The sequence below is a fragment of the Sphingomonas sp. IBVSS2 genome, from assembly GCF_002127225.1.
Classification (GTDB): domain Bacteria; phylum Pseudomonadota; class Alphaproteobacteria; order Sphingomonadales; family Sphingomonadaceae; genus Sphingomonas.
In genome coordinates this window covers 391,844-616,406 of the sequence record NZ_NFUR01000003.1, presented here as the reverse complement: position 1 = coordinate 616,406, position 224,563 = coordinate 391,844, and the positions used below count along the sequence as shown (strand labels likewise).

General features: G+C 67.1%; 213 protein-coding genes, 2 tRNA genes and 1 pseudogene (2 of these 216 cut by a window edge). 105 read left to right on the top strand and 111 right to left on the bottom strand.

Annotated features, from left to right (window positions below; genetic code table 11):
• The 4 genes from CAP40_RS13135 to CAP40_RS13120 form a co-directional block, all read left to right on the top strand.
• On the top strand, window positions 1–1,915 hold the 3' portion of the coding sequence (locus tag CAP40_RS13135) for a malate synthase G (protein WP_086129941.1). 119 nt of this gene lie to the left of the window's left edge; the window shows 1,915 of its 2,034 coding nt (coding positions 120–2,034); the start codon falls outside the window, past its left edge; the stop codon is at window positions 1,913–1,915.
• Between the two features lie 110 nt (window positions 1,916–2,025).
• On the top strand, window positions 2,026–4,299 hold the full coding sequence (locus CAP40_RS13130) for an autotransporter assembly complex family protein (protein ID WP_256924179.1): 2,274 nt from the start codon (window positions 2,026–2,028) through the stop codon (window positions 4,297–4,299).
• Entirely contained in the window at window positions 4,299–8,525 is a 4,227-nt protein-coding gene (locus CAP40_RS13125) for a translocation/assembly module TamB domain-containing protein (RefSeq protein ID WP_256924178.1), read from the top strand. The genes CAP40_RS13130 and CAP40_RS13125 overlap by 1 nt, the downstream gene beginning before the upstream one ends.
• Before the next feature lie 53 nt (window positions 8,526–8,578).
• Window positions 8,579–10,045 carry an NAD(P)/FAD-dependent oxidoreductase gene (locus tag CAP40_RS13120; protein ID WP_086129940.1) on the top strand — a complete coding sequence of 489 codons (1,467 nt, stop codon included), beginning with the start codon at window positions 8,579–8,581 and terminating at the stop codon, window positions 10,043–10,045.
• Here the strand turns inward: CAP40_RS13120 and CAP40_RS13115 are convergent.
• The 5 genes from CAP40_RS13115 to CAP40_RS13095 form a co-directional block, all read right to left on the bottom strand.
• Entirely contained in the window at window positions 10,042–11,295 is a 1,254-nt protein-coding gene (locus tag CAP40_RS13115; protein ID WP_256924177.1) for an NAD(P)/FAD-dependent oxidoreductase, read from the bottom strand. The two genes, CAP40_RS13120 and CAP40_RS13115, sit on opposite strands and share 4 nt — an antisense overlap.
• Complete coding sequence (locus CAP40_RS13110) at window positions 11,253–11,708, bottom strand: MaoC family dehydratase (RefSeq protein ID WP_086129938.1); 456 nt, start codon at window positions 11,706–11,708, stop codon at window positions 11,253–11,255. The genes CAP40_RS13115 and CAP40_RS13110 overlap by 43 nt, the downstream gene beginning before the upstream one ends.
• A gap of 55 nt (window positions 11,709–11,763) precedes the next feature.
• Window positions 11,764–13,635 (bottom strand): acetyl/propionyl/methylcrotonyl-CoA carboxylase subunit alpha, encoded by a 1,872-nt coding sequence (locus CAP40_RS13105; RefSeq protein ID WP_086129937.1) that lies wholly within the window; start codon window positions 13,633–13,635, stop codon window positions 11,764–11,766.
• Between the two features lie 82 nt (window positions 13,636–13,717).
• Window positions 13,718–14,026 carry a DUF3088 family protein gene (locus CAP40_RS13100; protein ID WP_086129936.1) on the bottom strand — a complete coding sequence of 103 codons (309 nt, stop codon included), beginning with the start codon at window positions 14,024–14,026 and terminating at the stop codon, window positions 13,718–13,720.
• The gene (locus CAP40_RS13095) at window positions 14,023–14,529 is read right to left on the bottom strand and encodes a nuclear transport factor 2 family protein (protein WP_086129935.1); all 507 of its coding nucleotides are present in this window, start codon (window positions 14,527–14,529) and stop codon (window positions 14,023–14,025) included. Before CAP40_RS13095 ends, CAP40_RS13100 begins: the two co-directional genes overlap by 4 nt.
• 76 nt (window positions 14,530–14,605) lie before the next feature.
• Between CAP40_RS13095 and CAP40_RS13090 the strand changes: the two genes are divergently transcribed.
• Entirely contained in the window at window positions 14,606–15,037 is a 432-nt protein-coding gene (locus CAP40_RS13090) for an endonuclease domain-containing protein (protein ID WP_086129934.1), read from the top strand.
• A gap of 17 nt (window positions 15,038–15,054) precedes the next feature.
• Here the strand turns inward: CAP40_RS13090 and CAP40_RS13085 are convergent, their stop codons facing one another.
• Window positions 15,055–16,656: a carboxyl transferase domain-containing protein gene (locus CAP40_RS13085; RefSeq protein ID WP_086129933.1), complete on the bottom strand. Its 1,602-nt coding sequence runs from the start codon at window positions 16,654–16,656 to the stop codon at window positions 15,055–15,057.
• Window positions 16,657–16,783: 127 nt separating this feature from the next.
• On the opposite strand from CAP40_RS13085, the gene CAP40_RS13080 reads away from it, so the two are divergent.
• Window positions 16,784–18,853, top strand: a complete 2,070-nt coding sequence (locus tag CAP40_RS13080) for a M13 family metallopeptidase (RefSeq protein ID WP_086129932.1) — start codon at window positions 16,784–16,786, stop codon at window positions 18,851–18,853.
• Window positions 18,854–18,903: 50 nt separating this feature from the next.
• The gene (locus CAP40_RS13075; protein ID WP_086129931.1) at window positions 18,904–20,094 is read left to right on the top strand and encodes an SGNH/GDSL hydrolase family protein; all 1,191 of its coding nucleotides are present in this window, start codon (window positions 18,904–18,906) and stop codon (window positions 20,092–20,094) included.
• A gap of 38 nt (window positions 20,095–20,132) precedes the next feature.
• On the opposite strand, the gene CAP40_RS13070 is transcribed toward CAP40_RS13075, so the two are convergent.
• The 4 genes from CAP40_RS13070 to hmgA all read right to left on the bottom strand — a co-directional run bounded on the left by CAP40_RS13070 (window position 20,133) and on the right by hmgA (window position 23,644).
• On the bottom strand, window positions 20,133–21,284 hold the full coding sequence (locus CAP40_RS13070) for an isovaleryl-CoA dehydrogenase (protein ID WP_086129930.1): 1,152 nt from the start codon (window positions 21,282–21,284) through the stop codon (window positions 20,133–20,135).
• Window positions 21,285–21,419: 135 nt separating this feature from the next.
• Complete coding sequence (locus CAP40_RS13065; protein WP_086129929.1) at window positions 21,420–21,860, bottom strand: hypothetical protein; 441 nt, start codon at window positions 21,858–21,860, stop codon at window positions 21,420–21,422.
• 150 nt (window positions 21,861–22,010) lie between these two features.
• The gene (locus tag CAP40_RS13060; RefSeq protein WP_256924176.1) at window positions 22,011–22,367 is read right to left on the bottom strand and encodes a Rieske (2Fe-2S) protein; all 357 of its coding nucleotides are present in this window, start codon (window positions 22,365–22,367) and stop codon (window positions 22,011–22,013) included.
• A complete protein-coding gene (hmgA, locus tag CAP40_RS13055) occupies window positions 22,364–23,644 on the bottom strand; it encodes a homogentisate 1,2-dioxygenase (RefSeq protein ID WP_086129928.1) in 1,281 nt (426 codons plus the stop codon). The genes CAP40_RS13060 and hmgA overlap by 4 nt, the downstream gene beginning before the upstream one ends.
• Before the next feature lie 162 nt (window positions 23,645–23,806).
• On the opposite strand from hmgA, the gene CAP40_RS13050 reads away from it, so the two are divergent.
• Window positions 23,807–25,150: a dicarboxylate/amino acid:cation symporter gene (locus tag CAP40_RS13050; RefSeq protein WP_086129927.1), complete on the top strand. Its 1,344-nt coding sequence runs from the start codon at window positions 23,807–23,809 to the stop codon at window positions 25,148–25,150.
• A 187-nt stretch (window positions 25,151–25,337) separates the two neighbouring features.
• On the opposite strand, the gene hppD is transcribed toward CAP40_RS13050, so the two are convergent.
• From hppD to CAP40_RS13035, 3 genes are all read right to left on the bottom strand, one after another.
• Window positions 25,338–26,375: a 4-hydroxyphenylpyruvate dioxygenase gene (gene hppD, locus CAP40_RS13045; RefSeq protein WP_086129926.1), complete on the bottom strand. Its 1,038-nt coding sequence runs from the start codon at window positions 26,373–26,375 to the stop codon at window positions 25,338–25,340.
• A 73-nt stretch (window positions 26,376–26,448) separates the two neighbouring features.
• The gene (locus CAP40_RS13040; RefSeq protein ID WP_086129925.1) at window positions 26,449–27,795 is read right to left on the bottom strand and encodes an FAD/NAD(P)-binding protein; all 1,347 of its coding nucleotides are present in this window, start codon (window positions 27,793–27,795) and stop codon (window positions 26,449–26,451) included.
• Between the two features lies 1 nt (window position 27,796).
• Window positions 27,797–28,063, bottom strand: a complete 267-nt coding sequence (locus CAP40_RS13035) for a DUF6356 family protein (RefSeq protein ID WP_086129924.1) — start codon at window positions 28,061–28,063, stop codon at window positions 27,797–27,799.
• A 269-nt stretch (window positions 28,064–28,332) separates the two neighbouring features.
• On the opposite strand from CAP40_RS13035, the gene CAP40_RS13030 reads away from it, so the two are divergent.
• The 4 genes from CAP40_RS13030 to CAP40_RS13015 all read left to right on the top strand — a co-directional run bounded on the left by CAP40_RS13030 (window position 28,333) and on the right by CAP40_RS13015 (window position 31,954).
• Window positions 28,333–29,961 (top strand): MFS transporter, encoded by a 1,629-nt coding sequence (locus CAP40_RS13030; RefSeq protein WP_086130101.1) that lies wholly within the window; start codon window positions 28,333–28,335, stop codon window positions 29,959–29,961.
• Window positions 29,958–30,422 (top strand): YbaK/EbsC family protein, encoded by a 465-nt coding sequence (locus CAP40_RS13025; protein ID WP_086129923.1) that lies wholly within the window; start codon window positions 29,958–29,960, stop codon window positions 30,420–30,422. The genes CAP40_RS13030 and CAP40_RS13025 overlap by 4 nt, the downstream gene beginning before the upstream one ends.
• A gap of 60 nt (window positions 30,423–30,482) precedes the next feature.
• Window positions 30,483–30,557, top strand: a tRNA-Glu gene (locus tag CAP40_RS13020).
• Window positions 30,558–30,721: 164 nt separating this feature from the next.
• Entirely contained in the window at window positions 30,722–31,954 is a 1,233-nt protein-coding gene (locus tag CAP40_RS13015; protein ID WP_086129922.1) for an integrase arm-type DNA-binding domain-containing protein, read from the top strand.
• 12 nt (window positions 31,955–31,966) lie between these two features.
• Here CAP40_RS13015 and CAP40_RS13010 read toward each other — a convergent pair whose 3' ends face one another.
• Window positions 31,967–32,170: an AlpA family transcriptional regulator gene (locus CAP40_RS13010; RefSeq protein WP_066697294.1), complete on the bottom strand. Its 204-nt coding sequence runs from the start codon at window positions 32,168–32,170 to the stop codon at window positions 31,967–31,969.
• 531 nt (window positions 32,171–32,701) lie between these two features.
• Here CAP40_RS13010 and CAP40_RS13005 point away from each other — a divergent pair.
• The gene (locus CAP40_RS13005) at window positions 32,702–33,199 is read left to right on the top strand and encodes an ECF-type sigma factor (protein WP_066697297.1); all 498 of its coding nucleotides are present in this window, start codon (window positions 32,702–32,704) and stop codon (window positions 33,197–33,199) included.
• On the opposite strand, the gene CAP40_RS13000 is transcribed toward CAP40_RS13005, so the two are convergent.
• From CAP40_RS13000 to CAP40_RS12980, 6 genes are all read right to left on the bottom strand, one after another.
• Window positions 33,196–35,619 (bottom strand): serine/threonine-protein kinase, encoded by a 2,424-nt coding sequence (locus CAP40_RS13000; RefSeq protein ID WP_179188151.1) that lies wholly within the window; start codon window positions 35,617–35,619, stop codon window positions 33,196–33,198. The genes CAP40_RS13005 and CAP40_RS13000 overlap by 4 nt on opposite strands.
• 51 nt (window positions 35,620–35,670) lie before the next feature.
• Window positions 35,671–36,396, bottom strand: coding sequence for a hypothetical protein (locus tag CAP40_RS12995; protein ID WP_126516771.1), 726 nt, complete (start codon window positions 36,394–36,396; stop codon window positions 35,671–35,673).
• Between the two features lie 645 nt (window positions 36,397–37,041).
• Window positions 37,042–37,734 carry a hypothetical protein gene (locus CAP40_RS20195; protein ID WP_066697301.1) on the bottom strand — a complete coding sequence of 231 codons (693 nt, stop codon included), beginning with the start codon at window positions 37,732–37,734 and terminating at the stop codon, window positions 37,042–37,044.
• An 18-nt stretch (window positions 37,735–37,752) separates the two neighbouring features.
• A complete protein-coding gene (locus CAP40_RS12990) occupies window positions 37,753–41,058 on the bottom strand; it encodes an S-layer family protein (RefSeq protein WP_086129920.1) in 3,306 nt (1,101 codons plus the stop codon).
• Window positions 41,059–41,176: 118 nt separating this feature from the next.
• Window positions 41,177–41,398: a conjugal transfer protein TraD gene (locus CAP40_RS12985; RefSeq protein ID WP_066697685.1), complete on the bottom strand. Its 222-nt coding sequence runs from the start codon at window positions 41,396–41,398 to the stop codon at window positions 41,177–41,179.
• A gap of 22 nt (window positions 41,399–41,420) precedes the next feature.
• Complete coding sequence (locus CAP40_RS12980; RefSeq protein WP_066697306.1) at window positions 41,421–41,726, bottom strand: conjugal transfer protein TraD; 306 nt, start codon at window positions 41,724–41,726, stop codon at window positions 41,421–41,423.
• Window positions 41,727–41,898: 172 nt separating this feature from the next.
• On the opposite strand from CAP40_RS12980, the gene traA reads away from it, so the two are divergent.
• On the top strand, window positions 41,899–44,784 hold the full coding sequence (gene traA / locus CAP40_RS12975) for a Ti-type conjugative transfer relaxase TraA (RefSeq protein ID WP_086129919.1): 2,886 nt from the start codon (window positions 41,899–41,901) through the stop codon (window positions 44,782–44,784).
• Between the two features lie 10 nt (window positions 44,785–44,794).
• On the top strand, window positions 44,795–45,559 hold the full coding sequence (locus CAP40_RS12970; protein ID WP_086129918.1) for a DUF6118 family protein: 765 nt from the start codon (window positions 44,795–44,797) through the stop codon (window positions 45,557–45,559).
• Window positions 45,560–45,753: 194 nt separating this feature from the next.
• Here the strand turns inward: CAP40_RS12970 and recJ are convergent, their stop codons facing one another.
• Window positions 45,754–47,517 carry a single-stranded-DNA-specific exonuclease RecJ gene (recJ, locus tag CAP40_RS12965; protein WP_086129917.1) on the bottom strand — a complete coding sequence of 588 codons (1,764 nt, stop codon included), beginning with the start codon at window positions 47,515–47,517 and terminating at the stop codon, window positions 45,754–45,756.
• A 50-nt stretch (window positions 47,518–47,567) separates the two neighbouring features.
• The gene (locus tag CAP40_RS20480; RefSeq protein ID WP_179188149.1) at window positions 47,568–47,732 is read right to left on the bottom strand and encodes a hypothetical protein; all 165 of its coding nucleotides are present in this window, start codon (window positions 47,730–47,732) and stop codon (window positions 47,568–47,570) included.
• Between the two features lie 225 nt (window positions 47,733–47,957).
• On the opposite strand from CAP40_RS20480, the gene smpB reads away from it, so the two are divergent.
• The 5 genes from smpB to CAP40_RS12940 all read left to right on the top strand — a co-directional run bounded on the left by smpB (window position 47,958) and on the right by CAP40_RS12940 (window position 54,126).
• Window positions 47,958–48,437: an SsrA-binding protein SmpB gene (gene smpB, locus CAP40_RS12960; RefSeq protein WP_086129916.1), complete on the top strand. Its 480-nt coding sequence runs from the start codon at window positions 47,958–47,960 to the stop codon at window positions 48,435–48,437.
• Entirely contained in the window at window positions 48,430–48,990 is a 561-nt protein-coding gene (locus tag CAP40_RS12955) for a DUF2062 domain-containing protein (RefSeq protein ID WP_256924173.1), read from the top strand. The genes smpB and CAP40_RS12955 overlap by 8 nt, the downstream gene beginning before the upstream one ends.
• Before the next feature lie 104 nt (window positions 48,991–49,094).
• Window positions 49,095–51,176 carry a M13 family metallopeptidase gene (locus CAP40_RS12950; RefSeq protein ID WP_086129914.1) on the top strand — a complete coding sequence of 694 codons (2,082 nt, stop codon included), beginning with the start codon at window positions 49,095–49,097 and terminating at the stop codon, window positions 51,174–51,176.
• Window positions 51,177–51,326: 150 nt separating this feature from the next.
• Entirely contained in the window at window positions 51,327–53,723 is a 2,397-nt protein-coding gene (locus CAP40_RS12945) for a response regulator (RefSeq protein WP_086129913.1), read from the top strand.
• 40 nt (window positions 53,724–53,763) lie between these two features.
• Window positions 53,764–54,126 (top strand): response regulator, encoded by a 363-nt coding sequence (locus CAP40_RS12940; protein ID WP_086129912.1) that lies wholly within the window; start codon window positions 53,764–53,766, stop codon window positions 54,124–54,126.
• Between the two features lie 329 nt (window positions 54,127–54,455).
• On the opposite strand, the gene CAP40_RS12935 is transcribed toward CAP40_RS12940, so the two are convergent.
• Complete coding sequence (locus CAP40_RS12935; RefSeq protein ID WP_086129911.1) at window positions 54,456–55,172, bottom strand: MOSC domain-containing protein; 717 nt, start codon at window positions 55,170–55,172, stop codon at window positions 54,456–54,458.
• Between the two features lie 174 nt (window positions 55,173–55,346).
• Here CAP40_RS12935 and recA point away from each other — a divergent pair, with 174 nt between their 5' ends.
• From recA to CAP40_RS12915, 4 genes are all read left to right on the top strand, one after another.
• On the top strand, window positions 55,347–56,426 hold the full coding sequence (gene recA, locus CAP40_RS12930) for a recombinase RecA (protein WP_086129910.1): 1,080 nt from the start codon (window positions 55,347–55,349) through the stop codon (window positions 56,424–56,426).
• Between the two features lie 223 nt (window positions 56,427–56,649).
• Window positions 56,650–58,044: an RNB domain-containing ribonuclease gene (locus tag CAP40_RS12925; protein ID WP_086129909.1), complete on the top strand. Its 1,395-nt coding sequence runs from the start codon at window positions 56,650–56,652 to the stop codon at window positions 58,042–58,044.
• On the top strand, window positions 58,041–58,532 hold the full coding sequence (locus tag CAP40_RS12920) for a hypothetical protein (RefSeq protein WP_086129908.1): 492 nt from the start codon (window positions 58,041–58,043) through the stop codon (window positions 58,530–58,532). The genes CAP40_RS12925 and CAP40_RS12920 overlap by 4 nt, the downstream gene beginning before the upstream one ends.
• Complete coding sequence (locus CAP40_RS12915; RefSeq protein ID WP_086129907.1) at window positions 58,529–59,155, top strand: glutathione S-transferase family protein; 627 nt, start codon at window positions 58,529–58,531, stop codon at window positions 59,153–59,155. The genes CAP40_RS12920 and CAP40_RS12915 overlap by 4 nt, the downstream gene beginning before the upstream one ends.
• Window positions 59,156–59,199: 44 nt before the next feature.
• Here CAP40_RS12915 and CAP40_RS12910 read toward each other — a convergent pair whose 3' ends face one another.
• The 3 genes from CAP40_RS12910 to CAP40_RS12900 form a co-directional block, all read right to left on the bottom strand.
• A complete protein-coding gene (locus CAP40_RS12910) occupies window positions 59,200–59,523 on the bottom strand; it encodes a hypothetical protein (RefSeq protein WP_086129906.1) in 324 nt (107 codons plus the stop codon).
• Between the two features lie 9 nt (window positions 59,524–59,532).
• The gene (locus tag CAP40_RS12905; RefSeq protein WP_144034348.1) at window positions 59,533–60,099 is read right to left on the bottom strand and encodes a hypothetical protein; all 567 of its coding nucleotides are present in this window, start codon (window positions 60,097–60,099) and stop codon (window positions 59,533–59,535) included.
• Between the two features lie 80 nt (window positions 60,100–60,179).
• On the bottom strand, window positions 60,180–61,499 hold the full coding sequence (locus CAP40_RS12900; protein ID WP_086129904.1) for a dicarboxylate/amino acid:cation symporter: 1,320 nt from the start codon (window positions 61,497–61,499) through the stop codon (window positions 60,180–60,182).
• Window positions 61,500–61,662: 163 nt separating this feature from the next.
• On the opposite strand from CAP40_RS12900, the gene CAP40_RS12895 reads away from it, so the two are divergent.
• On the top strand, window positions 61,663–62,922 hold the full coding sequence (locus CAP40_RS12895) for a Xaa-Pro peptidase family protein (RefSeq protein ID WP_086130100.1): 1,260 nt from the start codon (window positions 61,663–61,665) through the stop codon (window positions 62,920–62,922).
• Window positions 62,923–63,114: 192 nt separating this feature from the next.
• Here CAP40_RS12895 and map read toward each other — a convergent pair whose 3' ends face one another.
• Window positions 63,115–63,873: a type I methionyl aminopeptidase gene (gene map, locus CAP40_RS12890; protein WP_086129903.1), complete on the bottom strand. Its 759-nt coding sequence runs from the start codon at window positions 63,871–63,873 to the stop codon at window positions 63,115–63,117.
• 1 nt (window position 63,874) lies between these two features.
• Entirely contained in the window at window positions 63,875–64,081 is a 207-nt protein-coding gene (locus CAP40_RS12885; RefSeq protein ID WP_086129902.1) for a ParD-like family protein, read from the bottom strand.
• 169 nt (window positions 64,082–64,250) lie between these two features.
• On the opposite strand from CAP40_RS12885, the gene alaS reads away from it, so the two are divergent.
• Window positions 64,251–66,902, top strand: coding sequence for an alanine--tRNA ligase (gene alaS / locus CAP40_RS12880; protein ID WP_086129901.1), 2,652 nt, complete (start codon window positions 64,251–64,253; stop codon window positions 66,900–66,902).
• Between the two features lie 18 nt (window positions 66,903–66,920).
• On the opposite strand, the gene CAP40_RS12875 is transcribed toward alaS, so the two are convergent.
• From CAP40_RS12875 to CAP40_RS12865, 3 genes are all read right to left on the bottom strand, one after another.
• Complete coding sequence (locus tag CAP40_RS12875) at window positions 66,921–67,433, bottom strand: hypothetical protein (protein WP_086129900.1); 513 nt, start codon at window positions 67,431–67,433, stop codon at window positions 66,921–66,923.
• 2 nt (window positions 67,434–67,435) lie between these two features.
• Window positions 67,436–67,948, bottom strand: coding sequence for a hypothetical protein (locus CAP40_RS12870; protein ID WP_086129899.1), 513 nt, complete (start codon window positions 67,946–67,948; stop codon window positions 67,436–67,438).
• A 74-nt stretch (window positions 67,949–68,022) separates the two neighbouring features.
• Window positions 68,023–69,822 (bottom strand): cation:proton antiporter, encoded by a 1,800-nt coding sequence (locus CAP40_RS12865; RefSeq protein ID WP_086129898.1) that lies wholly within the window; start codon window positions 69,820–69,822, stop codon window positions 68,023–68,025.
• A gap of 551 nt (window positions 69,823–70,373) precedes the next feature.
• Here CAP40_RS12865 and CAP40_RS12860 point away from each other — a divergent pair.
• Entirely contained in the window at window positions 70,374–71,960 is a 1,587-nt protein-coding gene (locus tag CAP40_RS12860; RefSeq protein ID WP_144034347.1) for a hypothetical protein, read from the top strand.
• A gap of 73 nt (window positions 71,961–72,033) precedes the next feature.
• Here CAP40_RS12860 and CAP40_RS12855 read toward each other — a convergent pair whose 3' ends face one another.
• From CAP40_RS12855 to CAP40_RS12845, 3 genes are all read right to left on the bottom strand, one after another.
• Window positions 72,034–73,254, bottom strand: a complete 1,221-nt coding sequence (locus CAP40_RS12855; protein WP_086129896.1) for an NADP-dependent isocitrate dehydrogenase — start codon at window positions 73,252–73,254, stop codon at window positions 72,034–72,036.
• A gap of 80 nt (window positions 73,255–73,334) precedes the next feature.
• On the bottom strand, window positions 73,335–73,952 hold the full coding sequence (locus tag CAP40_RS12850) for a class I SAM-dependent methyltransferase (protein ID WP_086129895.1): 618 nt from the start codon (window positions 73,950–73,952) through the stop codon (window positions 73,335–73,337).
• Between the two features lie 122 nt (window positions 73,953–74,074).
• Window positions 74,075–75,457 (bottom strand): cytochrome P450, encoded by a 1,383-nt coding sequence (locus CAP40_RS12845; RefSeq protein ID WP_086129894.1) that lies wholly within the window; start codon window positions 75,455–75,457, stop codon window positions 74,075–74,077.
• Between the two features lie 107 nt (window positions 75,458–75,564).
• Between CAP40_RS12845 and CAP40_RS12840 the strand changes: the two genes are divergently transcribed.
• Window positions 75,565–76,293, top strand: a complete 729-nt coding sequence (locus CAP40_RS12840) for a phosphatidylserine decarboxylase (protein ID WP_086129893.1) — start codon at window positions 75,565–75,567, stop codon at window positions 76,291–76,293.
• Between the two features lie 47 nt (window positions 76,294–76,340).
• On the top strand, window positions 76,341–77,132 hold the full coding sequence (locus tag CAP40_RS12835) for a phosphatidylcholine/phosphatidylserine synthase (RefSeq protein WP_086129892.1): 792 nt from the start codon (window positions 76,341–76,343) through the stop codon (window positions 77,130–77,132).
• On the opposite strand, the gene CAP40_RS12830 is transcribed toward CAP40_RS12835, so the two are convergent.
• The gene (locus tag CAP40_RS12830; RefSeq protein WP_086129891.1) at window positions 77,068–77,286 is read right to left on the bottom strand and encodes a hypothetical protein; all 219 of its coding nucleotides are present in this window, start codon (window positions 77,284–77,286) and stop codon (window positions 77,068–77,070) included. The genes CAP40_RS12835 and CAP40_RS12830 overlap by 65 nt on opposite strands.
• Window positions 77,287–77,600: 314 nt before the next feature.
• Between CAP40_RS12830 and rpsB the strand changes: the two genes are divergently transcribed.
• From rpsB to CAP40_RS12755, 15 genes are all read left to right on the top strand, one after another.
• Window positions 77,601–78,398: a 30S ribosomal protein S2 gene (rpsB, locus tag CAP40_RS12825; RefSeq protein ID WP_086129890.1), complete on the top strand. Its 798-nt coding sequence runs from the start codon at window positions 77,601–77,603 to the stop codon at window positions 78,396–78,398.
• A gap of 225 nt (window positions 78,399–78,623) precedes the next feature.
• Window positions 78,624–79,550: a translation elongation factor Ts gene (tsf, locus tag CAP40_RS12820; protein WP_086129889.1), complete on the top strand. Its 927-nt coding sequence runs from the start codon at window positions 78,624–78,626 to the stop codon at window positions 79,548–79,550.
• A 90-nt stretch (window positions 79,551–79,640) separates the two neighbouring features.
• Window positions 79,641–80,141 (top strand): hypothetical protein, encoded by a 501-nt coding sequence (locus CAP40_RS12815; protein ID WP_086129888.1) that lies wholly within the window; start codon window positions 79,641–79,643, stop codon window positions 80,139–80,141.
• 151 nt (window positions 80,142–80,292) lie between these two features.
• A complete protein-coding gene (gene pyrH, locus CAP40_RS12810) occupies window positions 80,293–81,024 on the top strand; it encodes a UMP kinase (protein WP_086129887.1) in 732 nt (243 codons plus the stop codon).
• Window positions 81,025–81,040: 16 nt separating this feature from the next.
• Entirely contained in the window at window positions 81,041–81,598 is a 558-nt protein-coding gene (gene frr / locus CAP40_RS12805; RefSeq protein ID WP_086129886.1) for a ribosome recycling factor, read from the top strand.
• 157 nt (window positions 81,599–81,755) lie between these two features.
• The gene (locus tag CAP40_RS12800; protein WP_086129885.1) at window positions 81,756–82,487 is read left to right on the top strand and encodes an isoprenyl transferase; all 732 of its coding nucleotides are present in this window, start codon (window positions 81,756–81,758) and stop codon (window positions 82,485–82,487) included.
• On the top strand, window positions 82,484–83,263 hold the full coding sequence (locus CAP40_RS12795; protein WP_086129884.1) for a phosphatidate cytidylyltransferase: 780 nt from the start codon (window positions 82,484–82,486) through the stop codon (window positions 83,261–83,263). The genes CAP40_RS12800 and CAP40_RS12795 overlap by 4 nt, the downstream gene beginning before the upstream one ends.
• Window positions 83,260–84,420: a 1-deoxy-D-xylulose-5-phosphate reductoisomerase gene (gene dxr, locus CAP40_RS12790; protein ID WP_086129883.1), complete on the top strand. Its 1,161-nt coding sequence runs from the start codon at window positions 83,260–83,262 to the stop codon at window positions 84,418–84,420. The genes CAP40_RS12795 and dxr overlap by 4 nt, the downstream gene beginning before the upstream one ends.
• Entirely contained in the window at window positions 84,417–85,550 is a 1,134-nt protein-coding gene (rseP, locus tag CAP40_RS12785; protein WP_086129882.1) for an RIP metalloprotease RseP, read from the top strand. The genes dxr and rseP overlap by 4 nt, the downstream gene beginning before the upstream one ends.
• A gap of 69 nt (window positions 85,551–85,619) precedes the next feature.
• A complete protein-coding gene (gene bamA, locus CAP40_RS12780) occupies window positions 85,620–88,388 on the top strand; it encodes an outer membrane protein assembly factor BamA (RefSeq protein ID WP_179188147.1) in 2,769 nt (922 codons plus the stop codon).
• Window positions 88,388–89,146 (top strand): OmpH family outer membrane protein, encoded by a 759-nt coding sequence (locus CAP40_RS12775; RefSeq protein ID WP_256924171.1) that lies wholly within the window; start codon window positions 88,388–88,390, stop codon window positions 89,144–89,146. The genes bamA and CAP40_RS12775 overlap by 1 nt, the downstream gene beginning before the upstream one ends.
• On the top strand, window positions 89,143–89,637 hold the full coding sequence (fabZ, locus tag CAP40_RS12770) for a 3-hydroxyacyl-ACP dehydratase FabZ (protein WP_256924170.1): 495 nt from the start codon (window positions 89,143–89,145) through the stop codon (window positions 89,635–89,637). The genes CAP40_RS12775 and fabZ overlap by 4 nt, the downstream gene beginning before the upstream one ends.
• A 352-nt stretch (window positions 89,638–89,989) precedes the next feature.
• Window positions 89,990–90,220 carry a 50S ribosomal protein L31 gene (rpmE, locus tag CAP40_RS12765; RefSeq protein ID WP_086130097.1) on the top strand — a complete coding sequence of 77 codons (231 nt, stop codon included), beginning with the start codon at window positions 89,990–89,992 and terminating at the stop codon, window positions 90,218–90,220.
• Window positions 90,221–90,287: 67 nt separating this feature from the next.
• Window positions 90,288–90,614 (top strand): PilZ domain-containing protein, encoded by a 327-nt coding sequence (locus CAP40_RS12760; protein ID WP_086129880.1) that lies wholly within the window; start codon window positions 90,288–90,290, stop codon window positions 90,612–90,614.
• A gap of 141 nt (window positions 90,615–90,755) precedes the next feature.
• Window positions 90,756–91,232 carry a hypothetical protein gene (locus CAP40_RS12755; protein ID WP_179188145.1) on the top strand — a complete coding sequence of 159 codons (477 nt, stop codon included), beginning with the start codon at window positions 90,756–90,758 and terminating at the stop codon, window positions 91,230–91,232.
• 33 nt (window positions 91,233–91,265) lie between these two features.
• Here the strand turns inward: CAP40_RS12755 and CAP40_RS12750 are convergent, their stop codons facing one another.
• Window positions 91,266–91,997 carry a hypothetical protein gene (locus CAP40_RS12750; protein ID WP_144034344.1) on the bottom strand — a complete coding sequence of 244 codons (732 nt, stop codon included), beginning with the start codon at window positions 91,995–91,997 and terminating at the stop codon, window positions 91,266–91,268.
• A 102-nt stretch (window positions 91,998–92,099) separates the two neighbouring features.
• Window positions 92,100–92,537 carry an SRPBCC family protein gene (locus CAP40_RS12745; protein ID WP_179188143.1) on the bottom strand — a complete coding sequence of 146 codons (438 nt, stop codon included), beginning with the start codon at window positions 92,535–92,537 and terminating at the stop codon, window positions 92,100–92,102.
• A gap of 146 nt (window positions 92,538–92,683) precedes the next feature.
• Here CAP40_RS12745 and CAP40_RS12740 point away from each other — a divergent pair, with 146 nt between their 5' ends.
• Complete coding sequence (locus CAP40_RS12740; protein ID WP_086129877.1) at window positions 92,684–93,412, top strand: AraC family transcriptional regulator; 729 nt, start codon at window positions 92,684–92,686, stop codon at window positions 93,410–93,412.
• A gap of 121 nt (window positions 93,413–93,533) precedes the next feature.
• Here CAP40_RS12740 and CAP40_RS12735 read toward each other — a convergent pair.
• Window positions 93,534–93,623 (bottom strand) — tRNA-Ser (locus CAP40_RS12735).
• Between the two features lie 128 nt (window positions 93,624–93,751).
• Here CAP40_RS12735 and CAP40_RS12730 point away from each other — a divergent pair.
• The 5 genes from CAP40_RS12730 to CAP40_RS12710 all read left to right on the top strand — a co-directional run bounded on the left by CAP40_RS12730 (window position 93,752) and on the right by CAP40_RS12710 (window position 98,578).
• Window positions 93,752–94,777, top strand: a complete 1,026-nt coding sequence (locus CAP40_RS12730; RefSeq protein ID WP_086129876.1) for a lytic transglycosylase domain-containing protein — start codon at window positions 93,752–93,754, stop codon at window positions 94,775–94,777.
• A 58-nt stretch (window positions 94,778–94,835) separates the two neighbouring features.
• Window positions 94,836–95,966, top strand: coding sequence for an SPOR domain-containing protein (locus CAP40_RS12725; protein WP_179188141.1), 1,131 nt, complete (start codon window positions 94,836–94,838; stop codon window positions 95,964–95,966).
• A gap of 17 nt (window positions 95,967–95,983) precedes the next feature.
• Entirely contained in the window at window positions 95,984–97,150 is a 1,167-nt protein-coding gene (locus CAP40_RS12720) for a D-alanyl-D-alanine carboxypeptidase family protein (RefSeq protein WP_086129874.1), read from the top strand.
• Between the two features lie 76 nt (window positions 97,151–97,226).
• A complete protein-coding gene (locus CAP40_RS12715) occupies window positions 97,227–98,204 on the top strand; it encodes an AAA family ATPase (protein ID WP_086129873.1) in 978 nt (325 codons plus the stop codon).
• 53 nt (window positions 98,205–98,257) lie between these two features.
• Window positions 98,258–98,578 (top strand): hypothetical protein, encoded by a 321-nt coding sequence (locus CAP40_RS12710; protein ID WP_086129872.1) that lies wholly within the window; start codon window positions 98,258–98,260, stop codon window positions 98,576–98,578.
• A gap of 3 nt (window positions 98,579–98,581) precedes the next feature.
• Here the strand turns inward: CAP40_RS12710 and CAP40_RS12705 are convergent, their stop codons facing one another.
• Window positions 98,582–99,193: a hypothetical protein gene (locus CAP40_RS12705; RefSeq protein WP_086129871.1), complete on the bottom strand. Its 612-nt coding sequence runs from the start codon at window positions 99,191–99,193 to the stop codon at window positions 98,582–98,584.
• A 67-nt stretch (window positions 99,194–99,260) separates the two neighbouring features.
• Here CAP40_RS12705 and metG point away from each other — a divergent pair, with 67 nt between their 5' ends.
• The 4 genes from metG to CAP40_RS12685 are packed head-to-tail and all read left to right on the top strand — an operon-like array spanning window position 99,261 to window position 102,941.
• Window positions 99,261–100,760, top strand: a complete 1,500-nt coding sequence (gene metG, locus CAP40_RS12700; RefSeq protein ID WP_086130095.1) for a methionine--tRNA ligase — start codon at window positions 99,261–99,263, stop codon at window positions 100,758–100,760.
• Window positions 100,757–101,536, top strand: coding sequence for a TatD family hydrolase (locus CAP40_RS12695; protein ID WP_086129870.1), 780 nt, complete (start codon window positions 100,757–100,759; stop codon window positions 101,534–101,536). The genes metG and CAP40_RS12695 overlap by 4 nt, the downstream gene beginning before the upstream one ends.
• The gene (locus CAP40_RS12690) at window positions 101,533–102,300 is read left to right on the top strand and encodes an MBL fold metallo-hydrolase (RefSeq protein WP_086129869.1); all 768 of its coding nucleotides are present in this window, start codon (window positions 101,533–101,535) and stop codon (window positions 102,298–102,300) included. The genes CAP40_RS12695 and CAP40_RS12690 overlap by 4 nt, the downstream gene beginning before the upstream one ends.
• Window positions 102,297–102,941, top strand: coding sequence for a TIGR02281 family clan AA aspartic protease (locus tag CAP40_RS12685; protein ID WP_086129868.1), 645 nt, complete (start codon window positions 102,297–102,299; stop codon window positions 102,939–102,941). Before CAP40_RS12690 ends, CAP40_RS12685 begins: the two co-directional genes overlap by 4 nt.
• Before the next feature lie 18 nt (window positions 102,942–102,959).
• On the opposite strand, the gene CAP40_RS12680 is transcribed toward CAP40_RS12685, so the two are convergent.
• Window positions 102,960–104,264: an MBL fold metallo-hydrolase gene (locus CAP40_RS12680; protein WP_086129867.1), complete on the bottom strand. Its 1,305-nt coding sequence runs from the start codon at window positions 104,262–104,264 to the stop codon at window positions 102,960–102,962.
• 2 nt (window positions 104,265–104,266) lie between these two features.
• The gene (locus CAP40_RS12675) at window positions 104,267–106,000 is read right to left on the bottom strand and encodes a hypothetical protein (protein WP_218822145.1); all 1,734 of its coding nucleotides are present in this window, start codon (window positions 105,998–106,000) and stop codon (window positions 104,267–104,269) included.
• Between the two features lie 417 nt (window positions 106,001–106,417).
• On the opposite strand from CAP40_RS12675, the gene CAP40_RS12670 reads away from it, so the two are divergent.
• Window positions 106,418–106,897, top strand: coding sequence for a PH domain-containing protein (locus CAP40_RS12670; RefSeq protein WP_086129865.1), 480 nt, complete (start codon window positions 106,418–106,420; stop codon window positions 106,895–106,897).
• Complete coding sequence (locus CAP40_RS12665) at window positions 106,890–108,341, top strand: PH domain-containing protein (RefSeq protein WP_179188139.1); 1,452 nt, start codon at window positions 106,890–106,892, stop codon at window positions 108,339–108,341. The genes CAP40_RS12670 and CAP40_RS12665 overlap by 8 nt, the downstream gene beginning before the upstream one ends.
• On the opposite strand, the gene CAP40_RS12660 is transcribed toward CAP40_RS12665, so the two are convergent.
• From CAP40_RS12660 to CAP40_RS12630, 7 genes are all read right to left on the bottom strand, one after another.
• Entirely contained in the window at window positions 108,338–109,696 is a 1,359-nt protein-coding gene (locus CAP40_RS12660; RefSeq protein WP_256924169.1) for a cell wall hydrolase, read from the bottom strand. The two genes, CAP40_RS12665 and CAP40_RS12660, sit on opposite strands and share 4 nt — an antisense overlap.
• Before the next feature lie 155 nt (window positions 109,697–109,851).
• Window positions 109,852–110,169, bottom strand: a complete 318-nt coding sequence (locus CAP40_RS12655) for a hypothetical protein (RefSeq protein WP_144034343.1) — start codon at window positions 110,167–110,169, stop codon at window positions 109,852–109,854.
• Window positions 110,170–110,242: 73 nt separating this feature from the next.
• Window positions 110,243–111,163 carry a cysteine synthase A gene (cysK, locus tag CAP40_RS12650; RefSeq protein WP_086129862.1) on the bottom strand — a complete coding sequence of 307 codons (921 nt, stop codon included), beginning with the start codon at window positions 111,161–111,163 and terminating at the stop codon, window positions 110,243–110,245.
• Complete coding sequence (locus tag CAP40_RS12645) at window positions 111,160–112,491, bottom strand: MFS transporter (RefSeq protein ID WP_086129861.1); 1,332 nt, start codon at window positions 112,489–112,491, stop codon at window positions 111,160–111,162. Before CAP40_RS12645 ends, cysK begins: the two co-directional genes overlap by 4 nt.
• 73 nt (window positions 112,492–112,564) lie before the next feature.
• The gene (locus tag CAP40_RS12640) at window positions 112,565–113,956 is read right to left on the bottom strand and encodes an MFS transporter (protein ID WP_086129860.1); all 1,392 of its coding nucleotides are present in this window, start codon (window positions 113,954–113,956) and stop codon (window positions 112,565–112,567) included.
• A gap of 63 nt (window positions 113,957–114,019) precedes the next feature.
• Window positions 114,020–114,658: a hemerythrin domain-containing protein gene (locus tag CAP40_RS12635; protein ID WP_144034342.1), complete on the bottom strand. Its 639-nt coding sequence runs from the start codon at window positions 114,656–114,658 to the stop codon at window positions 114,020–114,022.
• Between the two features lie 136 nt (window positions 114,659–114,794).
• Window positions 114,795–115,334, bottom strand: coding sequence for a glycine zipper 2TM domain-containing protein (locus CAP40_RS12630; protein ID WP_086129858.1), 540 nt, complete (start codon window positions 115,332–115,334; stop codon window positions 114,795–114,797).
• Between the two features lie 316 nt (window positions 115,335–115,650).
• Here CAP40_RS12630 and CAP40_RS12625 point away from each other — a divergent pair, with 316 nt between their 5' ends.
• Complete coding sequence (locus tag CAP40_RS12625) at window positions 115,651–115,989, top strand: WYL domain-containing protein (protein ID WP_256924168.1); 339 nt, start codon at window positions 115,651–115,653, stop codon at window positions 115,987–115,989.
• Window positions 115,990–116,020: 31 nt separating this feature from the next.
• On the opposite strand, the gene CAP40_RS12620 is transcribed toward CAP40_RS12625, so the two are convergent.
• Window positions 116,021–117,502, bottom strand: a complete 1,482-nt coding sequence (locus CAP40_RS12620; protein WP_086129857.1) for a serine hydrolase domain-containing protein — start codon at window positions 117,500–117,502, stop codon at window positions 116,021–116,023.
• A 314-nt stretch (window positions 117,503–117,816) separates the two neighbouring features.
• On the opposite strand from CAP40_RS12620, the gene CAP40_RS20190 reads away from it, so the two are divergent.
• On the top strand, window positions 117,817–118,755 hold the full coding sequence (locus tag CAP40_RS20190) for a hypothetical protein (RefSeq protein WP_144034341.1): 939 nt from the start codon (window positions 117,817–117,819) through the stop codon (window positions 118,753–118,755).
• An 11-nt stretch (window positions 118,756–118,766) separates the two neighbouring features.
• Here CAP40_RS20190 and CAP40_RS12615 read toward each other — a convergent pair whose 3' ends face one another.
• Window positions 118,767–121,076, bottom strand: a complete 2,310-nt coding sequence (locus CAP40_RS12615; RefSeq protein ID WP_086129856.1) for an ATP-dependent helicase — start codon at window positions 121,074–121,076, stop codon at window positions 118,767–118,769.
• A 328-nt stretch (window positions 121,077–121,404) separates the two neighbouring features.
• Here CAP40_RS12615 and CAP40_RS12610 point away from each other — a divergent pair, with 328 nt between their 5' ends.
• Together CAP40_RS12610 and CAP40_RS12605 are read left to right on the top strand one after the other, a co-directional pair.
• Complete coding sequence (locus CAP40_RS12610; protein WP_086129855.1) at window positions 121,405–121,902, top strand: hypothetical protein; 498 nt, start codon at window positions 121,405–121,407, stop codon at window positions 121,900–121,902.
• Window positions 121,903–121,986: 84 nt separating this feature from the next.
• Window positions 121,987–123,630: an inorganic phosphate transporter gene (locus tag CAP40_RS12605; RefSeq protein WP_086129854.1), complete on the top strand. Its 1,644-nt coding sequence runs from the start codon at window positions 121,987–121,989 to the stop codon at window positions 123,628–123,630.
• A gap of 34 nt (window positions 123,631–123,664) precedes the next feature.
• On the opposite strand, the gene CAP40_RS12600 is transcribed toward CAP40_RS12605, so the two are convergent.
• The 3 genes from CAP40_RS12600 to CAP40_RS12590 all read right to left on the bottom strand — a co-directional run bounded on the left by CAP40_RS12600 (window position 123,665) and on the right by CAP40_RS12590 (window position 126,735).
• Entirely contained in the window at window positions 123,665–125,284 is a 1,620-nt protein-coding gene (locus CAP40_RS12600; RefSeq protein ID WP_256924167.1) for a serine hydrolase, read from the bottom strand.
• Between the two features lie 235 nt (window positions 125,285–125,519).
• The gene (locus tag CAP40_RS12595; RefSeq protein ID WP_086129852.1) at window positions 125,520–126,479 is read right to left on the bottom strand and encodes a peptidyl-alpha-hydroxyglycine alpha-amidating lyase family protein; all 960 of its coding nucleotides are present in this window, start codon (window positions 126,477–126,479) and stop codon (window positions 125,520–125,522) included.
• A 70-nt stretch (window positions 126,480–126,549) separates the two neighbouring features.
• Window positions 126,550–126,735, bottom strand: coding sequence for a hypothetical protein (locus CAP40_RS12590; RefSeq protein WP_086129851.1), 186 nt, complete (start codon window positions 126,733–126,735; stop codon window positions 126,550–126,552).
• A gap of 124 nt (window positions 126,736–126,859) precedes the next feature.
• On the opposite strand from CAP40_RS12590, the gene CAP40_RS12585 reads away from it, so the two are divergent.
• Window positions 126,860–128,116, top strand: a complete 1,257-nt coding sequence (locus CAP40_RS12585) for an MFS transporter (RefSeq protein WP_086129850.1) — start codon at window positions 126,860–126,862, stop codon at window positions 128,114–128,116.
• A 60-nt stretch (window positions 128,117–128,176) separates the two neighbouring features.
• Entirely contained in the window at window positions 128,177–129,319 is a 1,143-nt protein-coding gene (locus CAP40_RS12580) for an aspartyl protease family protein (RefSeq protein WP_086129849.1), read from the top strand.
• Here CAP40_RS12580 and rsmD read toward each other — a convergent pair.
• Entirely contained in the window at window positions 129,316–129,858 is a 543-nt protein-coding gene (rsmD, locus tag CAP40_RS12575) for a 16S rRNA (guanine(966)-N(2))-methyltransferase RsmD (RefSeq protein WP_086129848.1), read from the bottom strand. The genes CAP40_RS12580 and rsmD overlap by 4 nt on opposite strands.
• Window positions 129,855–131,036 (bottom strand): pseudouridine synthase, encoded by a 1,182-nt coding sequence (locus tag CAP40_RS12570; RefSeq protein ID WP_256924165.1) that lies wholly within the window; start codon window positions 131,034–131,036, stop codon window positions 129,855–129,857. Before CAP40_RS12570 ends, rsmD begins: the two co-directional genes overlap by 4 nt.
• Before the next feature lie 108 nt (window positions 131,037–131,144).
• On the opposite strand from CAP40_RS12570, the gene CAP40_RS12565 reads away from it, so the two are divergent.
• Window positions 131,145–131,579, top strand: coding sequence for a response regulator (locus CAP40_RS12565; protein ID WP_086129847.1), 435 nt, complete (start codon window positions 131,145–131,147; stop codon window positions 131,577–131,579).
• Here CAP40_RS12565 and CAP40_RS20475 read toward each other — a convergent pair.
• Together CAP40_RS20475 and CAP40_RS12560 are read right to left on the bottom strand one after the other, a co-directional pair.
• Entirely contained in the window at window positions 131,576–131,725 is a 150-nt protein-coding gene (locus tag CAP40_RS20475) for a hypothetical protein (RefSeq protein WP_179188130.1), read from the bottom strand. The genes CAP40_RS12565 and CAP40_RS20475 overlap by 4 nt on opposite strands.
• A gap of 78 nt (window positions 131,726–131,803) precedes the next feature.
• Complete coding sequence (locus CAP40_RS12560; RefSeq protein WP_086129846.1) at window positions 131,804–132,928, bottom strand: aromatic ring-hydroxylating dioxygenase subunit alpha; 1,125 nt, start codon at window positions 132,926–132,928, stop codon at window positions 131,804–131,806.
• Between the two features lie 67 nt (window positions 132,929–132,995).
• Here CAP40_RS12560 and CAP40_RS12555 point away from each other — a divergent pair, with 67 nt between their 5' ends.
• From CAP40_RS12555 to CAP40_RS12545, 3 genes are read left to right on the top strand one after another with little or no spacing between them, the layout of a single operon-like run.
• Entirely contained in the window at window positions 132,996–134,657 is a 1,662-nt protein-coding gene (locus CAP40_RS12555) for an MFS transporter (RefSeq protein WP_086129845.1), read from the top strand.
• A complete protein-coding gene (locus CAP40_RS12550; protein ID WP_144034340.1) occupies window positions 134,657–135,418 on the top strand; it encodes a tetratricopeptide repeat protein in 762 nt (253 codons plus the stop codon). Before CAP40_RS12555 ends, CAP40_RS12550 begins: the two co-directional genes overlap by 1 nt.
• A complete protein-coding gene (locus CAP40_RS12545; protein WP_086129843.1) occupies window positions 135,415–135,903 on the top strand; it encodes a DUF2939 domain-containing protein in 489 nt (162 codons plus the stop codon). The genes CAP40_RS12550 and CAP40_RS12545 overlap by 4 nt, the downstream gene beginning before the upstream one ends.
• Here the strand turns inward: CAP40_RS12545 and CAP40_RS12540 are convergent.
• The 7 genes from CAP40_RS12540 to CAP40_RS12510 form a co-directional block, all read right to left on the bottom strand.
• Window positions 135,897–136,322: a DUF6628 family protein gene (locus CAP40_RS12540; protein ID WP_086129842.1), complete on the bottom strand. Its 426-nt coding sequence runs from the start codon at window positions 136,320–136,322 to the stop codon at window positions 135,897–135,899. The two genes, CAP40_RS12545 and CAP40_RS12540, sit on opposite strands and share 7 nt — an antisense overlap.
• A gap of 227 nt (window positions 136,323–136,549) precedes the next feature.
• Window positions 136,550–137,857, bottom strand: a complete 1,308-nt coding sequence (locus tag CAP40_RS12535) for a folylpolyglutamate synthase/dihydrofolate synthase family protein (RefSeq protein ID WP_086129841.1) — start codon at window positions 137,855–137,857, stop codon at window positions 136,550–136,552.
• A 113-nt stretch (window positions 137,858–137,970) separates the two neighbouring features.
• The gene (gene accD, locus CAP40_RS12530; protein ID WP_086129840.1) at window positions 137,971–138,825 is read right to left on the bottom strand and encodes an acetyl-CoA carboxylase, carboxyltransferase subunit beta; all 855 of its coding nucleotides are present in this window, start codon (window positions 138,823–138,825) and stop codon (window positions 137,971–137,973) included.
• Window positions 138,822–139,613 carry a tryptophan synthase subunit alpha gene (gene trpA, locus CAP40_RS12525; protein ID WP_086129839.1) on the bottom strand — a complete coding sequence of 264 codons (792 nt, stop codon included), beginning with the start codon at window positions 139,611–139,613 and terminating at the stop codon, window positions 138,822–138,824. The genes accD and trpA overlap by 4 nt, the downstream gene beginning before the upstream one ends.
• Window positions 139,606–139,884, bottom strand: a complete 279-nt coding sequence (locus CAP40_RS12520) for a hypothetical protein (RefSeq protein WP_144034339.1) — start codon at window positions 139,882–139,884, stop codon at window positions 139,606–139,608. Before CAP40_RS12520 ends, trpA begins: the two co-directional genes overlap by 8 nt.
• An 8-nt stretch (window positions 139,885–139,892) precedes the next feature.
• Window positions 139,893–141,137 carry a tryptophan synthase subunit beta gene (gene trpB / locus CAP40_RS12515; RefSeq protein ID WP_086129837.1) on the bottom strand — a complete coding sequence of 415 codons (1,245 nt, stop codon included), beginning with the start codon at window positions 141,135–141,137 and terminating at the stop codon, window positions 139,893–139,895.
• 90 nt (window positions 141,138–141,227) lie between these two features.
• The gene (locus CAP40_RS12510) at window positions 141,228–141,857 is read right to left on the bottom strand and encodes a phosphoribosylanthranilate isomerase (protein ID WP_086129836.1); all 630 of its coding nucleotides are present in this window, start codon (window positions 141,855–141,857) and stop codon (window positions 141,228–141,230) included.
• 59 nt (window positions 141,858–141,916) lie between these two features.
• Here CAP40_RS12510 and CAP40_RS12505 point away from each other — a divergent pair, with 59 nt between their 5' ends.
• Complete coding sequence (locus CAP40_RS12505) at window positions 141,917–142,426, top strand: adenylate kinase (RefSeq protein WP_086129835.1); 510 nt, start codon at window positions 141,917–141,919, stop codon at window positions 142,424–142,426.
• On the opposite strand, the gene CAP40_RS12500 is transcribed toward CAP40_RS12505, so the two are convergent.
• Window positions 142,413–142,925, bottom strand: coding sequence for a GNAT family N-acetyltransferase (locus CAP40_RS12500; RefSeq protein WP_086129834.1), 513 nt, complete (start codon window positions 142,923–142,925; stop codon window positions 142,413–142,415). The genes CAP40_RS12505 and CAP40_RS12500 overlap by 14 nt on opposite strands.
• Before the next feature lie 40 nt (window positions 142,926–142,965).
• Window positions 142,966–143,355 carry a helix-turn-helix domain-containing protein gene (locus tag CAP40_RS12495; RefSeq protein WP_086129833.1) on the bottom strand — a complete coding sequence of 130 codons (390 nt, stop codon included), beginning with the start codon at window positions 143,353–143,355 and terminating at the stop codon, window positions 142,966–142,968.
• A 100-nt stretch (window positions 143,356–143,455) separates the two neighbouring features.
• Between CAP40_RS12495 and CAP40_RS12490 the strand changes: the two genes are divergently transcribed.
• Entirely contained in the window at window positions 143,456–144,205 is a 750-nt protein-coding gene (locus tag CAP40_RS12490; RefSeq protein ID WP_086129832.1) for an SDR family oxidoreductase, read from the top strand.
• On the opposite strand, the gene CAP40_RS12485 is transcribed toward CAP40_RS12490, so the two are convergent.
• The 9 genes from CAP40_RS12485 to purM all read right to left on the bottom strand — a co-directional run bounded on the left by CAP40_RS12485 (window position 144,199) and on the right by purM (window position 151,471).
• Window positions 144,199–144,891 (bottom strand): lysozyme inhibitor LprI family protein, encoded by a 693-nt coding sequence (locus tag CAP40_RS12485; protein WP_086129831.1) that lies wholly within the window; start codon window positions 144,889–144,891, stop codon window positions 144,199–144,201. The genes CAP40_RS12490 and CAP40_RS12485 overlap by 7 nt on opposite strands.
• A gap of 12 nt (window positions 144,892–144,903) precedes the next feature.
• Window positions 144,904–145,575 (bottom strand): orotidine-5'-phosphate decarboxylase, encoded by a 672-nt coding sequence (gene pyrF / locus CAP40_RS12480; protein ID WP_086129830.1) that lies wholly within the window; start codon window positions 145,573–145,575, stop codon window positions 144,904–144,906.
• Window positions 145,572–145,910, bottom strand: coding sequence for a lipopolysaccharide assembly protein LapA domain-containing protein (locus CAP40_RS12475; RefSeq protein ID WP_086129829.1), 339 nt, complete (start codon window positions 145,908–145,910; stop codon window positions 145,572–145,574). The genes pyrF and CAP40_RS12475 overlap by 4 nt, the downstream gene beginning before the upstream one ends.
• 94 nt (window positions 145,911–146,004) lie before the next feature.
• Entirely contained in the window at window positions 146,005–148,299 is a 2,295-nt protein-coding gene (locus tag CAP40_RS12470; RefSeq protein ID WP_086129828.1) for a patatin-like protein, read from the bottom strand.
• Window positions 148,299–148,997, bottom strand: a complete 699-nt coding sequence (locus CAP40_RS12465; RefSeq protein WP_086129827.1) for an endonuclease/exonuclease/phosphatase family protein — start codon at window positions 148,995–148,997, stop codon at window positions 148,299–148,301. The genes CAP40_RS12470 and CAP40_RS12465 overlap by 1 nt, the downstream gene beginning before the upstream one ends.
• Before the next feature lie 42 nt (window positions 148,998–149,039).
• Window positions 149,040–149,240, bottom strand: coding sequence for a hypothetical protein (locus tag CAP40_RS12460; RefSeq protein ID WP_086130091.1), 201 nt, complete (start codon window positions 149,238–149,240; stop codon window positions 149,040–149,042).
• 102 nt (window positions 149,241–149,342) lie between these two features.
• Complete coding sequence (locus tag CAP40_RS12455) at window positions 149,343–149,720, bottom strand: MmcQ/YjbR family DNA-binding protein (RefSeq protein WP_256924163.1); 378 nt, start codon at window positions 149,718–149,720, stop codon at window positions 149,343–149,345.
• Window positions 149,711–150,232: a phosphoribosylglycinamide formyltransferase gene (purN, locus tag CAP40_RS12450; protein ID WP_086130089.1), complete on the bottom strand. Its 522-nt coding sequence runs from the start codon at window positions 150,230–150,232 to the stop codon at window positions 149,711–149,713. Before purN ends, CAP40_RS12455 begins: the two co-directional genes overlap by 10 nt.
• 144 nt (window positions 150,233–150,376) lie before the next feature.
• Complete coding sequence (purM, locus tag CAP40_RS12445; RefSeq protein WP_086129826.1) at window positions 150,377–151,471, bottom strand: phosphoribosylformylglycinamidine cyclo-ligase; 1,095 nt, start codon at window positions 151,469–151,471, stop codon at window positions 150,377–150,379.
• 98 nt (window positions 151,472–151,569) lie between these two features.
• Here purM and CAP40_RS12440 point away from each other — a divergent pair, with 98 nt between their 5' ends.
• From CAP40_RS12440 to CAP40_RS12425, 4 genes are read left to right on the top strand one after another with little or no spacing between them, the layout of a single operon-like run.
• Entirely contained in the window at window positions 151,570–152,841 is a 1,272-nt protein-coding gene (locus tag CAP40_RS12440; protein WP_086129825.1) for a hypothetical protein, read from the top strand.
• Complete coding sequence (locus tag CAP40_RS12435) at window positions 152,838–153,443, top strand: DnaA/Hda family protein (protein ID WP_086129824.1); 606 nt, start codon at window positions 152,838–152,840, stop codon at window positions 153,441–153,443. Before CAP40_RS12440 ends, CAP40_RS12435 begins: the two co-directional genes overlap by 4 nt.
• 5 nt (window positions 153,444–153,448) lie before the next feature.
• A complete protein-coding gene (locus CAP40_RS12430; RefSeq protein WP_086129823.1) occupies window positions 153,449–155,641 on the top strand; it encodes an RNA degradosome polyphosphate kinase in 2,193 nt (730 codons plus the stop codon).
• Window positions 155,638–157,137 carry a Ppx/GppA family phosphatase gene (locus CAP40_RS12425; RefSeq protein WP_086129822.1) on the top strand — a complete coding sequence of 500 codons (1,500 nt, stop codon included), beginning with the start codon at window positions 155,638–155,640 and terminating at the stop codon, window positions 157,135–157,137. The genes CAP40_RS12430 and CAP40_RS12425 overlap by 4 nt, the downstream gene beginning before the upstream one ends.
• Window positions 157,138–157,207: 70 nt before the next feature.
• On the opposite strand, the gene CAP40_RS12420 is transcribed toward CAP40_RS12425, so the two are convergent.
• From CAP40_RS12420 to CAP40_RS20185, 5 genes are all read right to left on the bottom strand, one after another.
• Window positions 157,208–157,492: an I78 family peptidase inhibitor gene (locus CAP40_RS12420; RefSeq protein ID WP_086129821.1), complete on the bottom strand. Its 285-nt coding sequence runs from the start codon at window positions 157,490–157,492 to the stop codon at window positions 157,208–157,210.
• 71 nt (window positions 157,493–157,563) lie between these two features.
• A complete protein-coding gene (locus CAP40_RS12415; protein WP_086129820.1) occupies window positions 157,564–157,854 on the bottom strand; it encodes an I78 family peptidase inhibitor in 291 nt (96 codons plus the stop codon).
• A complete protein-coding gene (gene rnd, locus CAP40_RS12410) occupies window positions 157,851–159,029 on the bottom strand; it encodes a ribonuclease D (protein WP_086130088.1) in 1,179 nt (392 codons plus the stop codon). Before rnd ends, CAP40_RS12415 begins: the two co-directional genes overlap by 4 nt.
• 53 nt (window positions 159,030–159,082) lie before the next feature.
• Window positions 159,083–159,817 carry a hypothetical protein gene (locus CAP40_RS12405; protein ID WP_086129819.1) on the bottom strand — a complete coding sequence of 245 codons (735 nt, stop codon included), beginning with the start codon at window positions 159,815–159,817 and terminating at the stop codon, window positions 159,083–159,085.
• 3 nt (window positions 159,818–159,820) lie between these two features.
• Window positions 159,821–160,000 carry a hypothetical protein gene (locus tag CAP40_RS20185; RefSeq protein WP_144034338.1) on the bottom strand — a complete coding sequence of 60 codons (180 nt, stop codon included), beginning with the start codon at window positions 159,998–160,000 and terminating at the stop codon, window positions 159,821–159,823.
• Window positions 160,001–160,112: 112 nt separating this feature from the next.
• On the opposite strand from CAP40_RS20185, the gene aspS reads away from it, so the two are divergent.
• From aspS to CAP40_RS12380, 5 genes are all read left to right on the top strand, one after another.
• Window positions 160,113–161,951 (top strand): aspartate--tRNA ligase, encoded by a 1,839-nt coding sequence (aspS, locus tag CAP40_RS12400; protein ID WP_256924160.1) that lies wholly within the window; start codon window positions 160,113–160,115, stop codon window positions 161,949–161,951.
• A 132-nt stretch (window positions 161,952–162,083) separates the two neighbouring features.
• Entirely contained in the window at window positions 162,084–163,475 is a 1,392-nt protein-coding gene (locus CAP40_RS12395) for an L-serine ammonia-lyase (protein ID WP_086130087.1), read from the top strand.
• Window positions 163,476–163,566: 91 nt separating this feature from the next.
• Window positions 163,567–164,583: a 2-hydroxyacid dehydrogenase gene (locus CAP40_RS12390; RefSeq protein ID WP_086129818.1), complete on the top strand. Its 1,017-nt coding sequence runs from the start codon at window positions 163,567–163,569 to the stop codon at window positions 164,581–164,583.
• Between the two features lie 83 nt (window positions 164,584–164,666).
• Window positions 164,667–166,040, top strand: coding sequence for a serine hydrolase (locus tag CAP40_RS12385; protein ID WP_086129817.1), 1,374 nt, complete (start codon window positions 164,667–164,669; stop codon window positions 166,038–166,040).
• A 20-nt stretch (window positions 166,041–166,060) separates the two neighbouring features.
• The gene (locus CAP40_RS12380; protein ID WP_086129816.1) at window positions 166,061–166,564 is read left to right on the top strand and encodes a hypothetical protein; all 504 of its coding nucleotides are present in this window, start codon (window positions 166,061–166,063) and stop codon (window positions 166,562–166,564) included.
• Window positions 166,565–166,577: 13 nt separating this feature from the next.
• Here CAP40_RS12380 and CAP40_RS12375 read toward each other — a convergent pair whose 3' ends face one another.
• Complete coding sequence (locus tag CAP40_RS12375) at window positions 166,578–167,204, bottom strand: DUF805 domain-containing protein (protein WP_086129815.1); 627 nt, start codon at window positions 167,202–167,204, stop codon at window positions 166,578–166,580.
• A 102-nt stretch (window positions 167,205–167,306) separates the two neighbouring features.
• On the opposite strand from CAP40_RS12375, the gene CAP40_RS12370 reads away from it, so the two are divergent.
• The gene (locus CAP40_RS12370; RefSeq protein ID WP_086129814.1) at window positions 167,307–168,080 is read left to right on the top strand and encodes a polyphosphate kinase 2 family protein; all 774 of its coding nucleotides are present in this window, start codon (window positions 167,307–167,309) and stop codon (window positions 168,078–168,080) included.
• A gap of 54 nt (window positions 168,081–168,134) precedes the next feature.
• The gene (locus CAP40_RS12365; protein WP_086129813.1) at window positions 168,135–168,809 is read left to right on the top strand and encodes an ankyrin repeat domain-containing protein; all 675 of its coding nucleotides are present in this window, start codon (window positions 168,135–168,137) and stop codon (window positions 168,807–168,809) included.
• Between the two features lie 9 nt (window positions 168,810–168,818).
• Here the strand turns inward: CAP40_RS12365 and CAP40_RS12360 are convergent, their stop codons facing one another.
• Window positions 168,819–169,448, bottom strand: a complete 630-nt coding sequence (locus CAP40_RS12360; protein WP_086129812.1) for a carbonic anhydrase — start codon at window positions 169,446–169,448, stop codon at window positions 168,819–168,821.
• Between the two features lie 125 nt (window positions 169,449–169,573).
• Between CAP40_RS12360 and lipA the strand changes: the two genes are divergently transcribed.
• Window positions 169,574–170,500, top strand: a complete 927-nt coding sequence (gene lipA / locus CAP40_RS12355; RefSeq protein WP_086130086.1) for a lipoyl synthase — start codon at window positions 169,574–169,576, stop codon at window positions 170,498–170,500.
• Window positions 170,501–170,540: 40 nt separating this feature from the next.
• Window positions 170,541–171,038, top strand: coding sequence for a type II toxin-antitoxin system RatA family toxin (locus CAP40_RS12350; protein WP_086129811.1), 498 nt, complete (start codon window positions 170,541–170,543; stop codon window positions 171,036–171,038).
• Here the strand turns inward: CAP40_RS12350 and CAP40_RS12345 are convergent.
• The gene (locus CAP40_RS12345; RefSeq protein ID WP_086129810.1) at window positions 170,963–171,499 is read right to left on the bottom strand and encodes a CinA family protein; all 537 of its coding nucleotides are present in this window, start codon (window positions 171,497–171,499) and stop codon (window positions 170,963–170,965) included. The genes CAP40_RS12350 and CAP40_RS12345 overlap by 76 nt on opposite strands.
• 433 nt (window positions 171,500–171,932) lie before the next feature.
• On the bottom strand, window positions 171,933–173,060 hold the full coding sequence (locus CAP40_RS12340; RefSeq protein ID WP_086129809.1) for a bifunctional 2-C-methyl-D-erythritol 4-phosphate cytidylyltransferase/2-C-methyl-D-erythritol 2,4-cyclodiphosphate synthase: 1,128 nt from the start codon (window positions 173,058–173,060) through the stop codon (window positions 171,933–171,935).
• Window positions 173,061–173,149: 89 nt separating this feature from the next.
• Here CAP40_RS12340 and CAP40_RS12335 point away from each other — a divergent pair, with 89 nt between their 5' ends.
• From CAP40_RS12335 to CAP40_RS12310, 6 genes are all read left to right on the top strand, one after another.
• The gene (locus CAP40_RS12335) at window positions 173,150–173,500 is read left to right on the top strand and encodes an energy transducer TonB (protein ID WP_086129808.1); all 351 of its coding nucleotides are present in this window, start codon (window positions 173,150–173,152) and stop codon (window positions 173,498–173,500) included.
• Window positions 173,501–173,796: 296 nt separating this feature from the next.
• A complete protein-coding gene (dusB, locus tag CAP40_RS12330; protein ID WP_086129807.1) occupies window positions 173,797–174,795 on the top strand; it encodes a tRNA dihydrouridine synthase DusB in 999 nt (332 codons plus the stop codon).
• Window positions 174,771–175,868: a nitrogen regulation protein NR(II) gene (locus CAP40_RS12325; protein WP_086129806.1), complete on the top strand. Its 1,098-nt coding sequence runs from the start codon at window positions 174,771–174,773 to the stop codon at window positions 175,866–175,868. The genes dusB and CAP40_RS12325 overlap by 25 nt, the downstream gene beginning before the upstream one ends.
• Window positions 175,865–177,310: a nitrogen regulation protein NR(I) gene (ntrC, locus tag CAP40_RS12320; protein ID WP_086129805.1), complete on the top strand. Its 1,446-nt coding sequence runs from the start codon at window positions 175,865–175,867 to the stop codon at window positions 177,308–177,310. Before CAP40_RS12325 ends, ntrC begins: the two co-directional genes overlap by 4 nt.
• 60 nt (window positions 177,311–177,370) lie before the next feature.
• Window positions 177,371–179,626 carry an ATP-binding protein gene (locus CAP40_RS12315; RefSeq protein WP_086129804.1) on the top strand — a complete coding sequence of 752 codons (2,256 nt, stop codon included), beginning with the start codon at window positions 177,371–177,373 and terminating at the stop codon, window positions 179,624–179,626.
• On the top strand, window positions 179,623–181,002 hold the full coding sequence (locus tag CAP40_RS12310) for a sigma-54 dependent transcriptional regulator (protein ID WP_086129803.1): 1,380 nt from the start codon (window positions 179,623–179,625) through the stop codon (window positions 181,000–181,002). Before CAP40_RS12315 ends, CAP40_RS12310 begins: the two co-directional genes overlap by 4 nt.
• A gap of 4 nt (window positions 181,003–181,006) precedes the next feature.
• Here the strand turns inward: CAP40_RS12310 and CAP40_RS12305 are convergent, their stop codons facing one another.
• Window positions 181,007–181,324, bottom strand: a complete 318-nt coding sequence (locus CAP40_RS12305; protein WP_086129802.1) for a multidrug efflux SMR transporter — start codon at window positions 181,322–181,324, stop codon at window positions 181,007–181,009.
• A gap of 302 nt (window positions 181,325–181,626) precedes the next feature.
• On the opposite strand from CAP40_RS12305, the gene hfq reads away from it, so the two are divergent.
• Complete coding sequence (hfq, locus tag CAP40_RS12300) at window positions 181,627–182,112, top strand: RNA chaperone Hfq (protein WP_086129801.1); 486 nt, start codon at window positions 181,627–181,629, stop codon at window positions 182,110–182,112.
• 12 nt (window positions 182,113–182,124) lie between these two features.
• The gene (gene hflX, locus CAP40_RS12295; protein WP_086129800.1) at window positions 182,125–183,414 is read left to right on the top strand and encodes a GTPase HflX; all 1,290 of its coding nucleotides are present in this window, start codon (window positions 182,125–182,127) and stop codon (window positions 183,412–183,414) included.
• Between the two features lie 4 nt (window positions 183,415–183,418).
• Here hflX and CAP40_RS12290 read toward each other — a convergent pair whose 3' ends face one another.
• From CAP40_RS12290 to CAP40_RS12280, 3 genes are all read right to left on the bottom strand, one after another.
• Window positions 183,419–183,715, bottom strand: a complete 297-nt coding sequence (locus tag CAP40_RS12290) for a YciI family protein (RefSeq protein WP_086129799.1) — start codon at window positions 183,713–183,715, stop codon at window positions 183,419–183,421.
• Window positions 183,715–184,476, bottom strand: coding sequence for a nucleoside triphosphate pyrophosphohydrolase (gene mazG / locus CAP40_RS12285; protein WP_086129798.1), 762 nt, complete (start codon window positions 184,474–184,476; stop codon window positions 183,715–183,717). Before mazG ends, CAP40_RS12290 begins: the two co-directional genes overlap by 1 nt.
• 96 nt (window positions 184,477–184,572) lie before the next feature.
• On the bottom strand, window positions 184,573–185,454 hold the full coding sequence (locus CAP40_RS12280) for a metallophosphoesterase (RefSeq protein ID WP_086129797.1): 882 nt from the start codon (window positions 185,452–185,454) through the stop codon (window positions 184,573–184,575).
• Between the two features lie 187 nt (window positions 185,455–185,641).
• On the opposite strand from CAP40_RS12280, the gene CAP40_RS12275 reads away from it, so the two are divergent.
• The 3 genes from CAP40_RS12275 to CAP40_RS12265 all read left to right on the top strand — a co-directional run bounded on the left by CAP40_RS12275 (window position 185,642) and on the right by CAP40_RS12265 (window position 190,209).
• Entirely contained in the window at window positions 185,642–186,178 is a 537-nt protein-coding gene (locus tag CAP40_RS12275) for an RNA polymerase sigma factor (protein ID WP_086129796.1), read from the top strand.
• On the top strand, window positions 186,175–187,122 hold the full coding sequence (locus tag CAP40_RS12270) for a FecR family protein (RefSeq protein WP_086129795.1): 948 nt from the start codon (window positions 186,175–186,177) through the stop codon (window positions 187,120–187,122). Before CAP40_RS12275 ends, CAP40_RS12270 begins: the two co-directional genes overlap by 4 nt.
• A 120-nt stretch (window positions 187,123–187,242) precedes the next feature.
• Complete coding sequence (locus CAP40_RS12265) at window positions 187,243–190,209, top strand: TonB-dependent receptor (RefSeq protein WP_256924159.1); 2,967 nt, start codon at window positions 187,243–187,245, stop codon at window positions 190,207–190,209.
• Window positions 190,210–190,357: 148 nt separating this feature from the next.
• On the opposite strand, the gene CAP40_RS20470 is transcribed toward CAP40_RS12265, so the two are convergent.
• Window positions 190,358–190,525, bottom strand: a complete 168-nt coding sequence (locus tag CAP40_RS20470; protein ID WP_167298981.1) for a hypothetical protein — start codon at window positions 190,523–190,525, stop codon at window positions 190,358–190,360.
• A 220-nt stretch (window positions 190,526–190,745) separates the two neighbouring features.
• On the opposite strand from CAP40_RS20470, the gene CAP40_RS12260 reads away from it, so the two are divergent.
• Window positions 190,746–191,870: a zinc-binding dehydrogenase gene (locus CAP40_RS12260; protein WP_086129793.1), complete on the top strand. Its 1,125-nt coding sequence runs from the start codon at window positions 190,746–190,748 to the stop codon at window positions 191,868–191,870.
• Window positions 191,871–191,928: 58 nt separating this feature from the next.
• On the opposite strand, the gene CAP40_RS20650 is transcribed toward CAP40_RS12260, so the two are convergent.
• The 8 genes from CAP40_RS20650 to CAP40_RS12220 all read right to left on the bottom strand — a co-directional run bounded on the left by CAP40_RS20650 (window position 191,929) and on the right by CAP40_RS12220 (window position 199,699).
• A complete protein-coding gene (locus CAP40_RS20650; RefSeq protein ID WP_086129792.1) occupies window positions 191,929–192,531 on the bottom strand; it encodes a tetratricopeptide repeat protein in 603 nt (200 codons plus the stop codon).
• Window positions 192,532–193,249: 718 nt separating this feature from the next.
• Window positions 193,250–194,983 carry a VWA domain-containing protein gene (locus CAP40_RS12250; RefSeq protein WP_086129791.1) on the bottom strand — a complete coding sequence of 578 codons (1,734 nt, stop codon included), beginning with the start codon at window positions 194,981–194,983 and terminating at the stop codon, window positions 193,250–193,252.
• A 105-nt stretch (window positions 194,984–195,088) separates the two neighbouring features.
• Window positions 195,089–195,634 carry an RNA polymerase sigma factor gene (locus CAP40_RS12245; protein WP_256924157.1) on the bottom strand — a complete coding sequence of 182 codons (546 nt, stop codon included), beginning with the start codon at window positions 195,632–195,634 and terminating at the stop codon, window positions 195,089–195,091.
• 304 nt (window positions 195,635–195,938) lie between these two features.
• The gene (locus tag CAP40_RS12240; protein WP_086129789.1) at window positions 195,939–197,741 is read right to left on the bottom strand and encodes an acyl-CoA dehydrogenase C-terminal domain-containing protein; all 1,803 of its coding nucleotides are present in this window, start codon (window positions 197,739–197,741) and stop codon (window positions 195,939–195,941) included.
• 16 nt (window positions 197,742–197,757) lie between these two features.
• Complete coding sequence (locus CAP40_RS12235; protein ID WP_086129788.1) at window positions 197,758–198,177, bottom strand: MerR family DNA-binding transcriptional regulator; 420 nt, start codon at window positions 198,175–198,177, stop codon at window positions 197,758–197,760.
• A gap of 245 nt (window positions 198,178–198,422) precedes the next feature.
• Window positions 198,423–198,929, bottom strand: coding sequence for a hypothetical protein (locus tag CAP40_RS12230; protein WP_086129787.1), 507 nt, complete (start codon window positions 198,927–198,929; stop codon window positions 198,423–198,425).
• On the bottom strand, window positions 198,926–199,282 hold the full coding sequence (gene hisI / locus CAP40_RS12225) for a phosphoribosyl-AMP cyclohydrolase (RefSeq protein ID WP_086129786.1): 357 nt from the start codon (window positions 199,280–199,282) through the stop codon (window positions 198,926–198,928). The genes CAP40_RS12230 and hisI overlap by 4 nt, the downstream gene beginning before the upstream one ends.
• Window positions 199,283–199,447: 165 nt before the next feature.
• Window positions 199,448–199,699 (bottom strand): Rho termination factor, encoded by a 252-nt coding sequence (locus CAP40_RS12220; protein WP_086129785.1) that lies wholly within the window; start codon window positions 199,697–199,699, stop codon window positions 199,448–199,450.
• A gap of 131 nt (window positions 199,700–199,830) precedes the next feature.
• Between CAP40_RS12220 and purF the strand changes: the two genes are divergently transcribed.
• Window positions 199,831–201,291: an amidophosphoribosyltransferase gene (purF, locus tag CAP40_RS12215; RefSeq protein ID WP_086129784.1), complete on the top strand. Its 1,461-nt coding sequence runs from the start codon at window positions 199,831–199,833 to the stop codon at window positions 201,289–201,291.
• A 7-nt stretch (window positions 201,292–201,298) separates the two neighbouring features.
• Window positions 201,299–202,012: an SDR family NAD(P)-dependent oxidoreductase gene (locus CAP40_RS12210; RefSeq protein ID WP_086129783.1), complete on the top strand. Its 714-nt coding sequence runs from the start codon at window positions 201,299–201,301 to the stop codon at window positions 202,010–202,012.
• On the opposite strand, the gene CAP40_RS12205 is transcribed toward CAP40_RS12210, so the two are convergent.
• The 9 genes from CAP40_RS12205 to CAP40_RS12165 all read right to left on the bottom strand — a co-directional run bounded on the left by CAP40_RS12205 (window position 202,009) and on the right by CAP40_RS12165 (window position 210,961).
• The gene (locus tag CAP40_RS12205) at window positions 202,009–202,347 is read right to left on the bottom strand and encodes a type II toxin-antitoxin system RelE/ParE family toxin (protein ID WP_086129782.1); all 339 of its coding nucleotides are present in this window, start codon (window positions 202,345–202,347) and stop codon (window positions 202,009–202,011) included. The genes CAP40_RS12210 and CAP40_RS12205 overlap by 4 nt on opposite strands.
• Complete coding sequence (locus CAP40_RS12200) at window positions 202,344–202,616, bottom strand: type II toxin-antitoxin system Phd/YefM family antitoxin (protein ID WP_086129781.1); 273 nt, start codon at window positions 202,614–202,616, stop codon at window positions 202,344–202,346. The genes CAP40_RS12205 and CAP40_RS12200 overlap by 4 nt, the downstream gene beginning before the upstream one ends.
• 59 nt (window positions 202,617–202,675) lie before the next feature.
• Window positions 202,676–203,857, bottom strand: coding sequence for a serine hydrolase (locus tag CAP40_RS12195; protein WP_086129780.1), 1,182 nt, complete (start codon window positions 203,855–203,857; stop codon window positions 202,676–202,678).
• A complete protein-coding gene (locus CAP40_RS12190) occupies window positions 203,854–205,095 on the bottom strand; it encodes a cyclopropane-fatty-acyl-phospholipid synthase family protein (RefSeq protein ID WP_086129779.1) in 1,242 nt (413 codons plus the stop codon). Before CAP40_RS12190 ends, CAP40_RS12195 begins: the two co-directional genes overlap by 4 nt.
• A 52-nt stretch (window positions 205,096–205,147) precedes the next feature.
• Window positions 205,148–206,308, bottom strand: coding sequence for an acyltransferase family protein (locus CAP40_RS12185; RefSeq protein ID WP_086129778.1), 1,161 nt, complete (start codon window positions 206,306–206,308; stop codon window positions 205,148–205,150).
• A 138-nt stretch (window positions 206,309–206,446) separates the two neighbouring features.
• Entirely contained in the window at window positions 206,447–207,481 is a 1,035-nt protein-coding gene (locus tag CAP40_RS12180) for a 2-oxoacid:ferredoxin oxidoreductase subunit beta (RefSeq protein WP_086129777.1), read from the bottom strand.
• 10 nt (window positions 207,482–207,491) lie between these two features.
• Window positions 207,492–208,034, bottom strand: coding sequence for a hypothetical protein (locus CAP40_RS12175; protein WP_144034336.1), 543 nt, complete (start codon window positions 208,032–208,034; stop codon window positions 207,492–207,494).
• Window positions 208,031–209,974, bottom strand: a complete 1,944-nt coding sequence (locus tag CAP40_RS12170) for a 2-oxoacid:acceptor oxidoreductase subunit alpha (RefSeq protein WP_086129775.1) — start codon at window positions 209,972–209,974, stop codon at window positions 208,031–208,033. Before CAP40_RS12170 ends, CAP40_RS12175 begins: the two co-directional genes overlap by 4 nt.
• A 78-nt stretch (window positions 209,975–210,052) precedes the next feature.
• Window positions 210,053–210,961 carry a histone deacetylase gene (locus CAP40_RS12165; RefSeq protein WP_086130085.1) on the bottom strand — a complete coding sequence of 303 codons (909 nt, stop codon included), beginning with the start codon at window positions 210,959–210,961 and terminating at the stop codon, window positions 210,053–210,055.
• Window positions 210,962–211,112: 151 nt separating this feature from the next.
• Here CAP40_RS12165 and CAP40_RS12160 point away from each other — a divergent pair, with 151 nt between their 5' ends.
• From CAP40_RS12160 to CAP40_RS12130, 7 genes are all read left to right on the top strand, one after another.
• Entirely contained in the window at window positions 211,113–211,592 is a 480-nt protein-coding gene (locus CAP40_RS12160; RefSeq protein ID WP_086129774.1) for an RNA pyrophosphohydrolase, read from the top strand.
• Between the two features lie 44 nt (window positions 211,593–211,636).
• Window positions 211,637–212,551 (top strand): YdiY family protein, encoded by a 915-nt coding sequence (locus CAP40_RS12155; protein WP_086129773.1) that lies wholly within the window; start codon window positions 211,637–211,639, stop codon window positions 212,549–212,551.
• 120 nt (window positions 212,552–212,671) lie between these two features.
• The gene (locus tag CAP40_RS12150; RefSeq protein WP_086129772.1) at window positions 212,672–213,880 is read left to right on the top strand and encodes a hydrolase; all 1,209 of its coding nucleotides are present in this window, start codon (window positions 212,672–212,674) and stop codon (window positions 213,878–213,880) included.
• Window positions 213,877–214,887 carry an arginine N-succinyltransferase gene (locus CAP40_RS12145; RefSeq protein WP_086129771.1) on the top strand — a complete coding sequence of 337 codons (1,011 nt, stop codon included), beginning with the start codon at window positions 213,877–213,879 and terminating at the stop codon, window positions 214,885–214,887. Before CAP40_RS12150 ends, CAP40_RS12145 begins: the two co-directional genes overlap by 4 nt.
• A complete protein-coding gene (locus tag CAP40_RS12140; protein ID WP_179188126.1) occupies window positions 214,887–216,128 on the top strand; it encodes an N-succinylarginine dihydrolase in 1,242 nt (413 codons plus the stop codon). Before CAP40_RS12145 ends, CAP40_RS12140 begins: the two co-directional genes overlap by 1 nt.
• Before the next feature lie 104 nt (window positions 216,129–216,232).
• Window positions 216,233–216,445: a hypothetical protein gene (locus CAP40_RS12135; RefSeq protein WP_086129769.1), complete on the top strand. Its 213-nt coding sequence runs from the start codon at window positions 216,233–216,235 to the stop codon at window positions 216,443–216,445.
• A 100-nt stretch (window positions 216,446–216,545) separates the two neighbouring features.
• A complete protein-coding gene (locus CAP40_RS12130) occupies window positions 216,546–217,817 on the top strand; it encodes a sensor histidine kinase KdpD (protein ID WP_086129768.1) in 1,272 nt (423 codons plus the stop codon).
• A 5-nt stretch (window positions 217,818–217,822) separates the two neighbouring features.
• Here CAP40_RS12130 and CAP40_RS12125 read toward each other — a convergent pair whose 3' ends face one another.
• The 5 genes and pseudogenes from CAP40_RS12125 to CAP40_RS12105 all read right to left on the bottom strand — a co-directional run bounded on the left by CAP40_RS12125 (window position 217,823) and on the right by CAP40_RS12105 (window position 220,308).
• A complete protein-coding gene (locus CAP40_RS12125) occupies window positions 217,823–218,110 on the bottom strand; it encodes a barstar family protein (protein WP_086129767.1) in 288 nt (95 codons plus the stop codon).
• A 158-nt stretch (window positions 218,111–218,268) separates the two neighbouring features.
• The gene (locus CAP40_RS12120) at window positions 218,269–219,159 is read right to left on the bottom strand and encodes an alpha/beta hydrolase (protein ID WP_206431121.1); all 891 of its coding nucleotides are present in this window, start codon (window positions 219,157–219,159) and stop codon (window positions 218,269–218,271) included.
• The gene (locus tag CAP40_RS12115) at window positions 219,156–219,572 is read right to left on the bottom strand and encodes a DUF6691 family protein (RefSeq protein ID WP_241213353.1); all 417 of its coding nucleotides are present in this window, start codon (window positions 219,570–219,572) and stop codon (window positions 219,156–219,158) included. Before CAP40_RS12115 ends, CAP40_RS12120 begins: the two co-directional genes overlap by 4 nt.
• Window positions 219,569–219,883 (bottom strand): annotated as a pseudogene (locus CAP40_RS12110) (YeeE/YedE family protein); the annotation flags it as partial. The gene CAP40_RS12115 and the pseudogene CAP40_RS12110, both read right to left, overlap by 4 nt.
• On the bottom strand, window positions 219,865–220,308 hold the full coding sequence (locus CAP40_RS12105) for a hypothetical protein (protein ID WP_086129764.1): 444 nt from the start codon (window positions 220,306–220,308) through the stop codon (window positions 219,865–219,867). The gene CAP40_RS12105 and the pseudogene CAP40_RS12110, both read right to left, overlap by 19 nt.
• Before the next feature lie 425 nt (window positions 220,309–220,733).
• Between CAP40_RS12105 and katG the strand changes: the two genes are divergently transcribed.
• From katG to CAP40_RS12090, 3 genes are all read left to right on the top strand, one after another.
• The gene (gene katG, locus CAP40_RS12100; RefSeq protein ID WP_241213352.1) at window positions 220,734–222,896 is read left to right on the top strand and encodes a catalase/peroxidase HPI; all 2,163 of its coding nucleotides are present in this window, start codon (window positions 220,734–220,736) and stop codon (window positions 222,894–222,896) included.
• Window positions 222,897–223,075: 179 nt separating this feature from the next.
• Window positions 223,076–224,311: a DUF4010 domain-containing protein gene (locus CAP40_RS12095; protein ID WP_086129762.1), complete on the top strand. Its 1,236-nt coding sequence runs from the start codon at window positions 223,076–223,078 to the stop codon at window positions 224,309–224,311.
• A gap of 198 nt (window positions 224,312–224,509) precedes the next feature.
• Window positions 224,510–224,563 carry the beginning of a VIT family protein gene (locus CAP40_RS12090; RefSeq protein ID WP_086130084.1) on the top strand. Its footprint extends 648 nt past the window's final position, so 54 of the gene's 702 nt are visible here — the first part of the coding sequence; the start codon lies at window positions 224,510–224,512; the stop codon falls past the right edge of the window.

Genomic DNA, 224,563 nt, shown 5'->3' with positions numbered 1-224,563 from the left:
CTTCGCGCGGTTCGCGCCCGAGAATCGCGCGCTGCTGGCGAAGCGGGACGCGCTGCAGGCGGCGATCGACGCGGCGCCGGCGCGCGCGGGGGACGCGGCGTTCCTGCGCGAGATCGGCTATCTGGTCGACCCGCCCGCGCCGTTCGAGATCGGCACGCGCAACGTCGACGCCGAGATCGCTCATATGGCCGGGCCGCAGCTGGTGGTGCCCGCGCTCAACGCGCGTTTCGTGCTCAACGCCGCCAATGCGCGCTGGGGCAGCCTGTACGACGCGCTCTACGGCACCGATGCGCTGCCGGGAGCGGCCAGGCCGGGCGGCTATGATCCGGAACGCGGGGCGCAGGTGATCGCCCGTGCCAAGGCGTTCCTCGATGCGGCGGTGCCGCTGGCGAGCGGGAGCTGGGCCACGCTGGCGGAGGCGCCGGTGCTCGCCGATCCGGCACAACAGGTCGGGCCCTGGCTGTTCCGGCACCACGGGCTGCACATCGAAGTGATCGTGGATCACGCGCATCCGATCGGGCGCGACGATCCGGCGGGGATCGCCGACGTGCTGCTCGAGGCGGCGCTGACCACCATCGTCGACCTGGAGGATTCGATCGCGGCGGTCGATGCCGAGGACAAGGTGGCAGCCTATGCCAATTGGCTGGGGCTGATGCGCGGCGACCTGGAGGAGCGTTTCGACAAGGGGGGGCAGGCGCTTACCCGGCGGCTCGCCCCGGATCGCGGCGCGCTGCCGGGCCGCGCGCTGCTGTTCGTCCGCAATGTCGGGCATCTGATGACCACGCCGGCGGTGCGCCTGCCGGACGGCGGCGAGGCGCCCGAAGGCGTGCTCGATGCGATCCTGACCAGCACCATCGCGCTCTACGACCTGCGTGGCCTCGGCCAGTATCGCAACAGCCGGACCGGCTCGATCTACATCGTGAAGCCCAAGATGCACGGGCCCGAGGAATGCGGCTTCACCGACCGGCTGTTCGACGCGGTCGAGGATTTGCTCGTGCTGCCCCGCCACACGATCAAGGTGGGCGTGATGGACGAGGAGCGGCGGACCTCGGCCAATCTCGCCGCCTGCATCCATGCCGTGCGCGACCGGATCGTGTTCATCAACACCGGCTTTCTCGATCGCACCGGCGACGAGATCCATACCGGCATGCGTGCCGGGCCGATGGTGCCCAAGGGCGAGATGAAGAGCGCCGAATGGATCAGGGCCTATGAGGACCGCAACGTCCGCATCGGCCTGGCCTGCGGTCTTTCGGGCAAGGCGCAGATCGGCAAGGGCATGTGGGCAGCGCCCGACCGGATGGCGGATATGCTCGCGCAGAAGATCGCGCATCCGATGAGCGGCGCGAACACCGCCTGGGTGCCGAGCCCGACCGCCGCGACGCTGCACGCGCTCCACTATCACCAGGTCGACGTGTTCGCCCGCCAGCGCGAGATCGTCGGCGAGGCGATCCCCGGCCTGGCGCCGCTGCTAACGGTGCCGCTGGCACCGGGGCGCAACTGGTCGAGCGAGGAAGTCGCGCGCGAGCTCGACAACAATGCCCAGGGCATCCTCGGCTATGTCGTGCGCTGGATCGACCAGGGCGTCGGCTGCTCCAAGGTGCCGGACATTCATGACATCGGCCTGATGGAGGATCGCGCCACCTTGCGCATCTCCTCGCAGCACATGGCCAACTGGCTGCTCCACGGCGTGGCGCGCGCCGACGACATCGACGCGGCGCTCCGGCGGATGGCGGCGAAGGTCGATGCGCAGAATGCCGGCGACCCGCTTTACCGGCCGATGGCGGGCAACGAAGCGACGAGCCTTGCCTTCCAGGCGGCGCGGGCGCTGATCTTCGAGGGGCTGGCGCAGCCAAATGGCTATACCGAACCACTTCTCCACAGGTTTCGTGCCGAAGCGAAGACGATAGCGCGCTGAAATCCCTGGGCTTTCGTAAAAGTGCGGACCCAAAGCGCATTTGGGTCGTTACGCTGGCGAGAGGGCCGGTCTAGGAATGCGGCTCGAAAGGGAGCCAGTTGCGTAGAGGGGTGAAGCGGATTTGGCTGGCGGCGCTCGCCGGCACGGCATGCGTGCCGGGGTTGGCGCATGCGCAGATCTCGGACCCCAAGCCGGGGCAGGGTGCACCGCCCTCCGGTCCCGCGCCTGCGCCCTCCGCGGCGCCGGCGCCTGTGTCTGCACAGGACGGTACGGTGCACGTGGCGCCGGTCGACGAGAGCCCGATCGTTCCCGATGCCCAGTTCGAAGCGGCGATGCCGAAGATCGAGGGCGACATCAACGCCCCGCTGGAGGCGATGCCGTCGCCCACCGGCTCGCCCACGCCCAGGCCGGCCCCGGCCACCCAGGGACAGGCCGCGCAGCAGGTGCGGGAACAGGCCGAGGAGAGTTTCGCGGCGGCGCCCGCGGAGGATCCCGAATTCGCCCGCCCGCTGCCGCCGCTTTCCGAGTTCAGGGTCGAGCCGCCGGTGGAGGACAAGGTCGCCGACAAGAAGTCGGTGACGATCCGCTACACCACGCATGAGGAAGGGCTTTCCGCCGTTGGCCTCGCGGGGCTGTTCGAGGATCTCTCCGCATTGAAGAATGGCGGCGGGCGCGCGGCGAACACCGCGATGGTCGCGGCCCGCGCGCGGGAAGACGAGCGCCTCGCGGTCCGCCTGCTGCAGTCGCGCGGCTATTACGATGCCACCGCGGTCTCGACCGTCGACCAGAACCCCCAGACTCCGGGCACGGTACGCGCGACGATCAGTGCGACGGCCGGGCCGCTCTATCGCCTGGGCGACGTGAAGGTGGCGAGCGATCCCACCGTGCCGCCGGGGCTGCTGCTCGACGAACTCAATCTCAATCCCGGCGATCCGATCGAAGCCGAGCGCGTCCAGGGCGCCGAAGCGAATGTGGCGCTGCGGCTGCCGCAACAGGGCTATCCCTTCGTCAAGGTCGGGCAGCGCGACATCCTGCTCGATGCGGAAACCCATGTCGGCGACTATACGCTGCCGATCGAGCTGGGGCCGCGCGCGGTGTTCGGCGATATCCGTACCGAGGTCGGGGGCGATTCCGGCGCGCGACGGGGCGAGCGCGCGAGCCGCAGCGAGCGACGGCAGGAGCGCCGGCGCCGCGTGCGCCAGCCGGCGTTCGATGCGGATCACATCCGGGTGCTGCGCCGCTACAAGCCGGGCGCGCTCTACGACATCCGCGCCGTCGACGATCTGCGCGAGGCGATGATCGCGACCAGCCTGTTCTCCACCGTATCGGTCGAGCCCGTGCGCACGGGCCAGGCGGGGCCGGACGACACCGAGGTCGTCGACCTGCTCGTCCGCCAGAATCCCGGCCGCCCGCGCACGCTGGCGGCGGAGCTGGGCTATTCCACCGGCCAGGGCATCCGGCTCACCGGCAGCTGGACGCACCGGAACCTGTTCCCGCCCGAAGGCGCGCTGATCGTCGCGGGCGTGCTCGGCACGCAGGAACAGGGGCTTAGCACGACGTTCCGCCGCTCGAACGCCGGGCAGCGCGACAAGACCTTCCAGATCGCCGCCGCGCTCAACCACCAGGACTATGACGCGTACGAGAGCTATACCGGCACGCTCTCGTTCCGCTTCTCGCGCGATTCGACGCCGATCTGGCAGAAGCGCTGGACCTATTTCTATGGTGCCGAACTGGTCGGCGCGAACGAGGATCGCTGGAACTACAACAGCAACCGGCGCGATCGCGGCACCTGGCTGATCGCGGCGGCGCCGCTGTTCCTGGGCTATGACAGCTCGGACAATCTGCTGAACCCGACGCGCGGCTTCCGGATCAAGGCCAATGCCAGCCCGGAGACCTCGGTGCGCGGCGCGGCGCGGCCCTATGCGCGCTTCATGCTCGAGGGCACCTATTATCAGCCGGTATCGAGCAGCATCGTGATCGCGGGGCGCGCGCGCATCGGGTCGATCATGGGTATCGCGCGCGACGACCTGCCGCCGTCGCGGCGCTATTATTCGGGCGGCGGCGGATCGGTGCGCGGCTTCGGCTATCAGGAGCTTGGCCCCCGTTCCCCCGACGGCAAGCCGGTGGGCGGGCGCAGCTTCAACGAATTCGCGATCGAGGCCCGCTATCGCTTCGGCAATTACGGCATCGTGCCCTTCATCGATGCCGGCCAAGTCTATGAGGGCATCTATCCCACGGGCAAGAACATCCGCTTCGGCGCGGGCATCGGCGGCCGGCTCTACACCAATTTTGGCCCGATCCGCGTCGACGTGGCGACGCCGATCAACCGCAAGCCGGGCGAATCCAAGGTCTCGCTCTACATCTCGATCGGGCAGGCGTTCTGATGGCGGAAGATATGTCCGCGCCCGAGCCTGTTGGCGAGACCGAGGCCGCGGCCGTCCGCCGGCCCTTGTGGCAGGGCGTGGCGAAATGGACGGGGATCGCGCTGGCCGGCCTGGTGCTGGCGATCGCCGCGCTGGTGCTGGGGCTCAACACCCAGCCGGGCCGCCGCTTCGTCGCTGACCAGATCGCCGCGATCACGCTGGATTCGGGCCTCAATTTCCGCATCGGCCGCATCGACGGTTCGCTCTACGGCGCGATGATCCTGCGCAACGTGCAGGTGCGCGACGCCAAGGGCGTATTCGCCTCCTCGCGGGAGATCCGGATGGACTGGCGGCCTCTCGCCTATCTGGGCAACCGGGTGGACGTGCGCAGCCTGGCCAGCCCCGAAGTGAAGCTGCTGCGCCTGCCGGCGCTCGAGCCCTCGGGCGATCCCAATGCGCCGCTGCTGCCCGATCTCAACATCGATGTGGGCAGGCTCGACATCGCCCGGATCGACATCGCCAGGGAAGTCGACGGCCGCGCCCGGTATCTCGGCCGGCTGGCAGGCAACGCCCATCTCGCGGACGGACGCGTGCAGATCCTGCTCGACGGCGGCACGATCGCCGCGCAGGGCCTGCCGGGGGGCGACCGGCTGGCCCTCAGGCTCGATGCGACGCCCGCGAGGAACCGGCTGGACATCGACGTGAGGCTCGACGCGCCGGCCAAGGGGCTGGTCGCCGGACTGGCCGGGCTGGAGGCGCCGCTCGGCTTCACGGTGGCGGGCAGGGGGGATTGGGCCCGCTGGCAGGGCAAGGCCCGGGGAACGCTGGGCGGTGCCGCGCTCGCCGATCTCGACCTGATCGCGACCAATGGCCGCTTCCAGCTGCGCGGGCCGCTGCACCCGGGGCTGTGGATGAAGGGGCCGGTGGAGCGGTTGGCCGCGCCGCGGCTCGATCTCGACCTCGACGCGAAATGGGCGGACCGTGCCGCGGACGGCGTGGTCAAGCTGCGCTCCGCCGCGCTGTCGGTGGAGGCGGCGGGCAAGGTCGATCTCGGCCATAATCGGTTCCACGGCCTGAAGGTCGATGCGATCCTGCTCAAGGCCGGGGCGGTCGCACCCAATCTGGTCGGCCGCTCGGTGCGCGCCTCGCTGGCGCTGGACGGGGCGTTCGATCGGCCGGTGGTGGATTACAAGCTCTCCGCGGCCGCGCTCGGCTTCGGCGAGACGGTTGCCGAGAAGCTCTATGCCGAGGGCCGGGCACGGGTGGATGCGAAGCGCATCCTGGTGCCGGTCAGGGCCCGGGCGGCACGCGTTTCCGGTCTCAACGCCGCGGCCGGGGGGCTGGTCACCAACCTTGTCGTCGACGGCGACCTGGCGATCTCGGGCCAGCAGCTGCTCTCCGACAATCTCCGCATCCGTTCGGACAAGATCGACGCAACGGCGATCGTCGCCGCCGATATCGGCCGCGGACGCTATACCGGTGCGCTCAAGGGCCGGGTGAACGACTATCGGATCGACGGCGTGGGCGTCGTCGACCTCAAGACCGATGCCGAGCTGTACGCCGCCCCCGGCGGCGGCTGGGGCATTCGCGGGCATATCGCCGGCCAGTCGCGGAAGATCTTCAGCGACGGTGCGCGCGAGTTCCTGGGGGGCAATGCCGTCGCCTCGGCGCGCCTGGTGCTCGATCCCAAGGGGGTGGTCAGCATCAGCGACGTGAAGATGAAGGCGCCGCAATTCCGCGTCCTGCGCGGATCGGGGCGCTATGATCCGGCCGGGCCGATCGTGATCGACGCCGATGCGGTTTCCGACCAATATGGCCCGCTCACCGCGCGGGTGACGGGCACGCTGAACGCGCCGATCGTGCTGCTCAAGGCGCCAAGGCCCGGATTGGGTATCGGACTGGTGGATCTCGAGGCGCGCATCCGCGGGCGCGGCGATGCCTGGGCGGTGGTGGCGAACGGCAATACCGATTACGGGCCGTTCGACGCCGATGTCCTGGTGCGGACCGGCAACCGCCTCGCGATCGACGTCAATTCGGGCCGTTTCGCCGGCATGGACGTTACCGGCAAGGTCGAGCAGACCGCCGATGGACCGTTCGCCGGCGCACTGGCGTTCAACGGCTCCGGCGTGACGGGGCGGGCGACGCTCTCGGCCCAGGGCAAGCTGCAGCGGGCCGATGTGAAGGCGACCGCCGCCAATGCGAAGATACCGGGGGCCGCGGGGCTCACCATCGGCCGCGCGTTGATCGACGGCAGCATCGTGCTTGCCGACACGCCCGAGATCCATGGCGACGTGCAGGTCGCGAACCTGCGCCAGGGCAGTTTCGTGCTCAAGACCGCCCGAGCCAGGATCGCCTATGCCGGCGGCAACGGCACGGCGCAGGTCTTCGCCAATGGTTCCACCGGCGTGCCCTTCCAGGTCGCCGCCAATGCCCGGCTCGCGCCCGACGCGTGGCTGGTGGCGGTGCAGGGGCAGGGCAGCGGCGTGCAGTTCCGCACCGCGCAGCCGGCGCATGTCGCGATCCGCGAGGGCGTGTACCACCTGCTGCCGACCAAGGTCGATTTCGACAAGGGCAGCGCGCGAGTGGCGGGCAGCTATGGCAAGGGCATGGTGCTGCAGGCGCGGCTGGACAGCCTCGACCTGGCGGTGATCAACGCCTTCGTGCCCGATCTCGGCATCGGCGGCACCGCGACGGGCAGCCTCGATTTCGCCCAGACTTCGTTCGAGGCCTTTCCCAGTGCCGATGCGCGGCTCGAGATCGCCGATTTCACGCGCGCCGGCCTGGCCAGCGTCTCGACGCCGGTGCGCGTGAGCTTCGTCGGCAAGCTGCTGCCCGATGGCGGCGATGCGCGTGCGCTGATCCGCCGCGGCAACGCCACGATCGGCCGCGTGGTGGCGACGCTGAGCCCGCTCGGCCCGGAAGCGGGGCCCTGGACCGAGCGCATGCTCGCCGCGCCGCTCTCGGGCGGCATCCGCTACAATGGGCCGGCGGCGGTGCCCTTCTCGCTGGCGGGGCTCTCCGGCCAGCAGCTCGACGGGCCGATCGGCATCGCGGCGGACTTCTCCGGCAAGGTCGAGGAGCCGAGGCTGACGGGCGTGGTTCGTGCGACCAACCTCCACTACGAGAACGAGAATTTCGGTACCCGGCTCACCGCGGTGCAAGTGGACGGCACCTTCTCGAACGACGAATTCATCCTCAATTCGCTCACCGCCAAGGCGGGGGACGGCACGGTGTCGGCGCAGGGCAGGGTCAGCCTTTCCTCGGCGAACGGCTATCCGATCGCGATCACCGCGGACCTCAACAATGCCCGCCTGGCGCGCAGCGATGCGCTGGGCGCGACCGCGACCGGCAAGATCAGCATCACCAAGAACCCGGAAGTCTCCCGGATCGAGGGACGGCTGACGATTCCGGAGGCGCATTACCAGATCATCCGCCAGGGCGCCGCCGAAGTGCCCGAACTCACCGGCGTGCGCCGCAAGAGCGCGACCGGCGAGGATCAGGGGCCGGCGCCCGTGATCCGCCGCTCGTTCGGCGATTTCGACCTCAACCTGCGCATCGATGCCGACAACCGGCTGTTCGTCACCGGCATGGGCCTGGAATCGGAATGGCGCACCCAGGTGACGGTGCGCGGCACCACGCTGGCGCCGGACATCCGCGGCACGATGGAGATCGTGCGCGGCACCTACAGCTTCGCCAGCCGCCGCTTCGACATCTCGCGCGGCACGATCCGCTTCCAGGGCTCGGCGCTCACCAACCCTTCGGTGGACATCCAGGCGAACACCAGCGCGGAGGGAATCACCGCGATCCTCACCGTCTCGGGCACCGCGCAGCAGCCGCAGATCGCGTTCAGCTCGACGCCGGCGCTGCCGCAGGAGGAAGTGCTCTCCCGCCTGTTCTTCGGCACCAACGTGACCAACCTCTCCGCCACCGAGGCGATCCAGCTTGCCGCCGCGCTCCAGTCGCTGAGCGGCACCGGCGGCGGGCTCAATCCGCTCGGCCAGCTCAAATCGGCCACGGGCATCGACCGGCTGCGCATCCTGGGCGCCGACGATGCGACCGGTCGCGGCACGGCGCTGGCGGCGGGCAAATATCTGACCAACGACATCTATGTGGAGATCATCACCGATGCGCGGGGCTTCACCGCGACCCAGCTCGAAATATCGCTCAGCCGCACGCTGAGCCTGCTTTCCCAGGCGGGCTCCTTCGGCGGCTCGAGCGTCAGCCTGAAATATTCCCGGGATTATTGAGCCTGTCGATTTCCCTGCTTACAGTGGTGTAAACAGATCGGCGGGAGAGGCGCGTGGCCGAGCATTTCGACGTGGTGATCGTGGGAGCCGGCATCTCCGGCGTGGGCGCGGCATATCATCTCCAGGCGAACAGCCCGGACCGCAGCTATGTGGTGCTCGAAGGCCGCGAGCGGCTGGGCGGCACCTGGGACCTGTTCCGCTATCCGGGCATCCGTTCCGACTCGGACATGTTCACGCTCGGCTTCTCCTTCCGTCCCTGGACCGCGAGCAAGGCGATCGCCGACGGCCCGTCGATCCTCAATTATCTGGAGGAAGCGGCGCGGGATTACGGGATCGACGAGCATATCCGCTATTCGACGCGGGTGACCGGCGCGAGCTGGTCGACGGAGGAAGCGCTGTGGACCGTCACGGCCGAGCGGGGCGGGGAGGTGGTGACCTTCACCTGCGCATTCCTGTTCCTGTGCACCGGCTATTATAACTACGCGCGCGGCCATACCCCCGACTTCGCCGGGACGGCCGATTTCAAGGGCCGGATCGTCCACCCGCAATTCTGGACCGACGATATCGACTACAAGGACAAGCGGGTCGTGGTGATCGGCAGCGGCGCGACGGCGGTGACGCTGGTGCCGGAGCTGGCCAAACAGGCGGCGCACGTCACCATGCTCCAGCGCTCGCCCACCTATATCGTCTCGCGACCCTCCCAGGACAAGCTCGCCAACTGGATGCGCGGCTGGATGCCGTCGATGACCGCCTATGGCCTCACGCGCTGGAAGAATGTGCTGCTCCAGCAATTCTTCTTCCGCCTCGCCCGTAAGAACCCGGAAAAGACCCGCGAGCGGATCGTCCAGATGGCCCGCGAGGAGCTGGGACCGGACTATGACGTCGCCACCCATTTCACTCCCCGCTACAATCCCTGGGACCAGCGCGTCTGCCTGGTGCCCGATGCCGACCTGTTCGCGGCGCTGCGCGAGGGCAAGGCCGAAGTGGTGACCGACACGATCGAGCGGTTCACCGAGACCGGGCTGGCGCTTGGTTCGGGGAAGGCGCTGGAGGCGGATCTGGTCGTCACTGCGACCGGCCTCGAGATCCAGCTGTTCAGCGGCATGCCGATCAGCGTGGACGGCAAGGCGTTCGAGCCCGCCAAGGCGATGACCTACAAGGGCATGATGTTCTCCGACGTGCCCAATTTCGCGATCTCCTTCGGCTATACCAATGCCAGCTGGACACTGAAGAGCGACCTTACCGCCAATTATGTCACGCGCCTGCTCAACGCGATGCGCAAGCGCCGCGTGCGGCAAGTGACGCCCCGCCTGGCCGCGCCGGTCGAGGAAGTGCCGTTCCTCGACTTCACCTCCGGCTATGTCCAGCGCGCGGCGGACAAGCTGCCGCGCCAGGGCACGCGCAAGCCGTGGCGGCTCAACCAGAATTACGCCCGCGACGTGATGGCCCTCAAATTCGGCGGGATCGACCAGGAGATGGAATTCTCCAACCCCGAGCCCGCGGGCAGGGCCGCCGCCTAGGACAACAACGCCCGCGCCGCTGCGACGCCGCTGTTATAGGCGCCGTGGACGGTGGAGAATTCGCCGTCGGAACATGCCTCGCCGGCGAAGCGGATGCGCGGGTCCACCGGGGTTCGCAGCACCGCGCGGGCGCTGTGCTCGCCGGGGAGCGCGTGGCTGTAGCTGCCGAGGACGTGCGTCTCGCGGCCCCAGGCCGAACCGGCGACGAAGCGCAGCTTCCTGCGCCAGTCGCTGCCGAGCAGATGGCACAGCTCGCCGATCGCGAATTCCGCGGCGCCGTTCAGCCCTTCCTTCTCCATTGCACGCGCACCCTCGCCGCCGAGCATGCACTCGACGATCGGGCGGCCAAAGGGCCGAAGCGTGTAGCTGCCGGTGCACGCGCTGCGGGGATTGCCGACCAGATGGGCATTGTCCTCGATCTCCTCGCCGCCCTCCAGCGCGAAGAACAGCTTGTCGGCAAGGCCGAGCGGCAGCTGGGAGGCGGCGTGGAAGATCGCGTCATGGCCCGGCACGCGCAGCGCGCCGCTGGCGAGGACATTGGTGGAGACAGTGACGATCGCGGCGTCGGCGGCGATCGTGCCCCGGGGCGTGGCGATGCGGAGGCGCTTGCCCGATCTGTCGATCCCGCGCGCCGGCGTCGCCAGCGCCACCGGCAACCCTGCGGCATGCGCGGCGACCAGCGCGCCATAGCCTTGCTCGATGCGCCAGTCCGTGTCGATCGAGGCTTCGTCATAGGCATGCCAGTCGATGACCGACATCTCGCGCATCGGCGCGCCGTTGATGAAGCCCGAGAGCGCATCGAGCGCCGGGTTCCACGCGCCGTCCGGCGGCAACAGGTCCGAGGCGCGATCGCTCGCCGGGGGCGTGCGCATCGCCGCCATGCATGCGTCGAACACTTCCCACAGTTCGGCCTGCTCGGCCCGGGAGAGGCCGAGCTCGCGCCATTGCTCGTCCCAGAGCGGCGGCGCTCGATAGACCGCGAAGCCGCTTGCCTCAGCGATCGTCACCCACGGGTTCTTCGGCGCCGAATGGAGCCAGCCCGCGCCCAGGTCGATCGGCAACCCGGCGACGTGCACCGTATGGGCGCGGCCGCCGAGCCGGTCCTGCGCCTCGAGCAGCAGCGCATCCTTGCCGGCATCGACGAGCGTGCGAAGTGCGCCGATGCCCGCCGCACCGCCGCCGATCACGACGATGTCGGCATGATCCTTCACGTCGCCGGCCGGCTCTTGAGCAAGGCGGAGCGCAGGCACTCGCAGACGATCTCGTCGCGCTGGTTGCGCATGCGATGCTGCCAGGTGACGATGCCCTGGCCGGGGCGCGACTTGCTGGGGCGGACTTCGGTGACTTCGCTTTCCGCCCGCAACGTGTCGCCGATGAAGACGGGCTTCGGCATGCGCAGCGCGTCATAGCCGAGGTTCGCGACCAGCGTGCCCGCAGTGGTGTCGCCCACGGTGATCCCCACCATCAGGCTGAAGGTGAAGGTGCCGTTGACGAGGATCTGGCCGAACTCGCTCGCCCGCGCCGCCTCGGCATCGAGGTGCAGCGGCTGGGTGTTGTGCGTCATCGTGGAGAAGAGGAGGTTGTCCGTCTCGGTCACCGTCCGGCGGAGTTCGTGGACGACGACGTCGCCGACCTGCCATTCGTCGAAATATCTGCCCGCCATTCGTTCCGCCTCTTTCTTGGTCATGCTGAAACAAGTTCAGGGTGACCGCTGGGGGTTATTCGGCCCGTTCCACCTTCACCAGCAGCGTGCCTTCGCTCACCTGGCTGCCCAGCGTCACGTTCAATTCGCCGACAACGCCGTCGAACGGCGCGGTGAGGCCATGCTCCATCTTCATCGCCTCGAGCGTGACGAGCCGCTGGCCCTTGGTAACCGTGTCGCCCGCCGCTACCTCCACGGCGGTCACCCGGCCCGGCATGGGGGCGAGGATCGTACCGTCGCCGGCGATGCCGGTCGTACCGCCCTGGTGGCGCGCGAGCGCGATGCCGAAGGTCAGTCCGTTCTCGGTGACCAGCGCGACGCCCGGGGCTGCCGTGGACGTATAGACGTCGCCGTCGAAATCAGCCGGTGCCGCCACGGCATAGGCCTGGCCGGCAGCGGTCATCCGCACGGTCATGTTCGGCGCGGCGTTGAGGCGGAAGCCGTTCAGCCCCTCCCGTTGGCGATCCTCGAACTGGTGGACCAGCTGGACCGCGGCTTGGCGCAGCATCTCGCGGCTCGGCTCGGCGGGCGGGGCGAGGTCCTCGGCATGGTCGGCGAGGAACGCCGTCGTCACGTCGCCGTCCCGGAAGACGGGGTGCGTCGCCGCGCGGTGGAGGAAGGCGGCGTTCGACTTGACCGGCCAGACCGCGACGCCCTCGAGCTTCTGAGCCAACAGGGCGAGCGCGTGCTCGCGCGTATCGCCATTGGTGATGATCTTGGCGATCATCGGGTCGTAAAAGGGCGAGATGACCGAGCCCTGCTCGAACCCGGTCTCGACGCGCACATAATCCTCGGGGAAATGGCAGCGTTCGAGCGTGCCGGTCGAGGGAAGGAAGGTGACGGGGTCTTCGGCATAGAGCCGGGCTTCGAAGGCCCAGCCGCCGATCGCCAGCTCGTCCTGCCGGAGCGGCAGCTCCTCGCCCGAGGCCACGCGCAGCTGCCACTCGACCAGGTCCTGGCCGGTGATTTCCTCGGTCACCGGATGCTCGACCTGGAGACGGGTGTTCATCTCCATGAACCAGATGCGGTCGGCGCGCAGGCCCTCCGAGGCGTCGGCGATGAACTCGATCGTGCCGGCACCGACATAGTCGACCGCCTTGGCCGCGCGGACGGCGGCGGCGCAGATCGCCTCGCGCGCCTCCGCGTCCATGCCCGGCGCGGGCGCTTCCTCGATCACCTTCTGGTGGCGGCGCTGGAGCGAGCAGTCGCGTTCGAACAGGTGGACGACATTGCCGTGCGTGTCGCCGAACACCTGCACTTCGATGTGGCGGGGCGAGAGTATGTACTTCTCGAGCAGCACCCGGTCGTCGCCGAAAGAGGAGGCCGCCTCGCGCTGGCAGGAGGCGAGGGCGTCGGCGAAGTCCCCGGCGGCATCGACGCGGCGCATGCCCTTGCCGCCGCCGCCGGCCACGGCCTTGATCAGCACGGGATAGCCGATCTCGTCCGCCTCGGCCTGGAGATGCGCGGAGTCCTGGTTTTCGCCGAGATAGCCCGGGGTGACGGGCACGCCGGCCGCGATCATCCGTGCCTTGGCGGCATCCTTCAGGCCCATGGCGCGAATGCTGTCCGGCCGGGGGCCGACCCAGATCAGGCCGGCGGCGATCACCGCCTCGGCGAAATCGGCATTTTCCGAGAGAAAGCCATAGCCGGGATGGATCGCCTCGGCGCCGGTCTGCTTCGCGGCGGCGATGATCTTCTCGCCGACCAGATAGCTTTCGCGGGCCGGAGAGGGGCCGATATGCACCGCCTCGTCGGCCTGGCGGACGTGCAGTGCCTTGGCGTCGGCGTCCGAATAGACCGCGACGGTGCGGATGCCCATGGCGCGGGCGGTGCGCATGATGCGGCAGGCGATCTCGCCACGATTGGCGATGAGCAGGGACTGGATCATCGGGCGGCGGCCTCGCGGAAGTTTACGAAGTTCGGGCGACAGGCCTCGGCGGAAATGCGAGATCCTGTATTGGAGGCGGAAATCACGGATGCCGCTCCGGGAAGCCGTGCCGTTCGGCCAGGGCGGCGAGCAGCGCCTCGATCTCGTTGGCGAAGCCGCCTTCCCACACCAGGGCCGGCAGGTTCTGGTTCTCCTCCCCGATCGCCTCCACCACCGCGGCACGTGGCCGCGGCCAGGGGACGCGGACCACGTCGATATTGGCGGCGCGCGCGGGGAAGGTGGCGAGCAGCCCTTCGACGATCATGCAGTCCCGGCAATAGAAGACGCGCTTGCCGCCAAGGGCGGGATCGGCGAATTCATGCTCGAGCAGGAAGAGCGTGTCGCGGCTCATTGCGCGGTGCAGCCGGTGGTGCGCTGCGACCAGGTGACGTTGAGCACTTTCCACGACCCGTTCTCGCGGACCAGGTCGAAATGGTTGATCCCGCAATGGTGCGCCTTGCCGTCGATCAGGAAGACATAGGGCGCCCAGACCATGGCGATGTCGCCATCGACTTCGATCGCCGGCATCGACATGCGCTCCTCGAGCTTCTCCGGGCCCGGCTTGATGCCGGCGGCGAATTCGGCCCAGCTCAGATGGCGGATCGCGCGGTTGCCGTCGGGCTTCTCGATCGCGACGGTGGCGCCGCCCTCGGGTCGCGTCTGGGCGAGGATCGCGGTGCCGTCATGCGCGGCGAGGCCGGCGAACATCGCATTGATCGGCGACATCACGGCCGCGGCCTCCGCATCCTCATAGGGCAGCGGATTGGCCGGGGGCAGCTTGGGCGCGGGCGTGGTCTGGGCCAGCGCCGGGAGCGGGGCGAGGAGCGTGAGGGCGGCTGCGACAACAAGCTTCATAGCGGACCTTTCAATTCCTCCCCGAGCTAGTCTCGGGGAGGGGGACCATGCGAAGCATGGTGGAGGGGCGGGCGCGATGTTCAAGGATCATTCGCCGAAAGGAAGCAAACGGGCTGTGCGGCAGGCGCGAGCGCGACGGCGCGAGATGAGCCTGCCCGAAGGTCTCCTCTGGCGAGAGCTTCGCAAGCGGCCTGCAGGACTCAAATTTCGGCATGAACATGCCACCGGCGAATTCAGTCTTGATTTCTACTGTAGCGATGCTCGGCTCGCGATCGAAGTGGATGGCGAGGTGCACGGGTTTGGCGATGGGCCGGAGCGAGACGCTCGACGGGATGCCTGGCTCGCGGCGAGCGGCATCAGGACTATGCGCGTTCCGGCTATCGAAATTCTTCGCGATGCCGATGCAGTTCTCCGCGGGATCATTGCCGAGGCGCGTTCGCGATTGCCCCTCCACCACCCGGCTGCGCCGGGCGGTCCCCCTCCCCGAGACGAGCTCGGGGAGGAATGAAGAGTCATTCCGCATGGTCACATCCGGAACACGCCGAACGCCGGGCGCTCGGGGATCGGCGCGTTCAGCGTCGCGGCGAGCGCGATGCCCAGCACGTCGCGCGTCTGCGCCGGATCGATGATGCCGTCGTCCCACAGGCGCGCGGTGGCGTGCCACGGATTGCCCTCGTCCTCGTAACGCTGGCGGATCGGCGCTTTGAACCCCTCGGTCTCCTCCGGCGTCCATTTCTCGGCGTCGCGATGGACGGTGGCAAGCACCGAGGCGGCCTGCTCGCCGCCCATCACCGAGATGCGGCTGTTGGGCCAGGTGAACAGGAAGCGGGGCGAATAGGCCCTGCCGCACATGCCGTAATTGCCGGCGCCGAAGCTGCCGCCGATCAGCACCGTGATCTTGGGTACGGTGGCGGTGGCGACGGCAGTGACCAGCTTTGCACCATGTTTCGCAATGCCTTCCGCCTCATATTTCCCACCGACCATGAAGCCGGAGATGTTCTGGAGGAAGAGCAGCGGGATGCGGCGCTGACAGGCCAGCTCGATGAAATGCGCGCCCTTCTGCGCGCTTTCCGAGAACAGCACGCCGTTATTGGCGATGATGCCCACCGGCATGCCCCAGATATGCGCGAAGCCGCAGACCAGCGAGGTGCCGTAGAGCGGCTTGAACTCGTGGAACGCGCTGCCGTCGGTGATGCGGGCGATCACCTCATGCACGTCATAGGGCGCGCGGACGTCCTCGGGGACGATGCCGTACAGTTCCTCCGCGTCATATTTCGGCGCGCGGGGATCGAGCAGGGCGATGTCGGGCGTGTGATCGGCGGGCAGGTGGCTGACGATGTCGCGGACGATGGTCAGCGCGTGCTCGTCATTCTCGGCGAGGTGATCGACCACGCCCGACTTGCGCGCATGGAGATCGCCGCCACCCAGATCCTCGGCCGAAATGACTTCGCCCGTGGCGGCCTTCACCAGCGGCGGGCCGGCGAGGAAGATCGTGCCCTGCGCGCGGACGATCACCGTCTCGTCGCTCATCGCGGGGACATAGGCGCCGCCGGCGGTGCAGCTGCCCATCACGCAGGCGATCTGCGGGATGCCCTTGGCCGACATGTTGGCCTGGTTGAAGAAGATGCGGCCGAAATGGTCGCGATCGGGGAAGACCTCGGCCTGGTGGGGCAGGTTGGCGCCGCCCGAATCGACGAGGTAGATGCAGGGCAGGCGGTTCTGCTCGGCGATCTCCTGGGCGCGGAGATGCTTCTTCACCGTCATCGGATAATAGGTGCCGCCCTTCACCGTCGCATCGTTGCAGACGATCATCACGGTGCGCCCGGAGACTCGGCCGATGCCCGCGATCATCCCGGCGCCGGGCACCTCGCCCTCGTACATGTCGCAGGCGGCGAGCTGGCCGATCTCGAGAAAGGGGGAGCCGGGATCGAGCAGCTGCTCGACGCGCGCGCGGGGGAGCAGCTTGCCGCGGCCGGCATGGCGTTCGCGAGCGGCTTCGCTGCCGCCCAGTGCCGCCCGGGCGACATCGGCGCGAAGCCGCTCCGCCAGAGCGCGGTTGTGCGCGGCGCGGGCGCGGAAATCCGCGCTATCCGCCGCAACCCTCGAATCGAGCACCGGGGCGCTCATAGATAGGGCATCCTTCCTGTCCTAGTTTTCCCTTCCCTACACTGGCCGGACGGGCATGGGAAGGTGCTGGCGCAAAGCGGCGAGCAGGAGTAGCACCCCAGCCATACAGTAATACAGGAGAGTCGGCTTGAAGACTTACACGCTCCTCGTCGCGGCCTTGCTCGCGACCACCGCCTGCACCCCCTCGGGCACCGGCGCGGGGACCACTGCCGCGGCCGGCACCGGCGTCGGCGTCGATCTGGTCGGGCTCGACAAGCAGGTGAAGCCGGGCGACGACTTCGAGGAATATGCCAATGGCGGCTGGCGCGCGAAGACCGAAATTCCGGCCGATCGCGTCATCACCGGCATGTTCCTCGACGTGTTCAACAAGGCCGAGGCGAACAACAAGGCGATCATCGACGCGGCACTGAAGGCCGATGCCGCCACCGGCACCGACCAGCGCCGAATCGCCGACTGGTACAAGGCCTATACCGACACTGCCGGGATCGAGGCGCGCGGGCTGACGCCGCTCAAGCCGGTGCTGGACGCGATCGCCGCGCTCAAGGACAAGCATGCGCTCTCCGCGATGCTGGGCGGCAATGTCCGCGCCGATGTCGATCCGCTCAATGCGACCAATTTCCATACCGAGAATCTGTTCGGCCTGTGGGTGAGCCAGGCGCTCGACAAGCCGGACCAGACCGTGCCCTATGTGCTGCAGGGCGGCCTGGGAATGGAGGACCGCGACTATTATCTCTCGAAGACCGAGGCGATGGCCAAGGCGCGCGAGGGCTACAAGGCGTATCTGCTCAAGATCTTCACCCTGGCCGGCATGAGCGATCCGGCGGCGCGCGCCGCGCGGGTCTTCGACCTCGAGACCAAGATCGCGACCGCGCATACCGATCTCGTCGCCAGCCAGGACGTGCAGAAGGCCGATAACTGGTGGAAGAAGGCCGATTTCGCGGCGAAGGCGCCGGGGATCGACTGGGACGGCTTCTGGAACGCCGCCGGGCTGGGCGGGCAGCAGGAATTCATCGTCTGGCATCCGGCCACCACGGTGAAGCTCGCCAAGCTGGTCGAGAGCGAGCCGATCGAGGCATGGCAGGACTGGCTGGCCTTCCATCAGATCAACCAGGTGACCGCGGCGCTGCCGGCGAAGTTCGACCAGGCGAGCTTCGATTTCTTCTCGAAGCAGTTGCGCGGCCAGCAGGCGATGCGCCCGCGCGAGAAGCGCGCCATCGCCAGCGTCAACAACAATCTGGGCGACGCCGTCGGCCAGCTCTATGTGAAGGACTATTTCCCGGCTTCGTCCAAGGCCGACATCCAGAACATGGTGGCGAACATCAAGGCGGCGTTCGACAAGCGCGTCGCCGGCCTCAGCTGGATGGACGAGGCGACCAAGGCCGAGGCGCGCAAGAAGATCGAGACGATGCGCGTGGGCGTCGGCTATCCGGAGACCTGGCGCGACTATGCATCGCTCGAAGTGAAGGCGGACGATCCGGTCGGCAATCTGCAGCGCTCCGACAAGGCCGAGACCCGGCACCAGCTCGCCAAGATCGGTAAGCCGGCCGACAAGGGCGAATGGTGGATGACGCCGCAGACGGTGAACGCCGTGAACCTGCCGCTGCAGAACGCGCTCAACTTCCCGGCCGCGATCCTGCAGGCACCCTTCTACGATCCGAAATCGGACGCGGCGGCCAATTACGGTTCGATCGGCGCGACGATCGGCCATGAGATCAGCCACAGCTTCGACAATACCGGCTCGAGCTTCGACAGCGCCGGCAAGCTGCGCAACTGGTGGACGCCCGAGGACCTGAAGCACTTCCAGGAAGCGAGCGCGGCGCTGGCGGCGCAGTACAGCGCCTATGAAGTGCTTCCCGGCCTGTTCCTGAACGGCAAGCAGGTGCTGGCCGAGAACATCGCCGACGTCGCGGGCCTGACCGCCGCCTATGAAGCCTATCACGCCTCGCTCAAGGGCAAGGAGGCGCCGGTGATCAACGGGCTGACCGGCGACCAGCGCTTCTTCCTCGCTTATGCCCAGAGCTGGCGCGAGAAGCAGCGCCAGGAAGCGTTGCGCGCCGAGGTGGCGACCGACGGGCATGCGCCGGGCCGCTGGCGCGCGTTCACCGTGCGCAACCTCGACGCATGGTATCCCGCGTTCAACGTGCAGCCGGGCGAAAAGCTGTACCTGGCGCCCGAGAAGCGCGTGAAGATATGGTGATATCGGGCTGATCGGATAGGCTGGCGGCAAATAGCCGAACGGGAGATGCCATGCGCTGGATGCCCCTGGGAGCGGTGATCGCGCCGCTGCTGCTTGCCGCCCTGTCCGCCGATGCCCGGCCGGTCCAGGACGGCTGGACGCCCGCCTGGACCGCCAGCATGTGGCAGGCGGCGGATCCCGACGATCGCGTGGCGGTGGAGAATGCGACGCTGCGCATGAACGTGCGCGTCGGCGCGGGCGGGAGCAAGGTCCGCATCCGGCTGGCGAACGACTATGGCCAGGCGATGCGGATCGGCGCGGCAACGGTGCGCGTCGCCGGGGGGAAGCCGGTGCGCGTGACGTTCGACGGGCGCGGGGACGCCAGGCTGCCCGCCGGCGCGCCGCTGCTGAGCGACGCGATCGCGATGCCGGTCAGGGCGTTCGAACAGGTCGAGGTCTCGCTCTACCTGCCGGACAAGGTCGAGATCGAGACGGTCCATATGGCGCGCGGCGTGCCGACCGACATATCGCCGCCGGGCGACCATAGCGGCGAAGCATTCGCGGCAGTCCGGCAGTCGGACGCGCGGCCGCTGCTTGCCGAGGTCGATGTGTTCGGTGCGAAGCGGCGCCCGGTGATCGTCGCCTATGGCGATTCGATCACCGACAATGTCGGCTGCGCGAACGATGCGGTGCCGGCGTGCCGCTGGGGCGATGTGCTCGGGCGGCGTATCGCCGCAGCGGGAAAGCCGCACGTGGTGGTGACCCAGGCGATCGGCGGCAATCGCATCCTGCAGGGCGGGCTGGGCCCGACCGCGCTCGCCCGGTTCGATCGCGATGTGCTCGCATTGCCCGGCGTTTCCCATGTCGTGCTGCTCGAGGGAGTGAACGACATCGGCAATTCGGGCAAGAATCGCGGCGGCGTGCAAAATCCGGTGGTGTCGCCGGAAGACCTGAAGGCGGCCTATCGCCAGCTCGTCATGCGTGCGCATGCGCATGGGATCAAGGTGATCGCGGCGACGATCCTGCCCTATGAAGGCGCCAGCTATCACACGCCCGACGGCGAGGCGCTGCGCGTGGCGATCAACGACTGGATGCGTGGCTCGGGCATTTTCGACGGTGTCGTCGACATGGAGAAGGCAGTCGCCGATCCCGCCAATCCGAAGCGCCTGGCGCCGGCGCTGCAGGGCGGGGACAATCTCCATCCCAATGGCGCGGGCGAAACCCGGATGGGCGAGGCGATCCCGCTGTCGTTGTTCGAGTGAGCCGAATTCCCCTCCCGCTCGCGGGAGGGGAGCGGGGATCAGGCGCCGATCAGTTCGCGCCCGATCAGCATCCGGCGGATCTCGTTCGTCCCCGCGCCGATGTCGAGCAGCTTGGCGTCGCGGGCGAAGCGCTCGACCGGCCAGTCCTTGGTATAGCCGGCGCCGCCGAGCGCCTGGATCGCCTCGAGCGATACCTTCACGGCGTTTTCGGAGGCGAGCAGGATCGCGCCGGCCGCGTCGAAGCGCGTGGTCTTGCCGGCGTCGCAGCTCTTCGCCACGGCATAGACATAGGCACGGGCGCTGTTCAGCGCGACATACATGTCCGCCACCTTGGCCTGCATCAGCTGGAAATGGCCGATCGGCTGGCCGAACTGCTTGCGCTCGCGGATATAGGGCAGCACCACGTCCAGGCAGGCCTGCATGATGCCGAGCTGGATGCCCGCAAGCACGGTGCGTTCATAGTCGAGGCCCGACATCAGCACGCCGACGCCGCCGTTGAGCGGGCCCATGACATTCTCTTCCGGAACCTCGCAATCGCTGAACACCAGTTCGGCGGTCGGCGAGCCGCGCATGCCCATCTTGTCGATCTTCTGGCCGATCGAGAAGCCGGGCATGTCCTTCTCGATCAGGAAGGTGGTGATGCCGCGCGAGCCTTCGCCCGTCTTGGCATAGACGACCAGCGTATCCGCATAGGCGGCGTTGGTGATCCAGAACTTGGTGCCGTTGAGGATATAGCCGCGATCGGTCCTGTCGGCGCGCAGCTTCATCGAGACGACATCCGAGCCGGCCCCGGCCTCCGACATGGCGAGCGACCCGACATGCTCGCCCGAGATCAGCTTGGGGAGGTACTTGGCCTTCTGCTCGGGATTGGCCCAACGGCGGATCTGGTTGACGCACAGGTTCGAGTGCGCGCCGTAGCTGAGGCCGATCGAGGCCGATGCGCGCGCGACTTCCTCCTGCGCGACGACATGCTCGAGATAGCCCAGGCCCAGGCCGCCCCATTCCTCCTCGACGGTGATGCCGTGCAGGCCGAGCTCGCCCATCGCCGGCCAGAGCTCGGCCTTGGGAAACCAGTCCTCGGCGTCGATCTTCGCGGCGAGCGGCTCGATGCGCTCCTTCGCGAAGCGCTGCGTCGTCTCGCGGATCATGTCGGCGGTCTCGCCAAGGCTGAAATCGAGCGTGGGATCCATGGGCCTCTCTCCGGGATATGCGCGTCAGCAGTGCTGACCTTTTTCTGCGCGCTTTTCCCCGATTTCGCGCGAGGCGGCAAGGGGAGAGAGGGGGGATCCCCCGGGGGCGCCCCTGGGGCCCCGGGGGAAGAGCGTTCAGCCCGCGCCTTCGGTGATTTCCGCGGGTTCGGCAGGTTCGTCGAGGCCGCGGATGCGGTCGGGCCAGATCCCCACGGTCGGCCGGCCGGTAACGTTGACGAACGTATAGGCCCGGTCGCCGATATGGATCAGGATTTCCGTCTTGTCCTTCCGCGTGATCTTCAGCTTGTTGTCCGGCGTCGTGACATAGGGACAATCCTCGAGCTTGTTGTTCAGCGTCATCTTGCAGACGCCTGACGGGCTCGTGTCCGGCATGACGATGTCGATATCTATCTTGGAGAAGAATATCTCTCCGCTGAGCTTGGCACGAAGTTGCTCGATCTCATGGGTGTTTCCACTCCCGAGGCGAGCTCCCGAGACGAACAGTCCGATCTTTTCATTGGGGCGCAGCGCCGGATTGATGAATTTGCGTAAATCAGCCATTGTGAAATCCTCCATTGTCTATCAACGCATTTCGACTCGATATGAAAATATCGAGGATATTATTGCATGATTTAATGGAGGTATTCCTGGGTAATTTGCCGATATAAGTACTATCGCAACTAAGTGCAGGAAAATTAGCGGTTAGTATCTTCCATCTGGTTCGGATCAGGCGGTGACGATCATCCCGTCCCGCACTATCACCGGCCAGCGGCGCAGCTTCGCCCCGACACAGGGTCCGCCGACACAGGCGCCATCCTCGATCCGGTAGAGCGCGCCGTGCCAGCTGCACTGGATATGGCTGCCATCGGGCGTGAGGTAGTCGTCGAGCCTGTTGCTGAGCGGCAGCGCCATGTGTGCGCACAGGTCGAGATACCCATGGACCGCCTCGCCCCGGCGCACGACGAAGCCGTGGAAGCGGCCGGCGCGCATCTCGAGCACGAAATTGCGCGCCTTGCCGTCGGGGATGAGGTCGAGCGGGCCGAGAGTTACGTCGGGAGGCGTTTCGGTGAGGCGTTCGCTCACTTCGGCAGCTGCGCCTTCGGGAAACCTGCCCAGGCCGCGTCGTAATCGGGCTGGGCGCGGTCCAGGGCATATTGCGTGGGGCGATAGGGCCAGCAGGTCTCGACCATGAAGGCCATGGTCCCGTCGATCTTGCGCGGCTTCAGGTCTGCATTGCTCGCGCCCTGCCAGCTGGCCACGTCGGGGCCGTGCCCGGCCATGAGATTGTGGAGCGACAGGCCGCCGGGGGCGAAGCCCTCCGCCTTGGCGTCATAGGCGCCGGTGATCAGGCCCATCGCCTCGCTCATCACGTTGCGGTGGAACCAGGGCGGGCGGAACGTGTCCTCGGCGACCATCCAGCGCGGCGGGAAGATCACGAAATCGGCATTGGCGCGGCCCGGCACGTCGCTGGGCGAGGTGAGCACGGTGAAGATCGACGGATCGGGATGATCGAAGCTCACCGTGTTCATCGTGTTGAACCGGCTAAGGTCGTAGCGCCAGGGCGCGAGATTGCCGTGCCAGGCAACCACGTCGAGCGGGCTGTGGGGAAGAATGGTGGTCCACAGCGTGCCGAGATGCTTCTGGACGATCTCGAAATCCTCGTCGCGATCCTCGAACCAGGCGGCGGGCGTCTCGAAGTCGCGTGCATTGGCCAGGCCGTTGGCGCCGATCGGACCGAGATCGGGCAGGCGGAACAGCGCGCCGTGATTCTCGGCGACATAGCCGCGTGCCTCGCCGTCCGGGAGCAGCGCGCGGAAGCGCACGCCGCGCGGCACGAGCGCGACCTGGCCGGGCGCGATGTCGATGCGGCCCAGTTCGGTGAGCAGGGTGAGGCGGCCGGCCTGAGGAATGAAGAGCAGTTCGCCGTCCGCGTCGAAGAAGACGCGGGTCTCCATGTCCTTGTTGGCGGCATAGACGTGCACCGCCACGCCCTCCAGGTCCGCGGGATCGCGATTGGCGAGCATGGTGATCATGCCGTCGACCAGATCGGTGCCGGGAGGCGGCGCCTCGACCGGGTTCCAGCGCAGGCGATTGGGGGGCAGGGGATCGCCGGCCGTGCCGGGCGCGAAGTGCCTCGCCCCCCGATAACGAGTGAAGGGCGGATGCTCCGCCGTGGGGCGCAGGCGATAGAGCCAGGAGCGGCGGTTCTCGTGCCGGGGCGCGGTGAAAGCCGTGCCGGAGAGCTGCTCGGCATAAAGCCCGAAGGCGGGCCGTTGCGGGCTGTTGCGCCCCACCGGCAGCGCGCCGGGCACCGCTTCGGTGGAGACATGGTTGCCGAAGCCGGGGAAATAGTCGGTCATCGCATCCTCTCTATGCTCGCCTCCCTGTAGCGCTGCCCATAATAGTGTCAAATGATACTATCTGGTACGGGATTGGCTATCAGGGCGCGAACCTAAACTTTGTTGGGCGGTGGCGGACTAATTCCTACTTCTTTAGTGGGTTTAATTCCGGAGTCGTAACCAATGGCCATTACCAGCGCAGCCGCACCTCGGCGGTTCCAGCTGCCTAGCTTCGGCGTGCAGGTCGCCATCGGCATGGCGGCGGGGCTGGCGCTGGGGCTGGCCGCGCGGGCGATCGGCAGCGACGGCGAAACCGCCAACGGCCTCGCCCAGGCGTTGCAGACGATCGGGCAGATCTTCGTGCAGCTGCTCAAGGTGCTGGTGCCGCCGCTGGTGTTCACGGCGATCGTCGCCTCGATCGCGGCGCTGCGGGGCCTGAACAATGCCGCGCGATTGGTGGTACGGACGCTGCTCTGGTTCGCGATCACCGCCGCCATCGCGGTGGCGATCGGCATCACGCTCGGCCTCATGCTCCAGCCGGGGCACCACAGCGCCGTGGCCGCCACGGCGGCGGCGGCGCCTTCGAGCACCGGGAGCTGGCTCGATTTCCTGAAGGGGCTGGTGCCGGCGAATTTCCTGGGCCTGGCGGCGTCGACCCGGCTGGCCGATGGCGGCGCCACGACCGGGCTCTCGTTCAACGTGCTCCAGATCATCGTGCTCGCGGTCGCGATCGGTGCGGCGGCGGTGCGGGCGGGGGAGGCGGGGCACCGCTTCCTCGATTTCAACGCTTCGGCGCTTGCCGTCTTCCGGCTGCTGCTGCGTTGGGTGATCCGCCTGACCCCGATCGGCACCGCGGCGCTGATCGGCGACGCGGTGGTGCGCTATGGCTGGGAGTCGCTGGCGGCGCTCGGCACCTATGCCGGTGCGGTCTATCTCGGGCTCGGCCTGGTGCTGCTCGTCGTCTATCCGCTGCTGCTCGCGGCGCATGGCCTCAGCCCCTTGCGCTTCTTCGCCTCGGCCTGGCCGGCGATCCAGCTCGGCTTCGTCTCGCGTTCCTCGGTCGGCACGCTGCCGGTGACCGAGGACGTGACCGAGCGCGCGCTCGGCGTCCCGCGCGCCTATGCCGCCTTCGCCGTGCCGCTGGGCGCCACGACCAAGATGGACGGTTGCGCGGCGATCTATCCGGCGATCTCGGCGATCTTCGTCGCGCAATTCTACGGCATCCCGCTGGGGATCGAGCATTATGCGCTGATCGCCTTCGTCTCGGTGCTCGGATCGGCCGCCACCGCCGGGCTGACCGGCGCGACGGTGATGCTCACGCTTACGCTTTCCACGCTGGGGCTGCCGTTGGACGGGGTGGGGCTGCTGCTCGCCATCGACCCGATCCTGGACATGGGCCGGACCGCGACCAATGTGGCGGGGCAGATGCTAGTGCCGGTGATCGTGGCGAAGCGGGAAGGGCTGCTCGACGAGGCGCGGTTCCGCGAAGGCGCGAGCGAGGTTCGGGGCGAGCCGGCATTCGCCTGAGGTTTCGGCCGGGGTGAGCTTCGCGCTACGCGACTGGCGTCGCTCCCCCGGCTCCTCTCCAAGCCTCATGACCCGCGAGCCCGTCGGTCCCGGCAAAGCCGGGCCCTGTGGGCCCGCTTGCCGTGCCGTCCGGTCGACGGCGGCGCATTCGCGCCGCATCGCGGATCGAGCACGGCTCGATCCTTGATCAGGCGTCGACCTTGATCACGCCGCGGCGGATCTGGTCCAGCTCGATGCTCTCGAACAGCGCCTGGAAATTGCCGTTGCCAAAGCCTTCATTGCCCTTGCGCTGGATGATCTCGAAGAAGATCGGGCCGAACATGTTCTCGGTGAAGATCTGGAGCAGGATGCCCTCGTCGCCGATATTGCCGTCGATCAGGATGCGGTTCTTGCGCAGGCGCTCCAGATCCTCGCCATGCCCGGGCACGCGCTTGTCGACCAGCTCGTAATAGGTCTCGATCGTGTCCTGCAGCTTGACGCCGCGGGCGCGCAGGCGCTCGACCGTGTCGAAGATGTCCGGCGTGGTCAGCGCGAGGTGCTGGATGCCCTCGCCCTTATATTCGCGGATGAACTCCTCGATCTGGCTCTTGTCGTCCTGGCTCTCGTTCAGGGGGATGCGGATCGCCTTGTCGGGCGCGATCATCGCCTGGCTGAACAGGCCGGTCGCCTGGCCCTTGATGTCGAAATACTTCTGCTCCTCGAAGCCGAAGAGCGTGCGGTAGAACTCGCTCCACACCCGCATCTGGCCGCGGCGGACATTGTGGGTGAGGTGGTCGAGCAGGTCGAGCCCGACATTGTTCTTCGCCTCGGCCTCGCGCCAGCCGGGGAATTCGGCCCAGTTCTCGTAGAGGTCGAGGCCGTCCTGGATGAAATAGAGATAGGAGCCGCCGATGCCGAGGATGACGGTGTCGTCCTCGTCGGTGCGCTTGGCGCCGTGCTCGAGCGCCCAGGCCATCGCCTTGGCCGGATCGGCGACGCGGAAGGCCATGGCGCTGGCCGAGGGGCCATGCTCGCCGCGGAAGGCCGCCACGCGGCCGGCCTCGTCGCGGTTGAGCATCAGGTTGATGCGGCCCTGCTTGTAGCGCGTGACGTTCTTGGTCGGGTGCCGGTGCGTCGGCACGAAGCCGAGCATTTCGAACTGCTTCCCCATCGCCTCGGGATCGGGCGAGGTGAATTCGACGAATTCGAAGCCGTTGAGGCCGAGCGGATTGGCAGGATCGGTCATGGGTGCACGCTCCAAGAAGGTAACGCGCGGGCTAGTCCGAAGTGCAGTTAGTGTCAATTGATACTAGTTGCGGTCATAGCCCTTCGCCCCCCACCCAGTGCGCGTTGGAGAGGCGCCGGGCGACGCTCCAGGTCTGGGTGCGGATGTCCGGGACCGCGACGATCTCCCAGAAGGCGCCACGGGTCATCGGGCCCAGCGCGTAGAGATTGGCGTTGGGCCGGCCGCCGGCGTTGATCGTCTGGCCCTGATTGTCGACATCGATGCCCAGATGCGCCGCGTCGGGGCGGATCATGCCGCGTGCGGCGAGCTTCTGGAGCAGGGGCTCCTCGGTGCGGTTGAGGTCGCCCAGCGGGCCGGTGCAGTTGACGATGCGCTGCACCGTCATCGTCTCGGCCATATCGGCGCCACGACGGCGCAGCGTCACTTCGATACCCTCGGGCTTCTCCTCGAAGCCGAGCGTCTTGCCCGCGATCACCTCGAGCTGGCCGCGATCGACAACGGCCATCAGCCGGGCATGGACCTCCGGGGCGAGGCGGTGGCGATGCACGTCCCACCAGGGGCGGAGATGGCGCAGGAATCGGCCACGCTCGGCTTCGCTGGCATTGCCCCACATCGCCTGGGTGAAGGGGCGGAGTTCGTCGACCGCGTTGCGCCAGCCGATTTCCGCGCCGCGCGCCCGCACGGCGTGCAGCAGCCCGGAGGCGGTGGTGGCGGGGCGCTCGGCCAGCTTCTGCCAGTCACTGCCCGGCGCATGGGCGCGCGGCAGCAGCCCGCGGCGGGAAAGCGCAACGATCCTGCCCTTGAACCCGCGCGCGTCGAGCAGCAGCACCACGTCGATCATCGTCAGGCCGGTGCCGATCACCAGCACGGTATCGTCGGGGCCGAGCCCTTCGGGCACGCTGGCGTCCCAGGGGTCGCCCTTGTAACGTTCGGCGGAGAGCTTCTCGGGATCGAGGCCGGGCGGATCGTGCGGAGGCAGGTTGCCGACCGCGAGCACGGCGGCATCGGCCTCGATCGTGCCGGTCTTCAGCCGTACCCTCACGCCCTCGCCGAATTCCAGGTCCTCGACTTCGTCGCGGACCAGCTTCAGCCGGTCGGGATGGTCGAGCAGCGCGGCATCGAGCAGCTGGCGCAGATATTCGCCATAGGTGACGCGGGGGATGAAGGCGCTCGGCGCATCCGCCACGCCGCGCGCCTGGAGCCAGCGGACGAAGTGCGAGGGATCGTCGGGGAAGGCGCTCATGTTCGCGGCGCGCACATTGAGCACATGGCTGGGATGCGCGGCGCCATAGGCCAGGCCCAGGCCCGCCACCGGCGCGCGCTCGATCAGCGTGGCGCGGGGCCCCTCGTGGCGAAGCAGGTTGATCGCCTGCAAGGTGCCGGAGAAACCGGCACCGATGATTGCGACATGCTCGATCACGTCAGATTTCGTATTCGATCTGCCACTCGGGCTGTTCATAGGCCGGCTTGCGGGCGGCCATGCCGGGCTGGCGGGCGAGCATCTGCCCGTAGAGCCGCTTCACCGCATCGCTGGCGGTGCGGGCGAACAGCGCCGGGACGACGGCATGGACCACGCAGGCGGCCCCCCCGACGATCATGGTGAAGCCGAATCGCCCGGCGGTGGCGGCATGCTCGCCATAGCTTTCGCCGACGGCGCGCGGATGGGACAGGAAGATGCGCTCGAACATGGGCGCGGTGTACGCGCCTCGGGCCGCACTGTGAAGTACAGCTTTTGCGATCCCAAGCCTGGCTTTGTTTGCAATGCGGCGGCGCATGGCCGAACCTGTGCAAGAGGCGGGCCGGAGAGCACGCGTGGCGACGGGGGTTCCAACCGCGGCGGGACTGTGGTTGGTTAGCGCTAACAATATGAGGGGAAGACAGCTTGAGCGAGGATGCACGGTCCGACACCCCGTCGGCGCCCTTGGGCGAACATCATACGGCCACCCGCAACGAGAAGATGGTGATCGCGGCATCGTCGCTGGGCACCGTGTTCGAATGGTATGATTTCTATCTCTACGGCCTGCTCGCCACGACGATCTCGGCGCAGTTCTTCGCCGGGGTGAACGACACCACCGCATTCATCTTCGCGCTCGCGGCCTTTGCGGCGGGGTTCGCGGTGCGCCCGTTCGGCGCGCTCGTCTTCGGGCGGATCGGCGACCTGGTGGGGCGCAAGAACACCTTCCTGGTGACGATGGGCATCATGGGCGGATCGACCTTCGCGGTGGGGCTGCTCCCCAATTTCGCCACTGCGGGTGTCGTCGCGCCGATCCTGCTGGTGACGCTCCGGGTGCTGCAGGGGCTGGCGCTGGGCGGCCAATATGGCGGCGCCGCCACCTATGTCGCCGAGCATGCGCCCAACCACAAGCGTGGCCTCTACACCAGCTGGATCCAGACCACCGCGACGCTCGGCCTGTTCGTCTCGCTGCTCGTCGTGATCGGCACGCGGTCGTGGCTGGGCGAGGCGGCGTTCGCGAACTGGGGCTGGCGCGTGCCGTTCCTCGCCTCGATCCTGCTGCTCGGCGTGTCGCTCTGGGTGCGGCTCCAGCTCAACGAGAGCCCCGTCTATGCCCGGATGAAGGCGAGCGGCAACACCTCTAAGGCACCGCTCACCGAGGCGTTCCTGCGCTGGGGCAATCTGCGCATCGTCCTCGTCGCGCTGTTCGGCGCGGTCGTGGGGCAGGCGGTAGTGTGGTACACGGGGCAGTTCTATGCGCTGTTCTTCCTCGAGAAGACGCTGAAGGTCGACGGGATGACCGCGAACGTCCTGATCGCCATCGCGCTGGCGCTGGGCACGCCGTTCTTCGTGTTCTTCGGCTGGCTTTCGGACAGGATCGGCCGCAAGCCGATCATCCTGGCCGGATGCCTGCTCGCCTCGATCAGCTATTTCCCGCTGTTCCACGCGCTGACCCAGGCCGCCAACCCGGCGCTGGCGGAGGCGCAGGCAAGGATGCCGGTCAGCGTGTTGCTGGTGGACTCCTCGATGCCCTGCTCCTTTCAGTTCGATCCGGTCGGGAAGAACAAGTTCGACAGCGTCTCGTGCGATGTGGCGAAGAGCTATCTGGCGAAGGCGGGCATCCCTTATGTGGAGAAGTCCGTCGGCGACCCGGTGCACACGAATGAAGTGGCCATCCAGATTGGCGACAGACTCGTTGGCGCTCCTTCCACCATGGATCTGGCCGATACCGGGAGGCGCAAGGGCCTGATCGCTGCCTTCCAGAAGGACCTCCAGGCCGAACTCGCCGCCGCCGGCTATCCCGCCAAGGCCGAGGACGCCCGGATCAACAAGCCGCTGGTGGTGGCGATCCTGTTCGCGCTCGTGCTGCTGGTGACCATGGTCTACGGCCCGATCGCGGGCATGCTGGTCGAACTCTTCCCCAGCCGCATCCGCTATACGTCGATGAGCCTGCCCTATCATCTGGGCAATGGCTGGTTCGGCGGCTTCCTGCCGGCCACTGCCTTCGCGATGGTGGCGGCGACGGGGGACATATATTACGGCCTCTGGTATCCGGTGGTGGCCGCGGCCGCGACGCTCGTCATCGGCTTGTTGCTGCTCCCCGAAACCTTCCGGCGGAAGATCGAGGAATGACCGTCGAGAGCGTGCGCGCCTGGCTTGCCGAACATGCACCGGATCTCGTCCTGATCGAGCAGGCGGCAAGCACCGCCACGGTGGCGGAGGCGGCGGCGACGCTCGGTGTCGAGCCCGGTCGCATCGCCAAGACGCTGGCGCTGCGGGTGGGCGATGGCGTCGTGCTCGTCGTCGCGCGCGGCGATGCGCGGCTCGACAATCCCAAGATCAAGGCCGAGTTCGCCGGCCGCGCCTCGATGCTCGGCGCCGAGGAGGCGGAGGCGCTGACCGGGCATCCGGTGGGCGGGGTCTGCCCCTTCGGGCTCGCGACCCCGCTGCGGGTCTATTGCGATGTCTCGATTCGCGGTTTCGCGACGGTGTTTCCCGCGGCGGGCTCGCGCACCGCATCGGTGGAAATCGCCCCCGAACGCCTGGCGGCGCTGGTTTCGCGGCGCTGGGTGGACGTATGCAAGCCGGGGTGAGCAAATGCGCTTGACCCGCCGCGCAACCTTCCCTAACGGACCGCCTCCACGCTTCGGCATGGCCCCTTCGTCTAGCGGTTAGGACGCGGCCCTTTCACGGCTGAAACACGGGTTCGATTCCCGTAGGGGTCACCAAAATCCTCTCCCAGAGGGTTCCAGATGATGCCATAACTGGCTGATTTCTGCGGTTTTCTTGTGGTATAGGTATCCCATGCGGAGCGGCTTCGTGCCACCGGATACCACCATCCTGATGGTATATCTGATGGTAGCGCGGTCCTCCCCTTGCCGGAGATACCATCATGGCGCTTACCGCTGTCGCGATCAAAAATGCCAAGGGCCGCGAAAAGCCCTACAAACTCACCGATAGTGACGGGCTGTTCCTCTATGTCACCCCCAATGGCGGTCGCTACTGGCGGATGAACTATCGCTACCTTGGCAAGCAGAAGACGCTGGCGTTCGGGGTCTATCCCGACACCGGCCTTGCCGAAGCCCGCGAGCAGCGCGACGCGGCCCGCAAGGTTCTGGCGCGCGGCGATGATCCCGCCGAACAGATCAAGCTGGAAAAGGTTGCGGCGGCTGTCGCGGCGTCCAACAGCTTCAAGGCGGTAGCCGACGAATGGCTTGTGAAGGTCGAGCGTGAGGGTCGCTCCGGCGTCACCATGAAGAAGCTCCGCTGGCTGCTGGACTTCATCAACGAATCCATCGGCAAGCGCCCCGTCGCCTCCATCTCCGCGCAGGAACTGTTGGTGATGCTCCGCAAGATGGAGGGTAAGGGCCGCTACGAGACGGCCAAGCGCCTACGCAGCACATGCAGCCAGATATTCCGCTACGCCATCGCCACGGCTCGGGCCGAGCGCGATGTCGCCGCCGATCTTTGCGGCGCGCTCATCGCGCCCCAGCCCGTCCATCGCGCCGCGATCACGAACGCTAACGAGGCGGGCGGCCTACTGCGCGCCATCGAGGCGTTCGAGGGTTTTGCCAACACCAAAGCAGCGTTGCGCTTGCTCCCGCATGTGTTCGTGCGTCCGGGCGAACTGCGCTATGCTGAATGGGCCGACTTCGATTTCGACGAGGCGCTTTGGACCATCCCGAAGCACAAGACTAAGATGCGCCGCGCCCACAGTATCCCACTGTCCGCCCAGGCGCTCGCCATCCTCAAGACCATCGAGCATGACGCGGGCTACAGCTCCTATCTGTTTCCGTCGTTACGTTCTGTGGATCGGCCCATGTCGGAGAACACCATCAACGCGGCGCTGCGGCGCATGGGCTTCGCCCAGGACGAGATGACCGGCCACGGCTTCCGGGCGATGGCGGCGACGCTCCTGAACGAAATGGGCCTATGGCATCCTGACGCGATCGAACGGCAACTTGCCCATTGCGACAACAACGCCGTGCGCCGTGCCTACACGCGGGGCGAATATTGGGACGAGCGCGTGCGGATGATGCAGCACTGGTCCGACCATCTCGACTTCCTGCGTGATGGCGCGAAAGTCATAAAGGGCGATTTCAAGAAGGCAAAAGCCGGGGAGTAACCCGGCTTTCCCTCATTCGGCGCGATCTTCGCGGTAACGCAGGGGATCGGCTATCCAGCGATTGACGGCGGATTCGTACCAGCCGGTTCCGTGCGTGCTGATCGGCACCCGCCGGGGGAACGTGCCCTCTTTGATCTTGCGATACATGGTGGAGCGGGACAAGCCGGTGCGGGCGAGAACAGTTTTCAGGCGGATGATACGATCAGGGCAGTTCATGGGGACTTTCTTCCATTCCTTGGCTATCAATGGCTCCCCCTGAGCCGAGTTTTGGTGATTACAATTTTCCGCTCAAGTGCCTTTGCGAGGACATCCGGTGCCAATCGCAGCCACGGCAGTAAATACAGGCGGACGGCGGCAGACGGCTGTAAACGGATGCGGCTGGCGGTGCACGGCGACGCCGGGTAGCGCTTGGCGGAGCGCAATTTCACATTTCCGTCGCAACTGTGACGCGCACGTCACGTTGTTCGACACTATCGACGCAAAGTTGCGCTGCTGCTGATCAGATTGCGCGCCCGACTCGCGCACCATTGCAGACCTACCTTCCGATGGTCTGCCCGCTGAATGTCAGTTTGCCCCGCGCCATGCCAAAGGCGCAAGCCGCAGGCCATGTCAGTGCCGGTTTCGGTATATTACTGGCAGTTGCAGACTTTATTGCCCCTTGACATCCGCATCCCGCAAACCTTTTGAGAGGCGAAAATCCTGCTTCCGGCTCGCCCCTTCTTTGCTATTGGGCAAATGGGGGTGCCGATGCTGGCCGAACGCGATCAATTGCTCAGCGAAGTGTATGATGAACTGCGCGCGGCGGCCTCACGTATGCTGCACCGTGACGCACCCATGCTTACCTTGCAACCCACTGAACTGGTGAACGAAGCTGCACTGCGGATCATCAGGCTTGAGCAGATGAGTTGGAACGACCGCCAGCATTTCTTCGCCACCGGCGCACGGATCATGCGGCAAGCCATGATGGATGCAATCAAAAGCCGCAAGCGAGCCAAACGCCAGGCACCGAGTATCTTTTTTGAAGACGACCCCGGGAATAGCGGGGTCGATGTCGAGATGCTGGACGCGGCACTCTCAAAGCTGGAAACGATCTCACCCGAACTTGCAAGAATCGTTGAGATGCGGTTTTTCGTTGGTCTTAAACCTGACGAAATCGCTGTTGTGCTGGAAAGTTCAGAATCGACAATCAAACGGCGCTGGCAGACGGCGCGGCTATGGTTGGCCGACGAATTGGCTGATAATTAACCGCAGAGCCGGGTCGCTACTTTCGCAGCTTCGGGAACGTCCTTGGCGGCATCGCGCGCGCCGAGGTTTCCAGCGGCCCGGATCGCAGTCCATTGCCGAACAGCCTCCTGGGCCGCATTGCACGCTGCACGATGGCTTCCTGCACGGGCTAGCACTTCGGCATGGTTAGGCAGTGCGACTGCGAGGTCGCGATTTCGTTGCGGATCGTGGGGTACGCGCGCTAGTCGTTCGCGTCGCAGCGCGATACTGGCGTTGGAGGCTGCGACCGCTTCGGCCATGCGCCCCATATCCGAAAGCACGTTTGCTTCTTGACCGTAGAGGATCAGCAAGCGCTTTTCGATGTTAGCATCTGGGCCGAATGCCAGCACGCGTTGAAGGGCCACAATCCCTTCGCGTGCTTCACGCAGGGCGGCTTCATTCTGCCCGTTAATATCGCCAAGCGTCCCGCTGATGTTGAATTTGGCTTCGCCGAACTTGTCGGTCCATACCAGCGATGTTCCCTTGGCAAGCTCGGCGCGGATGATGGCCTCCGCCTCGCGATAGGGAACAAGTGATCCAGGCTTGTCGCCTGCGTAGTAGATAGCATCGCCGAGACGACCCAGCAGGTTCACTTCTAGCAGGCGGGCATCGCGCCGGTTTACACGCTCAAACCTAACGGCCCGCAGTCGGGAAAGCGCAGAGAACAGCACGGGGACTGCGGCGGCCGGGCGATTTTCGCTCCAGATCATATCATAGGCGCGGCTCTTTTCAGTGACCAGAAAGCCGATCAGCGCGCTCTGTCTGGCCGGGTCGATGGCAAGGGCTTGCCGGAAATAGCCAGCCGCACGGTTATTCAGTTGACGCGATTTGCCGTTGTCAGCCGCCATCGCCCATCGACCGGCAGTGACCCACCCTAGTTCCTCAAGCACTTCTGGATTGCCCGGCTGCTCCCTTGCCAGAACCGCTAGCAAAGCTTCAGCTTGATCGAGTGATTTCGCGGCCTGATCGGGATGGCCGAGGTTCGATGTGCCAGACAATCCTTGCAAACTGGCCAGTCGCCGATAGCCCTGCGCGGTATCGAGCCGAAGGTCGGCTGGCGCATCCCTAACGCTGCCCAGCCGTTCGAGATACTGCCCCGAAACCTCCGCAAGCCGCGCACGGGCGACAACCGTTCCCGGTGCATCGCTCAGATCATCACTGAGCTCGGTGAGCATGAATTTGGCAAGGTGGCGTACCTCGACAAACCTTGCGTCCGCTTCGGCGCGGGCACGTTCGGCCCGGACATACTGGACCGTGCTGATTGCTGTCGCCGCAACCAGCGCAAGTGCGGCCAGCCCGGTCAGCGTCAGACCCTTCCGGTGCCGCTGGATGAAACGGCCCACGACATAACGCCATCCCGCATCGTGTCGCGCCGCCAGCGGCACAAAGGCGCGCATACGACGGATGTCAGAGAGCAAAGCGGCAACGTCGGGGTAACGATCCTCGGGCTTTTCAGCCAGTGTGCGGGCGGCAATCGCGCCCAGATCGCCGTCAAGCTGCCCTACCGGCAGGCGTGTGCCGGGAATGAAATCACCGTCCTCTCCCGGCACCTTGCAACCGAGCATCCCCAGCAGCAACACGCCCAAGCTAAACACGTCACTGGTAATCGTCGGTGCCACACCCACCGCGCGTTCCGGTGCGGCATAGCCCTTGGTCAGCGGATAGGGATCGCCTGTCTCGTCGGTGTCAATCACCGAAATCAAACGGGCGATACCGAAATCAAGCAGATGCACCGCGCCGTCCGCGCTCATCAGCACGTTCGATGGTTTGATGTCGGCATGGATCACCAGACTGCGATGGGCAAAGGCCACCGCCTCACACACCGCCTCGAACGCATCGAGCCGTGCGGTCCGGTCCACCCCGGCCTTGCACAGCGCTTCGGTGATTGGGAGGCCATCGACATAGTCCATCGCCAGCCACGGACGGCCGTCGGCATCGCCGCCATCGAGGATACGCACGATGCCCGGATGACGCAGCCTGGCGAGAATCCGGCGCTCCTCGGCAAATCGGGCTTTGGCGCGGTCACTTGCCAGATCGCCCCGGATCAGCTTGATCGCCACCTGCTGCTGGAACACACCGTCATCACGCTCGGCCTTGACCACCGCCCCCATCCCGCCGCGCGCGATCTCGGCGGTGATTTTGTATGGCCCGATCCGTTTGGGAATCGCCTCAATCACGCCCAACGGCTTGATGAGGCTTTCGGTGGGAAGCAGTCGGAAATTTGTATGCTCATGTGCAAGCAGTTCTTCGACGCGCGCGCGTAAGCCTGCATCCTTGCCACAACGACCTATTACAAATGCGCGCCTTGCCTCGGCGTTATCAATGCCCAGTGCGGCTTCAACAACCTTGAGTGCTAATGAATCGACTGACACACAGGCATCCTGAATTGATTTTTCTACCAAATACCACGAATGACATCGAAAGCCGATTGCGTCGGCGTCATTGCTCCCGGACTATCCATTCCCGGGATCAACCTCTGAATTCGTCAGAGGGCGATAGGTGCGAACGTTGATCTTGTCCTTGAGTTCGTAAAGCTGTTCGGCGATGGAGCGATATTGGCTAGACAGGTTCTCGGCAAAGCCCTGCAAAACTGCCGTCATTTGATGCCGCAGGCTGATCAGGACCTGCGCTTCATCGGCGGTCAACGCGATAACGGTGTCCTTCTGACCACTGGCCTCGAACAGCCGCAAACGATTGAGATAGGGCAGCATTTGTTCCTGAGTTTCGAGCAGATCGTGCATTGTCGTTTCGAGAAGCGGATAATATAGCGCTCTTATCGTAGCGATGGTTTTGAGCAGTTCGATTTCGAGGTTGGGATCGCACAGGAAGATCGACGCCTTGACTGCGGCAAGCCGCACATTGCCGAACAGTTTGAGATCGGATTTGTGAAAATCGGCTGGCTCGAAGTCCTTCGATTCGGCCTGCATCGTCAGATCGCCGATGCCGCTTTGCAGGAAATATTCCCACTTCTCGACCGCGATGCGAAACGCGACCAGTTCGTTCTGTTCATGCGAGCGCAGTCCCGCCCTGATGGCGAGCGAGGCAGCGATGCGTTGCTCGGCAACAGCGAACCGGCTTTTCAGCATGCTTTCAAACCAATTCCGGCCAACATAGGCGAGCACGGCCAGAGCCAAGATCCACATCGGTGTCGATGACAAGGTGGTGACGAGTTCCGTCACCGACCTATAGGGCCTTGGAAGTCAAAGAACGGCGGGAAGGTTGCTACTTCGGCCATCGACTGATCCCGCGACGATAGCATGGGTCAGCTGTAATGCTGGCCAAAGGAGTGGCCACATCGACAATCGCCAGTACCGTCGTTGAAGAAGCTTCCGCACCCGCAACATGTACAGGCTCCATATCCTGCGGTTTCCGGGATCTGATTTTTTCTCGCCTCAGCGAACCTGTAGCTGTTCGGGGCAATCATCTGACTGTCCTCGAACTTTTCATGCATAGCTTTCCACATTGCTTTCCCTTTCGAGATTCCTCGCTGCGAACGATGGCGGCAGAGACACCAAATTGGTAAATGCGTTCACGCCGCCACGGCTCGACCGACCCGTTTAACCGAGATCGCAGTTGATCCGATCGGGCGAGGCATAACCACCTGACACCGAAACTTGATTTGAGCTTTCAATGCTTCCGCACCATGGTCGCACGGGATAGGTTCCGTCGGCATCGGGCAGAGTGACGGTATAGTATGAGTTACTGTTGAAAGGCCCAACAGTCTCGGAAGCAACATCGATATAGACCGATCCGTCAATTCCGCCAGTCCATGAAACATATACGCTTGCCATCTGATTATCTCCTTTTTCTTGGTTAATCGTGCGCTACGCATTATCTGTTTGCCTCGCGTTGCTTGAATGCCTCGGTTCTCTATCGCCCCCAAAGGGCGGGCTTGGGAGGAACGGCAGCCCACCAGAAGGCGGCATCGTCGTCGATTGTGATGCTAGGCCGGGCCAACCCGTCATAGGACCGGGCGTACCCACGTCTCCGCCCTGCTGGGGAAGGTCAGGGATTACAGGCAGGCCCGCGTTCAAGGCGGCGAAGAATGCTTCCGGTTCCAAGCCTGGCCCCGGCATACCGGCGGCGACGGTGTTCTTGATTGCCGCTTGCGCCTGTACCGCGTCGTCCGCGAAGCGTTTGAGATAAGCCTGAAAGCCTGGTAAACCGAGCTTTGCCAGAACGTCAGCATCGGCTTGGTAGGCTTGGCAGAGCGTAACCAGATGGCCAATCATGTAACCTTGCGCTTGAAAAAGTCTGAGTGGCAGCATCTGACCCAGCGTGCGGCAGGATTGCGCCTGCGCGAACAAGCCCCCCATTTGCGCAGCGCAGGGCAAATAGTCCGCGTCAAATTTTGCCGCAATTTCGGACTGAACCACTTTCAGCTCCGCTTCACGGCCCGTCTTAGCTGCATCGGTGGCATCGAGCGGGAGTGGGGCTAAAGTCTTGGTGGAGTGATCAAAACTCCCTCGGGAAACCCGTGCATCGACCGTTCCGGCCATGAAATCTTCAAAAGACATGGGTTGGTTCCCTTGAGACTAGAATTGGACCCGCACACCGCCCGAAATGGCGTGCCCGCGCACGCTATTCCCCCGGTCAAGCCGCCCTTCAATAAAGCCCGAAAGATGGCCACGCTCATCGCGCAAGCTCAGCCCCGCGACATATTGGCCAGTTGAACGGTAGCCGGTGGCATTGAGGTTGTAGCCGATGACGGTGCCCGCCGCGTCCGCTGAGAGGATCGTAGCAGTCTCGCTGTTCGACATATTCTTTACCCAATATGCCCCGGCATAGGGTTCGGCGAACAGTCCTGAGCCGACCTTGCCCGCCCATGACAATCGCGCGCCGAGCCGGGCGACGCTATTATTGTCGCTACCGGGAGCCAGCCGTGTGAAATTATCGATGGCAAAGGTATCGATGCGGCTGTTGCTCCAGCTCAACGCCGCACGCGGGGTAAGTGCAAAGCCGTGTCCAAGCGGCAGGCGGTATGACGCCGCTACCGCGCCCGCCCATGCACGACCTTTGGTTCTGGTCGCTGCGGCAGTGCCAAACAGCACAGCATTGGTCACATCGAACCGCCGCCATTCGCGCCGCACATTGGCTTCGATGGTCAGCCTGTCGCCTGTCAACGCAGCATAGGCTCCCAGAAACGGCACATTCACCTTGATCCGTGTCGCGGGCTGGGTGGCGTCGGCACTATAGGTGCCACCCATGATGCCCAGATGCACGGACCAGCCCCTACCGCCAAGATCGCTCCAACCGAGATCGGCTCCACCCTGGATCGAACGATGATCGAGTTCGAGCCGGTTGGTCGCGCTGGCAAGCTGCGTCGTGCTGTCGGAGATGACGGTCGCCAGCGTCTGGCCGAGACTACCCGAGGTGCCGCGTATCCATAGACCGAGGTGCGGCTTGCCTGAAGCAGCACCCTCGCGGCCAGTGACATAGGGTAGCACGGAGTCATCAAGTGCCGCCGCCGCTGTTGCCGCCGTTACATGTAGTCCGCCCAGCCCGGTGAGCAGCGGATTGAACGCCTGCAAAATACCGAACTGGTTAGCGTTGGTCTTGCTCACCCCGAAGCTCTCACGGAACACGCCCGCGTCGGCAAAGGAAGTGGAGGTGAACGCCCCCGCCGCCGCACCGCCGGTGACAGTAATCAGCGGCAGGAATCCGCCCGCGATCCGCCCCTGCGCCAGCCGGTTGACGGTGACGGCGGTGGTGCCGGTCGCCGTGCCCGTGATGGTCAGCGTATCGGCACGGGCGGTTGCTGTGCTGGCATCAAGGAATATCTGCCCGCCGCCGGTGTAGTTTCCGGTGATTGTGATGGAATTGTTCCCGGCGACCCCGTCCGCCGCGTTGATGATGCCGGTGTTGGCCAATGCGCCCGAAAACGACGAGTTTCCACTGCCTACATTCCAACGGCCTGAGTTGGTGAACAGCGAGGCGCTGACCGACGATCCGGTGACGTTGATCCCGCCGGTCATCGTGCCGGTTGCGCCATTGGTGATGCGGAATGCAGTGCCTGCGGTCGATCCGGCGACGGCGTTGGTGCCGCCAGTGAGGGTGCCGGTGTTGGTGACGACGGCAGTTCCCGTTCCACCCGCGATCAGCCTTATTCCGGTCGTGGTGCCCGAAACCGTGCCCGCATTGTTCGCCGTCAATACACCGGCCAGTTGCAGGCCCGCCACAGTTGGGGTGATATTGAGCTGGACAATCGCGCCGGTGCTGAAGTCGGAATTGGGATCGGAATAGTCTGCGGCGGTGGTGAGATCGATTCCGGTGGCACCAGCAATGCTGCCGGTGGTCGCAACGGTGACCGTGAAATCGTTGCGCGTGCCGCGTCCCCACACTCCGGCGTTACCCGCGCTGATCGTGCCATTAATGTCTGCGGTCGCCGCGCCGGTCGAATAGCCGCTGAACAGCCGGATACCGGTGCCCTGAGCCGCACTGACTGTTTTGCCTGCCCCGACTGTTACCGCAAGGGTGGCGGTGTTGTTGTCAAGCCGGGTTGCCTGCTCCGCAGCAGACAGGGGGACAAACGACCCTACTGCGGTGGAAATGCCCACGCCACTGTTGATGAGCAGATCGATGGCGTTGCCATTGGCGACGGTGATGTTGCCGCCGCCCGATGTCCGGTTGACCGAGACCGCGCCGCTTCCGCTGGTAGCAGCGTCAATCGATGCTGTCCCCAATGTTGCAGTATTATAGTTCCTCAGATCAACTCCGATGGTCTGGGTGAGATCGATCGTGACGTTGCCTGGTCCTTTCTTGAGCGTGTTCGCAGCAATGACGGTTGCCGCAGTAAGGTTCGGACCGAACGAATTGTCGGAGATCAAGCCGGTCCCGGTGCCGATGATCGATACGTTCCCGCGCGTGTCTCCTGTAGCAATCAGTCCACCGAAGATGCTGGCGCTGTTCAGGCCGATCCGGATATCGCCGGTGTTGGTTCCTCCCGAAACCTGAACTATCGCGGCGATGCGTGGCCGACTTGCGGCACTCCCAATATTGCCATTGACCGTTATCGTGGTCGCCGCGTTACGAGTGACGCCTGTCGGGGTGTAGACATTCGCGTTGATACCGAAGCTGGTCGTCAGGATGCTGCCGTTGTTGACCACGCTGACATCGCCGGTGCCGCGCTGCGTGATGGCGATGCCGCCCAGTCCGTTGGAAAGGTCGAGGATCGATCCGTTGTTGGTGATCTGAAACGCGGAAGCTCCCGCACTGGTATCGTCGATGGTATTAGGATTGCCGCTGGATGCGTTGATACCGCCAACCAATGTCCCGTTGGTTGTTATCCGCGTGTCTGCACCACCGATGGCTTGGGTGCGGATTGCGTTAAAGCCGTAATTCAATCCGCCCAGTGAGTAGGAAGTACCCCGGATCGTCGAGGTCGCGCCTTGTGCGACATCAATCAGCCCGGTCGATGTCGTAGTGGATGCGTCGAGTCCGTAAGAACTGGCCGAGATCAGGTCGCCGTTGATCCGCGCAGTGGCTCCGTTACCGCCGCCACGCAAGGTCAGCGCGGTATAGGCAATCAGCGCCTGGCCCGGCCCCAGCGACGCCGCTTGGCTGGCGTTGATCGACGATCCCGCATCAATCGTCACGTTCGCGCCGTTGGTGGCATCACCGTTGACAGTCAGCCCGGTAGTGGCTGCCTGCGTCTCGCTATTTTGGAACCGCACAGAGCGCTTGCCGGTAATCGTCGCGGTCGTATTCGCCCCTGTCGCGCCGTCGCAGATTACGTCGGGCTGTGTCAGATCGCAATTCGCCCATGCCGTTCCCGGCACCATCAACGCTATCACAGCCGCACTCAGCCGTAGCTTTGAATGAATTGTCATGCCGGTCTCCATGCACAGGAACGCGAAGCAAATTTCGGTCTTTGTTATGCTAAGGCGACATCGGCGCGAATTTCGGTTCACCGATTTGAAAATATTTTTTGAGATGGCAGGAAATGCGAGAGGATTTTCGTTATCTCTCGCTCTCGAATGCCCGTTTCCCTTTCCGTTTCCACAACACGAGCGCCTGTTCACGGTCCTCACTGCGCAGCTTGGCCGCAACGGTGAGGAACGCGCCGTAGAGCGCGGCGCGATCGTCATCGGTGAGATCGACCAGTCCGGCTTTCACGACGAGGCCGCCCAGTTCGATCAGTTGACGCGTGCGTTCGCGGCGTTGCACGGCCCATTCGCGCATGTCGGTTCGCGCCTTCTGTGCTTCAAGCCGATACCGCGCCGCTGTCATTCGGCGTAGTGCTGCCTTTGTCGCGATCAGTTCCCGCAGTTCGACCACGCGCGTTGCCTTGAAAGAAGGTAGCCCCGCGCTTGCGCCAGCTCTCCTTTCGTGCGGCATCGTCGGTTTCGGCAATGACCAGCAACGCACCCGCCAGTGTTTCCGCGTCAGTGGCATCGGCTCGGCAAGCAATCACCAGTTCGCCGAGTTGCTGGACGCGGCGTTCTTTGAGTTGACGTGCCTTGTCGGCCAGCGCCTTCAGTTCCGAATCGAAGTCCCTGGGTTTACGCATCGCAAGTCTCCGTTGAGAGTTGATGCGCCCATGATAATAGTGTGCCGCGCGTAATGCTGTAGAGTCGTCGGGACGTTCTGGAACCAGATAGTCCCGAGCAGGATTTTATCATGGGAGGGCGCGCTTATACGTCGTGCCGACGTGGCTTTGATGGCGTAGATGGATTGCCGTCATGGCGATCTTCCACCTTTCCGTTAAAGTCATCAGCCGGTCGAGCGGGCGCAGCGCCGTGGCCGCAGCAGCTTATCGCGGAGCCGAGCGTTTGCACGACGAACGGCTCGACCGCGACCATGACTTCACCAACAAGGACGGCGTCGTCCATTCCGAAGTGCTGCTGCCGGAAGGCGCGCCGGAGGAATTCGCCGACCGCGAAAAGCTCTGGAACGCGGTCGAGGCCGCCGAGAAACGTAAAGACGCGCAGCTTGCCCGCGAGGTCGAGTTCGCCATTCCGCGCGAGCTGACCAAGGAACAGGGCATCGAACTGGCGCGTGAATTCGCCGAGGCCGAGTTCGTCGAAAAGGGCATGATCGCCGACCTCAATGTCCATTGGGATATTGGCGCGGACGGCCAGCCCAAGCCCCACGCCCATGTCATGCTCACCATGCGCGAAGTCGGCAAAGACGGGTTTGGCCCGAAGGTACGCGACTGGAACAAGGCTGAGCTGGTGGAGCAGTGGCGCGAGCGCTGGGCCGATCATGTCAACCAGCGCCTTGCCGAACTCGATATCGATGCGCGGATCGATCACCGATCCTTGCAGGCGCAAGGCATTGCGCTGGAGCCGCAGGACAAGATCGGCCCCGCCGCATCGCGCATGGGCGTGCGCGGCCTTGAGGCCGAACGGATCGAGGAACACCGTGCTGTCGCGCAGCGCAATGGCGAGCGGATCATCGCCAACCCCGCCGTCGCGCTCGATGCGATCACGCACAGCCAGGCCACCTTTACGAACCGCGACCTTGCCATGTTCGTGCATCGGCACAGCGACGGGAAGGAGCAGTTCGATGAGGCACTAAGCGCTGTGCGCGGATCGCCAGACTTCATCGCACTCGGAAAGGACGGTCGCGGCAACGACCGGTTCACATCGCGCCAGATGATCGAAACCGAACAGCGGTTGCAGCACGCGTCGGAGTTGATGGCGGAGTGTGAACGGCACCGTGTTGGCGAGAACAAGCAAGCGAGCGCTTCGGCGCGCGCCGAAGAACGCGGCTTGGTGCTCTCGGGCGAGCAGCGCGCCGCGTTCGAGCATGTGACCGATAGTCGCGGCCTCAGCATTGTCGTCGGCAATGCTGGGACCGGCAAAAGCGCGATGCTTGGCGTCGCGCGTGAGGCATGGGAAGGTGCGGGTTACACCGTTCGCGGTGCGGCACTGTCCGGCATCGCTGCCGAGGGACTGGAGCAGGGTTCGGGCATTGCCTCGCGCACCATTGCCAGCCTTGAACATCAATGGGGGCAGGGGCGCGAGCAGCTAACTTCGCGCGATGTGCTGGTGATCGACGAAGCTGGCATGGTCGGCACGCGCCAGATGGAGCGCGTGCTGTCCCATGCCGCCGATGCAGGCGCGAAAGTTGTCCTGGTTGGCGACCCGCAGCAGCTCCAGGCCATCGAAGCCGGGGCTGCGTTCCGGTCGATCCACGAACGACACGGCGGCGTAGAAATCAGCGAAGTGCGTCGCCAGCATGAAGGCTGGCAGCAGGATGCCACCCGGCATCTTGCCACCGGGCGCACCGGACTTGCCATTCAGGCCTATGACGAGCGCGACATGGTGCATGCCGTCGAGACGCGAGAAGCGGCACGCGGCGAGTTGATCGAGCGTTGGGACCGCGACCGGCAGGCAAGCCCCGACGATACGCGCATCATACTCACCCACACCAATGACGAGGTGCGCGAACTCAATGACGTCGCGCGCGAAAAGCTGCGCGCCAGTGGCGATCTGGGCATCGATGTGACCATCCGAGCCGAGCGCGGCGAGCGGCAGTTCGCCAGCGGCGACCGTATCATGTTCCTGCGCAATGAGCGGGGCCTGGGCGTCAAAAACGGCACACTCGGCACCGTGGAGCAGGTGACGCCGCAGCGCATGGCCGTGCGCACCGACGATGACCGCAACGTCGCTTTCGACACCAAGGATTATGCGCACATCGATCATGGCTATGCCGCCACGATCCACAAGGCGCAGGGCATGACTGTGGACCGCACCCATGTGCTGGCGACGCCGGGCATGGACAGCCACGGTGCCTATGTCGCGATGTCCCGCCACCGTGATGGCGTGGCTCTGCACTATGGGCGCGACGACTTCGCCGATCAGTCGAAACTTGTCCGCACTCTGAGCCGCGAGCGCGGCAAGGATATGGCGAGCGACTACAAACCCGAACAGCAGTTCGCCGAGCGGCGCGGCATTACCTTCCGCGAACGTATCGTGGAAATGGCCCGTCAGTTGCCGGAGCGCGCTAAGTCGATCTTCGCCGGTTTCCGCCCGCAGGCCAATCGGCTCGAAGTGCTGCCGACCGATCAGGCTGGCCTTTCCGATCAGCGCCGGGCGGTCGAACGCTACGCTCGCGCCGCCGCTGACATCGGGCAGATGCGCGAACAGGGATTGCCGGTCCTGCCCCACCAGCGCGACGCGCTGGAGAAGGCCGGAAAGGCGCTCGACGCGATCCGGCCTCATGGCGCAACCGACCTCGCCAGCGCCTTGCAGCGCCAGCCCTCGATCGCCCGTGAGGCCGCCGATGGTCGCAGTCAGGGTGCAATCCGCGCCATGCAGCTTGAAGCCGAAATCCGCGTCGATCCCGCGCAGCGTGCAGACCGCTTTGTCAGCGACTGGCAACGGCTTGGCCAGGCGCGCCAGGCCATGCAGCGCGAAGGCGATAGCAACGGTGCGCAGCGGCTCACCAACCGCATGACGGACATGGCGAAGGGGCTTGAGCGCGACGCGCAGGTTGAATCACTTTTGCGCGGTCGCACCCGCGAGCTGGGCATCAACGCAGAACTCGGTCGCGATCTGGCCCGCGACCTTGCCGCCTCCATCACGATGGAGCGGAGCCGGTCAATCGGCATGGGCCTGTAGGAGAAACACAATGGATACTGATAATGATGACGTGGAACTCACCCTGGACCTTGAGCCGGAACCCGACCCTGACCCTGACCCGCCCACCCCGGATGCCGTGGGTGATCCCGCCGCCGAGGCTTTCGCCCGCCTGGAAGGCGAACTGGCCTTGATGCGCCGTGCGGTTCAGCACCTTGCCGCCGAGCGCGCCGACATTGTCATTCCCGACTATGGCCCGACGCTGATCGACATAGCCAAGCGGATGGGCGCGATTAGCGAGAGCATGAAGGGCATGGCTGGCCATCCGGCGATGCAGATGACCCCTGACAGCATTGGCAATCGGATTGCCGCCGCAGCAGAAGCCGCGCGGCGCAGCGATCAGGACAGGATCAGCCAGGCCCGGAACGACTTGAATCACGCCGCCCAGGAAATGCGCAGCGTCACGGCCCATGCGCGCAATGCCGCCGAGCAGCGCCAGCAGCTCTACCAGGCGGTAGGCGGCGCTTTGCTGGCTGGCATCCTGTTATGGTCCATTCTTCCCGGCACCATTGCCCGCACGATGCCCGAAAGCTGGCACTGGCCCGAGCGCATGGCCGCGCGGATGGCGGGCGCATCTTCTCGGTGGGACGCTGGCGCACGGCTGATGCAAAGCGACAGCCCTGAGGCATGGAATGCACTGGTGCAGGCCGCTGACATCCAGCGCGACAATCGCGATACCATTGACGCTTGCCGCAAATCTGCCCAAACCACGCGGCAAGCAGTGCGATGCACGGTCAAGATCAGAAGTCCGCGCTGAAATCGCATAGGATGCCAAAACGGCCCACCTAATCCCTATCGACAGATGGCATTTCTGATGGTATCTCCACGTCGTCAAACGCAAGTTTGGCAAACATAACAGTACCTTGCCACGGTTACCGGGTGCCCGTAGGGGTCACCATCCGCGGCGTGGTTTCCGACATCGATGGATTTTTCCGCCCAGGGCAGCCGGCGCTAGTCCGCCCAGGCCGCGTCCTCGACGTGCAGTTCGGCGGCGGGGCGGGAGCCCCAGTCGTCGATCCTGGCGCGGCCGGCGAGCCAGAGCTTGCGGTGGCGCGGGGCGGAGAGCAGGGCCTGGCCCAGTTCGGTATCGGCCTGTCGGAAGGCGACCGCCTTGATGCTGCGCCCGTCCGGCCCCGCCACGATCAGCCGCACATGGCCGCCCGTGCCGACCACATCGGCCTTGATCACCGTCACCGGCCCCGCCGCCACGCGCGGTGCCGGCCAGCCCATGCCATAGGGGCCGCCGGCCTCCATCGCGTTGACGAGATCGGGGCAGACGCCACCTGGGGCCACCACGGCGTCGAGCAGCAACGCCCGCTCGCCCATCGCCTGGGTGACGCGTTCGGAAAGCCGCTCCTCGAGGAACTCGGCAAAGGCATCGAGCCGGTCGGCATCGATCGTCACGCCGCAGGCCATGGCATGGCCGCCACCCGCCCGGAGCAGTCCCGCATCCTTGGCGGCGAGCACCGCGGCGCCGAGATCGACGCCCGGGATCGAGCGGCCCGAACCCTTGCCGATACCGTCCTCGTCGAGCGCGATCACGATCGCCGGCCGGCCGAGCTTCTCCTTCAGCCGCCCCGCGACGATGCCGATCACGCCGGCATGCCAGCCCCTGCTCGCGATCACCGCGACCGCGTGGTTCGCCTTGTACAGGCTGAGTTCCTCCGCTTCGGCCTGCACGCCGGCCTCGATCGCGCGGCGCTCCTCGTTGAGCTGGTTCAGCTCCTCGGCGATCGTCCGTGCCTCTTCGGGATCGCGGGTGGTGAGCAGGCGCACGCCCAGGTCCGAGCGGCCGACGCGCCCGCCGGCGTTGATCCGGGGGCCGAGCGCGAAGCCGAGATCGGTGGCGGTGGGCGCCCGGGTGAGGCGCGAGGCCTCGATCAGCGCGTTCAGCCCGATGTTGCGCCGCTGCGCCATCACCTTGAGGCCCTGGGCGACAAAGGCGCGGTTGAGGCCCTTGAGCGCAGCCACGTCGGCGACGGTGCCGAGCGCGACGATGTCGAGCAGGTCGAGCAATTTGGGTTCGGCCCGGCGCGCGAAATAGCCGCGTCCGCGCAGCGTGCGGATCAGCGCCGCGCCGAGCAGCCAGGCGACGCCGACCGCCGCCAGGTGGCCGTGCGCCGCGCCCTCGGTCTCGTCGAGCCGGTTGGGGTTCACCAGCGCGAGCGCCTGCGGAAGCTCGGTGGTGCATTTATGGTGGTCGACGACGATCACTTCGGCGCCGGCGGCCTTCGCCATCTCCAGCGCCTCAAAGGCCTGGGCGCCGCAGTCGACGGTGACGATCAGGCCGGCGCCTTCCTGCTTGAGCCGTACCAGCGCCTCGCCCGATGGGCCATAGCCCTCCATCAGCCGGTCGGGGATATAGGGGCGCGCCTCCAGCCCCATGTCCCTCAGAAGCAATATCAGCAGTGCCGCGGAAGTGGCTCCATCTACGTCGTAATCCCCGAAGATTGCGACCTGCTCGCGCTGCTCCACCGCATCGGCGAGCCGCGCGGCCGCCTTGTCCATGTCGCGGAAGATCGAGGGGTCGGGCATGAAGGCGCGGATGCTCGGCGCCCGGTGCATGTCGAGCTCCTCGCGCGCCACGCCGCGGGCGATCAGCAATTGCGTCACCAGATCGTCGGGCACCAGCCCGCCACGCGAATCGCTGGCTAGGCCGCGCCAATGCCAGGGCTGGCCGGTGATCGAGCGCTGGATGTTGAGCACGGCGGACATAGGGACGGCTATGGAACAGCGGGCAGGGGGCTGTCCATTCCCGGTCCGCCCTATTCGGCCTGGGGCAGCGCCTGTTGCAGTTCGAGGCGCCGGGCATAGGCCGCGGCGAATTCGCCATGGATGCGGGCAATGCCGGGGTCGGTGGCGGTGCGTGCCTTTTCCGCGCTCAGGCGCTGGCGTCGCTCGAGATACTCGCGATCATTCTGCTGGGACATGGAAAGGCTCCGGCTTCAAGCGGCAGCTTTCCCGTTGCTGTCAGTTCGCGCCATGCTCGGGGTTCCGGGCGCCAATATATTGTAGGTACAAGATTTTTTCGAACAAGGCGAGCGAATACGGCGCCGGCCGCTCGGCTCGTCGCATTTCCCGCACGCCGCCATGCCCGGCCCTTGCAAGGGCCGGGCTGGCGCTTCCGGCAAACCGCGCCTACATCGCATCGCCTTATGGCCCGTCCGCGTCCCGCCCAAGAGAAAGTGAAGACCGTCGCCGAGAACCGGCGCGCCCGGTTCGATTATTTCATCGAGCAGACCTATGAGGCCGGCATCGCGCTCACCGGCACCGAGGTGAAGTCGCTGCGCTTCGGCGAGGGCTCGATCGCCGAGGCCTATGCCGAAGTGAACGACGGCGGCGTCTGGCTGGTCAATTCGAACATCCCCGAGTTCAGCCATGGCAACCGGTTCAACCACGAGCCGAAGCGCCCCCGTAAATTGCTCCTTCATGAGCGGGAGATAAACAAGCTCCATGGCGCGGTGGCGCGCGAAGGGATGACCCTGGTGCCGCTGTCCATCTATTTCAACGGGCGAGGCCGCGCGAAGGTCGAGCTGGCGCTGGCGAAGGGCAAGAAGACGCATGACAAGCGCGACTCGATCAAGGAGCGGGACTGGAAGCGGGAGCAGGGGCGACTGCTCCGCGACCGTGGGTGATCCCGCGCCCGCTTCGGGCAAGTCGCGTTTCCGCCGCTGGCTCGACAAGGCGACGCCCAGCCGCGAATCGGTCGAGAGCAATCGCTGGCTCCGCCCGGTGGCGAGCCGGGTGATGCACAGCTCGCTTTGGCGCTTCACGCGGCGTTCGGTGCCGCGCGGCGTGGCGCTGGGCGTGGTGACGGGCGTGCTGGTGCCGATGGGGCAGATCCCCGCCTCGGCCGTGCTCGCGCTCCCGCTGCGCGCCAATATCCCGGCAGCCGCCGCGACCACCTTCATCACCAATCCCTTCACCACGCCGCCGCTCTGGGTGGCGGCCTATTGGCTGGGCAGCTGGATGCTCGGCCCCGGCGCGATGATCGAGAAGGCGCAGGTGATCGAGCGGAGCTGGAGCGACTGGCTGGTCCACCAGGCCGGCCCGGCGACGCTGACCGGCCTGATCACCATCACCGGCGCGCTTGCCCTGATCGGCTATTTCGGCACCGCGCTGGCGTGGCGGCTGTGGATCGCCCGCAAATGGAAGCGGCGCGCCGACGCGCGGGCCGCGCGCGGCTGAACGCGGCGGGAACGTCGTCATCGTGGTGTAATAATGTTACGCCCAGCCGATTGACGGAGCCCATCGACGGTCTAAGACAGCCCGATCAACCATCGGGGATTCCCATGCGCCTGTCGCTCCTCACCACCAGTTTCCTCGCCGCGCCCGTGCTGCTCGCCGGCTGCGCGCACAACGCCTCGCTGCCGGCCGCGCCGGTCGAGGCCGCGCCGGTCACCGAGCCCGATCCGGCGCCGCAGCCCGAAAAGCCCAAGCCGGTCTATGGCAGCTATGGCTTCGACACCGCCGGCATGGATCCCGCGATCAAGCCGGGCGACGATTTCTACAATTATGCCAATGGCGCCTGGGCGAAGAACACGCCGATCCCGGCCGACAAGTCGAACTATGGCTCGTTCAACATCCTGGACGACAACGCCAAGAAGCAGACGCACGCGATCCTCGATGCGGCGAAGGGCGATCCGAACTCGAAGATCGGCACCGCCTATGCCACCTATCTCGATACCGCGGCGATCGACGGCAAGGGCCTGGCGCCGGCCAAGCCGTGGCTCGACCAGATCAAGGCGCTGACCGCCAAGGCCGGCTATCCCGCGCTTGCCGCCGCCGCGCGCCGCAACGGCGTGGGCGTGCCCTTCGCCACTTATGTCGGCCAGGACGACAAGGAACCGGAAGTCTATGCGCTGAGCCTCTACCAGGCCGGGCTGGGCATGCCCGACCGCGACTATTACCTCTCGAAGGACGCCAAGTTCGTCGAGACCAAGACGGCCTATCTCAAGCACCTCACCAACGTGCTGACGCTCGCCGGCGAGCCCAATGCCACGGCACGCGCCCAGGCGATCGTCGATTTCGAGACGAAGATCGCCGGAGTGCAGTGGACTCGCGTCGAAAGCCGCGATGCGACCAAGACCTATAACAAGATGACCGTCGCCCAGCTGCAGAAGTCGGCGCCGGGCTTCGACTTCAAGGCCTTTTTCGCGGCCGGCAAGACGCCGGTGGAGAATGTGATCGTCGGCCAGCCCAGTGCGGTTGCGGGCATCGCCCGGCTGATCCAGCAGGCGCCGCTGGCGGTGCTGAAGGACCAGCTGCTGGTCCGCACGCTCGACAATTTCGCCGATGTGCTGCCGAGCGCCTTCGACAAGGAGCAGTTCGCCTTCTACGGCACCACCCTGTCGGGCACGCCGGAGCAGGAGGTGCGCTGGAAGCGCGCAGTGGACTTCACCACCGGCGCGCTCGCCGACGACGTCAGCCAAGTCTATGTCGCCAAATATTTCCCGCCCGAGACCAAGGCGGCGGCCGACCAGCTGGTGAAGAACGTGATCGCGGCGATGGACCGCCGGATCGACAAGCTCGAATGGATGGCGCCCGAGACCAAGGTGAAGGCGCATGAGAAGCTGGCCGCCTTCAAGCCGAAGATCGGCTATCCCGACCATTGGCAGGACTATGCGGCGCTGACGATCACGCCCGGCGACGCATTCGGCAACAATGTGCGCGCCAACAACTGGCAATATGACGACAATGTCTCCAAGCTCGGCCAGCCGATCCGCCGCTGGGAATGGGGCATGACTCCGATGACGATCAACGCCTATGCCAATTTCGGCATGGTCGAGATCGTCTTCCCGGCCGCGATCCTGCAGCCGCCCTTCTTCGATCCGAACGCCGATCCGGCGGTGAACTATGGCGGCATCGGCGCGGTGATCGGCCATGAGCTGAGCCACCATTTCGACGACCAGGGCGCCAAGTACGACAAGGAAGGCCGCCTGACCGACTGGTGGACCCCGGCGGACGTCAAGGCATTCAAGGCGCGCACCGACGCGCTGGTCGCCCAGTACGACCAGTATGAGCCGCTGCCGGGCATGCATGTGAAGGGCGCGCTGACGCTCGGCGAGAATGTGGCCGACCTGGCCGGCCTCACCGTCGCCCATGACGCGTACAAGGCCTCGCTGAACGGCCAGGCGTCGCCGGTGCTCGACGGCACCACGGGCGACCAGCGCTTCTACCAGGGCTGGGCCCAGGTATGGCGCCGCAACTATCGCGAGGCGAATCTGCGCCAGCGCCTGCTCACCGATCCGCACTCGCCGTCGCAGCAGCGCGCCTGGGTCGTGCGCAACCTCGATCCCTGGTACGGGGCCTATAACCCCGATCCGGCAACCAAGCTGTTCCTGACGCCCGACAAGCGCGTCCGGATCTGGTGACCTGAAGTTCCCCTCCCGTTTGCGGGAGGGGTTAGGGGAGGGGAGCGCCGCGAGCCTCGCATGTAGAGATCAGGCCCTCCCCCGACCCCTCCCGCAAGCGGGAGGGGAGATTTGCTTGACCCGCGTCGCTTGACCGAACATCGGTGGCGCATGGCCACGTTGCCCGCCCATAGCCCTATTTCGACGTCCCGCCGCTGGCTGCCCTTCGCGGCGGCGATCCTGGCCGGGTTCCTTGCGGGCGCGGTGATCCTGCTCACGCTGAACGACCGCGCGGTCGCGGTCGGCTTCGTCGCGGCGGGGCTGCTCGCCGCGGGCGGGCTCTGGGGTGCGCGCAGGCTCTTCCATGCGGATATCGCCGGCGAGGCCCCGGTCGACTGGTCGGTCGCCCAGGCGCTCGCGGCGGCCAGCGACGATGCGCTGGCGGTCACCGACCGTGCCGGACGCCTGGTCTGCGCCAACAGCCGTTTCGAGGCATTGTTCGCCGGCTGGCCGACGCCGCCCAATCTCCCGATCAGCGACGCCGCCGTCGCCGCGCTCGGCACCGCGGCGCGAACCGCCTGGCGCGACGGCGAGGCGCGCGAGGACGGTATTCAGGTGTTCAGCGCTCCCGTATCCGCCCGTGTCCAGCGCGTGGGCGAGGAATCGCTCGTCTGGCGCTTCATCGGCGTGCAGGCGCTCGACCTCGCCAGCCAGGTCCAGGCGCTGATCGACGGCCATACCGGCGACCGGCTGGGCTCGGCCGGCATCATGGCCGCGATGGTGTCGCCCGAGGGCCGGGTGCGCAGCGCCAACCGCGTGTTCCGCCTGCGCGCCATGGGCAGCCCGGAAGCCGCCGCCGAAGGGCGCGACTTCGCCCGCTTCCTGATCACCGATTCCATGGGGCTGGTCCGCTTCGAGCGCGAGGGGCTGGAGGGCAATCCGCTCCGTGTGCTGCAGATCCCCTTCCTCGACGGCGAGGAGGCGCCGCTGCTCGTGGCGCTGCTCGACGAGGAGCAGGGCAATGTGCCCACGCCGGCGATCGGCGCCAGTGCCGGTGCGCATGTCCGCTCGCTGATCGCGCTGCTGCCGCTCGGACTTGCCCTGGTCGATCGGGACGGGCGCTTCGCCAGCATGAACGATGCGTTCGTGCGGGCCACCCGCGTCAATGCCGCGGCGCCGCCGCTCTATCCGGGCGACCTGGTGGTGCGCGAGGACAAGGCCGCGCTCGCCGACGCCGTCCGCCGGTTTGCCGGCGGGGCGCCGCAATCGGCCGAGATGACCGTGCGCATGGCCGATGCGCCCGAGGAGCCGGTCTCGATCGGCATTGCCGGCGCGCGCGGGCTGGGCGAAGCCGCCGTCCTCATCAGCCTCAAGGATTCGGGCGAGGAATCGAAGCTCAAGCGCCAGGTCGCACAGGCTACCAAGATGCAGGCGGTCGGACAGCTCGCGGGCGGCGTCGCGCATGATTTCAACAACATCCTGACCGCGATCATCGGACATTGCGACTTGATGCTGATGCGCCATTCGCCCGGCGACAGCGATTATGACGACATCCAGCAGATCCGCGCCAATTCGAACCGTGCCGCCTCGCTGACCCGCCAGCTGCTCGCATTTTCGCGCCAGCAGACGCTGCGCCCGCAATTGCTCCAGCTGCCCGACGTCATCTCCGAAGTCTCCAACCTGCTGAAGCGCCTGCTCGGCGAGACCGTCCGGCTCGAAGTCAAGCATGGCCGCAACCTGGGCCCGGTACGCGCCGACCCGGGCCAGCTCGAGCAGGTGGTGGTCAATCTCGCCGTCAATGCGCGCGACGCGATGCTGTCGCAAAATCCCAATGGCGGCGGCATGCTCACCATCGAGACGATGGCGGTGCCGGCCGCCGATGTCCGCCGGATGGACGACGACGTGCTGCCGGTCGGCGACTATACCGCGCTGCGCATCGCCGATACCGGCACCGGCATCCCGCCCGAGATCCTCGCCAAGATCTGGGAGCCGTTCTTCACTACCAAGGAAGTGGGCAAGGGCACCGGCCTGGGCCTTTCCACCGTCTATGGCATCATCAAGCAATCGGGCGGATTCATCTTTGCGGAGAACGTGCCCGGCGGCGGGGCGGAGTTCACCATCTACCTGCCGGTCCATGCCGCGACCGAGGCACCGGTCGTCGCCAAGCTGCCCGGGCCGAAGGAGAAGCCCGCCGATACTTGGGGCACCGGCACGATCCTGGTGGTCGAGGACGAGGACATGGTCCGCGCCATCGCCGAGCGCGCGCTCGCCCGCCAGGGCTACACCGTGGTCACCGCGGACAATGGCGAGGCGGCGCTCGAGCTGATCGAGACGATCGACCGGCCCGACCTGCTCATCTCCGACGTGGTCATGCCGGTGATGGACGGCCCGACGATGGCGCGCCGGATCCGTGCCAAATATCCCGATCTGCCGATCCTGTTCATGTCGGGCTATGCCGAAGAACAGCTGCGCAAGTCGATTGATCTGGAGCAAGTCGCCTTCCTGCCGAAGCCCTTTTCGGTACAGCAACTTGCCGAAGCCGCGCGCGACGTGCTTTCGCCCAAATAAATACTTGGCGTGTCGTGATTTTCCTGCGATGGGAGCGGCCATGCCGGGGTCCCAGAAAATCCTGATCGTCGAAGACGAGCCGCTCATCGCGATGATGCTCGAGGACTTTCTCGATGCGCTCGATCGCCTCGTCGCCGGCACGGCGGACAGCGTCGCCTCGGCCCTCGAGCTGGTCGAGGCCGGCGGTATCGACGCGGCCATCATGGACGTGAACCTGCGCGGCGGCGAAACCAGCTGGCCGATCGCCGATGCGCTGGCGGCACGGGGCATCCCCTTCGTGCTCGCGACCGGCGGGGCGGGGGACATGATCGCGGAAGCCTATCGGGATCGTCCCGTGCTTTCCAAGCCGTTCACGATGGACAGCGTCGAGAAGGTGCTCGACAGCCTCGTCGCGGCGGACTGAGCGCCGGCGTTCCCCTTTCCCCATTCCATGGCCGTCCTCCCGGCGAACGCCGGGATCTCAGGCGAGGGTGCGATACGGGCATGCGTGGCAGAAATTGTTTCGCGCGACGACGCGATGAAGAAGAATCAGAGAGGTTCACGCGGAGACGCGGAGACGCGAGGAGGGCTAGCGCCGCTCCAGCGGCGCCCTCCACGACAAGGCTCCCATTTTCCGGCCGCTGACGCGGCGCATGCCCCAACCGCGTGCGCAACATCTTCATCTTCGCGCCTCCCGTCTCCGCGCGAGCAATATCTTCTTCGTCGCGGCGTAGCGTCGTCGCGCGAACCAACCTAATCCAGCAGCCGCACCGCGTCGCCCAGCCGTATCAGTCCCGGCCGGGCCGGACCCGCATAGATCCCATAGGCATTGCCGAACTCCCGCGCGACGGTGCGCAGCACGCGCGGCTCCTTCGCGCCGGTCTCCGGATCGATCGTCACGATCACGCAGCGGGCGATCGGATCGGCGCATTGCACCACCGCACCCTCCTCTGCTTCGCCGAACGCCAGCCGCTTGCCCCGCCATTCGCTGGCGGGCACGTCGCTCTCCACGATCACGTTGATCCGGAACCGATCGATCGCCAGCGGGGCGCCGTGCGCGGCCTCCAGCGCGGCATGGCCGGCGCTGGTCTGGATCGAGACCGGCATCGAATCATAGATTCCGCGGGCCACCTGGATCAGCGCGGCAGGTTCGCCCGCGGCGGCCTCCAGCTGCGCCTTGAGCTGCGGATCGCGGAGCGGGATCGCCGCACCGTCAGGCGTCTCGACCGTCACCGCGCTGGTCTTGGGCCGCGCCGGGTCGTCGAAGCGCGCCCGGTGGAGGACCATTGCCGGCACCTCGCGCGCAGTGAGCCAGGGAAAGCGCGTGCCGTTGGCTGCGCGGACGAACGCATATTGCCGGTCGCCCTCGATTCCCTGCCAGTCGAGCTCCGCCATGTCGAGCCGTTCGCCGGCCATCGACTTGACCGGAAAGCGGTTGAGCGCACGGACATGGCCGACGATGCGGGTCATATCGCCCGGCTAGCGAGTGCGAGCGGGAAGGGCAATCACGGCCTTGCGGAGAGGTGGAACGATTATGGAACAAAAAATTCCGTTCCGCTCTTGTTCTTGTGGAACAAACGCGATACACGGCCTCCAACACAGGTTGAAGGCGCAAGCCAAACCTTCTAGCGACGGGGACTTCCAATGGCAGCTTCGCTCAAGGTGATTGACGGCAACATGGCGATTTCTTCGGACAAGCAGAAGGCGCTCGACGCCGCCCTCGCACAGATCGACCGCGCATTCGGCAAGGGGTCGGCGATGAAGCTCGGCTCCAAGGAGGCGATGCAGGTCGAGGCGATCTCGACCGGGTCGCTCGGGCTCGACATCGCGCTCGGCGTGGGCGGGCTGCCCCGTGGCCGCGTGATCGAAGTCTATGGGCCGGAAAGTTCGGGCAAGACCACGCTGGCACTGCACGTCATCGCCGAAGCGCAGCGCAGCGGCGGCGTCGCTGCGTTCGTCGATGCGGAGCATGCGCTGGATCCGGTCTATGCCAAGAAGCTGGGCGTCAATATCGACGAGTTGATCGTCTCGCAGCCCGATACCGGCGAGCAGGCGCTCGAGATCACCGATACGCTGGTCCGCTCGAACGCGATCGACGTGCTGGTGGTCGATTCGGTTGCCGCGCTGGTGCCGCGCGCCGAGATCGAGGGCGAGATGGGCGACAGCCATGTCGGGCTTCAGGCCCGGCTGATGTCGCAGTCGCTGCGCAAGCTCACCGGCTCGATCAGCCGCTCTCGCTGCATGGTGATCTTCATCAACCAGCTGCGCATGAAGATCGGCGTGATGTACGGCAATCCGGAGACCACGACCGGCGGCAACGCGCTGAAATTCTATGCCTCGGTCCGCCTCGACATCCGCCGCACCGGCCAGATCAAGGACCGCGAGGACATCATCGGCAACACCACGCGTGTGAAGGTGGTGAAGAACAAGGTGGCGCCGCCGTTCAAGCAGGTCGAGTTCGACATCATGTACGGCGAGGGCATCTCCAAGATCGGCGAGATCCTCGACCTCGGCGTCAAGGCGGGGCTGGTCGAGAAGTCGGGCGCCTGGTTCTCGTACGACAGCGTTCGGATCGGCCAGGGCCGCGAGAACGCCAAGAATTTCCTCAAGGAGAATGGCGAATTGCGCGAGCGCCTCGAGGCCGCGATCCGGGCGCGCACCGAGAAGGTTGCCGAAGGCCTGATGACCGGGCCCGACGCCGATGACGGCGACGACGATCTTTGATCCATTACAGGCCGCGCCCGCGCGTGATGCGTGCGGCGGCGGTCACGGGCTGAGACCCATGGGAAGACCCGGCGCGTTGCCCCGCGCCGGGTCTTTCGCGTTCGGGCGGAGCCGCGCGTTCCCTTGCGTGCGCGACCTTCGTCATTTTCCCGGACCCCTGGATAGGCGCGGGCTCCCGCGATCCCGGTTTCCCGATCCGTTGCGGGCGCTATAGTCGCCGGCGATGAAGGCGGTATTCGATCCCGATCGCGTGCTGGCTGGCGGCCTTGCCGCCATCCGCGGCCAGTTCCACGTTCCCCAGGCCTTTCCTCCGGACGTGATCGCCGCCGCCGAGACCGCGGCGCGCCGGGTGCCGACGGAACATGTCGATCGGACCGGGCTTCCGCTGGTCACGCTCGATCCGGCAAGCTCGACCGACCTCGACCAGGCCTTTGCGATCGAGGCCAGCGGCGGCGACCTGCTGCTGCGCTACGCGATCGCCGATGTCGCCTGGTTCGTCGAGGACGACGACCCCGTCGACCGCGAGGCGTGGCGACGCGGTGCGACGCTGTATCTGCCGGACGGAAAGGCCGGGCTCTATCCGCCGGTGCTGAGCGAAGGAGCGGCCAGCCTGTTGCCCGACGGCCCGCGCCCGGCGGTGCTCTTCACCGTGCGGGTGGCGCCCGATGGCGAGGCCCGGCTGGAAGCGGCGGAGCGCGCGCTGGTCAGGAGCCGTGCCAAGCTCGCCTATGAGAGCGCGGACGATACGGATTTGCCCCCGCAATTCGCCGAACTCGCCCGCCGCATCGCCCTTGCCGAAGCACGCCGCGGCGCCGCCAGGGTCGATCCGCCCGAGCAGGAAGTCGCGCGCCGCGCCGATGGCGGCTATGCACTAGCCTTTCGCGCGCGCCATGCGTCGGAGGCCCGCAACGCGGCCCTGTCGCTCGCGACCAATCTCGCCATCGCCGAGGTGTTGCAGGCGCATCATACCGGCCTGTTCCGGGTGATGGCCGAGCCCGATGCGGCGGCCGTATCGCGCCTGCGGAACACGGCGCGCGCGCTCGGCATCGCCTGGCCCCAGGCACAATCGCTCGTCGCGTTCCGTACCGGCCTGGATCCGGCCGATCCGCACCAGGCGGCGCTGATGCTCGCGATCCGCCGGGCGGGGCAGGGCGCCAGCTATGCCCCATGGCGCGCGGGGGCGGCGCCCTGGCACGCCGCCGTCGCGGCACCCTATGTCCATGCCACCGCGCCGCTCCGGCGGCTGGCCGATCGCTATGTCATCCGCGCGACGCTGGCGATCATGGCGGGTCAGCCGGTTCCGGCGGTGGTCGGCCAGGCCTTTGAGCGGCTCCCCAAGGTGATGGGACGCGCCGACGCCGTGAGCGGGCAGATCGATCGCGCGGTCGTCGACCTGGCCGAAGCGGTGATGCTCGCCGGGCGCGAGGGCGAGGAATTCGCGGCGGTCGTCACCGACGTGGATGTTCGCGGCGCGCGGATGCAACTCGCCGACCTGCCGGTCGTCACGCGCATCGACGCACCCGGCGCCGCACCGGGGACGCCGCTGCGGGTGCGGCTGGTCGATGCCGATCCGGCGGATCGCGCCGTCCGTTTCGAAGCGATCGGAGCGGTATCGTGACGACCATGCCCGCCGACCCCGGCGATGGGACGGCGACCGAAGCGCAGCTCGAAGGCTTCATCGCCCGCTTCACTCCCGAGATCGCGGACCGTGTTCGCGCGGCGCGGGCGGTGTTGCGCGCGCGGCTGCCGGGCGCGACCGAGCTGGTCTACGACAATTACAACGCGCTGGCGATCGGCTATGGTCCCGGCGAGAAGACGTCGGAGGCGGTGTTCAGCCTTGCGGTCTATCCGCGCAACCTGTTGCTCTATTTCCTTCCCGGCGTCGGGTTGCCCGATCCCGAAGGGCTCCTCCAGGGCGAGGGGCGGCTGGGGCGCTATGTCTGCCTGAAGGACGTGGCGCTGCTCGACGCGCCGGCGGTGATCGCACTGATCGCGGCCGCGCTCGACCGGGCAAGGCGCCCCTTGCCTCCGGAGGGCGGGCGGACCATCGTCAAGTCGATATCGGCCCGGCAACGCCCGCGCCGTCCAGCCGGAGACGCCGCATGACGATCATCGTCCATCATCTCGAGAATTCCCGCTCGCAGCGCGTGCTCTGGCTGCTCGAGGAGCTGGGACTGCCCTATGAGGTCCGCCGCTATCGGCGCGACAAGGCGACGATGCTGGCCCCGCCCGAGCTTCGCCGCGTCCATCCGCTCGGCAAGTCGCCGGTGATCGAGCATGCGGGCAATATCGTCGCCGAGACGGGGGCGATCGTGGAGTATCTGGTCGAGCTGGCCGATGGGCGGCTCGGCATGCCGGGGCATCGCGAGGACGCGCTGCGCTATCGCCATTTCCTGCATTATGCCGAGGGGTCGCTGATGCCGCCGCTCTTCACCAAGCTGGTGCTCAGCCGGGTGCCGCTGTTCGGCAAGGTGGCGCAGAAGAAGTTCCAGCCGATGATCGACGTCCATCTCGACTATGTCGAGGGCGAGCTGGCGGCACGGCCCTGGTTCGCCGGCCCCGAATTCACCGCCGCCGACGTGATGATGAGCTTCCCGCTCGAAGCTGCCGTCAGCCGGGCCAATGCGACCCAGGGGCGCCCGCACATCGCGGCATGGATCGAGAAGGTCCATGCCCGCCCGGCCTATAAGGCGGCGCTGGCGGCCGGCGGCCCCTATGCCTATGCCTGAACCTCTCCGCGCGGCCTGGTTCCGCAGCGTCCGGCAAGGGGCGATCAGACCAGGGCGAAGCCGGTTGCGGCGTTGATGAAGTCCTTCACTGCGTCGACGATCGCGTTGATCGCATTCTGCACCAGCACCAGCGTCATGCTGGTCATCGCGACGATCACCGAGACGGCGGCGCTGATCTGCATGTCGAACAGGATCTCGGCGCCCCGCAGCGTGTATTGCGCATGGTTCTCGGCGATCGCCTCGACCTGGATCGCGATCTTCTTGAGCTCGGGGACCGCATAGCTCTCCATCTCCGCCCAGATGCCGCCCGCCAGCCCGCGCCCCGCGGCGGTCATCCGGTCGACCAGCCCGTTCACGTCCACCTGCATCGGCTTCTCCTATCGGCTCAGTTGCTTGGCGCGCTGCACGGCCATCGCCGCGCGCAGAGTGGCGCCGAGCCCGCCGTCGAGCAGCGGGCCGACGGCGGCGGCGGGAATGCCCAGGGCGCCCTCCGCCTGATGGAAGGCGCGCAGATCGTGGAACTGCTGCTGGAGCAGCTGCATCAGCACGACGTCGCAATCGCCCTGGGGCGGGGTGCCGATCTTCCGGCCGAGCGCGGGCGGCAGGTCCGCCGCCCCCAGCACCCTGGCCATCGCCTGGGTGGAGGGGCAATTGTCCAGCACCCGGTTCGCTTGCGCCCGGGCAACGAGCAGCGCCACTCGGCCTTCCATATTATCGTAGAAATCGGTGTTCCGGGCATAGGCGCCGGCAGGCTGGCCGGCGTTGGTCACCATCTTCGCGACGAAGCTGGTCGTGTCCTGCAGCACCGATCCGAGTTCGGCATCGGTCGCGGCGTCATAGGGAGCGGCGAGCTGGACATGCGTGCAGCCGGCCAGCGCGACCGCGAGCATCAGCAGCGCGGCAAGTCGCCGCAAATCCCGTCCGAACCCCGTCAAGGCGCGCATGAAAGTCTCCCCCGGGGAGGAGACTTTCATCTTCGCGCGGGAAAGTCCAACGGCGATAGTGCCGCCGCGGACCGGCGCGCTCAGTGGCGGCCATAATCCTGGAAGCTGTCCGCCTCGGTCGCCGGCCCTTGCATGGGCGGGACGATCGGCTCGATCGGCTGGGGCGCGTCGAGCTTGCCTTCCCAGCGCGCCACCACCACGCTGGCTACGGCATTGCCGATCACATTGGTCGCGGTGCGGCCCATGTCGAGGAAATGGTCGACCGCGAGGATCAGCAGCACGCCGGCCTCGGGGATGTTGAAATGGCTGAGCGTGCCGGTGATCACGACCAGGCTGGCGCGCGGCACGCCGGCAATGCCCTTGCTGGTGACCATCAGGATCAGCAGCATCTGGATCATCGTCATCCAGTCGAGATGGATGCCATAGGCCTGGGCGATGAAGATGGACGCGAACGTCATGTACATCATCGAGCCGTCGAGATTGAACGAATAGCCGAGCGGCAGCACGAAGCTGGCGATGCGCGGGGGCACGCCGAACCGGTCGAGCGCGTCGAGCGTGCGCGGATAGGCGGCCTCGGACGAGGCGGTCGAGAAGCCGAGCAGGATCGGATCGCGCAGATAGCGCAGCAGCGTGCGCGTGCGGGGGCCGACGATCAGGAAGCAGGCGCCGAGCAGCGTCGCCCAGAGCGCGAACAGGCCCAGATAGAAGCTGCCCATGAAGAAGGCGAGGTCGCCGACCACGCCGATGCCCTTGGTCGCCAGCGCCTTGGCCACCGCGCAGAACACCGCGACCGGGGCGAAGAGCATCACATAGCCGGTGACGGTGAGCATCACCTGCACCAGTGCCTCGAGCCCGCGGACGAGCGGCGCGCCCTTCTCGCCGATGGCGGCGAGGCCGACGCCGAAGAAGAGCGAGAAGATGACGAGCTGGAGGATGTCGTTGCTCGCCATCGCATCGATGCCGCTGGTCGGCACGATGTGGATGAAGAATTTGGCGAGGTCGAAGCTCGAGCGATCGACGCCGCTCGATGCTGTGGCGGCGGGAATCGTCAGGTTGAGGCCGACACCGGGCTGGAGCAGGTTGACGAAGATCAGGCCGAGGGTGAGCGAGACCAGGCTCGCGCAGACGAACCAGAAGAACGCCTTGAGGCCCACGCGCCCGATCGCGCCGCCGCCGCCCATATGGGCGATGCCCACCACCAGCGTGGAGACCACCAGCGGCGCGATGATCATCTTGATCAAATGGAGGAACATCTGGGTCGGGATGTCGAGGCCATAGGCCCAGTTCTCGATCGTCTTCGCCCCTTCGGGCGTGCCCGACAGCGAGACGTTGAGCGCATAGCCCAGCAGGCCGCCGAGCAGCAGCGCCGCCAAAATGAACCAGGTAAGTCGCTTGCCCAAAATAGGCCCCCCTAAAAATCCTTTGGCCGCAGGCAAAGGGGATTGCGGGCTCCGGGTCAAGCCCCGCGCGGCCAGCCGATGCGCGCTGCCCTATGCACAGCGGGTATTGCGGCGGCGCGCGAAGGGGCCCTATCGCATGCATCGCCCTTTCCGGAGAATGACGATGCGCCTTCACCGCCGTGCCCTTGTCAGCGCTGCCGTCCGCGCAGCCGCCGCCGCGCCGCTGCTCGCCCTTCCGGGCGTGCTCCGCGCCGCCGAGCCGGACCTTTCGGCGCTGCGGGACATCACCGGGGGCGCGGTGCCGATCGACAATGCCGAGCGCGCCGCGCGGCTCGCCCGCGCGCAGCAGCTGATGCAGGCGAACCGCATCGGCGCGGTGCTGATCGAGGGCGGATCGTCGCTGGTCTATTTCACGGGCCTGCGCTGGGGGCGCAGCGAGCGGCTGACCGCCATGGTGCTGCCCGCGGAGGGCGCGCCCTGCATCGTGACGCCCTTCTTCGAAGAGGCGCGCACCCGCGAAGGCCTGGCGATCCCGGCCGAGATCCGCGTGTGGAACGAGGACGAGGACCCGCTCAAGACCGTCGCCGGCTTCCTCAAGGACCGCAAGCTCGCGCACCTGCCGGTCGGCATCGAGGAGACGGTGCGCTATTTCGCGGTCGACGGTCTGCAAAAGGCGGGGCTCGCGGTGGTCTCGGCCAATCCGGTGGTGCGCGGCTGCCGGATGATCAAGACGCCGGCCGAGATCGCGCTGATGCAGCTCGCCACCGATGTGACGATCGCCGCCTATCGCTGGGTCCATCCGCGGGTCGAGAAGGGAATGCGCCAGCGCGACGTTTCCGCATTGATGGACGCGGCGACGCGCAAGCTGGGCGGCAGCCCCGAGTTCAGCATGGTGCTGGTGGGCGAGGGCGCCGCCTATCCGCACGGCACCAAGGTGCCTTCGCCGGTGGCCGAGGGGCGGATCGTGCTGATGGACTGCGGCTGCACCGTGCAGGGCTATCAGTCCGACGTGTCGCGCACCTGGGTGCACGGCACCGCCACGGCCGAGCAGCGCAAGGTATGGGACCAGGTGGCGCAGGGCCAGCAGACGGCCTTCGCCGCGGCGAAGCTGGGCGCGGCCGCGGGCAGCGTCGACGATGCGGTGCGCCGCTACTACGCCTCGCTGGGCTGGGGCCCGGACTACAGGCTCCCCGGCCTTTCGCACCGCACCGGGCACGGCATCGGGCTCGACGGGCACGAGCCGGTCAACCTGGTGCGCGGCGAGCGGACGAAGCTGGCGCCGGGCATGTGCTTCTCCAACGAGCCGGGCATCTACATTCCCGGCAGCTTCGGCGTGCGGCTGGAGGATTGCTTCCACATGACCGATGCCGGGCCGAAATGGTTCAGCGCGCCGCCCCGGTCGCTCGACGCGCCGATGGGGTGAGGCGCGGGGCATATCGGGGGCTTCGGAAGTCTACGAAGCATAGGGTACGCCGCCCCGGTTCCCGCACCCCGAAATTCGAACCCGGCCCACGAAAGCGGGCGTGGACGGGTGGGACAGGGCGCGCTGCGGCTGCATCGATCAGCGTAGATCCGACGAAATCCTAGATTGCGACCGGCCCGTGCCGGTGCGGGCTCAGGTGCCGTCGGCGCGCAGGGTGAGCACCTCGACGCCGGTAGCGGTGACCGCGACGGTGTGCTCGAACTGCGCCGAGAGCTTGCCGTCGCGGGTGACCACGGTCCAGCCATCGTCCTCGGTCTCGACCATGCGGCTGCCCTGGTTGACCATCGGCTCGATCGTGAAGGTCATGCCTTCGCGCAACTTCATGCCGGTGCCGGGCCTGCCGAAATTGAGCACCGAGGGCTCCTCGTGCATCTCGCGGCCGATGCCGTGTCCGCAATATTCGCGCACCACGGTGTAGCCATGCTTCTTGGCATGGCGCTCGATCGCGAAGCCGATATCGCCGAGATGCGCGCCGGGGCGGACCTGGCGGATGCCCTGCCACATCGCCTCCTGCGCCACCTTTGCCAGGCGCCGCGCCGCGGGGGGCACGTTGCCGACCAGATAGGTCTTGCTCGAATCGGCGATGAAGCCGTTCTTCTCCAGCGTGATGTCGAGATTGATGATGTCGCCGTCGCGGATGATCGTTTGCGCGTCGGGCACGCCATGGCACACCACCTGGTTGATCGAGCAGTTCAGGACATATTCGAACCCGTATTGCCCCTTGCTCGCCGGGCGGGCAGCGAGGTCCACGGTGATGAACCGCTCCACGAGGTCGTTGACCTGCATGGTCGACATGCCGGCAAGGTCCTGGCCGTCCAGCATCTCGAAGACCGATGCCAGCAGCTTGCCGGAGATCCGCATCAGCTCGAGTTCGTCGGGTGTCTTGACCATGTCAGGCGGCTGCGGCTTCCGGCAGCGGAGCTTGGACGCGCTCGAGCTGCATCCGGACGATATCGGTGAAGGAAAGCGCCGGATTCGCCTCTGCAAGCATGCCGATCTTCATCCAGAACTCGGCCTGGGCATTGATCGAGCGGCACATCACCGTGCTGGCACGGCGAATCTCCTCGTGCAGTTCGTCGTCAATCTTCACAATGCCCATGGGTTCCTCGAGGAATATACGAATCGTATATGATTCATATATTCCTTTTGTTCGGGATCGCAAATGGCTGATGGCCGGCGCCTCCATTAAACCGGTGATACAGGGGAGCTTTCACGCTGATCGAAGTGTTTCGCTTGAGGAAACATCGCGTCGCAACTAAGTCGCGCGTATGACGTCCACCAACGATATCCGCCGTTCCTTCCTCGACTATTTCGAGGGCCAGGGTCATGCCCGCGTTCCCAGCGCTCCGCTGGTGCCGCACAATGATCCGACCCTGATGTTCGTGAACGCGGGCATGGTGCCGTTCAAGAACGTGTTCACGGGGCTGGAGAGCCGCCCCTATTCGACCGCGACCAGCGCGCAGAAATGCGTCCGCGCGGGCGGCAAGCACAACGACCTGGACAATGTCGGCTATACCGCGCGCCACCATACCTTCTTCGAAATGCTGGGGAATTTCTCCTTTGGCGATTATTTCAAGGAGCAGGCGATCACCCATGCCTGGACCCTGCTCACCAAGGTGTGGGGCATTTCGCCGGCCAGGCTGACCGCGACCGTCTATCATACCGACGACCAGGCCTTCGAGCTGTGGAAGAAGATCGCCGGCCTGCCCGAGGAGCGGATCATCCGCATCCCGACCAAGGACAATTTCTGGGCGATGGGTTCGGACGGTCCGTGCGGGCCCTGCTCGGAGATCTTCTACGACCATGGCGACCATATCTGGGGCGGCCCGCCGGGATCGCCCGAGGAAGATGGCGACCGTTTCGTCGAGATCTGGAACCTCGTCTTCATGCAGTTCGTGCAGGAGAATGACGAGATCATCGGCGACCTGCCGCGCCCGAGCATCGACACCGGCATGGGGCTGGAGCGCGTCGCCGCCGTCCTCCAGGGCGTGCACGACAATTACGATACCGACACGTTCAAGGCGCTGATCGCCGAATCGGGCGCGCTGACCGGCGCTTCGACCGCCGGCGAGAACCAGGCGAGCCACCGCGTGATCGCCGATCACCTGCGCTCCTCGGGCTTCCTGGTGGCGGACGGCGTGCTGCCGGCCAATGAGGGGCGCGGCTATGTGCTGCGCCGGATCATGCGCCGCGCCATGCGCCACGCCCATCTGCTCGGCGCCAAGAATCCGCTGATGCACCGCATGGTGCCGGCGCTGGTCGCCGAGATGGGCGCCGCCTATCCCGAGCTGGTCCGCGCGCAGCCGCTGATCGAGGCGACGCTGCTCCAGGAGGAGACGCGCTTCCGGCAGACGCTGGCGAACGGCCTGCGCCTGCTCGACGAGGCGACGCAGGGCATGGCCGAAGGCGATACGCTGCCGGGCGAGACTGCGTTCAAGCTCTACGACACATATGGCTTCCCCTATGACCTGACCGAGGATGCGCTGCGCGCCAACGCGATCGGCGTGGACCGCGCGGGCTTCGACGCGGCGATGAAGCGCCAGAAGGAAGCCGCGCGCGCCGCCTGGAAGGGCTCGGGCGAAAAGGCTTCGGAAGAGCTGTGGTACGATCTGGCCGACGAACTGGGCGGCACCGAGTTCACCGGCTATGCCGGCACCCAGGGCGAGGGCCAGGTGGTCGCGATCGTCAAGGACGGCGCCAGGGTCGATCGGGCCGGCGCCGGCGACAACGTGACGATCCTGACCAACCAGACGCCGTTCTACGCCGAGAGCGGCGGCCAGATGGGCGATGCCGGGGTGATCTGGAACGACAAGGCGAGCGCCGCCGTGGCCGACACGTCCAAGCCGCTCGGCCGCCTGCATGCGCACCATGCCAAGATCGAGAAGGGCGAGATCGCGGTGGGCGATGCCGTCCATCTCACCGTCGATGCCGATCGCCGCGACCGGGTACGGGCCAACCATTCGGCAACGCACCTGCTGCACGCGGCGCTGCGCAAGCGGCTTGGCGGGCATGTTACCCAGAAGGGCAGCCTGGTGGCGCCGGATCGGCTGCGCTTCGATTTCTCGCACCCGTCGGCGCTCACGCCCGGGGAGATCGCCGACATCGAGGCCGATGTGAACGCGCAGATCCGCCACAATGGCGCGGTCGAGACGCGGCTCATGACGCCCGACGACGCGATCGCCGCGGGCGCGATGGCGCTGTTCGGCGAGAAATATGGCGACGAAGTGCGCGTGCTCTCGATGGGGCTGGGCGAGGATGCGTCCTATTCGGTCGAGCTGTGCGGCGGCACGCACGTCAATGCGACCGGCGACATCGCGATCTTCAAGATCGTTTCGGAGAGCGCGATCCAGTCGGGCGTGCGGCGCATCGAGGCGCTGACCGGCGAAGGCGCGCGGCTGTGGCTGAACGCGCGCGACGAGCGGCTGCGCGAGGCCGCCGCGACGCTCAAGGCCAGCCCGGAGGAAGTGCCGGCGCGGGTGGCGGCGCTGGTCGAGGAGCGGCGCAAGCTCGAGCGCGAGCTGGCCGATGCGAAAAAGGCGCTGGCGCTGGGCGGCGGCGGGTCTGCCCAGGCGGCGGGCCCGGAGCAGGTCGCGGGAATCAGCTTTATCGGCCAAGTGATCGACGGGCTGGAGCCCAAGGAACTGCGCGGCGCGGTCGACGAGGCCAAGCAGCGCGTCGGCAGCGGCGTGGTCGCGCTGGTCGCGGTCAACGAGGGACGGGCTTCGGTCGCGGTCGGCGTGACGGAGGGCGTGCCGGCCAATGCCGTGGACCTGGTCAAGGTCGCGGTGGCGGTGCTGGGCGGGCAGGGCGGCGGTGGCCGGCCCGACATGGCCCAGGGCGGCGGCCCGGACGGCGACAAGGGCGCTGCGGCGCTCGACGCAGTCAAGGCCGCGCTGGCCGAGACGACCGCGGCGGCCTGAACCGCCGCGGGGTGCCGGTCACATGCCCGGCGCCCAGCCGTCCTCGGGCGAGACCCACAGGACACGCTGGTTCATGTCGGCGCGGACAAGCCCGTCGATCACGATGTCGGACACGATTCCGTCACCATCGACCTTGTCGCGATAGCAGCGCTTCCTGCCGGCAAGGGGCTGGAGCGCGAGCATCAGCCGTTCGCGGATCGAGGTCTCCACCGCCGGCGCGAGCGGGGCGCCGTCCTTGCTGAGCTTGCCGGACTTGAAGTCGACCGGGCGGACGGTGGAGCAGACCGCGCCGTCCTCGATCCGGCCCGACGTCTGATACTCGATCAGGATCATCGGCTCGGTGGAGACGACGCCGGTGACCACCGCTTCGAAGCGATCGTCCTCGTGCACCGTGTAGCGGACCATGGTGGCGCAGGTGCGTGCCCGCGTGTCCGGGCCGATGCAGCGGATCTTTCCGGCGCGGGCCGGGTCGAGCGCGTCGGCGCCGGGCATGGGCGCAGCGGCGGCGAGCAGGAAGATTGTCGCGATCATCGTTACATTCCCAAGCCGTAGCCGTCCTTCTCGCTCACCCAGACGAACTTCTGGCTGAGATCGGCGCGGACGGCGCCATCGACGCTGAGCTCGTTGAGCAGCAGGCCATCCTCGGCGGGCTTGATCGCGGAGCAGGTGGTCTTGCCGTCGAGCGCGGCGACGACGGCGGTGAGCTGGCTCTTTACCGCGGTCGTAGTCGCGGCGTCGGCCGGCGTGCCGTTCACCAGCACCGTGCCCGCCTGGAAATCGGCGAGTTTCACCGTCTCGCAGAACTTGCCGTCCGTCACCGTGCCGCGGGTGTGCAGCTCCATCGTGATCAGCGGCGTGGGGGCAAGGAACAGGCGGGTGGTCGCTTCATAGCTGCTGCCGGCGATCTTGTAGCTGGTGGTGCCGAGGCAGGTCTTCTTCTCCCGGTTGGGCAGCACGCACTGATATTGGCCGGCGCGCGCGGGCGCGGCGGGATCGGCGGTCTGGCCGGCAGCGGCATGGGCGAGAAGCAGCAGGCTGAGCAACATCGTCGAGACTCTCCGAGCAGGAACAGGCGCCTGAAATGCGCTGCGCCGGCGCGGGCGGCAAGCGCAATTCGGCGTCAGGCCGGCGCGTCCGCCTCCTCGCCGCCGCCCTTGTCGACGCGCACCCGGCGGAAGCGCGGCTCGCGATCCATGCCGGCGACTTCCTTGATCTTCTTGCGCATCTCGTCCCGCTTCTCGTGGATCGAGGCGATTACCGGCCCCACGGCGAGGCCGAGATCGACCAGCACCACTTCGGAAAGCTGGAGCGAGCTCTCCAGCGCCTCGGGCACCGCTTCGCTGGCGCCGGCGCGATAGAGCTCGGCGGCGTGGCCGGAATCGCGGGCGCGGGCGATGATCGGCAGGTTGGGCACCCAGCCGCGCACCCGCTTGGCGAGGCGCACGGTGAGCACCGGATCGTCCATGGTGAGCACCAGCGCCTTGGCATGGCCGAGATTGAGCTTGTCGACCAGTTCGGAGCGGGTGACGTCGCCGAACAGCACATTATAGCCGCCGCGCCGGGCCGCGTTGACGTTGTCGATATCGGCATCGACGCCGATATAGGGCAGATTGTGGCGGCGCAGCATGTCCGCCACCGTCCGGCCGACCCGGCCGAAGCCGATGATGACGGTGCCGTTCTGCACTTCCTCGAGCGCGGGATCGGGGGCCTCCTCCATCTTCGAGCGCTCGATCAGCTGCGCGACGGCGCTGCCCGCCTTGGCGAGCAGCGGCGTGGCGGTGAGGCCGATCGCGGTGACCGTGGTCCAGAAGGCCGCGGTGCTCGGGCTGATCAGCCCGGCCGCGCCGGCCACGCCGAGCACGATCAGCGTGGTCTCGGAAGGGCTGGCCATCAGCACGCCGGCCTCCGCCGCGGTGCCGGCGCGCGCGCCCGAGAGGCGAAGCAGGCCGGTCGTCACCGCCGCCTTGACCAGCATCACCAGCAGCGACGCGCCGAGCAGCGGCGCCCAGTTGTGGACGATGAAGTCGAGATCGAGCCGCATGCCCACGGTGATCAGGAACACGCCGAGCGCCAGGCCCTTGAACGGCGCGGTGATCGCTTCGACTTCGCCATGATATTCGGTCTCGGCGATCAGCAGGCCGGCGATCAGCGCACCGACGATCGGCGAGAGGCCGGCCGCGCTGGTGGCGAGGCTGGCGACGATCACCACGAGCAGGCTGGCGGCAAGGAACAGTTCGGGGCTCTTGGTGCGCGCCGCCTGGGCGAACATGCGCGGCAGCAGCATGCGCCCGCCGACGAACAGGACCGCGACCGTGGCCAGGCCGAAGCCGAGCGTCACGGCGAGCTTGATCCAGCCGGCCTCACCGCCCGCGGCGGGGGCGAGCGCGCCCAGCAGGAAGATGATCGGGACGAGCGCGAGATCCTCGAACAGCAGCATCGCAAAGGCGGAGCGGCCGACCGCGCTGGTGGTGCCGGCGATGGGCAGCACGATCGCGGTGGAGGACAGCGCCAGCGCCAGGCCGAGCCCGATCGCGCCGCCGGTGCTGAGCCCGGTGAGATAGAGGACGGCGGCGAGGATCAGCCCGGCGCCGAGCAGCTCGGTGGCGCCGACGCCGAAGACGAGCGTGCGCATAGACCATAGCCGCTTGAACGACAGCTCGAGGCCGATCGAGAACAGCAGCAGGATGATCCCGAACTCGGCGAACGGCTCGATCGCATGCGCGTCGGAAATGGTGATGTGGTAGAGCCAGGGATTGGTCGGCACCAGGCTGCCCAGGCCGAACGGGCCGACCAGCGCGCCGACCAGGATGAACCCGATCACGGGGCTGATCCTGAAGCGCGCAAAGGCCGGGATCACCAGTCCGGCGGCGCCGAGGATCACCAGCGTATCGCTGAGGCCGCTGTTGCCGAGGTTCAGCATAGGGCGGGCGCTCCCCCTGACTTCACGAAGTTCGCGTTCGGAAGGTCGGATGAGGCGGGAGGGCAGGGTTCCGATTTCGAGAGCGTGCAGGGATTCTGGGGGATTCTGGCCATGCGGATAAGGGCAGCATGGGAAGTCGCGCATTGCAAGGGTGGTGAAAAAATAACCGGCCCGGAAACGGCGACGCGAGATGCGGCATGCGAAGATGGGGGCTGATCTTACTGGCGTTGCAGTAAATATTATTCGGGGAAATCATAAATTAAATATCGAATGAACTGTATCCGGATTGGAACTTTGTCCAGTTGTTGAGGTGTATAGTGCAAGGTATATCCGATTCACTATTTTCTGCGTGGTAAATAGAACTGCACAGGCAGTCGATGGGTCGTTTTCTTGCTGTCTTACGGACGAGGAGAAACGACATGAATATAGAATCCATTCTCGCGCATAGGGCGGATCTACGAAGCCTCAATCGCTTGCGGTTCGATGCCATCGATCGCGGTGATCTGGTCATATCGCCCTTCCTGGCGCCTTGCCGGATAAAGATATTGATGGTGGCCGACGGAACGAATGGCGGGTTCGTCAACGTTACCTATGGCAGGCTTTATTTCAGCCTTTCCGCGCTGTGCGACCTGCTGGAACACAGCCCGGACTGGTGGGTGCGCTACGACCTGACCAAGATGCACCGCCAGACAGATCCGCTGGGCGCAGCAGACAGGAATAATTTCCGTTTCACCGACGCCGATTTCAACATCGATGATTATGACCAGATCTGGTTCTTCGGCGCGCGGCAGAATGTGAACGACAGCCAGCGACTGAGCGATGCGGAACTGGCGATCGTCGCGCGGTGGATGGATGAGAAGCGGGGCGGCGTGTTCGCGGTGGGCGACCATGCCGATCTGGGCGCTTCCTTGTGTGGCCGTATCCCGCGTGTCTCGACGATGCGCAAATGGTCACCCGCGCAAAGCCCGCCGAACGCCACCGGTCCCAACCGGCATGACACGCTGATCAAGGGGCACGACAATTTCTACAATTTCAACGACGAATCGGACGATATTCCGATGAAGGTGCGGGTGCGCCGCTATCCGCTTTGGCCGACTTCGGCCTTCCAGCGCCGCTGGGCGCCGCATCCGGTCCTGTGCGGGAAGAAGGGCGTGATCGACGTGCTGCCCGACCATCCGCACGAAGGCGAAGTGATCGAGCCAACCAACGCCACCGCAACTTTCGGCTTCGGCAGCTACGTCAACAAGCCCGAATATCCCGAGGTGAACGGGCATCGTGAAATGCCCCAGATCATCGCCTGGGCGCGGGTGCAGGGCGATCACACCAACGGGCTGGGTGGCCAGCCGGGCACCGACCGCAACAAGGGGGCGGCCAACGCCAAGGAGTTCGGCGCGGTGGGCGCCTATGACGGGCATGAGGCGAATGTCGGCCGCGTCGTGGTTGATTCGACCTGGCATCATTGGATGGACGTCAACCTGATCGGCCGGCCGCGCACCGGCGATCCGATCGATCCGGTGCCCGATGACGACCCCAAGGCGTTCGGCTTCGAATATACCCCGCAGGGGCGTGAGGCCTATGGGCGTATCAAGGAGTATTTCCTCAACGTCGCCAAGTGGCTGGCCGCGCCGGCGAAGCAGAACTGCATGTTCAAGCGCGCGACCTGGGGCATCGTCATCCGCTATCCGCTCGCCGAGCAATTGAACCCCAAGCTGCCGCTATGGGAACTGGGCAGCTATGCCCGGGATGCCATCGGGCGGCGCGCGTCGCTCTGCACGCTCTATTCCTGGATCCTGCCGCACTTCCCGGAATGGCGGCAGGTATTGCCGAAGGACGTCAGGCTTGTTCCCGATCCCACGCAGGAGCTGGTGACACCGAGTTGGGAGGCGTTCGAAGCCTATGTGCTGGGCGGCGCGACCCGCAAGATGCTCGAATTCGCCTATACGCTGGGCGAAAAGGGCGGCGAGGCCGATGAGCGCCAGGTGGCCGATGCGATGGCCGAGGGGATGAAGCTGGGTGCGGAAAGCTTCAGCAAGGACCTGCAGAAATCACAGGAAGCCAGCCGCCAGTATTTCGATATCGCCGCGCGGGGCGCCGGCGTGAGAGTGACCGCGGCGACCTTCCTCGACGAGCATCGCTGAGCGCCGGAAACCAGAAGGCACCCCGGCAAGGGGCCGGGGTGCCTTTCCGTTCAGTCCAGAAGGGCGCCGGGTCTCAGGCCCAGGCGGCCATCTTGGCTTCGAGGTTTTCGCGGATCGCCTCGAAGAACTGCTCGGTGGTCATCCAGGGCTGGTCCGGGCCGATCAGGATGGCGAGGTCCTTGGTCATCTTGCCGCTCTCCACGGTCTCGATGCAGACCTGCTCGAGCGTCTCGGCGAACTTGGTGACGTCCGGCGTGTTGTCGAACTTGCCGCGGAACGACAGGCCCTGGGTCCAGGCGAAGATCGACGCGATCGGGTTGGTCGAGGTCGCCTTGCCCTGCTGGTGCATGCGATAGTGGCGCGTGACGGTGCCGTGCGCCGCTTCCGCCTCGATCGTCTTGCCGTCCGGCGACATCAGCACCGAGGTCATCAGGCCGAGCGAGCCGAAGCCCTGGGCCACCGTGTCCGACTGGACGTCGCCGTCATAATTCTTGCAGGCCCAGACGAACTTGCCCGACCATTTCAGCGCCGAGGCGACCATGTCGTCGATCAGGCGGTGCTCGTAGACGATGCCGGCATCCTTGAACTTCTGTGCGAACTCGGCGTCGAACGTTTCCTGGAACAGGTCCTTGAAGCGGCCGTCATAGGCCTTGAGGATCGTGTTCTTGGTCGAGAGGTACAGCGGCCAGCCGCGATCGAGCGCATAGTTCATGCTCGCCTTGGCGAAGTCGCGGATCGACTCGTCGAGATTATACATGCCCATGGCGACGCCGGCGGCGGGGAAGTCGAACACTTCATATTCGAGCTCGTCGCCATTGGTGCCGACCCACTTCATCGTGAGCTTGCCGGCGCCGGGCACGCGGAAATCGGTTGCGCGATACTGGTCGCCGAAAGCGTGGCGGCCGACGACGATCGGGTCGGTCCAGCCCGGGACGAGCCTGGGGACGTTCCTGATCACGATCGGCTCGCGGAACACGACGCCGCCCAGGATGTTGCGGATCGTGCCGTTCGGCGACTTCCACATCTTCTTGAGGCTGAACTCCTCGACGCGGGCCTCGTCCGGCGTGATCGTGGCGCACTTCACGCCGACGCCGTACTGCTGGATCGCCTTGGCCGAATCGATGGTGACCTGGTCGTCGGTCGCGTCGCGATTCTCGATCGAGAGGTCGTAGTACTTCAGCTCGACGTCGAGATAGGGGAGGATCAGGCGCTCGCGGATCCACTGCCAGATGATCCGCGTCATTTCGTCGCCGTCGATCTCCACGACGGGCGTTGCAACCTTGATCTTCGCCATTGCTCGCTTGTCCTTTTAAGGGGGTTTGGCGAGCGTCTAGGAGCATGGAGCGGGGGGATCAAGCGCCCCCGCTCCCGGTGTCAGTCGTTCCAGGCCCACCAGAGCTGCGCGGGCGGGATGTTGATCCACTCCATCGCGTGATCGATGTGCGACCAGTGCGGGGTGAGGAAGTTCTTCACGCGCGGGTTGTACTGATAGACCAGGAAGGCGCCGCCCTTGCGGATCACTTCGCGGGTGGCCCTGGCGATCGCGTCGCCCACGCCCGGCGGCAGGGTGGAGAAGGGCAGGCCCGAGGCGATATAGTCGGCATGCTCGAAGCCGTGGTCGCCGATGATCTGCTTCACGTCCGCGGCCGAGCCCAGCACCGCGATCAGGCGCGGATCCGTGATGCTCTGCTTCAGGTAGCGGATGAAATCCGGGTTGGTGTCGATCACGATCAGCTTCGCATCCGGCGCGAGCCGCTCGAGGATCGGCCGGGTGAAGGTGCCGACGCCGGGGCCGTACTCGACGAACAGCTTCGTGTTCTCCCAGTCGACGGGCGCGAGCATCTTGTTGATCGTGAAGCGCGACGAGGGCGCGACGGCGCCGACCATCACCGGGCGCTTCAGGAAAGCGCGGAAGAACATGCCCCAGGGCGACGGCGTGCCGGGCGCGCGGCGGCTACGGGTACGGGCCTTGGCAGCGGTGGAAGCGGGCATGAGCGACCTTATTACAATTCGGGGACAGTCGCGGCATTTGGGCAATTCGAACGAACATGCAAGCGGCACGGTTGCATTTCGCCGCATCCGGGCAGTTGCGCTGTGGGTAAATCCCGCGGCGCTCAGGCGAATTCTACGTGCATCGGCAGTCCGCCGCCCGGCCGGATGCTGGCGCCGGCGATCGGGAAGGGCGCCGACAAGGGCGTGAAACGCGCGGCACGGACGAGCGTGGCGAGCGTGACCACCAGCTCGGTCATCGCAAAGGCAGCGCCCAGGCAGACGCGCGGGCCGGCGCCGAAGGGCATGTAGAGATGCCGGTCGGGCACGGGCATGCCGGGGCCGAAGCGATCGGGGTCGAAGGCGTCGGGGTCGCGCCAATGGCGGCGGTGGCGGTGGAGCGCATAGACGGCGATCAGGATGCGCGTTCCGGCGCGGATCCGGCGGCCGTCGATCTCGGTATCGCGCGCGCAGACGCGGGTGAGCTGATAGCCGGGAGGATAGAGGCGCAGGGTTTCCTGGATCACCTGGCGCGTGAAGGCCAGGCCTTCCAGATGGCGGGGTTCGACCGGGGCGCCGCCGGTGACCGTCTCGACCTCGGCGCGCAGGCGCTCGGCCGTGGGCGCGTGTGCGGCGGCGAGCCAGAGCGCCCAGCCCAGTGTGACGGCGCTGGTCTCGTGGCCGGCGAGGATGAAGCCGAGCAGGTTGTCGCGCAGCAGCCCGTCGTCCATCGGGCGGCCGGTCTCCGGATCGGTCGCATCGAGCAGCAGGTCGACCAGGTCGCCGCGCGGCCGGGCGGCTCGGCGGCGGGCGATCATCCGATCGACATCGGCGCGGAGCAGCGTGGCTTCGGGCGCGGGCTTGTTCAACTTGCCGCGATGGGCGCGGTCCGGGAGGAAGAGATAGCTGAGCCGCCGATATTCGAGCTGGTCGAGAAAGGCGCCGACGCGCGCTTCCGTCTCGGTCCGCTCGAAATCCTCGCCGCCCGAAAGGACGGTGTCGAGGATCACGTCGAAGGCGATCCGGCCGGTTTCGGCGGCGATGTCGAGCGGCTGGGCGGCGGCGCGCCAGCGTGCGAGGGCGGCCTCGGCGGCGGCGCGCATGCGCGGGGCGAGCGCGGCCATCTGCGCGGCGCGGAACGCGGGTGCCGCGGCGCGGCGCTGCCAGCGCCACTCGGCGCCTTCGACGGCGACCAGCCCCTCGCCCCAGGCCGGGTGCATCACTCGGCGCCACAGATCGCCATGGCGGAAATCCTCGGCATGCTCGACCATCGCGGCGCGAACCGCCGCGGGATCGGTGAGGAACACGGGCGCGCCGGGGAAGGGCGGGCGCCAGCTCGTTCCCTCGAACAAGGCGCGCGGCCAGGCGGCGATCGGATTGCGCATGGCGGCGGGCAGGATCCGCCAGGGCAGGATGCTCGCGAACGGCTCGGGACGGGGCGGATGGAGCAAGGCGGCACCGCCGCCCCCGGTTTCGGCAAGGTCCCGAATCGCGCCGTCCGCCAGCATCGCAGTCCCCCGATGACGATGCGGCGTTCCCTACGCCCCAAAAACCTGGCCGGAAAGAGGCGCTCGCCCGCGTTGTGTTGGCCGCGACACGGGGCTAGAGGCTTCCAATGGCATCTATGGACAAGCCCCCGCTGGGGACCTCGACGGTGAAGTGGCGTTTCCCGGACATCCACCCCGAGGGGCGCAAATATGTGGCCATCGCCGCCGCGATCGCCCTGGCGAGCCTGTTCATCTTCGATTTCATCACCTGGCCGCTGGTGTTCCTCGCCTTCGGCGTCGCGGCGTTCTTCCGCGATCCGATCCGTGTGACGCCGCAGGGAGAGGGGATGCTGGTGGCGCCCGCCGATGGACTGGTGACGATGATCCAGCCGGTGGAGCTGCCCCCCGAACTGCGCGGTCCCCAGGCGCTGGGCGACGCACCGATGGTGCGCGTCTCGATCTTCATGAGCGTGTTCGACGTCCATGTGAACCGTACGCCGATCACCGGCACGATCCGGCACGTGATCTATATCTCGGGCCGCTTCCTCAACGCCGATCTCGACAAGGCGAGCGAGGAGAATGAGCGCCAGCACTTCATCGTCGAGGACAAGCACGGCCTGCGCATCGGCTTCACCCAGATCGCCGGCCTGGTCGCACGGCGGATCGTGAGCTTCACCAAGCCGGGTGACATGGTCGTCGCCGGCCAGCGCGTCGGCCTGATCCGCTTCGGCAGCCGTGTCGACGTGTTCCTGCCCGCGGACTATGTCGCGCAGGTCACGCTCGGCCAGCGGACGATCGCGGGCGAGACGATCATCGCCAGGAAGGGAGCCGCCGCCGTCAGCGGCATCTCGCAGTGAGCGACCGGCGCGAGGAGCGCGTGTTGCGTCCGCGCCGAATGCGACGCATGCGGCGGATGCGCCCGGTGCGCGGGATACCGCTGCGTGCCATCGCGCCCAACGCCATCACCGCGCTCGCACTGTGCTCGGGCCTGACCGCGATACGGTTCGCGATCGACGGGAAATGGGAATTGGCGGTCCTGATGGTGCTCATCGCCGGGCTGCTCGACGGCGTGGACGGCAAGATCGCCCGGATGGTGCGCGGCGAGAGCCGGTTCGGCGCCGAGCTGGACAGCCTGTCGGACGCGATCTCGTTCGGCGTGGCGCCGGCGCTGATCCTGTACCTGTGGTCGTTGCAGGCGCTCGGCCGGTTCGGCTGGATGATCGCACTCGTCCATGCGCTGTTCTGTGCGCTGCGCCTCGCCCGGTTCAACGCCCAGATCGATGCCGAGGAGCAGCCGCACAAGTCCGCCGGCTTCCTCACCGGCGTACCCGCGCCCGCGGCCGCCGTGCTCGCGCTGCTGCCGCTCTATCTGTGGCTGTTCACCGACGAGCCGCACCTGCGCTCGCCGATCGTGGTCGCGCCGTGGAGCGCGTTCGTCGCGGTGCTGATGATCTCCAGCGTCGCCACCTTCGCGCCGCACGTCCGGCTGAAGCAGCGCATCCGCTTCGAGGCGATCGCCGTGCTGGTGGTGCTGGTCGCGGCACTGGTGGCCACGCCCTGGCCGACGCTTGCGGCGATCGCGATCCTGTACCTCGTGTCGATCCCGCTCAGCGTGCGCAGCTATCGCCGGATCAGGCAGCTGCGCGCAGCGGGAACGCCGCGGGGCGGCGCGCCGGAGCCGGATAGCGAACGGTAACGCGGGCCTGTGCCGGTTCGGGCAGCGGCGCCGCGAGAGTGCGGCCGGTCAGTTCCCGCATGCGGGGAAGGGCGGCCGCGATCGACGAGAAGATCGTCCAGCCGGCGACGGCGAAGGCAGCGGCGAACAGCAGAACGGCAAGCAGTGCAGTCATCACTTGGCTCCCAAAACGCGCCCTACCTGGCAAGAATCCTGCGATTCCAATCCCTTGGCGCCCGCTGACGTTCCCTGTCTGCGTTGTGAACCCTTTATGTTCCGCTAACGTTCCGTTGTCAAGCGGTTGTTCCCCGCATGTTCCGGCTCGCCGGAGCGGAGCCCCGCCAGGCAATCCGCCCATCTCGATACTTGCGCCGCCGCTCGCTTTCGAGTAAGCGCGCCGCTCTCAACCCGCATGGGAAGCATCATAAGCCGGTGTCGCGCTTCGCGATCACTCGCTTCCCAGAGGCACAACCGGAAGGAGTTATCCCTATGGCGGCACCCGTCGTCACCCTGCAGCAGCTGCTCGAGTCGGGCGCGCACTTCGGTCACCAGACCCACCGCTGGAACCCGAAGATGAAGCCCTACATCTTCGGCGAGCGCAACGGCGTCCACATCATCGACCTCTCGCAGACCGTGCCGCTCTTCGCGCGCGCGCTCGAGTTCGTGAACTCCACCGTCGCCGCCGGCGGCAAGGTCCTCTTCGTCGGCACCAAGCGCCAGGCGCAGGAGCCGATCGCCGAGGCCGCGCGCCGCGCGAACCAGCACTTCGTCAACCATCGCTGGCTGGGCGGCATGCTCACCAACTGGAAGACCATCTCGCAGTCGATCAAGCGCCTCAAGACGCTCGAGGAGCAGCTTTCCGGCGACACGCACGGCCTGACCAAGAAGGAAGTGCTGCAGCTCACCCGCGAGCGCGACAAGCTCGAGCTCTCGCTCGGCGGCATCCGCGACATGGGCGGCCTGCCCGACGTGATGTTCGTGATCGACGCGAACAAGGAAGAGCTGGCGATCAAGGAAGCCAACACGCTCGGCATCCCGGTCGTGGCGATCCTCGATTCGAACGTCTCGCCCGACGGCATCGCGTTCCCGGTTCCGGCGAACGACGACGCCTCGCGCGCCATCCGCCTGTACTGCGAGGCGATCGCCATCGCGGCGACCCGCGGCAACCAGGACCGCCAGGCGAGCTTCGGCGTCGACCTGGGCGCCCAGGAAGAGGCGCCGGTCGAGCCGGCCCTGACCGAGGCTTCGGAGCAGGCCGTCGAAGGCGAGCGCCAGATCGACGCCTGACTTGCAAGTGATTGTCTCCGAACTGACATAGGCGCGCACTAGGCGCCCGGTCAGTTCGGAACGACGCCTTATCCCCCGTTCGCCTCCGGATCAGGTCCGGGGTTGTCGAAGCCCCGCCCTTCTTTCCGGAGCGGCAAGCGAGACGGCCCTTCGACACGCTCGGGACGAACGGGGTTTTGACATACCGGCGGGGCAAGCGCCCGCCGCAACCAAGAGGAAAGAGACATGGCCGAGATCACTGCTGCTGCCGTGAAGGAGCTCCGCGAGAAGAGCGGCGCCGGCATGATGGACTGCAAGAAGGCGCTGACCGAGACCAATGGCGACCTCGAGGCCGCCAGCGACTGGCTGCGCTCCAAGGGCCTGGCCGCCGCCGCCAAGAAGTCGAGCCGCACTGCGGCCGAGGGTCTGGTCGGCGTTGCGGTCGCCGGCACCAAGGGCGTGGCCGTCGAAGTCAATTCGCAGACCGATTTCGTCGCCAAGAACGAGATCTTCCAGACCTTCGTGCGCGACGTGACGTCGGTCGCGCTCGAGCTGGGCGACGATATCGAGGTGATCAAGGCGGCGCCGCTGCCGGCCGGCACCGTCGAGGAAGTGCTGACCAACAACATCTCGACGATCGGCGAGAACCAGGTCCTGCGCCGCGCCAAGCTGGTGCAGGTGTCGCAGGGCGCGGTGATTCCGTACGTCCACAACGCCGCGGCCCCGGGCCTGGGCAAGATCGGCGTGCTCGTCGCGCTCGAGAGCGATGCCGGCGTCGACGTGCTCGAGCCGCTGGGCAAGCAGGTCGCGATGCACATCGCGGCGGCCTTCCCGCTGGCGCTCGACGAGAGCGGCCTGGACCAGGAGACGCTGGAGCGCGAGCGCGCGATCGCCAAGGAGAAGGCGGCCGAGAGCGGCAAGCCGGCCGACATCATCGACAAGATGGTCGAAGGCGCGGTGAAGAAGTTCGCCAAGGAGAACGCGCTGCTCAGCCAGCTGTTCGTCATGGACGGCAAGACCCCGATCGCGGACGTGATCGCCAAGGCCGGCAAGGACGCGGGTTCGTCGATCGTGCTCAAGGACTATGTCCGCTTCCAGCTCGGCGAGGGCATCGAGAAGGAAGAGAGCGACTTCGCCGCCGAAGTGGCCGCGACGGCGGGCCTCACCAAGTAAGGTCTTCCCGGACCTGAATGCGCGGGCGCGGCATCCCCGGGGTGCCGCGCCCGTTTGCGTTCGGGGCCCGCATCGTGCAGCTTCGCCGGGATGCGGGGGTTCGGAACCAGGACGCGGATCGTGCTGATCGGAGGGATCGCGCTGATCCTGTGCGGCTATGGCTGGTGGTTCCTGGCGCCGCGCGGGGCGGAGGTTCCCGATGCCGAGATCGAGATCACCAACGCCTCGGCCCGTCCGGCCTCGTCGGACGAGCCGGAGGCATTCGCGAAGTTGCCGTTGTTCGATGCGGCGACCGGCAAATGGATCGCCGACGGCAAGGTCCATGCTTCCGCCATCGGGCTGGTGCGGCCGCACCTGAGCCCCTGGGGCCCGGACGATGTCGGCCTGTATCTGCCGGTGCGTCTGGCGGAAGGGGCGGGCAAGCGCGAGATGCAGGTGGCGATGCGCGCGCTGGCACGCGAGGGGATATGCCTGGTGGTCTTTCTCGCCCCGGGCATGGATGGTGGGCCGCTCGTCCGGATCCGGCGCGTGGCGGACGGGCGCGGCGGCATGATCACCTGCCGGGACCGGTTGAATCCGTCGAGGCCATAGGATCGATCGACCAGCAGGCACCTCGGCCTCGCATGGCCGTCACCCCGGCCCGGTTCTGCACGCTAAATCCACGCAACTCCGGCTTGGCATATAGGGGGCGCTCCTCTAGGGTCCGCGCCGCTCCCAGTATCCGTCGTAACCAAAGGCTCCGATGACCGCTCCCCGATTCAAACGCATCCTCCTCAAACTCTCGGGCGAGGTCCTGATGGGGCAGGGACAGTTCGGCATCGATCCGGACACCTGCGAGCGCGTGGCGCTCGAAGTGAAGGATGCCAAGGAGAGTGGCCTCGAGATCTGCATGGTCGTCGGCGGCGGCAACATCTTTCGCGGGCTCGCCGGCGCGGCCCAGGGCTTCGACCGCGCTTCCGCCGATTACATGGGCATGCTCGCCACGGTGATGAATGCGCTGGCGATGCAGAACGCGCTCGAGAAGATCGGCGTGGATACCCGCGTCCAGTCGGCCATCCCGATGGCTTCGGTCTGCGAGCCCTATATCCGCCGCCGTGCCGAGCGGCACATGGAGAAGGGCCGCGTGGTCCTGTTCGCCGCGGGCACCGGACTGCCCTTCTTCACCACCGATACCACCGCGGCGCTGCGCGCGGCCGAGATGCAGTGCGACGCGCTGTTCAAGGGCACTTCGGTGGACGGCGTCTATGACGCGGACCCCAAGAAGGTGAAGACGGCAAAGCGTTACGATACGCTGAGCTACGACCGGGTCCTCGCAGACAATCTGAAGGTGATGGACGCCTCCGCGGTCGCGCTGTGCCGCGACAACGACATTCCGATCGTCGTGTTCAACATTCGCGATGCCGGCAACCTCACCCGCGTGCTGCGCGGTGAAGGCACGTCGACGATCGTTCAGAACGAACCCCAATTCGCATAGATAAGAGGAGCCGATAATGGCCGCATACGACAAGGCCGACCTCGAGCGCCGCATGCACGGCGCGGTGGAGTCGCTGAAGCATGACCTGGCGGGCCTGCGCACCGGCCGCGCGAGCGCGACGCTGCTCGATCCGGTGACGGTCGAGGTCTATGGCGCACACATGCCGATCAACCAGGTGGCCACTGTCTCGGCGCCCGAGCCGCGCCTGCTCTCGGTGCAGGTATGGGACAAGACCAATGTCGGCCCGGTGGACAAGGCGATCCGCTCGGCGGGCCTCGGCCTCAACCCGATCGTCGACGGCCAGACGCTGCGCCTGCCGATCCCGGATCTGACCGAGGAGCGGCGCAAGGAACTCGCCAAGCTCGCCAGCCAATATGCCGAAAAGGCCCGCATCGCGGTGCGCAACGTGCGCCGCGATGGCAATGACAGCCTGAAGGCCGACGAGAAGAAGGGGCTGTTCGGCGAGGATGACCGCAAGCGCCACGAGACCGAGGTGCAGAAGCTGACCGACAGCACCATCGCCGACATCGACGCGGCGGCGAGCGCCAAGGAAAAGGAAATCCTGGGCAAGTGAGCCTGGATTCCGCCTCTTCCCCGTCTTTTCCCGTCACTCTCGCGAAAGCGGGGACCCATCTCCTGTCGGCGCCGCGTCGCACAACAGCCGTTGTGTGACAGGCCCGCCGGAGAGATGGCCCGCCGCTTTCGCGGGGGTGACGGTGGTGGTTCGCACGATGGCCGCCAAGCCGGTTCCCGCGTCGGAAGGCACCGCGCCGCCGCGCCATGTCGCCATCATCATGGACGGCAACGGGCGCTGGGCGAAGAAGCGCCTGCTGCCGCGCATCGCCGGGCACAAACAGGGTGTCGAGGCCGTGCGGCGCATCAGCCGCGCCGCGCGCAAGCTCGGCATCGAGGTGCTGACGCTCTACGCCTTCTCCTCGGAGAATTGGCGGCGGCCGGAAGAGGAGGTCCGTGACCTGATGGGCCTGCTTCGCCACTTCCTGGCGAGCGAGCTGGACGAGTTGGTCTCCGAGGGCGTGAAACTCCGCGTGATCGGCGCGTGGCGAAAGCTGTCGCCCGATCTGGTCGCGATGATCGACGGGGCGATCGCGCGCACCGCTGGCAATCCGGGGCCGACGCTGGTGATCGCGCTCAACTATGGCGCCCAGGCCGAGCTGGCCGAAGCGGCGCGGACGCTTGCCGAGAAGGCGAAGGCAGGCGAGATCGATCCCGCGGACATCGACGAGAAGGCGTTCGAAGCGGCGCTCGATACCGGCGACCTGCCGCCGCTCGACCTGCTGATCCGCACCTCCGGCGAGCAGCGCCTGTCGAACTTCCTGCTCTGGCAGGCGGCCTATGCCGAGTTCCTGTTCGTCGACACGCTCTGGCCGGATTTCGACGAGGACGCACTGGCCGGGGCGCTCGCGCAATATGGCCGGCGCCAGCGGCGTTTCGGGGGCTTGTGAGCAGGACCGGTTCCGAGCTCGCCACCCGGCTGGGCGTCGCCTTCGTGCTGATCGGCCTGGCCTTCGCCGCGCTCTATGCGGGCGGGCTGGGCTTCTGGCTGGTGGTCAGCGTCGCCGGCGTGTTGATGATGGGCGAATGGGCGCTGCTCGCGGGCGCGAACTTTCGGGGCAAGCGGCTCGCCCAATATGCGGTGTCGGTGCCGCTCGCCGCGATGGCGCCGGACCTGGCGGCCGGGCCGGGTTTCCTGGCGCTGGGGCTGATCATCGGCGCTTTCTTCTTCCTCATGATCGTCACGAAGCGCGCGCAACTGGCATTCGGCGCCTTCTATGTCGGTCTGCCGATCCTCGCATTGGTGCTTCTCCGCGAGCAGCCCGGGCATGGCCTGCTGCTGACCTTCTGGGCGATGGCGCTGGTCTGGGCGTGCGACAGCGCCGCCTATTTCGCCGGCCGCGCCATCGGCGGGCCCAGGCTCGCCCCGGCGATCAGCCCGAACAAGACCTGGGCCGGGTTCCTGGGCGGGATCGCGGGCGCGACGCTTTTCGCCTTCGTGCTGGTCTGGCTGTGCGACTTGCCGGCCGCGCTCGCCTGGGCGACGCCGTTGCTCGCGGTGCTCGCGCAGCTCGGCGACTTGTTCGAGAGCCATTTGAAGCGCGTGGCAGGCGTGAAGGATTCGGGCAATCTGCTGCCCGGCCATGGCGGCATGCTCGATCGGCTGGACGGGCTGGTCGCGACTGCGCCGGTGGCGGCCTTGCTGGTGCTCTGGCTGGTCCGATGAGGCGCAGCGTCACGATCCTGGGCGCCACCGGATCGGTGGGCGGCTCGACGCTCGACCTGATCGAGCGCGAACCCGAGCGATTCGAAGTGGTTGCGCTCACCGCCAATTGCGATGTCGAAAAGCTTGCCGCCGCCGCGATCCGCACCGGCGCGCGCCATGCGGTGGTTGCCGACGAAAGCTGCCTGCCGGCGCTCCGCGCTCGGCTGGCAGGGACGGGGATCGCCGCCGCGGGTGGCCCGCGGGCGGTCTGCGAGGCGGCCCGGATGGGCGCCGACTGGACGATGGCGGCGATCGTCGGGCTCGCGGGCCTGGGGTCCGCGATGGCGGCGATCGAGGGCGGCGGCACGGTGGTGCTCGCCAACAAGGAGCCCCTGGTCTCGGCCGGCGACCTGGTGACCGCGGCGGCACGGCGCCACGGCGCCACGATCCTGCCCGCCGATTCGGAGCATAATGCCATCTACCAATGCTTCGATTTCGCCCGGCCGGAGCGGGTCAGGCGGATCATCCTGACCGCGAGCGGCGGCCCGTTCCGCGATTGGGACGTCGCGGCGATGCGCGGCGTGACACCGGCCCAGGCCTGCGCGCATCCCAACTGGTCGATGGGCGCCAAGATCTCGGTCGATTCGGCGACGATGATGAACAAGGGGCTCGAGCTGATCGAGGCGGCGCGGCTCTTTCCCGTGGCGAACGAGGCGCTGGAGATTCTCGTGCATCGCCAGTCGGTTATCCACTCGATGGTGGAATATGTCGATGGTTCGGTGCTCGCGCAGATGGGTCCGTCGGACATGCGCGTGCCGATCGCGCACACGCTCGCCTGGCCCGACCGGATGGCAACGCCGATGCCGCCGCTCGACTTTGTGGCAATGGCAAGGCTGGACTTCGCGGCGCCCGATCCGGTGCGCTTCCCGGCATTGCGGCTGGCGCGCGAGGCGCTGGAGGCGGGGGGCGCCCGCCCGGCGATCCTGAATGCCGCCAATGAAGTGGCGGTTGCGGCCTTCCTTGCGGGCCGTCTCAACTTTCTTGAAATTGCCGCAATCTCTGCCGATACGCTTGATCGCTATGACCCGGTCGCTCCGGAAAGCCTCGAAGCCGTTTGGGCAATCGACGCCGAGGCTAGGCGGATCGCGGGCGAGCGTGTGAAGGACGGCGTCGCTTGATTCAAAATCCCGGCATCCTGGTCACCATATTCGCATTCATGCTGGTGCTGGGGCCGCTCGTGTTCCTGCACGAGCTGGGCCATTACCTTGCCGGCCGCTGGTTCGGCGTGAAGGCCGAGGAGTTCTCGATCGGCTTCGGCCGCGAGGTGGCGGGCTTCACCGACCGGCGCGGAACCCGGTGGAAGTTCGGCTGGCTGCCCCTGGGCGGCTATGTTCGCTTCGCGGGCGACATGAACCCGGCCAGCCAGCCTTCGCCCGAATGGCTTTCGCTGCCGGCGCAGCAGCGCGCGCAGACCTTCCAGGCCAAGCCGCTTTGGCAACGCGCGATCATCGTCGCCGCCGGGCCCATCATGAACTTCCTCGTCGCGATCGCGATTCTGGGCGCCTTCGCGGTCGCGTTCGGACAGAATGTCACGCCGCCCGTGGTCGGCCAGGTCGATCCGGCCGGGGCCGCGGCGCATGCGGGGCTGCAGGCGGGCGACCGGATCACCACGCTCGACGGGCGGCGGATCGACGATTTCCGTGATCTCCAGCTCTTCACCGCGCTGCGTGCCGGCGAGACCGTGACGATCGCCTTCGAGCGGGGCGGGCAGGAGCGCAGCGTCGCCGCCACGATCGGCACGCTCAAGGAAAAGGATCGCTTCGGCAACATCTCCACGCGCGGCGTGCTCGGCTTCTACGGCGTCAGGCCGGTGATGCAGCCGGTGGCGCTCTGGGAAGCGCCGGTGGTGGGACTGACGCAGACCATCGACATCGTGCGCACCACGGTGGAAGGGCTGAAGCGCATCATTCTCGGCCGCATTCCCGTGAGCGAACTGGGCGGGCCGCTGAAGATCGCCCAGGTTTCGGGCCAGAGTCTCGCGATGGGACCGCTCGAACTGGTGTATCTGATCGCGCTGATTTCGATTAATCTGGGATTCATCAACCTGTTGCCAGTCCCGGTGCTGGATGGCGGCCATCTTCTGTTCTACGCAGTGGAAGCCGTTCGCCGCCGCCCGGTGGAGCCGCAGGTGATGGAATGGGCCTATCGTGGCGGTTTGGTCGCAATTCTCGCGCTCATGCTGTTCGTTACGTTCAACGATCTCGGCGCGTTCGGCGTGTGGAGAAGTCTGGCCGGGTTGATCGGCTGATGTGGTTCGTGCAGGGCGGTGCAAGCCGCGTGGCTGACGGCCGGGTATTTTGATTCCGACTGGGGTGGGATGGTGACTGCGATCAAGGCAACGAAAATCGGCGCGCGCGCCACGGCGACCCTCCTCGCGGGCACGATGCTCTCGGGCATGGCGGCCGCACAGACTGCGCCCCAGACGGCTCCGGCCGCCACGCCCCCGGCAGCGCAGGCCGCTCCGGCTCCCGCTGTTCCCGCCCCGGTGACGCGCACGATCAAGTCGATCCGCGTCCAGGGCTCGCAGCGCATCGAGTCCGAGACGGTGATGAGCTACACCCGCCTGCGCGTGGGCGACGCCTATACCAACGAGACGATCGACCAGGCGATCAAGGACCTGCTCGCGTCCGAGCTGCTCGCCGATGTGACGATCGAAGGCGTCGAGACCGGCGACCTGGTGATCCGCATCCGGGAGAACCCGGTGATCAACCGCGTGATCTACGAGGGCAACAAGCGGCTCAAGGAAGACAAGATCAAGAAGGAAGTGAAGCTGGCGCCGCGCCAGATCTTCACCCGCACGGCCGTGCGCGCCGACGTGGCGCGCATCATCGAGCTCTATCGCCGCCAGGGCCGGTTCGCCGCCGTGGTCGAGCCGAAGATGGTCAGCCTCGACCAGAATCGCGTCGACGTGATCTTCGAAGTCCATGAAGGGCCCAAGTCCAAGGTCCGCCAGATCAACATCATCGGCAATACCGTGTTCTCCGACGGCAAGCTGCGCGGCGAGATGGCGACCAAGGTGGCGAGCCTCACGCACCTGATGAGCTCGAACACGAGCTACGACCAGGATCGCCTGGCCTATGACCAGCAGAAGCTCCGCCAATTCTACCTGACCAACGGCTATGCCGATTTCCGCGTGATCTCGGCCGTGGCCGAGCTGACGCCGGACAAGAAGGACTTCATCATCACTTACGTGGTGGAGGAAGGCCCGCGCTACAAGTTCGGCCCGGTGAGCGTCGACAGCGCGATCCGCGACTTCGACGACAAGAAGCTCGCCGCCGCGCTGAGCATCAAGGAAGGCGACTGGTACAACGCCAAGGCCGTGGAAGACACGGTTGAGCAGCTGAGCGAGACCGCCGGCATTGCGGGCTATGCCTTTGCCGATGTGCGCCCCGAGTTCCAGCGTGACAAGGACACGCTGACCATGGCGATGAACTTCCACATCGCGGAAGCCAATCGCACCTATATCGAGCGCATCGACATCACCGGCAACCGCCAGACCCAGGACAAGGTGATCCGCCGCGAATTCCGCGTGGCCGAGGGCGACGCCTTCAATACCTTCCTGGTCAAGCGCTCGCAGGACCGCATCAACTCGCTCGGCTATTTCCAGGACAAGTTCGAGATCGAGCGTGTCGAGGGCTCGGCGCCGGATCGCATCGTGCTCAAGGCCAATGTGGAAGAGCGTGCCAATGGCGAGCTGACGCTGTCGGCCGGCTTCTCGAGCCTCGAGCAGTTCATCCTCCAGGCCTCGATCCGCCAGCGCAACTTCCGCGGCATGGGCCAGACGGTGTCCGCCTCGGTCGACTATTCGACTTATTCCAAGTCGGTGGAACTGGGGTTCACCGAGCCCTATCTGTTCGACAAGAACATCGCGCTGGGCGGCACGATCTTCCGCCGCGACTATAACGCGTTCAACTATATCGGTTCGGACCGCTCGACGACCTACAGCCAGGTCTCGACCGGCTTCCAGATCGTGGCCGGCGTACCGCTGACCGAATATTGGACGCTGTCGGGCCGCTATTATCTGGCCCAGGACAATGTGACGCTCGACAAGGCGAGCTTCTACACCAACGGTGTCTGCGATCCGCTCAAGGCCGGCCGCTATTATTGCGAGGCGGTGGGCAACCGCATCACGTCGCTGGTCGGCCTGACGCTGACCTATGACAGCCTGAACAGCCGCATCCGCCCGTCGCGCGGCCAGCGCCTGTCGCTCAGCGGCGACTTCGCCGGCCTGGCCGGCGACGTGCGCTATCTGCGCGCGCGCCTGGATGCCGACAAATATTGGAATGTCGGCAGTGGCTTCATCGCCTCGGTTTCGGTCGAGGGCGGCCTGATCCACAGCCTGGAGAAGGCGAGCGGCCCGGGCATCGATCCGGTGCGCATCACCGACCGGTTCTATCTGGGCGAGCCGCAGTTCCGCGGCTTCGACATCCGCGGCGTCGGCCCGCGCGTCCAGCGCATCAACTATACCGGCGACCCGACCATGGGGACCCAGCTGCTGGTGACCGACCGCGACCAGATCGTCGACGACGCGATCGGCGGCAAGGCCTATTACCTCACCAAGGCCGAGCTGGAGATCCCGCTGGGCGCCGGCGCGGCCGAGATGGGCCTGCGCCCGTCGATCTTCATCATGGCGGGCAGCCTGTTCAACATCACCCGCCCGGGCAAGACGATCGAGTTCGCCCAGGCGAAGGACACCAACGGCAACCTGCTGTACAACAAGGACGGTTCGCCAACGCTGCTGCCCAAGGATAATTTCATCAAGGATTCGGCGGGCAACCAGCTCTACATCGTGAGTGCGTCCGACCCGACCAATTCGGGCTTCTATACCACCTGCAAGGTCGGTTATTCGGCGAGCGCGACCGCGCCGTGCGTCGGTACCTCGATCAACGCCATCGCCAACCAGCCGATCGCGCCCTTCTTCGAGCGCTATGTCGGCGACACCGCTTCGCCGCGCCTGTCGATCGGCTTCGGCGTGAACTGGAATTCGCCCTTCGGCCCGCTGCGTATCGATGTGGCCAAGACGTTGCTCCACGCCAAGGGCGACGACACCAAGCTTGTAACCTTCAACGTAGGGACTCAATTCTGATGATTACCAAGAAGCGCATTCTCGCCGCGCTGCTCGCGGCGCCCGCCGCGCTTGTCGTCGCGGCTCCCGCGCACGCACAGGTCAACGGCATCGCCACCGCCAGCCCGGTTCGCGTCATCGACGCCAGCAAGGCGTTCACCGCCGCCCAGCAGCAGATCCAGACGACCTACAAGGCGGCGTTCGACCAGATCAATGCCCGTCGTCAGGCCGCGCAGAAGGAAGCCGAGCCGCTTCTCGCGCAGCTCGACACCAACAAGGACAAGAAGGTCGACGACGCCGAGCTCAAGGCTGCCCAGGCCGCCAAGAATCCGGTGCTCGACAAGATCGCGGCGATCCAGAACGCGGCGAACACCGACGTCCAGAAGCTGAGCAACCCGGCCGCCCGCGCCGAGCTGTTCGCGATCGAATCGATCCTGCGCCAGTATGAGCCCGCCCAGCTGCGCGTCGTCACCGCGCGCAAGATCAGCGTCGTGCTCTCGCCGGAAGTCTTCATGTACGCCCCCGATTCGGCCGATATCAGCGACGCGATCACCGCCGAGCTCGACAAGTCGGTGCCGACGGTGAGCATCCAGGCGCCGGCCGATTGGCAGCCGGCGCGCGAGACGCTGGCGATGCAGCAGCAGCTGGCCCAGATCGAGCAGATCCGCGCCTACCAGGCAGCGGCGCAGCAGCAGCAGCGCGGTGCGGGTGCCGCGCCGGCGCCGGCCGCGCCCGCAGGTGCCAAGCCGGCCGGCAACAAGCCCGCCGAGCCGCGGTGAGCGAGGACGTTTCGGCAGCCGCCGCCGCTCCGGAGAAGTCCGGGGGCCCGCTGAACATTCAGCGGGTGATGGCGGCGCTGCCGCATCGCTACCCGATGCTGCTCGTCGATCGCGTCGAGGAGCTGGTCCCCGACCAGCGAATCGTCGCGATCAAGGCGGTCAGCATGAACGAGGAATTCTTCCAGGGGCATTTCCCGGGAAGGCCGATCATGCCCGGCGTCCTCCAGGTGGAGGCGCTGGCGCAGGCGGCGGGCGTGCTGGCGGTGGAGAGCCTCGGCCTCGCCGGTTCGGGCAAGCTCGTCTATTTCATGTCGATCGACGGGGTGAAGTTCCGCAAGCCGGTCGAGCCCGGCTGCCTGCTTCGCCTCGAAGTCGAGTTCGTCCAGAAGCGTTCGCGGGTCTGCAAGTTCGCCGGCCGCGCGCTGCTCGACGGCGAAGTCGCCACCGAATGCGAGTTCACCGCGATGATCGCGGATCCGCCCGCGGCGTGAGCCATGGGCGCGCCTGTTGATTTTCACGCGAAGGCGCAAAGGCACGAAGATTCCGTTCGCGCAGAGGCGCAGAGAGCACGGAGAAGTCGATTTCGCGTGTGCCGCGATAGCGGCCTTCCTCAATCGCCGGAGAATGAGGGTGATCGCGCATCGCGCGCGAAACCCCTTGGCGCTCTCTGCGCCTCTGCGCGAACCTAAAACCTTCTTCTTCGTGCCTTTGCGCCTTCGCGTGAAAATCGAATTTGCGCGGAAGCGGCCGCAATTCGGCACCAAGTTGCATCCCGCGCTGCTCTCTGCTAGGCGCGCGCCTCCGCTGCCGGTCGGAAACCGGCGGCTTTCCAAGGAATTCGACGTGAAGAAAGACACTCACCCCGACTATCACATGATCAAGGTGCAGATGACCGACGGCACCGTGTACGAGACCCGCTCCACCTGGGGCAAGGAAGGCGACACGATGACCCTCGACATCGATCCGCTGGCGCATCCGGCCTGGACCGGTGGTTCGCAGCGTCTTCTCGATCAGGGTGGTCAGGTCGCGCGCTTCAACAAGCGCTTTGGCGGCCTCAACCTCGGCAAGAAGTAATTCCCTGGGCTTTCGGCGCGTTACGACGTTAACGCGCCGTTAGCCAGCCAGGGCTAGCTTGCCTGTCATGGCAAGCGCAGCACGAGCATTCGCAGCGGAATTCGAACCGGCCGAGGAGCTTGGCCGGCGGCGTTCGATGCGCGCGCCCGTGTCGCTCGACGCGAAGATCGGCCGGGGCGGCCTCGATCGCGCGCTGTGCAAGGTGGTCGACGTGTCGCTGCACGGCGCCCGCATCCAGACCTATTCGCTGATCAAGGCCAGTTCGATGATCTGGCTGGCGCTGCCGGGGATCGGGCACGTCGCGGCACGCGTCGTCTGGTCCAATGATTTCGAGGCCGGCCTCGAATTTCAGACCGCGCTGACTCCCGAAGCTTTCGAGACACTTACGACGTAGCGACGGCATCGTGCGCCGAAAGGCGGCGCGGTGCGATTGCGTTCGACCGCAAGATAGGACATCCTCGCCCGAATTCACCTGCTGGGGAAACTGGTGATGATAAAGGGTCTGCTGCTTTGCGCGGCGGCGTGTGCCGCGCCCATGACGGCTATGGCGGGCGAGAAGGACCTGCCGATCGTCCCCAATCTCAGGGCTTTGCTCGCTGCCGATGGCGTCGCGCGCACGGTCCCCGGCCGGAAGCTGGTCCGCCCGCGGCCCACGACCTTCATGCCGATCGCCTATCGCGGACTGGAGGGTGGCGAGATTCGCACGCTGCCTATCACGTCTCTGCCGCAGGAGCCGATCCGGCTCACCACCGATTTCTCGATCGCCGAATTGCGCGCCCGGCCGCTTCGGCATCTCGCGGCATTGGATACCGGTGCAGATGCGACCAGCGCGCGGGGCGGCAGCTGGGCGGTGTACGACATACTTTCCGACTACAGGAAACCGCGCTTCCGCCGCTCCGCGTTCAGCACGATGCTGGTGTTGCGCATCGATGGCGAGGAAGGCAGCGCGCCGCTCAGCGTGGGCGGCGGCGGGGTTGCCTCCGCCATATGGCAGGTGATGCCGGGGAACTGACGCCCGGCGCGCCTCGGCCCAGCGGCCGGGCGCTCAGTTGGCCTTCTGCTTCTGCGCGACGAGATTGAGCACCAGGCCGGCATATTCGTTGTTCGGATCGAGCGCCTTGGCCTGGTTCGCGGCATTGGCGGCGCTCGGCATGTCGCCCAGCGCGATGAAGCCGATGCCCTTCGCCGCGATCAGATTGGCGCGGCCCGGGCCGTCCATGTCGCGGTCGCCGGCAAGGAATTTGTCGATGAACGGCGCCATCTCGCCATAGGCGGAGAGGCTGAGCAGCGTCGCGACATATTCCTTGGCCAGGTCGTGCTGGTTCGGCGCGATCGCCAGCCCCTTGGCGTAGCTGGCCTTGGCGGCGGCATAATCCTCCATCTCGTACTGGATCCAGCCGACGGCATAGGCGAGCTCGGCATAATGGAGGTTGGTCAGCACGAAATTGGAACCGGCCGGGAAGCCGTCGATCGCGCGGCCGGCTTTGGCGGCGTCGGCATAGGCGAGATACTGGTGCTCGTCATAGACGCGCACTTCATCGCCGCAGCGCTCGGGCGCTGGCATGGCTGCGGGGAGGGGCGCATAGCGCTTCTGCAGGGTCGGGAGCAGGGCCGCGAAGCCGGGCTTGTCCTGCGCCTTCATCAGCGCGAAGGCCTTCTCGATCTCGGGCTGGGCCGCGGCGGCCCAGGCGGCCTTGTCCTCGCAGGGGCCGGCAAGGGCGGCGCCCGGCGCGAGCAGGGCGATGGCGGCGATCGTTGCGAGCCAGCGTGTGTACATGCTCATATCCCCCTGGCCCATGTCCCCTGGCCCGTGCCCGGCGATGATGGGCACTATATCGACGTTAGAGGCCGCTGATTCACGCCACAACCCTCCGGCTCGCTATTCGGGCGTAGATGTCAGGAAACGCTCGAGCTGCCCCAGGACGATATCCCAGTTCTGCTTCGATCTGTCGGCCAGTTCCTGGTTCGGATTGTTGCCTTGCCGAACGAGAACACGGCATCCGTCGGGTGTGGGCCGAACTTCGAATGCGAGCGTGTTGCGGCCGCCCGGCACGGGTTCCCCGGAGTCGCTCTCCCGCGCCACGGTCATGGCGAGCATGCGGGGCGGATCCAATGTGGTGATCGTCCCGCGATCGAAGAACACTTTGCCTTCCCATTCGTAGCGATAGGAAATGGGGCCGCCGACGACGCCCGAGCTTTCTACCTGCGCTCCGAACATGTATTGCCGAATCTGTTCGGGGTCGACGAGCGCGCGCCAGGCCGCTTCCGGCGACACGGGAATGGACCGCGACGTTTCAATCTCGAAAACCGATTGCATCAGCTGCTTCTCCTGATCGGGCTGCCCATTCGCCGTTAAGCCGAACACCGGGGTGCGTATTGAAGATTTCCGCAGATCGAACCGAGCCGCTGTTCCCGACGGATGAGGGGATATTGCAGCCAGCCTCCGGGCCGCGATCGTTGCGGATGGAACGCTTTTCACCGCCATTGTCGTTGCGGCCCTATCTGGATCATCTCTGGATCGTCGAATGGAACGTCCCGCCGGAAACCTCGCTGCCGCTGGACATTGTCGCCATGCCTTGCGTCAACTTGGTGCTGACGGGCGAAGGCGCCTTCGTGGCGGGGGTGAAAACGGCGCGCCAACGCCATGTGCTGGCCGGCTCGGGCCGTATTGCGGGGCTCCGCTTCAAGCCGGGCGGATTTCACCCCTTTTCCCTGCATCCGGTCGCCAGGATAAGGAATTTGGAGATGCCGGCGGATTCCGTGCACCTGTCGCTGGATCCTGCATGGGCGCGATCATGCATGTCGGGGAGCGATTTCGGCATCGTCGCGACAAAGTTGTTCGAAGCGATCGCGAAGCTGCCGACTCATCGCGCGCCGAGGACTGATTTGGTGGAGCGGATCCTCGAGACGTGCTGGGGGCAGCCGGAACTCCCGATTTCCGCCATCGCCAGCGCATGTGGGCTGAACGTTCGCACGTTGGAGGCATTGTTCCATGACTCGGTGGGCGTCAGCCTGGTCTGGATCAGGCGGCAGATACGTGCCCTGTCCGCGATGCGCATGGGGAAGGATGAAGGTGGATGGGCCGAGATCGCCCAGCAGCTCGGCTATAGCGACCAGGCGCATATGACGAACCAGTTCAAGCAGGCCGTTGGCCTTCCACCCGACAGGTTCCTCAAGAAGACGGGACGCTAAACCTGTCCTCCACCGCATGGCGGCGGCAAGTGGCGGAGCGAAGCGGAGACGGTTCGAACCCGTCCGGGCTTGCAAGGCCGAACGGCCGCCCCAAGCCAGTGCGGGGCCCTGAAGCAAAAACTGGCGGAGAGGGTGGGATTCGAACCCACGGTACGCTTCCGCGCACGGCGGTTTTCAAGACCGCTGCCTTAAACCACTCGGCCACCTCTCCGCGTCGATGCCTGCGCTAATGCGATCCGCGACGATCCGCTACAATTTGTTGACGAAAGCGGATGGCGGGGGGTTCTGCATCTGGCTGCCCTGTGGCACAAAAAGCGCATGCGGGGATCGAGTGGCGTAATGCGTAGCCTGTTGGCGCTTGGCGTGGCCGTGATCGCGGCGGCGCCGGTGGGTGCTCCCGCGATCGCGCAGGACGAGAGCGGATTCCAAACCTATCTGGGCGAGCTTTCGCGCCAGGCGGCGGCCGAAGGGGTCAGCCGGCGGACGATCGATTCGGTGATCCCGACGCTCACCTATAATGCGCGCGTGGTGCAGCTGGACCGGCAGCAGCCGGAGACCGCGCCCAACGCGCCCATCTCCAATTTCGAACCCTATCGCCGGGCGCATGTCGATGCCGCGCGGATCAGCCAGGGGCGCGCCGCCTATCAGCGCCAGCGCCCGCGGTTGCGGCGGATCGAGGCCGAGACCGGCGTGCCCGAATCGATCATGGTCGCGATCTGGGGGCACGAGACCAATTACGGCCGGGTGATGGGCAATTTCGACCTGCCCCGCGCGCTCGCCAGCCTTGCCTATGAGGGGCGCCGCCGCGAGCTGTTCGCCGGCGAGTTCATCGCCACGCTCAAGATGATCGATCGCGGCGTGCCGCGCGAGAAGCTGGTCGGCAGCTGGGCGGGGGCGTTCGGCGGGCCGCAGTTCCTGCCTTCGGTCTATCTCCGCCTCGCCAGGGACGGCGACGGCGACGGCATGGCCGATATCTGGACGAGCGAGCCCGACACGCTGGCCTCGATCGCCAATTATTTCGTCAACGCCGGCTGGCGCAAGGGCCAGCCCTGGGGCTTCGCGGTGAGCGTGCCCGCCAATCTGAACCGTGTCGCGCTGGCCAGCAAGACCAGGTCGCCGCGCTGCCCGCGCGTGTTCGAGCGGCACAGCCGCTGGAAGACGATGGCGGAGTGGCGGGCGCTCGGCCTGGTGCCGCAGACCCGCGCCTGGCCGGGCGACAATGTCCAGGCGACGCTGCTCGAGCCCGACGGGCCCGGCAAGACCGGCTATCTGCTCACCGGCAATTATCGCGTGATCCTCGACTATAATTGCTCGAATTTTTACGCTTTGTCGGTAGGCCTGCTCGCCGATGAGGTCGAACGCTAGCATCTTCGCGCTCTCGCTCCTGGCCCTTTGCGGGGGAGCCCCGAGCCATGCCCAACCCTTGCAGCGGCAGGGCTCCGTCGGGGCGCAGGCCTATGGCGGGCCGCAGTCCCAGCCGGACGACGCGTCCGCCGAGACGTGGCGGGCTGCCGACGGCACGATCCGGACGCGCCCGGCGCGCGTGCAGCCGCAATATCCGCCGGCGCCCGAGCCGGTGGCGACGCCACCCGAGCCCGAGCCCCGGCCGCAATGGGCAGATCCCGCGCCTGTAGCGGCACAGTCGGCCGCGCCCGGCGCTTCCTATGCCGTTCCCGGCAGCACGCCGACCCGCAAGGCGCAGGCCACTCCCGCGCCGCGGCAGGAGCAGCCCCGGCCCCGCCAGGCACCCCCGCAGGTCGCGACGGTGATGCCCGACGGCTTCACCGACCCCGCCGCCGGCGCGGCGGGCCCCAGCGGATCGTCCCAGCCGGCTCCCGGCGAGACGCCGCGCTACGACGAGATCGGCTATGCCGGCGTCCGCCCGGTGAGCGGCGGCGGCGCGATGGACCAGTCCGTGGTGGCGGTGCATCGCTCGCTGCCGGCCAATTCCTATGTCGAAGTCACTTCGCTCGACACCGGAAGGACGATCCTGGTGCTGGTCACCGGCACCGACCCCGGCACCGAGCACCCCATCGATCTGTCGGCGGGCGCCGCGCGGCTGCTCGGCGCGAACGGCGACTCGATCGGTGTGCGGGTCCGCATGGTGAACCCGCCGGCGATGGACAAGGCCGCGCTCCAGGCCGGCCGGCCGGCCGCCGACCGTGCCGACGCGCCTCCGGTGTTGCTCACCGCGCTGCGCAAGCGGCTTCCTGGTGCCTCCGGCTTTGCCGGTGCGGTTCCGCGCGTTCCGAGTGCCGCCGCACCGGCCTATAGCCCGCCGCGCGCCACCGTTGCGCCGCGGCCGGCGTCCGTACGCGCGGCTCCGCCCGCCACGCGCCTTGCCGCCGCCGGCAAATATATCGTGCAGGTCGCCGCACTTTCTAACGCCAGTCGTGCACAGGCGCTTGCCCAAAGCCTAGGAGGCTTCGTAAAGCCGGGTGGCGGGCTCCATCGCGTCCAGCTCGGTCCCTTCGCCACGGCGGGTGAGGCCGAAGCGGCACGGCGGCGCGCCGCGGGCGCGGGCTATGGAGATGCGCGCGTCCAAGCCAACTGAAAGGCCGGACGAATCACATGAAGAAGTTGCTTGCCGCATCGTTCCTGGCGCTTGCCGCCGCCCAGTCCACGAATGCAGCAGGCCCGCCGCCGTTCGATACGCCGGCGCCGATCGCGTACATGGAGGACATGTCCTCCGGCGCGGTACTCTATGCCAAGGATGCGGACCGGCGGATCCCGCCGGCCTCGATGGCGAAGATGATGACCGTCTATGTCGCCTTCGACCTGATCAAGAAGGGCGAACTGAAGCTCGACAAGCAGATCGAAGTGACGCCCGAGACCTGGAAGAAATGGCATAGCCAGGGCTCGACCATGTTCCTGAGCGTCGGCCAGAAGCCGACCGTCTCCGACCTGCTGAAGGGCATCGTCACCCTGTCGGGCAACGATGCCTGTGTCGTGCTCGCGGAAGGCATTTCCGGAACCGAGGAAGCCTTTGTCCAGCGGATGAACGAGGCGGGCAAGCGCCTGGGCCTCACCAACAGCCATTTCGGCACGTCGAACGGCTGGCCCGACAATGGCGTGACCTATGTCACCGCGCGCGACCTGGCGCATCTCGCCAAGGCGACGATCCAGGATCACCCGGATCTCTACAAGCAGTTCTATTCGCTCACGAGCTTCACCTGGGGCAAGACTCTGGGCGCCGGCGCCGACATCACCCAGGCGAACCGCGATCCGCTGCTCGGCAAGGTGCAGGGCGCCGATGGCCTCAAGACCGGCCATACCGACGAGGCCGGTTACGGCTTCACCGGCTCGGCCGAGCAGAATGGCCGCCGCCTGGTGATGGTGGTGGCCGGGCTCACCACCTATAACGGCCGGGCCGACGAATCGGTGAAGTTCATGAACTGGGGCTTCCGCGCCTGGCAGGCCCGCCCGCTGGTCAAGAAGGGCCGCAAGGTGGGCGAGGTGCAGGTGCAGGGCGGCACTTCGGGCAGCGTCGGCGTGGTCGCCCCGCGTGACCTGACCGCCACGGTGCCCGCCGGCACCGCGCCCGAGATGCAGGCGCGCATCGTCTATAACGGCCCGGTCCAGGCCGGCTTCAAGGCGGGCGATCACATCGCCGACCTGGTGGTCGATTCGCCCGGCCTGCCGTCGCAGACCGTGCCGCTGGTGGCGGAGAAGGATGTGGGCGAGGCGGGCTTCTTCGGCCGCGCCTGGCGCGGGTTCTGGTCGCTGTTCGGGATGTGATCGCGGCAGCGGGTCCGGCCTCCCTTTCCGTCGTCCCTCCGGCGGACGGGGCGACGATAAGGTCTGAATGGTTCTGATGCCCCTGATCGGCAACGAATCCGCCCATGAGGCGCTGGCCGCCGCGATGCGGAACGGCAACCTTCATCATGCCTGGCTGATCGCCGGGCCGGAGGGGGTGGGGAAGGGCATGTTCGCACGGGCGGCGGCGCTGCGCATGCTCGCGGAGGCTGCGGGGCGCGACCAGCTCGCCCCCGGCTGGGCGGTGCCGCCCGAGAGCCAGGCCGCCCACCTGATCGCGGCGGGCGCGCACCCGGACTATCGCGAGCTCGTCCGCCTGCCCAAGGATCCGGACAAGCCCGACGAAGCGCTGGCCCGCTCGATCACGATCGCGCAGGTCCGCTCGCTCCAGGCGCTGTTCGCGACCAAGCCCAGCTTCTCGCCGCGCCGGGTGATCGTGATCGACGCGATCGACGATCTCGAGCGCGGCGGCGCCAATGCGCTGCTCAAGAACCTGGAGGAGCCGCCGGCGGGAACGATCTTCCTGCTGGTGAGCCATGCGCCGGGCCGGCTGCTGCCGACGATCCGCTCGCGTTGCCGGCTGTTGCGCTTCGAGGCGCTGAGCGACGGGGACGTGGCGGCGATCCTGCGCGACCAGTTGCCCGATGCCACGACCGGCGAGATCGCGGCGCTGGTCAAGGCAGGGGAAGGCTCGCCGGGCAGGGCGCTGGGCTTTGCCGGGCTCGACATCGCATCGATCGAGAGCGAGATGGCGGCGCTCGCCGATACCGGGGATCCATCCAATCTCATCCGCGCGCGACTCGCCAAGCTGCTCGGCGCCAAGGCCGCGCAGGCGCGGTACGAAGCGTTTCTCGAACGCGCGCCGAGCTTCATTGCCGAGCGGGCGAAATCCCTTTCCGGGGATGCCCTGCGCACGGCGCTCGATGCCTATGCCGCCGCGCGCGAACTGAGCGGTGCCGCGGCCGGCCTCTCGCTCGATGCGTCTGCCACCGTGTTCGAGATGGGCGGCATCCTTGCGCGGCTGGGGCGTATTTAACGCTGCCTTAGGCAAGGCGGGCTATCTCGCCCCTTGAGCAGAAGGGGACTTCCATGAGCGCGATCACCGGCATTTCGGGCATCGGCGGCACCACGGCCGCGGCGGCGGCCACCACCAACGGATCGAGCAGCACCAGTTTCGACGCGATCCTGGAAGCATTCAAGAAGGCCGCGAGCGAGACGCCCGAGCAGCGCGCCCGCGACGCCGTGCTGAAGAAGCACGACCTTTCCGAAGAGGATTACAAGAAGCTGCCGGCCCGACAGAAGGAGGCGATCGACAAGGAGATCGCCGAGGCCGTGCGCAAGGTGCACGAACGCAAGACCGGCGTCGCGATCGGCGACTCGCCTGTGCCGACGGAAAAGCTGTTCGGCTGAGCCCTAGCCGCCGCCCCAGCCCAGCAGTTCATTGGGGTCGGGCGTGTCTTCCATGTAGAGCGGCTTGCTCGGCTTCTTGCCCTTCTTCTCGAGGATCGGGTCGTAGGCGGCATCGCCGCCCTTCTTGCTGAGCTTCATGTCGCGGGTGACGGTGTCGCCGGTGAGCAGGTTCCAGCTGATCTCATGGCCGTCATGCGCATAGGTACGGCTGTAGAGCGTGGCATCCAGGCCGATCAGCCGCATGCGGGGGCGCGGGCCCGGCGCCAGCCGATAGCGATAGACGGTGTTCACCGCGGTGGTGCCGCCGACCAGGTCGGTGATCTTGAGCACGCCCTTGGCGATGCTCACATCGGCGGCGCCGAGCGGATAGGCATCGAGCTTGAGCGTTCCGACCGTGACGAGCCTGCCGCCGGTGCGCAGCATCGCCTTCGCCGTCCGCGTTTCCTCGCCGCGGCCGATCAGGACCGTGTCGGGCTCGCCGTCGCCGTTCAGGTCGCCTTGGGTGACGCTCTCGACTTCTTCGCCCTTTGCGAGCTGGGCGCCGATCTCCGGTGAGGCCTGTTGCGCCATTGCCGGCGTGGCGATCAGCAGTGCCGCGAGTGCCGGGATCCGCATCGGTTTCCTCCGCCGCATGGTGCAACCGAGACTAGCATGTGCCGCGCCCAGCCTCTAGATGCGCCGGATGGCCGAGCCTTTCTACATCACCACCGCGATCCACTATCCCAATGGCCGTCCGCATATCGGGCATGCCTATGAGATGATCGCCGCCGACGCGATCGCCCGGTTCCAGCGCGCGCATGGCCGCGACGTCTTCTTCCAGACCGGCACCGACGAGCATGGCCTCAAGATGGTGAAGACGGCGCGCGAACGCGACATGACCGCGCGCGATCTTGCAGACGAGATGTCCAGCTATTTCAGTGAAATGGCGGAGAAACTTGATATCTCGTGCGACCGTTTCATCCGCACTTCGGAGGCCGATCACTACAAGGCCAGCCAGGCGATCTGGCAGGCGATGGCCGATGCCGGCGACCTGTATCTCGATCGCTACGAGGGCTGGTATTCGGTGCGCGACGAGGCGTTCTACGAGGAGAAGGAACTGGTCGAGGGGGAAGGCGGCGTGAAGCTCTCCCCCCAGGGCACGCCGGTGGAGTGGACGGCGGAGGAGACCTGGTTCTTCCGCCTGTCCAGATACCAGCAGCCGCTGCTCGATCTCTATGCCGCCAACCCGGACTTCATCCGCCCGGAATCGCGCCGCAACGAGATCCTGCGCTTCGTCGAGGGCGGGCTGGCGGACCTGTCGGTCTCGCGCACCAGCTTCGACTGGGGCGTGCCGGTGCCGGGTTCGCCTGGGCATGTCATGTATGTCTGGGTGGATGCGCTGACCAACTATCTCACTGGCGCAGGCTATCCCGACGACGCGGAGCGGCTGGCGCGCTACTGGCCGGCGGACATCCACCTGATCGGCAAGGACATCGTCCGCTTCCACACCGTCTATTGGCCGGCTTTCCTGATGTCGGCGAAGATCGCGCTCCCGAAGCAGGTGTTCGGGCATGGCTTCCTGCTCAATCGCGGGGAAAAGATGTCCAAGTCGGTCGGCAATGTCGTCGATCCGATGGCGCTGGCCGAATATTACGGCGTCGACGCGCTGCGCTATTTCCTGCTGCGCGACGTGAGCTTCGGCAATGACGGCACGTTCAGCGACGAGGCGATCGTCACCCGCGCCAATGCCGATCTGTCGAACAGCTTCGGCAACCTCGCCCAGCGGACGCTCGCCTTCATCGCCAAGAATTGCGAGGGGCACGTCGAGGCCGGGCGGGCCGAGGAAGCCGATGCGGTGCTGCTCGCCGAGGTCGATACCGCCTGTGCCGGCTTCACCCGTGCCTTCGAGGATCTCGCGCTCAGCCAGGGCGTCGAACTGTGGATGGCCGGCGTGTTCGCCTGCAACCAGTATATCGACGCACAGGCGCCCTGGGGGCTGCGCAAGACCGATCCCGAGCGGATGCACGCCGTGCTCGGCACGCTGCTGCGCGCGATCCGGCGTCTTGCCGTCACGATTGCGCCGGTGGTGCCGGGCTCTGCGGCGAAACTGCTCGCGCAGCTGGGTCCGGAGGGCGATCGGGACTTCCGCATCGCGCCGCCGACCCCCATCTTCCCGCGGCTGGAGCTGAAGGAAGACGCGTGAACCTCGCCGACAGCCATTGCCACCTGATCTACAAGGGCCTGGGCGAGCAGCAGCCCGAAGTGCTGGCGCGTGCCCGGGCGGCGGGCGTGGTCGCGATGCTCAACATCTCGACCCGCGAGCGCGAATGGGACGAAGTGATCGGCGTCGCCGAGCGCGAGCCTGACGTCTGGGCCTCGGTCGGCATCCATCCGCACGAGGCGGACGAGCATCCGGACATCGATGCCGCCCGGCTGGTCGACAAGGCGCGTCACCCGCGCGTCGTCGGCATCGGCGAGACTGGGCTCGACTATTATTACGACCATAGCGACCGTGATCGCCAGAGGGCGAGCTTCCGTGCGCACATCGCCGCATGCCGCGAGACCCAGCTGCCGCTGATCGTCCATACGCGCGACGCCGAGGCGGACACCGCCGAGATCCTCCGCGACGAGATGGCGAAGGGGGCATTCCCCGGCGTGATCCACTGCTTCACCGCGAGCGGGGCATTCGCCGAGATCGCGCTCGAGCTCGGCTTCTACATCTCGATCTCCGGCATCGTAACGTTCAAGAACGCGCACGATCTGCAGGCGACTGCGGCACGGCTGCCGCTCGACCGCGTGCTGATCGAGACCGATGCGCCCTTCCTCGCCCCGGTGCCGCACCGGGGGAAGACGGGGGAGCCGGCCTTCGTCGCCGACACCTGCCGCTTCCTCGCCAATCTGCGCGGCGAGGATCCTGATGCGCTGGCCGAGGCGACCCGCGCGAACTTCCACAAGCTGTTCGCCAAGACGCTGGCATGAAGCTGCGCATCCTCGGCTCGGGCACTTCGTCCGGCGTGCCGCGGATCGGGAACGACTGGGGAGCCTGTGACCCCGCCGAACCGCGGAACCGGCGCACTCGCGCCTCGGCGCTGGTGTGGACCGAGACGACGCGGGTGCTGATCGACACCAGCCCGGACTTTCGCGAACAGGCGCTGGCGGCGGGAATCGCCGATCTCGATGCGGTGATCTGGACGCACGATCATGCCGACCATTGCCACGGCATCGACGACCTCCGCCAGATCATGCACGCGCGGCACGGGGAGCCCGTGCGCGGCCTTGCCCGGCCCTTCACGCTGGAGCAGCTGGAGAAGCGCTTCGCCTATGCCTTTAGAGGCAGCAAGCTCTACCGGCCGACCGTGGCGATCGCGCCGCTGCCCGATGCAATCATGATCGGCGATATCCATATCCGCGTCGTGGATCAGCCGCACGGAGGGATAAGCTCCGCGGGGCTGCGCTTCGAGAGTGAGGGTAAGTCTCTGGCATATGCCATAGATTTCAATGAGATGACGCAAGATATGCGTAACTTGTATCAGGATCTGGATCTCTGGGTGGTCGATTGCCTCCGCCGGGCGCCGCACCCGACGCACGCGCATCTGGATGCCGTGCTGGGCTGGGTGCGGGAACTGGCGCCGCGGCGCGCCCTGCTCGCGCATATGGACAATTCGATGGACTATGCGACGCTCGCGGCAACGCTGCCCGCCGGAGTCGAGCCAGGCTTTGACGGCATGGAGGTTGCGATATGAGTGACGACCGCATCATCCAGCTGCTGCTGTTGCTCGGCGCGCTGATGCTGGCGCTGAAGGCCTTGTCGTCCCACCGCGTCACCTTGCGCGGCCTCCTGCAGACCCTCGTGCTCTGGGCGATCATCGGCGTGACCGCGGTGATCGTGATGTATCATCGCCAGGAACTGGGCGGGCTGCTGGCGCGCGCCTCGGAGAAGCTCGGCTATGAGCAGCAGGTGGTTCAGGGCGAGACGGTACGGATCAAGATGAGCCCGGACGGGCATTTCTGGGCACGCGTCCAGATCAATGGCGTCGAGCGGCGCATGCTGGTCGACAGCGGCGCGACGATCACCGCCATTTCGCGCGACACCGCCGAGGCGGCCGAGGTGAAGCCCGCGCTGGCGCCGCCGATGCTGATCGAAACCGCCAATGGCACGGTCCAGGCGCAGCCGGCGCGGGCCGACAATGTCGCGATCGGGCCGCTATCGACGCGCGACTTGCCCCTGGTCGTGGGCGACAGCTTCGGCGATCTCGACGTGCTGGGCATGAACTTTCTGTCGCGCCTCAAGTCCTGGCGCGTCGAGGATCGCACCCTGATCCTCGAGCCCCGCAAAAGCACTGGAGGGGAGGAGCCTGCGCGGCGATCGCAGGCGCGCGAATAGGCGGCGTTGCCGAGCCGGTCAGCGCAGGTCCAGCACGACTTCCTGATAGAGCGCCTCGGGCTCGAGCGCTTCGGTCGAGTAGAGATTCGACTGCGCATCGAGCTCGGTAACCAGCGTCCGGCGCGGCACTTCGGTCTTGCGGTCCTCGCTGCCATGCTTGCCGTGCTTGGTCGACAGCACCGAGGTCAGGCGGCCAGGCCCGCTCCGGTCCGATTTTTTGGTGAAGCGCCGCCACATGCTGCGTGGCGTCGCGTTGCGGCTGCCGTGATGGCCGACCTTGTAGAGATCGACGTCGTCGAGCAGCGATGCCATGTCCGATTGCAGCGCATAGGCCCAGTTCTCGATCTGCGCATCGCCGGGGAACAACAGGGTCTTCGAGCCCGCCTTGAGCAGCAGGATGACGCTGGTGTTGTTCATCTGCGCATCGAGCGCGCGCACCAGCCCGACCAGCATCTCCGTATTGGCGGCGTCGATCCGATCCTGGAGCCAGCGATGCTCGAGCAGGGGTTTCGAGCGCAGCCGATGCCGGGCGTTCGGGAAGAGGAGGTTGCCCTCTTCGCCGATCGCCAGCGCGTCGTCGAGGCGCTTCGGGGCGAGTTGCCAGAACTCGTCGGGATCGCTCGAACGTTGCTTACGGATCGTGTCGGTCTGCCGTAGCGTGGGTGGGCCGAGGACATGCACGTCCATGCCCGGAAGCACTGCGGCGAGCCCCAGGTCGCAGCCATGATAGGCATAGCGCTTCTCGCCGGGCATCGTCCGCAGATTGTCGATCGCCGATCGGTTCGAGAGATTGTCCTGCCCGATGAAGCGGAGCTGCTCGGCCAGCGCCTTGGGAAGCTGCCCGGCCTGGGCGTCGGCAAAGGCCACCAGCGCGCCGGCGGCATCCTCCATCGCCTGGAGCGACGCACGGCGCTGCCGCAATGCCTGTCCGGTGACGCTGGCGTCGGGCCCTTCCCAATCGACGGGCGCTTCGGGGGCCTCGGTCCAGGGCTGCACGATGAAGCGCGGATCGAGCGCGCGGATCACGTCGCCCGATCCCGCGCCGTCCCTGGTCGCGAAACCGCTGATATGGTCGGCATGGCGATGCGTGGCGACGAGCACGTCGAGGCGCCGTTCGGGATCGCCCTCGCGCACCTTCGCCTGGATGTCCTGGGCGACCTGGAGCATCTGCGTCTTCTCGGCATGCTCGGGCAAGCCGGTCGTGCCGAAGTCGATCAGCATGTGGCGCAGCGCGCCGCCGGGATAGGTGAAGCGCACCAGGATGCAGTCGCCAAAGCCGACCTGATAGGCATAGATCGTCGCGGTTTCCGGAGCGGCTGGCATGTTCAGGCCCCCATGCGTTGCTGGTGAAGGGCCGCGAAGCGGAGCCGGTCGGGCGCTGCCGGCGCGCCGATCTGCCCGGTATCGACCATATATTGCGCGCGTGCCAGCTGGCGTTCGGCGTCTTCCAGCCGATTGGCGATATGATATTTCACTCGGCCATATTGATCGAGGATCACCACGCCGCCGCCATAGGCGGTGTAGCGGTCGCTGCTCCGCATGCCCTCCGGGCGCTCGGTGCCGAGCACGGCCTTGAATTCGGCGCCGAACAGATCGGCGCGCTGCACATATTGGCAGACCGTTTCGTGCAGGGCGATGCCGTCGGGGCCGATCCGGCTTGCCGGGTCGATCGAAATCACTTCGGAATAGGCGCGCGGACTGAGGCCGAGCGTATCGCGATTCTCCCAGAGGAAGCGGAACAGCTCGTCGCGGCTTCGCGTCATCGCCTGATAGTTCGATCGGGCATAGGTCAGCGTGCCGTCGGCGGGATAGCGCTGCCAGCATCCCTCGGCATCGCAGGCGGCGCCTTGCGGGCGGATGCCATATCGCTCGAACATGGTGCGGATCACCGCGCGATATCCCCATTCGTCCTCGGGGACGAGCTCGCGGTCGGCGGTGAGCAGCGCGCTGAGATACTGGCCGAAATCGAGATCGGTCGGCGGGCAATAGTCGAGCGCGCGGATCGCCATGTTGAGCAGGTGCCCGGCGAGCTTCGCCCCTTCTTCCACGACCGCGTCCAGATTGTAGCTGTCGCCCCCGAAGCGCCCGAGCTCCGCGATCCGCTCGCTCCAAAGCTCGACAAAGGCGTTCATCATCGCCGCGACGAGGATCTCGCCGCGCGCATGTTCCTCCGCTTCGCCGTGGAGCAGATGGGCCGCTTCGGGCGTGAGCTCGACCGAGCGGCGAAGCGCGCCGCGCTGGTCCGTTTCCAGCGCCTCGCCGACCTCGCGGGCCACGCCGAGCAGGATCGACTTGCGGATCGCGTCGGCGGTGAGCTTGCTGACCGCGACGAGCCGGATGGTGCGATCCGCGTCGACGAAACGGCTGTCTTCCCCGATCGCAGCGGCGACGACCGGCTTGAGGGAGAAGATCGACAGCAGGGCGACGATATCGGCAAAGCCCTCGTGGAATGCCGCCTGGTCGGGGCCGGAAGGCTCGCTGAAGCGGGACCGCAGGCCGTCCAGCAGCGCGTGCGCCGTCTCGTGCGCGACGATGTCGTGGCTCAGGCAGGTGAAGACCGGCCGGCCGTCCTGCCGGAAGAAATAGCCGAACATCAGTGCCCGGTCGGGCTCGGAATAAAAGGCGTTGGCCTGTGCGAAGGCGTGCGGCGCGATGTGCAACTGGTGGCCGCCGGAACTCCAGCTCACCCGCCGCCCCAAAGCGCGCTCGAAGGCGCCCAGCGTGCGCATCGCGATCGCATAGGCGTTCTGCGCGTGGAAATTCGGGTCTGCGAGCAGCCGATCCTGATACGCCGGATCCTCTCGCGTCTCGCCGGGGAGAGGCGCGAACGGATCGACCAACATCCCGTCGCCAGCCTGATATTCCTGCTGGTCCAGATAGGTGCGCCGCTCTGTCGCGTTATAGTCGACGACCTTGATCCGATAGCCGGTCGGCCCCTTGGCCAGGATTTCCGCGGGCACGCTGACTTCCACGAACGCCATCGGGCCCCCTGGCCCGAGGCGCAGCCCCGGATCCTTGGCGATGATCGTGAGCTTGCGTGTTGGTGGCGGCTCGGACACGCGACTACTCCCCCTCGGCATCCCGATGATGCAAGATAATCGCTTCGGCCGTGAAAGCCAAGCGAGGTATCCGAGCGATCAGTCGATCGGATGGAGAGCATATCCGTTTCGGTTTTTTCCATTGTGCGGAAATTATTCCGGAATTTTCTGTGATGGCCGTTGTAAAACCATGGAAGGCATCGCAAATTGCTGCGCATATGAGTGAAGATTCGTCGATCTATACTTTGATTTCATCCAATTATGCGTTGGGTGCGCGCGGAATTCGACTCCGGAACGACGGCATGCCTCCGCGGTGGGGCGCAATCGGCGTGTCGCGGGGAAGGGGCGTCCGGCCCCTTGTGCGAATCATGGAAACTTCGCCCCGCTCCGGCACAGCTAGTGCTTGAGTGAAGTAAGACACTCGGTGATACTCTTTTCATGACCCTGGCCATCGTTCCGCTCACGCCGCTCGAGCGCGGGCAGCTTCACGTGATTCGCCTGCGCGCCGTCCGCACTGCGCTCATCCTGCTCGCGGCGGCGGTCGCGGGGGAGTTCTTTGTGCCGGAGCTGCCGATGCCCGGAGCGATCCTCGCGCCCGTGCTGCTGGTTGCCCTGTGGATCGCCGGGTTCGCGCCGGGGCGGCGCTGGCGACGCTGGGGCTACGCCTTCACCGGCGGCGAGCTCCATGTCGAGCATGGCTTGTGGACGCGGGTGCACACGATCGTCCCGACGCTGCGCGTCCAGCATATCGACGTGGCGCAGGACGTGCTGGAGCGGCTGTTCGGGGTCGCCACGCTCGTCCTCCATACGGCGGGCACCGATGCCAATGTCGTTATCCTGCCCGGCATCGCCCGCGCCACCGCGGAGGAAATTCGCGACGCGATCCGCGAGCGCATCGGCGGCGCGCAGCATGACTGACCCCGGCGCCGCGCCCCGGCGGCTCCACATCCTCACCGTGATCATGCGCTTCGTGAAGCGTGCGCCGTCCACGGTCATCATCCCGCCGCTGATCCTCGGCTTTGCGGGGCGCGAGTTCCATCCGGCGCTGGCACTGGGTGCCTTCGCGGCCATTGCCGCGGCGGTGATCCTTTCCACCTGGCTGGGCTGGTGGAGCTTCACCTACCGGATCGGCGCGGAGGAAGTGCTGATCCAGCACGGCATCCTCCAGCGCCGCCGCCGGTCGATACCGCGCGGCCGGATCCAGGACGTGTCGATCGAGCGCAGCCCTTTTGCCCGCATCTTCGGGCTGGCGGTGGTCAAGCTCGAGACGGGCGGCGGGGAAGCCGAGGAAGCCAGGCTCGACAGCGTCTCCATGGCCGAGGCGGAGCGCCTGCGCGCCCTGTTGCGCGGCCAACGGCCGATCGCCGAAATACGGGCGGATGCCGACGCACCTGCGCAGCAGCGCCCGGCCGAGCGCCGCATCGTCTTCGCCATGTCGCTCGGCCGGGTGCTGCTGTGCGGCGTGTTCGGCTTCTCGATGATCTGGATCGCGGCGATCTTTGGCGCGATCCATTCGCTGGACCGGGTGTTGAAGCTCGACTGGGAAAAGCTGTTCGGCGAGGCCGAGCGCTTCGCCTTCGCCCGATTCAGCATCCTCGCGCTGTTCCTGGTGCTGGCAATGGCCCTGTTGCTGTGCGTGATCGCCGGCGTCGTGCGCACGCTGCTGAAGGACTATGGCTTCACGCTCACCCATGAACCGGGCCGTTTCCGCCGCATCCGCGGGCTGCTCACGCGCTCCGAAGTGGTCGTCGCCGATCGCCGCATCCAGCTGGGCCTGATCCGCCGCGGGGCGATCAGCGGCCGGCTGGGCTGGAACAGCGTCGAGGTGCAGACGCTCGGCGGCAGCGCCGATCGGGCGGGCCGCCAGGAAATGGCGCCCTTCGCCACGGTGGAGGAGGCCGCTGGGGTGATCGCCGCCACGCCGCTTCCGCCTTTCCAGCGTCCGGGGCTGCGCCCGGTGGCGGCGGCCCATATCCTGCGCTTCGCGATCCACCACGGCGTGCCGATCCTGCTGGTTCCGGGCGTTGCCGGCTTCTTCCTGTCGCCGCTATGGTGGGGGCTGGTGCTGGCGCCCGCGCCGGTGATCCTGGCGATCTTCCAGCGGGCCGGGCATCGCTATGCGCTGCGCGAGACCAGCCTGCAGGTGACGCGCGGCGTACTCTCGCAGCGCGACTGGATCGTGCCCATCGAGTCGATCCAGACGCTCACCGTGCGCCGCAGCTGGCTGCAACGCCGGCTGGGCGTGGCGACGGTGACGGTGGATACGGCGGGTGCGAGCGGTTGGCACCGCCCCGATGTGAGCGATGTTCCTCTCGATTCCGCTCTCGCGCTGGCCCGGGCGCTCGCGGCCCGAGTCGATTAGCGCGGTTCGGGCGTCGGCCGCGGCGTCGGCGAGGGCTTGGGGGCGGGCAGGGTGAGGTTCACCATGCCCTTGTCCGATGCTGCGGGCATGCTGGCGGACGGTGCTGCCACCTCGGTCTTGCGACGGACGCCGGCGAGCGGGGCGGGCGCGGCAAGGGGCGCGGCTCCGGGGACCGGCGGCACGACGGCGACGGGCGCCGCTTCGGCCGGGATCTGCGCGCGCATGCACTGGACCGGGCTCGGGCGGCGGAACTGGCCGCAATTCCACAATGCCTTGGCAAAGCCTTGCGTCTCGTCGCGCAGATAGCTGAACGACATGGTAGAGACCTGGGCGCTGGAGAGCGGCAACTTGGCCGGAGTCTGCTTCGCATCCGCCCAGGCCATGAACTTGCAATAGGGCCGCTCGCCGCACGTACGGATGGCCAGCGCCGCGAACGCGTCCGGGTTGATCCCCTTGGGCAAGGTGAGCATGAAGTTGTTCGAGTCGCCGCCCTCGGCCGCCATCGGAGCGGGAACCGCGCTCTGGGGGATCGATGCGGGGTCGACAAAGGCGCCCTCGGTCCCGACCGCGCCGGGCAGCAGCGCTTCGAGCGAGGGGTCGCTCTGGAAGGCGCCGGGCGACAGCCGGGCCATCAGCGCGATATTGGGCTCGATACCCGCATAGGTGCGGTTGAACGCCGGCGGCGTGCCCCACCAGCCGGTCCAGCGGAAGAAGAGGTGCGTGTTCACCTCGGTGATCTTCTCGAGGCTGGCGCTCCAATAGGGGACGACCCAGTCGGTGTGATAGTGCGTCGCATGGCCCACCGGCTTGTAGACCGCGCCGGTCAATGCGGTGCGGGCGATGTAGCGCGCGCGCTCCCAGGCGGTGGCGGTGGGCGTATAACGCAGCATCGCGCCATCGCAGGTGAAGGTGAACTGGCAGCCGGTCGAGCGCTCCGACCCCTGGAACACGACGCCGCAGATCGTCTTGGGGAAGGCCGGGTGGCGTGCGCGGTTGATGATCACCTGCGCGACCGCCCGCTCGCCCACCGCATCGTCGCCGGCTTCGTAATAGACTGCCGCTGCGAGGCAATCGACGGCGCGGGCCCGGCTATCCTCGGCACCGTAGATGTTGAACGGCCGGGCCGCCGGATTGGGCAGGGTCGAGAAGGGAATGGATGCATTCCAGGCGCGCGCGTCGTCCGGTGTCACGACCTGGAGCTCGACCGGCTCCACTTCCGGCAGCTCGGTCTTCGGCACCACCCGGTGCGATATCTTCACCGGCGCGGGCTTGTGCACCACCGCGCGCGGGGTATGCGTGACCAGCCACAAGGGCAGCGCGATCGCCGCAAGCGTGACGAGGCCGAGCAATGCCACCAATAGGGGCGGCACGCGGACGGAGAATGCTCCGGCGGTGGGAAAGGAAGGGACGGTCGCCATGGGGTCGCCGCCCATAACGCAGAAGTCGCGAAGTTGGAACCATTGCGACGCCGGAACGCCGCAATGCCCGGATCAGTGCGTTTGGCCCGTGCTCAGTTCGGCCAGAAGCCGGTTGCCTCGCACATGTCCCAATGATCGGCGGCGCCCAGCTTGCACGCCGCCGCGGTGGCGCCCGTGCAGAGCTTCACTTCGCGCTGATAGCGCTTGTAGCAGCTCTCCGGACGCGCGGGCGCCGACGGCCTGGCGGCCAGCGCGGCCGTTCGCACGGGTTTCGATACGGAAACTGGGGTGACCGCCACACTGCGCGCCTCGGCCGGTGTTTCCAGCCCGCGCTGCTTCCCCCCGAAAGCGAGCGGCCACCCCAGATAGATGGCGAGCATGATGCTCACCAGGATCATTGCATTGCGCACGAAGTTCCCCCCGGAAACGACGTTTTCCCCGACTCGGGAAACCTAGCGTTAATCCGGCGTTAATTCCAGTGCCTCAGCTCTCGGGAAGAAAGTCCGGGACGCTCAGATAGCGCTCGCCTGTATCATAATTGAACCCCAGGACACGAACCCCCTCCGGGAGATCGGGCAATTTCTGCAGAATCGCGGCCAGGGTCGCGCCCGAGGAGATGCCGACGAGCATGCCTTCCTCGCGCGCGGCGCGGCGGGCCATGTCCTTGGCGACGCCCGCATCGACCTTGATCACGCCGTCGATCGCGTCGGTGTGCAGGTTGCGCGGCACGAAGCCCGCGCCGATGCCCTGGATCGGGTGCGGGCCCGGCTGGCCGCCCGAGATGACCGGCGAGAGCTCGGGCTCGACCGCATAGACCTTGAGGTTCGGCCAGCGCTTCTTGAGCGTCTCGGCCACGCCGGTGATGTGGCCGCCGGTGCCCACGCCGGTGATGACGACGTCGATCGGCGAATCGGCGAAGTCGTTCAGTATCTCCTGCGCGGTGGTGCGCACGTGCACGTCGATGTTCGCCGGATTCTCGAACTGCTGCGGCATCCAGGCGCCGGGCGTCGTCTCGACGATCTCCATCGCGCGCTCGATCGCGCCCTTCATGCCCTTCTCGCGCGGGGTGAGGTCGAAGGTCGCGCCATAGGCGAGCATCAGGCGGCGGCGCTCGATGCTCATGCTTTCCGGCATGACCAGGACGAGCTTGTAGCCCTTCACCGCGGCGACCATCGCAAGGCCCACGCCGGTATTGCCGCTGGTCGGCTCGACGATCGTGCCGCCCGGCTGCAGGCTGCCGTCCTTCTCCGCCGCCTCGATCATCGCCAGCGCGATTCGGTCCTTGATCGAGCCGCCGGGATTGGTCCGCTCGGACTTGATCCAGACTTCGGCGTCCGGAAACAGCTTGCCCGCGCGGATATGGGGCGTGTTGCCGATCGTCTCGAGGATCGTATTGGCCTTCATGTCATCATCTCCTTGGGAGGAATCTCGAGATTGGCCGGAGGATCGAAGGTGCGAGCCCGCCTGAGCTCCGGAAATAGCTTGGCCCATGCCAGTGTGACAAGGATCGCGCCGATGCCGCCGCCCACCACTGCGGCAACCGGACCGATCAGCGCGGCGAGGAAACCCGATTCGGCCTCGCCCAGCTCGTTCGAGCCCGAGATGAACAGCGTGGAGACCGCGCCGACGCGGCCGCGCATCTCGTCCGGCGTGTAGAGCTGGATCAGCGACTGGCGGACATAGACGGAGACCATGTCGGCCGCGCCGAGCACGAACAGCGCGAAGAGCGCGATCAGCACCGCCGGCGCCGTGTCGTGCCCCACCGCCGCCGGGCCGAGCACCGGCACGAGCAGCGGCGCGGACAGGCCGAAGATCACCGTCGCCACGCCGAACAGGGCGACCGCCAGCAGCATCTTCACGCCGACATCGCTCTTCAGCGGCCGCCAGGAGAAGAACACCGCCGTGGCGACGGCGCCCATCGCGGGCGCGGCGCGCAGGTGGCCGAGCCCTTCCGAGCCCACCTGGAGGATGTCGCGGGCATAGACGGGCAGCATCGCGGTCGCGCCGCCGAGCAGCACCGCGAACAGGTCGAGCGAGATCGCGCCGAGGACCAGGCGGTTGCGACGGACATAGTGGAGCCCGTCGATCATCTGCGCCCAGGGGCTGCCGCTGAACTTGCGCGCGCTGCGCGGCACGTCGCCGATCAGCATCAGCAGCACGAAGGAGACGAGGAACAGCCCGCCTGCCACGGCATAGGAAAGCCAGTCGGCAGCCGCATAGAGATAGCCGCCCATCGCCGGGCCGATCACTGTGCCGATCTGCCAGGAAAGCGAGCTCAGCGCGATCGCGGTGGGCAGGATCGCCTTGGGCACCAGATTGGGCGAGAGCGCGCTCAGCGCCGGGCTGGCAAAGGCGCGCGCCACGCCGAGCAGCGCGGCGATGCCGAACAGCGCGGGCAGGCTTATCGTGCCCGTATAGGTCAGCACGCCCAGGCTGATCGCGCAGAACGCCTCGAGCGCCACCGCGGCGCGGGCGATCCAGCGCCGGTCGAGCCGGTCCGCCACCCAGCCGGCGAAGAGCGAGAGGAACAGCAGCGGCAGGAACTGGGCGACGCCGATCAGCCCGAGCTGGAAGGCGGCTTCCTTCACCGTCATCGTCCGGCGGGCGATGTCGTACACCTGCCAGCCGATCACGATCACCATCGCCATCTGCCCGAGCGTCGTCGAGAGCCGGGCGAGGAAATAAAGGCGGAAGTTGGGAACGGCGAACGGATGCGTTGCTTCGGCGGCCATGCAAGGGCCTCTAGGCGCTTCCGCGGCGTAACCGCAACGAAGGATTGCTAACGGGACCAAGAGAACAGGTCCGTCAGCGCAGCTTGGCGGGCTGGACGTCCTCGGTCTCGGCGAAGCGCGGGTTGCGGATGGCGGGGCGCAGGCGCGCCAGGCTGCACAGGCCCGCAATGGCGGCGAGGCCGGCCGCCACCAGGGGCGGCACCGTGCCCCCGCCGATGCCGATCGCAAGCAGCGCGGCCACCAGCGTGGCGCCGGTCGTCTGCCCGACCATGCGGGTGGTGGAGATGAGCCCGCCGGCCGCGGCCGCGCGATCGATCGGGGCCGAGCCGATGATCAGCCGGGCGTTGGGCGAAAGGAACATGCCGAATCCGGCCCCGGTGAGCGACATGCGCCAGGCGATGTCGAACCAGCTGGGATCCACGGGCAGGAAGGCGAGGAAGAGCAGCCCGGTCACCGCGACGACCATGCCGATCCCGCCCAGCGCCCCGGCGGGATAGCGGTCCGACAGCGAGCCGGCAAGCGGCGCGACGATCATGGTGGTAAGCGGCCAGGGCGCGATCACCGCGCCGACCTCGGACGGGGCGAAGCCATAGCCGTGCTGCAGCCGGAAGGGCAGCGACAGGAGCAGCGTCATCGTGGCGATGAAGGCGGTATAGGCGCCGACCACCGAGAGGGCGAGCACGGGCCGGGTGAGCAGGTCGACCGGCAGGATCGGCTTGGGCTCGCGCATCTCGCGGCGGACGAAGAACAGGCCGATCACCGCGCCGGCGACGACCACCGCCGCGGAGACCACGGGGCTGTCGCCATGCACGGCGCTCTCCAGGCCGCCGATCACCAGCCCGAACATGCCGGCGCACAGCAGCGCCCCCAGCACGTCGAACGGCTCGTCCCGCGCGGGCGTGTCGGGCAGGGCGCGGCCGAACAACAGGCTGGCGACGGCAAAGGGCACCGCCGAGGCGAACACCCAGGGCCAGGGGCCAACCGCCAGCACCAGGCCGCCAAGGGTGGGCGCGAGCGCGGCGGAGCTCGACACCACCACCGAATTGATGCCGAGCCCACGGCCCAGATGTTTCGCGGGATAGATCCGGCGGATCAGCGCCGAGGAGACGCTGAGCGCCGCCGCCGCGCCCGCCGCCTGCGCCGTCCGGACGATGAGCAGGAACGGCAGGCTCTCGGCGAAGAAGCACAATATCGTCGCCACGGTGAAGACCAGCTGGCCGACCTGGTACATCCGCTTGAGGCCGATCCGCTCGCCCAGCCCGGCAAAGGGCAGGAGCAGCATCACCAGCGTCAGCTGGTAGACGGTGACGACCGAGACCGCCGCCGAACTGTCGACGTGCAGGTCCCTGGCGATGGTGGGCAATGCCACGGTGGCGATCGCGCCGTCGATCACCACCAGCGCCGTGCCGAACGAGACGGCGGTAATGGCGAGCGTGCGGCGCGGCAAGGGAAGGCCGTCGGTCATTCATCCGCTCAGTGCCTCAACCCGCCGCTAGGTTCCAGTGGAACCCGCATCGCGCGCCGATGGTTATTTTCGCAATCGAAACCAAATACTTGGAGGCTCTATATGGGCAAAGGCATCTTGTTGTGGCTGCTCGGCATCCCGATTCCGATCATCCTTTTGATCCTGATCTTCTGGCACTGATCCGACTCGGGCCGGCCCGGCGGCCGGCTTCGCCCCGCCGAAGATCAGTTCGCGAATTTCCCATGCATCGGCGACATAGCGATGGTCCGGCTTGCCGGGGCAGGCGCCCTGGTCGTCGACGGGCAGCCGGGAAAGCAGCGGCAGGATATCGGTCGCCTCACCTTCGAGCCGCTCGCGGATGCGCGCCGTCAGCCAGTGAGTCGAGCGGGCATAGATGCCCCATTGCGCCTCGCTCGGGAAACCGTGCCAGCGCGTGACGTGCTCGCGGAAGGCGGCGACCAGGGCGGCGGTTTCCGCGCTCGCATGGCTCGCCACGTGCGCCACCTCGCCGCCAACCTCGTCCATCAGGGGGGCATAGACCTGCCCTTCCATCCTGGCGAAATGCATCAGCAGGTCGCGTGTGAACAGCCAGCGCCGAAAGCCCAGCCCCTCGACGCTCGCGGGCCGCGGGCCGGAGACGAGCGCCTCGAGCGCATCGGCATTGGCCAGAATATGGCCGTGCTGCCGCAGCACGCGGTCCACGGGCATGGCGCGACTCCTCATATCCCCCATATGAGCGCATCATGCCTGCATGGGCGTGAAGTCGCGGCTCAGGAGCTGTCCCCATCGGGGAAGCTACGGAGGCCCCGCCGCCGCGGCGACGGGGCCTCCGACCGGGTCAGCGGCAGCGGACCTGGTCGCGGTCCACCGAGCTGCCGAGCGCGCCGCCGGCGATTGCGCCGAGCAGCGTGCCCACCGTCTTCGAGCGTCCGCCGGCAATGACGTTGCCGAACAGGCCGCCCGCCGCGGCGCCCACGATCAGGCCGGTCGTGCCGTCCGAGCGCTTGCAGTAATATTTGCCGTCCTGCCCGCGATAGATGCGATCGTCCTGGGTCAGCACGCGCTCCTGATAGCCCGGGGGCGGCGCGCGATAGTCGCGGGAAGCATCGTAATAGTCGTCGTCGCGCGGGTCATAGCCCGGATAGCCGCCGCGCGGCGGCGGGGGCGGGGGCGTCGGTGCGATCGGGCGTGACTTGTAGGCGCGATACCGCTCGAGCGCCTGCTGGAACTGATCATATTCCCGCTCGAAGCGCTGCTGCGCGGCGTCGAAGCGGGCCTCCTCGTCCTGCCCGTAGACGGGGCCGCGCTGCGCCATCGCCGGCGTGGCGACGGCCAGGCTGGCCGCAGCGACCGCGGCGAGGGTTACCAGATGCTTCATTGTGTCTTCTCCTTCCCGAAGGCCCATACGGCCAGGGACGCTGAAACGTTCCGGACATGCGCGTGAAGCCGTGCTGAACGGACGGTGCCGATGCGCCGGAACCGCAAGGAACCGAGGCGGATCGTGCCGGCGCCGGCATGGCGGCCATGCCGCATGATGCAACCTGTGGAGCTCTGGATGGTTGGCAAGCCGCGCGCGGTCCCGCAGCGCAGGTGGAGGAGAGGACAGGGGCGATGCGACGATCCGATGGCAACGAGAATGCCATATCGAAAGCCAGGGCCTTGCTGCGCCGCAGCAGAAATTGCCATAAGGGTGCATGTTCTTGAGTCACGAAGTCGATCCGCCCGTCGCTCCCGCGCCGATCACGCCGATGGTGCTGGAAGGGATCGTGCGCCAGAAATGCCTGGCCGCGACCTATAATCGCACCGCGATGATCCTCGCCCCGCATATCCTGTACACGCGCCACGATGCGCTCCATGTCGATGCCGTCGTCGTCTCCAAGGAAGGCCTGCCGCCGCGCGAGGAGAAGATCGGCACGTTCAAGCTCGACGGGCTGAAGGACGTGGCGGTGCTGGAGCAGACATTCGTGCCGAGCGCGCTGTTCGATCCCGGCCTCGAGAAATATCGGGGCGAGACTCTGATGGCGGTGGCCTGAGCCACGGACTGGTCGTGCCGGAACCCCGTCGCTAGGGCGCCTTCTCCAGCTTCCCGATCATCTGCGTCCCATTGTCATTGGCCGGATTGAGCGTGAGCGAGCGCCGATATTCCGCGATCGCGCTGGTCTTGTCGCCGGTGGCGGCGAGCGCCTCGGCCAGGCTGTCATGCGCGTTCCAGCTGTCCGGGAATTGCGCCGCGGCCCAGGCGAAGATGCCGCGCGCGGCCCGGGGTGACGCGGCAAGCAGGCGATAGCCCCAGGCGATCATGTGATCCTCGGTCAGGTGCAGCTCGGGGAAGCGCGCCTTGGTCGCCGCGATCGTGGCGGTGACATCGGCATAGCCGCTCGCTTCCAGCGCCGCCTCGAGCGCCTTCAGGCCGCGTGGCGGGCCGAACAGGGACGCGTGGATCGCGTCGGCGAGCGCCTGGCTGGTGCCCTCCAGCCCCCCGCCATTGGCGAGGACGACCGCGCCATAGCGCCGGGCCGGATGGAAGGCGCAATAGCTCGACTGGCCGAAGGTGCCGCCCGAATGGCGCAGATAGGTCTGGCTGTCGGCGGTCTTGGCGATCACCCAGTGGAAGCCGATCGCGCTCGTCTCGGGCGTGCCGAACAGCGGCTGGTGCGTGCGCGCGATGGCGGGGTCGCGTGCGGCGATCTGCGCTGTGATGTAGCGCGCCATGTCCACCGCCGAATAGCGCAGGCCGCCCGCGGCGCGGATCGCCGGCATGTCGAGCGGCGGTGCTTCGGCACCCTTGCTGCTGTAGCCGGTGGCGAGCAGGGCGGGCGGGACGGGGCCGCCGCCGGCGCGCATGCCGAGCGGCTTCTCGATGAAGCGCGCGAGCAGTGCGTCATAGGGCTGGCCGTAGAGGCGTTCGGCGAGCACGCCTTGAAGCTGCGAGGCGGTGTTCGAATGGCGCGGCATGCGACCGGGCACGTCGAGCAGCTTCACCGACTTGAGGTCGGTGAGGAAATTTGCCGGGTCATAGCCCCTGGCCAACTTCGACACTTCGGCGAGGAGTTGCTCGGGCGGCACCTTGCCGAGGAGGCCGCTCCAATCGGGCAGATTGTCCTGCAGCGCCGAAGTGGTGGTGACCAGGTCGGCGATGCGGATCGGGCGGCCGTCGCGGACGAGATTGTCATAGCCCGGCGGCAGATGCTTGCGGACATCGTCGTCGGTGCGGGCGCGGCCCTCGCCGATCGCATGGGAGAGGAGCAGGCTGGTGAAGGTCTTGGAGATCGAGCCGATCTCATGGACGGTATGCTCGGTTGTGGGGGCGTTGGTCGTGCGCGAGACGACGCCGGCATTGTAGAAGCGGGGGCTGCCGTCGCGGATCACCGCGACCGAGACGCCGGGCGCCGTGCCGCTCCGCACGAAATCATCGACCAGCGCCTGGACCGGATCGGGGGCCGCGGCCCGGGCGATGCCGGGGAGCAGCGCGGCGCCGGCGGTGGCGGGCACCAGCGCGAGGAGCCTGCGGCGGTTGAGATCGGTGGGCTGGTGCGAACGCTGCATGAGATCATCCCTTCCCGACCAGGGCTACAGATGTAGCGCGGCGGGTGTCAAGGGCGTATTGCCTGTGTAATACACGGAGGCGTTCGCGGGGAGTTGCCCGCAGGGCAGGGGCGCCGGAGGCGGGCTCGGGCGAAATCGATAGCGAATTCGGCGAATAGCCTGAAGCAGAAAACGGCGCGCAGATCGTTGCAATGAAGGCCGCTAAAATCGCGGATCGAGCAGCCCCCGCTACCGCCGTGCAGATCTGGCTGACGGGCGGCCCTTGACCTTCAGGTATGAGTTTCGTCTAATCCGCTTCGGGCAGAGGAAAAGAAATGGCCAAGGTTACCTTGAATAGCAAAACAAAGCCCATGGCGGAGCAGTCCGAGGATAAGCTGTCATTCTGCGGATTTGTGCGTCCGATAACGCCTGTCGAAGGGTATCTCGCATCGCATTGGAATGATGTGCATGAGATTGTGGCAGAGGCCACCCTTCGTGCCGGTTATCAACTTCGACTTGTCAGTGATAGTGACAACGCGGGTATAATCGTCGCAAACATTATCGAAAATCTATACAACGACCCTATCGTGATATGCGATGTCAGCGCCAGAAACCCAAATGTATTCTTCGAATTGGGAATGCGCCTCTCATTTGAAAAGCCGGTGATAATAATCACCGACGACGAGACGCCTTTCACATTCGATATATCGCCGATAAAGCATATAGTTTATCCAAAAACCCTCAGATTCAACATGATATCTGAATTCAAACTGAAATTGACTTCGGCAATAAAGTCCACGGTAGAGGTTTCACGGCAGGCGGGGTACAGGGGGTATTTGCAGCAATTTGGCCCTATCGAAGTTACTCAACTCGGAACGCATCAAGTTGATCTTAGTGAACTTGCTAGTGATATCATAGAAATAAAGAGAAATATCGGAAATATTGTCAATAATGGGGTGTCGCAGGCAAGGAGCATTGCAAGTAAGCCATATATTTATGGGCTTTCGGCTGAGGTGAACTCCGATCATGTCGAGAAAATATATTCTCTCCTGGCCAAGGGCGATGGAATTGCTGACGTTAGAATAGTCAATATCGGAACGCAGAAATCGAGAGTCGATTTTGCGTTCCAGCCCCCGAGGACTGGTATTTCCCGGGAGGATGTCAGGAAGAATGTTGTCGAGGCTGTCCTTGCGGTGGATGACGGCGCTATTTTTCGCGCATCATCACCTATAACCAAAGACATCATAAATAAGCTGGGATATTCGTGTGAATAGCCTTTATGGGTTCACCCCACCGTCACAAACGAATCCATGACCCGCTTCCGCCCGGCCTGTTCGAAGTCGATCTCGAGCTTGTTCCCCTCGATCTCGGCGATCACGCCATAGCCGAACTTCTGGTGGAACACGCGCATCCCCAGCGACAGGTCGTCGCGCGGCTTGGCGCCGAAGCTCACCGCCGAGGCGCGGCTTTCCACCACCCGGGCCGGTTCGCGGCTGAACGTTCGCGAAGTGAAGCTGCCGCCGGGGTTCTTCATGTCCACCCCCGCGGCGCGCTGCCAGCCCGGGCCGCGCCCGGTCCCGCGTGATACGTCCGCGAAGGGATCGCTGCGCTCGCTCCAGTTCGCCTGCCATAGCGAGGCGCCGCCGGTCATCGTGCTTTCGCTCTCGATATGCGCCTCGGGCAGTTCGGCCACGAAGCGGCTCGGGATGCTCGAATTCCACTGGCCGTAGATGCGGCGATTGGCGGCGTGGAGGATGGTTGCCTGGCGCCGCGCGCGGGTGATCGCGACATAGGCCAGCCGGCGCTCCTCCTCCAGCGAGGCGAGCCCCCCCTCGTCGAGGGCGCGCTGCGAGGGGAAGATGCCTTCCTCCCAGCCGGCTAGGAACACGGTGTCGAACTCCAGCCCCTTGGCGGCATGGATCGTCATGATCGTCACCTTGGGCTCGTCGCGCTGTCCCTCATTGTCCATGACGAGGGAGACATGCTCGAGAAAGGCGCCGAGCGTCTCATATTCCTCCATCGCGCGGACGAGCTCGCTCAAATTCTCGAGCCGTCCGGCAGCCTCGGCGGTGCGGTCGGCCTGCCACATCGCGGTATAGCCGCTCTCGTCGAGGATGATGCGGGCGAGGTCCGGATGCTGGAGGTCGTTGCCCATGCCCCGCCAGCGCGCCATGTCGCCGACCAGGTTGCCGAGCGCGCGGCGGGCCTGGGGCGTCAGCTCGTCGGTGTCGAGGATGCGCGCGGCGGCGGTGGTGAGCGGGATTCCCTCGGCGCGGGCATATTGGTGGACCTTTGCCAGCGCCTTGTCGCCCAGGCCGCGCTTGGGAACGTTGACGATGCGCTCGAAGGCGAGATCGTCCGCCGGTTGCGCCACGACGCGGAGATAGGCGAGGGCGTCGCGGATCTCCTGGCGCTCATAGAAGCGGAAGCCGCCGATGATGCGATAGGGCAGGCCGATCGCGATGAACCGGTCCTCGAATTCGCGGGTCTGGTGCTGGGCGCGGACGAGGATCGCCATGTCGTCGAGGCTCTTGCCGCCCCGCTGGGCGCCCTCGATCTCCTCGCCGACGCGCCGGGCCTCTTCGGGGCCGTCCCACACGCCAAGCACCTTGACCTTCTCGCCCTGGTCCTTGTCGGTCCACAGCGTCTTGCCGAGGCGGCCGCTATTGTTGGCGATCACGCCCGATGCGGCGGCGAGGATATGCCGGGTCGAGCGGTAATTCTGCTCGAGCCTGATCACCTTTGCCCCAGGGAAGTCCTTCTCGAACTTCAGGATGTTCTCGACCAGCGCGCCGCGCCACGAATAGATCGACTGGTCGTCGTCGCCGACGCAGCAGATGTTCTTGCGCTCCTGGGCGAGGAGGCGAAGCCAGAGATACTGGACGGCGTTGGTGTCCTGATACTCGTCGACCAATATGTAGCGGAAGCGCTGCTGATAGCTTTCCAGCACGTCGCGGTGCGTCTTGAGGATCACCAGCATGTGGAGGAGCAGGTCGCCGAAGTCGCAGGCGTTGAGCGCCTTCAGCCGCTCCTGATAGAGATGGTAGAGCGCGGCGCCGCGGCCATTCGCATAACGTTCGGACTCGCCCGCGCCGATCTCGGCGGGCGTCAGGCCCTTGTTCTTCCACTCGTCGATCAGCCCGGCGAGCTGGCGGGCGGGCCAGCGCTTCTCGTCGAGGTCCGCCGCGAGGATCAGTTGCTTGATCAGGCGAAGCTGGTCGTCGGTATCGAGGATGGTGAAATTGGACTGCAGGCCGACGAGCTCGGCATGGCGGCGCAGCATCTTGGCGCCGATCGCGTGGAAGGTGCCGAGCCAGGGCATGCCCTCCACCGCCGCGCCGACGAGACGGCCGACGCGCTCCTTCATCTCGCGCGCCGCCTTGTTGGTGAAGGTGACCGCCAGGATCTCGCTGGGATAGGCGCGGCGGGTCCAGAGCAGATGGGCGAGGCGGGCGGTGAGCGCCGCGGTCTTGCCCGTGCCCGCGCCGGCCAGCACGAGCACCGGCCCCTCGGCCGTCAGTACCGCCTCGCGCTGGGGCGGGTTCAGGCCCTGGAGATAGGGGGCGTTGGCATCGGTCTCGACAGGCAGAGTCATCCGCGAACAGGTAGGGAACGCGGGCGGGTGAGGCAATGGCGGATTGCCAGTGGCGCGTGATCCCGGGATCGTCGCGCCCCAGCGATCGGGGAGGCACGAATGGACAGGAAGTTGCTCGAGGAGCGGCTGAGGACGCTCGACGCGCAGATCGCCGAGTAGAGGCGGACGCAGCTGCGCTTCGCCGGGGCGATTCAGGCGATCGAGGAGCTGCTGCGCGAGCAGGGCTGAGGCTGGAAACAATATAAGCTGGCATTGGAAACATTTCAGCAATAATGTCTCGGCGTCGCCGGGAGGATTCGGCGGCGTAATGCCTGTCTGGGGGCTCGGCATGGGGGTTGTTGTTCGAACCGGCGCGATCGGACTGGCGGTGGGGACGATCCTTGCCGCCATGCCGGCACAGGGTCAGGCCGTCGCCGCGGCGCAGGCCGCCTATCTGGTGCTGCAGCCGGAAATTCGCGTGAAGACCGAGGAACGGGCATCGGGCCTGTGGCTGCGCACTTCCGCTACCGTGCGGGGCAGCAACGAAAGCTGGCGGGCCGACGAGACGCGCTCCACCTATGGCTTCTCGCTGCAGAAGGAAGTGATCGGGCATGCCTGGCTGGGCCTGAGCGCTTATGCCCAGGCGCCGCGCTTCGATGCCGATCGCGGGGTGGTGCGCGATGCGCGGCACTATGCCGGCGCGCGGCTGAGCTTCGAGGCGTCGGACCATGTCGAGATGGGATTTGCCTGGCTGCGGCGGCTGCGCGGGCGCGGATTCATGAGCTTGCCCGGCGGCAATCGCGGCATCAAGCCCGGACCCAAGGCCTATATGCAGGTCCATTTCTGAAGCAGTTCGTTTCGGCGTGATCCTTCGCCATGTCATGCGTTTGTCATATGGCTGTCACACCCTCCGGCCAGAGGCGCGCATATCATGGCATCACTCGCTCTGGACCAAGCCCCGCCGGTTGACCAACCGCAGCAGGGCCCCCGATTCGACTACAAAACCCATCCCCTCGCCAAGCTGCTCTTCGCGGCGATCATGGTGGGCGGGCTGGCCTTTGCCGGCTGGAGCGTGCTGACCGACACGCACGGCGTGGGGGAGGAGCTTGCCACCGGCGTGTTCCTGTTCCTCGCGCTGGCGCTGCTGATCGCGCTCGGTTTCGAGTTCGTGAACGGCTTCCACGATACCGCCAATGCCGTGGCGACGGTGATCTACACCAATTCGATGCCGGCCCATTTCGCGGTGGTCTGGTCGGGCTTCTGGAACTTCCTGGGCGTGATGCTGTCGAGCGGCGCGGTCGCCTATTCGATCATCACGCTGCTGCCGGTGGACCTGATCCTCAATGTCGGCTCGGCATCCGGCTTCGCGATGATCTTCGCGCTGCTGCTCGCGGCGGTCCTGTGGAACCTGGGGACCTGGTATGTCGGCCTGCCCAACTCGTCGTCGCACACGCTGATCGGCTCGGTGCTGGGCGTGGGCTTCGCCAACCAGCTGATCCAGGCCGGTTCGCGCGGTGGCACCGCCGGCGTCGACTGGAGCCAGGCGCAGAAAGTGCTCACCGGCCTGTGGATGGCGCCGCTGATCGGCTTCTTCGCGGCGGTGCTGCTGCTGCTCGTGATGCGCGCGGTGCTGCGCAATCCGAAGCTCTACACCTCGCCGATGCCGCACACCGCGCCGCCGCTGGGCATTCGCAGCGCGCTGATCTTCACCTGCACCGCGGTCTCGTTCAGCCATGGCTCGAACGATGGCCAGAAGGGCATGGGCCTGATCATGCTGATCCTGATCGGCTGCGCGCCGACGGCCTATGCGCTCAACCGCACGCTGCCGGCGAGCGCGACTCCGGCCTTCGTCCAGACCGCCAATACCGCTTCGGCCGCGTTCGATGCGCATAGCCGCGGCTTGCCTGACATGGCACCGGTCCAGGCGCGTGCCGTGCTCACCGCCGCGCTGCAGCAGCGCAAGGCGGAGAGCCCGCAGGTGTTCGCCGCGCTCGAGGGGCTTTCGAAGGATCTCACCGCCCGCGTCCAGAGCTTCGGCTCGCTGAGCAAGGTGCCGGCGGAAGCCACCGGCAATGTCCGCAACGACATGTATCTGGTGCTCGACTCGACCAAGCTCGTCACCAAGAAGCCGGAGGGTTTCCAGCCTGCCGAGCTGAAGGCGCTGGCCGACTATCAAAAGAGCCTTGAGGCCGGCACGCGCTTCATCCCGCTCTGGGTGAAGATCGTCGTCGCGCTGGCGCTTGGGCTGGGGACGATGATCGGGTGGAAGCGAATCGTCGTCACCGTCGGCGAGAAGATCGGCAAGCAGCACATGACCTATGCCATGGGCGCCTCGGCCGAACTGGTGGCGGCGGGCACGATCCTGGCAGCAGATCGCTTCGGCCTGCCGGTGTCGACCACGCACATCCTTTCCTCGGGCGTTGCCGGTGCTTCGGTGGCGAGCGGCGCGGGCCTGCAGGCCCGCACGGTGCGCAACCTGGCGCTGGCCTGGCTGCTCACCCTGCCGGCGGCGATGCTGCTCTCGGGCGGCCTCTATTGGCTGATGCTGACCGCGGTGAAGACGTTCGGGCTCTGAGCGGCGCGCTCCGCCCGTTTCACCCCTCGCGACTTCAGCCAGGCTGCCGCGCGAACCGCAGGTTGCGGACTCCGTTCGCCCAGGCGGCAACGCCGTCGACCTTGCCGTCGAGCCCGCGCGTGAAGACGAAACCGGTCGTGCCGCGCAACCGCGCGGTGAAGCCGTCGGCGAAGCTCGGCGTCAGCGGCCATTCGATCCCGAACGGCTGGCGCATGACCAAGGTGTCGCCCTGCCGCACCACCGAGATGCGCGTGTCGAGCTCCGCGGAATAATAGGTGCCGACATAGGCTGCCAGCGTGTCGTCGTCGGTTCTGGCCGGCGCGACGGCGACGAAATGCCGGAGCACCGACCCTCGCTCGATCGTGAGCGCGGTCGGCTTGCCTTCGCGCCTGGCGATGCGCACGCGATCGCCGTCGGCGCGTCGAAACTGATCGCCATCGCCGGGAATCAGGGCCTGGGACTCGCCCTGTCGCAGCCTGAGTTCTGCATCGACGAGCCTGGTCTCGACCAACTCGCCGGTGACGAGGTCGCGAAACAGGCCCTGGTATGACGCCAGGTCGCGACGAAGAACCCTGGCCGTCGCAGGGATCGCCGGCGATGGGGTGTCTGCGACATCCTCGCCGCGATGGCCGACGGCCCGGAGCGCACGCGCCGCCACCCTCTCGCCCAGGCCGACCGGATCGATGCCGCCATTGTTGCAGAGCAGCGCGACCGAGATGTGCCTTTCGGGATAGCGGCCCAGCCACGCCCGGTAGCCGCCGGTCGAACCGCTATGGGAGACGAGGCGCAGCCCATGCGAGCGGGTGACTTCGAGGCCCAGGGCGTATTCCAGCGCGGTGCCATCCCGCAGGCGTCCCGGCGATTGCAGGGCAGCGGCCAGCGCCTGACCGCCGGGAAGGCGCGAAGGATCGTCGAGGAACGCGTTCCAGCGCAGCAGGTCGCCGATCGTGGTGAGAAGCCCGCCATTTCCGTGGACATTGGTGAAGGGCATGTTGGCGACGAAGCCGTTATCGGCTGCGGCATAGGCCATTGCCCGCCCCGGAACCACCGTGCGGAAGTCCTCTCGCCACCGGCTGTGCGTCATGCCGAGGGGTTGGAACAGCCGCTCGTCGGTGAAACGCTGCAGGCTCTTGCCGCTGACGCGTTCGACGATGATCGCTGCCAGGACGTAGTTGGTGTTGGTATAGAGGAATTCCGTGCCGGGAACGAAGTTCAGTGCCTTCTGGCGCGCGGCCAGGTCGAGGATCGTGCCCTGGCCGTGCACCTGAGTCCCGGGAGACCTGCCGGCCAGGGCCAGCAGGCTCCATTGCTCGCGCAGCCCGCTGGTGTGGTGGAGCAGGTGCCGGATCGTGATCGGGGTGCCATAGTCCGGCATTTCGGGCAGGTAGCGCCTGATATCGTCGTCGAGCGTCAGCCTCCCGTCCTGAGCGAGCATCAGCATCGCCGTGGCGGTGAATTGCTTGGCGAGCGAACCGGTCTCGAAGACGCTTTCCGCCGTGATCGGCGCCGGATGTTCCAGATCGGCCAGGCCATGGCTTCGTATCAGCGGGGCTGCTCCGGCGAGCGCCACCCCCACCGCGCATCCAGGGGCGGTGGGAGCGAGCGAGGCGAAATCCGCATCGAGGTCAATTGGAGACCGATCTTGCCGGACCATCGCGGATAGGCGGTCCCTGCTCTCCACGCCGGCGCTTCGGGCGGGAGAGGCAAGGCTGACGAGAAGGCAGGAGAAGGCGGTGACGAGACGGGCAGGGTGCATTGAACTCTCCGATGATCGCTCGACCGCTCAAGCCGGATCACGGCAACGCGCCAACGCCGAATCGGTGAATGTCGTGTGCGAGCGGTGAACGGCGGCGGCCGCGGCCGTCATGAGGACCGACGTGACCGGCGCGCTATCGCCGCACGAACTTCTGGACGCGCTGGCCGGCGATATCGACGACGTAGAGATTGCCGGCGCGGTCCGCGGCGATGTCGTGTGCGATCCAGAACTGGCCGTCCTGGTTGCCGATGCGGCCGAAATGCGCGATTTCGCGACCGTCCAGGCCGGCGATGGTCACGCCGTCATGATCCGGCACCTTGCCGGGGTTCGCGCCCCCGTCGAGGATGGCGATGCGGCGACCGGGCAACAGCGCCAGACCGAATGGGCGGCCGATCGAGGATGATTTCCATTCGCCGAGATAGCGGCCCTTCCGGTCGAACAGCTGGACCCGGTCGTTCGCCCGGTCGGCGACATAGACGCGGTGCCCGGCATCGATCGCGAGCGCGTGCGGGATGTCGAACTGGCCCGGGCCGATACCGTGCGTGCCCCATTGGAAAAGCAGCTTCCCGTCGGCAGCGAACTTCATCACGCGCGAATTGCCATAGCCGTCGGCCACATAGAAGCTGCCGTCGGCGAGCGGCGCGATATCGGTGGGGCGATCGAAATGCGTCGCGTCCGCACCGGCAACGCCGCGCTCGCCAAGCGTGCGCAGCAGCTCGCCGCCGGGAGTGAACTCGAAGACCTGGTTCGACCCGGTATCGGTGATCCAGACATGGCCATTCGGGCCGATGCTGATGCCGTGCGGGACCACGAACAGCCCGGCGCCCCATTCGCGCAGCAGCCTGCCGGTTGCGGCATCGAACACCGCGACCACCGGCTCCTTCAGCGTCGCGAGCCCCTTGGCATCGGTGCCGCGATTGCCGCGGTGGAGGACGAATACCTCGCCCTTGCCGTTCACCGCCACGCCCGAGCAGGGGCCGAGCAGGCGGCCCGGTGGCAGTACCGGCCAGCCATGGACGACGGCATAATGCGGTGCGGGCGCCGCGGAGGCCAGGAGCAGCGGGGCGAGGATCGCCAATCTGGTGCTATGCATGCCGGCCTCCCGTTCGTTCCGGGAGCCTATCCGCAACCAGCGGCCCGGCGAAAGCGGGAATGGCGATGCCCTAGAGCCGCTTCAGGCCCAGTTCGAACAGGTGCGTCGCCAGCTCGATGCTGAACTTGAAGCCCTGGCCATCGGCGCGCAGATCGGCCTTCAGATGGTCGATCGGGTTCCAGAACGCCACGATGAAGCCCGCGAGCGCAGCGAACAATACGGCATAGGCCAGCCGTCTTCCCGCCGATTCGCGCATCGCCCGTCTCCCTGGCCCGGTCGCTGAGGTGGCGCACCGGTACGCGGGCGAAACTGTCCTGCCGATGAACGGGCTTTCCCTTTGCGCCGGATCGATCCAAGGAGGAGGCAAAAGGGGAGAGGGCATGACCAAAGCCGCCGCATCGCACCGCCGCATCCTGTTCGCCAGCCTGGTCGGCACCTCGGTCGAGTTCTACGATTTCTATATCTACGCCACGGCGGCGGCGATCGTCTTCCCGGACCTGTTCTTTCCCGCCAGCGAGCCCTGGATTGCCCAGCTCGCCAGCTATGCCAGCTTCTCGGTCGCCTTTTTCGCCCGGCCGCTGGGTGGGCTGGTGTTCGGCCATTTCGGCGACCGGATGGGGCGCAAGTCCACGCTGGTCGCCTCGCTGATGCTGATGGGCGTCTCGACCGTGCTGATCGGCTTCCTGCCCGGCTATGCGATGCTCGGCTGGGTTGCCCCGCTGCTGCTCTGCCTGCTTCGCTTCGGCCAGGGGCTGGGGCTGGGCGGCGAATGGGGCGGGGCGAGCCTGCTCGCGGTAGAGAATGCGCCGCCGGGCTGGGCCAATCGCTATGGCAGCTTTCCGCCGATGGGCGCGCCGGTGGGGTTCATCTTCGCCAATGGCTTCTTCCTGATCCTGGGCGCGGTGATGGACGACGCGCAGTTCCGCGAATGGGGCTGGCGCCTGCCGTTCCTCGCCAGCGCGGTGCTGGTGTTCCTCGGCCTGTGGGTGCGCCTGAAGATCACCGAGACGCCCGAATTCGTCGCCGCGACCGAGAAGGAGGCCCCTCCCGCCGTGCCGATCGGCGAGCTGTTCCGCACCAGCGCCCTTGCCACCTTCGCCGGCACCGTCGGGACGATCGCCTGCTTCGCGCTGTTCTACATCTCGACCGTGTTCATCATCGGCTATGGCACCAAGACACTGGGCTATGATCGCGAGACCTTCCTGGCGGTGGAGCTGCTCGCGATCCTGTTCATGGCGGCGGGCATCGTCACGGCGGGGATCAACGCGGACAAGCGCACCGCCAATGCGGTGCTGATGTTCGGCTGTATCTTCACCATCCCGGTCGGCATGGCGATGGCGCTGATGCTGGTGCCGGGATCGCTGGCGAGCGTCGCGGCCTGGCTGGCCTTCGCGCTGTTCGTGATGGGCTTCGTCTATGGCCCGCTCGGCGGCTGGCTGCCCAGCCTGTTTCCGGCACGGGTGCGCTACACCGGCGTCTCCGTTACCTTCAACCTGGGCGGTATCCTGGGCGGCGGGCTCACCCCGCTGATCGCCGAGGCGCTGGTGAAGCAGGGCGGGTTGACCTGGGTCGGTTGCTATCTCGCCGGGGCGGGATTGCTCAGCCTGATCGGCCTGTTTCTCGTAAGGGACAAGTAACCGACTTCGTCCCGTCATCTTCGATCAATAAAGCGCCCCCCGAACCGGGGGATTTCAAAGATGATCGACAGGCGCGGACTTATCGGCGGCGGCGTGACGCTGGCGACGATGGCGGGGCTGGTCGGGCGTGCCCGGGCCGCGGGCGCGCCGGTGGTCAACCGCATTCGTCTGGAAGACGATCGCGTCTGGATCGCCGCGAAGATCCGCGACACCGGGCCCCACCTCTTCGTGATCGATACCGGCGGCTCGCTCAGCATCATCAACGAGAAGTTCGCCGACAAGATCGGCATGAAAGTGATCAATCGGCGGGTGACCGGGGGTGTCGGCGGCAGTCGCCTGTCCGCCTGGTACGATGCTGGAACAGTAACGCTGGAGAGTGGCGTCAACTTTCCGCACATGCTCTTTATCGGCACGCACCTCTTCGGCACAAAGGCCATGGGTACCTTTGGGGTCGGCATGTTCAATACCTATGACAGCGACCTCGATTTCGTGAAGGGTGAATGGCGCCTCTACAAGGACGGGCGACCGGACTTTGACGGATTCACCAAATTGCCTACCCGCTTCTTCGACTTGCCCGATAGCGGCCAATGGATATTGGCCTCCGCCACCATTGACGGCGCACCGGGTGAATTCATCGTCGACACTGGCTCGCCTGGCACGCTGTTGCTGGGCGGAAAGATGGCCGCGCGCTCAGGGCTATGGGATGCCGGCAAGCCCTATGTGCCGACCCAGTCGCGCGGCATCGGCACCAAGGGGGTGCCGAGCCGGCTGGTGCGCGGCCAGCGCCTGGCCATCGGCGCATTCGATTTCGAGCGGCCGCTCGTTGGCGTTTGCGATCCGAGCGCGCCATGGATCGACACGGACGGCCTGATCGGCCTGCAGGCGCTTTCCCGCCTGCATCTGACGACCCAGGTGTCCGAGCATAAGCTTTGGGCAGCCTGGAACGGCAAGCCATCGCCCGAACCGGCCTATTATGGTTCCGGACTGTGGCTTGACGACAAGGCCGGCAAGGTGACGGTAGGCGATGTCGGCACCGGCAGCCCGGCGGCGGCGGCCGGCATCAAGCGCGGCGACCTCCTCCACGGCAGGTTCAAGGAGCTGCTGCGCGCGATCACCCGGCCCATCGGCAGCGAAATTCCGCTCAGCGTGGAGAGCGGCGGCGTCAAGCGTGACGTGCGGCTGACGCTTTCGGCCTATCTCTAGGCCGCTGCCCGCAGCAGTGTGAGCCGCGCCTTGCCGTGCACGCGGCTGACGTCCGCGACGAAGCCCGCTACGTCGGGCACTTCGTCGCGAGACGTCTCGATGCTGATCCAGGTGCCCGGGCCCGCCCAGCCGAGCCGCCCGAGCTTGTCGAGCGCGACGCTGCCCGCGCCGGTGCCATAGGGCGGATCCATCAGGATCAGGTCGAGCGGCGCGCGGGCGGGGCCCAGCGAGAGCACCGAACCGGCGCGCACTTCCGCGGCCTTTGCACCCAGTCTGGCGATATTGGCGCGCAGGGCATCGAGCGCCGTGCGGTCCTGCTCGACGAACAGGCAGGAGGCCGCGCCGCGCGACAAGGCCTCCAGACCCAGCGCGCCGGAGCCGGCGAACAGGTCGGCCACCGCCAGTTCCTCGAAGCTGCCGAGGCGGCTCGCGAGCATCGAGAAGAGCGCCTCGCGCGTGCGGTCCGCGGTGGGGCGCGTGGTGTCTCCCTTGGGCGCGACGAGCGGGCGGCCGCGCCATTCCCCGGCGATGATCCTCATTTGCGGGTCCTTGGCGGGCGAGCGGGCTTGCCGCCGCCGGGCCGTGCGCGGCCACCGGCGGGTCCGGGACGGCCGGTACCCCTGCCGGGCCCGCGCGGCCCCTTGGGCCGGTCGACAAAATCGCCGGGACGCGGCTCCTGCGTCTCGCGATGCGCGCGGGCGCGGGCGGCGCGGGCGGGCTTGGCGACGCCGTCCTCGCGCGGCTTGCGGGGACCGGGCTTGCCGGACGGACGGGGGCGCTCGATCGCGACCTCGTCCTTCGCCCTGGGCGTGACCCGGGCAGTGAAGACCGGCTTCTTCGCCTCGGGCTTCTCGATCTTGCGGCGGCCCTCGGGCTCCCGGCCGCCCGGCGCGGGGATCGGCTTGGGCCGAGGCGCCGGCTCGACCGCGCGGGAGCGGGCCGCGAACTGCAGGTTCGAGGCGGCCTTGCCGCCGCCGGGCCGGGACAGCACGGTGCGGAAGGTGATCAGGTCGTGCTGGCGGATCTCGTCGACATCGCCCGCAGGCATGTCGCCCAGCCAGAAGGGGCCGTAGCGGGTGCGGATGAGCCGGTTCACTTCCAGCCCCAGATATTCGAGCACGCGGCGCACTTCGCGGTTCTTGCCTTCGGTCAGGGTCAGTTCGATCCACACGTTCGCGCCGGTACGCCGTTCGATATTGGCGTTGATCGGGCCGTAGCGGACGCCCTCGATCTCGACGCCGAGCATCAGCGATTCGAGCTGCGCCTGGGTGACGTTGCCATAAGCGCGGGCCCGGTAGCTGCGCTCCACGCCGGTGGCGGGCAGCTCGAGCGCGCGTTTCAGCTCGCCGTCGGTGGTGAGCAGCAACAGGCCCTCGGTGCTCAGGTCGAGCCGGCCGACGGGCATCACGCGCGGCAGCCCGTCGGGCAGGCGATCATAGATGGTCGGGCGGCCCTTGGGATCGCGCTCGGTGGTGAGCAGGCCGGCGGGCTTGTGATAGCGGAACAGGCGGGCGGGGGCAGGCGCGGCGACCGGCTTGCCGTCGACGGTCACGCCGCGCAGCGAGGTGAGCAGTGTCGCGGGCGTATCGAGCACTTTGCCGTCGAGCGCGATTCGCCCGTCCACGATCATGCGCTCGATGTCGCGACGCGACGCGATTCCGGCACGGGCCAGCAGCTTGGCGATGCGCTGCGCTTCTTTGGTATTGGATGATGACACCCGGGCGATATAGCGATTGTGGCGGTCGCTTCAAAAATTATTGCGCCCTCGAAAGGGATTGGCGCGTTAGCGCCTCGGGTTCAGTGGCTTGGCGGGTTTTCAGGCGAGATGATGTTCGGGCGGAAGAAGCGGCGGATCGAGCGGTTGCTGGTGGTGGAGGACGAGCCGCTGGTCGCCTTCGACACGGAACATTTCCTGACGGGCGAAGGCTTCGCCGTGGCGGCGACGGTGGACACGGTCGCCGAGGCGTTGCGCGTGATCGCGGCGGATGCCGGGCTGGATCTGGTGCTGGCGGACGTGAGCCTGGCCGATGGCAGCGGTGTGGAGGTGGCGCGTGCGGCGCAGGGGCGTGGACTGCCGGTGCTGTTCGTGACGGGAAGCTTTCCCCAGGAAGCGCGGGCGCTCGCGGCGGGATGCCTCGCCAAACCCTATCCGCAGCGCGACTTGCTCGCGGCGATCACGGCGATCGAGGCAGCGCTGGAGGGAACCCGGGCGCCCAGACGGCTGCCGGGCAGCTTCAGCCTGTTCCTGAGTCCGGCCTAGTAGCGCAGCAGGATCAGCGCTGCGGCGACGACGATCGCCCAGCTCACCGCGCCGATGCCGAGCGCGATCAGCAGCCCGGTGCCGCGCGGCAGGCGGGGTTCGTCGCTGGTTTCGAGCAGTTCCTTGGGCGGCAATCGAAGCGACATCGGGTGATCCTCTCGAACTACCTCATAGGTAGGCGGGAGGCCGGACACGCGAAATCCTGAGGAATTCCTTTCCGGATTCTACCGGATCCTGGCGTTCACCGCATCGTGGAAATGGCGGATGCCGAGTTCGAGCGTGCCGAGCGTCACGCGCTCGATCGCGCCCGAGGCGAGGCCCTGCTGGCCGAGTTCGCAGGCGCGGAAATCCTCCGAGGCGAAGACCCCGCCGTCGAGCAGTTCCCAGCTGCGCTCCCAATGGGCGAGCGCCTTCTCGTTGGCGGGCGGCTCCGGGATCAGCATGAAATCCTCGACCAGCACGCACCCCTCGGACTGGGGCATCAGCACCATCAGGTTGATATAGTCGGGGCTCACCACCAGCACCGTGCCGGGGAACATCTGGTAGGTGTAGGTGATCGCCGCGCGCAGCGTTGCCCAGTCGCTTGAGGAAAGCGCCGCGAGCGCGGCTTCGCGCCCCACTGCCGAGCGCTGGTGCGGGCCGATCGTGTCGGCGGTGGATACGCCGTCCTTGAAGAAGGGCGCGATCGTGTCGGCATGGAGCCGCTGAATGTGATAGCCTTCGAGAAAGGCATCCATGATCAGCTTCCAGTTCGCCTGCACCATATGGGTGCGGCGGCGGAACAGGTGCTGGCCGGCCAGATCGAACGCTTCGAAATCGCGCGCCAGCGTCTCCGCCTCGGCGAAATCGGCTTCCTCGGCGAAGGAAAACCAGATGAGGCCGCCCGCTTCGTGCGTGGGCAGGCGCTTGAGGCCGTACGCGCCCTTGTCGAGACCGGGGAAGGTGTCGGGGCGGGGGAGGCCGATCAGCTTGCCGTCGAGCGCATAGGTCCAGGCATGATAGGGGCAGACCAGGCGCCCGCCCTTCACCGGATCGCAGCCTTCGACGAGGCGGGTGCCGCGATGCCGGCAGACGTTGAGGAAGACATGCGCCTCGCCCGACTTGTCGCGGGTGATCAGCAACGGCTTGCCGAAGCCGTCATGCGGGATCGCCATATTGGGTTCGGGGAGCAACGCGGAGGGGGCGATCACCAGGGGCAGGCGCGCGAAGATGCCGGCCTGCTCGGCGGCGAAACGCTCGGCGCTGGTATAGACCGAGGCCGCGACATGCGCGATCTCGCCCTCGCCGCGCGATCCGCCCCTGGCCAGGGTTCCCGCCAACGCCAATTGTCCTTCGGTCGGCGCGTTCATGCCATGCTCTCCTCTGGCCTTCCCGTTATTTTCGGCTAGTTTCCACCCAACACAGCGAGGGTGCAAGGTGAGCGACAAATTGAAAGGCTGGGCGCTGCTGCGCGCGGCGACGCGCAACCGCAAGACGGCGGCGATGCTGGTGCTGGGATTCGCGTCCGGCCTGCCCTTCGTGCTGCTGATCGGCACGCTCAACGCCTGGCTGGGCGAGCTCAAGGTGAGCCTGGCCACGATCGGCGTGCTCTCGTGGATCGGCCTGGCCTATGCCTTCAAGTTCCTGTGGTCGCCGCTGGTCGACCGGGCGCGGCTGCCGTTGATCGGGCAATTGGGCCGGCGCCGCTCCTGGCTGGTGCTCTGCCAGGCCGGGCTGGCGGTGCTGCTCTGCGGGCTGGCGCTCACCGATCCGCTGACCGCGATCGGCAGCTTTGCCGGCCTGGCGGTGATCGCCGCCTTCCTCTCCGCGACCCAGGACGTCGTGATCGACGCCTGGCGTATCGAGATCGCCGACGAATCGGCGACGGTCGACCTGCTCTCGGCGATCTACCAGCTTGGCAACCGGCTGGCGGCGCTCACCGGCGGCGCCCTGGCGCTGATCCTGGCGGCGCGGGTGAGCTGGCCGACCGTCTATATCGGCTTCGGCGTGGTGATGATCGGCGCGCTGGTGATGACGCTGTTCACGCCCGAGGCCGAGCGCAACGCCGCCGACGAGGCTTCGCCGCTGGCCGGCCATTCGGTGCCCGCCGCGGGCCAGCGTGCCGTCGCGCTGGGGATCGTGGCGGTGTGCTGGGCCTGGGCGATCTACATGCTCGGCAGCTTCATGATCGCAGCGCTGCGCCCGCCGGTGCCTGGCGTGCCGGCGCCGTCTGCGGGGGCGTTCACCCAGGTCTGGGGGCCGTGGATCATCGTCGCGACCGTCATCCTGCCGGCACTGGTCGCGGGCTGGACCAACCGGCTGCCTCGGCACGTAGAAGGCACCGACCTTGCGCCGAGCGCGCTGCGCGCCGCCGCCAACCACAGCTATCGCGCGCTGATCCTGCCGCTCGCCGAGATCGTTCAGCGGCTGCGCTGGGGCGCGATCCTCGTCCTCGCGCTGATCCTGGTCTATCGGATCGCCGATTCGATCTGGGCGCCCTTCGCCTTCCCCTTCTATCTCGATTTCCTCCACTATACGAACGACCAGGTCGCCTTCGCGTCCAAGGTTTTCGGCGTGATCATGACGATCCTGGGCGTGGCGGTCGGCGGGCTGATGCTCGCGTCGATCGGCCGGCTGCCGACCCTGTTGGTGGGCGGCATCGTCGCGGCGGCGTCGAACCTGCTCTATGCCGATCTCGCGCTGGGCGGGCCGTGGATCGACGGGTTCGCGCATCTGTTCCTGCTGGACCATATCGGCATCGAGCCGCGGATGATCCGGTTGATGCTGGCGATTTCGGGCGAGAACATCGCGGGCGGGCTCGCGGGCACCGCCTTCATCGCCTATATCTCCTCGATCACTTCGCGCGAGTACAGCGCGGTGCAATATGCGCTGCTCTCCTCGATGACCTTCCTCGTCGGCGCGCTGGGCCGTGCCGCGGTGGGCGAGGCGATCGAGAAGCACGGCTATGCCAACATCTTCTACGTGACCGCCGGGCTCGGCATGATCGCGGTGGTGCTGGTGCTGATCGAATGGTGGCGCCCGGCGCCGCTGCCCAAGGGCGAGCCGATCGCCTCCACGCCGGAAGGCGCGGGCGCCTGATGCCCTATCTGCTGATCATCGGCTTGCAGGTGGCGTGCATCGTCCATCTGATGCGGCGCGGCGGCAATCCGATGTGGGTAACCGCGCTGATCTTCCTGCCCGTGGTCAGCGCCATCGCCTATTTCTTCGTCGAGATCCTGCCCGGCCTGGGCCAGAACCGCCATGTGCGCACCGTCCGCGCCAAGGCGGTGTCGGCCCTCGATCCCGAGCGCGAGCTGCGCGCCGCCCGCGATGCGCTCGACCTCGCCGACACCGCCGCCAACCGGCTGCGCGTCGCCGACGCGCTGGCCGCGCTCGGCCGCCACGGCGAGGCGGTGGCGCTCTACCGCGAATCGATCCGGATGACCGCGGGCGAGCCCGATGTGCGGACCCAGGGCAAGCTCGCCGACGCGCTCTACGAGACCGGCCAGGGCAAGGAGGCGCTGGCGCTGATCGACGCGGCGCCCGAGCCGCTCAGCCAGAGCGATCGGGATCGCCGGATCCTGTTGCGTGCCAAGCTGCTCGAGCATCTCGGCCGTGCGGAGGAAGCGCTGGAACTCTATGCCGATGTCGTCACCCGCATGCCGGGCGAGGAGGCGCGCTGCCGCTATGCCGCGCTGCTGATCGCGCAGGGCTGGGATCGCAAGGCGCTGGTGGTGCTCGAGGAAGTGGAGAAACGCATGAAGCGCATGGATCGCCAGCAGCGCGCGGCGGAGGCGGACATGTATCGCTGGGCGACGGAGGCGCTGGCGGGGCTGCGTTCGAAGGGCGTGACGGCATGAAGAAGCGCTGGCAGATCGCGCTGCTGGCCCTGGTCCTGTTCGCCGCCGGCGGCTGGGTGTGGGGGTCGCCCTATTACACGCTGTGGCAGATGAAGCACGCGGCCGAGGCACGCGACATCGACGCGCTGGCGCGCCATATCGATTTCCCGATGGTGCGGGAAAGCGTGAAGGCCCAGCTTTCGGCGCGGACGGGCGCCGAGGGCGGCGGCGTGCTGGGGGCGCTGGTTCGTGCCGGGATCGCCGATACGGTGGTCGATGCGGCGGTCTCGCCCGAAGGGATGCGCTTCATCTTCGCGGCGGCGCCATTGGCCGAGACGCCGCGCCCGGACACGATCAAGCTCAAGGCGAACGAAATGCGCTATCGCCGCGTCGCCTTCGGCCGGTTCCTGCTGACCCGCAAGGACGGAGCGGCGCTGGAGTTCCGGCTGCACGGCGCGAACTGGGTGCTGACCGACCTCAGGCTGCCGCCCGACGCGTTTCACTGATCGAGCGCCAGCCCCATATCGGCGAAGCTGTTGGCAAGGGCATGGGCAGTGATCAGCACGCCCGTCGCATCGCGCACGCCCAGCATGTCGGCGAGCAGCACCGCCGAGACCTGGGGCTGGGTGCGCACCCGGCCGAGCACCTGGAGCAGCGCGGACTCCGCCCCGGTCATCCGCGCGCAGCACCAGGGCGCGATCTGGATCGGCCCGGCCGACATCGCCGACATCTCCTGCATCAGCGCGCGCAGCAGCACCAGCGGGCGCCGGAAGCTCTTGCCGAACGCCGTGACGAAGGCGTGCGCGGTGCAGGCGTCATGGATGCCGTGCGCGCCCATCTGGCGCACGCCGAACAGGAGCAGCCGCGCGCCGGGGTCTTCGGGCTGGAGTTCGGGCAGGGCGGTGAGCGTGGCACTGACGGTCATGGGGACTCCGATCGCTGTGATCGGAAATCTTGCGCATTCGCTATTGATAGTCAATCGCAATAGAGCCGTTTGTGGCGGACGGTTTGCCGCAGGCGGGGCACGGCTGCCCGAAGGACCCGTCCATATTCGTTACCTCGTGAAAGCACAGGGCCGTCTCCGGAAGAGGCCGATGGCCAATCGACATCTAGTGGGAAGGGGCTGCTCTCGCGGGGAGGGCGGGAAGGGGATTAGTCGGGCAATTCCCCGTTCGCCTCGAGCACGGTGCCGGCCAGGTATAGCGAGCCCAGCACCAGCACCACCGGCGCGCCGCCTTCGCGGGCGATGGCGGCGAGTGCGCCCGGTACGTCGGGCGCCACCGACGCGTGCGGGATGCCGAGCATCCGCGCCGCTTCGGCAAGTCGTGCCGGCACATGGTGTTCATGTCCCGGGACCGGCACCGCATGCAACCCGGCGGCAAGCTGCGCAAAGGGCGCGAGCAGGCCCTGGGCGTCCTTGTTGGCGAGCATGCCCAGCACGAGCTGCACCGGGCGGCCCCGCGCGAGCTGGGCCAGCGCGGCGCTCACCGCCATGGCGGCGGCTTCATTGTGCCCGCCGTCGAGCCACAATTCGCTGCCCCGGGGCAGGAGGTGAAGCAGCGGCCCGTCACCCAGCTTCTGCATGCGCGCGGGCCAGCGGGCGTTGCGAGGGGCTGCGCCAAGCGCCTCGTCAGGCACGGCCAAGGCCTGCTGGTGCCGCAGCATCGCGATGGCGAGCGAGAGGTTGGCGGGCTGGTGCGGCCCGGCAAGGGCCGGGAGGGGGGTCTCCACCGCGCCGCGGGCATCGCGATAGTGGAGCCGGTCGCCATGGACCTCGAAGTCCCACGCGGCCCCCTGTGCGAACACCGGTGCGCCGGCGGCCGCGACGATCTCGGCGATATGCGGGGCGTAGCGCATCGTCACCAGCGGCACGCCCGGCTTGGCGATGCCCGCCTTCTCCGCGGCGATCTGTTCCAGCGTGTCGCCCAGGAACGCCTGATGGTCGATGCCGAGCTGGGCGATGCCGGTCACTGCCGGCCGCGCCACGACATTGGTGGCATCGAGCCGCCCGCCCAGGCCGACCTCGAGGATCAGCGCATCTGCCGGCACGCGCGCAAAGGCGAGGAAGGCGGCGGCGGTTGTCACTTCGAAGAAGCTCGCGCCGATATCGCCACCAGCATCGAGCACTTCCTCGAGCAGCGGCGCGAGCATGGCGTCTTCGATCAGCGCGCCGGCGAGCCGGATCCGTTCGTTGAAGCGCACGAGATGCGGGCTCGAATAGACATGCGCGCGCATGCCGGCGGCCTCGATCGCGGCGCGCAGAAAGGCGCAGGTGGAGCCCTTGCCGTTGGTGCCTGCGACATGGAGCACCGGCGGCAGCGCCAGTTGCGGGTTGCCGATGCGCTCGAGCAGCCGCGTGATGCGCTCGAGCCCGAGGATATCGGCACCGGGCGAGAGCGCGCCCAGCCGGTCGAGCTGGCGCTGGACCTGCGGGTCTGAGGAAGTCGCGTGGTCGGCCATCACTTCCTCTCCCTGTTCGGGAAGAGGGCCGGAGAGAGAGGGAATGCGAAGAGCTGGCGATTCATGCCCCTCTCCCTAGCCCTCTCCCCGCCGACGGGGAGAGGGAAAATGCATCACGCCGCCTTCTTCCCCTCGCACAGCAGCCCGATCAGCTGGCCGAGCGTCGCGCGCAGTTCCTTGCGATGGGTGACCATGTCGATCAGCCCGTGCTCGCGATAATATTCCGAGGTCTGGAAGTCGTCGGGCAGCTTCTCGCGGATCGTGTTCTCGATCACGCGGCGGCCGGTGAAGGCGAGCGTGGCGCGCGGCTCGGCGATCTGGACGTCGCCCAGCATCGCATAGGCTGCCATCACCCCGCCCGAGGTCGGGTCGGTCAGCACGACGATATAGGGCAGGCCCGCATCGTGGAGCATCTCGATCGCCACGGTGGTGCGCGGCATCTGCATCAGCGAGAGGATGCCTTCCTGCATGCGCGCGCCGCCCGAGGCAGTGAAGGCGATATAGGGCGCCCGCGCCGCGATCGCCGCCTCGACGCCCTGGATGAACGCCTCGCCCACGGCCTGGCCCATCGAGCCGCCCATGAAGGCGAAATCCTGCACGCCGATCACCGCCTTGCGGCCGAGGATCGTGCCCGAGGCGTTGAGGAACGCGTCCTGCTCGCCGGTGCTGGTCCGCGCCGCCTTGAGGCGCGCCGGATAGGGCTTCTGGTCGCGGAACTTGAGCGGATCCTCGGCCACCCTGGGACTGGGCAGCACGGTGTAGCTGCCCTCGTCGAACAGATACTGGAAGCGCTCGGCCGGGCCGATGCGATCGTGGTGATCGCAATGCGGGCAGACATGCTGGTTGGCCTCCAGCTCTTTCATGAAGGTCATCTGCCCGCATCCCTTGCACTTGTGCCAGAGATTGTCGGGGGTTTCCTTCTTCGGGGTGAAGGCCAGGACGTTGCGGACGCGATCGATCCAGCTCATGCGACTTCTTTCCTTGCGGCTTCCACGGCCGTCTTGAGGGAGCGGATATAGGCTCGGACGTGCTCCGGCGCATCTACTCCATGTTTTCCAACCAGGTCCACGATCGCGGAACCGACGACGACGCCGTCGGCCACCCGGGCGATCGCCTCGGCCTGCTCCGGCGTGCGGACGCCGAAGCCGACCGCCACGGGCAGGTCGGTCGCGGCCTTGAGCCGCGCGACGGCATCCTCGATCGAGGCCTGGGCGGCCTGTTGCAGCCCGGTGATCCCGGCGACCGAGACATAATAGAGGAACCCGCTCGCACCTTCGAGGACCGCCGGCAGGCGCGCGGCATCGGTGGTGGGCGTGGCGAGGCGGATCACGTCGATCCCGTTCGCCGCGAAGGGCGCGACCTCGCCGGCTTCCTCGGGCGGGATGTCGACGATGATCACGCCGTCCGCGCCGGCCCGGGCCGCCGCTTCGGCAAAGGCCGTGGGGGTGGGGCGCGTCATCGTGTTGGCATAGCCCATCAGCACCAGCGGCACGTTCGGATGCCGCGCGCGGAAGCCTTCGACGATCGCCAGCACGTCGACGGTGCGCGTGCCCTTGGCGAGCGCGCGCAGGTTCGCCGCCTGGATCGCCGGGCCGTCGGCCATCGGATCGGTGAAGGGCATGCCCAGCTCGATCACGTCCGCACCGCCCGCGACGAGCGCGTCCAGGTTGGCGGCCGTGTCGCCGTCGCCCGCGGTGATGAAGGTAACCAGCGCGGCACGGTCGGCCGGAAAGGCGTTGGCGAGGCGATCAGCCATGTCGATTTACCTTATACCCGTCGTCGCGGTCGCCATAGTGCGGCACCTTCGGGCGGCGCTCGAACCAGGTCACGATGCGCATGAGCACGACGAAGATCGTCGACCAGATAATGGCTTCGAGCAGTTTTTCCTGAAACATCGTTCGGTAGCCGGTTAACGCCGAGTCGAACGTCTGGCCGTTCCACAGGGTCGCGATTAGCGAATAGGGAAACAGTCGCAACACGACGAGGACAACAAATAGGATCGGCGTAGTGACGAGCTCACGTCGCAATGACGCGCTCACAGCTCGAACCCCAGCGCATCGGCCACCGTGAAGATGTCCTTGTCGCCCCGGCCCGAGACGTTGACCACGATGATCTGATCCTCGCGCATTTCCCGCGCCTTGGCTTCCAGAGCTGCCAGCGCGTGCGCGCTTTCCAGCGCCGGGATGATCCCCTCCAGCTTGCAGCAGAGCTGGAAGGCGTCGAGCGCCTGCTGGTCGGTAACGGGCAAATACGCGACCCGGCCGCTCTCGTGCAGCCAGCTATGCTCGGGGCCGATGCCCGGATAGTCCAGCCCCGCCGAGATCGAATGCGCCTCGGTGATCTGGCCGTCCTCGTCCTGGAGCAGATAGGTGCGGTTGCCGTGCAGGATGCCGGGCGCGCCGCCGGTCAGGCTGGCAGCATGCTGGCCGGTCTCGATGCCGTGCCCGGCGGCCTCGACGCCGATCATCGCCACATCGGCATCGTCGAGGAACGGATGGAACAGCCCGATCGCGTTCGATCCGCCGCCCACCGCGGCGATCAGCAGGTCGGGCAGGCGCCCCTCGGCCTTCTGGATCTGTTCGCGTGCCTCGGTGCCGATCACGCTCTGGAAGTCGCGGACCAGTTCGGGATAGGGGTGGGGGCCCGCCGCCGTGCCGATGATGTAGAAGGTGTCGTGGACGTTCGCGACCCAGTCCCGAAGCGCCTCGTTCATCGCGTCCTTGAGCGTCTCGGCCCCGCTCGTCACCGGATGCACCTCGGCACCGAGCAGTTTCATGCGGAAGACGTTGGGCTTTTGCCGTTCGACGTCCTTGGCGCCCATGAAGATCACGCAGGGCAGGCCGAACCGCGCCGCGACGGTGGCGGTGGCGACGCCGTGCTGGCCCGCGCCGGTCTCGGCGATGATCCGCGTCTTGCCCATCCGCCGGGCGAGCAGGATCTGGCCGATGCAGTTGTTGATCTTGTGCGCGCCGGTGTGGTTCAGTTCCTCGCGCTTGAAATAGATCTTCGCACCCATGCCCGGCGCGGCGCCTTCGCGATAATGCTCGGTCAGCCGCTCGGCGAAATAGAGCGGGCTCGGCCGGCCGACATAATGCTCCAGCAGGTCGTCGAACTCGGCCTGGAAGGCGGGATCGGCCTTGGCCGCGCGATATTCGCGCTCGAGGTCGAGGATCAGCGGCATCAGCGTCTCGGCGACGAAGCGGCCGCCGAACTGGCCGAAATGCCCGTGCTCGTCGGGAAGATTGCGCAGGCTGTTGGGCAGCGTGGTGGTGTCGGTCATTGCGTCTCTCATGGGTTCGGATGGCGGAGGCTGGCTCGGGAGCTAGCGATCAGCGCCATCGAAATCCGATGCGGACAGGTGCGAACGGCCTCAACATTGCGCCACCGCTTGGAGGAATGCGGCGATCTTGGCAACATCCTTGACGCCTGGCGCGCTCTCTACCCCGGAGGAGACATCGACCAACCTGGCGCCGGTGATGCCCGCCGCCTCGCGGACATTGCCGGCATCGAGCCCGCCGGAAAGCGCCCAGGGCAGCGGCTGGGGAATGTACTCGAGCAGCTTCCAGTCGAAGCGCAGGCCCATGCCGCCCGGCAGCGCGGCGCCGTCGGGAGTCTTGGCGTCATAGAGGATGCGGTCGGCCGCGCCGCGATAGGCTGCCGCCTGGTCCATATCGGCGCGGGTCTTCACCGCCACTGCGGCCCAGACCGGCACGCGCATGCGGATAGCGGCGGCGCGATCGGGGGCAGTCTTGTGGAGTTGCACCGCCTGGATGCCGGTGGCTAGCGCCGCGGAGAGCAGCGCCTCGTCGGGATCGACGAACACGCCGACCGTGCCGACATGCCCCGGGACGCGCCGGATCAGCGCCCGCGCCTGGTCGAAGTCCAGATTGCGCGGCGAGGGCGGGAAGAACACGAAGCCGACATGGCTCGCGCCGCCGGCAATGGCGGCATCGAGCGTCTCGGGCGTGGACAGGCCGCAGATCTTGGCGGTAACGGGCATGCGCGAGCCTTAGGGCGATAAGGCCGCGACGTCACCAGCCAGGGCCGCTAAGAAATTCTATGGCCGAACGCATTCTCGTCATCGGATCGCCCGGCAGCGGCAAATCGACGCTCGCGCGCCAGCTCGGCGCGCGGACCGGGCTGCCCGTCCATCATCTCGACCAGCTCTACTGGCGACCGGGCTGGGTCGAGCCGGATGCGGAGACATGGCGGGAACAGGTAAGCGCGCTGGCCGCCGGCCCGCGCTGGATCATCGACGGAACCTATGCCGGCACGCTGCCCGCCCGCCTTGCCGCCGCGGACAAGGTGGTGCTGCTTGACCTGTCGCCGCTGCGCTGTTTCTGGCGCGTGATCCGCAGGATCATCGGCCAGTTCGGCAAGGTGCGCCCGGACATGGCCGAGGGCTGTCCCGAGCGCTTCGACCTTGGCTTTCTCGGTTATGTCCTGTTGTTCCGCCTCCGGACCCTGCCGCGCGTCGAGGCGATGCTGGAAGGCTATTCCGGCGAATTCGTCTGGCTCGGCAATCGTCGCGAGATCGCCGATTTCCTGAAGGACTTCAGAGGTCCTTGACCAGCACGTCCATGAACAGCGGCGGATCGAGCGGGATCACGAAATCGCGCTTCTCGCCCGAGTTCGCATAGCCGCGGCGCGTATAATAGGCGATCAGCTCGGTGCGGGCGTCGATCACCGTCATCTCCATCCGCACGGTGCCGAACGCCTCGCGCGCGCAGTCCTCCGCCGCCGCGACCAGCCGCTTGCCGAGCCCGCCGGCCTGAAGCAGCGGATCGACGCAGAGCAACCCGAGATAGGCGAGGCGGCCGCCCTTGTCGGTGATCTGGACGCAGCCGATCGGGCCATTGTCGCCCAGCGCCACCAGCAGCCGCTGGGCGGGATCGGCCAGGATCGCCTCCAGCGTCGCCAGCTCGGTGCGACTGCCCTCGGGGATCAGGTCGGCCTCATGCGTCCAGCCCCCGCGCGCCGCGTCCCCGCGATAGGCGCGTTCGATCACGGGGTGGAGCGCCGGCAGGTCGTCGGGGGTGGCAAGGCGGATCGTCGGCGCGTCGGACATGGCGGGCTCTGTCGGATGCCGGGGCGGCTTTGGCAAGCGCCTACTCCGCCGCCCGCGCATCGAAGGCGGCGCGGGACGCCTCGATCCGCGCCAGATTGCGTGCCGCCCACACCCATACGCCGCAGAATGCCTCGGCCAGGCTGCCGCCAAGGTCGGTGAGCCGGTACTCCACCCGTGGCGGGATCACCGGATGAACGGTGCGGATCAGCAGCCCGTCGCGCTCCATCTGGCGCACCGTCTGGGTGAGCATCTTCTGGCTGATCCCGCCGCATTCGGCGCGCAGCTTCGAGAAGCGCAGCTCGCCATGCTCGGCGAGCGCCTCGAGCACGATCATCGTCCATTTGTCGGCGACGCGGCCGATGATCTCGGTGACGAGCGCTTCCACCCGAGGGTCGAGGTCGGGATAGTGATGGGGGTCGTAATCGGCCATGGTTTCCAGAAGGTGTGTATGAATATTTTGGGTGCCTACTCCCTATTAGGTACCATGATACGATATCCAGCGTCCAGACATTCACGGAAAGGATCCGAACATGGACATGACCGGCAACACCATCCTGATCACCGGCGGCGGCTCGGGCATCGGCCGCGCGCTCGCCGAGGCGCTGCATGCGCGGGGCAACAAGGTGATCGTCTCGGGCCGTCGCGCGAGCGCGCTCGAGGACGTCGCCGCTGCCAATCCGGGCATCGCCACCGCGACGCTGGACGTGGCCGATGCCGACGACATCGCCCGCTTCGCCCGCGAGATCGTTGCGGCGCATCCGGCGCTGAACGTGGTGCTCCACAATGCCGGGATCATGCAGGCGGAGAAGCTCGTCGCGCCGGGATCGGACCTGGCCATCGGCGAGGCGACGATCGCCACCAATTTGCTCGGGCCGCTGCGCCTCAATGCCGCGCTGCTCCCGCACCTGCTGGCCCGTCCCAGGGCGGCGGTGCTGACCGTCAGTTCGGGCCTCGCCTTCGTCCCGCTCACGGCCACGCCCACCTATTCGGCGACCAAGGCGGCGATCCACAGCTGGACCCAGTCGCTGCGCCACCAGCTGAAGGGCACCAATGTCGAAGTGATCGAGATCGCCCCGCCGGCCGTGGCGACCGACCTGATGCCCGGCCATGCCGAGAACCCCAATTCGATGCCGCTCGCCGACTATATCGCCGAGACCCTGGCCCAGCTGGAGGCGGGGGCGGCCGAGAACCTGACCGAGCGCGTGAAGTTCCTGCGCTTCGCCGAGGCGCGCGGCGACTATGAGCAGGTGTTCGCGCTGCTCAACGACGGCACTCACTGATTGCTGGCGACCCAGCTGTTGGCGGGCAGGAAGGCGTCGCTCAGGCCGTAATTGCCCTTGCAATAGCGCTTGCAGCCCGCTGACGCGGTCGTGTCGATCCGAGTGACATGGCCGCTGGCGTCGCGCGTCAGGGTGAAGTCGATCCTGCACGCGCCGGCGGCCCAGCTCGCCTTGGCTGGTGTGGCGAGCGTGGCGATCGCGCCGGCCTCGCCGTCGCTGGCCGGCAGCTTGCAGAGCGGCTTGCCCTCGAGATCGCGGCTTAGCCCGAAATCGAACTGTCTCGCGTCGATATGGTTGATCGTCAGCTGGGCAACGTCGGCGGTCTTGTAGCTGGCTTCCCACAGCTCCTCGCTGAAGCTGCGCAGGGAATCGCGCTGCACGGCATAGTCGCGCTCCACCGAGGCGGGATCGCAGGCCTTGGCGCAGCGGGTGCGCAGGATCTGCTGCCAGTCGCGCTGCTGCCCGCGAAAGCCCTGCTTGTCGAACAGGAGCCCGAGCTTCGCCTTGTAGAGCGCGGCGACTTCGCCATCGAGCGCGCGCAGCTTCGGGCTGGCGCAGATCGTCTTTTCCAGCGGGTGGCTGGCCCTGGCGCAGTCGAAACTGGCCGATTGCGGCGGAGAGGCGGCATGAAGACCGAAACATGCGAGGAAAAGGGCGAAGAGTCCGAAACCCGCGATCCGTATCATCACTGCCTCCTGCTATAGCGTCGCCTCGATCTCGCGTGCGGCCAGGTCGGGATCCTGGGCCTGGGTAATGGGGCGGCCGACCACCAGGATCGAGGCGCCGGCATCGAGCGCGGCGCGCGGCGTGACCACGCGCTTCTGGTCGCCCACCGTGCCGTTCGCCGGGCGGACGCCGGGAATGACGAAGAAGCCATCGCGCCAAAGCGCCTTGGCGGCAGCAACTTCGTTGCCCGAGCAGACGATGCCGTCGACGCCCGCCGACCTGGCGAGCTCGGTCAGGCGCATCACCTGCTCGTGCGGATCCGGCTTGAGGCCGATCGAGACCAGGTCGCTGTCGTCCAGGCTGGTGAGCATCGTCACCGCGACCACCTTGGTGCCCGCGGGCGCGGCTGCCTTGGCGTCCTCGAGCATGGCGCGGCCACCCGCGGCGTGAACGGTCAGGATCGCGGGCTCGAGCGGGCGCAGCGCCTGGATCGCCTTGGCGACGGTATTGGGAATGTCGTGGAACTTGAGGTCGAGGAAGATCGGCAGGCCGATCTCGTGCATCTCGTGCACGCCGGCACGGCCGTTCGCCATGAAGAATTCGAGGCCGAGCTTGATCCCGCCGACATGCGCCTTCACCCGCGTGGCGATGGCCCTGGCGCGTTCCAGGTCCGGCGTGTCGATTGCGACATAGACCGGGCTCATAGCGGATCTCCCAGCGGCAGGGCCGTCTGAGGCGGGATCGGCACGGGCATGGGTCCGGCCGGCGGCTCGGGCATCGCGTTGATCGCGCGCAGATCGTTCAGCGCGCGCTCCAGCCCGGTGATCCGCTGGCGCATCCGCCAGCGCAGCGCATGATAGGCGAGCAGCACGGGCAGCAGCCCGGCGAGGAAGACGAGGATCAGCAGCAGCGGCAGGCTGAAATCGGCAATGAGGCCGCTCCACAGGTGCACGTTCACGCGCTCGTCGCCATTATAGATCACGAAGCCAGCGACAAGGCCGCCCAGCAACAGCCAGAACAGCACCTTCAGAAACCGCATTCCTCTCCCTTCCTGCGTGAGGCGGAGCGGACTTTAGGGCGGGTGGGCCATTTTGGCCAGACTCTCGCTCCCCATCCCAAAGCGAGATGCCGGACTACCCGATCTCCGCGCGCAGTTCCGCGAACAAACCCGGAATCTTCGTCAGCCGCTTCTCCTCTTCGTCGAGGATCGCGTGGAACGCCCGGCGCTTGATCGCCACGGCACGCTCCTCGGGCGGCCGGGTGGCGGGATCGAGCGTCGACAGCACGATGTCGATCAGCCGGTCCGCGCCGTGCAGGCGCCCCCAGAGATAGTCGTTCTCGCGATAGGCCCGGCTGAAGAAGGCGCCGAAACTGTTGAACTGGATCCCCTTCAGCGTCGCCTCGGCGCCGCCGGCCCGGATCGCGGTGGCGTCGTCCGGGGCGATGCGGTCGACCCGGATCGGATCGAACTCGTCCACGCCCTCGCCCTGCAACAGGGGCAGCGTGGCGATGTCGTAGAAGGGAAAGCCCAGATGCGCGAGGAGGAGCGGGCGGCGCAGGTCCTTGGCGAGCGTGCTCAGCCCCTCCGCCAGCCGCGCATCGGTCTCGCCGTCGAGCTTCTTCAGCTGCATCCGCTCGGCCAGCCGGTCGAGGATCGGCCCGGCATCGTCGGTCATCATCCGAACCTCGTCGCGCAGGTCCGCATAGGTGTCGGCGCGCTTGAGCTCGAGATAGGCCGCGAGCGAATCATAGATCGCCTCGCGCATCGGGCGGAGCACGCCATGGCTGGTCGGCAAGTCGACTTCGGCGAGCCGGCGGGCGAGCAGGCGCAGGCGGCGGATGCGGAAGCCCAGGTCGTGGGCGCGCAGGAATTCCAGCGTCTCGGGGGAAGCGCCATGGGAAAGCGTGGCGCCGAACCGGTCCGCCCCGCGCGACTGGACCGTGGCGGCCAGCGCCTCGCGGATCTCGTGCAGCCGCTCGGGCCCGTGCCGCTCGCCCACCGTGTAGAGCAGCCGCGCGGTGCGATCGATCGCGCCCTCCACCTTCAGCAGGCCATAGGCGGTGTGGCCATAGCCGGCCTTGGCCGCCGCGGCGACCTGTGCGCGGCGGCGCCAGGTCGCGAGCCGCTTGGGCGTGGGATAGTCGAGCCACAGCGTATAGCCGAACAGCGCCTCGACCTGGGTTTCCACTTCGGCGCGGATCTCGGCGACGATGGCGAGCATCCGCTCGATCCGGTGCGAGCGCCGGGCGATCTCGTCGAGATTGTCGCGGATCGGCTGCTCGCGCGGCAGCTCGGAGAGCGCGCCGATGATCGTCGCGAAGAAGCCGGGCTTCTTGTCCGCCTCGGCGCCGTAGAAGTCGAAACGGAAATTGGGGAAGGGATCGACGAAGATGAAGCGCCGGTCGACCTGGCGCCGGGCCGGCCGCTCCTTGAGTGCTTCCATGGCCGGGCGGAACGGCGCGTTGGCGAGCACAGATCCGTCGATCAGGATCGCCTTCTCGGCGCGGCTGTCCGCCCATTGGCGCGGCAGGACGCGCTCGAGAAAGGCATCGCGCTGCGGCCAGGCCTGTTTCCGTTCGGCGAGCAGATCGTCCATCTCGCCCACCGTCATCGGCGGGAAGGCGCCGGGGAAGCTGGAAGTGGCCCGCGCCGCGAAAGTGAGGCTGGCGGCATCGGCGAAACGCTCGCCCGGCAGGCCGTGATCGGTGAAGGAGAAGACCAGCCGGTGCTCGTTCTCGATCACGGAAGCGGGCGAATTGAGCCGCAACGCCTCGGGATGGCCGCGAAAATCGGTGACGGTGACGAACAGGTCGAGCGGCTGCCCGTCGGGCAGCAGGCGCTTGTCCCTGGGGCCCTTGGCCATGGCGGCGAAGGCATCGAGGATGGTGTTGGCCAGCCGCTTGCCGCCAAAGGGCGGCTCGAACCAGCGCGAGCGGACGAAATGCTCGAGCTTCAGGCGCACTTCGTCGCGCGCCTCGGCCTCCACCGTCTCGTCCACGGTCTTGGAACGGTTGGCGACCAGCCAGGCGATCGGCACCGCCCAGATCTTGGCGAAGCGGTGCGACGGGCGCTGGCGCGGCTCGAGCAGCGCCTCGACGTCCGCATTGTCCATCCACAGGTCGGTGAGCGGATCGAGCGACTGGCCGGTGGCGATGGCCTGGGCCAGGAACACCGTGTTGATGCCGCCCGCGCTGGCGCCGGCGAGGATATCGACGAGCACCCGCAGGTTGACGCCCGACGTCTCGCGGATCTCCTCGATCAGCTCGCGATACACGTCGGGCCGGCCGTCCGCCCCGTCGCGCTCGGCACAGCTGGCGCGGGCGAGGCGCCAGACCTCCTTGGTGATGCCGTGCATGTACACGGCCAGGCTGATGCCGCCGTAGCAGACGAGCGCGAGGCGCAGTTCCTTGTCGCGGGTTTCGGTCATCAGGCCTTTTGCAGTGTCGCCCAGATGGGCAGGTGATCGGAGGCGGTACGCGCTTGGAGGCTATCGTGCACGCCGGCATCGGTGATGGTCAGTTCCGGGCTCGCCATGATCCGGTCGAGCCGGGCCACCGGGCGGCGGGCATGGAAGCTCTTGCCGGTGGCGGCGAAGGCGAAGTGGCCGGCAAAGTCGCGCAGGCACCCGGACTGGGCGCTCCACTCGTTGAGGTCGCCCATCAGGATCGTCGGATATTGGTGCGTGCTCGCCTGGAGATGCGTGATGATCGCGTGCGCCTGGCGCCGTCGCCACAGGCCGGACAGGTCGAGATGCATGCCGACCACGCGCACCACCGGCCCGCCGGCCAGGCGCAGATCTGCCATCACTGCGCCGCGCGGCTCCAGTGCCGGCAGGTGGATCGCCTCGCAATCGAGGATCTGCGCATCCTTGCGCACGAGCAGCGCGTTGCCATGCCAGCCCATCGAGCGCGCCTTGGTGCCGAGGGGGACGGGCTTGTAGTCGCTATGCTCGGCGAGGAGATGCTGGGTGAGCACCGCCGAACGCTCGCCGAAGCGGCGATCGGCCTCCTGGAGCGCGACGATATCGGCATCGATCTCGCACAGCACCTGCAGCGTGCGCTCGGGACGCCGCCGGCGGTCGGTGCCGATCGACTTGCGCATATTGTAGCTGGCGACCTTGATCATCGGCGCCCCTTATCGCGGGGCTTGCGGAACATGTGCAAGGCCTCAGCTCGGATGTGCCTCGGCGCTGCCCTGGCTGGCCGCTTCATGGGCGGCCGCCACGAGCCGGCGGCCGGTCTCCGCCGCGGCGCCCGGCGTCATCGCGATGGCGACGCCGTCGGGGCCGTCGAGCAATACCACGCCCTGCTCGGCAGTCGCGACTCCCGGATCCTCCGCGGGCTCGGCGGGCGAGATCTTCTGTCCCATATTTTCTCCGTTCGCCATTTCCCGCCACAGCAAGGCGGGGAACTGAGGACAAACTCGGGTGAACGGGAAAATATCCAGGGGCTGAAAGGAAGATCGCGTATATCAGCGACCGCCGGCTTCCAGCAGGCGGCGCGGGGCGGCGAGTTCCCAGCTGCGCGCGATCCGGTCGCCGGTGAAATCCCAGTCGATGTCCGGCCCGGCGAGCGAGATGCCCACCCAGCCGACGCCGAAATAGGCGACCCTGGAATAGGTTTCGGGCGCGATGTCGATCAGGTTGGGACCTTCCTCGTCATCGGCGGTCTTCACCGCGACGATGGTGCGGCCGTCGCCATGATGGTCGTGGCGGAACTGGGCGAACTGCTTGCCGGCGACGAAGAAGGTCGGCTGGCCGTGGCTCGGCCGTTCCTCGGCCTCGGGAAGCTCCAGCGCGATCGCGCGGACCTGGGCGAGGGCGGTTTCCGGATCGGGGCTCAGCGGCATAGGAACTCGGCGACTATCCGTGGATAGAGCCGATGTTCCTCCTTGAGCACGCGTTCCGCAAGGCTTTCCGGCGTATCGCCGGGAAGGATCGCCACTTCGGCCCGGCCGAGCACTTCGCCGCCGTCCAGTTCCTCGGTGACGATGTGCACCGATGCGCCGCCATGGCTGTCGCCCGCCGCGATCGCCCGGGCATGGGTGTCGAGCCCCTTGTATCTGGGCAGCAGCGAGGGGTGGATGTTGACGATCCTGCCACGCCAGGCCCGGACGAACGCGTCGGTGAGCAGGCGCATATAGCCGGCCAGCGCGATCGCCTCGACGCCCGCTTCGCGCAGGGCCGCGTCGATCTTCGCCTCATACTCGGCCTTGGCCATGCCCTTGGGGCTCTGCGCGAAGGTGGCGATGCCCTGTCCGGCCGCCCAGGCGAGCCCTTCCGCCGCCGGCCTGTCACTGGCGACGAGGGCGACTTCGTAGGGGCAGTCGGGCGCCTTCGCGGCCTCGACGAGCGCAGCCATGTTCGAGCCGCGCCCGGAAATCAGGATGCCGAGCTTCTTCTTCACTTGTCCCCCTTCCGCTTGCGGGAGGGGTTAGGGGAGGGCCTGTACCAGGCAAGGGAGGACGAGCCCTCCCCCGACCCCTCCCGCAAGCGGGAGGGGAGATCAGGCATTGTGCGTGGCGCTCCAGTCCGAACGCGCGCTCCAGGTCTCTCCGTCACCGAACACCGTGCAACCACGTTCGCCCTCGACGACTTCGCCGATCGCGAACACCTCTTCGCCCGCCGCGTAGAGCGCTTCCTTCACCGCGTCCGCCAGTTCGGGCGCCACCACCGCGACCATGCCGATGCCGCAGTTGAAGGTGCGCGCCATTTCCTCGGGCTCGATATTGCCCTGTGCCTGCAGGAAGGCCATCAGCCGCGGCAGGGGCCAGGAGCCGGCGTCGATCTTCGCATGGCAGCCCTCGGGCAGCACGCGGGGGACATTTTCGAGCAGGCCGCCGCCGGTGATGTGCGCAAGGCCGCGGATATTGCCCTTGCGAAGTTGCGGAAGCAGGCTTTGCACATAGATGCGCGTGGGGGCCATCAGCGCGTCGAGCAGGATCACGTCCTGGTCGAACAGGGCGGGGCGGCCCATCTTCCAGCCCTTGTCGGCGGCGAGGCGGCGGACCAGCGAAAAGCCGTTGGAATGGACGCCGGTGGATCCCAGGCCGAGCAGCACGTCGCCGGGCCGGATCGCGCTGCCGTCGAGCAGCCGGTCGCGTTCCACCGCGCCGACGCAGAAGCCGGCCAGGTCGTAGTCGCCCTCGGCATACATGCCCGGCATCTCGGCGGTCTCGCCGCCGATCAGCGCGCAGCCGGCCTGGCGGCAGCCCTCGGCGATCGAAGCGATCACGCGCTCGGCCGTCTCGGGCACCAGCTTGCCGCTGGCATAATAGTCGAGGAAGAAGAGCGGCTCGGCGCCCTGGACGATCAGGTCGTTGGCGCACATCGCGACCAGGTCGACGCCGACGCCGTCATGCGCGTCGTGATCGATCGCGAGCTTGAGCTTGGTGCCCACGCCGTCGTTCGCGGCGACCAGCAGCGGATCGGTGAATCCCGCCGCCTTCAGGTCGAAGACCCCGCCGAACCCGCCCAGATCGGCATCGGCGCCGGCGCGGCGCGTGGACTTGGCGAGCGGGCCGATCGCGCGGACCAGCGCGTTGCCGGCCGCGATCGAGACGCCCGCCTGGGCATAGGTATAGTTGTTCTGGTCGCTCATGCCGGGCGCTTAGCGCCATCTTCCCGATACGGGAAGTAACACCGTGCGTTACATCTACGCTTGGATTTCCCCGCTCGCTTCGCCAAAAGGGCCGCTGCATGACCCTTGCCCGCAAATCCCTCACCATCGGCATCGCCTCCGCGCTCGCGCTTGCGGGGCTGGGCGCCGTGTTGGCCGAGGGCGATGGGAAGAGCGGCGGCGGCAGCGCCGTGCCGATCGATGCCTCGGGCAGCTTCGAGGTGTCGGGCGTCGATGTCGACGTGAAGGGCAAGGATGCCGATGCCGCGCGCTATGGCGGCTGGCGGCTCGCCCAGCGGAAGGGCTGGGAGATGCTGTCGCGCAAGCTGACCGGCAAGCCTTCCACCATGTCCGATTCGGCGCTCGATTCGCTCGTCACCGGCATCGTCGTCGAGAAGGAGCAGATCGGCCCGACGCGCTACATCGCGCGTCTCAGCGTGCTGTTCGATCGCAACAAGGCGGGTGGGATCCTGGGCGTCTCGGTGGCGGTCAACCAGTCGCCGCCGATGCTGATCGTGCCGCTGGAATATTCGGGCGGCGCGGGCCTGGTGTTCGAGCGCGAGACGGCCTGGGCGCGCGCCTGGAACCGCTTCAAGAGCGGCGGCAGCACGGTCGACTATGTCCGCGTGCAGGGCAACGGCCCCGATTCCATGCTGCTCAACGCGGGCCAGGTGCTCCGCCGCGGCCGCAACTGGTGGCGCTCGGTGCTCGATCAATATGGCGCGGCCGACGTGCTGATCGCCGAGGTGCAGCTGCGCCGCGAATATCCGGGTGGGCCGATCATTGGCATCTTCTCGGCCACGCACGGCCCCGATCGCCGGAAGATCGCCGATTTCGCGCTGCGCGTCGACAATGGCGATTCGCTCGATACGCTGATGGATGCGGGCGTCCAGCGGCTCGACAAGGCCTATCAGCAGGCGCTCGCGCTCGGCCAGCTCGGCACCGACCGGCTGCTCGCCACCCGTCCGCCGGGCGCGAAGGCCGAGGAAAAGCCCAGCGACGAGGCGACCGAGGCGGCGACGCCTACGCCCGAGCCCAGCGTGGCCGCCGGCACCGCGATCAGCGTCCAGTTCGACACGCCCAATGTCGGCTCGGTCAATGCCGGCGAGGCGGCGTTGCGCGGCATTCCGGGCGTGCGCTCCGCGGTCACCTCCAGCCTGGCGCTGGGCGGCATCTCGGTGATGCGCGTTTCCTATGACGGCCAGATCGCCTCGCTGCACGCGCAGCTGGAGGCGCGGGGCTGGAGCGTGCAGGAAGGGCCGGGGGTGCTCCGCATCCGGCGCGCCGGCGGCGGCGGTGGCGCCCAGCCGGCACCCACGCCGCAGGCGACGGAAGCGCCGAACGGCGGATGACGCAGCTTCGCCTGCCGCTGGGACTGCCCGAAGCGCGCGAGACGGAATTCCTGGTCAGCGACTCCAACGCCCGCGCCGTCCACCAGCTCGAACATTGGGGCACCTGGCCCGTCATGTCGGCGCTGCTCACCGGCCCGCGCAAGTCCGGCCGCAGCCTGCTGGCGCGCATCTTCGCGGCGAAGACCGGCGCGCGCATCTTCGACGATGCCGATCTCGGCAAGGAGGCCGAGGTCTTCCATGCCTGGAACCAGGCCCAGGCCGAGCATCGCCCGCTGCTGATCGTGGCCCAGGCCGCGCCGCCCGCCTGGGCAGTGAAGCTGCCCGATCTCAAGTCGCGTCTCGCCGCCTCGCCGCTGCTGGAGATCGGCCCGCCCGACGACGCGCTGATCCCCCAGCTGCTGGAGCGCACCTTCGAGCGCCACCTGCTCCACGCCAAGCCGGACGTCATCGCCTGGATCGCCCGGAGGATCGAGCGCAGCCATATCGCGATCCTGCGCGTTGCCGATGCATTGGAGCTCGAGGCGGGGCGGCGCTTGTCGATCCCGGCGGTTCGCGCCACATTGGCCGCGGCTGGTCTCATAACCGAAACGGACGGTGATTAACGGCGATGGCCAAGGCAGCGAACAGGCAGGCCGTCGAAGGGATCCAGATGACCGAATTGCCGGAGAATTCCACGCGTTACTTCAACCGCGAGCTCAGCTGGCTCGCCTTCAACCGCCGCGTGATGGAAGAGGCGACCAACCCCGCCCACCCCCTGCTCGAGCGGCTGCGCTTCCTGTCGATCTCGGGCTCGAACTTCGACGAGTTCTTCATGGTCCGCGTGGCGGGCCTGATGGGCCAGCAGCTCCAGAAGGTCGAGGCACGCTCGGCTGACGGGCTCACGCCGGGCCAGCAGCTCGCCGCCATCTCCGCCGAGGCCGAGATGCTGGCCGACAACCAGCAGGCGGTGTGGACCGCGATCCGCGCCGACCTGGCCGAGACCGGCATCCACGTCCTCGATGCCGATGCCATCGAAGGGGATACCGAGGCCTGGCTGGAAGGGCATTTCCGCGACCAGATCTTCCCGATCCTCACGCCCCAGGCGCTGGATCCCGCCCACCCGTTCCCGTTCATCCCCAACCAGGGATCGAGCGTGATCTTCGACCTGGTCCGCAAGTCGGACCGCGAGCCGGTGCGCGAGCTGGTGCTGCTGCCCACCGCGATCAAGCGTTTCGTCCGGCTGCCCGGCAATCCGGCGCGCTATGTCGCGGTCGAGGCGGTGCTCAAGCATTTCTCGCACCTGCTCTTCCCCGGCTACACGTCGCTCGGCGCCGCGGCCTTCCGCGTGCTGCGCGACAGCGACATCGAGATCGAGGAAGAGGCCGAGGACCTGGTCATGACCTTCCGCTCGGCGATCAAGCGCCGGCGGCGCGGCCGGGTGATCCGCCTGGAGATGGAGGAGAGCATCTCCCCCGAGCTGGAGGCGGTGCTCAAGGAAGAGCTGGGCGGCAGCGAGGCGCTGCTCACCGAGACCGGCGGCTTCCTGGGTATCGGCGATCTCGCCATGCTGGTCGACGAGGATCGGCCCGACCTGAAGTTCACGCCCTATTCGGCGCGCTTTCCCGAGCGCATCCGCGAATATGGCGGCGATTGCTTCGCGGCGATCAAGGCCAAGGACATCGTCGTCCACCACCCCTATGAGAGCTTCGACGTGGTGCTCTCGTTCCTGGGCCAGGCCGCTGCCGATCCGGACGTGGTGGCGATCAAGCAGACGCTCTACCGCGCAGGCAAGCAGCCCGCAGTCATCAACGCGCTGATCGCCGCCGCCGAGGCCGGCAAGTCGGTCACTGCGGTGGTGGAGCTGAAGGCGCGCTTCGACGAGGAACAGAACCTCTATTGGGCGACCGCGCTGGAGCGCGCCGGCGTCCAGGTCGTCTATGGCTTCATCGACTGGAAGACGCACGCCAAGGTCTCGATGGTCGTGCGGCGCGAGGGCAATGGCTATCGCACCTATTGCCACTTCGGCACCGGCAACTACCATCCGGTCACCGCCCGCATCTATACCGATATCAGCTTCTTCACCGCCGATCCGCGGGTGGGGCGCGATGCCGCGCAGATCTTCAACTACGTCACCGGCTATGTGGAGCCGCACGGGCTGGAACTGCTCGGCATCTCCCCGCGCGACCTGCGCAACCGGCTGGTCGCGATGATCGACGAGGAGATCGCCCATGTCCGTGCCGGCCGTCCCGGCGCGATCTGGGCCAAGATGAACTCGCTGGTCGACCCCGCGGTGATCGAGAAGCTCTATGAGGCGAGCAACGCCGGCGTGGAGATCGAGCTGATCATCCGCGGCATCTGCTGCCTGCGCCCCGGCGTTCCCGGGATGAGCGAGAACATCAAGGTCAAGTCGATCGTCGGCCGTTTTCTCGAGCACAGCCGCATCTGGGCGTTCGGCAACGGCAAGGCCCTTCCGAACGACGGCGCCAGGCTGTTCATTTCCTCGGCCGACTGGATGCAGCGCAACTTCGATCGCCGTGTCGAGTTCATGCTGCCGATCCTCAACAAGACGGTGCATGATCAGGTGCTGGACCAGGTGATGGTGGCGAACCTGCTCGACAATGAGCAGAGTTGGGTGCTCCAGCCCGACGGACACTATACCCGCATCGTGCCGGGCGAGGACGGCAGCTTCAACCTGCACCGCTATTTCATGACCAACCCGTCGCTTTCCGGGCGCGGCGCGGCGCTCGAATCGCGCAAGCCGGTTCCCAAGCTCCAGCTCAAGCGCCGCCGCGATCCGGCAAAGGCCAAGGCCAAGGCATGAACACCGTGCCGTTCCGCAGGGCGCGCGCGAAGCCGGAGGGGATCGAAGGCCGCACCGCGATCATCGATATCGGCTCCAATTCGGTGCGCCTGGTGGTGTATCAGGGTTCGGCGCGGCTGCCGGCGACCCTGTTCAACGAGAAGGTGATGGCGGGCCTGGGTCGTGGCCTGGCCGAGACGGGAGCGATCGACGCCGCCAGCCTGGCCACCGCGCGCGGCGCGCTCGCCCGCTTCGCCACGCTCGCCCGCGAGATGCAGGTGGGCGAGCTGCGCACCGTGGCGACGGCGGCGGTGCGCGATGCCTCCAACGGGCGCGAACTGATCGAGGCGGCGCGCGGCCTGGGCCTCGAGGTCGAAACCCTGTCGGGCGAGGAAGAGGCGATGGCGTCGGGCCTGGGCGTGCTCTCGGGCATCCCGGAGGCCGACGGCATCGTCGGCGATCTCGGCGGCGGCTCGCTGGAGCTGGTGCGGGTCGTTGCCGGCACGGTGACCGATCGCGTGTCCTTCCCGCTGGGCGTGCTCCGGCTCGGGGCGATCCGCGCGGAGAGCAAGACCGCGCTCGATCGCCGGGTCGCCCGGTTGCTCGGCGACGCCGGGTGGAAGGGGCGGGGGAAGGGGCTGCCCTTCTACCTGGTCGGCGGCTCCTGGCGCAGCCTTGCCCGGCTCGACATGCACCTGAAGCATTATCCGCTGCCGATCGCGCATCAATATCCGATGGCGGTCGCGCGGATCGGCGAGCTGGCCAGTTCGATCGCGGCGATGCCGCGCGCCGATCTGAAGGCGATCCCGAACATCTCCAGCGCCCGTATCGGCTCGCTGGAGGACGCGGCGCTGCTGCTCGCCGTTGTGCTCCGGCAGCTCGGCAGCAAGGGGACGATCGTCTCGGCCTATGGCCTGCGCGAAGGGCTGCTCTTCCAGCGCCTTTCCTCCGAGCAGCGCCAGGAGGATCCGCTGATCGCGGCGACTCGCGACGAAGGCGAGCGGCTCGGCCGTTTCCCGGAACATGGCGACTTGCTCGACCGGTGGATCGCGCCGCTCTTTGCCGGCGAGCCGCATGAACTGGCCCGCCTGCGCCACGCCGCCTGCCAGCTGGTGGATGTCGGCTGGCACGCCAATCCGGAGTTCCGGGCGGAGCGCGGCCTGGACGCGGCGCTGCACGGTAATTGGGTGGCGATCGATTCGATGGGCCGTGCGGCGCTGGGGCAGGCGCTCTATACTGCGCTGGGCGGCGGGCTCGACACGCCGGCGCCGCTGCCGCAGCTCGCCGATGACGACACGCTGTGGCGCGCCAAGCTATGGGGCCTCGCCATCCGCCTCGGCCAGCGCCTGTCGGGCGGCGTCGCCGCGCCGATCAAGCGCTCGGAGCTGCACATGGATGAGGAAACGCTCGCCCTCTGCCTCGATCCCGAGGATGAAGCGCTCTATGGCGAGGCAGTGGAGAAGCGCCACAAGGCGCTCGCCGCCGCGTTCGGCAGGGAACCGATCCTGGAGGTGTGACCGCGTCGCCCGGAGCGCTTCGCCACCCTCGCCGCCGCGGGGATGGCGATCCCGGGCGCTCCGCCGGACGCTATACGCAGCGCATCCCGGTGATCCGGCCGCGCTGATTGACGTCCACGGTCAACCGGTCGCGTCGATAGTCCATCGTCACCGCGTCGCCCGGGCCCACCACGCGGACCGACGATGCCCCGCTGCGCGCGCGCAGCCGCGACTGGAGCCGCGGCGATATCTGCGCACCGACAAATCCCTGGACCGCGCCCGCATTGCAGATTCGGGGTCCCGGCATCGGGCCGGGATGGCCGTCCATGCAGCCAGCGACCAGCAGGGCCGTCGCGATCATGCCGATAGCGCGCATCAAGTCTCTCCTCGATCGCCCCCCGGCCGTGCCGCTTATATCCCGGCAGCGAAACGAAGGGGAGAGGCGTTTCAGCCGCAATGGGTGGAGTCGATCTTCCCATCGGTGCCGAGGTGCAGGTTCAGCCGGTCGGGCCGGAAGTCCATCGTCGCGGCCGCATCGGGCTCGAGCCAGCGCACGGTCCTCGCGCCCGAGAGCCGCAGCGCCTCGGCCTCCACCTCGGGGCCGCGCGGCTTGCCGGTCAGCCCGCCCAGCCGCTCGGCATTGCATTCCACGCCGGGCACCGCCCTGGGCGGCGTCTTCGGCGCGCAGGCGCCCAGCGCGAGCAGGGTAGCGGCGAGCGGAAGGGCGAGACGGATCATTCCCCGGGTTCCTCGGTTCGGGTCATCTTGAGCTTGCCGTTCTTCACGGTGAATCCCAGCTGCCCCTCGACGAGCGCGAGCGCGTCGCGCCCGAACTGCTCGTAGCGCCAGCCGTCGAGGATCGCGAGCCCTTCGCGCACGCCTGCCGCCAGCGACTCGAGATCGTCGGAACGGGCGAGCAGGCGCGGCGCGACGTTGATCTCCTTGGCGCGGATCTTGAGCAGCAGCTTGAGCAGGTCCGCGACCAGCGCGCCGTCCTTGCCGAGCGAGGGCTTGCGATCGTCGCGCGGGGGCAGCTCGTCCGAAGACATCGGCGTCGCGCCCTCGAGCGCGGCCATCAGCCGTCCGCCGATGTCGTTGCCGGCCCAGGCGGCCGAGAGACCACGCACCTTGCCCAGGTCGCCCTGCTTGCGCGGCGGGTTGCCGGCGAGGTCGGCCAGCGTCTCGTCCTTGACGATGCGGCCGCGCGGCAGGTCCTTGCCCTGTGCCTCGAGCTCGCGCCAGCGGCCGAGCGCCTTGAGCCGCCCCAGCACTTCGGGCTTGCGGCTGGAGACGCGCACGCGCTGCCAGGCTTCGTCGGGATCATTGTGGTAGTTCTCGGGATCGGCGAGCCGCTCCATCTCCTGGTCGAGCCAGGCGCCGCGCCCGGTCTTCTTGAGCTTCTCCAGCATGCGCGGGAAGATCTTGGAGAGATGGGTGACGTCGGCGATCGCATAATCGATCTGGCGCTTGTCGAGCGGGCGGCGGCTCCAGTCGGTGAAGCGGGCGCCCTTGTCGATCTGGAAGCCGAGATAGGTATCGACCAGGTTCGAATAGCCGATCTGTTCGCCCAGGCCGAGCGCCATCGCGGCCACCTGGGTATCGAACAGCGGGTGCGGGGTCTTGCCGGTGAGGTTGTAGACGATCTCGATGTCCTGGCCGCCTGCGTGGAAGACCTTCAAAACTTCCTCATTGTCGACCATCAGGTCGAGCAGGGGCGTGAGGTCGATTCCCGGCGCCATCGGATCGATCGCGGCGGCCTCTTCGTCGTCGGCGATCTGGATCAGGCACAGCTCCGGCCAATAGCTGTTTTCCCGCATGAACTCGGTGTCCACGCAGATATAGGGCTTGTTGGCGAGGCGGGCGCAGAGGTTGGCGAGAGTCGCGCTGTCTTCAATCAGACCATGGATATGCATCCAAGGCCCATAACCGATCATCCGGCAAGAACAAAGATTCTGTGCGCATGGCGCTATTTGTCGATGAGCGGGCTCGGCTCGGGCGTCGGCGTGGGGCAATGGCGCAGCCTGGCCGGCGGGCAGGCCCGCACCGTTTGAGTCGCAGTCACTTCCTGCGGGCCGATCACCACGAGCGGGCCCGGCCCGGCGGCCGCCGGCTTGGGCTCGGGCGGATTGGCCGCCCAAGCGTAGAGGCCGAGGCCGAGGATCGCCACTGGCGTTCCGAAGCGGATCGCGCCTATCAGCCTGTCGAACTTCGCCTTCACGTTGGCGAATGCCACTTCGGGCAGGAAAACCGCGCGATAGGTGCGATAGTCCTCCAGGAACGCGTTCGATTCCGGATCGCTTTCGCTCTTCCGCGCAGCCTCTACCTTCGCCAGCAGCGCGTCGAGGTCCGCCACGCCGCCCGGCAACCGGCCGAGCCGCTTGGCGACGGCGTCGCGCACTTCTTCATGCTGCGGGTCGCCCGATCTGACGAATGTCTCGAAGCTGAAGCTCTCGACCGTGACCACCGCGAGCGCGCGGTCCAATATCCATGCGAGCCCGCCAAACCCCAGGGCAGCGCCCGCGATCACCAGGGACAGTCTGCCGGGAGTCTCGACGAAATCGAGGCTGCCAAGCCTCGTGAGCGAGCTTCCCGCCAATATCCCCACGGCAGTGGCGGTGACTCCACCGACCAGCCATTTGGCGGTATCGCGCAACCGCGCGGTCGCACTTGCGTTCAGCGCGGAAGAGTCGAAATCCGCCATCGCCTAAAGATTTGTAATCCCTTCACTTTTCCATTCGAAATCCGAATAGCCCGGATCGTCCGGCACGAATTTCGGCCGCAGGGGCTGTTGCGGCGGGGGCAGGGGGGATGAATCCGGCGGCGACGACGGCGCAGGTGCCGGCTTTTCCTTCTTGTCCCCCGCGGTTTCAGGCGTGTCTTCCATGACCCTTTCCCCCTGGTTGGCCTCCCTGGGGAGACAGAACACGATGCACGCGGCTTGACAATGAAGTTCTGATCCGGTGTGGCGGCGACCTTCTTTTCAGGACCCGGAAATCATGCACGCTTACCGCACGCACACCTGCGCCCAGCTCCGCGCCGCCGATGTCGGCCAGGAAGTCCGCCTGTCCGGCTGGGTGCACCGCAAGCGCGACCATGGCGACCTGGTCTTCATCGACTTGCGCGATCATTATGGCATCACCCAGATCGTCACCGAGGTCGACGGGCCGGCCTTTCAGGTGATCGAGTCGCTGCGTAGCGAATCGGTGGTGACGATGACCGGCAAGGTGGTCGCCCGCGCGGCCGAAGCGGTGAACCCCAACCTGCCGACCGGCGAAGTCGAGCTGCGCGTCACCGAGGCGAAGATCCAGAGCCAGGCGCAGGAACTGCCGCTCCCCGTGTTCGGCGATGCCGAATATCCCGAGGAAATCCGCCTGCGGAACCGCTTCCTCGATCTGCGCCGCGAGAAGGTCCACAAGAACATCATGTTGCGCTCGAGCGTGATCGCATCGCTGCGCCGCCGGATGATCGACCAGGGCTTCACCGAGTTCCAGACGCCGATCCTCACCGCGTCCTCGCCCGAGGGCGCCCGCGACTATCTCGTTCCCAGCCGCGTCCATCCGGGCAAATTCTACGCGCTCCCGCAGGCGCCGCAGATGTTCAAGCAGCTGCTGATGGTCGCCGGCTTCGACAAATATTTCCAGATCGCTCCCTGCTTCCGCGACGAGGACGCCCGCGCCGATCGCTCGCCGGGCGAATTCTACCAGCTCGACTTCGAGATGAGCTACGTGACGCAGGACGATGTGTTCGCCGCGATCGAGCCAGTGCTGCACGGCGTGTTCGAGGAATTCGCCGACTGGGAAGGCATGGGCCGCTCGGTCTCGGCGCTGCCGTTCAAGCGCATCCCCTATCGCGAATCGATGCTCAAATATGGCAACGACAAGCCCGACCTGCGCAACCCGTTGCTGATCACCGACGTGAGCGAGTTCTTCAAGGGCTCGGGCTTCGGCCGCTTCGCCTCGATCGTCGAGGGCGGCGACGTGGTCCGCGCGGTCCCGGCACCGAACACCCATGAGAAGAGCCGCAAGTTCTTCGACGACATGAACAGCTGGGCCCAGAGCGAAGGCTTTCCGGGCCTCGGCTATGCCACCCAGAAGGACGGCGTGTTCGGCGGCCCGATCGCCAACAACCACGGCCAGGAAGGCATGCAAGCCATCGCAAAGGCCATGGGTCTCGGCCCGAACGACGGCATCTTCTTCGCCGCCGGCAAGGAAGCTCAGGCCGCCAAGCTCGCCGGCCTGGCGCGCACCCGTGCCGCCGAGCAGCTCGAACTGATCGACAAGAAGCGCTTCGAATTCTGCTGGATCGTCGACTTCCCGATGTTCGAATATGACGAGGACGCCAAGAAGGTCGACTTCAGCCACAACCCGTTCAGCATGCCGCAGGGCGAGCTGGAGGCGCTGGAGACCAAGGACCCGCTCGACATCCTCGCCTATCAGTACGACATCGTCTGCAACGGCATCGAGCTGTCGTCGGGAGCGATCCGGAACCACCGTCCGGAGATCATGTACAAGGCGTTCGAGATCGCCGGCTACACCCAGGCGGACGTCGACACCAATTTCGCGGGCATGATCAACGCGTTCAAGTTCGGCGCGCCGCCGCATGGCGGCTCGGCCCCGGGCGTCGACCGCATCGTCATGCTGCTCGCCGACGAGCCGAACATCCGTGAGGTGATCGTCTTCCCGATGACGCAGAAGGCGGAGGACCTGATGATGCAGGCACCTTCGTTCGTCAGCGAGAAGCAGCTCAAGGAGCTCAACATCCGCCTCGCCCCCCAGGTGGCGGCGGACCTCGCCAAGAAGGGCACCGACGGCATCGTCGATCCCGCGGCGGGATGAGGAGGGATTTGTCATCCCGCCCTTCCTCCGCGGCGAAGGCGCAGGTTGAAGATAGAAAAATACAACCTACAGACATAAAACTACAATCAAGTTGAGCGAACCCGGCCGCCAGAGCCGGAGGCAGGAGTGGAGATGTTGGACGACAGTAACGCCAGGGCGCGTGCCCGGGCGGAGGCAACCATCGGGCTGGCCGATCTGTTCACCATCGGCATCGGCCCGTCGAGCTCGCATACCGTGGGCCCGATGCGTGCCGCCGCGGCCTTTGCCGAAGCGGCGCTGGATCGTGGCGCGCCGACCGCGGTCTCCTGCGAACTGTACGGCTCGCTCGCGCTCACCGGGCGGGGGCACGCCACCGACATCGCCACCATCCTCGGCCTTGCCGGCTACCAGCCCGAGAGTGTCGACCCCGACGCGGTGAACACGCTGGTCGCCACGATCCGGGCCGAGCAGCAGCTCGCGCTGGGCGGCCATGTCGTCGTGCCCTTCGTCGAGGGGCGCCACCTGATCTTCCGCGACGACAAGTTCCTGCCCGCCCATCCGAACGGCATGCGCTTCGTCGCGCACTATCCCGAGGGAGAGCCCTGGGAGACTTTCTATTATTCGATCGGCGGCGGCGCGATCGTCGAAGGCGGATGCGAACCGCCGCAGAGCAATGTGAAGCTTCCGTTCGCCTTCACTTCGGCGGCCGAACTGCTCGCGGTCGCCGAAGCCCAGGGCGCCTCGATCGCCGACATCGTCCGCGCGAACGAAGCCGCCTGGCGCGACGATGCCGAGACCGATGCATTCCTCGACAGCCTGCGTGCCGCCATGTCCGCATGCATCGATCGCGGCTGTCGCGGGGAAGGGGAATTGCCCGGCGGCCTCAAGGTCAAGCGCCGCGCCCGCGATCTGCACAATCGCCTGCTGGCGCGCGGGCCGCGCAGCGACCCCTCGCTGGTGTTCGACTGGGTGAGCCTATGGGCGCTCGCGGTGAACGAGGAGAATGCCGCGGGTGGCCGCGTCGTCACCGCGCCGACCAACGGCGCCGCTGGCGTGATCCCGGCGGTGCTGCGCTATTACGAGACCTTCTGCGCCAATCCCACGCCGGCGGGATCGCGCACCTTCCTGCTCACCACCGCGGCGATCGGCTTTCTCTACAAGAAGCGCGCCTCGATCTCCGCCGCCGAAATGGGCTGCCAGGGCGAGGTGGGCGTCGCCTGCTCGATGGCCGCGGCGGGCCTCGCCGCCGCGCTCGGCGCCACCAACGCCCAGATCGAGAATGCCGCCGAGATCGGCATGGAGCATAATCTGGGCCTCACCTGCGATCCCATTGGCGGCCTGGTCCAGATTCCCTGTATCGAGCGCAACACCATGGGCGCGATCAAGGCGATCAACGCCGCCTATCTGGCGATGCACGGTGACGGCAGCCACGTCGTCAGCCTGGATGCCGTGATCGAGACGATGCGCCAGACCGGCGAGGACATGCGCTCCAAGTACAAGGAGACCGCCCAGGGCGGCCTTGCGGTGAACGTGGTGGCCTGCTGAGCCTTTCCTGCCGCCATCCCCGCCAAGGCGGGGGGCAGGGCAACAGAGCGAGGCCCTTGCCACCGGCGCACGCTCAGGGGATCGTGCCTCCATGCGCATCGCCGTCTTCAACACCAAGCCCTATGACCGCCGCTTCCTTGCCGAGGCGAACGCCCCCTATGGGCACGACCTGCATTTCCTCGAACCCCGGCTGGAGCCCGCCACCGCCGGGCTGGCCGCCGGCCACCAGGCGGTGTGCATCTTCGTCAACGATACCGTCGATGCCGAGGTGCTGGAGACACTCGCCGCCGGCGGCACCAGGCTGGTCGCCCTGCGTTGCGCCGGCTTCAACAATGTCGATCTTGCCGCCGCCCGGCGGCTGGGCATCGGCGTCGTCCGCGTGCCGGCCTATTCGCCGCATGCGGTCGCCGAGTTCACCATCGGCATGATGCTCGCGGTCGACCGCAAGATCCCTCGCGCCTGGGCCCGGGTGCGCGAGAACAACTTCGCGCTGGACGGGCTGATCGGCCGCAACCTCCATGGCCGCACCGTCGGGGTGATCGGCACCGGCAAGATCGGCGCGCTGGTCGCCCGCAGTCTGCGCGCCGGTTTCGGCTGCGAAGTGCTGGCGAGCGATCTCTATCCCGATCCGGCGCTGGAGGCGATCGGGGTGCGCTACCTGCCACGCGACCGGCTGCTGCGCGCGGCGGAGATCGTCACGCTCCATTGTCCTCTCACGCCGGAGACGCGCCACCTGATCGACGGGGCGGCGATCGACGCTGCCCGGCCGGGGCTGATGATCGTCAACACCAGCCGCGGCGCGCTGATCGACACCGCCGCGCTGATCGAGGGCCTGAAGTGCCGCAAGGTCGGCGCGGTCGCGCTCGACGTCTACGAGCAGGAAGCCGACCTGTTCTTCGAGGACCTGTCGAACGAGATCGTCTCGGACGACATGTTCCAGCGGCTGCTCACTTTCCCCAACGTGCTGATCACCGGCCACCAGGCGTTCCTGACCGAGGAAGCGCTGGCCGCCATCGCCGAGACCACGCTGCGCAGCGCCGCCGACGCGGAAGCGGGCAGGCCGCTCGAAAACCGGGTCGATGCGGTGCGGATAGCGTCTTCGAAGTGAGAATGTCGGCTTTGGTCGCAGCGCCGTTCCCGAGGTGGCGGCGCGCCGGATAGTCCCGCCCCGCTCGTGTCGGGAGGGTTTTCATGCGCATGTTGGGAATGGCGGCCGCCTTGGCCATGGTCGCGGCGGTGCCCGTGCGGGCCGACGGGATCGACGACTATGTCCGCCGCCAGATGGAAGTGGGGCATATCCCGGGCGTCGCCGTCGCGGTGGTGCGCAAGGGCAAGGTCGAGACGGTGCGCAGCTACGGCCTCGCCAATCTCGAATGGGAGGCGCCGGTTACCCCCGAGACGCGCTTCCAGACCGCTTCGGCGACCAAGATCTTCACCGGTATCGCATTGATGCGGCTGGTCGAGGCCGGCAAGCTGCGCCTCGACGACACGCTGGACCGCTTCTTTCCCGATGCCCCCGCCGCCTGGCGCGGGATCACGATCCTCCAGCTCGCCAGCCACAGCTCCGGCCTGTCCGAGCAGCTTGGCGAGCATGAGGACAGTGTGGCGGCGACCGTTGCCGCCGCACAGAAGGCGCCGCTCGCCTATGCGCCCGGCACCGAGACGCGCTACGGCTTCACCGATTTCGTCGTGCTGCGCGCGGTGATGGAGAAGGCGGCGGGCAAGGGCATCGCCGCGATCTTCCGCGACGAGATCTGCGCGCCGCTCGGCCTGATGGACACCGGCTTCAACGACGAGCGTCAATGGGGGCCGTTCCGCTCGGCGCTGCCCCTGGCGCGGCGCGCGACCGTCCATGCCTGGAAGGATGGCGAGCAGCGGATCAGCGGCTTCCTCTATGGCGAGACCGGCTATGCGGCAGGCGGCCTGTTCAGCTCGGCCCGCGATCTCGCGGCACTGTTCGCGGCGCTCGATCGGGGCGAATTGCTCAAGCCCGAGAGCCGGGCGCTGCTCCAGACGCCGCCCCTGCTGAAGACCGGCAAGCCGGCGGGGTTCGGCGTGGGGTGGACCGCCGGCACCTGGCATGGCGTCAAGGTGGTGGGGCATAGCGGCGGCCCGGCGCTGGCCGACATCCTCCATGCCGAGGGGGAGGGGCTGACGGTTATCGTGCTCACCAACCAGCAGCGTTACTATCCGCTGCTGGCGCGCCGCGTCGCCGATTTCTATCTGCCCGCGCCGCCGCCGCCCGCGGCGCTGCCCGACGGCGCGCCCGCGCTCACCGCGCTGATGCGCGCCGCGCTGGCCGAGGCGGCGGCCGGCAAGCTCGATCGCGGCCGCTATGCCGCCAGCGCGCTGCAGGGGCCGGTGCCGTTTCTCGAGGATTTCGGCCAAGCGCTGCTCGCCGCGCTCGGGCCGGTCCAGCAGGTGAGTCTGATCGAGGATGCGCCGGGCAAGGACGAGCATGTCCGCCGCTACGCGATCACTTTCCAGAACCAGACGATGCTCTGGCGCTTCGCGGTCGATGCCGCGGGCAAGATCACCGATCTCCATCCTCCAATGGACGACTGATCATGGTTCGAAACCCGTGCATGTCGATCTTCGCCGTCGCGGCGCTGCTTCCCGGCCCGGCTGTGGCGCAGGAGGCTCCAGCGGCCCAGGCGCCACCGGTCGCCGCCCCCGCCCAGCCGCGCGCCCCCGCGAGGGACCCCGCCTGCACCGCGCTGCGCGCCGAGGTCTCCCAGATCGAGATCGACATCCAGCGTGAGGGCGTGGCGATGTCGAAACAGGCCAACGACATGCAGAAGAAGCTGCGGGCGCGCCAGGACACGATGCGCGCAGCCGGGCTGCTGTCGATGATACCGGGGGGCGGCATGGTCGGCTCGCTGGTGTCGCGGGCGGCGGGCGCCGGGATGCGCGGCATGCCCAAGGACATGCAGGCGTCGATGGATCGCCAGATCGCCCTGAGCGAACGCATGGTCGCCGCTTCCCAGGCGCTGCACGACAAATGCGGCGAGGATACCTATGGCCCGCCGATGTCGCCCGCGGAGATCAAGGCGATGCAGGCGGAGATGGCGGCCGACGCGCCGAACTGATCCGGCAGGCCGCTCAGTCGCGCGGGCGCGGCGGCGATCGCCGGCGCTGGCGCACTTCCGCAGGCGTCGGGTCCTCGCCATGGCGATTGGGGCCCGCCGTCCCGTCGCCCGCGAGCAGGACCAGGAGCCAGCCGAGCGAGGCAAGATAGAGCAGGTTGTTGGCGAACAGCAGGGGCAGCAGCGACAGGTTCGGCGCGCCTTGCGCGGCGTCGAACAGCCGTGGCATCAGCATCATGCCGATCGCAAGGAAGATCAGGGGCGGCAGCGCCCAGGCGCCGCTCTTCCCGCGATCGTGCAGCCGCCGCACCACCGCGGCGGCCACCAGCACCACGAAGACGAGCAGCACGATCGCCAATCCGGGCAGGATGCCCCCCATGTCGGGCATCAGCTCGGGATGGGAGCCGTGGATCTGGATCGAATAGGAGCCGGGGCCCTGCCGGACGGTGGCCTGGTCGGGATGCTCGGCCGCGAAGCGCTGCATCTTCGCCATCGTCCCGAGTATCGCCGGCATCGCGACCAGGGCGGAGGCGGCCATCGCCAGCACGAACAGCGTCAGGGCATAGGGCCAGAAGGTCTCGCGCGTGTCGCGCCCCGAAAAGCGCGCCAGTCCCGCAAGATTGTGCGTGATCGGCTTGAACATCGTGCTTCCCCCTTTTCTCGCCGGCCAGGATAGCGCCACGCGTTCCTGCTTGCCAGCGGGAGCGACAAGGCGGATCGTGCGTTCGGCGCGCATGGAGGCGGCATGAAGATTGATCTGGGCGACTATGAAGCGGGCAAGGATTTCGACGGCGATTATGACAAGGCGCTTGCCAAAATCCAGAAGCGGCTGAGCCATATCCACTATGCGCACATCGTCCATCGGCGCCGCGCGATAATCGCGTTCGAGGGCTGGGACGCGGCGGGGAAGGGCGGCATCATCCAGCGCCTTACCGCCGAATGGGACCCGCGCTATTACGAGGTCTGGCCGATCTCCGCCCCCACCCAGGAGGAATTGGCCCATCACTTCCTCTGGCGCTTCTGGCGGCGGTTGCCCGCCCAGCACAACATCGCGATCTTCGACCGCAGCTGGTACGGCCGCGTCCTCGTCGAGCGGGTCGAGGGCTTCGCCAACCGTGCCGAATGGGAGCGCGGCTATGACGAGATCAACGATTTCGAAGCGCAGCAGGTCACGGCGGGCACCACGCTGGTCAAGGTCTTCGTCCATGTGACGCAGAAGACCCAGGACAAGCGCCTTAGGGATCGGCTGGAGCACCCCTGGAAGCGCTGGAAGACCGGGCTCGAGGACTATCGCAATCGCGCCAAGCGTCCCCAGTATCTCGAAGCGATGCACGAGATGTTCGCGCGCACCAGCACCGAGCATGCGCGCTGGATCGTGATCGACGGCAACGACAAGAAGGCGGCGCGCATCGCCGCGCTCACCGCCATCGCCGACGTGCTGGAGGCGCATGTGCCGATGGAGCCGCCCAAGCTCGATCCCGAAGTGGAGAAGGTCGCGAGGAAGGCGCTGGGGCTCTAGGACTAGAAGACCTCGACGCCGGCACAGGGACGGCGCGTCGCACGGAGACAGCCGATGCTCGAACGCATAGCAGCCGGGCGTACCGATCTGGTCCTCGACTGGATCGAGGGGGGAGGCGCCTTCGATGCCCGGGTCGAGGGCGCCAGCCTCCTTCAATGGTGCGCCTATTATGGCGATGTCAGCGCGATCCGGTTCCTGCTTGGCCGGGGCGCGGCGCTGGCCGGGCTCGGTGAAGGGCTGGGCTTGAACGGCGCGGCCTTTCACGGCCATTGGCGACTCTGCGAATTCCTGCTCGAGCAGGGCGCCGACCCAAACCGTACGCTCGAGGATTGCGGCGAGGTGCCGCTGCATGCCGCGCTCAACCGCTTCGAGAGCATCGAGCACGAGCAGGTCGTTCGGGTATTGCTGGCCCATGGCGCCGATCCGAACCGGACGACGATCGATGGAGCGGAGACAGGCTGCTTCATGCGCGACTGCCGGACCTATGGCGAAGCGCCGCTCCACCGCGCCGCCGCCTTCGGTACGCGCGGATCGATCGAAGCGCTGCTCGCCGCGGGTGCGCGCTTGGACCAGGCCGATGCCCGGGGCGACTCGCCCTTGAGCTGGGCGAGCTGGGCCAATCGCTCGTCGGACATCCTCCGCCTGCTTTGTTTCGGCCCGCACCGCATCCACCCGGATCATAGGCCGATGCAGGTCAATCTGATCGGCCATCCGGTCGCGCCGGACTGAATCGCCGCGTCAGGCCGGCGCGAACGCCCCGTCCGCGTCCATCACGTGCAATACGCCATCGGCGATGGCGAAATAGGCACCGTGGAGCTTCAGCCTGCCTGCCGCCACCCGCTCGGCGACGAACGGGAAGGTCATCAGGTTGACCAGCGACACCCGCACTGTCTCCAGTTCCAGCGCGCGCACCGCCTCGGGCCCGGTGCCGTGCTCCGCGACGATTCGCTCGCGCGCTGGGTCGAGCATGTCGACCCAATGGGCGATGAAGCCGCCCTGGCCGTTCGGCGCGCCCTTGAAGCGTTGCGACAGGGCCGCCGCCACGCCGCCGCACGCGCCATGCCCCAGCACCAGTATCTCGGGCACTTCGAGCTGGTTCACCGCGAACTCCAGCGCGGCGGAGACGCCGTGGCGGCTGGCATCGTCCTCGAAGGGCGGCACCAGGTTGGCGACGTTGCGCACCACGAAGATCTCGCCCGGCACGGTGTCGAAGATCTGGGCGGGGTCGACTCGGCTGTCCGAACAGGCGATCACCATCACCCGCGGGCTCTGCCCCTCGCTCAGGCCCGACCACCGGTCGCGATGGCGGCGATACTCGCTGGTCCGGAAACGCTGATAGCCGTCGAGCAGGTCGGTGAAATCGGTCATGGCCGATGCCCTAACGCCCGCGCGTGCGGCTGCCAAGATTTGTATCGAACTGTTGCTCGGGCCTTCGATTGACGAAAGTGCAACCGGGGCTGGAATCGCCGGCCGACCCGCTCTATCTGGCCAGCATGAACGATCTTTCGCCGCAGCCTCGCCCCGAACGCCAGCGCAAGCCGGACTGGATCCGGGTGAAAGCGCCCACTTCGGAAGGCTTCGCCAAGACGCGGGCGCTGATGCGCGCGAAGAACCTCGTCACCGTGTGCGAGGAAGCGGCTTGTCCGAACATCGGCGAGTGCTGGACCAAGAAGCATGCCACGGTGATGATCCTGGGCGACGTCTGCACCCGCGCCTGCCGCTTCTGCAACGTCAAGACGGGCATGCCGCGCAAGGTCGATCCGCTGGAGCCGCAGCATGTGGCCGAGGCCGCCGCGCAGATGGGCCTGGAACATATCGTCATTACCTCGGTCGACCGCGACGACCTGCCGGACGGCGGCGCGTCGCAGTTCGTCAAGGTGATCCAGGAAATCCGCAAGGCCAACCCGACCACGACGATCGAGATCCTCACGCCCGATTTCCGCAACAAGCACGAAGCCGCGGTCGAAGCGATCGTCGCCGCCCGGCCGGACGTCTACAACCACAATCTCGAGACGGTGCCGAGGCTCTACCCGAACATCCGCCCCGGCGCGCGCTATTATGCATCGCTGCGCCTGCTGGAGACGGTGAAGCGGCTCGATCCGACGATCTTCACCAAGTCGGGCATCATGCTCGGCCTGGGCGAGCAGCGCCTGGAAGTGCACCAGGTGATGGACGACATGCGCTCGGCCGACATCGATTTCCTCACCATGGGCCAATATCTCCAGCCGACGCCGCGCCATGCCAAGGTCGAGGAGTTCGTCACGCCCCAGGCCTTCCAGGCCTATGGCGCGATCGGCCGGGCCAAGGGCTTCCTCCAGGTCGCCTCGTCGCCGCTCACGCGCTCCAGCTATCATGCCGGCGAGGATTTCGCCGAGATGAAGGCCGCGCGCGAGGCGAAGCTGGCGAAGGCTGTAAAATGAGCGTCATCCCGGCTTTCGCCCGGTTGACGAACTGAGTTCGATGCCCAAGCATTCCGAAACGCGCCCGCTTCCCTATACGCCGGAGCAGATGTTCGACCTGGTGGCGGACGTCGCGCGCTATCCCGAGTTCCTGCCCTGGGTCAGCGCGATCCGCGTGCGCTCGAACAGCGATACCCAGATGGTTGCGGACATGATCGTCGGCTTCAAGGGGCTGCGCGAGACCTTTACTTCCAAGGTCGAGAAGCAGCGTCCCGGCGGGCTGCACATCGAATATGTCGATGGCCCGCTCAAGCACCTGAGCAACGACTGGGGCTTCCGTCCGGACGGGCAGGGCGGCTCCCTGGTCGACTTCTCGGTCGACTTCGCCTTCAAGAACCGGGTGTTCGAGATGCTGGCCGGCCAGATGTTCGACCGGGCACTCCGCAAGATGATCAATGCGTTCGAGGAGCGCGCGGCGCGCCTCTATGGCGATTCGACGTCGGCCTCGGGCGCCGAGGCGCCGGGCATCAGCAGCTCGAGCGCGCACAGCGCCGCCTGAAGCCGCACGCCGGCGCGGCCGTTATTCTCGAAGTGGCGGGCGTCCGCCACGATGTGATCGGGATCGGCGCCGCGCATGGCCTGGGCGAACACCACCGTGCCCACCGGCTTCTTCTCGCTGCCGCCATCGGGACCGGCGATGCCGGTGATCGCCACGGCGACATCGGCATGGGTGCGTTCCAGCGCGCCCCGCGCCATGCTCCACGCGACGGCGATGGAGACCGAGCCGAACGTCTCCAGCACGTCGCTGCCCACCTTCAGCACGTCGTGCTTGGCTTCGTTGGAATAAGTGACGAAGCCGGCGTCGAAGACGTCCGACGAGCCGGGAATCTCGGTGAGCGCGGCCGAGACGAGGCCGCCGGTGCAGCTCTCGGCAACGGCGACGCGGCGGCCGGCGGCGCGATTGGCGTCGAGCACCTTGCGCGCGGCGGCGACCAGCTCCGGCGGGAGAATCGTGTCCATAGGGGCGGGCCTTTGCCACCCTATTGTTGCCGACGCGAGTCAGTTCGTTCCCGGAAGGGGCCGGACGCCTTTGCCTTCTCCCCGTTCCGGGAGAAGGCCGGGGAGAGGGGGAGTATGTGGCAGCGAGCCTTTCCCGATCGTCATCCCGGCGAAAACGGGGATCTCGGGCAATGGCGCACGGAAAAGCTGTTCGTTCACGCGAAGGCGCGGAGAAGAAGAGGATGGTTCGCGCAGAGGCGCAGAGAGGCTTTGCTCCCGGCTGGTTCCAGCGCCGCGGCAGCGGCAGGTGGTTCCGGAAGCGCTGCAATGGCGTGCGCCGCTAGCGCGGCGCGAGACACCTCTGCGCCTCTGCGCGAACAAGAATCTCCGCGCCTTCGCACGAAATCGAAAATGTCCAGGACGAGCGGTTGAGCCCCCCAAGGGCGGGAGGGCTTCAGGCGGCCGGCACCCGCACCGTGGCGATCGCCTGGGCCGCCATGCCTTCGCCGCGCCCGGTGAAGCCCAGCCGTTCGGTCGTGGTCGCCTTCACGCTCACCGCCGATACCGACAGCCCCAATATCCCCGCGATGCTTGCCCGGATCGTCTCCCGGTGCGGCCCGATCTTGGGGGCCTCGCAGATGATCGTCAGGTCGATGAAGTCGATCACGCCGCCCTCGGCCGCAACCAGCGTGGCGGCCTGTTCCAGGAACCGTGCCGAAGCCGCTCCGCGCCATTTCGGGTCGCTGGGCGGGAAGTGCATGCCGATATCGCCCGCGCCGATCGTGCCGAGCAGCGCGTCGGTGATCGCATGCAGCGCGACATCGGCGTCGCTGTGCCCGGAAAGCCCGCGCGCATGCGGCACCAGCACCCCGCCCAGCCAGAGTTCCTCGCCCTCGGCGAAGCGGTGCACGTCATATCCGGTTGCGGTCCGCACGCGCATCGCGGCGCCGTGCCGTGCCTCGGCCGCGGCGAAATCGGCGGGGTGGGTGATCTTCTCGAGCATCGCGCTGCCTTCCACGATTGCGACTTCCATTCCCAGCGCGCGCAGCATCTGCGCATCGTCGGTCGCTTCCTCGTCTCCGGGCCAGGCGGCATGGGCCTGCGCTATGGCGGCATAGCGGAAGGCCTGGGGCGTCTGCACGCGCACCAGCCCGTCGCGCGGAACGGACGCTCCGGAGGCGGAGACGAGCGTGTCCGCCACCGGCAGCCCAGGAATCGCGCCGTCATGCGTCTCCAGCGCCACCAGCAACCGGTCGATCACCGCATGGGGCAGGAAGGGGCGGGCGGCGTCGTGGATCAGCACCCGATCGGCTTCCTCCAGCGCCGCCAGCCCGCTGGCCACGCTCTCGCGACGGCTCGCGCCGCCGACGGTGAAGGGCGCATCGCCCAGAGCCGCGCGCAGGACTTCCTCCTGGCCCTGGCCTATTACCACCAGCACCGTGTCGATGTCCGGATGGGACGTCATGGCGGCGTGGCTATGCGCCAGCATCGGCTTGCCGGCCAGCAGCGCGAACTGCTTGGGCATGCTGCCCCCGGCGCGGGTGCCGTTTCCTGCGGCGACGATGATGGCGGCGGTCCTCATCGTCTGCCGCCTAGCGCATGGCCCGGGGGGCTGCCACCATTTGATTTGATCGAGCGCTGGCCTAGTATCGACGCGAATCGGAGGCATGGATGCTCGTCCTTACCGCGCTCGCGTTTCTCGCCCAGGAAGAGCCCGATCAGACGGTCACCACCGCACCGCGGCCGATCCATGGCGAGCCCTGGATCACGGATCGCGACTATCCGCCGGAAGCGGGCCGCAATCGCGTTCGGACGACCGTCAGGATTGCACTGCAGGTGGGAGAAGAGGGGGAAGTGACGGGCTGCAGGATCATCCGATCCGGCGGCACGAGGCTGCTCGATCACGAGACCTGCCGGCTTGTGTCGAAGCGCGCACGGTTCACGCCCGCCATCGGTCCTGCGGGCAGTTTCACGGCCGAGTACCAAACCACCATCCATTGGCCGCCGCGGGCACGCCGCTAGCCAGGGACTCCGGGGGAAGGGGGCATGCCGTGCTCGGTGCCGCGGTCGTGCATCCCGGTCCGGCGGGCCGCCCGTTGGCGTGTGGCTTTCCCCAATGCAGGAAATCCTCCACGAGCCTCAGGGCTCGGCCTCCCCTTGCGTTGTCCGGCCATCGAAATTCGCGCGTGCCTTTGCATGCGGGATCGGCGCGTCGGTCGCAAATCAGGGCGAGACGGTGCGACTTCCCCGTCCGAAGCCCCACTTGCCAATCGCCGCTTGTACCTGTAGGCGCCTCTGCCTATTTTTCAGGCAGCATCATGAGTGAACTCGCCCCCATCCAGATCGGCCCGGTAACGGTCGAAGCGCCGGTGCTGCTCGCGCCGATGACGGGCGTGACCGACCTGCCGTTCCGCCGCGCGGTGCGCCGCTACGGCTCGGGGCTGAACGTCACGGAGATGATCGCCAGCGCGGCGGCCATTCGGGATACGCGCCAGTCGATCCAGAAGGCCGCCTGGGATCCGATCGAGGAGCCGGTGTCGATGCAGCTCGTGGGTTGCTCGCCGCCCGAAATGGCCGAGGCCGCCAAGCTCAACGAGGATCGCGGCGCCGCGATCATCGACATCAACATGGGCTGCCCGGTCCGCAAGGTCACCAATGGCGATGCCGGCTCGGCGCTGATGCGCGACCTGAAGCATGCCGCTGCGATCGTCGATGCCTGTGTCAAGGCCGTGAAGGTGCCGGTCACGCTCAAGATGCGAATGGGCTGGTGTCATGACAGCCTCAACGCGCCCGAGCTGGCGCGCATCGCCGAGGACCTGGGCGTGAAGATGGTCACCGTCCATGGCCGCACGCGCAACCAGATGTATCGCGGCTCGGCCGACTGGAGCTTCGTCCGCACGGTGAAGGACGCGGTGTCGATCCCGGTGATCGTCAATGGCGATATCTGCTCGGTCGAGGACGCCCGCGAGGCGCTCCGGCAGTCCGGCGCGGACGGGCTGATGATCGGGCGCGGCGCCTATGGCAAGCCGTGGATCCTGCGCCAGGTGATGGATGCGCTGACCGGCAAGGGCGAGCGCGCCGATCCGAGTATCGACGAACAATATCGTGTTATCATAGAGCATTACGTTGAGTCTCTCGAACATTATGGTGAGATGACCGGCGTCAACATGATGCGCAAGCATCTGGGCTGGTACACCAAGGGCCTCACCGGCTCGGCGGAGTTCCGCAACAAGGTCAACCAGATAGCCGACGCCAACACGGTGCTGGCGATGCTCGACGAATTCTACGCGCCGTGGCGTTCCCGCGCGGCGGCCTGAGGCGGCGTCCGGCACCGGCTCTCGGGCCGAACTTCGCCGAGACGTTCGCCGCCCTGCCGGTCGCCGTCCTCGTCATCGATCCCGACGGCCGCATCGCCCATGCCAATGCGGCGTGCGAGGCGCTGCTCAACCATGCCGAGACGACGATGATCGGCCAGCCCTATGACGCGGTGCTGAGCCCGCCCGACGGCTATGTCGAGCGCCGCGACGGGCACGGTTTCGCTGCCTTCGACACCGAGATTGAGGCGGTGCGCGGCCCGCGCGTCCGGGTGGACTTCGTCGAGAGCCATGTCGCTGATCATCCGGGCTGGCGGATCGTCACGCTCCACCACGCTCCCCAGTCGCGCCGGGTGGCGCAAGGGGCGGACCGCACCGCCGGGGCGCGCGCCGCGGTGGGGGCGGCGGCGATGCTGGCGCATGAGATCAAGAACCCGCTTTCGGGCATCCGCGGCGCCGCCCAGCTGCTCGCCAGCTCGGGCGAGGATCGCGAGCTCACCGGCCTGATCACCACCGAGGTCGACCGCATCGCCGCGCTGATCGACCGGATGCAGGATTTCACCGACACCCGGCCGCTCAAGCTCGAGCCGACCAACATCTATCCGCTGCTCGACCATGCCCGCCGCGTCGCGCTGGCCGGGTTCGCGCGGGGGATGGTGATCGAGGAGCGCTTCGATCCCTCGCTGCCGCCGGTGCTGATCGATCCCGATGCGTTCCAGCAGGTGATGATGAACCTGCTCAAGAACGCCGCCGAGGCGCTGGCCGGGCTCGCCCAGCCGCGGATCATCCTCTCCACTGCCTATCGCCACGGCATGTCGGTGAGCACCGGCAGCGGCCGCCCGCGCCAGCCGTTGCCGATCGAGATCCTCGTCATGGACAACGGCCCCGGCGCGCCCGACGATATCGCCGAGCATCTCTTCGAGCCCTTCGTCTCCGGCAAGCCCGAGGGGAAGGGGCTCGGCCTGCCGCTGGTCGAGAAGCTGGTCCGCGATCAGGGCGGCATCGTCCAATATGCCCGCGAGCGCACGCCCGAGATGACCGTCTTCCGCATCCTCCTGCCAAGGGCCCGGGCATGACCGGCTCGGTCCTGGTCGTCGACGACGACAGCGCGATCCGCACAGTGGTGGCAGCGGCGCTGCGCCGCGAAGGCCATGCCGTCACGACGGCAGCCAGCCTGGCCGAGCTGCGCCGCGCGATCGACGCGGCCTTGCCCGATGTGCTGGTCACCGACGTGGTGCTGCCCGATGGCAACGGCCTCGACGAAGTGGTGAGGCTCACCGCCGAGCATCCCGCGCTCCCCGTGATCGTCTTCTCGGCACGCAACACCCTGGCGACAGCGGTGCGGGCCACCGAAGTCGGCGCCTTCGACTATCTTCCCAAGCCGTTCGACCTCGAAGTGCTAGGCCAGGCGGTGCGCAGCGCCATTGCGCGCGGCCGCCACGCCCCCGCGGTGCTGCCCGACGAGGAGCTGAGCGGCGGCTCCGCGCTGATCGGCCGCTCGCCGGCGATGCAGGAAGTCTATCGCGTCATCGCCCGCGTGGTCGCCAACGATCTCACCGTGCTGATCTCGGGCGAATCGGGCACCGGCAAGGAACTGGTCGCCAAGGCTATCCACGATCTCGGGCCCCGCCGCCGCGCGCCGTTCGTCGCGCTCAACATGGCCGCGATCCCGCGCGAACTGATCGAGGCCGAGCTGTTCGGCCATGAGCGCGGCGCCTTCACCGGCGCCCAGGCGCGGGTTGCCGGCAGGTTCGAGCAGGCGGCGGGCGGCACGCTGTTCCTCGACGAGATCGGCGACATGCCGATGGACGCACAGACGCGCCTGCTCCGCGTGCTCCAGCAGGGCGAGTTCACCACCGTCGGCGGCGCCCGCGCGATCAAGGCGGACGTGCGCATCCTCGCCGCCACCAACAAGGACCTGGCCGCGCTGGTCCAGGCGGGGCAGTTCCGGGAAGATCTTTTCTACCGGCTCAACGTCGTCCCCGTCGCGCTGCCCTCCCTGCGCGAGCGCCGCGACGACGTGCCGCTGCTCGCCCGCCATTTCCTCGACCGCGCCGCCGAGGACGGCCTGCCGCGCAAGAGCCTTGCGGCCGATGCGGTGCGGGTGCTCGAAGGCTATGACTGGCCCGGCAATGTCCGCCAGCTCGAGAATCTGATGCGCCGCATCGCCGCGCTCAGCCGCGACGAAGTGATCGATGGCGAGGGGCTGCGCCGGGCGCTGGGCGAGACGGGCTCGATGCCGGTCCAGTCGACTCGCGACGAAGGCATCGAGGCGGCGGTGCGCGCGCGGCTCGAACGCATCGCGATCGAGGAGCCCCGCACGCTCGACGACGGCACGCTCTACGACCGGATCATCGGCGAGGTGGAGCGTCCGCTGATCGAGGCGATGCTGGCCCGTCACGGCGGCAACCAGCTGCGTGCCGCCCGCGCCTTGGGGATCAATCGCAACACTTTGCGCAAGCGCCTCGACACGCTGGGCATCGATCTCGGCCCCAATCGCCCGGATGGTGCCGAATAGCGACAGGCTGAGCGATATTATGTGTTCTTTTTGCCACAATCTCGCTCTAGCTTGCCGGGAATGGATGCCCTCACCGCCGAGCCCCTGATCCAGGCAACGCCGCAGCCGCGGCGGCTGGCGCCTATCCGGATGCTGGAGATGGTGGTGGTGGCGCTGGCCATCGCCACGCCGGTGGCGACTTTCCTGTTCGTCCGCAATTTCGCGCACCAGGTGTTCAATCCCGGCGTCGCGGCATCGCTGCTGCTGGCGAACCTGCTGCCCTATGTCGCGCTGATCGTGCTGATCGGCCGGCGGATCGCCATCCACCGCGCCACCAAGTCGGCGCTGGCCGGCGGCGGGCGGCTCCATGTGCGCCTCGTCGCGGTGTTCACCCTGATGGCGAGCATCCCGATCGTGCTCACCGTGATCGCGGCTTCGGTGATGTTCCAGTCCGGCGTGCAGCTTTGGGGCTCGGAGCGGGCGCGGGGCGCATTCGACGCGACGACCGACCTTGCCAAGGAAGGCAGGGGCCTGGTGGCCCAGCGCTGGGCCACCGAGGCGCGGACCATGGTCGACGACCTGACCGAGCTCTTCCCGAAGATCCCGGCGAATTCCTCGGCCTTCCAGCGCAAGCTGCTGGAGCAGCTCTACTATCGCTCCTTCGACCAGGCGGTGGTGTTCCGCGTGGTCGACGGCAAGCAGGTAGAGGCGATGTACACCTGGGAGGCTCCCCCGGCGAAGATCTTTGCCGCGCGCGTTTCCGGCCAGGTGCTGAACCTCCTGCGCGACGAGCAGAGCTACACGAATTTCGATGCCGAGAAACAATGGGTGGTGACGCCGCTGGATCGGTCGCGGAACATCTTCCTCTACGTCGCCAACAGCGTGAACGTGGGCTTCATGAACCGCCAGAATTCGGGCGCCGACCGGATCGTCGCCGAGTTCAACGCGCTCCAGGCGCGTTCCCGCTCGCTCCAGCTCCAGTTCAATGCGGTCCTGTTCGGCGTGGCGCTGCTGATCGTCAGCATCGCGACCTGGATCGCGCTCGCCGTCGCCGATCGCCTGGTTCAGCCGGTCGAGCAGCTGGTCATCGCCGCGCGGCGCGTCGCCGGCGGCGACCTTGCCGCGCGTGTCGACATTCCGCAGACCGGCGACGAGATCAGCACGCTCGGCAACGCGTTCAACGGCATGACCGAGCGGCTCGAGCATCAGACGGGCGAGCTGCGAACCGCCAATGCCCAGCTCGAGAGCCGCCGCAAGCTGATCGAAGCGGTGATGTCGGGCGTTTCGGCCGGCGTCGTCTCGATCGATGCCCAGCGCAACGTGCGCCTTATCAACGAATCGGCCATCGAGCTGCTCCACCCAGGCGAGCAGGAGCTTGTCGGCCATCCGCTCCGCGAGCTGGCGCCCGAGCTCGACACCCTGCTCGACAGCGGCGACCGCGAGGCGGTGATCCAGCTCGGCACTGGCGGTGATGCGCGCACGCTCGCCGTGAAGGTCACCAGCGACGAGGCAGGCCGGGTGCTCACCTTCGACGACATCACCCAGCAATTGAACGACCAGCGCCGCGCTGCCTGGTCCGACGTCGCGCGGCGCATCGCGCACGAGATCAAGAACCCGCTCACCCCGATCCAACTCGCCGCCGAGCGCCTCAAGCGCCGCTACGGCAAGAAGATCGAGCCCGAGGACGGCACCTTCGCCCAACTGACCGACACGATCGTCCGCCAGGTGGGGGATTTGCGCCGCATGGTCGACGAATTCTCCTCGTTCGCGCGCATGCCCAAGCCGGTGTTCCGCCAGGAGTCGCTGCTCGACATCGCGCGCCAGGCGATGTTCCTCCACGAAGTCGCGCATCCCACGATCCGCTTCGAGATGGACGCGCCCGATCCCGCGCCCGGCCTGATCTGCGATCGCCGCCAGATCGGCCAGGCCTTCACCAACATCGTCAAGAATGCGGTCGAGGCGATCGAGGCGCGTGGGGAGGGGGAGGCGCTGCCTCGCGGCGAGATCGTCATGACGATCGGCCCGGAGGCGAAGGGCAGGATCGCGCTCACGCTGGCCGACAATGGCATCGGCCTGCCGGTCGAGCGCGATCGGATCGTCGAACCCTATATGACGACGCGCAGCCGCGGCACCGGCCTTGGCCTCGCGATCGTGAAGAAGATCGTCGAGGAGCATTTCGGCACCATCGCCTTTTCCGACCGCCCGGGCGGCGGCACGCTGGTGACGATCTGCTTCGACACCGATCAGCTCGCCGAGATGGCGAGCACCTCCGAGGGCGAGGGCGGCGAGGAGCCGCGCCCCGCCGTGCTTACGCGTAGTGGAAGTGCCAAATCATGAGCCTCGATATCCTGGTCGTCGACGATGAGCGCGACATCCGTGAACTGGTGGCCGGTGTCCTGGAGGACGAAGGCTATTCGACGCGCGGCGCGGCGGACAGCGATGCGGCGCTGGAGGCGATCGCGGAGCGCCGCCCCAGCCTGGTGCTGCTCGACGTCTGGCTGCACGGCTCGCGGCTCGACGGGCTCGAGATTCTCGACGAGATCAAACGCCGCGATCCCTCGATCCCGGTGCTGGTGATCTCCGGTCACGGCAATCTGGATACCGCCGTGGCCGCGATCCGCCGCGGCGCCTCGGACTTTATCGAGAAGCCGTTCGAGGCCGAGCGCCTGCTGTTCCTGGTCGAGCGGGCCACCGAGACCGAGCGGCTCAAGCGCGAAGTCGCCTCGCTGCGCGCCTCGATCGGCCGCGAGGAGGATCTGACCGGCCAGTCGGGCGCGATCAACACCGTCCGCGCCACCCTCAAGCGGGTCGCGTCCACCGGCAGCCGCGTGCTGATCACGGGCAGTGCCGGCACCGGCAAGGAAGTCGCCGCCCGGCTGCTCCATGGCTGGAGCCAGCGCGCTTCCGCTCCGTTCGTCATCGTCAGCGCCGCGCGCATGCAGCCCGAGCGCGTGGAGGAGGAGCTGTTCGGCGTGGAGGAGGGCGGAGACCTGGTTCGCACCGGCCTGCTCGAACAGGCGCATGGCGGCACGCTGTTCCTCGACGAGATCGCCGACATGCCGGTGGCCACCCAGGCGCGGATCCTGCGCGTGCTGACCGACCAGAGCTTCACGCGCGTCGGCGGCACCCGTGTGGTCAAGGTCGATGTCCGCGTCGTCTCGGCCACGGCGCGCGACCTGATGAACGAGATCGCGGAGGGCCGCTTCCGCGAGGACCTCTATTACCGCCTCAATGTGGTGCCGGTGTCGATCCCGCCGCTTACCGAGCGGCGCGAGGACATTCCCGTCCTGGTCGAGCATTTCGTCGCGCATTATGCCAATGAGCGCCGCGTGCCGACGCCGGAGATCGCGCCCGATGCGATGGTGGCGCTGCAGAGCTATGAATGGCCCGGCAATGTCCGCCAGCTGCGCAACGTGGTGGAGCGCACGGTGATCCTGGCGCCGGGGGACCGGATCGGCCGGATCGACCTCGACCTGCTGCCTCCGGAAGTGCTGGGCCGCCCGGCCGACAATGGCGGCGCGATGGGCACCAACGCGATCATGGGCGCTCCGCTCAAGGAGGCGCGCGAGAGCTTCGAGCGCGAATATCTCCGCGTCCAGATCCGTCGCTTCTCGGGCAACATCTCGCGCACCGCCAGCTTCATCGGCATGGAGCGCTCGGCGCTCCACCGCAAGCTGAAGCTGCTGGGGATCACCGACAGCCGGGAGGAATAACGGCTCAGGACGAGGCGAGCTTCATCAGCACCAGCCCGCCCAGGATCATCGCCGCGGCCGCGAGCCGCAGCGCGCCCGCACTCTCGCCGAGCACCAGCACGCCGACCGCGAAGGCGCCGACCGCGCCGATGCCGGTCCACACCATATAGGCAGTGCCCAGCGGCAGGCTGCGCATCGCGATCGCGAGCAGGCCGAAGCTGCCCAGCATCGCGCCGGTCATGGTCAGCGTGGGGACCAGGCGCGTGAAGCCCTGCGACTGTTTCATGGCGAAGGCCCAGACGATTTCGAGCAGGCCGGCGAAGAGCAACAATATCCAGGGCATACGGCCCCTCCTTTCGGAAAAGGGCCGGGCCGTCCCGGACTTCTGCCCTCGCAAGGGAGGGGGAGGACGTTGCCTCGCGCCGGACATCTAGGGACGCGGCGGGCCGCTTGCAATGCGGGATATCGCGCCGCCGCTCCAGGATCGGCCTCGGTCGACTTCGGCGAGGGATGCCCGCAACTTCGCTGGACGATCCGGCCCTCAGAGCATAAAAGGGCGCCGCTGCGCGCCGGACGGGCGCGCGCTCCGACGCCAGAGAACGGCGCCATGCGGGAAACTCCCGCCAAGAATGAGAGTCACGACCGATGGCCGAAAAGCAGACCTCGCTTCAGGATCTCTTCCTCAACTCGCTGCGCCGGTCGAAGACGCCGGTCACGATGTTCCTCGTCAAGGGCGTCAAGCTCCAGGGGATCGTCACCTGGTTCGACAATTTTTCGGTGCTGCTCCGCCGCGACGGCCAGTCGCAGCTCATCTACAAGCACGCGATCTCCACGATCATGCCGTCGGGCCCGGTGGACCTTGCCCCGCTTCTCGAAGCGGTGGGAGAATTTCAGTCCAAGAACCCGGTATTGCAGGAGATTTTCCTCAACGCGGTTCGCCGCCAGCAGGAAAATGTCACGATGTTCCTGGTCAATGGCGTGATGCTCCAGGGCCAGATCGCGGCCTTTGACCTGTTCTGCATGCTGCTCCAGCGCGAGGGCATGGCCCAGCTGGTCTACAAGCATGCCGTCTCGACGATCCAGCCGGCGCACCCGCTGAACCTCGCCGAGGAACAGAATAGCGACGACTGAGGCGCGCCCAGCATGACTACCGGTTTCGAGCGCGACCCCGACGAATTCACCCGGGGCGCGCGGGCGGTCGTGGTCTATCCGGACCTTGGCGGCAGCTCGCGCGATGCGGAGGCGCGCCTGGAGGAGACCGCCGGCCTGGCCGCGGCGATCGGCGTCGACGTGATCGAGCGCGTGCCCCTGCGCATCCGCGCGCCCAAGCCGGGCACGCTGATCGGCTCGGGCCAGGTCGAGGCGCTGGCCGAGACCGTGCGCGACAGGGAGCTCACGCTGGCCGTGTTCGATGCCAGCCTCACGCCGGTGCAGCAGCGCAACCTCGAGACGGGGCTGGGCTGCAAGGTGATCGACCGCACCGGCCTCATCCTTGAGATCTTCGGCGAGCGCGCGCGCACCGCCGAGGGCCGGCTTCAGGTCGAGTTGGCGCATCTGGACTATCAGGCCGGCCGCCTGGTGCGCAGCTGGACGCACCTCGAGCGGCAGCGCGGCGGCTTCGGCTTTCTCGGCGGCCCGGGCGAAACGCAGATCGAGGCGGACCGCCGGCTGATCCGCGACCGCATGGCGCGCCTGCGCCGCGAGCTGGATTCGGTCAGCCGTACCCGCACGCTCCACCGCGATCGCCGCCAGCGCGCGCCCTGGCCGATCATCGCGCTGGTGGGATATACCAATGCTGGAAAGTCGACGCTTTTCAACCGGTTGACCGGAAGTGACGTCATGGCGGAGAATTTGCTCTTCGCCACGCTCGATCCCACGCTCCGCCAGATCTCGCTGCCGGGCATCGACAAGGCGATCCTATCGGACACGGTCGGTTTCGTATCCGAGCTGCCGACCCAACTCGTCGCGGCGTTCAAGGCGACGCTGGAAGAGGTCGTCTCCGCCGACCTGCTGATCCATGTCCGCGACATCGCGCATCCGGACAGCGAGGCGCAGAAGGACGATGTCGAGCAGGTGCTGGCGGATATCGGCGTTGCCGAGACCACGCCACGCTTCGAGGCCTGGAACAAGATCGACCTGCTCGACGGCGAAGCCCGTGACGACTTGCTCGCCGAGGCGGCGAAGCGCGAGGATGTGATGCCGGTTTCGGCCGTGAGCGGGGAGGGGGTGGAAGCCCTCATCACCGCCGTCGCTGCGCGCCTCACCGAAGGGCATCGCCGCTACACCATCCACCTGGATCCCGCCGATGGCGCGGCTGCTGCCTGGCTCCACCAGCATGGCGAAGTGCTCGAGCAGGGCATGGACGGGGAACGGGCGGTCTATGAGGTGCGGATGGCGCCGCGGGACTATGAGCGGTTCTTGACGCGGGGTTGAGCGATCAACGCTCCCGCGGCAGTTCGCGCACCTCGATAGTGCCGCCGCACTCATAGACAGGATTGCCGGCGAGGAAGGCCTTGGCCTCTTCGAGATCTTCTGCCCGAACGCGAAGATAGCCGCCGAGGCGTTCGGAAAGCGGTGCCGGCGTGCCGTCCTTGCGGAGGCTTTCGCCAGCCGCGATCGCGCTCCCCCCATCGAAGCGGCCGCCGATCCTGAGTTGCTCGAGATAGGACTGCCACATTTCGGGCGTCGGCGCCTCGCAAACGTCATTGTGCATGAGCAGGATATAGTCGCGCATCAGGCTTCCTCGCGCTTGGCCTTTACCCAGAGTTCTTCCTTGGCATCGAGGTCGAGATCCTCGAAGGCATCGCCAGCTTCCGCTTCCATCGCCTTGAAACGCTTTTCGAATTTTCCATTCGCGCCGCGCAGCGCGGCCTCGGGGTCCACACCCAGCTTGCGCGCCCAGTTCACCATCGCGAACAGCAGGTCGCCGATTTCCTCCTCGATTTCGGCCGGCGTTTCCGCAGCCTCGACCTCGGCCAGTTCCTCGTCGATCTTGGCGCGGGCGCCGCTGGGATCGGGCCAGTCGAACCCGGTGCGGGCGGCGCGTTTCTGCAGCTTCTCCGCCCGCAGCAAAGCGGGGAGGCCGATCGCCACGCCGTCGAGTGCGCTCGCATGCCCCTTCGCATCGCGCTCCGACGCCTTGATCTGCTCCCAGAGGTGATGGCCCCCCTCGGCGGCGCCCAGGAAGATGTGCGGGTGGCGGCGCTCCATCTTGTCGCTGATCGCATTGGCGACGTCGACCAGCGCGAAATCGCCGGCTTCCTCGGCCATGCGGCTGTGGAAGATCACCTGGAGCAGCAAGTCGCCGAGCTCGTCCTTGAGGTCGGCCATGTCGCGGCGCTCGATCGCGTCGGCAACTTCATAGGCTTCTTCGATCGTATAGGGGGCGATCGTCGCAAAGGTCTGCACGGTATCCCATTCGCAACCGCTTACGGGGTCGCGCAGCCGTGCCATGATGGCGACGAGACGGTCGATGGCAGTGGCGGGTACGGTCAAGGCTGGGACTCCGGAGGATGCGGCGGCGACCCTAGGAAGCCGTCCATATGAAGGAAAGCCTTGTGCACCTGCCGATACGCGCCGGATGCCGCAAGGTCAGTCGGGACGAAGCCTGAGCACCAGGTCGCCTTGCCGCCCGGTGCCGCGCAGTTCGACGCGATCGGCGAAGAAGTCGAGCCGGGCATAGCTCGTCTCGGTCGTGTCGAGCATCGCCTTCATGTTCACATAATGGATGCCGCCCCGTTCGCCATAATTGCCGTCATGGTTGTGCCCGTCGAGCCAGATCTTGGCGGAGGGGTGGCGCTCGAGCAGGGCCGTCACCGCCGGAGCGTTCCACAGATTATGGGGATTTTCCGGCCAGACGGGGAAGTGGCTGAACAGCATGACCTTGAGCTTGCGCCTGTCCGCCCGCGTCAGCTCGCTGTCGATCCAGGCCAGCTGCTCGCCGCCGATGCCGCCGTCCCATAGCGGCTTGTCGGGATAGAGGGCGGCATGCGCGGCCATGCTCCTCTTGTGCTCGGGACTGCCGGCCGGCCAGGCATAGCTGCTCAGGTCGTTGCCGTCGGTCACCAGGAACAGCCAGCCCTGCCGTTCGAAGCTGTAATAGCGCCGGGGCATGCCGAGCTTGGCCGGCACCTGGGGCTTGTGGGCATCGTCGATCGAGAACTCGTGATTGCCCAGCACGAAATGCACCGGATGCCGCAGCCGCCGCGTGATCGGCAGCATCGCATCATAGCTGGCCCAGTCCTTGTCGATGAAATCGCCGAGATGGACGACGAAGGCGAGCCGCTGGCGATTGAAATCCTCCACCGCGGCCGCGAGCTTGCCCGGCGTCGTATGGTACATGCGCTGGCCATTGTCGGGAGCATCGGCATATTGCGCGTCCGCGATCGCACCGATGCTGAAGGCCGGCTTCTCCGCTTGTGGCGCGGGCGCTGCGCCAAGTGCCGCCAGCGCCAGCATGACCGTCCACCGCATCGCTTCCTTCCCTCCAGCTCGATTCGCGGTGGCTTAGGCGCGCCAGGTTGCAGTTTTAAGCAGCCGGAGCGGGCCCGGCTGTCATGCGCGCTTCATGGAGCGGGCCTAGCCCTCGCAGGGGCAGGGTGATTCCCCGGGGGAGGAGCGGCATGACGGGGCAGGCAGGGCCTGGCGAGGAGGTGGCGCGATGAACGAACTGACCGCCATCGTCGCGCGCCGCCATGCGGCGGCCGAGGAAGTGGCGCTGCGTGCCGCGCTCCAGCGCTTCGTCGAGGGCCGGCTGCGCGATCGGGACGAGGGCGAGGACATCGTCCAGGAAACCTATGTCCGCCTCTATGACTATCGCCGCACGCGCGGAGTCGCCGATGTCGGCGCCTTCTGCTTCGCGGTGGCACGCAACCTGGTCTTCGATCATTTCCGGCGCCGCAGCGCGATGCCGGAGGCCGCCGAGCTGGCGGAGGACATCGCCTGCCCCCTGCCGCGGGCCGAGGAAATCCTGGATTATCGCCAGCGCGTGGACATCCTGGTCGCGGCACTCAAGGTGATGCCGCCGCTGCGCCGCGAAGTGTTCCTGCGCCGCCGGCTCGACGGCGTGGCCTGCGCCATCATCGCCGCCGACCTCGAGATGAGCCTCGCCGCGGTGGAGAAGCATTGCACCCGCGCGGCCGCCGATCTGCGCGCGGCGCTCGAACGGCGCGGCTTGCCGGCGGGGGCGGCCCGATGAGCCGGCGCGCGGTGCTGCGGGATGCCGCCCACTGGGCGATGCGCGAGGACGAGGCAGTGCTCGGCGAGGCGCCACCCGCCGGGGCGGCCGATATCCAGGCGATGCTCGACGATCCGGCGCTCGCCGATGCGATGGGCCAGCTTCCACGCCTGTCGGACGGAGACGTCCAGGCTATGCGCGCCAATCGCCGCCGCGCGATCGGTACCGGCGGCGCGCTGGCGCTGGTCGCCGCGATCGGCATCGGCAGCTGGCAGGCAGGCTGGTACCGCGCCGCCGCGCCCGCGCCGATCCATTACGAGACCGCGCGGGGCCAGCAGCTCGACGTTGCGCTTGCCGATGGCTCGAAACTCCACCTCAACGGCGCGACCAGTCTCGACGTGACATTGGGTACGGATCGTCGGACGGTGACGATGCAGCGCGGCGAGGCCTATTTCGACATCGCCCATCGGCCCGACCGGCCCTTCACCGTGCATGCCGAGGGATCGGCGACACGGGTGCTCGGCACTGCGTTCGACATCGATATCGCGAGCAGCGGTGTTCGCATCGCAGTCTATCGCGGCAAGGTGCGCTTCGGTGGGGACGGAGCCGACAAACAAGCGGTGATCGTCGAAGCCGGGTGGCGCAGCCGCTTCGCCGGCGGCCAGGCGCGCGCGCCGACGCGCTTCGATGCGACGCAACAGGATTGGCGCCAGGGCTGGCTCGACATCGACAATATGCGGCTCGGCGACCTGGTCGATGCGCTCAATCGCCGCGGTGGCTCGTTCATCGCTCCGCCGCCCAAGCCGCTGGCAGCGATCGCGGTTGCAGGGCGGTTCCGCCTTGATAATCCGCGGCAATTGCTTGGCGCGATGGGCGCTGCCTATGATTTCCAGGTCGTTCGCAAGGGAGACGAGCTGCATCTGATCCCGACCCGGGAAGGTGTCACCCAGCCGTCAGATCGATGACATTGCGCTGCAATAAAATTCTTTTGTCCGGAAGCTGATCGACCCCCGTCTTCCTCCCCGGAGGCGCACCTCGCGCCCGAGCGGAGGAACATAATGGATCGCACTAGGGGAATTTCACTCATGGCAGTGGCAATCATGCTCGCCATGCCGGCCATGGCCCAGGCGCGCGGTGCCGAAGTCTCGATGCATGTGCAGATGCGCTTCGACATCGGCGCATCGGACCTGCGCAGCGCCATTTCGCAGTTCTCGCAGGCCACCGGCGTGCAGGTGGTGGTCGCGCCGAACCTGGTCGCCGGCCGCCGCACCGGCGGGGTGCGGGGGGCGCTCACCGTGCGTGCGGCGCTCGACCAGCTGCTGCGCGGCACCAATCTGACCGCCTCGATGCGCGGCGGCGTCGTGGTGCTTACGTCCGCGCGGGCCGTGGCCGCGCCGCGCCGCGCCGTTCATGCCGGTGCCGCCAAGCCGGTCGCGCAAGCCGCTGCGCAGGCCGAGCCCGAGGCGCCACGCGTCCAGGAAGAGTCCGAGATCGTCGTTTCCGGCTATCGCGAGAGTCTTACCGCGGCGCAGCAGCTGAAGCGCAAGGCAGTCGGCGCCGAGGACAATATCGTCGCTTCCGATATCGCCGCCTTTCCCGACCTGAACCTCGCCGAGGCGCTGCAGCGCATCCCCGGCATCACCATCACCCGCGACACCGGCGAGGGCCGGCAGATCGCGCTGCGCGGCCTGGGCGCGGATTTCACCCGCACCCAGCTGAACGGCATGGAAGTGATGGGCAACACCGCCTCGGGCATGGACAATCGCGGCGCGGTCAGCCGTTCGCGCTCGTTCGACTACAGCCTGTTCGCGTCCGAGCTGTTCAACCGTGTCGCGGTGCAGAAGTCGTTCGCGGCGGAGCAGGACGAGGGCGGCATTGCCGGCACCGTGCAGCTCTACAGCGCCAAGCCGTTCGATTATGACGGTTCGAAGTTCGTCGTCTCGGCCAAGGGCCAGACCAACACCAACACCAGCGGCGTCACTCCGCGCGTCGTCGGCCTGGCTTCGACTCGTTCCGGCGATTTCGGTGCGCTGGTCTCGGTCGCCTACAGCCAGATCAAGAGCAACGAATATGGCTATCGCAACTGGGGCTGGGGCCTGACCAAATATGGTGCCGCCAATATCGGCCCCGAGATCGACGCGGCGACCCGTGCCAAGCTGCTCGCCGGCGTGTACCAGCCGACTGCCCAGTCGCCCTCGACCTGGTATACCGATCGCCGCCGGCTCGGCATCACCTCGTCGGTCCAGTATCATCCGGGCGACGATTTCAAGCTCGACGTCGATTTCCTCTATGGCCGCCTGTGGGACTATCGCGACGATTATGCGCTGGCCACCGCGGGCAGCAACCCGCTGACCGGCTCCAGCGTCGGCGGCACGCAGGTGATCCGCAGCGCCGTGATCGATGATACCAACACGCTGCGCGCGGCGAGCTATACGGGCATCGACCTGCGTTCCGAGCACCACATCGTCAAGAACCACACCGATTTCTATCAGGGCGTCGCGAATCTGAGCTGGAAGATCGGCGATCGGCTGACCATCCACGCGCTGGGCGGCTATGAGCAGTCGGACTTCGCCCAGCCGGTGTTCGACAAGGTGTTCATGGAGGCGAAGCAGACGCCGTTCAGCTACGACACCCGTCCGCGCATCCCGGCCAACACCTATGGCATCGACCTGAGGAACCCCGATCTCTGGACCGTCCAGCGCCTGGACGTGCAGGAGAATGCGATCACCAACCGCTATCTCAACGGCAAGCTCGATGCCGCCTATGACCTGGGCGGCGGCCTGACCTTCAAGGCCGGCGGCGCCTACAAGAAGTTCACCAACACGGGCTATACCTGGGCCAACAAGGTGTTCCACAACGTGCCGGCGAACATCCCGGTGCCGAACGGCATGAAACAGCTCGTCGGGCCCGACACGCTGCTTCAGTACATCGTCGGCAATGTCGATGCGGTCTATGCCTATGTCGGCGACAAGCGCGACCTGAGCGCCGCCAATCTGCAGGCGGGCAGCGACTACCGGGTCGACGAGAAGACCTGGAACGGGTTCGCCCAGTTCGACCTGGATACCCATATCGGCGACATGCGCCTGCGCGCCAATGCGGGCCTGCGTTACTTCTCCACCGATCTGACCTCGTCGGGGCATCTTGCCTCCAGCGGCGGCTTCGTGCCGGTCTCGATCGAGAACAACAGCAATGGCTGGCTGCCCGCCGCGAATGTCGCGCTCGACGTGACCAGGAACCTGGTGATGCGCGTCAGCGCCAGCCGCAACGTCAACCGTCCGGGCCTGGGCGACCTGGCTGCGGCCGGCTCGATCACCACGCGCCCGAACGGCGGCAGCCTCAGCCTCGGCAACCCGTTCCTCAAGCCCTACAAGGCCACCTCGGTCGAGGGCTCGATCGAATGGTATATGGACCGCACCGGCTTCGCCTCGGTCGGCTTCTTCTACAAGAACATGGACAGCTTCATCTCGCCGTCCACGGTAACCATCCCCTATGGCCAGACCGGCCTGCCGCTGTCGCTGCTGATCCAGGGCCAGGATGCCAGCACCCCCTATGACGTGAGCCAGCCCATCAACGGCCCGGGCGCGGACATCAAGGGCGTCGAAGTCGCGTTCCAGCACGACTTCACTTTCCTGCCGGGGCCGCTCAAGCATCTCGGCATGGTCGTCAACGGCACCTGGTTCGACGGGCACCAGCAGGGCAAGGTGGGCAACAGCTTCGTCCGCCTGCCGCTGTTCAGCCTGTCGAAATGGGCGGCGAACGCGACGCTCTATTATGAAGACAAGGACTGGGGCGTGCGCGTGTCGGACGCCTATCGCAGCAAATACTATACCGGCCTGGGCACGGTGGGGAATGTCGGCGACTATATCGCCGCCACGCACAACATCGATTTCCAGGCGCATGTGAACCTGATGAAGGGCGTCCGCCTGATCGCCGAGGGGATCAACCTCACCAACGAGCCGATCGAGCAGTTTGCCGGCGGCCCGATCGCGCGCCGGGTGGTCTACACCACCAGCGGCCGCACCTTCACCCTTGGCGTCAGCGCCGAGTTCTGACGGGCGAGAACCTCCGCCCCGGCACGCGCCGGGGCGGGTCTTCGCCGATCGAACAAAGGCGCGGATCGGCGAAGGCCCGGGGGGGCGGGAAGGGGCATCGGCCCGATCCTGGAAGGGGGAAGCCGCGCGATGCGGCTGCCGAGAACGCTCAGTCGAGCACGACCTTGTCGGCGTGGCGGGGTTTGAAGCCACGCGCGCGGCGCTCATATTCCTGCGCCATGCCCATATGCGCGCGAAAGCTGGCCATTCCCTTGGCTTTCATCGCTGCATCACGCTCCTCATCGGCGCGCTGCGCGAAATATTTGCTGTCGGTCATAACCTCTCCGGCTCCAACCTGTTCGGAAGTAAGCGATCGGGGGGCATGTCCCATTCCGTAGAAACCCCTAGTCGCGGCCGATCCGTGCCGTTTGGGGGCGGCTGGACGCAAAAGGACATTCACGCCTTGCCGAGCGGCGCGTGGCGCTGTTTCCATCCTTCTTGCAGTCGCCGGGCTCCGCACCATCTCTTTCGCTTCACCAATCCAGGCGGAGAGAGACATGACATTTGCCGGGCGCGAGCTGCATTCGAAAATCGCCGAGGACGGCACGCTCTCCCTGTCGCTGCTCGACGTCGAGATCGGCGAGCCGGCCGACGACGAGATCATCGTCCGCATCGAGGCGACGCCGATCAACCCCAGCGACCTGGGGCTGCTGCTCGGCCCCGCCGATCTGGCGACGTTGCGGGAAACCGGCGGCGATCGCCCCGGCCTCACCCTCACCGTGCCCGGCGCGCGGCTGGGGAGCGTGCGGGGAAGGGTGGGGCAGTCGATGCCGGTCGGCAATGAAGGCGCCGGCATCGTCGTCGCCGCCGGCAAGAACGCGGTGGCGCTCGAAGGCAAGCGCGTCGGGATGGTCGGTGGCGCGATGTATGCCGACTATCGCCGGATCAAGGCGCGGGACGTGATGCCGCTGCCGGAAGGCGCGACTTCCGCCGACGGCGCCTCGATGTTCGTGAACCCGCTGACTGCCCTGGGCTTCGTCGAGACCGCGCGGCGCGAGGGGCATGCGGCGATCGTCCATACCGCCGCCGCCTCGAATCTCGGCCAGATGCTCCAGAAGATCTGCCTCGCCGATGGCGTTCCGCTCATCAACATCGTCCGATCCGACGCGCAGGCCGACATATTGCGGGCGATCGGGGCGACCTATGTCCTCAACAGCAAGGATGCCGATTTCCCGGCCCGGCTCACCGATGCGGTGGCCGAAACCGGCGCCACCATCGCCTTTGACGCGATCGGCGGCGGCACGCTCGGCAGCGAGATCGTCCAGGCCATGGAGCGTGCGGCCATCCGGCGCATGAGCGAATATAATCGCTATGGATCGGAGGTCTTCAAGCAACTCTACATCTATGGCGCGCTCGACCTGTCGCCGACCACGCTCAACCGTCTGGCCTTCGGCTTCCAGTGGAGCGTTTCCGGCTGGCTGCTCTTCCCGTTCCTGCGCAAGGCGGGTGCGGAAGTGGCGGACCGGATGCGCAGGCGCGTGGCGGACGAGCTGACGACGACTTTCGCCAGCCATTACACGCGGGTCATCGGCCTCGCCGAGGCGCTCGATCCGGAGGTTCTACGGAGCTATGAGCGCAAGGCGACGGGCGAGAAGTTCCTGATCGACCCGACGAGAGGCTGAGGGCCGGCCGGCACGGCTCCGGGGCGCGCCAATTCCGCGCCCCGGCCACCGCGCCGGTTCAATCCCCCAGCGCCTCATACCGTGAATCGAGTTCCCGGGCGCGCGCCATATCGGCGTCCGCGCCGCGTTCGTCACCGCGCATGCGGCGGATCAGACCCCGATTGTAATAGCTGCGCGCTGCATGTGGCGCATAGCGCACGGCGAGATCGAGATCCGCCTCCGCGCGGGCGAGATCGCCTTCCTGGCTATGGGCCAGGCCCCGGTTGAGATAGGCGAAGGCGAGTTCGGGCCGCACCGCGATGGCCTGGTCCAGCGCGCCGATCGCGCCCTCCCAATCGCCTTGCCATGCCCGCGTCAGCCCGTCCGCCACCCGTGCCGCCGCGACGCCGGCATCTCCCTTGGCGCCGGGATCGACCAGCCGCTTGCAACCGCGCAGGCTCTGCTCGGGATCACGGACCGTGCAGGCATTCCAATCGCCGCGCCGGGCTGCCTTGCGGGCGCGCGACTTGCGTGCGGTGGTTACGATGATCTCGCTCGCACCGGCTTCGGCTTCATCGGCCACCGTAACGGGCGTGGCTGCGGCCTTGGAGGGCGCGGCGAGCCTTCCGCCGGTGACGACGATCGGCGCGCTCGATGGCGGTGCAGGCCGGGCCTCGGCCATCCTGGCCTGTGGCGCCGGGGCGGCCAGCGCACTCCGCTGGGAGGATGCGGCCAGGTCCTGGCTCGCAAATGCGGTGGAAGCCGTCGTGGGAGCGGCTTGTCGAGGTTCGGCTTGCGCTTCAGCCTGGGGCGCCGGCGCCGGCTTTGCGGCTGCTGGAGGAGGCGTGGGAGACAAGTGCGGAGGGGCCTGCCGGATCGGGGCGGAGCGATCGGGTGCCTGGGCCTGGGGCGGTGCCGGCTCGGTCGCCACCGTCCGTTCGACTGCCGGCACAGGCCGGCTGGGAGCTGGCGGCGTCTCTGCCTGTCGTTGCAGGGCGAGGGGAATTGCAATCACCGCGACGAGCAGGATGGATGCGAAGGCGCCGATCTGCGTCCGCTGGCGCCATCGGCGGACAGGTGCCGCCGCCAGGCCGGGCGGGGCGGCTGCAGCCGGTTCCTCATCGCCATCGAACCTGCGCATGGCACGTGCGATTGCCGCACTGCGCCCGGCAGGGCGTGGCGGTGGCGGCTCGGGCAGCAGCCGGGCGATATCGTCGTCGCGATCCATTCAGGCCTCCATGCCGCCGGGGCGGCAATCGCCGAAGCCGGGAGTGGAGTGGAGGCTGGGTACGGGCATTGGGCGATCTATAGCGGCAATATCGGCCAGGTCGAAGGCATGATCGCGCACGGCCCTGGCCTCGTGAAGGTGCCGCCGCCCTGCGGCGGCACCCATCGGGGCGTCATTGGAGTGCGGCCATCGCGTGGGCGGTCTTGGCCGCGCGGACGAGCTGGATGAATTCCGAGCGATAGCCGAAACCATCTTCTCCCCGCGCCGCGCTCGCCATGCCCAGGACCTCATCGAAGCCGAGCTGGCCATTGTAGCGCCCGCCGCGCAACAGCTCGGCGAATCCCGCCACCGCGGCGGCGAAGCGCGCGTCCCGGGGCGCGTCCTCGAACCGGGCGAAGGTGGCGCCGCGGTCGATCGGCGTGGTGAGGAGGCGGCTGGTGTCGGACTTGGGCAGCTTGTAGCGGATCTTGACGAAGCCCAGCTCGTCGCTCCGGGCACTCGCCGCGGCAGGCGCCTGCTCCGCGTAGCGCAGGTCGCCGATGGCGCGCGGGCCGCCGACGGGAGTCACTTCATAGATGGCCGTTACGGTCTGGCCGGATCCGACATCGCCGGCATCGACCTTGTCATTGTCGAAGTCGTCGCGGTTCAGCATCCGCGTCTCATAGCCGATCAGCCGATATTCGGAGACGGCCCGGGGGTTGAACTCGACCTGGATCTTCACGTCCTTCGCGATCGGGAACAGCGTCGAGGTCGCTTCGTCGACGAGCGTCTTCCGGGCCTCGCCGATCGTGTCGATATAGGCGGCCGCGCCATTGCCGTTCTGGGCGAGCGTCTGCATCAGCGCATCATTGTAATTGCCCATGCCGAAGCCCAGCACCGAGAGGAACACGCCCTTGCCGCGCTCGCGCTCGACATAGCCCTTCAGCTCATTGTCGTTGGTGATGCCGACATTGAAGTCGCCGTCGGTCGCCAGGATCACGCGGTTGACGCCCTTGGGATCCAGGTTCTGCTCGGCGAGCGCATAGGCCTGGCGGATGCCTTCGGCGCCCGCGGTGCTGCCGCCCGCGCCCAGCCCGTCGATCACGGCCAGTATCTTGGCCTTGTTGCTCGCCGGAGTCGGCTCGAGCGCCCTGCCCGCGCTGCCGGCATAGGTGACGATCGCCACGCTGTCCTTGCCGTCCAGCTGGTCGAGCAGCATCGCCAGCGACTGTTTGACCAGGGGAAGCTTGTTGGGCGCGTTCATCGAGCCCGAAGTGTCGATCAGGAAGACGAGATTGGCACGCGGACGGGACGCCCGCTGGATCTCGTATCCCTTCACCCCGATCCTGACGAGCTTGCGCCCGGGTGACCAGGGGCTGGGGAACACGGCGACATTGGTGCTGAACGGCTGGTCCGCGGTGCGCGCGGGCGCATAGTCATAGGGGAAGTAGTTGACCATCTCCTCGGTCCGCACCGCTACCGGCTGCGGCAGGACATTCTGGTTCAGCGACGCGCGTACGAACGAATAGGAGGCGGTATCGACGTCGAGCGAGAAGGTGGAGACGGGCTCTTCGCGGACGATCTTGAAGGCGTTCTGCTGCGTGGCGGTGAACTTGTCGCGACCGATGTCGCGATAATAGGGCGGCACCGGTTCGGACCGTCCGACAGGGCCGCGAGTGCGGGCTGCAGGCGCGAAGGCGAACGCAGTGGACGCCTGGGCGGTGACCGGCGTCGCGGAGTCCCGTCTGCCCGCCACCCGCGAGCTGGTCACGACGATGTCTTGCGCTTCCTGCGCGGCCTTCGCCTCGGGGGCCGGCGCGGCGGCGGCCGGATCGGGAATCGCGGCGACGTGCCTGTCGGAATCGGTGCAGCCTGCGACCAGCGCCAGCATGAACCCGGTGGCGAGCGCCTGGGACAAACGGGGCATGTCTTTCTCCCTTGGTTACAGCGGGCGAGATCGTCCGCATTCCCCTTGGACGCGCGGTTCCGGGGGATCCTTGGGCAGAGATCGAAATTCTTTCGCCCGGACGGGTCAGTCGTCCGCGCCCGGCTTCCCGGCGACCATCCGCCGGACCTCGTGCATGCGCCACGAGACCGTCGCCTCCGCCACGCCGAGGATCGCGCCGGCCTCGGCATGAGTCAGTTGCTGCCCGGCGACGAGGATCGCGGTGTCGCGATAGGCCGGGGGCAGGCGGGCGATCGCGCTCTTCACCCAGAGCGCGTCGTGCAGGTCACGCCCGTCCGGTCCTTGCGCCAGCCCGGCCAGCACCGCAAGCCGCTGGGCGACGCCTCCGAACGACCGGCGGCGGCGGTGCACGTCGCGGCAGGCATTGAACACGATTCCGCACAGCCAGGTGGAGAATTTCGCTTCGCCGCGAAAGCTGCCGATCCGTTCGACCAACGTGCAGCACACGTCCTGGGCGACGTCTTCGGCATCGGCCCGCGACCCGGTCAACTGCCAGGCCAGGCCATGTATCCGGTCATAGTGGCGCTCGACGAGCAGCCGGAACGCCTCGCGTTCGCCGGCGACGGCGCCCGCCAGGAGGTCCGCATCCGGATCGGCAGGGTGCATCTTCATGGGCCGAACGGGCCGAACCGCGGCGGAACAGCGGGGTCGCATCGATTCCCGGAACTGTGCGGCGCCTTTTCCCCCGACATGTTGCGCTATCTGCCTCAATCCCGGCTGCGATGCCATCGGGCATCATGCGGAAGGGAGGGCCGGCCTGGTCCCGAACGCGGCCGGGTTTGAGAACCTGCCAAGATCGATAATATACATTATGTAAAATCGAAGCAGCTTCGGGGATGCGATGCCATGTCCCCTCGCACATCTTCCCTCGGCCGTCCGGTCCCCGGCCAAAGCCGGGGACCGTGGCGAAGTGCGGTCACGCGGCGCGGAACAGTTCCGGATCGAGCGCCATCACCGTTTCGCTGCCCGCCTCGATCTTGCGGCGCAGGCCGCTCGCATCCGGAAGGAAGCGCTCCGCGTAGAAGCGCGCGGTAACCAGCTTGGCCTCGTAGAAGCCGGTGTCACCACCACCGGCGGCCAGCGCTGCCGCGGCGGCCCGGGCCATGCGCAGCCACATCAGGCCCAGCGCCACCGTGCCGGTGAGCTGCATGTACGGATAAGCGCCGGCACCGACGTCGTTGGGATTCTTGAAGCCGTTCTGGGCGAGCCACATCGTCGCGCCCTGGAGATGGCCCAGCGCCTTTTCCAGGCCCTCCGCCAGCGCGGCGAACCGGGCGTCGCCCTTGGCGGCGGCGGCTTCCTCGGCGACCAGCTTGAAGAAGGCCTGGACCGCGCGGCCGCCGTTCATGGCGAGCTTGCGGCCGACCAGGTCCATCGCCTGCACGCCGTTGGTGCCCTCATAGATCATCGAGATGCGGGCATCGCGGACATATTGCTCCATGCCCCATTCGGCGATGTAGCCATGGCCGCCATAGACCTGCTGGCTGTCGGTCGCGACCTTGTAGCCGATATCGGTGCCGACGCCCTTGATCACCGGCGTGAGCAGGCCGACCAGATCGGCGGCGAGCTGGCGCTCCTCCTCGGTGCCGGCGGCATGTTCCAGATCGACCTGGAGCGCGCCCCACAGGCAGAGCGCGCGCAGCGCCTCGGTCTGCGCCTTGGCCTCCATCAGCATGCGGCGCACGTCCGGGTGGACGAACAGCGTGTCGGCCTTCTCGTTCGGTTCCTGCGGGCCGGTGAGTGCGCGGCCCTGGCGGCGGTCATGCGCGTACTGGACGGCGTTCTGGAGGGCGACCTCGCCCACGCCCAGGCCCTGGAGGCCGACGCCCAGGCGCGCCGCGTTCATCATGATGAACATGGCGGCGAGGCCCTTCATCTCCTCGCCGACCAGCCAGCCCGTGGCGCCGTCATAGTTCATCACGCAGGTCGAATTGGCGTGGATGCCCATCTTGTGCTCGATCGAGCCGCACGAAACGGCGTTGCGCGCGCCGAGCGAGCCGTCGTCGTTGACCAGGAACTTGGGCACCACGAACAGCGAGATGCCCTTGCTGCTCTCCGGTGCGCCGGGCGTCTTGGCGAGGACGAGGTGGATGATGTTCTCGGTCAGGTCGTGCTCGCCCGACGAGATGAAGATCTTGGTGCCGGTGATGCTGAACGAGCCGTCGGCCTGGGGCTCGGCCTTGGTCTTGATCAGGCCGAGATCGGTGCCGCACTGCGGCTCGGTGAGGTTCATCGTGCCGCCCCACTCGCCCGCAACCATCCTGGGGACGTATTTCTCCTGCTGCTCGGGCGAACCCTTGACCAGCAGCGCCGCGACGGCACCGTGGGTGAGGCCCGGATACATGGCGAACGCCATGTTCGAGGAAATCATGAACTCCTGGAAGGCCGTGGAGATGACGTGCGGCATCCCCTGCCCGCCGACCGCCTCGGGAAAGCTGAGCGTGCCCCAGCCGCTCTCGACAAACTGGGCATAGGCCTGCTTGTAGCCGTCCGGCGTGGTGACGCTGCCGTCGTCATGGCGGGTGCAGCCCTGCTGGTCGCCCGAATGGTTGAGCGGGAACAGCACTTCGGCGACGAACTGGCCGCCCTGCTCGAGCACTGCGTCGACCGTCTCCGGCGTCGCATTCTCGAAGCCCGGAAGATTGGCGTAGCGATCGAGGCCGATCACCTGCTCGAGGATGAAGCGCGTGTCGCGCACCGGCGGAGTATATTGGGGCATTTCAGGTTCCTCGGGGCTAGTCGCTGCTTTTGAGCAGCTCGACGAATTGCTGGAGCTCGGCGATGTGCGCGTCGATGTCGCGCTTCTGGTTCTCGAGCAGGCCGATCCGCTCGAGGCAGCGCTCGAGCGTGACTTGCTTCTGGGTGCTGCGCCCGTCGCCGACATCGTAGAGATCGATCATCTCGCGGATCTCGGCCAGGCTGAAGCCGACGCGCTTGCCGCGCAGGATCCAGGCGAGCCGGGCGCGGTCACGGTGCGAATAGATCCGGGTGGTGCCGCGGCGCTCGGGCGCGATCAGGCCCTCGTCCTCGTAGAAGCGCAGCGCCCGCGGCGTGACCGAAAATTCGGCGCACAGGTCGGAAATGGTGAAGGCGTCGCGATCCGGACGCGATTCGATCGGCGCCAGGGCCTCGAGCGGAAAGGCTGGTGCGTTCATGGGCATGGAAACTACCTTCCCTTTACGTGAACGTCAACTATTTGGGTGCCGAAAAGTCGCGAAAGGCCCGACCCCATCGCGCGCGGCTCCCTCCGCTCCCCGTTCGGCGCATGCGAGGGTGCGGCGCCCGCAGGGGACGTGGCATGGCTCATGTTCGCGCATCGACATGACGCGAGTGTTTCAGGGGAAACCCAACATTGGAAGCGGTGGGGAAACGCCGCCGGCACCGGGTGCGAGTCCCTGCTCTAGCCGCCCCCGCAGAGCCTGCGCCCATTGGCGTCGCGCATCGCCGAAGCCTCGGCGGCCGATTCGCTGAGCCGCACGACCTCGAGGCCGGCATAGGAGGCGCGCCTGGCGCAATAGCGGTTGCAGCCGTCGGGCAGCGCGCCTGGAAAGGCGATCTTGTCGCCATCATATTTCGCGTCGAACGAGCAGCTGCCGTCCTCGCCGAGCTCGACATGGAGCGACTCCCCTACCCGGCTTGCCCGGCCGGAGCCACTGCAGGTGATGCGATCACCATAGTCGACGAACGCACCGATCCGGTAGCCGAGCTGCTCGTCGGGCACGATGCAGATGCGATCGGTGTCGCGGGCATAGAGGCCGGCGATATCGCTATCGGCGGGGTTGCGGATCAGGCCGCGCTCGATCGCGGCCTTTTCCAGGTCCTGGGGAGGCTGGGGCTTGTCGGCCTGCTTGGTGCCGCCCGAGCAGGCCGCCAGGAGCAGCGCGAGGAACAGCCCGGTCCGCTTCACTCCCGGACCAGCCTTCCGCCTTCGATCACGCGGTAGAAGCAGCTGGGCGCACCGGTGTGGCAGGCGGGGCCGTGCGGCTCGACCTTGAGCCAGACGCAATCCTGGTCGCAATCGATGCGGGCCTCGACGACCTTGAGGACATGGCCCGAGGTCTCGCCCTTCTTCCAGAGCTTGCCCCGGCTGCGCGACCAGAAGGTCGCCTCGCCGGTGTCGAGCGTCGCCTGGAGCGCCTCGGCGTTCATGTGCGCGACCATCAGCACCATGCCGTCGGGCGCGGTGCAGACGGCGGTGATCAGGCCGGCAGCGTCATATTTCGGGTCGAGCAAGCTGCCCGTTTCGCGTTCACTTCCCATTGGGGGATGTTAACGCCCAACCCTCTTCCCGTCACCCCGGCCTTGTGCCCGGGGGCCCCTGCGCCGGGAGCGGGAAGCAAGAGCCTCAAAGGCGACACCAAGCCGCCCGGTGGACCCCGGCGCAAGGCCGGGGTGCCGATCATGGGCGATGTGTCGCCTGGAGGTTCAATGATCCCGGATCGCCTTTGCCAGCGCTTCCTTGTCCATCCCCGAGCGGCCTGCGATGCCGATCTTCCTCGCCTCGTCGTAGAGTTGCTCTCTCGAGCGACTTTCCAGCGTGCCGCCGGGATGGTCGAGCGTGCCCGCCGCCTGGGCGTTGGCGATTCGCGCCGCCTTTTCCTTCGAGGCGCCTTCGTCGCGGAGTTTCTCGTAGAGTTCGCCGTTCTTTATCTGCGGTCCGTGGTCGTGCCCGGGCATGGATCGTCTCCTTCTGCCCTGAAAAACCACCGAAAAAGCCAGCAAGTTCATTTCTTTGTGACAGACCGGCGACAAACCGCGCCGAAGCGCCTATATGCCCGCTCGACAGTTCCCAACCCCCTCGAGGGCTGATGCTTACCACGAACCCGTTCGATGACGACAAGCTGCGCGAAGAGTGCGGCATTTTCGGCGTATCCGGCATGGACGGCGCCGCCGCCGCGGTCGCGCTCGGCCTGCACGCGCTGCAGCACCGCGGCCAGGAGGCAGCGGGCATCACCAGCTTCGATGGCCACCAGTTCCACACGCACCGCGCGATGGGGCATGTGGCGGGCAATTTCGATCGCGACGAAGTGATCCGCGCACTGCACGGCAATGTCGCCTGCGGCCATGTGCGCTACTCGACCACGGGCGAGACGGCGCTGCGCAACGTGCAGCCGCTTTATGCCGAGCTGGCGAGCGGCGGCTTCGCGATCGCCCATAACGGCAACATCTCGAACGCGATGCGCCTGCGCCGCGACCTGATCCGCCGCGGCGCGATCTTCCAGTCGACGTCGGACACCGAGGTGATCATCCACCTCGTCGCCACTTCGCAGTTCCGCACGCTGATCGACCGGTTCATCGATGCGCTGAAGCAGGTCGAGGGCGCCTATTCGCTGATCGTGATGACGCCCGAGGGCATGATCGCCTGCCGCGATCCGCTGGGCATCCGCCCGCTGGTTATGGGCAAGCTCGACGACACGATCGTGTTCGCATCGGAGACGGTGGCGCTCGACGTGGTCGGCGCCGACTATGTCCGCGACGTGGAGCCGGGCGAGCTGGTGATCGTGAAGGGCGGCGAGATCAGCTCGCACAAGCCCTTCGCGCCGGTGGGGCCGCGGCCCTGCATCTTCGAATATGTCTATTTCTCGCGCCCGGATTCGATCAGCAACGATCGCTCGGTCTATTCGGTGCGCAAGGCGATCGGCGCGCAGCTGGCGATCGAGATGCCGGTCGAGGCCGACCTGGTCGTGCCGGTGCCCGATTCGGGCGTGCCGGCGGCGATCGGCTATGCCCAGCAGAGCGGCATCCCGTTCGAGCTGGGCATCATCCGCTCGCACTATGTGGGCCGCACCTTCATCCAGCCGGGCGACAAGGTCCGCCACTTGGGCGTGAAGCTGAAGCACAATGCCAATCGCGAGCTGATCAAGGGCAAGCGCGTGGTGCTGATCGACGACTCGATCGTGCGCGGCACCACGTCGTTGAAGATCGTGCAGATGATGCGCGAGGCTGGCGCGGCCGAGGTGCACATGCGCATCGCCTCGCCGCCGACCCGGCACTCCTGCTTCTACGGCGTCGACACCCCCGAGCGCGCCAAGCTGCTGGCGGCCAAGCTCGACGTGGGCGGGATGACCGACTTCATCCACGCCGACAGCCTGGCCTTCATCTCGATCGACGGCCTGTACAAGGCACTGGGCGAGGCGCACCGGGCGGACATCCATCCGAAATATTGCGACGCCTGCTTCACCGGCGAATATCCGACCACGCTGACCGACCAGGACGAGAACGGCCCGCCGGACGACCAGTTCGCGCTGCTCCACGAGCGGGTGGGCTGATCCAGGCATGAGCGAGGGACTGCTTTCCGGGCGCACGGCGCTCGTCACCGGCGCGAGCCGCGGCATCGGTGCGGCAACGGCACTGGAGCTGGCCAGGCAAGGCGCGCATGTGATCCTCACCGCGCGCACCGCGGGCGGGCTTGAGGAAGTCGAGGAGGCGATCTTCGCGGCGGGCGGATCGGCGACGATCGCGCCGCTGGACCTGGCCGAGAATGACGGGATCTCCCGCCTCGCCGAGGCGATCTCCGGGCGCTGGGCGGCGTTGGACATACTCGTGCTCAACGCCGCGACGCTCGGCACGCTGAGCGCGGTGCCGGCGATCGACTTCAAGGAATTCGCCAAGGTGCTGACGCTCAACGTCACCGCCCAGGCGGCGATGCTCGCGGCGTTCGACCCGATGCTCAAGGCATCGGACGGCGCGCGGGTGATCGGCGTGACTTCCGGCGTGGGCCGCGCGGCACGGGCCTATTGGGGCGTCTATGGCGCGTCCAAGGCGGCGTTCGAGAACCTGCTGCTCACCTATGGCGAGGAAGTCGCGCATATCAGCAAGGTGCGCGTCGGCATCATCGATCCGGGGGCCACCCGCACCAAGATGCGCGCCCGCGCCTTCCCCGGCGAGGATCCGGCGACGGTGAAGGCACCGGAGGTCGTGGCCGCGCGGATCGCGGCGCTGGCGGTGGCCGGCTTCGAGACCGGGCATTTCGAGCGGGTCGCGGGCTAGCGCGCGGTAAGCAGGCGGTAGCGGAGCAGCGCGCGCATGTCCCGGCGTCCGTCGGCGATGAGCACGATCGCCACTATTTCCGGCCCGACATGGTAGATCATCCTGTACGGTGACAGCAGCAGCTGGCGATGGTCGTGGACTCCCATGGCGGCGAGATCATCGGGAATGCTGCCGCGATCGGGAAAGCTTGCCAGGCTGACGGCCTTTTCCACGAGCCGGTCCAGCAGCAAATCGGCAGCATGGGGATCGTGCGCCACCAGATAGTCATGAATCGCTTCGAGATCGGCCTCCGAGGCATCGGTAAACTCGATGCGGTAGCGGCGTTCGTCGCTCAATCCGGTTTCGCCTTGTTCCGCAGCCGTGCGATCACCTCGTCAAAGGGCTTTGTCCGGCCGGCCTCGATATCGCGCCGCCCGAGCGCCAGGATCTTGAGCAGCGCGAGCGTCTCCTGATCCTTCTCGTACGATGCGACGTCCTGGATCACTGCGGTGGCTTCGCCATTCTGGGTGATCACCATCGGCTCGCCGGTCTCGCGCAGATCGTTGATGACCTCCGCGGCATTGGCCTTGAAATAGCTGATCGGCTTGATCCGTTCCAGGCGCATGGCATGACCTCGACTAAATTCGATCCGAATATGATCCTGCCCGAGGCCGCCCGCAACGCCTATTTCGCCGCCGCCTCGAACAGGCGATTGAGGAACGCCGTGCGCGCCTGGCCATAGGCGTCGTCCGAGGCCTTGGGCGCGGCGGCCGAGACCGCGATCACCACCTTCGACTTCGGATCGATGCGGATCGTCTGGCCGAAAATGCCCTGGGCGCCGAAGCGGCCCTCCGGATAGGTCCACCATTGATAGCCATAGCCACGGCCCGGCACGCCGATATCGGCATGGGCCGTGGTCGACTGGCGATACCAGTCGACAGGCACGGCGCCCTTCCCGCCTTCGAGCACGAACTGGCCCATCCGGGCATAGTCGCGCAACGACACCGAAAGGCAGCAGCCGCTGACCTCGTGGCCGGACGGGTCGACCATCCAGAACGCGTCCTGCTCCATGCCGTAGGGCTTCCAGATCTTCTCGCTGAGATAGGTGGCGAGCGGCTTCCCGGTGGCGCGCATCACCAGCACGCCGATCAGGTTGGTCTCACCGGTCTTGTAGACCCATTTGCTGCCCGGGGCGAACTCGCGCGGGAGCTTTTTCATATAGTAGACGGTGGGATCCTCCCCCGCCGGCACCGGCTCGAGGAACATGCGGGCCACATCGGACTTCGCGTCCGTATAGTCCTCGTTCCACTTGACGCCGGAGGTCATGGTGAGGAGCTGGGCGATCGTAACCCCGTCATAGCCGCTGCCAGCCAGCTCGGGGATATATCTGGTCACCGGCTCGCCGACCGACTTGATGAAGCCGTCCCTGATCGCAGCGCCGACCAGCGACGAAGTGAAGGACTTGGCGACCGAGAAGCTGGTCCAGCGCCCCCGTTGCGAATAGCCGCGGGCATAGCGTTCGAGCACGATCTTGCCGTCCTTGAGGACGATCAGCCCGGCGATGTTCTGCTGGGCGATGAAGGCGTCGAGATCCGCATCGGGAAAGGCCAGCGGCTTGCCGGCGGGCAGCGGATGGACCTTGCCGCCGGCCCGGACGACATGACCGGGGAAGAGCTTCTCCATGTGCGGGAAATTCTGGTCGCGCTGGGCCTGGCTCCAGAACAGCACTTCGGCGCCGACCTTGCGCAGCCCGGAATTGTCGCCCGGCTGCATCCGCACCTCGGGCGACGCGACCGCCTGCGCCATTGCCCCCTGCCCCGCGAACGCCCCGAGCGCCAACGCGCCCACCAGAAGCCAGTTCTTCATATCCCCTCCTCCTTCACCAAGGTGAGCTGGACGACATCGATCCCGCCGCCTCTGAACCCACCTTCGCAATACATGAGATAATAGCGCCACAAGTTAATGAACTTGTTATCGAATTTTCTAGGTAGCTCGCCCGCTTCAGCCGCCGCATCGAATGTTTCGCGCCAGCGCCGCAGCGTCTCGGCATAGTCGGCGCCGAAGCTGGTGCGATCGCGCCAGGACAGGCCCCGCGCCTCGGCAAGCGCACGCAGGCGGGCTTCCGAGAGCAGCATCCCGCCGGGGAAGACATAGGCCTGGATGAAATCGACGTTTGCAGCATAATCCTCGAAGAACGCATCGTCGAAGGTGATGATCTGCAGCGCCGCGCGCCCGCCCGGCTTCAGCGCTCCGGCGATCGCGTCCAGATAGGCCGGCCAATATTCCCGCCCCACCGCTTCGGCCATCTCGATGCTGGCGACCGCGTCATAGCTTCCGCGGACATCGCGATAATCGGTGAGGGTGAAGCGCGCGCCATGTGGGACGCGGGCTTCGGCCCAGGCCTTTTGCTCGGTCGAGAGCGTGATGCCGTGGACCCTGCGCCCCTCCCGCACCGCCAGTTCGGCGAAGCTGCCCCAGCCGCAACCGATCTCGAGGATCTCGTCGCCTGGCCGCGTGCCCGTCCGGGCGAGGATCGCGGCGAGCTTCTCCCGCTGGGCTTGCTCGAGCGACTGGCCGGGCGCAGTGAACAGAGCGCTCGAATAGGTCATGCCGGGATCGAGCCAGAGCCGATAGAAGTCGTTGCCCAGATCATAGTGGAAATGGATGTTCCGCCGCGAGCCGTGGCGATCGTTGCGCCGCATCGCATGGATCAGGCGCTTGATGCGAAGCGATGGGCCGGTGGCACGGGCCTGGCGGGCGAGTTCCGCGCGATTGCAGCCGAACAGCGCAAAGAGCGCCACCGGATCCGGGCTCGCCCATTCGCCAAGGGTCCAGGCCCGGTACCAGCCGATCGAGCCGTCCAGCGCGAGCCGGAGCAACGCGCGCCAGCTGCGCAGGTCGACGATCGCGTCGGGCCCCTCCTCCCGGCCACCGAGCAATCGCGCGGTTCCGCCGGGCAGGTTGAGCGACAGGCTGCCCCGGGCGATGCCGGCGTCGATCCTGTCGAGCTGTCGGCGGAAGAAGGGGGCGAATGCCCGCGAGAGCCAGCCTCCCCTTCGCGGCGCGGGGGCGTTCGATGTGGGCTGGCTCAGCGGCGCGTGCATTGCGGAGCGCACAATGCACGCGCCACCGAGTCGGGCAAGCCCAAGCTCGGCGCTAATGTTCGATGCGGCGTTTCATGCGCTCGCCATTGAACAGGTAGCGCAGTGTCGGGCTCAGCCTGATCAGCTTCCAGATCCCGTAGGAGCCGAGAAAGGCCGTCAGGCAGAGCAGAATGAATTTGGGCCAGATCGGAAGCGGGGCCAGGTCGATCCAGGGCGTCGCCAGCACGATCAGCGGCTCGTGGAACAGATAGATGACGAAGGAAGCCGAGACGAGCGCCTTCACCCAGCGGCGCTCGCCATCGATGAAATAGGCAAGCGCGCCGAGCGAGGCCTGGGTGAGGCAGATCGCGGCGACGCCGGTCAACACGGGGCGCCAGACCAGCGGGATCGACCGCGCGGCGAAGACCAGGACGATGCTCGCGGCGAGGCCGGCGAGGAACAGGATCCAGGAGAAGCGGGCGAAGCGCCGGTCGAGCGCCGGGATGCGCTGGAGTATCGCACCAAGGGCGAACCAGGGCAGATAGTCGAGCGCGTAGCGGGCGGAGAGGAAGTTGATCGCGAAATTGCCCAGATAGCGGTAGCGCTCGAGCTGCAGCGCGCCAAGGCCGCACAGGCCGAGGACGATGCCGGTAGCGAGGGTGAGCGGGACGAACCAGCGGACGAGCCCTGGCCGCTCTCCTTCGAGCCCGGCATGGGCGAGCCGGGGGAACAGCCAGACCAGGCCGGCAAGCCCGGTAGTGTAGTAAAGCAGCACCTGCACGAACCAGAGATGTTCGAAGGGATTGCGCTCGGCCCAGGTCATGATCTCCCACCAGCGCGCCAGGGGCCGTGGATGGCCGGTTTCGAGCAGGAGCAGGAAATGCATCGCGGGCACCAGCAGCAGCGTCCCCGCGAGGAAGGGCGGGACGAGCCGGTGGAGGCGTGACGGCAGATAGCTCGCCACCGGACGGCGCTGGAGCAGCATCGCGGCGAAATAGCCGGCGATCATGTAGAAGCCCGGCATCCGGAACAGGTGGAGATAGTCGGCGAGCTGGATGAAGTCGCGCGACCGCTCGTGCATATTGGCGATCCACGGCCCGGGGCGGACGGTGAGCGCGGCGTGGTAGGGGATGCCGAACAGCAGGAACACTGCCCGCAAGGCATCGAGATCATGGCGCCGGGCCCGCTCCTCGGGCGCGCGGAACACGCTGGAGGCGCCGTTGCCGAGAGTCATCGCCGCAGGACGCGCCGGAGCGGCGCAAATGCATGCGGGATGAGGCCGGCGCTGGCACGGATCAACATGAACGGTGCGATAGGCTCGCCTGCGCTCAATGCAAGCCGATAGCGATAACAGTCCGTGTTTATGCGGTTCTCAGAGCTTGTGCGGCTCCTTGTCGACCATCCAGGTCTGGCCCTTGGAAACGAGCTTCTGGAGATCGGCGGTCTTGCCCTCGCTCGCGGCCCGGTTCTGGTCGGCAACCGCGCTTTCGAACGTGGGCGCGGGGTCGTCGTAAAGTACGCCCAGCGCCATCGGGAACGGGCCGAAGGGCATTTCGACCAGCATGTGCGCGATGGCGCGGTTGGTGACGTTGTGGACGATCACCCCCGCCCCCTGCCAATCGCCATCGGCCACGTCGACGACCTTGAGAGTGAGCCGTTCCCGGTCGAGCGCGATGCCCTTGGCCCCGCCGGCGAACAGCATCGGCTGGCCGTGCTCGACCCAGAGCTGGCCCAGCGCCGCATTGGGCTTGGCGGTGAAGGGCTCGAAGACCTCGTCGTTATAGACGATGCAGTTCTGGAAGATCTCGACGAACGCGGCGCCCCGATGGGCATGGGCGGCCTTGAGGACGCTCGGCAGGTTCTTGTGCACGTCGATCCCGCGCGCGACGAAGCGGGCGCCTGCGCCCAGCGCGAAGGCGCAGGGCTTGGCGGGATGGTCGACCGAGCCGAAGGGCGTGGAAGGCGAGCGCGTGCCTTCACGGCTGGTCGGCGAATATTGGCCCTTGGTGAGGCCGTAGATCTCGTTGTTGAACAGCAGGAACTGGCAGTCCAGGTTCCGCCGGAGCAGGTGCATGGTGTGGTTGCCGCCGATAGACAGCGCGTCGCCGTCGCCGGTGATGATCCACACGTCGAGCTCCGGATTGGCGAGCTTCACTCCCGTCGCCACCGCCGGCGCGCGGCCGTGGATGGTGTGGAAGCCATAGGTCTCCATGTAATAGGGAAAGCGCGACGAGCAGCCGATGCCGCTGACGAACACGGTATTCTCCGGCGCGACGCCCAGCTCGGGCATCGTGCGCTGCACGGCCTTGAGGATCGCATAATCGCCGCAGCCGGGGCACCAGCGGACCTCCTGGTCGGTCTCCCAGTCCTTGGGGGTGCTCGGGCGGATGGTGGTGATCTCGTTCATGCGATCTCTCTCAATTCGCTTCCGCGGTGGAGACTCTCTCCATGGTGATGCCGCCGAGCAGGTCCCGGCGGATGGCGTCGAAGACGCGGCGGCGGTCCTCGGCACGGTAGATGGTGGCGAATATGGTGATGCGGACGCCGTCGATCTCGGCGATCCAGCTCTGCTTGATGCCCCGCAGCGTCAAATAGTCGCCGAAGAAGTGGCGACCGAGCGGATGCCCGTCGAGGCTGAACTTGCCCTCGAACAGCGTGTCGACCAGCCCGGCCCGGCGGGCGCCGGCGCGACCATTCTCGGCCATGTCGGGCCAGTTCATCCGCAAGCGCGCATCGGCGAGGACGACGGCGATCACCGGCCCCGCGGCGTCCCGACCGCGATAGGCGACCATCGGGCCGCGATAGCCGCTGGTGTCGCCGTCATCGCGGGTCAGCCCGGCGAGCATGTTTGGCAACGCCGTAAGCCTGGCGGCAACCGCGGGCGACATCTCGGCCCTCTGCGCCATCGCGGCTGGCGCCGCCGGCAGAAGCGCGAGCAGCATTGCGGAACCGCGGATCACGGATTCACCGCCTCCGGGCTGGGAAGCTGGCGGTCGTCGGGCGGCACTTCCTGGTCGAAGTCCGCGCCGATATGCTGGGCGATCGCGGCTTCGATCTCGGCGATGCGGAAGGGCTGGCCCGAGACCTTGGTGAGCGACCGGGCATCGACGAGATACTGGTCGCGCAGCAAGGTCTTGAGCTGGCCCGTGTTCATTTCCGGTACGAGAACATGCTCGTAACTCTTTAGAAGATCGCCAAGATTCCTCGGGAGCGGCCAGATGTGGCGGATATGGACATGGCTGACGTCATGCCCCCTGCCCCGCGCCCTTCGCACCGCCTGGGCGATCGGGCCATAGGTGGAGCCCCAGCCGACCACCACGAGCTTGCCGCCCGCCTGGCCCTGCTCGACGACCTGGTCGGGCACCTGGATGCCCATCACCTTGTCGCGCCGGATGTTGGTCATCGCCTGGTGATTGGCGGGGGAATAGTCGATATTGCCGCTGCCCTGCGCCTTCTCGATGCCGCCGATGCGGTGGAGCAGGCCCGGCGTGCCCGGCTTCACCCAGGGGCGCTTGAGCTTCTCGTCGCGGCCATAGGGCTCGAACTTCTCGCCCTCGGGCGGAATTTCGGTGTGGAAGCGCACCGGAAAGGGTTGGTAGGCCGACATGTCCGGCACCTTCCAGGGCTCGGCGGCATTCTGGAGATAGCCGTCGGTCAGCAGCATCACCGGGGTCATATATTGCGTGGCGATGCGCACCGCCTCGATCGCGACATCGAAACAGTCGGCGGCCGAGCGCGCGGCGATCACCGGCACCGGCGCATCTCCATTCCTGCCATAAACCGCTTGATATAGATCCGATTGCTCAGTTTTCGTGGGAAGCCCGGTGGAGGGGCCGCCGCGCTGGGCGTTGACTATTACCAGCGGCAGCTCGGTCATGATCGCCAGGCCGATCGCCTCGGTCTTCAGCGCGATGCCCGGCCCGGAGGAGCAAGTGACGCCAAGGCTGCCGGCATAGGCGCTGCCGAGCGCCGAGGCGACCGCGGCGATCTCGTCCTCCGCCTGGAAGGTGGTGACGTCATATTCCTTGTAGCGCGACAGCGTGTGCAGGATGGCGCTGGCCGGAGTGATCGGATAGCCGCCGAAGAACATCGGCAGGCTCGCCAGCTGCGCGCCCGCGACCAGGCCGAGCGAGATCGCCTCGGCGCCGGTGACGGTGCGGTAGAGCCCCGGCTCGGCGGGCGCGGCGGCGACCTGGCGCTGGCTGATGCCCATGGCGCCCAGTTCCGCCGTCTCGCCATAGGCATGGCCGGCGTTGAGGGCGGCGATGTTCGCCTCGGCCAGCTCGGGCGCCTTGGCGAACTTGGCCTTCAGCCAGTCGACCAGGGGCTGGCGATCGCGGTCGAACATCCAGAGCGCCAGGCCCAGCGTCCACATGTTCTTGCAGCGCAGCGCCTCCTTGTTGCCAAGGCCGAAGGGCTTCACGGCGTCGAGCGTGAGCTGCGAGATGTTGAGCTTGAGCAGCTGCCACTTAGCCAGGCTGCCGTCCTCGAGCGGATTGGCGGCATATTTCGCCTTGTCGAGGTTGCGCTGGCCGAACTCGCCCTCGTCGGCGATGATCAGCCCGCCGGGCTTGAGCGCATCGACATTGGTCTTGAGCGCCGCCGGGTTCATCGCGACGAGCACGTCGGGCTGATCGCCCGCGGTGTCGATCTGCGCCGAGCCGAAATTGATCTGGAAGGCGGAGACGCCGAACAAGGTGCCCTGCGGCGCGCGGATCTCGGCGGGGAAATCCGGGAAGGTGGCGAGATCGTTGCCGGCCAGTGCCGTGGACAGCGTGAACTGGCCGCCGGTGAGCTGCATGCCGTCGCCGGAATCGCCGGCGAAGCGAACCACGATCGCTTCGGGTGCGGGATGCGCCGACGCCTCCTGGGGCGTGAGCGTGTGCGCGGCAGTCGCCATGGCCGGTATCCTGCGGTTCTTTATCGTTACAAGGGTGTGTACGCCCCAATTTCTCCCAACCCAAAGTAGAAAATGCCCTCAGCCCTGCAAAGGCTCCTTTGCGGCCATGCCTCCCAGGGCGAGGACGGAGGCGACATGGCGCCGCGAGACCTCGAGCGCATCCTCGCCATAGCCACCGCCCAGCGCGCTGGCGAAGGGGATGCCGCGTGACGTCATGAGGCCGGCGATCCAGCGGTCGCGGGCGATCAGCCCTCGGTAGCTCAGCGACAGGCGGCCGAGCCGGTCGCCGGCGAGCGGGTCGACTCCGGCCTGGTAGAGGACGAGATCGGGAGCGAAGCCATGGAGCAGCGGCAGAAGCGTGCGCTCCAGCGTTTCGAGATACTCAGTATCGCCCACCCCGTCGGGCAACGGCACGTCGAGCGTCGAGCGCGCCTTGCGGACGGGGAAGTTCTTCTCCGCATGGATCGAATAGGTGGCGATCTCGGGCCGGCCCGCGGTCAGCGCGGCGGTGCCGTCGCCCTGGTGCACGTCGCAGTCCACGATCAGGACGCGGTGCCCCTCCTCCACCAGCCGGACGGCGGCGACGGCGAGATCGTTGAACACGCAGAAGCCCGCGCCGGTATTGGCCAGCGCATGGTGGCTGCCGCCCGCGGTGTTGGCCGCGAAACCGTGTTCCAGCGCGAGCCGGGCCGCCAGATAGGTGCCGCCGGGTACGGCCTGGGACCGGCGCGCGACTTCGGGAGTGACCGGGAAGCCGATGCGGCGCTCCTTCTCGGGCGGGACGGCGGCGCGCAGCACTTCCTCGACATAGTCCGGATCGTGCACCGCCTCGAGCCAGGCGCGCGGCATCGGCTCGGGCTCGTGCCACACGAAGACGGGCCCTTCCGCGCGCAGCAGGTCGCGGACCAGGCCGTTCTTGTTCCACTGATACTGGCTGCGGGCCGGGGCGGGCGCGACATAGTCGGGATGATGGACGAGGTGGATCACCGATCCCATTTAGCTATTCCCCTCCGTGGAAGGGAGGGGCTAGGGGTGGATCGATGACCGCGATACTGCGCCGCCGACCCCGGCTGGGCCGTACCGCCAGGTCCCGACCCACCCCTGGCCCCTTCCTTCCAGGGAGGGGAGTGAGAAGAGCATGACCGACATCGCTTCCCTTCCCTATCGCCCCTGCGCGGGCGTGATGCTCCTCAACCGTGCCGGCCAGGTGTTCGTGGGCCAGCGGCTCGATTCGGTGCTCGAGGCGTGGCAGATGCCGCAGGGCGGGATCGATCCCGGCGAGGCGCCGATCGAGGCCGCCTGGCGCGAGCTGTGGGAGGAGACCGGGGTGCGCCGCGACCTGGCCGAGCTGATCGCCGAGGCGCCCGAGGAACTCTATTACGACCTGCCCGAGGATCTGGTCGGCAAGGTGTGGAAGGGCAAATGGCGCGGGCAGCGCCAGCGCTGGTTCCTGTTTCGCTTCCTGGGCGAGGACGCCGACGTCAACATCCGGACCGCCGAACCCGAATTCCGGGCCTGGCGCTGGGCCGCCCCGCAGGACCTTCCCGACATCATCGTACCGTTCAAGCGTGTGCTCTATAAGGAACTGTTGACCGTCTTTGGACAACATCTCGTCTGATCCTGCCCTAGTTTCGCTCCCATAACGGAGATACGGACCCGTTCATGCGCGCCCTGCTCCTTGCCCTGCCGCTGCTGCTTGCCAACGCGCCGGACGATGATCCTGCCGCCGCGGCCGATCCCACGGCCATCCCGGCGACGATCCGGGCCATGCTCGACGCCGCAATGGAATCCGGCAGCGAGAGCGATGTCGCCGTCATCGTCAAATATGCCCGCACCGCCTCGCCCGCGACGGCCGACCAGGTGGTGAAGATCGCCGCGGACTGGCGCAACGAGCGGACCAAGAAGGCGCAGGCCAAGATCCGCAGCGCCGATTTCTTCGCCCTGGTGAAGGGGCACGCCGAACTGGGCGGCTATGTGACCACCGGCAATACCGAGAATATCGGCATCACCGCGGCGCTGGAGCTCAAGCGCGAGGCGCTGCAATGGCGCCACAAGCTGCGAGTGCAGGCCGATTACCAGGAAAGCCTGGGCATCACGACGCGGGAACGCTATCTCGTCGCCTACGAGCCCAACTGGAAGTTCGACGATCGCGCCTATCTCTATGGCGCCGCGCAATATGAGAGCGATCGCTTCTCGGGCTTCACCGATCGCGTCTCGCTGTCGAGCGGCATCGGCTACAGCGCGATCAAGTCACCGGCGGTGAAGCTCGATCTCGAGGTCGGTCCCGCCTTCCGCTACACGCGCTTTATCAACGATACCGCCGAAAAGAACGCCGCGGCGCGCGGCAGCATCGATTTCGGCTGGAAGATCACCAAGGGCATCTCGGTGACGCAGGTCGCCTCGGCCTATATGCAGGATGCGAACAGCACCGTGTCGTCCAAATCCGCGCTGCTGACGCGGCTGATCGGGCCGCTGTCGGCGCAGTTCAGCTACTCGCTCCAATATGAAAGCACGCCGCCGCTCGGGCGCAAGACCACCGACACGACCAGCCGCGCGGCCCTTGTCGTCGATTTCTGACCGGGCGGCCGTCCTTTCGGCAAAGGCGCCGACCCGAACTCCGAAGATCATGCCCTGATTGCATGAGATCCCAGCGTTCGGCGGGATGACGAAGATGGTTTTACGCGCTAGGTGCTCGGGATGACCGAGCTTTCCAAGACAGAATGCGCGGCAGTGGAGAGAGCCGCGGCGTCGCCCATGCTGGCGCGCACCGAGGCCTGGACTGCGATCAACAGCGGCACCCGCAACCTGGCGGGGCTGGGCCGCATGGCCGACGTGCTGGCCGATGCCTTTTCGGCTCTGCCCGGCCATCTGGCGCTGCTGGACCCCGAGCCCGCCGAAAGCGTGACCGCCGACGGACGGGTGGAGGCGCTGGGGCATGGCCGCCACCTCCATCTCGCCGTGCGGCCGGAAGCGCCGGTGCAGATCCTGCTCACCGGCCATATGGACACCGTCTACGGCGCCGATCATCCCTTCCAGGCGAACCGCTGGCTGCCGGACGGCAACCTCAACGCGCCGGGCGCCGCCGACATGAAGGGTGGGCTCGCGCTGATGCTCGCCGCGCTGGAGGCGATTGAGGACAGCCCGCTCGCGGTGCGGCTTGGGTATGAGGTGCTGATCAATTCGGACGAGGAGACCGGCTCCTTCTCTTCCGCCGGGCTGATCGCCGGCGCCGCGAAGGGCAAGATCGCGGCACTCACCTATGAGCCTGCCTTGCCCGACGGCACGCTGGCCGGCGCGCGCGGCGGCACCGGCAATTTCTCGATCCTCGTCCATGGCAAGTCGGCCCATGCCGGGCGCAATCCGGACGAGGGACGCAACGCGCTCGTCGCCGCGGCCGACCTGGCGATGCGGCTGAATGACGCCAAGGCTCCCGGCCTGGCCGTCAACCCCGCGAAGATCGACGGCGGCGGACCCAATAATGTCGTCCCCGATCTCGCGATCCTGCGAGTCAATTTCCGCCCCAGGGACAGCGAGGCGATCACCTTGGCGCGGATCGCGATCGACCAGGCCGTCGCGATCGTGTCGGTCAAGCATGACGTGCGCATCCATGTCCATGGCAGCTTCAACCGCCCGCCCAAGCCGCTCGACTCCGGCGCGGAGAAGCTGTTCGAACTGGTGAAAGCCTCCGGTGTCGATCTCGGCATCCCCGTCGCATGGAAATTCTCCGGCGGCGTGTGCGACGGCAACAACATCGCCGCGGCGGGCGTGCCGGTGGTCGACACCATGGGCGCGCGCGGCGGCTTCATCCACAGCGCCGAAGAATTCCTGATCCCGGAGAGCCTGGCCGAGCGCGCCGCCCTCTCCGCCGTCACCATGTTGCGTATCGCCGAGAAGGGGAAAATATGAGTTTCGTGATCCGTGCCGCCCGCGACGAGGATCTGCAGGCGCTCTACGAGATGGCGAAGCTGACCGGCGGCGGCTTCACCAATCTCCAGCCCGAGAAGGAAGTGCTCCGCGCCAAGCTCGCGCGCAGCCATGCCGCCTTCGAGCGCGGCGAGGACGAGAGCGGCGACGACGTGTTCGTGCTCGTGCTCGAGAACATGGATACGGGCGAAGTGCGCGGCACCTGCCAGATCTTCACCGCGGTGGGGCAGCGCTGGCCCTTCTATTCCTATCGCCTCGCCACCGAGACCAAGCACAGCGAGGAACTGGGCCGCACCTTCCGCGCCGAGACGCTCAGCCTGGTCAACGACCTGGAAGGGGCCAGCGAGGTCGGCGGGCTGTTCCTGCACCCGGGCGAGCGGGCCGGCGGCCTCGGCATGCTGCTGGCGCGCAGCCGCTACCTCTTCATCGCCCGCCACCGCCAGCGTTTCGCCGAGCGGATCCTGGCCGAGCTGCGCGGCGTGATCGACGAAGCCGGCGGGTCGCCCTTCTGGGACGGCGTCGCGGGGCGGTTCTTCGGGATGAACTTCCAGGAGGCGGACAGCTTCAACGCCATCCATGGCAACCAGTTCATCGCCGATCTGATGCCCAAGCACCCGATCTATACCGCGATGCTGCAGGAGAGCGCACGCAGCGTGATCGGCCTGCCCCACCCCTCCGGCCGCGCCGCGATGCGCATGCTGGAGAGCGAAGGCTTCGCCTGGGAACGCTATGTCGACATCTTCGACGGCGGCCCAACGATGACCGCGCGCACCGATCAGGTGAAGACGGTGCGTGACGCGAAAACGGCGAAGGTGGTGGCGATCGAAGCCGGCGGCGAGGCGGCGCTGGTCGCCACGGGCAGGCTCCAGCAGTTCCGCGTGACCCAGGGCCGCGTGGCCGAGCGCGAAGGGGGCGTGGCGATCGACTCGCGTACCGCCGAGCTGCTCGGCGTCGGCACGGGCGGCGAAGTCATGCATGTGGGGCGGTGATGCTGATCGAGATCAACTTCGACGGGATCATCGGCCCGAGCCACAATTATGCCGGGCTCAGCCACGGCAACCTCGCCGCGACGCGAAATCGGGGCGAGACTTCCTTTCCGCGCGCCGCGGCGCTGCAGGGGGTCGCCAAAATGCGCGCCAATCTCGCGCTCGGGCTCACCCAGGGCATTCTCCTCCCCCATGCCCGGCCCGACCATCGCTGGCTCGCCAGCCTCGGCACGCGTTTCGAGGATGCGCCGCCGCACACCCAGGCCCAGGCGCTGTCCGCCTCGCCGATGTGGGCGGCCAATGCCGCCACCGTCTCGCCTGCGCCCGACACCGCGGACGGGAAATGCCATCTCAGCGTCGCCAATCTGGTGACGATGCCCCATCGCAGCCATGAATGGCCCGAGACGCTGGCGCAGCTCCGCCTCGCCTTCGCCGATCCCGCCTTTGCGGTGCACGCTCCCGTGCCGGCGCCGTTCGGCGACGAGGGCGCGGCCAATCACATGCGGCTCGCCGCCAGCCATGAAGCGCCGGGCGTGGAGATATTCGTCTACGGCATCTCGGGCGGCCCCTTCCCCGCGCGCCAGCACCCCGATGCGAGCGCGGCGGTGGCGCGGAAGCATCGGCTCGAGCGCGTGCTGTTCGTCCAGCAATCCGAGGAAGCGATCGCGGCGGGCGCCTTTCACAACGACGTGGTCGCGGTGGCGAACGGCCCCGTGCTGTTCGCGCACGAGCTGGCCTTTGCCGGAAAGGATCGCTTCTACGCCGATCTGCGCGCGATGCTGCCTCAGGTCGAGATCGTCGAGGTGCCCGCGGCGCAGGTGAGCCTCGCCGATGCGATCAAATCCTATCTGTTCAATGCCCAGCTGGTCACCCTGCCCTCGGGCGAAATGGCGCTGGTGCTGCCCGGCGAGGCACGCGACACGCCCTCGGTATGGCGCTGGCTGCAGGAGCATGTCGCGGGCAACGGCCCGATCCGGCGGCTCGAGGTGGTCGATGTTCGCCAGTCCATGGCCAATGGCGGCGGGCCTGCCTGCCTGCGCCTGCGCGTGGCCTGCGATCCCGCGACGGTCGACCCGCGCTTCCTGGTCGATGACGGCAAGCTCGATCGTATCGCCAGGGTGATCGAGGCGCATTGGCCCGAGGCGATCCCGTTCGATTCGATTGCCGATCCCGCACTGATAGCCCGGATCGAGGTCGCGCGCCGGGCGCTGCTGGAGGCCTTGGAGATCCCCGAGCTTCTCTAACGCCACCAGCGGCCGAACTGTCGGGATAATTGACAGTTAACTATCTAATTTAACGCGAAACTACGTATTTTGGCGCTTGGCCCGGCGCTTGCTTAACCTTTCCCATGCTCTATCGCATCCGTCGCCTGTTCACGATCAAGACCAAGTTCGAGGCCTTTCTGGTCATCTATGGTCTTGCTTGTGGGGCGACCGAACGCGGCGTCCATTATCTGGGGAAGTTTCCGGGCTGGGGTGGCTGGATGCTCTTCGCGTTGTGCCCGATTGCTGTATTCATGGCGGGCGCCAAGATACTGGACAGCTTCGATGTTCCGGATTGAGCGGGGAATTGCGTCTGTAATAGTCGGGGGCTAGGGCCGGCGAGCTGGCCTGTGGGGAGGTTCTGAGCGCGTGCGTTTGTTTCGAGGCATTTTTTCCTCTTTGGCGGCACAGGCGCTGCTCGCGGCGATCGTGCCGGGCGGCCTCATGGTATTCGTGATGCACGAGAGCCAGCAGGCCGAGCTGGCCCAGCGCGATCGCGAGCGGCTCGACGCCTTTGTCCAGACGGTTGCCGAAGCGGCCCGCGCCGGGCGCCCGCTCGATCAGGTCGCGAACCTGCCCGGGCCGCTTGCCGGCCGCGTCCTGCTCGTGGATCCGCAGGGCCATGCGATCGCCGGCCCCACCACCTCGCTGGCCGCGCGCGCCGAGCGCCCCGTGCAGGTCGATGGCCGTACGGTGGCGACGGCGCGGGTGGTCCGCCCGCCCGAGCTTTCCGACCAGGACCGGCGCGTGCTCGCCACCCAGTATATCGGCGTGGCCGCCATCGTGGTGGTGCTGTTCGTGCTGCTGCTGGTGATGGCCTATGTCTTCGCGCGGCGCTGGTCGCGGCCGCAGCTCCAGCTCTACCGGATGAGCCGCGACGTGGTGAACGGCGACCTCGACCTTTATTTCGACGAGGAAGGACCGGCCGAAGTGGTGGCGACGATGCGCAACCTGCGCCGCATCGCCAGCCAGTTCAGCCGTCTTGAAACCGCGCGCCGCACCTGGCTGGTCTCGATCTCGGGCGAGCTCAAGGGCCCGACCGAGAATATGGGCGAGCATTTCATCAAGCTGTGCGAAGTGCAGCCGCCGCTTCCGCCCGCGCTGATCGGCGCGATCGAGGAAGATACCCGCCGGCTGATCCACATGGCCGAGGATCTGAACGCGGTGGCGCTCGCCGATCTCGGCCGGCTCCCCGTCACCTTCGCCTCGGTCGACCCGCGCGCGCTGATCCACAACGCCATCTATGCCGATCGCAAGCGCGCCGAGGCGCAGGGCGTGCGGCTGGAGACCAGCACGCTCCCCGAATATACGGTGATCGTGAAATGGGACGGCGCGCGCATCGAGCAGCTGTTCGGCGCGCTGATCGACAATTCGCTGCGCTACACGCCGCGCAACGGCCGCATCGTGCTGGGCCTGGAGAGTTCGCGCGACGCCTGGCGACTGATCATCGACGACAATGCCCCCGGCGTCGACGTGATGCTCGCCCAGCGCCTGTTCGAGCCTTTCTACCGCAGTTCGGACCGCGCCGACGAATCGGCGGCCTCGGGCCTGGGCCTGGCGACCGCGCGGGCGATCGTGGAGGCGCATCACGGGCGGATCGAGGCGAGCCGGTCGCCGATCGGCGGCCTGCGCGTGACGGTGATCCTGCCGGGCAATCCGCCCACGGCCTGATTCGCTCAGGTGAGTTCGATCCGCGTCGCGGTCGCCTCGTCCGCGATTCGGCGCAGCGCATCCAGGAAGGACGTGCCGTCCTCGCATTGCAGCGGCCGCAGCGCGTCCGAATGCGTGAAGACCAGCCTTGCCTCGCCGGGCCATCCCGGCCCTCCGGCTTCCACGGCGTCCCAGAAGGCGTCCAGATTGCGTCCGAACGATTCCGTCTGCGCGGGGGCGATGGCGTCGAGATAACGTTGCCAGAACGCTCCCGGCGACGTCACCCCCGTGCAATCGATGTGGATGGTCCGCATGATGCCTACATCGCAGGGCCCGGCCGGAGCACCAAGCGCCCCCGAGCACCAAAACATAAAAACCCCGCTAAGCCATTGGCCTAGCGGGGTTTTTAATGGCGCCCCGCACCGGATAAACATAACGAATATATCTCGCCGTTTGCCCTACTATAGCGCCGTCACTCCACGTCAGCTGATGCAGCGTGTCGCCGTGCGCCGCCGATAGTAGTGCGAAGAGCGTCAGCCGGGCTACCCGTCGGCGTCACGAGGCCGCGTGCCTGCAACCACCAGATCAGTTCATCGAACCAGTGGTCGCTTGTCGTGCCCTGAGGACGCAGATCGAACCCGTGCCCGCCGCGCTCGTACAGATGCAGCTCTGCGGCTGCTCCGGCTCGTCGCCAAGCCGAATAGAGCAATATGGGATCGTTCGGCTGATACTCATCGTCGGCAGCGCCGGCGATGAACGCCGGGGGCGCATCTGCTGGGACAGGGGTGCGCAAACCGCCATAGATCAGCCCGACGAAGTCAGGGCGCGACGGCTTCGCGCCGATCGCTAGATCGGCCGCGAGATAGGCCCCCGCCGAGAAACCGATCACGCCGACCTTGTGCGGATCGATGCCCCATTCGGCGGCGCGTTGGCGCACGATGGCTACCCCGCGCGCGCCGTCTTCGATCGCATGGGGTTCGCCTGCGAACGCCGGCATCTCGACGGGCTCGCCGCCTTTCGCCCGCGCCATGACCATGTCCATCTCGCGCATATGGGCATCGGGCATCCGCATCGGGCCGTCGCCGCTCCGGATCGTCCGGTATTTGAGAACGAACGCGGTGAAGCCGTGACGGGCCAGCGCTTGCGCTATTTCCGTTCCGCCGCGCGTATAGCCCAGCGCCACGAATCCGCCCCCTGGCGCGACGATGACGGCAGTGCCGTTCGCCTGCCCCGGCGCTGGCCGGAACAGTTCCAATGCTGGTTCGCTGACATCATAGATCAGCGTTTCGCCGTCCGGTTGCGTGTCCCGAGCTTCGGGCACGCCCAGCGCCGGAATGCTACCCTTGGGATAGAGCGGGATCACCGCTCCCCTTGCGCCCACCATCGTCCAGCCCGGCTGATAGTAGTGGTCCGCGCTCGGCTCCACGATGGCAAGGTGGATGCCGCGGCGGCGCTTAAGGATGCGGGGCCAGGACATAGCCCGCCCACGCCCCAGCCCATGCCGAACAGGATCGCTCCAAGCGCAAGCTTTCCGTTCAACTCGCGCGTCTCGGGCAGATTGAAGGCAGCGTCGGCCAAAGGGCGTTCCAGACGTCGCTGGATTATCCATGCGATCGCCATCGGAATGATCGCGCCACCCATGACGAATGCCAGCGTCGGGTCCCAGCGTCCGAACAGGTCTAGGAAGCTATGAACGCGCGCCGGATCGGCCATACCTGAGATGGCAAGCCCGGCACCGAACAGCATGCCCGAGATCAAGGCCAGGATCGCCTTCATGCGACCCAACCGGCCAAACGCATGATGGCGACCGTGGCAAAGCCGCTGGCCATGAAAAGAGCAGTCGCAAGCACAGAGCGCAGCGACAGGCGCGAGACCCCGCAGACGCCGTGACCGCTGGTGCAACCCGAACCGAGACGCGTGCCGAAGCCGACCAGAAGACCAGCGACCACGAGCAGGCTGGGTCCGGGAAAGCTGGCGTCGATAGCCCCCCGCAGCGAAACGATCAGCGCGCCGAGCGGCAGGCCGAGGATGAACGCGGTCGCGATTCCACGCGGCGCGCCGTTGTCGGCTAGTCCGATGGCACGCGCCCCTTAGCGGTCGCCGCGTAGATCGAATAGGAGACGAGGCGGCCTGCGAAAAACGCGGCAGTGAAGTGAAGAAGGCGTACCTTTGCCAGTCCCGCCGCGGCAAACAATTGCGCTGATGGCAAGGGCGACAGAGCAAACAAACCAAGCCCGAGGATCATATTGCGCGGCCGCGCTTCTAGCGCTTCGCGCGCAGCGCCGAGATTGCGCTTCTGTTTTTCCGGTAGGCGGCCGCCGAGAAACCGGAAGCTATGGGCGAGCAACAGCCGCCCCAAGGCGGCGGCAAGCGCGCTAACGATGACGATCGATGCGATCGGCAGATCACTGTTTAGACCATAGAAGACGATGATCGACCAGGTGGGTGGTCCGAAGGCAGGCAGGAGGTTGATGCCCAAAACGATCAGGAACAAGAGGAGGAAGGAAGTCATGATCCGGCTAGAATTGGCAATCCCCGCCAATTCAAGCTCCGATGCTGACCGACAAGAAGTCGGCTTACATCCCGAATGTTGCCCACATGATTGAACGATACGGCTCGTCAGGGTTCCGTCAGGAAAGTTTGGAATCCCCATGCCGCCTTGTGAGGACATGATGAGCAAACTGCGATCCCATCATAGGTCCGTCGAAACCCGCCGATCGCGCGGCGCTGACCGCCTACCTGAAATCCCCGGCCCAATGAACGGTCGCGTCATCCCCTCCCCTAATTCCGATTTTGTATGGCGGCGCCTGCTGTCGTGCGGCACGGGCGGCACGGGCGGCACGGGCGGCCCAACCGTCCACGGGACTCCCACTTCTTCAACCACAACAGGAGGACATAATGCGTAGGACAACAATATCTTTATTGGCGATAGCCGTCATGGCGATCTCGCCGGCCGCCTTCGCCCAAAGCGCGGCACCGACGGCCAAGGAATGGTATCCCAAAAGCCTCGATCTGAGGTCGTTGCGTCAGCACGAAGCGCAATCCAATCCCTATGGTGCGGACTATGACTATGCGAAGGAATTCGCCTCGCTTGATCTCGATGCGGTCAAAGCCGACATCCGCAAGGTTTTGACCACTTCGCAGCCGTGGTGGCCTGCGGATTATGGGCATTATGGCCCCTTCTTCATCCGCATGGCCTGGCATGGTGCGGGCACCTATCGCACCGGGGACGGCCGCGGCGGCGCCGGTGGTGGCGAGCAGCGTTTCGAGCCGCTGAATAGCTGGCCCGACAATGTGAGCCTCGACAAGGCGCGCCGGCTAATCTGGCCGATCAAGCAGAAATATGGCCGCAAGCTCTCCTGGGGCGACCTGATGGTTCTGACCGGCAACGTCGCCCTAGAGGATATGGGCTTCAAGACCATCGGCTTCGCGGGCGGCCGCGTCGATGCCTGGCAGCCGGACCTCGTCTTCTGGGGACCGGAAACCAAGATGATGATGGACGAACGGCGGGACGAGAAGGGTAATCTTCGCGGACCGCTGGCAGCGACACAGATGGGTCTTATCTACGTCAATCCCGAAGGTCCGAGCGGTAATCCCGATCCGTTGGCGGCGGCGGCTGATATTCGCCGTGCCTTCGGAGCCATGGCAATGAGCGACGAGGAAACCGCCGCGCTGATCGCTGGTGGCCATACCTTCGGCAAAGCGCATGGCGCGCATAAACCCGATGATTGCGTCGGCGGCGATCCCGGCGTCGCGCCGATCGAACAGCAGGGCCTCGGCTGGGCCAACAAATGCGGTAAGGGCAATGCGGAAGATACGGTCTCCAGCGGCCTGGAAGGCGCATGGTCGGCCAATCCGATCACCTTCACCACGCAGTATCTCGACAACCTCTACGGCTTCACCTGGGTGAAGACCAAGAGCCCCGCCGGCGCGGTGCAGTGGGTGCCCAGCGACCCGGCAGCGACGGCCCTGGTGCCCGACGCCCATGTCGCGGGCAAAACGCACGCGCCGATCATGTTCACCACCGACATCGCGATGCGGGAAGATCCGGGCTTCCGGAAGATCACCTCGCGCTGGCGCGAGCATCCGGAAGAATTCGCCGTCGCCTTCGCTCGCGCCTGGTTCAAGCTGACCCACCGCGACGTCGGGCCGCAGACCCGCTATCTCGGAAAGGACGTCCCGAACCAGACCTTCGTCTGGCAAGACCCGCTGCCCAAGGCTGACTATGCGATGATCGACAACAACGACGTCGCGCAGCTCAAGGCCAAGATCGTCGCTTCCGGCCTCTCCACCGGCGAACTGGTGCGTGCGGCTTGGGCCTCGGCCTCGACCTACCGGGACACAGATGGCCGCGGTGGCGCCAATGGCGCTCGCGTCGGCCTCGACCCGCAACGCAATTGGGTGGTCAACGATCCGGCAGAGCTGAAGAAGGTGCTGGCGGCTTACACGCGCATCCAGGCGGACTTCATCAAGGGCCGCAAGGACGGTAAGCAAGTGTCGCTGGCTGATCTCATCGTGCTGGGCGGGAACACCGCTGTCGAGCAGGCGGCGGATCGGGCAGGACAGCGGGTTTCGGTCCCCTTCACGCCGGGCCGGGTCGATGCATTGCAGACACAGACCGACGTTGCCTCCTTCGCCTTCCTCGAACCGAAGGCCGATGGATTCCGCAACTACTATTCGGCTAGGGCCGATCTCGGCCCGGCTGAATCGCTGGTCGACAAGGCCGATAGCCTTGGCCTGACGGTCGCCGAAATGACGGTGCTCGTCGGTGGTATGCGCTCGCTCGGCGCCAATGCCGGAAACACTCGACATGGTGTCTTCACCGCTCGCCCCGGCAACCTGTCCAACGACTTCTTTGTCAACCTGCTGTCGATGAACACGGTCTGGGTGAAGTCGGTCGGCTCGCCGGGGCTCTACGAAGGCAAGGACCGCGCGTCCGGCGCCGCGAAGTGGACGGCCACCCCGGTGGATCTCGTGTTCGGCTCCAATTCAGAGCTGCGCGCGGTGTCCGAAGTCTATGCCTCGGACGATGCGAAGCAGAAGTTTGTGGACGACTTCGTGCGGGCCTGGACCAAGGTCATGAACGCCGACCGTAGTTAGGCGACCTTCTAGCTATTGGTTGGACGTGGAGCGGCGGCGTTGCCCCCTGGCGCCGCCGCTCCCGATCCTCCCGTGGCCAGCCGCCACCGAGTGGTCCGAGTTGATTGTCAGTGCATCGTGGCGAGGGGTTTTGAAGTGCTTGCCTCTAGCTCGGCGCGTAGGAGCACAGAACCCTGTCCATGGACGACGTCGGCCTCATTCACCACCTCCCGGTTGCGCTGGGCATCGGCCTGTTGATCGGAGCGGAGCGCGAGCGGCGCAAGGTCCACCGTCCGGCCGCAGCGGGGCTGCGCACCTTCACGATCGCTGCCTTACTGGGCTGTGGTGCAGCTCTGATGCCGCAGCAGTGGATGATCGCGATCGTGATGCTGTGCATGACCGCGCTGGCCCTGCTGAGCAGTTGGCGCAGGCGCAATACAACCGACCCCGGCATCACCACGGAAGTTAGCCTCGTCGCCACTACGCTGCTTGGGGCGCTTGCCGTAACTGCGCCGTTGCTGGCGGGGGCTCTTGCGGTGCTGATCGCGATCGTGCTGGCAGCCCGCGATCCGCTCCATCGCTTCGTCGGACAGACGATCAGCGCGGACGAGATTGCGGATATCCTGCTGATCGCCGGCGCCACCCTGATCGTGCTGCCGATGTTGCCGGACCGGCAGATGGGGCCATTCGACGCGCTCAATCCGCATTCGATCTGGATGGTCGTTGTCATGATCCTCGGGATCAACGCGCTGGGCCAGGTGGCGACGCGGCTATTGGGTGCGCGCCTGGGGGTGCCCGCACTAGGCCTCATCTCGGGGCTCGTTTCCAGCTCGGCAACTATCGGGGCCATGGGTGCCTGGGTTCGCGCCAATCCCGCCTCCGCCGCGGCGGGTGCGGCAGCGGCGGTTCTATCGACCGTCGCCAATTATGCGCAGATGGCCGTGGTGATCGAGGCAACGGACCATCGTACCTTTCTTGCTACCATCCTGCCGGTGGGCGCAGCCGGACTGGCCGCACTTTTGTCGGGCGGATGGTTGACCCTCGCGGCCTGGCGCGAGGTTACGGCTGAACCGCCGAGAATGAGCAGGTCCTTCAATCTGCTGATGGCACTGACCTTTGCCGCCACGGTGGCGATCATGCTGATGTCCGCAGCGGCCCTCAGAGCCTGGTTCGGGGATGCTGGGCTTATCGCCGTAGCCGCGATCGGCGGGGTGCTGGACGTTCATGCCGCGGTGATTTCATTAGCGGCACAGGTCGCCGACGGCACGATGGCCGCGCCGCAAGCCATCCTTCCTATCCTGACCGCCTGCACCACCAGTACCCTCGCCAAGATTTTCTTTTCCGCAACGGTGGGAACGCGCGCCTTTGCCGCCCGTGTCATTCCAGCCCAGTTACTGATCATCGGCGCGGCATGGCTGACGGTCTTTGTTGGCTGACACAATGCACCACGTCGGAGGGGTTGGTCCATGCGCGCGCACTTCCCAGCGCCAGTCAAACGAGAGCCGCGGCCCCGGTGAGATGGCGGCCAGGGCTGCCGCGCCGGCGGTCTATATCATCCATGCCAGTGCGCGATGCCGGCCGTCAGGGTTTCGTCAGAAAAGGCTGACAACCACCCTATGCTTTGCGAGGACATTATGAGCAGATTGCGAACCCATCCTGAGCGTCATGCGGTGTCACGCATCGGTTGG

Excerpts from the sequence above, each read along its gene's own strand:
- CAP40_RS12970 (WP_086129918.1), top strand. The coding sequence starts at position 44,795 with ATGGATACTGATAATGATGACGTGGAACTCACCCTGGACCTTGAGCCG.
- trpB (WP_086129837.1), bottom strand. The coding sequence starts at position 141,137 with ATGACCGACACCACCACGCTGCCCAACAGCCTGCGCAATCTTCCCGAC.
- CAP40_RS12755 (WP_179188145.1), top strand. The coding sequence starts at position 90,756 with ATGACGGCTATGGCGGGCGAGAAGGACCTGCCGATCGTCCCCAATCTC.
- CAP40_RS12115 (WP_241213353.1), bottom strand. The coding sequence starts at position 219,572 with ATGAAGGCGATCCTGGCCTTGATCTCGGGCATGCTGTTCGGTGCCGGG.
- metG (WP_086130095.1), top strand. The coding sequence starts at position 99,261 with ATGGCCGAGCCTTTCTACATCACCACCGCGATCCACTATCCCAATGGC.
- CAP40_RS12365 (WP_086129813.1), top strand. The coding sequence starts at position 168,135 with ATGCTCGAACGCATAGCAGCCGGGCGTACCGATCTGGTCCTCGACTGG.
- CAP40_RS12750 (WP_144034344.1), bottom strand. The coding sequence starts at position 91,997 with ATGTACACACGCTGGCTCGCAACGATCGCCGCCATCGCCCTGCTCGCG.
- CAP40_RS12745 (WP_179188143.1), bottom strand. The coding sequence starts at position 92,537 with ATGCAATCGGTTTTCGAGATTGAAACGTCGCGGTCCATTCCCGTGTCG.
- CAP40_RS12490 (WP_086129832.1), top strand. The coding sequence starts at position 143,456 with ATGGACATGACCGGCAACACCATCCTGATCACCGGCGGCGGCTCGGGC.
- CAP40_RS12150 (WP_086129772.1), top strand. The coding sequence starts at position 212,672 with ATGACCGAGCTTTCCAAGACAGAATGCGCGGCAGTGGAGAGAGCCGCG.
- trpA (WP_086129839.1), bottom strand. The coding sequence starts at position 139,613 with ATGGCTGATCGCCTCGCCAACGCCTTTCCGGCCGACCGTGCCGCGCTG.
- CAP40_RS12840 (WP_086129893.1), top strand. The coding sequence starts at position 75,565 with ATGGCATCTATGGACAAGCCCCCGCTGGGGACCTCGACGGTGAAGTGG.
- CAP40_RS12360 (WP_086129812.1), bottom strand. The coding sequence starts at position 169,448 with ATGACCGATTTCACCGACCTGCTCGACGGCTATCAGCGTTTCCGGACC.
- hppD (WP_086129926.1), bottom strand. The coding sequence starts at position 26,375 with ATGACCGATCCTGCCAATCCGCTCGGCCTCAACGGCTTCGAATTCGTC.
- CAP40_RS12455 (WP_256924163.1), bottom strand. The coding sequence starts at position 149,720 with ATGCCGCTGAGCCCCGATCCGGAAACCGCCCTCGCCCAGGTCCGCGCG.
- CAP40_RS12690 (WP_086129869.1), top strand. The coding sequence starts at position 101,533 with ATGAAGCTGCGCATCCTCGGCTCGGGCACTTCGTCCGGCGTGCCGCGG.
- CAP40_RS12850 (WP_086129895.1), bottom strand. The coding sequence starts at position 73,952 with ATGCCCGCTTCCACCGCTGCCAAGGCCCGTACCCGTAGCCGCCGCGCG.
- CAP40_RS12710 (WP_086129872.1), top strand. The coding sequence starts at position 98,258 with ATGAGCGCGATCACCGGCATTTCGGGCATCGGCGGCACCACGGCCGCG.
- CAP40_RS12345 (WP_086129810.1), bottom strand. The coding sequence starts at position 171,499 with ATGGACACGATTCTCCCGCCGGAGCTGGTCGCCGCCGCGCGCAAGGTG.
- CAP40_RS12665 (WP_179188139.1), top strand. The coding sequence starts at position 106,890 with ATGACTGACCCCGGCGCCGCGCCCCGGCGGCTCCACATCCTCACCGTG.
- CAP40_RS13035 (WP_086129924.1), bottom strand. The coding sequence starts at position 28,063 with ATGTTCGAGCGCATCTTCCTGTCCCATCCGCGCGCCGTCGGCGAAAGC.
- CAP40_RS12640 (WP_086129860.1), bottom strand. The coding sequence starts at position 113,956 with ATGACCGACGGCCTTCCCTTGCCGCGCCGCACGCTCGCCATTACCGCC.
- CAP40_RS12595 (WP_086129852.1), bottom strand. The coding sequence starts at position 126,479 with ATGCATAGCACCAGATTGGCGATCCTCGCCCCGCTGCTCCTGGCCTCC.
- CAP40_RS20650 (WP_086129792.1), bottom strand. The coding sequence starts at position 192,531 with ATGGCCGAGGCCCGGCCTGCACCGCCATCGAGCGCGCCGATCGTCGTC.
- CAP40_RS12265 (WP_256924159.1), top strand. The coding sequence starts at position 187,243 with ATGGCAGTGGCAATCATGCTCGCCATGCCGGCCATGGCCCAGGCGCGC.
- CAP40_RS13005 (WP_066697297.1), top strand. The coding sequence starts at position 32,702 with ATGCTGGCCGAACGCGATCAATTGCTCAGCGAAGTGTATGATGAACTG.
- CAP40_RS12500 (WP_086129834.1), bottom strand. The coding sequence starts at position 142,925 with ATGTCCGACGCGCCGACGATCCGCCTTGCCACCCCCGACGACCTGCCG.
- CAP40_RS12200 (WP_086129781.1), bottom strand. The coding sequence starts at position 202,616 with ATGCGCCTGGAACGGATCAAGCCGATCAGCTATTTCAAGGCCAATGCC.
- CAP40_RS12800 (WP_086129885.1), top strand. The coding sequence starts at position 81,756 with ATGGCCGCCAAGCCGGTTCCCGCGTCGGAAGGCACCGCGCCGCCGCGC.
- hflX (WP_086129800.1), top strand. The coding sequence starts at position 182,125 with ATGACTACCGGTTTCGAGCGCGACCCCGACGAATTCACCCGGGGCGCG.
- CAP40_RS12305 (WP_086129802.1), bottom strand. The coding sequence starts at position 181,324 with ATGCCCTGGATATTGTTGCTCTTCGCCGGCCTGCTCGAAATCGTCTGG.
- CAP40_RS12430 (WP_086129823.1), top strand. The coding sequence starts at position 153,449 with ATGGCCAAGGCAGCGAACAGGCAGGCCGTCGAAGGGATCCAGATGACC.
- CAP40_RS12775 (WP_256924171.1), top strand. The coding sequence starts at position 88,388 with ATGATTACCAAGAAGCGCATTCTCGCCGCGCTGCTCGCGGCGCCCGCC.
- CAP40_RS12275 (WP_086129796.1), top strand. The coding sequence starts at position 185,642 with ATGAACGAACTGACCGCCATCGTCGCGCGCCGCCATGCGGCGGCCGAG.
- rpsB (WP_086129890.1), top strand. The coding sequence starts at position 77,601 with ATGGCGGCACCCGTCGTCACCCTGCAGCAGCTGCTCGAGTCGGGCGCG.
- cysK (WP_086129862.1), bottom strand. The coding sequence starts at position 111,163 with ATGAAGGCCAATACGATCCTCGAGACGATCGGCAACACGCCCCATATC.
- CAP40_RS12705 (WP_086129871.1), bottom strand. The coding sequence starts at position 99,193 with ATGCGGATCCCGGCACTCGCGGCACTGCTGATCGCCACGCCGGCAATG.
- CAP40_RS12550 (WP_144034340.1), top strand. The coding sequence starts at position 134,657 with ATGCCCTATCTGCTGATCATCGGCTTGCAGGTGGCGTGCATCGTCCAT.
- CAP40_RS12600 (WP_256924167.1), bottom strand. The coding sequence starts at position 125,284 with ATGGTCCGGCAAGATCGGTCTCCAATTGACCTCGATGCGGATTTCGCC.
- CAP40_RS12990 (WP_086129920.1), bottom strand. The coding sequence starts at position 41,058 with ATGGAGACCGGCATGACAATTCATTCAAAGCTACGGCTGAGTGCGGCT.
- CAP40_RS12845 (WP_086129894.1), bottom strand. The coding sequence starts at position 75,457 with ATGCTGGCGGACGGCGCGATTCGGGACCTTGCCGAAACCGGGGGCGGC.
- alaS (WP_086129901.1), top strand. The coding sequence starts at position 64,251 with ATGACGTCCACCAACGATATCCGCCGTTCCTTCCTCGACTATTTCGAG.
- CAP40_RS13065 (WP_086129929.1), bottom strand. The coding sequence starts at position 21,860 with ATGGAGGATTTCACAATGGCTGATTTACGCAAATTCATCAATCCGGCG.
- dusB (WP_086129807.1), top strand. The coding sequence starts at position 173,797 with ATGAGTGAACTCGCCCCCATCCAGATCGGCCCGGTAACGGTCGAAGCG.
- CAP40_RS12855 (WP_086129896.1), bottom strand. The coding sequence starts at position 73,254 with ATGGCGAAGATCAAGGTTGCAACGCCCGTCGTGGAGATCGACGGCGAC.
- CAP40_RS12835 (WP_086129892.1), top strand. The coding sequence starts at position 76,341 with ATGCGGCGGATGCGCCCGGTGCGCGGGATACCGCTGCGTGCCATCGCG.
- CAP40_RS13070 (WP_086129930.1), bottom strand. The coding sequence starts at position 21,284 with ATGGATCCCACGCTCGATTTCAGCCTTGGCGAGACCGCCGACATGATC.
- CAP40_RS12425 (WP_086129822.1), top strand. The coding sequence starts at position 155,638 with ATGAACACCGTGCCGTTCCGCAGGGCGCGCGCGAAGCCGGAGGGGATC.
- CAP40_RS13090 (WP_086129934.1), top strand. The coding sequence starts at position 14,606 with ATGTTCAAGGATCATTCGCCGAAAGGAAGCAAACGGGCTGTGCGGCAG.
- CAP40_RS13025 (WP_086129923.1), top strand. The coding sequence starts at position 29,958 with ATGACCGTCGAGAGCGTGCGCGCCTGGCTTGCCGAACATGCACCGGAT.
- CAP40_RS12405 (WP_086129819.1), bottom strand. The coding sequence starts at position 159,817 with ATGGCGGATTTCGACTCTTCCGCGCTGAACGCAAGTGCGACCGCGCGG.
- hfq (WP_086129801.1), top strand. The coding sequence starts at position 181,627 with ATGGCCGAAAAGCAGACCTCGCTTCAGGATCTCTTCCTCAACTCGCTG.
- CAP40_RS12580 (WP_086129849.1), top strand. The coding sequence starts at position 128,177 with ATGATCGACAGGCGCGGACTTATCGGCGGCGGCGTGACGCTGGCGACG.
- CAP40_RS12380 (WP_086129816.1), top strand. The coding sequence starts at position 166,061 with ATGTCGATCTTCGCCGTCGCGGCGCTGCTTCCCGGCCCGGCTGTGGCG.
- CAP40_RS12565 (WP_086129847.1), top strand. The coding sequence starts at position 131,145 with ATGATGTTCGGGCGGAAGAAGCGGCGGATCGAGCGGTTGCTGGTGGTG.
- CAP40_RS12720 (WP_086129874.1), top strand. The coding sequence starts at position 95,984 with ATGAAGAAGTTGCTTGCCGCATCGTTCCTGGCGCTTGCCGCCGCCCAG.
- CAP40_RS12125 (WP_086129767.1), bottom strand. The coding sequence starts at position 218,110 with ATGCGGACCATCCACATCGATTGCACGGGGGTGACGTCGCCGGGAGCG.
- accD (WP_086129840.1), bottom strand. The coding sequence starts at position 138,825 with ATGAGCTGGATCGATCGCGTCCGCAACGTCCTGGCCTTCACCCCGAAG.
- CAP40_RS12870 (WP_086129899.1), bottom strand. The coding sequence starts at position 67,948 with ATGTTGCTCAGCCTGCTGCTTCTCGCCCATGCCGCTGCCGGCCAGACC.
- CAP40_RS20190 (WP_144034341.1), top strand. The coding sequence starts at position 117,817 with ATGGCCAAGGTTACCTTGAATAGCAAAACAAAGCCCATGGCGGAGCAG.
- CAP40_RS12540 (WP_086129842.1), bottom strand. The coding sequence starts at position 136,322 with ATGACCGTCAGTGCCACGCTCACCGCCCTGCCCGAACTCCAGCCCGAA.
- frr (WP_086129886.1), top strand. The coding sequence starts at position 81,041 with ATGGCCGCATACGACAAGGCCGACCTCGAGCGCCGCATGCACGGCGCG.
- CAP40_RS12460 (WP_086130091.1), bottom strand. The coding sequence starts at position 149,240 with ATGGGACAGAAGATCTCGCCCGCCGAGCCCGCGGAGGATCCGGGAGTC.
- ntrC (WP_086129805.1), top strand. The coding sequence starts at position 175,865 with ATGACCGGCTCGGTCCTGGTCGTCGACGACGACAGCGCGATCCGCACA.
- CAP40_RS12670 (WP_086129865.1), top strand. The coding sequence starts at position 106,418 with ATGACCCTGGCCATCGTTCCGCTCACGCCGCTCGAGCGCGGGCAGCTT.
- CAP40_RS12475 (WP_086129829.1), bottom strand. The coding sequence starts at position 145,910 with ATGCGGTTTCTGAAGGTGCTGTTCTGGCTGTTGCTGGGCGGCCTTGTC.
- CAP40_RS12510 (WP_086129836.1), bottom strand. The coding sequence starts at position 141,857 with ATGCCCGTTACCGCCAAGATCTGCGGCCTGTCCACGCCCGAGACGCTC.
- CAP40_RS20185 (WP_144034338.1), bottom strand. The coding sequence starts at position 160,000 with ATGGAAGACACGCCTGAAACCGCGGGGGACAAGAAGGAAAAGCCGGCA.
- aspS (WP_256924160.1), top strand. The coding sequence starts at position 160,113 with ATGCACGCTTACCGCACGCACACCTGCGCCCAGCTCCGCGCCGCCGAT.
- CAP40_RS12830 (WP_086129891.1), bottom strand. The coding sequence starts at position 77,286 with ATGACTGCACTGCTTGCCGTTCTGCTGTTCGCCGCTGCCTTCGCCGTC.
- CAP40_RS12350 (WP_086129811.1), top strand. The coding sequence starts at position 170,541 with ATGCCCAAGCATTCCGAAACGCGCCCGCTTCCCTATACGCCGGAGCAG.
- CAP40_RS12505 (WP_086129835.1), top strand. The coding sequence starts at position 141,917 with ATGGCCGAACGCATTCTCGTCATCGGATCGCCCGGCAGCGGCAAATCG.
- CAP40_RS12605 (WP_086129854.1), top strand. The coding sequence starts at position 121,987 with ATGGCATCACTCGCTCTGGACCAAGCCCCGCCGGTTGACCAACCGCAG.
- CAP40_RS12140 (WP_179188126.1), top strand. The coding sequence starts at position 214,887 with ATGCTGATCGAGATCAACTTCGACGGGATCATCGGCCCGAGCCACAAT.
- CAP40_RS12160 (WP_086129774.1), top strand. The coding sequence starts at position 211,113 with ATGACCGACATCGCTTCCCTTCCCTATCGCCCCTGCGCGGGCGTGATG.
- CAP40_RS20195 (WP_066697301.1), bottom strand. The coding sequence starts at position 37,734 with ATGTCTTTTGAAGATTTCATGGCCGGAACGGTCGATGCACGGGTTTCC.
- CAP40_RS12395 (WP_086130087.1), top strand. The coding sequence starts at position 162,084 with ATGTTGGACGACAGTAACGCCAGGGCGCGTGCCCGGGCGGAGGCAACC.
- CAP40_RS12620 (WP_086129857.1), bottom strand. The coding sequence starts at position 117,502 with ATGCAGCGTTCGCACCAGCCCACCGATCTCAACCGCCGCAGGCTCCTC.
- CAP40_RS12680 (WP_086129867.1), bottom strand. The coding sequence starts at position 104,264 with ATGCCAGCCGCTCCGGAAACCGCGACGATCTATGCCTATCAGGTCGGC.
- CAP40_RS12615 (WP_086129856.1), bottom strand. The coding sequence starts at position 121,076 with ATGACTCTGCCTGTCGAGACCGATGCCAACGCCCCCTATCTCCAGGGC.
- CAP40_RS12470 (WP_086129828.1), bottom strand. The coding sequence starts at position 148,299 with ATGACCGAAACCCGCGACAAGGAACTGCGCCTCGCGCTCGTCTGCTAC.
- CAP40_RS12740 (WP_086129877.1), top strand. The coding sequence starts at position 92,684 with ATGGAACGCTTTTCACCGCCATTGTCGTTGCGGCCCTATCTGGATCAT.
- CAP40_RS12185 (WP_086129778.1), bottom strand. The coding sequence starts at position 206,308 with ATGACTCTCGGCAACGGCGCCTCCAGCGTGTTCCGCGCGCCCGAGGAG.
- CAP40_RS12415 (WP_086129820.1), bottom strand. The coding sequence starts at position 157,854 with ATGATCCGTCTCGCCCTTCCGCTCGCCGCTACCCTGCTCGCGCTGGGC.
- bamA (WP_179188147.1), top strand. The coding sequence starts at position 85,620 with ATGGTGACTGCGATCAAGGCAACGAAAATCGGCGCGCGCGCCACGGCG.
- CAP40_RS13105 (WP_086129937.1), bottom strand. The coding sequence starts at position 13,635 with ATGATCCAGTCCCTGCTCATCGCCAATCGTGGCGAGATCGCCTGCCGC.
- CAP40_RS12335 (WP_086129808.1), top strand. The coding sequence starts at position 173,150 with ATGCTCGTCCTTACCGCGCTCGCGTTTCTCGCCCAGGAAGAGCCCGAT.
- CAP40_RS12465 (WP_086129827.1), bottom strand. The coding sequence starts at position 148,997 with ATGATCAAGGTCGCCAGCTACAATATGCGCAAGTCGATCGGCACCGAC.
- CAP40_RS12105 (WP_086129764.1), bottom strand. The coding sequence starts at position 220,308 with ATGACTTCCTTCCTCCTCTTGTTCCTGATCGTTTTGGGCATCAACCTC.
- CAP40_RS12945 (WP_086129913.1), top strand. The coding sequence starts at position 51,327 with ATGGCCACGTTGCCCGCCCATAGCCCTATTTCGACGTCCCGCCGCTGG.
- tsf (WP_086129889.1), top strand. The coding sequence starts at position 78,624 with ATGGCCGAGATCACTGCTGCTGCCGTGAAGGAGCTCCGCGAGAAGAGC.
- CAP40_RS12250 (WP_086129791.1), bottom strand. The coding sequence starts at position 194,983 with ATGCCCCGTTTGTCCCAGGCGCTCGCCACCGGGTTCATGCTGGCGCTG.
- CAP40_RS12435 (WP_086129824.1), top strand. The coding sequence starts at position 152,838 with ATGACGCAGCTTCGCCTGCCGCTGGGACTGCCCGAAGCGCGCGAGACG.
- CAP40_RS13100 (WP_086129936.1), bottom strand. The coding sequence starts at position 14,026 with ATGAGCCGCGACACGCTCTTCCTGCTCGAGCATGAATTCGCCGATCCC.
- CAP40_RS12145 (WP_086129771.1), top strand. The coding sequence starts at position 213,877 with ATGAGTTTCGTGATCCGTGCCGCCCGCGACGAGGATCTGCAGGCGCTC.
- CAP40_RS12610 (WP_086129855.1), top strand. The coding sequence starts at position 121,405 with ATGGGGGTTGTTGTTCGAACCGGCGCGATCGGACTGGCGGTGGGGACG.
- CAP40_RS12095 (WP_086129762.1), top strand. The coding sequence starts at position 223,076 with ATGGACGACGTCGGCCTCATTCACCACCTCCCGGTTGCGCTGGGCATC.
- CAP40_RS12385 (WP_086129817.1), top strand. The coding sequence starts at position 164,667 with ATGCGCATGTTGGGAATGGCGGCCGCCTTGGCCATGGTCGCGGCGGTG.
- purM (WP_086129826.1), bottom strand. The coding sequence starts at position 151,471 with ATGAGCGACCAGAACAACTATACCTATGCCCAGGCGGGCGTCTCGATC.
- CAP40_RS12545 (WP_086129843.1), top strand. The coding sequence starts at position 135,415 with ATGAAGAAGCGCTGGCAGATCGCGCTGCTGGCCCTGGTCCTGTTCGCC.
- CAP40_RS12895 (WP_086130100.1), top strand. The coding sequence starts at position 61,663 with ATGCGCCTTCACCGCCGTGCCCTTGTCAGCGCTGCCGTCCGCGCAGCC.
- CAP40_RS12980 (WP_066697306.1), bottom strand. The coding sequence starts at position 41,726 with ATGCGTAAACCCAGGGACTTCGATTCGGAACTGAAGGCGCTGGCCGAC.
- purN (WP_086130089.1), bottom strand. The coding sequence starts at position 150,232 with ATGGCTGCGCTCGTCGAGGCCGCGAAGGCGCCCGACTGCCCCTACGAA.
- CAP40_RS12155 (WP_086129773.1), top strand. The coding sequence starts at position 211,637 with ATGCGCGCCCTGCTCCTTGCCCTGCCGCTGCTGCTTGCCAACGCGCCG.
- CAP40_RS12290 (WP_086129799.1), bottom strand. The coding sequence starts at position 183,715 with ATGCGCGACTATATCCTGCTCATGCACAATGACGTTTGCGAGGCGCCG.
- CAP40_RS12685 (WP_086129868.1), top strand. The coding sequence starts at position 102,297 with ATGAGTGACGACCGCATCATCCAGCTGCTGCTGTTGCTCGGCGCGCTG.
- rnd (WP_086130088.1), bottom strand. The coding sequence starts at position 159,029 with ATGCATATCCATGGTCTGATTGAAGACAGCGCGACTCTCGCCAACCTC.
- CAP40_RS12560 (WP_086129846.1), bottom strand. The coding sequence starts at position 132,928 with ATGAACGCGCCGACCGAAGGACAATTGGCGTTGGCGGGAACCCTGGCC.
- CAP40_RS12865 (WP_086129898.1), bottom strand. The coding sequence starts at position 69,822 with ATGCTGAACCTCGGCAACAGCGGCCTCAGCGATACGCTGGTGATCCTC.
- CAP40_RS20475 (WP_179188130.1), bottom strand. The coding sequence starts at position 131,725 with ATGTCGCTTCGATTGCCGCCCAAGGAACTGCTCGAAACCAGCGACGAA.
- CAP40_RS12370 (WP_086129814.1), top strand. The coding sequence starts at position 167,307 with ATGAAGATTGATCTGGGCGACTATGAAGCGGGCAAGGATTTCGACGGC.
- lipA (WP_086130086.1), top strand. The coding sequence starts at position 169,574 with ATGAACGATCTTTCGCCGCAGCCTCGCCCCGAACGCCAGCGCAAGCCG.
- katG (WP_241213352.1), top strand. The coding sequence starts at position 220,734 with ATGGCGATCTCGCCGGCCGCCTTCGCCCAAAGCGCGGCACCGACGGCC.
- CAP40_RS12630 (WP_086129858.1), bottom strand. The coding sequence starts at position 115,334 with ATGAAGCATCTGGTAACCCTCGCCGCGGTCGCTGCGGCCAGCCTGGCC.
- CAP40_RS12760 (WP_086129880.1), top strand. The coding sequence starts at position 90,288 with ATGGCAAGCGCAGCACGAGCATTCGCAGCGGAATTCGAACCGGCCGAG.
- CAP40_RS20470 (WP_167298981.1), bottom strand. The coding sequence starts at position 190,525 with ATGACCGACAGCAAATATTTCGCGCAGCGCGCCGATGAGGAGCGTGAT.
- CAP40_RS12440 (WP_086129825.1), top strand. The coding sequence starts at position 151,570 with ATGACCCTTGCCCGCAAATCCCTCACCATCGGCATCGCCTCCGCGCTC.
- CAP40_RS12535 (WP_086129841.1), bottom strand. The coding sequence starts at position 137,857 with ATGGCCGACCACGCGACTTCCTCAGACCCGCAGGTCCAGCGCCAGCTC.
- CAP40_RS20480 (WP_179188149.1), bottom strand. The coding sequence starts at position 47,732 with ATGTCCCAGCAGAATGATCGCGAGTATCTCGAGCGACGCCAGCGCCTG.
- CAP40_RS12885 (WP_086129902.1), bottom strand. The coding sequence starts at position 64,081 with ATGGGCATTGTGAAGATTGACGACGAACTGCACGAGGAGATTCGCCGT.
- dxr (WP_086129883.1), top strand. The coding sequence starts at position 83,260 with ATGAGGCGCAGCGTCACGATCCTGGGCGCCACCGGATCGGTGGGCGGC.
- smpB (WP_086129916.1), top strand. The coding sequence starts at position 47,958 with ATGGCCCGTCCGCGTCCCGCCCAAGAGAAAGTGAAGACCGTCGCCGAG.
- CAP40_RS12270 (WP_086129795.1), top strand. The coding sequence starts at position 186,175 with ATGAGCCGGCGCGCGGTGCTGCGGGATGCCGCCCACTGGGCGATGCGC.
- CAP40_RS12585 (WP_086129850.1), top strand. The coding sequence starts at position 126,860 with ATGACCAAAGCCGCCGCATCGCACCGCCGCATCCTGTTCGCCAGCCTG.
- CAP40_RS12170 (WP_086129775.1), bottom strand. The coding sequence starts at position 209,974 with ATGGCGACTGCCGCGCACACGCTCACGCCCCAGGAGGCGTCGGCGCAT.
- pyrH (WP_086129887.1), top strand. The coding sequence starts at position 80,293 with ATGACCGCTCCCCGATTCAAACGCATCCTCCTCAAACTCTCGGGCGAG.
- CAP40_RS12905 (WP_144034348.1), bottom strand. The coding sequence starts at position 60,099 with ATGCGCGCCTTGACGGGGTTCGGACGGGATTTGCGGCGACTTGCCGCG.
- CAP40_RS12815 (WP_086129888.1), top strand. The coding sequence starts at position 79,641 with ATGCGGGGGTTCGGAACCAGGACGCGGATCGTGCTGATCGGAGGGATC.
- CAP40_RS13075 (WP_086129931.1), top strand. The coding sequence starts at position 18,904 with ATGCGCTGGATGCCCCTGGGAGCGGTGATCGCGCCGCTGCTGCTTGCC.
- CAP40_RS12375 (WP_086129815.1), bottom strand. The coding sequence starts at position 167,204 with ATGTTCAAGCCGATCACGCACAATCTTGCGGGACTGGCGCGCTTTTCG.
- CAP40_RS12910 (WP_086129906.1), bottom strand. The coding sequence starts at position 59,523 with ATGCAGGTGGACGTGAACGGGCTGGTCGACCGGATGACCGCCGCGGGG.
- CAP40_RS12235 (WP_086129788.1), bottom strand. The coding sequence starts at position 198,177 with ATGAACGCACCAGCCTTTCCGCTCGAGGCCCTGGCGCCGATCGAATCG.
- CAP40_RS12875 (WP_086129900.1), bottom strand. The coding sequence starts at position 67,433 with ATGATCGCGACAATCTTCCTGCTCGCCGCCGCTGCGCCCATGCCCGGC.
- CAP40_RS12590 (WP_086129851.1), bottom strand. The coding sequence starts at position 126,735 with ATGCGCGAATCGGCGGGAAGACGGCTGGCCTATGCCGTATTGTTCGCT.
- CAP40_RS12645 (WP_086129861.1), bottom strand. The coding sequence starts at position 112,491 with ATGGCCGCCGAAGCAACGCATCCGTTCGCCGTTCCCAACTTCCGCCTT.
- purF (WP_086129784.1), top strand. The coding sequence starts at position 199,831 with ATGCTTACCACGAACCCGTTCGATGACGACAAGCTGCGCGAAGAGTGC.
- CAP40_RS12625 (WP_256924168.1), top strand. The coding sequence starts at position 115,651 with ATGTTCTTGAGTCACGAAGTCGATCCGCCCGTCGCTCCCGCGCCGATC.
- CAP40_RS13095 (WP_086129935.1), bottom strand. The coding sequence starts at position 14,529 with ATGAAGCTTGTTGTCGCAGCCGCCCTCACGCTCCTCGCCCCGCTCCCG.
- CAP40_RS12260 (WP_086129793.1), top strand. The coding sequence starts at position 190,746 with ATGACATTTGCCGGGCGCGAGCTGCATTCGAAAATCGCCGAGGACGGC.
- pyrF (WP_086129830.1), bottom strand. The coding sequence starts at position 145,575 with ATGAGCCCGGTCTATGTCGCAATCGACACGCCGGACCTGGAACGCGCC.
- CAP40_RS12280 (WP_086129797.1), bottom strand. The coding sequence starts at position 185,454 with ATGCGGTGGACGGTCATGCTGGCGCTGGCGGCACTTGGCGCAGCGCCC.
- hmgA (WP_086129928.1), bottom strand. The coding sequence starts at position 23,644 with ATGACCGACTATTTCCCCGGCTTCGGCAACCATGTCTCCACCGAAGCG.
- CAP40_RS12340 (WP_086129809.1), bottom strand. The coding sequence starts at position 173,060 with ATGAGGACCGCCGCCATCATCGTCGCCGCAGGAAACGGCACCCGCGCC.
- CAP40_RS12310 (WP_086129803.1), top strand. The coding sequence starts at position 179,623 with ATGAGCCTCGATATCCTGGTCGTCGACGATGAGCGCGACATCCGTGAA.
- CAP40_RS12390 (WP_086129818.1), top strand. The coding sequence starts at position 163,567 with ATGCGCATCGCCGTCTTCAACACCAAGCCCTATGACCGCCGCTTCCTT.
- CAP40_RS12135 (WP_086129769.1), top strand. The coding sequence starts at position 216,233 with ATGCTCTATCGCATCCGTCGCCTGTTCACGATCAAGACCAAGTTCGAG.
- CAP40_RS12915 (WP_086129907.1), top strand. The coding sequence starts at position 58,529 with ATGACGATCATCGTCCATCATCTCGAGAATTCCCGCTCGCAGCGCGTG.
- CAP40_RS12220 (WP_086129785.1), bottom strand. The coding sequence starts at position 199,699 with ATGCCCGGGCACGACCACGGACCGCAGATAAAGAACGGCGAACTCTAC.
- rsmD (WP_086129848.1), bottom strand. The coding sequence starts at position 129,858 with ATGAGGATCATCGCCGGGGAATGGCGCGGCCGCCCGCTCGTCGCGCCC.
- CAP40_RS13030 (WP_086130101.1), top strand. The coding sequence starts at position 28,333 with ATGGTGATCGCGGCATCGTCGCTGGGCACCGTGTTCGAATGGTATGAT.
- hisI (WP_086129786.1), bottom strand. The coding sequence starts at position 199,282 with ATGGGAAGTGAACGCGAAACGGGCAGCTTGCTCGACCCGAAATATGAC.
- map (WP_086129903.1), bottom strand. The coding sequence starts at position 63,873 with ATGGTCAAGACACCCGACGAACTCGAGCTGATGCGGATCTCCGGCAAG.
- CAP40_RS12315 (WP_086129804.1), top strand. The coding sequence starts at position 177,371 with ATGGATGCCCTCACCGCCGAGCCCCTGATCCAGGCAACGCCGCAGCCG.
- CAP40_RS12950 (WP_086129914.1), top strand. The coding sequence starts at position 49,095 with ATGCGCCTGTCGCTCCTCACCACCAGTTTCCTCGCCGCGCCCGTGCTG.
- CAP40_RS13050 (WP_086129927.1), top strand. The coding sequence starts at position 23,807 with ATGGCCATTACCAGCGCAGCCGCACCTCGGCGGTTCCAGCTGCCTAGC.
- CAP40_RS13010 (WP_066697294.1), bottom strand. The coding sequence starts at position 32,170 with ATGAACTGCCCTGATCGTATCATCCGCCTGAAAACTGTTCTCGCCCGC.
- CAP40_RS13125 (WP_256924178.1), top strand. The coding sequence starts at position 4,299 with ATGGCGGAAGATATGTCCGCGCCCGAGCCTGTTGGCGAGACCGAGGCC.
- CAP40_RS12420 (WP_086129821.1), bottom strand. The coding sequence starts at position 157,492 with ATGCGCGCTATCGGCATGATCGCGACGGCCCTGCTGGTCGCTGGCTGC.
- recJ (WP_086129917.1), bottom strand. The coding sequence starts at position 47,517 with ATGTCCGCCGTGCTCAACATCCAGCGCTCGATCACCGGCCAGCCCTGG.
- CAP40_RS13085 (WP_086129933.1), bottom strand. The coding sequence starts at position 16,656 with ATGAGCGCCCCGGTGCTCGATTCGAGGGTTGCGGCGGATAGCGCGGAT.
- recA (WP_086129910.1), top strand. The coding sequence starts at position 55,347 with ATGGCAGCTTCGCTCAAGGTGATTGACGGCAACATGGCGATTTCTTCG.
- CAP40_RS12935 (WP_086129911.1), bottom strand. The coding sequence starts at position 55,172 with ATGACCCGCATCGTCGGCCATGTCCGTGCGCTCAACCGCTTTCCGGTC.
- CAP40_RS12495 (WP_086129833.1), bottom strand. The coding sequence starts at position 143,355 with ATGGCCGATTACGACCCCCATCACTATCCCGACCTCGACCCTCGGGTG.
- CAP40_RS12190 (WP_086129779.1), bottom strand. The coding sequence starts at position 205,095 with ATGCACGCGCCGCTGAGCCAGCCCACATCGAACGCCCCCGCGCCGCGA.
- CAP40_RS12715 (WP_086129873.1), top strand. The coding sequence starts at position 97,227 with ATGCCCCTGATCGGCAACGAATCCGCCCATGAGGCGCTGGCCGCCGCG.
- CAP40_RS12210 (WP_086129783.1), top strand. The coding sequence starts at position 201,299 with ATGAGCGAGGGACTGCTTTCCGGGCGCACGGCGCTCGTCACCGGCGCG.
- CAP40_RS12925 (WP_086129909.1), top strand. The coding sequence starts at position 56,650 with ATGAAGGCGGTATTCGATCCCGATCGCGTGCTGGCTGGCGGCCTTGCC.
- CAP40_RS12730 (WP_086129876.1), top strand. The coding sequence starts at position 93,752 with ATGCGTAGCCTGTTGGCGCTTGGCGTGGCCGTGATCGCGGCGGCGCCG.
- CAP40_RS12180 (WP_086129777.1), bottom strand. The coding sequence starts at position 207,481 with ATGAACGAGATCACCACCATCCGCCCGAGCACCCCCAAGGACTGGGAG.
- CAP40_RS12485 (WP_086129831.1), bottom strand. The coding sequence starts at position 144,891 with ATGATACGGATCGCGGGTTTCGGACTCTTCGCCCTTTTCCTCGCATGT.
- CAP40_RS13015 (WP_086129922.1), top strand. The coding sequence starts at position 30,722 with ATGGCGCTTACCGCTGTCGCGATCAAAAATGCCAAGGGCCGCGAAAAG.
- CAP40_RS13110 (WP_086129938.1), bottom strand. The coding sequence starts at position 11,708 with ATGGCGGGCAGATATTTCGACGAATGGCAGGTCGGCGACGTCGTCGTC.
- traA (WP_086129919.1), top strand. The coding sequence starts at position 41,899 with ATGGCGATCTTCCACCTTTCCGTTAAAGTCATCAGCCGGTCGAGCGGG.
- CAP40_RS12240 (WP_086129789.1), bottom strand. The coding sequence starts at position 197,741 with ATGCCCCAATATACTCCGCCGGTGCGCGACACGCGCTTCATCCTCGAG.
- CAP40_RS12940 (WP_086129912.1), top strand. The coding sequence starts at position 53,764 with ATGCCGGGGTCCCAGAAAATCCTGATCGTCGAAGACGAGCCGCTCATC.
- CAP40_RS12245 (WP_256924157.1), bottom strand. The coding sequence starts at position 195,634 with ATGAAGATGCACCCTGCCGATCCGGATGCGGACCTCCTGGCGGGCGCC.
- CAP40_RS12195 (WP_086129780.1), bottom strand. The coding sequence starts at position 203,857 with ATGAAGAACTGGCTTCTGGTGGGCGCGTTGGCGCTCGGGGCGTTCGCG.
- CAP40_RS12985 (WP_066697685.1), bottom strand. The coding sequence starts at position 41,398 with ATGCGCGAATGGGCCGTGCAACGCCGCGAACGCACGCGTCAACTGATC.